We start from the raw sequence: 230,686 nt of genomic DNA, 5'->3' as shown, positions 1-230,686 counted from the left end.
AATGGGGTGGGAATTTTCGTTGAGTTCATGCACCGTGCCGCTGGTGTATTTGGCTGCCCCTCCGGAGAATTCCACATAACGCTGTTCCGCCGCTTCCGCGAGAATCTTCTTCCTCTGTTCAAGAGTTTGCGATTTCCGGAGTCCGTTGCGGCTGGCCGCACCCATGTCATACATGCTGACGGTGGCGACGGCTTTCAGCCGCGGGTCGATTTTGGCGGCGCTGACGGCAAAGCTTCCGCTGCCGCAAATCCCGATGGCCCCGATGCAGCCGCGGTCGACAAACGGGCGCGTGCCCAGAAAGTCCACGGCCGCGCTGAAAGCTTCGGCATACATGTCCGGAGATACGGCGTTGCGGGGTTCTCCCGCACTTTCACCCCAGAAGGGGAGATCAATGGCCAGCGTCACGAATCCCCGTTCAGCCATTTTCACGGCGTACAGGTTCGCACTTTGTTCCTTGACGGCGCCCATGGGATGCCCCACGACGATGGCTGGGTATTTCGCATCCTTGTCCATGTCTCCGGGCAGGAACAGGTTTCCCGCCATCTTCATTTTATACTGGTTGTTGAATTCAACTTTCTGAGAGGCGACCTTGCCGCTCTTGTAGAAGTTGTGCGCGTCCGCGGGCTTGTCCGCCGCGCAGGCGATGCCGCCGGACATGACGAGCGCGCCCAAGGCCGTTGCCGTGAGTTTTTTTACCTTGCGGTTGATGATGGATTTCGAGTTCATTGCCTGTTTCTTTCTGTTTGCTTGATTGAGGTTTTTTCATGGGCGCATGAGGGGTTTCCGGCATGTTTCAGCGCAGCTTCCTTGCCCCAGGCCGCCGGGGGATGACGGAAAACGGGCTGTGCCTCGCCTCTTCCACCTTTTCCCTTTACGGTCCTGTCCGGTCTTCCAACCGGATAATGGCAATATAACAGAAGATCCGGAAATCAGTTAGCCCGATACTTTTGCATTATTGCCCAATCCTGCAAAATGGAGATGAATGGGATTGCTCCCAGCCATTCCTTGAATACAATGGGTACATCATGAAATTGACGAATGAAATGAAGAAGAAAGGTTCCGGAGCTCCTTCCTTCTCCGCCGTACATGAACCGTTACGACTTGCCGGTATGATCGCCAAATGGACGGAAGGGAAGCACCGGACAGAGACGGCTATTCCCGGACTGGTGCTTCACCGCTGGTCGTCGCCCACGGAGCCGAGCAGCTACATGTTCGCCCCCCATCTTTGCCTGATCGCACAAGGGGTCAAGCGCATCCTGCTGGGGGATGAGGCCTATGTCTATGACGCGCAGACGTTCGTGGTTTCTTCCGTAGAACTCCCGATCGTTTCCCACATTCTGGAAGCCACTCCGGAAAAGCCCTACCTGGGGTTGACGCTGGAACTCGATTTGAAGGAGATATCCCGGCTCATGCTCCACAGCAGCCTCCCCCCGGCCAGTTCCAGCCCGACGGACCGGGGAATAGGCGTCAGCAAGCTGACGCCGCCCCTGCTCAACGCCGTGGAACGCCTGCTGGCATTGCTGGATACTCCGGAGGAAATTCCCGTTTTCCAGCGCCTGGTGGAACAGGAAATTTACTATCGCCTGCTGATGGACGAAGGCCAGGGAACCCGGTTGAGGCAGATCATCATGGCGGAGAGCCGCAGCAACCAGATCGCACGGGCCATTGACTGGATGAAACGGCATTTCGACCAGCCCCTGCATATCAGCGAACTGGCGAAACACGCAGGAATGAGCCCTTCCGGCTTTCATCAGCATTTCCGCGCCCTGACGGCCATCAGCCCGTTACAATTTCAAAAGAGAATCCGTCTGAATGAGGCCAGACGCCTCATGCTTCTGGAAAACATGGATGCGGGGAATGCCGCCTTCCGCGTGGGCTATGAAAGCCCTACCCAATTCAACCGGGAATACAAGCGCATGTTCGGAAATCCGCCCCGCACGGATATTAAAATGCTGCAATCCGCGCCAGTCTGACGGGAATCAAAGGGAACCAGCTTCCACAACGGCAACCCCCAGACAAAAAAGAGGCCGCCTTCCCCGGTTGAAGTACCCCGGAAGAGGCGGCCCCTATGTTACAGGCTCAATGGAGAACCGTTATTCCGTGATGCCAGCGGCTTCGGCTTCGGCAGCCTTGGCGTCGCGCAGAGCGGCACGGATGGACATTTTCACGCGGCCCTTGTCGTCGATGCCGATGCATTTGGCGGTCACCACGTCCCCCACACTGACGACGTCTTCCGTCTTCACCGTGCGGCCTTCGGCCAGTTCGGAGATGTGAATGAGGCCGTCCTTGCCGGGCAGCACTTCCATGAACGCCCCGAAGGTGGTCGTGGAAACGATCTTGCCGGTGTACAGCTCACCGATTTCAATGGTCTTGAACATGCGGGTGACCAGTTCCATGGCGCGGTCCAAGCCTTCCTGCTTGGAGGCGTAGATGTGCACGGTGCCGTCTTCCTCAATGTTGATGTCAGCGCCGGATTCCGCCTGGATGGCCTTGATGTTCTTGCCGCCGGGGCCAATCAGTTCGCCAATGCGGTCGGCGGGAATCTTGGTGGATTCAATGCGGGGAGCGTTCGGGCTCATTTCCGCCGGGGCGGCAATGGCTTCATGCATCACGTTCAGCACGTCGGAACGGCCCTTCTTGGCCACATAGATGGCTTCTTCCAAAATGTCCAGCGGGATGCCGGGGAGCTTGAGGTCCAGCTGGTAGCCGGTGACGCCCGCATCCGTGCCGCAAAGCTTGAAGTCCATGTCGCCGTAGAAGTCTTCGGAACCGATGATGTCCAGAAGGGTCACGTAGCGTTCCATCTGATCGCCGTTGAATTCGGTCACCAGGCCTACGGAGATGCCGGCTACCGGACGGATCAGCGGAACCCCGGCGGCCAGCAGGGACATGGTGCCCGCGCAGACGGTGGCCATGGAGGTGGAGCCGTTGGATTCCATGACTTCCGAGGAAACGCGGATGGCATAGGGGAAGTCCGCATCCGCCGGAATGACGGGAGCGATGGAACGTTCCGCAAGGGCGCCATGGCCAATTTCACGGCGGTTCTGGCCGCCGAAACGGCCCGTATCGCCCACGGAAAAGGGCGGGAAGTTGTAGTGCAGAATGAAGCGCTTGGTGTCTTCACCGCCGGTGTAGGAGTCAAAGTACTGTCTTTCTTCCAGCGGAGCCAGCGTGGCAAGGGCCATGGCCATGGTTTCGCCGCGGGCGAAGAGGGCGGAACCGTGAACGACGGAAGGCAGGCAGTTGATTTCCGCCGTCAGGGGACGCAGCTGCTTGAGTTCGCGGCCGTCGGCACGCTTGTTCTTTTCCATGATGGAAATGCGGAAGGCCTTTTTCTGGATGTATTCAAATACCTGCTCCACGTCAAAGTCCGTGGCTTCCGGATGGCGTTCCTTGATGGCGGCTTCCACTTCGTCGCGCAGGGCACCCACCTTCTTCTGGCGTTCCACCTTGCTGTCGGCGTAAATGGCGTCTTCAATGCGGTCTCCGGCGATTTCATAGCCGATTTCCAGCAGTTCCGGCTTGGCGACAATCAGTTCATAGGAGCGCTTGGGCTTGCCGGCCACGCGGGCCAGTTCTTCCTGCGCTTCGCAAAGCTTGGTAACGTTTTCCTGGGCAAAGCGGAGAGCCTGCACGAATTCTTCTTCCGGCAGCTCATTCGCGGAGCCTTCAATCATGATCACGTCTTTCTTGTTGCCCACGTACACCAAGTCCAGGGTGCTTTCCTTGCGCTGGGTATTGGTGGGGTTGATGACGAACTGGCCATCGATTTTACCGACGCGCACGGCGCCCACGGGGCCCTGGAAAGGAATGTCGGACACGCAGAGGGCGGCAGAAGCGCCGTTGATGCTGAGAATGTCGGAATCGTTTTCACCGTCTGCGGAGAGCAGGATGGCGATCACCTGGGTATCGTAAAGATAGCCTTTGGGGAAAAGGGGGCGCAGCGGACGGTCCGTCATGCGACAGGTCAGGATTTCCTTTTCCGTGGGACGGCCTTCGCGCTTGAAGTAGCCGCCGGGGAACATGCCCGCCGCAGCGGCTTTTTCCTTGTATTCCACGGACAGGGGGAAGAAGGTCTGGCCTTCCTTCACCTTGGTGGCGCTGACAGCCGTGACCAGAACCACGGTGTCTCCGCAACGCACTGTCACGGCGCCGTCCGCAAGACGTGCCATTTTACCGGTTTCAATCGTAACGGGATTTGTACCAACGTTGCATTCAACTGAATGTATGCTCATTATATTATTGTCTTTCAATCACCCGCAGCCTCATCTGCTCATCCAGGCCGGCTCCGGGCGGAAAACCTGAATGACGTTAGGTACGGGCAGTGCCTCAGGAAGAACTTATTCGCGGCCCTCGCTTCCCGGAATGGAAAAAGGACTCGCGCGGCAGGACGCACATCCCATGCGGATCAAGCGTTCCATGCCAGTCTTACCGGCCTGACAGCCCGTGAAAATCCGAAAATTTCTCAAGGCATGCCCGATAAAAAACGAGCGGGAACACAGTCCCCGAACGTCGGATGCCAGCATAGTCCCTGTCAAGGATAATGCAAGCAAATAGTTCGATAACGCGCCTTTCCGCAGTTTTCCCTCATGCGGAATCCGGCCCCCTTTGCCATCCGCCGCCCAGAGCCTTGCAGAATTTGACAATGGCATTCAAACGCATCTGCGCGGCGTCCGCCATGTCCAGCTCCCCGCTCAGCAGGTTCCGGTGCGTGTCCAGGGCGTCCATCAGCCCCAGGTACCCGGCTTCATATTGCTTGGAGGCAATGTCCCAGCTCCGGCGCAGGCAGGTTACCTCGTCCCGGGAAGCCTCGTAGGCTTCCGCGCTTTTCCGGCGCTCCACCAGGGCATCCCGTATTTCCCGGAAGGCGTTCAGCACGGCCTGTTCATAGGCGGCCTGCACAGCCGTGCATTCGGCGGAGGCGGCCCGCACCGCGGCGCGCTTTCTGCCTCCGTCAAACAAGGTTTGCAGGATGCCCGCGCCCATATCATAGTTCCTGGACGGGCGCGACAGCAGGTCTTCCAGCCGGGAGCTGACCTGCCCCAGCCTGCCCGTCAGCACCAGGGAAGGGAGCCTGTCCGCACGCGCCGCCTCCTTTCCGTAAAAGGCCGCCTTCAACCGGGCTTCCAGTTCACAGATGTCCGGACGCCGTTCGATCATATCCCCCGGTATTCCTGCCGGAATGGAAGGAGGGGACGCCAGCAGATCCTCCCGGCCCCCGGTAAGGCGTCTTCCCGCCATGATCTGCCGGGGGCTGTCCCCCACCAGCACGGCCAGAGCGCTTTCCGCGCGGGACAGCTCGTTTTCCGCCAGCTTCAGCTGGGCCAGGGTTTTGGCCCGCTCCGCCTGAACGCGCCGCAACGCAAGTTCCGGATACTGTCCCTGAACAAACCGCTTTTCATACATGGAGCACGTCTGTTCGTAGGAGGCGTGGACATGCCGGATGATGAGGCATTTTTCCTCCCACGTCCGAACACTGATGTAGGCGGAGGCCACTTCCGCGGTGAGTCTCAGATAAACGGCATCCCGCGCCGCGGAGGAGGCCAGCAGGTCCGCACGGGCCTCTTCCGTGAGGGCTCTCAGCCTTCCCCACAGGTCAACTTCGTAGGAGAGCACCCCGGACATGCCCCACAGATCCCTAGCGCGGTCCGGCAAATTGTTCATGTAGCGCTCACCCTCGGACAGCTCCTGCCTTTTCCCCTCCGCCTGAAATCCGGCCTGCGGCATCAGGGAGGCACCCGCCTCGTCCGCCATGGCCGCGGCACGATCCACCAGCGCAGAAGCGCGCACAAGATCGCGGTTGTGTTCCACGGCTTTTTCCTCCAGCCGGTTCAGGGCTCCGTCATGGAAAACGAACCACCAGTTTTTTCCCACGGGGGAAGACCGAGCCGTTCCGTCCGGAATGTCCATCGCGGGCCTTTCAAATGCAGCCGGGCCGCCGCATGCCGCCAGCAAAAGGACCGCGGCCGCCGATACGGAAACAAGGGAGATCAGAGTATTCATGAAGCTGTGTTTCGTTCCTTTCCAGATTTCAGGCAAAGCAGCGCAAAGAGGACTCCGGCGGCCCCCACGATCACGGTGCAAAGGTAAAAGGCATCCACGGAAAATACCTGGCTCTGCAAGGCTACGGCATGGTTCAGCATGGCGTTCACGGAGGCATGGATGTCCGCCGCCGTCCCACCCGTTTCCGAGAAATGCCGCTGCCACATGTCGAGCGTCTGCACCGTGCCGGGAGAGTCGTCCCGGACCTGTTCCGCCATGTCGAAGCGGTACCCCGTCTTCATGTGGGCCAGCACGGTGCTCACGCTACCGACATACATGGAAATGAAGACGTAACGCACCGTGTTCAGCGTCCGGGAGGAGGCCGCGGCGGATTTAGCCTCCACCCCCCGCAGCGCGAGCGGCGTGGCGACATTCAGGCAGAAGGCGTACCCGACACCGAAAAGGCCCAGGGGCCACGCCACGTCCAGCCAGGAGCAGCCGGCGTCCAGCCGGGACAGAAAGAAGGCGGAGGAACCCAGCCCCAGCAGTCCCGCCATCATACCAACCCTCAGGGCCAGCCTGCCTTTCTGCATCAGCGGCAGGACGATAGCCGCACCGGCGCAGAACCCCGCCACCAGCACCAGGAATACCCATGCGATTCCCGCGGGCTCGTAGTTCATGACGTTGCGCATGAACTGCACCGTTCCCACGCGCACCCAGCAAATGCAAAAGATGTTGCACAGGGAGGCCAGCAGCCCGAACAGAAACCGCCAGTTTCCCAGCACACGGACGTCCAGCAGAGGCGTCCGGTGGGTCATACAGGAGATGGCGGCCAGCACGAAGGAGCAGAATCCGCCGTACATCCAGCACAGGACTCCGGGAGCCGTCCAGCCGTCCGTTTCTCCGTAAATGAGCACCATCAGGATGCACACGCACCCCGCCGCCAGCGTCAGGAAGGAGAACCAGTCAAATTTCCCGTTTTTGGGAATCTTCGTGTTGGGGACATACAAGGTCGTCAAAACCGCCAGCAGGGCGGCCGCCGCGCCCACGATCACAAACAGCCCCTTCCAGTGCCAGTACTGGACCAGCAGGCATCCAGCCACCGGGCTTGCACAGGAAGCCAGCCCGATGGAACACAGTTTCACTCCCATCGCCGGGCTGCGGCGCTCCGGCGGCAGCGCGGCATTGACCAGGCCCGTGCCGTAAACCAGGGCCAGACCGCCTCCCGTCCCCTGAAGGAAACGGGCCAGAACCATGATGAAGAAATGGTCCGCCGCCAGTCCAGCCAGCGTCCCGGCCAGCATCAGCAGCAGTGCCGTCCGCAGCGATCTTCTCAATCCGAGGCGCGCCCACAAGTACGCCGCCACGGTGAAGGACAGGGCCGTTCCCAGCGGACACGCCGCTCCGGACCAGGAAACGTCCAGGGTACCCACGACAAAGGTGCCGGAGAGGTCGGGCGTGGCAGCCGTGATGCACCCCATGTTCAGGAACGGGAGCATGGTGCAGGCACAAGCCATCCCCAGCAGCAGCCACCGCCGCGCTCCGGACATTTCCTTTTCATCCGCATTTCCGCCCATAACGCCCCTGATCAGAAACCGATGGAAACCGTGCCCTGCATGCCGGGCCGGAATACCACGCCGTCCCCGCTTTCCGGCAGGCTTACCTTGATGGGGAAGCGCTGCATGACCTTGGTGAAGTAACCGCTGACGTTTTCCGTGGAGATGAGGGAGAACATGGAGCAGGAGGCCGCGCCTATTTCATACACCTTTCCGTAAAACACCCGGCCGTCATAGCCGTCCAGCGTGAACCGCACTTCCTGTCCCGTCCTGATGCGGCCTATTTTCGTCTCCTCCACCCGGACATTGAGCCAGATGTCATGGCTGTCCACGATGGAGAAGAGTTTCTGCCCGGCGCTGACCATTTCTCCGCCATTCACCAGCTTGCGGGCAATGATTCCGTCCACAGGGGACTTGATCACGCATTCCTCGCACAGCACTTCCAGTTCATCCTGCTCCGCCCTGGCCGCCTCCAGCTGGGCCTGGGCCGACCTTTTTTCCTCTTCGCGGTAGCCTTCCAGGCGCAGGGCCAGATTTTCCCGTTCCGCCTTTTCCACGGCCTGAGCCGCCAAATAGGAGGCCCGGACGGCATCGCGGTCCGCGGAGCTGATACCCGCCTGGTCGCGCACTAGTTTTTCAATGCGCTCGTAATCACGCCGCGCGTGTTCCAGATTGGCGGCAGCCTGGGCGGTTTTGGCCCGCTGGGATTCGATTTCCTGAGGGCGGAATCCCGCCAGCATTTCATCATACCTGGCCTGCATGAGCTTGACTCTGGAACGCGCGGCCAGCAGGCGCGCCTGGACGGCCCGGCCGTCCAGATGGGCGAGCGTCTGTCCCTTCTTCACCGTGTCTCCTTCCTCCACATCCACGGCAACCACCCGTTCCGCCAGCTTGGTGCCCACGGACACGATGCTCGCCTCCACGCGGCAGTCGTCCGTATTCATGGAACGACTTTCCCGGATGTGCCAGACTCCCCAGATGATGCCGCCCGCAGCCGCCAGAGCCATGCTTCCCAGGGAAACGGCCTTCAGATGCTTGCTCATGCAGTGACGGAATTGCCGGTTTGAGAGAATCCCTGAATGAACAGGTCTATGGTCAGTTTCATGGAAGCCACCTTGTTCCCCCATGATTTGCCGTCGTCATTCAGGCAGTACATGAGCATGTACCCGTGCAGCGTGTTGACGAAGGCTCGCACCATGAGGCGCACATCCCCCGCCCTGACCTTCCCCTTTTTCTGCATGGCGGTCATGTAGTCGCACAGGAAGGCGTGAAGCTCCCGCGGATCACGCAGAAAGTCCTCCCCGTTCGTGTCCACGGAATCCAGGGCGCTCAGATAGGCCCGGAACGCGTTCCTCTTGGCCTTCGTTTCCTGAAAGTAGAGCCGCGCCGCCAGTTTCAGGTCATGATCCAGATTCCAGGTCCTGCCGTTTTCAAATTCCCTTTTCAGTTCGCTGGCGTACGCCCTGTACCGGATGATTTCATCCAGCAGGGATTTTTTCGTCGCAAAGTAGCGGAATACGGTTTTTTCACAAATGCCTGCCTTTTTCCCGACCTCCTGCACGCTGACCCGGTGAAATCCCCGCTCGCTCATCAATTCAATGGCCGCCTCCACAATCCTCCGCAGCGTATTTTGCTGGATTCTTGTCATCTGTTCCATAGATGTCTGTCAGGCTAACAGACATTTTCAGCCAGTCAAGCCTTCCTTCCCCTCCGGGCGGAGGCAGGAAAACCCGTACACCGGGCCACAAAAAACGGCCGCCGCGAAAAACGCAACGGCCGTATCAAACGGGAATATGCTCCTCCGCTTAGCGGCGCAGTCCAAGACGCTGAATCAGGCTCTGATACTGGGCCAGATCTTCACGCTTGACGTAGTCAAGAAGCTTGCGGCGCAGAGCCACCATTTTCAGCAGCCCGCGGCGGGAGGAAACGTCGTGCTTGTTTTCTCCCAGGTGGGCGGTCAGGTGGGCGATGCGCTTGGTCAGAAGGGCGATCTGGAAGCTGGAGCTACCGGAGTCCTTTTCATGCATCTTGAATTCCTGCAGATTGATTTCGTTACTCATGAGTGTTTTTCTTGAATGTGTTTAGCTCGTGGCAGCGGCTAATCGACACTGTGAGGGCGTCAACTATGCACGATCACCCTTTAAAGGCAATTCAAATTTCACGGCATCCGGGAATTTGTCTCCGCCCGGCCGTCCACGCGCCTGTTTCCGGCATAAAATTCGCGGTCTCTTTCCTCAATGGACCGCAGAACGCGGCAGGGATTGCCCGCGGCCACCACGCCGGGGGGAATGTCCCGGGTCACCACGCTTCCGGCTCCTATCACGGAGTTCCTGCCGATGCGCACGCCGGGAGCCACCGCCACGTGGCCGCCTATCCAGACGCCGTCTTCAATGGTGATCGGCAGTGCGAATTCCAGGCATTCCTGCCTGAGGCCGGGGTCCACAGGATGGCCCGCGGTATAAATGCCTACATTCGGGCCTATCAGCACGTCGTTTCCAATTTCCACCCGGGCGCAATCCAGAATGACCAGATTGAAATTGGCGTAAACGCGGTCCCCCAGGCTGATGTTGGAACCGTAGTCGCACCTGAACGGGGGCTCCAGATAGCACCCCTCCCCAACGCTTCCCAGAAGCTCGCGGGCCGTTTCCCGGCGCAATTCATCATCCTCCGGGTCCGCACCGTTATAACGGGCCGTCAGCCTGCGGGCCCTGAGGCGCCGCACGGCCAGTTCCGGATCGCGGGCGTCGTACAGACGTCCGGAAAGCATATTATTCAACTGGTTTGAGTCCATGGCCGGAAGAGGGGGATGCCGCCTCCGCCGGAGAAAAGGAAGGGAGGGCGGATTCCGCCACGGGCGAAGCGCCCGAAGACGCGGAAGCCTCTTCATTTTTTCCCGCGGATTGTCCCGATTTTAAAGGAACTTCCAGGCCGGGGGAAGAAGAATTCCCGCCAGTCCCGGCCACCGCGGTTCCTCCCGACTTGCCCGGAGAGGGCCTGTGCACCGTTTTGAAATGGGAATCCGGTTTCTTCTGCAGGTCATGAACGTTCCAGCTGCCGTATTTGACAATGACGCGCGTCCCCACCGGGGCAACCTCAAAGAGATTTGCGGCAATCAGATGGGGAATGCGTATGCACCCGTGCGAGGAAGGATGCCCGGGCAGATACCCTTCATGAATGCCTACCGCCCCGTTCACCCTCATGAAGTAGGGCATTTTGGCAGGCTCAAACCTTTCTCCCGCCCTCGGGGATTCCTTTCTGATGTCGCCGTCCCGCTGGCTTCCGTCACTCGATACAAAGGTCCCGTAATAGGAATGATGGTCCCTGTCCTTGGAGGAGATGCGGAAATAGCCGTCCGGCGTCATGCCGTGGCTTTTTCCGGAGCTGATGGGAGCATAGGCTATGCGGTGCGTGCCACGGTAAACGTACATCATCTGCTTTTTCTTGTCCACCACGATCAGAAGCTTTCCGGGCAGGGAAGGATCATCCTCCCACTTGAGCAGATGGCCGGGGATGGTTCCCTTCCCCTCAAAATACCCGGTCAGTTCCTCCACAGGTGTGGAGGAAGCCGGAGGAAGAGGGGCATTCCGCCCGCCAGTACCGCAGGAAGTTACCAAAACCGGGATACAGAACAACAGGGCAGGCAGGGAAAAACGGGGCAATTTCATTATCTCGTGCGGCAGCATCACTCCGTTAGACAACGGAACGCCGGAAAAAAGAACCGTTTTTTGACGAAACTGTCAACCATCAATCAAAAAAACGGTTCTTTTCCTTCCCTTCACCACATTTTAGCCCTCCTGCGGCGCGGCCGCTCGTCTCCGGGTCCGTGGAGCAGTCCGTGGGACCAGGCTTCCGCAAAGGTGCGGGCGGCGTCCGCCGTGTGAGAATGGGCGTCATGCACGGGACTTTCCGCCAGGGAACCGCCCGTTCCGGGCAGTCTGGACCGGTACAATTCCAGATGCTCCACGCCTCCCGGCTCCTCCTCCCCGCGCAGATTGCGCGCCCGCTCCTGGGTGCGGACATGGAAGAAACTGCGCTCCAGCAGTTCCCGGAGCGTGTTGATGCCGCGCCATACATCCGTTGTCCGGGGCACCACGCGCACGTTGGCCAGCCCCAGCCTCGCCATGTTTTCCACGTAGGAAACGCCGTGGGCGTCCCGGCGTGCGGCGTCATGGGGCAGCAGGTGAGCTGTTGCCGTCAGGCCGTATTCCTTTTCCCATTCCCTTATTTTTTCCACATAGTGGGCCAAGGGCTGCTGGTTGGCGGCGTAATGGTCCAGCCAGTGGATGCTGTCCCCCATGACCTGGACCAGCCAGATAGCCGTATGGTCGCTCAGGCCCAGGTCCCACGCCGTGAATGTGGGAGCCTCCGGATCCGCTGGGAATTCCATCCCCACGCGTCCCCGCTCCCGCAGGGCCATGATGCGGCTGCCGTAAATGCTTCCCTCCTCGCCGGTGGAGAACGCCTCCTGGGGAGTTCCCGGATATTCCTGCTTCATGGCCGCGCCCATCACGCGCGCCATGCGGGCATACCACCGCTTCTGCCCCGCGTCCAGCTTCACGCCCGTTTCCCGCTCCAGGGAGAGGAAGTAGGCATCCAGTTCCCTGCTCCACCTGCCGCGCCCCGGCAGGGAGTATTCCTCCTGGTCAAACCAGCTGAAGAAGAAGAACCGGAAGTCCAGCGGGGACAGCTCGCTCTTGCCCATGTTTTCCATGGCCTGCCGCGTCAGTTCGTAGTTCACGCCGTAGCGGCCGCCTTCATGGGTGCTTTCCTTCAGGATAAAGCCGCCAGGCGGCACGGTATTGATGGCGCCGGAGCGGATTTCCCGAGCACGCCACGGGGCATGCACGGAGACGTGAGCCAGCTCGGAAACATGCAGGAACTGCATCGTGCCGCCGCGCAGGTTGGTGCCCACCCGGACATCGCTGCCGTTGGAGAAAGCCAGCCGGGTGAGAGCCGCCGTACAGGGACGCCATTCCCCCTTTTTTTCCACGCCGGACATGCGCTTGATTCTTTCCCCCAGGCGCGCCAGCGCTACATCCATGGCGGATGGTTCCGGCGGCAGGTAGTCCAGATGGTCCCACGCGAAGTGGAGCTTGGCCAGCTTTGCCTGGGCGTCAGGCAGGCTTTTATCAATAATGCCGCAGTGGAAGTTGGAACGGAACAGGCTCATGTCCAGCATCAGCAGGGCCACATACGTGGAGATGCCGAGCTGGCGCGCCTTCAGAATGTCGTTCCGGTACCACAGCCCTTCATGCAGCCGCCTCTGGGCCTTGTTCATGGAGAAGCGCTGGAGCTGGCCCGCCTTGTTTTCTATCCAGTACAGGTGTTCCAGCCGCCAGAGCTGGCTGGACAGGACAGACTGCCACGGCAGACTCCACGATTCCGTCAAATGTTCATGGTTTTTCATATTCCTGCATCAATTCCTTCAATAACACGCCCTCCCGGGTCATCGCCCTCAGGGCATCCGTTCCCCTGTCCAGCGGCAGCCGGAATGCCAGGGGGTCATTCAGCACGTGGGAAACGAAGCGCAGCCCCTGCACCATCACGGGATGGAACAGATCCAGCCTGCCGCGCAGATAGTTTTCCCTCACGCCCTGTTCCTCATACAGCCTGATCACGTCTTCCATGAAGCACCCCACGGCCTGGTCCGCATTCCACCAGTACCGTTCCTGTGCGCCGGTATCACTGAAGGTCTCCAGAATCCGGCCCAGGAAACGGCCGCGGCTTTCCCGCGCCACGGCGGCGGAAGGTTCTTCACCCGCCCCCGTAAAGCATTCCAGCGGAATGTAGGATTCCCGTTCAGAGACGGCGGGGCGGCCGTTCCCGTCCAGATAGACTCCGTTCCAGGCATGCACCACGTACGGCGCACGCGCCTCCTTCACGGGGCTTTCCGGAACGCCCGGCATCAGGCGCACGGTATGCCCCGGATCATCCGGATCACGGTAAAGAACACAAGTAGCGTACATCGCACGCGCCTCTTCCGGGTCAGGCAGGAAGGGGAGCATGCCTCCACGTACTTCCTGCTGCCTCCGGTCCAGCATGTCAATCAGTACTGCCGCTTCATCCAGCGGCACCTCGCGCGTCCAGGCGGACGTCACTCCCTCCGGAGCCGCTTCCGAGTCCACGCGGTATTTCCTTCCCTGCCAGACGATGCCGGATTCCGCCGCTTCCGGACGGCCGGCAAAGTCACGCCTCACCGCCTCCAGCGTCTGTACCGCCCTGGCCACGTACGGACGGCCGCGCCAGGCGGCGGGGGCGGAGACGCCGCGCCGTACGGAAAAGTCATCCTCCACGTAGGAGGGAGCCTCCAGAACGGGAGCGGGCAGAGAACCGTCCACCGTCCGCGGAAAGGCGTTTTTCGCGCCTCTGAACGGTTTGCGCACCAAATGCAGGTACAGGCCGGGACGGTCCGGGTCCGGACGCCATGAGTTCAAATCCGGGAATTCCCGCAAGACCCCGGCCAGTTCCGCCATGCGCGCCGCCGCCAGACGCCCCGCCCGGCGAAGGGAACTGCCTTCATAACCGTCCAGGGAAGCCAGAGCCCTTTCCAGGTCCGTCCGCACATGGACGGGCACGGAGGACAGAACATGCCCCGCCATCAGGCTGTGGGCGTACCGTTCCATCATCGGAAGGCGGACTTCCGCACTCCCGTTCCCGCTCCAGGCGCGTTCCGCCCGTATCCGCCCGTTCATTCCCACGGTTTCCCGCAGCATGTCCAGAAATCCGGCGCCCGCACCCTTTCCATCTTTCAGCATCCCGTTCAATGCAGCCGCGCGGCGGCTCAGTTCCGCGAGGGGCTGCGGGGCCCTTTCCGGACTGGCCGCGCCGTAACGCGCCCATGCGGCCACCGTTTCCGGCACGGCTTCATGGTCCAGACTGGCAAAGAAATATTCTTTGGAAAGCTGGGACAGCTCCTCGATCAGCTCCGTTTCTCCGGGGAACGCTTTGCGGCGCGGGACACGGCCCATGCGCTTGAGCATTTCCCAGGCCGCTTCCGGGGAAAGCTGCTCCGTGCGCATCAAACGGTCCCAGACGACTTCCGCCTTGTCCTCAATCAGGGCCAGCGGATTGGCCGTGTTATGCAGGCGCAGGCGGTGCATGACCAATCCTCTGGCAGTGGGCACGGGCTGGTTGTCCGCATCCACGCCCAGACTTTGCACGCCGCCCACGTATTTGCCGTGGATGTCCATGCGCTCCCGCAGGGCATCAGGGCTCATCAGCTTTTCCGCGGCCACGCGGCCTGCGCCCGTCACTTCCAGCAGGTCTCCGGACCCGGAGGCTCCGCGGAAGCCGTAGCCCGCCCTCAGCATGTCGGAGACGGCCATGGCCGTCAGACCGTCATACAGGCAGGGGAGACGCTCGCCGCGAGCATTTTCCAGACCGCCGGACAACCTCAAATGCGTGGGGTCCCATTCCGGATGTCCGTTGACGGCATGCCACCGCCACCCGCGGATCAAATCTTTCTTGGCAATGCAGGCCGGGGAAAACATCATGGAGACATTCGCCATCAGGTCCGCTGCGGCTCCCTCCCGCGAGGAATGCCACGCCGACCATGTTCCCGAGGGATAGCGGACTCTCCACAATCCGTTCCCGCGGGCGCCCGAGGACTGGAACAGGCGGGGCGTCAGGCAGGACAGGTTTTCCACGGCCTTCTCCGTACCGGGATAGATACGGGGGGCAGGCTCTTCCGGCCCGGCGGACAGCCGGTCCGCATCCAGCACGGAGGCAAATTCCGCCGTCCGTCCGGGAGAAGTTTCCAGATAGCGGGACAGCAGGCGGGAGTAACTTTCCACCGGCGTATAGCCGCGCCCCACGCAGACGTCAAAATCCGCCATGTTCGGCAGCACGTGGAACAGGCTGTTCACGTCCGCCTGGGCTCCCCATACGCAGCGGTTCATCTCCTGCAATTCGGGGCTGACGGACTGGCGCTCCCTGTCTCCCACCCGGGACATCATCGCGCTCATCCGGGACAGGGAGGAGACGAGCCCCTCCGGAGTGGAGGAATTTTCCAGCAGCTCCGGAGCGTTCAGCAGGGAGCTCCCCTCCTCCAGCCAGAGGCGCGCCCTGCCGGAACTGTATTCATCCCGGCAAAAGGACTGCCACAGCCTTCCGGCCACGTGGCCGGCCACTTCTTCCTGGGAAGCGCCGTGCACGCGCTCCATGACGCCCTCATATACATTCGCACGGGCTCTTCCGTCCATTTCCCGCGTCACGGCGTCCCAGTCCTGCCGGGAAAACTTCACCGCAGCGCCCGCTTCCTCCGGATAAGCCAGCAGAAGCATTTTGTAAGGACGGGCGGCGCCCTGTTTCAGCCTTTCCGCCACAAAGGAGCGGCGCACGTCTTCCGCCCGCATGTCGTAATCCGTCTCATTGCGCAGACGCCACGGAATTTCCAGTCCGTTCCTGTTGCGGATCAGGCCCAGGTCCTCCGCCTCCTTCCGGCACAGGAATTCATACCAGGAGGAAAGGGCCTCCTCCGCGGAAGACTTTCCGGAAACGCGCTTGAGCGGAGAACCCGGGGCGGGGTCCATGCCGTACGCCGTCCTTCCCTCCGCGTCCAGCGATTCTCCCACGCGGGGCAGCCCGGCGCGGAGCAGCCACCGGGAACGCACCTCCGCATGGTCCGGATGCAGGGAAAGCTTCCTCAACGCTTCCGCGGATTCCGGGAAGTCAGCCATGTTCCACGGTTTGGAACGCACGGGGGAAGGCAGCTCCAGAAAGTCCCGCACCTCCCGTTCCGTCCTTAAAAACGGTTCTCCGCCCTCGCCGAGGGCGCGGGACCATTCCAACGCCTTCCCGGAAATGTACAGGGAGCCCCACAGCGGGGAATTACGCAGGGATTCCTGCAAAAGCTCCCCGGCCCGGTACACGTCCTTTTCCCGCAGAATGCGGGCCGCTTCACCGTCCGGAATGCCGAACACCTTGAGAGGAGTCCCATCCCCCAGAAGGGAGGACGGATGGCGGAAGTGATGCAGGGCCGCCTTCCCCGCCCCGATCAGCAGGAAAGGCATCATCATGCCGGCCTCCCTCAACTGGTCTTCCGGGGAAAGCTGCCTCTGCTTCCACCCTTCCCAGTCCACGCCGGATTCCTTTCCGGTGGCCAAGCCGACCCCTTCCTGAGCCAGCATGGGGGTCAGTTCCATCATCTTGTTCTCCGCGGCCATCTTCACGGCATCCGCGGCAAGGGCGCCCGTTCCGGAAAGAACCGCTCCGGCGGCGGCCCCGGCACTTCCCGCGGCACGCATGGACTGGAAGGAGCGCATGCCCTGCCCCAGCATTTTCCGGCCCAGCTTCGTCATTCCGAAGGAAAGGAGGGTGTTGGCGCCGCCGGACAGAACGGCCCCGTCCATCTGGGCGTCAAAGTCGCCGTCCGGATTCATGCGCCGCGCATCCGCCATGTGCCGTCCCGTCTCCCCGGCCATCAGCACGCCAAGCCCCGCAGGCCCGGCAAACGCCAGCGCCGTGGATGCGCCCTGCTGGGCCATGTCCACCATCATTTCACGGAACCACGGTGCATCCTTGCCCCCGCGCAAAGGGGCGAATTCCATCCGCGCAAAATTCCTCAGCTCCTCAAAACTCCGGGAATACCGGTCCAGGGCCTCCTTCGTTTTTCCGTCCGGCATGACCCAGGCCGCACCGTTCACGGCAAACTGGCCGACATTTTCCGCCGTCTCCGCAGCCCCGCGTTTCAGCGCGGACTCCAGGGCCGTCCTGAAACCGGGCCGGGAACGCATGTACGGAGCCATCATGCGAAACACCTTCTGCCGATCGTCGCCGCCCAGCCCCGCCAGACAGTCCACGGCGCGCACGACGTCCGGAATGCCTTTCACCGGCTTCCAATTCACCTGCACGGCAGGGAAGCCGCCTTCCGGCGGCGTTTCATTGGCCACCAGGCCTTCCAGCCCCTTCCGTATCACGTCTGCGGCTTCCGACAGGCGGTTCCGGTCATCCAGCGCGTCGGAGACGGCCCTGCTCCTCATCTTCTCCGCCACGAACCGCAAATCCTCCGGCCAGCGGGAAACGGCCTCCAGTCGCCGTTCGTCCGGCTCTTCCGAAGTCCCCGCCAGGGCCCGGTCATAAGCCTCCTGGTATAGTTCAAACAGCGTCTCCCGCTGGGAAAGGCGCACCTGGTTGTGCTGGGAGACCGCTACGAACAACTCGTTGTCAGACTTTCCGGAAGCCCCGTACTGGCGCGCCACCTGTTCCCTTATCTGCCCCCAGTCCTTCCGGATGAGTTCGCGCGGAATCCCTCCGGTGTCCGCCACCCAGGACTGCATCACGCAGGCGGCCACCCGCTCGCCATCCGCCATGCCGGGGGCGTACATGGCCTCCGCCTCACGCCGCACCTCCCGGGGGATGGTCGCCACATCCCCCGTCAGCACACTGTTCCAGTACTCTTCCCGCTCCGCCGCCTCGCGTCCCGAATCCTCCACGATTGCGGCAGGCGCAGCCTGTGCCGAAACCGCCTCCGTCTTCCTGGTTTCCTCCGCCGGAGCCTCTTCCTGCAGGAGCGAGCCGCTCTGCCCTTCTTCCCATTCCGCCTTCATGTTACTGTTTCTCCTTCCTGTTTTTCATGTCCCGGAAGCCGACCCACCCGGCATCCTGCATCCGGTTTTCCTCTTCAAAAACCCGCTCCATCTCCGCGGCGGCATTCGCCGGATTCTTCTTCACGGCATCCAGCAGGGCCCACTGCACCCGCTTCCATTCCTCCACGGCCCGCGCATCCGTCACCGGTCCCCAGGCCCCGTTCCGGAACATGGAGGACAAGCGGCGGGAAGCCGCCCGGCGCACCTCCTGCGGCACCAGCTTCATCGCCTCCCGCCTCTCGGCCAGCATCTTCACCTGTCCGGCGGGAAGTCCGGAAGTGGCCACCTCAATCACAGCGTCCGTATCCCCGTCACCGCCGCAGTCCTCGTCAATCAGGCGGGTCATCCGACACAGCAGCCCCTCGTCCGCCGGGAAGCTGATGCCGGAAAGCTCCGCCTCCCGCATGCGGTCGCGGGCATCCACATAACGCCTCAACTGGCCGGGACTGACCAAACCGTACTTTTCCGCATTCGCCAGCCCTTCGTCGCGCAGCATGCCGCCGCCGGCCACGGTGCGGAAGATGGAATCCGCATACCGCCGCTTCAATTCCCCGTAGGCCGCTTCAGCTTCCCGGGCCACCTTCCTTTCCATTTCATTCAAGGGGGCTCCCTCCTGTTCCGCCCGGACGACGGGCAGAGCGACAGCCGGGTCCCGGCGCACCTCTTCCACAGCCCGGTTCAAAGCAACCCGGTCGCGCGCCTCCTCCGCCATGCGCCCGGCTTCCTCACCGGTCACAAATACGCCCATCCCCTCTTCAATCCTGCGTTCCGCCAGTCCGGCATCCCCCTGCTCCACGGCAGACTCCACGCTTCCGGACCAGGAACGGCGCGCCTGCTCCACCTGGCCAAGACGGGACATCTTTTCCAGGTAAATGCTTCCGGCGGCGGCCAGATTTTCCCGCGCCGCCTCCACGCGCCCCTTCACCCGACCGGACATTTTTTCCGGCAGGTAGGAAGGCAGCCTGTCCGCCAGGGCCTTCTTCCACCTAGCTTGCAAATCGTCCGCGGCGCCAGCGGAATCCAACTCCCGCATCACGTCCTGTTCAAAGCGGTAGAGGCCGTCCCGGGCCTCGGCCCATTGTCCGGCGTCCCTCACCTCCTGCATCCCGGCCAGCATGTTCTCTGCCGTTCCCGCCAAATCCGCCACCCCGGCGGACAGGCGGCGAACGCCTGCGGCCTGGGCTTCCAGCGCATCCAGCGGGATCATTCCGGACAGATCCGGCCCCATGCGCGACATTCCAAAATCCTGTATTCGTATAGCCATGTTCTAATGGCTTTCAAGCTAGGGAGCGGACGGAACACCGGTCATCCATTCCAAACCGTCACTGTCTCCCTTACTTGCCTCTTGCCAAAACGGAGGCATTACAACACAATCCCCTGCATGCCCCGCATCCGTTTCACCACCGCCTACGACGGCCGCCCCTATCTGGGCTGGCAAAGCCAGCCGGGAGGCCGTACCGTGCAGGATAAGCTGGAACGCGCCTTTTCAATCCTTTTCGGGGAAGCCGTCCGCATCCACGGGTCCGGCAGGACGGACGCCGGAGTGCACGCCCTGGGGCAGGTCTTCCACGTGGATGCGCCGGACACCCACCGCATTCCCGCAGACAAATGGCCTGCGGCCATCAATACCCGCCTGCCCCGCACCATCCGGGTCATCCATGCGGAGTACACGGACCCCGGCTTTCACGCCCGCTTCAGCGCCACGGGGAAAACGTACCGTTACTGCATTTCCAGCGAACCCATCCTGAACCCGTTTGACGCGGGCCTGGTCTGGCACCGTCCGCTGGCCTGGAGCCTGGACGCCCTGGAGGAAGCCGCCGGGCTCTTTCTGGGGGAACACGACTTTACGGCCTTTGCCGCCCTGAGGGGCAACGAGCCCCGCCCCATCCCGGAAGACTACTTCCGGCGCACCATTACCCGTGCGGACGTGAGGCGGGAAGGGAACCGCACCTTCATGACATTCACGGGCACGGGCTTCCTTTATAAAATGGTGCGCCTCATGGCGGGCGCGGCCCATGAGGCGGCACGGGGGAAAATCACGCTGGAGGAATTAAACCGCCTCATCCGTTCCCCGCGCCCGGATGACAAAAGCCCGTTCTGCGCGCCGCCGGACGGCCTTACCCTGATGCAGGTGCATTACCCGGATTGCGTTCCGAAAAACAGGCCGGAGCAATAAAAAACGGCCTCCGGCGGTTACTTTTCCGCCATTCCACGCGGAATGCCGTACAGCCCTTCCCTTCTGATGAAACTTTCCACTTCCGGATTCAAATGAGGCACGGGGCAGACGCCCGCGCGCAGGGCTTCCCGGATGCCGGTGGAAGATGCAGGTTCATCCCCTTCAATAAAAACGGCCCGAACTCCCTCCCTGGAAGCCGGAGCGCCGCCCCGGTGGTACACGATGAACGTCGCCATGTCAGCCAGATGCCTCCAGCGGCCCCATTTCTCCAGGGAATCCCACTGGTCCTTGCCCATCAGCCAGAACAATTCCGCTCCCGGATGGCAGGCAGCCACGCTTTCCGCTACCCTCCATGACCAGGAAGGCGGGGGCAAATTCAAGTCCGTACGGTCCAATACGGCCCAGTCCAGCCCTTTCAGGGCCAGTTCAATCATCCGGCAGCGCCGGGCATCCGAAACGGAAGGGGCCTGTTCCTTCAGCGGGGAAAGGGAACAGGGCATGAACAGTACGCGATCCAGGCCACAGCACTCCCTGGCACGGGAAGCCACGCGCACATGGCCTTCGTGCACGGGATCAAACGAACCGCCGAAAATGCACAACTTCACTGTCCGTCACCTCCATGAAGGCAGGAAATCAGAGTCCCTCCGTACCCTTGTAGGGAAGGAACCCGCCGATGGGAACGCGCACCATCCTCTTTTCCAGCGGCAGGCGCCGGAACCGGTTGATGAAATCCGTCAGGCGGCCGTAATTGCGTTCCGTCTTGGGAATCCCCTGATGGCCGCAGTTCACGTCCGGATTGTAATGCAGCTCCACATGAAGATGGGCCGGATACATGCCGCGGTTCGTGCCGATGGTGCCTACCTGGGTGCCGCGCAGCACCAGCTGCCCCAGCACCACGTTGATGTCATTCAAATGGGAATAAAGCGTCTGGCAGCAGAGGACCTTGCCGGACTTGGGCTCCCGGAAGGCGTGGCGGACAATCACCACCTTTCCCCAGGCGCCCCGTGCGTCTGCGGCATACGTGACGACGCCGTGGCCCACGGAATAGACTGGGTCTCCCAGGTCGGTATTGCCGCCGCCGTTTCCGTTCCAGTCCTCGCCCATGTGGCGGGGGCTCTTCAGGCGCAGGCCGCGGGAACGGTAATAGCCCTTGCCGTCCGGCTTGCCCACCGGAAAGTCAAAGCCGTCGCACAGGGGGACGAGCGCAAATTTGCTGTCCCGCTTGGCCATGTAAACGGGGGCGCTCTCGCTGATAAAGGCCGTCCCGATCAGAAAAAACAGGGCCAGCAGTAAAAAACGGAAGTAGAACATAGGGGAAAAAAGTTTCCATATGCTAGACAGCGCTCATGCCCGTATCAAGCGGAATTCTCAGTATGTCCCAGTTAAAATACCCAAGCCGTTCCCCCGTCCGGAATGCACCGTTTCCCTTTCAACTTGACAGCAAAGCCCCTCTATGAAAGAAGGAAGGAGCATTCTGCGTATTTCTGCAACACATCTATTCTCCATGAACAAGCTTGCGCCCCTCTTTGTTGGAACCGCTCTTTCCTCTCTCATGCTGCCCGGACAGGCCGCAGACCCTCCCAAACCTTACGGCGCCGTGCCTACTCCCCAGCAGGTGAACTGGCAGCGCATGGAATTTTACGGATTCATCCACTTTGGCCTGAACACCTTTACCGGCAGGGAATGGGGATACGGAGACGAAAACCCGCAAATTTTCAACCCCACGGACTTCAACGCCTCCGAGATCGTGGAAACCTTCAAGAAAGGCGGCATGAAGGGCATGATTTACACGGCCAAGCACCACGACGGCTTCTGCGCCTGGCCCACCAAGTCCACGGAGCACAACATCACGAAAACCCCGTGGAAAAACGGCAAGGGGGATGTGGTCAAGGAATTCGCCCTGGCCTGCAAGAAGCACGGCATCAAATTCGGCACCTACCTCAGCCCGTGGGACCGCAACCACGCCGAATACGGCAAGGAAGGCTACCTGAAAGCCTATTACCAGCAAATCCGGGAACTTCTGAGCAACTACGGCCCCGTGTTTGAAATCTGGTTTGACGGTGCCAACGGCGGCGACGGCTACTATGGCGGAGCCCGTGAAAAACGTAACATCGGCAATGCGGAGAAATACTACAACTTTGAAAAGATCGTGGAAATGATCCGCTCCATCCAGCCCAACTGCATCATCTGGGGCGCCGGCCATTATGGAGACGCCCGCTGGGGCGGCTCTGAAAAGGGACATGTCAATTATCCCCACTGGAGCACCGTGGGCCTGAACGGCGGCGGTGGCGGAACCGGCAAGCGCGGCGGCGAACGCTGGGTGCCCGCGGAAGGAGACACCACCATCAACCATTCCGGCTGGTTCTGGCACCAGGGCCAGGCCTCCCGCGTCAAATCCCCGGAAGAACTCATGCAGGTCTGGTTTGACTCCGTAGGCCGCGGAGCCAATCTCATCCTGAACGTGGCCGCTGACAAGACCGGCAAACTGGACCCCGCCGACGTCAAGTCCCTGATGGAATTCAAGGAATTGCGCGACAAACTGTATGCCAAGAACTTCGCTCTGGGGGCCACGGCCACGGCCAGCCAAACCCGCGGCAACGACAAGAAATTCTCTCCTTCCAACATGACGGACGGCAACATGGACACCTACTGGGCCGTGGAGGACGACAATCTGACGCCCTCCGCCGTCATCACGCTGCCCAAGCCCGCCACCTTTGACGTCATCCGACTGCGCGAACAAATCCGCCTGGGCCAGCGTGTGGACTCCTTCAACATCGACGCTTTCATCAAGGGCAAATGGGTCTGCATCGACAACGGAGGAAAAACCATCGGCAACCAGGTCATGCGCCGGCTTGACCGCCCCATCACCGCCCAGAAGCTGCGCCTGCGCATCACGGGCAGCCAGGCAACGCCCTGCATCTCTGAATTCGCCCTGTTCCGCCAACCTGCGGGAGCCGTCCGCCCGTCCATCTTCCGCCGCGGCGACAACCTGGTCATCCTGGCGGACGGCAAGAACAAAATCCTCTACACGACGGACGGAAGCGAACCCAAGGCCGGGTCCCCCGTCTATTCGCAGGGAGCCAAATTCAGCGAAAGCGGAGTTGTCAAGGCACGCTGCCAGTTTGCCAACGGCAAGCTCGGCCCCGTCAGCCAGGCAAAATTCGGCATCAGCAAAACCGGATGGAAAGTGAAAAGCGCCACCTCCGGCAATGCGGCCGCCGCCATTGACGACAACCCGGAAACCTCATGGACCGCCACTGCCGGCGTTCCCCAGTCCTTCGTGGTGGACATGGGCAAGCCTTACCGGGCCACCAGCTTCTCCTACCTGCCGCGCCAGGATGGAAAGACGGAAGGCATGACGGACAAGTACCAGTTTGAAGTAAGCGCGGACGGCAAAACCTGGAAAAAGGCGGCAGAGGGGGAATTCTCCAATCTCCGCGCCAATCCCATCGAACAAAACGTCAACCTAAAGAATGTCGACGAGCCCGTGCGCTACTTCCGCTTTACCGGAACAAATGCGCTGGACGGCAGCGGAGCTTCCGCCGCGGAAATCAATGTCTTCGGCACTCCCGCCCAGGGCTAGCGAATACAGCGCCGCTTGTTTGAACGTCCCGGTCCTTTCGGGCCGGGACGTTTTTTATGCCCATGAAAAAGAACAGGCGCATTTATCCGCTGGAAAGGAATTTCTCTGTTTCACGGCTTTCAGGCAACGCTATGGCTCCTTGAAAAAAGAGTTCCGGAATAATGGACGGCTCCCACCCTGATTCTATCACCTTAATGCGTTCTTCATCCTTCTTCTGAGGCGCATCAGGAGGGAGCCCGAACCGGAAGAGTCCACCAGAGAACAGGCACGTTCCGAAACCACCGAATTGAATCCTTCGCATTCTCCAAGGCCTCTCTCAGCGGGCCAGATGGAAGAATCCCGCCAAGTTCCATCGGAAAGGAAGGAACGCCCAAGAAACCTTTTCCAGATGAAATTACCTGGCGTTATCATCTTTCCCATCCTGCCATTCCGAAGCTGTTTTCCAGTCTCCCACTCGCTTTCTACCCGTCTGAGTAGAGGCCTTTCTCCCGCAATACGCGCATACAAAAAAGGCGCGTCCCGAAGGACGCACCACACAAAATCATGTCGACTTGGGAAAAGACTTATTCCTGGCCGCTGAAATCAGGAGTAAGGATCAGGAACTGGTCGCTGATGTCCTTGCCCCTTCTCTTGGGAATGAAGGTATCCTGAAGGTCGTCGTTGTCGTTCAGTTCCAATGTTTTGGCACTCTGGGCGGTCGTGAAGATCAGTACCTTGCCGCGGAAACTTTCCGGGTCAAAGCGGACAGCATTGCCGGCAACCACTGTGGAGCCGTCATCGCCGGGAAGCACGGAGGTAACCATCAGGGGATATTCGCCAACGGAGCTACCGATACCCACCTTCTTGTTGTTCTCACCCTTGCGCATCACGTAGGAAATGCCCACTTCACCGGGAGTCAGGGCCTTGCCGTCATAGATTTCACCGTCGGGAGTGACGGTAGAACCGCCGGAAGCAGTCTGGACCTTGGCGTAGAAGTTGCTTTCAGACACGGACTCATTGGCCAGAAGCTGGCGGAAATAGTCATTGGAGGTGTCGCCCTGCAACGGCCCCAGGCCAGCCATGTAGCTATGCTGGGCCACCACACGGTCAGCGGTGATGTCGTCCGGGAAATTGCCCAGCTTGCTGTTGGACTTGAATTCGTTCATCGCCACGCCCACGTTCTTCATGTTGGTCAGGGCCTGCATCTGGTCTCCCTTGTTGATCTGGTTGATAATGGGACCATACGCCACGGACGCGAGCAGCGCGATAATGGCGATAACGACCAAAAGTTCGATCAGGGTGAAACCCCGGTGTAACTGGCGTGTTGCAAAAGATACTTTCATTGTTGAATCTAATGGAATGTTTACAGTTTAAGAAAACCGCATGTGGTTATCTATGTTCGTTTCTACTATTAACGTCATTTCCTAGTCAGGACAAGCATATTCTCACAAAATTCTCGGGCCTGGAAAGGCGGTTCCGGTTTCCTGGAAATACAAGACGTTTCCCTGCCCGGAGAAATATGGAAAACGTCTTTACTTGCCCCGGCCGAAAAAGGCGCTCAAATCTTCCAGGGCTCCGGCGTCCGGCTTGTCCGCCTCCGCAATAACGCGGCGCTGAAGTTCAGCGATCTCGTCCAGCCCCTTGCGTCCCAGCTCCAGCATCCTGTTCATCTGGTCTGCGGTAAAGACGGCCTCCTCTCCGGAACCCTGCACTTCCACGAACTCGCCCCGGTCGGTCATCACCAGGTTCATGTCCACTTCCGCGTCCTTGTCTTCCACGTAGCAAAGGTCCAGCAGGGCTTCCCCTTCCAGCATGCCTACGGACACGGCGGAAACGAGCCTCTTGAGGGGGGATTCCGCCAGCTTGCCCGCAGCCACCAGCTTGTTCACGGCAATCGCCAGAGCCACGGAAGCCCCGGTTATGGAAGCGGTCCGCGTTCCGCCGTCAGCCTGGAGAACATCGCAGTCCACCCAGATGGTGCGCGCGCCGATCTTGCCCAGGTCCACGGCGGCCCGCAGGGAACGGCCAATCAGCCGCTGAATCTCGCTGGAACGTCCGTCCAGCTTGCCCGCCGTGATGTCGCGGCGCTTGCGGTCCAGCGTGGAATAAGGGAGCATGGAATACTCCGCCGTCAGCCAGCCGCCCTCCACGCGCTGCACCTTCATCCAGCGCGGCACATCCTCTTCAATCGTGACGGCGCAAATCACCTTCGTCCGTCCGAAAGTCACCAGCACGGAGGCCGTGGCGTTCGGAGCGATGCCCGTTTCAAAGCTGATCGGGCGCAACTGGTCCACAAGTCGTTTATCCTGACGTTCCATGCGGGGAATCATGACGGATGCGGAGCGTTTTTTCAAATGGAAAGATGGATTTCCTCCGCCGAACCGGTAATATTTCTCCCATGAAACTTCCCGCCACCCGTGTAGCCGTTCTTGATGCAGTAGCCCTTTCCCGCCAGATGATGGAACATATGCCCAGGCTTTCCGCCTGGGCGGAGCGCCAGCGCATTTCCTCCTTCCCTCCGGCCTTTCCGGCGGTCACCTGCACGGCGCAGAGCTCCTACATCACCGGGCTCTCCCCGGAGGAGCACGCCATCCCAGGCAACGGCTGGTACAACAGGAACATGAGTGAGGTTCAGTTCTGGAAGCAATCCAACAAACTGGTGCAGGGGCCGCGCATCTGGGAGAAGCTGAAAAACCTGTACGGTCCCTCCTTCACCTGCGCCAAGCTCTTCTGGTGGTACAACATGTACTCCACCGCGGACTGGAGCATCACGCCGCGCCCCATGTACCCGGCGGACGGCCGCAAAATCTTTGACATCTATACGCAGCCCATGGACCTGCGGGAAACCATCAAGCGGGACCTGGGTGAATTCCCCTTCCCCACGTTCTGGGGCCCCATGGCCGGCATCGGCGCCACGCAATGGATTGTGGACTCCGTCCGGTGGATTGAACAAAAATACCGTCCCAATCTCAACCTGGTCTATCTGCCCTACCTGGACTACGACCTCCAGAAATTCGGTCCCTCCTCCGGAGAGGCGGCCAAGGCGGCCCGGACCATGGACGATCTTCTTTGCGATCTGATCGACTTCCTGGAACGGGAGGGAGTCACGCCGATTGTCGTGAGCGAATACGGCATTTCCGACGTCTCGCGCACGGTAGCCCTGAACCGCCTCTTCCGGGAACGCGGCTGGATCACCGTCAAGCCGGAACTGGGAACGGAAATGCTGGACGGCGGAGCCTCCAAGGCCTTTGCCGTGGCCGACCACCAAGTGGCCCAGATTTACGTCAACGATCCCTCCGTACGGGAAGAAGTAAAAGCCCTGCTCTCCACCACCCCCGGCGTGGAGGAAATCCGAGAGACGGACTTTTCCGGCCTGAATCCGGCCGCCTGCGAGCGTCTGCCGGACTTCACCGCCGTGGCGGCCCCGGACACATGGTTTACCTACTACTACTGGACGGACGACGCCAAGGCGCCGGACTTCGCCCGCTGCGTGGACATTCACCGCAAACCGGGCTACGACCCTGCGGAAATGTTCTTTGACCCGGCCCTCTCCTTCCCCATGCTCCATGCGGCCCTGTTCCTGCTGAAAAAGAAACTCGGCTTCCGCGCCCTGATGAAAGTCATCCCTCTCAACGGAGACCAGGTGAAAGGCTCCCACGGCCGGGACAACGTACCGGACTCCCAGCAGCCCGTCTTCATCGGTCCTGCCGGCCTCCCGGAGGTCCATTCTCCGCGGGACGTACATGAAGCCATTTTGGCGGCCTTCGCCTCCGGCTGCCAATGAAATAAAAAGAAAACAGCCGGAGGAAGGCGCGCTTCCACGGGGAAAAACTCAGGACTTCTGCCCGGACCGCTTTCATTCCGGGTGCCTCAACCCGTCAGCCCAGGCGGTCCATCAGGGCGTCCACGTCCAGGGAATCCTGCCCGTGAATCAATTCACCTAGCACGGGCACGTCGGAAAACTCCTCAATCATGCTCCGGTTCGTCACGCAGGCCGTATCCCATTCATCCTTCACATTATTGAAAATAATGCCCAGGCACTCCAATCCGCGCGCCTTGATGGCGTCAAGCGTCAGCAGCGCGTGATTGATGGCTCCCAGCTTGTTGCCGATCACCAGAAGAATGGGAAGGTGGAAATCCGCGGCCATATCGCTGAACCTCCGCCCTGCCGCAATCGGCACCTCCCAGCCGCCCACGCCTTCCACCAATACGCAGTCATGCGTAGCGGCCAAAGCCTCATAGGCGCGGCGGATGGCGTCTTCATCCACCTGTGTATTCTCCAGCTTGGCGGCTACATAGGGACAGGTGGCATTCTTCAAAAACACGGGGTTCAGCTCATCCAGCGTCAGGCCTTCCGGCCCCGCCTCCCGCAGAAGCCGCGCATCCTGCCTGTCTCCGCAGGCCACGGGCTTGAATCCCGCGGCGTTCACGCCCCGTTCCCTCAGGGCCTTCACAATCAGACAGCTCACATAAGTTTTGCCTGCTTCCGTATCAGTTCCGGTAACGATAAAATTCCTCATGACAGTAAACTTCAGGGATGGGACCTTCTGATCTCCTCCAGTTGCGCGCGGGACGGCGCGGCATCATTCGTAGTCACCCAGTGGTTGATGAAAGACCAGATGATGACGGCCAGCACCAGGCAGAACAACTTGGCAGGCCAGTTAAGCAATAGCAGTTTTTTCATTGGAAGGAGAAATATTCAGTAGCTCTTCAAGACGGGCCTTCAACTGTTCCGGAGTCAGGTTGCGCTCCAGCTTGCCGCCCACGGCCAGGGCAATGGCCCCCGTTTCTTCGGACACCACCACCACCACACAATCACTCTCCTCGGACATGCCCACGCCGGCCCGGTGCCGCAGTCCCAGGGTACGGTCGCTCATTTCCTTCTGGGAAACAGGGAACACGCAGGCGGCCGCGGAAATCCGGTCGCCGGAAATGACCACTCCCCCGTCGTGAAGAGCGGTCTTCGTATGAAAAATGGTCAGGGCCAGTTCCGGGGAAAAAATGGCGTCCAGCTTCACGCCGGAATCCTCGATCGGCTTCATGCTGATGCTCCGTTCAAAAGCGAACAGGGCTCCGAACCGCTGGTTGGAAAGCTTGCTCACCGCCTTGCAGAAATTATCCAGGAAATCCACCCGCTGAAGCTTGGCGAAGGAGGAGAAAAACGGATGGCTGCCCAGCTTAGCCAGCCCCACGCGCAGCTCCGGCTGGAAAATCACCACCAGCGCCAGCGCCAGGCCGGGGGCGAAGATGCGCGTCAGTATCCAGGAAATTACGTTCAACTGGAAGAAAAAGGCCAGTACCACCAGGGCCAGGAAACAGGCGAACAGCCCTACCATGATGCGGGCACCGCGCGTCGCATGGAAAGCGCGGTAAATCTGGTACAGGAACACCCACAGGATGAAAATTTCAACGATCGCCCTGAGCGCATCCTTGATCACAATCCAGTCCCACATGGGCACAAGCTACACAACAACCCCGACGATTGCAACACCGATCCTTTCCTTCCCTGTTGCCACGCGGGATGGGAACTGCTATAAGCACACCATGAAATGCCGGGTATTTCTCTCTCTGCTATCCGCCGCGCTCATCCTCTCCATTTCCACGGGCTGCATCATCTCCCACTGCACCACGCCCGGAGACGGAACAGCGCCCGCCTCCGCCGTGCGGCCAGGGCTGGAAGGAGAATTGAAAAAAGACGTCCGCTATCTGGCAAAAACCTGCCACCCCCGTCCGGCAGGCTATGAAAAGAACCAGGCCAAAGCCGTGGAATACATTGCCCGCTCCCTGGCGGACACCGGAGCCAAAGTCACCTGTCAGCCCTTCACCGCAGACAAGCGCACCTTCGTCAACGTCAGCGCCGTCTTCCCCGGAAAATCAGCCAAAAGAGTCATCGTAGGGGCGCACTACGATACCTGCGGAGACACGCCCGGCGCGGACGACAACGCCAGCGGAGTCGCCGGCCTGCTGGCACTGGGCCGCATGCTCAAAGGCATCTCCCCCCAATACACCATTGAACTCATCGCCTACGCCAACGAGGAACCACCGTACTTCGCCACGGAACACATGGGAAGCGCACAGCACGCCCAGAAACTTTACACGGAACAAATAGGCGTCAAGGCCATGATCTGCCTGGAAATGATCGGCTACTTCTCCGACAAGGAAAACAGCCAGACCTATCCGGGGCCCGGCATGGGGACGCTGTATCCGGACAAGGGAAACTTCATCGCCATCGTAGGCAACTGGAACAGCGTCAGGCTAAGCCGCGACATTCAGAAAAGCATGCGTCCCTTTCTTCCCACCGTCCGCCTCAACCTGCCGCAGATCAAGGGCATGTGCATGGACTTCTCCGACCACCGCAACTTCTGGGCTAAAGACATGCCTGCCGTGATGATCACGGACACGTCCTTCTTCCGCAATCCGAACTACCACCAGCCCGGAGACCTTCCGGAAACGCTGGACTACCGCCGCATGGCCCAAGTGGTTCGCGGCGTCCACCAAGCCGTTCTGCATCTGGCGGCGGAAGAAAAATAAAGTCCCCCGCGCTGTACTCGGCGTCAAACGGCGTGGCCGTCCATGATCGTGATGATGCGGTCGCCCCGCCGGGCCAGGTGTTCGTCATGAGTCACGATCACCAGCGTCTTGCGGGACTCGTCCGCCAGGCCGAACAGCAGGTCCAGCACTTCCGCACCATTCTTCCTGTCCAGATTCCCCGTAGGCTCATCCGCAAAAATAATGGGGGCGTCGTTCGCCAGAGCACGTGCAATGGCCACGCGCTGCTGTTCCCCGCCGCTCAATTCGCCCGGCAGATGGTTCAGGCGGTGGGACAAGCCCACGCGGTCCAGCAATTCCGTGACGTACTCCACGCGCGGCCTTTTGCCGATGGACGAAGCCAGGCAGGCATTCTCCAGGGCCGTCAATTCCGGCATCAGCAGATAATTCTGGAAAATGAACCCCATGTTCCTGTTGCGGAAAATGGAGCGCCCCGTGGCGGACAGGGAATAAATATCCGTGCCGTTGATCGTCACTTTCCCCTCCTGGGGCGTTTCCAGTCCGGCGAGCGTGTACATCAGAGTCGTCTTTCCGGCGCCGCTGGGGCCGCACAGGAACACCTTCTCCCCGGCGGCAATATGCAGGTTCACCCCGTGCAGAATCTCAATGGACTTCTTGCCGATGGAATAGCTGCGGTGGAGGTTGGCGGCGGTAATCACGGAATCAATATAGCGGAATGGCCGCCGGATTAAAGTTCTATATTGTCGATAAGACGCACGTCGCCGAAATACACGGCGGCGGCCATTAGGGCCGGCTCCCGGTTCCCCTCCAGGGGCTGCATGGTCTCCGCGTCCACAATCTCTAGGTAGTCAATCCGCGTGCCGGGAACGGCTTCAATCATCGCGGCGGCATGATCCTTCACTTCCCGGACTCCCGTCCCGGACCTGAACTCGTCCCTGGCCTGGAGCATGGCCTTCCGTATCACGACAGCCTGTTCCTTCTGCTCCGGAGACAGCCGGGCATTCCGGGAAGAATAGGCAAGGCCGTTCTCATGCCGCACGATCTCCGCACCGTGGATGCGCACCGGAATATCCAGGTCGCGCACCATGCGGCGGATAATCGCCAGTTGCTGGTAATCCTTCTTCCCGAAGATGGCGTCCGTAGGCTGCACCAGATTGAAAAGTTTGGCCAAAACCGTGCAAACCCCGGAAAAATGTCCCGGCCGTGACGCCCCGCACAGTGTAGTGGACAAAAAATCTTCCTCCACGCTGATGCTGCGCTCTCCGGCATACATCTCTTCCGGAGCCGGGGAAAACACGTAATCCACTCCGGCGGCTTCGCACAGCTCCAAGTCCTTCTCCGGAGTGCGGGGGTAGGTCTGCAAGTCGGAAGTATTGTTGAACTGGATGGGGTTGACGAAAATGCTGGCCACCACCACGCCGTCCTCCCCGGCCAACTTTCTGGCCTGCTCCAGCAGGGAACGGTGGCCGCTGTGGAGAGCCCCCATCGTGGGAACGAGAATAACGGGATCATTCTGCCGATGGTGTTTGGACAGGGCTCCCTTCAACTGAGCCTTGGTCGAAAAAGTTTGCATGCGCATAAAGTGGCCTCATGATGACAAAAGTTCAATCCTGAAATATGGCTAGAAGATTGACGCATGCCATTCCACATGTAAACTGGCAAAGTCAGAAGACGCTAAAAATTATGAGATTCTTCAAAACAGCATTATGTGTATCCGCTGCAATGGCATTCAGCGCCACTGCCAACGCCGAACTGAAAGTAGCTACAGTGGACGTGCAGAAACTCTTTGCCGACTACTACAAAACGCATGAAGCCCAGGCGGAAGTGGACAAGGCGGCGCAGGCAGTCCAGCAGGACAACAACACCCGTGCGGAAAGCATCAAGAAGATGGAAGCCGATTTCACCGAAATGGTCAAAAAGCTCCAGGACCCTTCACTGAATGAAAAGGACAAGAAAGACCTGGAACAGAAAGCCCAGATCACGCGCCAGCAGGCGATTGCCCTGGAACAGGAACGCCGCACTTATGTGGAACGCCAGCTCAAATCCCTTCAGGAACAAATGAAACTGCGTTCCACCAACATCATGGGTGAAATCACCAAGGTTGCGGAAGGCATCGCCACCAAGAGCAACTACGACCTTGTTCTGGACAAGAGCGCCCAGGCTCTCCGTTCCAACAACGTCTTCGTTTACACCAAGCCCAGCATGGACATCACCCCCACCGTGATGAAGGAACTCAACAAGGACGCGCCCGCGGGCTTTGATCCCACCAAGAAAAAGACCCCGGCCGTTCCCGCCGCGCCTGCAGCCCCGGCCAAGTAACCCTTGACATTCCCCCCGGGAAGGCGGAATCATATCCCCATGAAGCTTTCACTTGAAGCCGTGGCCGCCCTCACCGGGGGAACAATCCTCTCCGGCGACCCCGAACTGAACGTGTTCGGGGTCGCTTCTCTTCTCGATGCCACCCCGGAGGAAGCCTCCTTCCTGGGCAACGAGAAATACTTTGAAGACTTCCTGCACACTTCCGCGGGAATTGTCCTGGTGCCTCCGGGACTGCCCAAATATCCGGAAAACGTCGCCTTCGTAGAAGTAGCCAACCCGTCCATGGCCTTCAATGCCCTGGTCAAATACTTCAAGGCTTCCTCCTATAAGTTCGTGCCCGGTATTCATCCCACGGCCATCATCGACCCTTCGGCGAAAATCAATCCGGATAGGGTCCGGGTGGGAGCCTATACCTGCATTGGCGCGCACTGCGAAATAGGCGACGGCACGGACATAGGCAATGCCTGCCAGATCGGCGACAGCGTCACAATGGGGGAAAACTGCCGCCTGCACGCCAACGTCACCATCCGCGAGCGCTGCAAGCTCGGCAGCCGCGTCACCATCCAGCCCGGCGCCGTCATCGGCTCCGACGGCTTCGGCTTCCTGATGGGGGACAATGGACGCTATGTAGGCATCGACCAGGTAGGCATCGTGGAACTGGGAGACGATGTGGACGTAGGCGCCAACACGACGATTGACCGCGCCCGGTTCGGCCGCACCGTCATCGGGGAAGGAACCAAGATAGACAACCTCGTCCAAATCGGGCACAACGTTGTGGTGGGCAAGCACTGCATCATTGTCGCACTGTCCGGAATTGCCGGCAGCACCCATGTGGGGGACTACGTCACCATCGCGGCCCAGGTAGGCATTGCCGGCCATCTCAAAATTGGTTCAAAATCCACGCTGGCGGCACAAACGGGCGTTACCGCGGACATTCCGGAAAACGCAGCCTACTGGGGCACTCCCGCCTCACCCTTCAAGGATGCCTGCCGCCAATTTGCGGCCCTCAGGAAACTTCCGGCCCTCATCAAGGAAGTCCATTCCTTCAAAAGGAAGCTGGATTCATCCGGAAACTAGGCAGGAACAAAGCAGCCGGGGACGGAGCCGCACAAGCTCCATCCCTCTGTAAACACTGTTCAGGCCTGCCCCGTTCCCCAGCGGCGGTGAAGGAACCGTTCCAAAGGTGAAAACAGAATCTTGTCCGACAGGAGCCCGATCACCACGATCACGAACATGATGCCCACCACCTGCTCCATCGCGTTCAGCTCACGCCCATAGTGCAGAAGCTGCCCCAGGCCGAACCCGGTCAGAATGGGCACGAAAATCTCCGCCGCCATCAGGGAGCGCCATGCGAAAGCCCAGCCCTGTTTCATGCCGCTCACCACAAACGGGGCGGAAGCGGGCAAGGTAACGTGGATCAGGCAGTAAATGGGCCCGGCACCCATCGTGCGGGCGGCCCTGGCATAAATGGGCGGCACGTTCCGCATGCCGTTGGCCGTAGCCAGGATGACGGACCACAGGGTACCCATGATCACCACAAACAGCATGGCGGACTCTGTCTGCCCGAACCACAGGGTGGCCAGAGGAACCCAGCACACGCTGGGCAGAGCCTGGAACCCTAGGGAAACCAGGCCCAGCGTATTCTGCATCAACTGCAACCGGGAACACAGCATGCCGAGGGGAATCCCCATCACCAGGCCGATGCCGTAACCCAGCCCCAGCCTCTTCACCGTAATCCAGGAAGCTTCCTCCAAAGCGCCGTCCGCAAAGGATGAGCGCAGGTATTCCCAAACCTCCAGCGGAGAGGGGAACAAATAAGGCTTCCAGACCTTCTCATCGCTCAAATACTGCCATACCCAGATGACGACAATGAAAAACACGAGCGAACACGCGTGGGCTCCCCATTTGGACCATCTGTTCCTGTTCATTTCGCAGCTCCTTTCAAATCACGGGTGATGCGGGACGACAACAGAGCCAGCTCCTGGCTGTTGATATCCCTGGGATGGGGCAAATCCACGGAATACTCCTCGCAAATTCGTCCCGGATGCGGAGTGAACAAAATCACGCGGTCCCCCAGGCACACGGCTTCCCGCATATTGTGGGTAACAAAAATAATCGTCATGCCCCACCTGAGGTGGATATCCTGAATATCCTGATAAAGCTGCTCCCGGGTCATGGCGTCCAACGCGCCGAACGGTTCATCCATCAGCAAAATGCGGGGATTCGTCGCCAGCGCGCGGGCCAGGGCCACGCGCTGCTTCATTCCCCCGGAAAGCTCGTGAATGTGGGCGTGCATGCAATCCTGAAGCCCCACCAGCTCCAGATTCTTCTCTGCAATGGCCATGCGCGCGCTGCGCGTTAGACCGGGTACCAACTTCAGGCCGAACATCACATTCCCCAGCACGTCCAGCCACGGAAACAGGGCGGACTCCTGAAACATCACGGTACGGTCCCGGCCCGGCCCGCTCACGGGAACACCGTCCAGTTCCACCGTGCCGGAAGAGGGGAACTCAAGCCCGGCGATAATATTCAGCAAAGTAGTCTTTCCGCAGCCGCTGGGGCCTACCAGGCAAACGAACTCCCCGGCCTTGATATTCAGGTTGATGCCCTCCAGGGCCTCCACCTTCCCTCGCCGTCCTTCAAACACCTTGGACACTCCGGCGATGCGCAGCTTGCATCCGCCCGGCCCGCAATGCTCTTCTCCCATAATCATCCCTGCGTTTCCTCCTTCATGGCCAACTGTTTCTCCTCTACCGCCTCCGGTGTCACCAAGCCGGAAACGTCGGGAACCTCCTTCATGAATCCGGCATGATAGGCGTCCTGCACAAACTGCTGCAACTTGGGGATGGAAATCTTGTCCTTCATGTGAATGCTCTTCCATGCCCGGGCAATCAATTCCGGTTCAATCCTGGAATGGGTAAGCTCCTCCAGCTCCTTCACCACGATGGCCTGGGCCTCCTTCGGATTCTCCCGTATCCACTGGTTCAACTCTTCATGCGCCTTCACGACGGCCTGCGCCACTTCGGGCTTCTCCTTTAAAAATTCAGACCCGCACACCAGTACCGTGGCTATGGACTCCTTTTCGTCCACCAGCACCTTCCCTTTGGCCATCATCACCAGGCGGCTCACCCAGGGCTCCACCGTCCAGACACCGTCCAGCTTCCCCTGGCGGAACAGGCTCAACTGCTCCGGATTGGGCGTAGGAAGAATCTTCACGTCCCCGCCGCGCTGCGTCACATGCAGGCCGCCGCGGGAAAACCAGGCACGGGCGGAAACATCCTGCGTATTGCCAAGCTGGGGCGTGGCTATCACCTTGCCGCGGAAATCCTGCGGTTCCTTCAGGGCGGAATCCTGCGGCACCACCAGGGAAGCGCCCCCTTCCACGGCTCCGGCGATCATCCTGATATCATGGCCGCGGGAACGGACAAACGCGTTGATGGCGGGACTGGGGCCCACATACGTCAATTCAATGGACCGGGCAAATATCGCCTCCATCGCGCTGGGCCCCGCGTTGTACACATACCAGTTGATCTTGACATCCTTCCCGGTGGCCTTCTTCACGCGCTCTTCAAACCACCCGTTCCCCTGCCGGGAAAAATGGTGGGCCACCAGGCCCTGCACATGCGTCACATTCGGAAAATGGCCGAAATTCAATTCAATCACATTCGTATCCTCTTTCTTCCCGTCCCGGCAGGAAACGAGAGGCAGGCAGAGGGAGGCGGCCAGGAACAACAGGGGGAATCTTGAAAAAAGCATGAGGTATCAGAAAAATGGTTGTAGGCTCACGGCATCTTGGCCGCACCCTTTCAGGCTCCGACTAGCAGAAAAAGACATCTGAGGCAAGTTTCCGCATGTGACGACTTTTTCACAATGGACAGCCGGATTGCCGATTCTGTTGAAAAACTCCCCCATTCTGCAACCCGCAAAATCCGGTCTATTGACAAGGACGTGCGTTCCCGCTACAAAAAAGCGCTATTTGCCCCTCTATGCCGAACAAAACGCACCAGCCGCATTTCGGAACATGGCTCAACCTGCCTCCGCCCGGGGACGAACGGGTGGGCCCTGCCGTCAAATACAGATGCACCCTTCTGCTGCTCCTTTACTGGGGTATTCTGTCCGCTGTGCCGCAGGCAGGAAACAATGTGATGGAAGTTGGCCCCTCCTTCTCTCCCTGGATAGCGGCTCTAGAGCTTACCCCCTTCATCCTTGTTCCGGCATTCCTGTGCCTCGTCCCCCGTACGGGGTCCCAATGGAGGGCCCTGATGATTGCCGCGTATGCGGGACTGGCGCTGTGCCTGTTGCTGAATCTGTCGCTTCCTTCGCACGGCTCGTGGGGAGACCTTCCCCTGGCGGGTCCCTACGGCACGCTTGCCTGGCCCGCAGACGGCCACCGCGAATGGCTCATTACGCTCCCCCGCTTCTCCTCCTTCTGGAGCCTGCTCATCTATGTATCCCTTTCCAGCGCCGGAACCTCTCCCATCCTGCGCCTGCTGGCGCTCGTCTGGTGGTTCCTGCTATGCCTGGCCCCCATCAATACTGGAATAATGGGATACGCGGACTTGCTGGGCCCCCTGGTTATCATCGCCGCCATTCTGGCTTGCATGCACCTGGCGGACAAACGCAACGCCTGACACGGCATGCCGTTCCTGCCGGAAAGGCAAAGACCATCTTCCCGTTCCTGCGCAATGGGGAAAAATCCAGCCTTCCCGGTTGAAAAACTCTCCCGCAGTCCGGCAAAGGAGAATACTGTTTCCATCGCCATTCCTCTGCCGCGGAACCGGACATGGCGCGGACGGCTCAATGTCAAAGGGCTGTTCCACACCCGGTGAAACAGCCCTTTTCCAAGTTCATTCCAAGCATCCTCTACTTCCAGATCACCTCAAAAATATTCACGGAAGTATCCTTCTTGCCCGTAAGGCCGATAGCCTTGACCGGCTTCTTGACGGACTTCAAATTCAAGGTGGTCACTTTTTTCCCCTTGCCCAGACTGCCCACGGGAACCCAGCGGCCATCCGCGCCGCAAGCCTGAACGGTAGCTTCCCTGCCGTCCGACAGGACGATGGCCGAATTCGCCCGCGGAGAAGTGCAGGGAATCTCCACCCGCTCCGGGGACAACTCCACGGGCAGGAACGTAGCCAGGTTGAAATCGCCGGCCGCGCCGCTGTTGCCGTCCTTCTTGCCCTTGTTGGCAAGATTGAGCTTGAACTCTTCCAGCGTCACCTCCTGCGGGGATGAACCGGCATTCACCAGCTTGACTCCTTTCACCACTCCGCCGATCTCTGCGGAGCCGTCCGCTTTCAGCGGCACTTCCGTCCACCCCTTCCCGTCCATGGAAATAAACAGTTTGGCCCACTTCATATCCGGCGTCTTCAGATTGATGGACGCGGACTCCACAGCCGCTCCGGCAGGAATTTGAAGCCCCAGAGACTTCCTGGGAGACAGCGGGTGCACCTCCATGATGCGCTTCAGGGAAATATCCCTGTCCCCGGTCTCAGCCACGGCGCTCTTGAAAGCGGGAGCGTCCGTCAGCACGGAAGGAGCGGCGGGGGCGTTCACCTTAAAATCGCGGATGGCCGTCCACACGTCAGACTTGCCGCCGGGAACGCCCTGCACCGTGGCACGGTAGCGCACAAAGCGGCCTTTTTTCCCACTACCCTGGTATTCCACGCGCACGCCGCTCGTTTCCGGCATCAGGGGCGACCATGACTGTCCGTCCATGGATACTTCCAGTTGTCCCTTGTTTACGGCATCCTTGTCAGAATCATTCCGGCCCATCACGATGGAAACGGTGCGTATCTCGCGGGGAACGCCCAGGTCCACGCCGAAAAAGTCGCCCTTCTTCTGCACTTCCTTGCAGTAAAAATAGGATTCGGGATCGTCATCCAGCATCTTTTCAATGCCGTTCTTCAGCTTGGTGGAAACGTAGGGCTTCACCCGCCCCACGGCCTGACCGCTCACACGGGAAAGCACGGGAGTGGACCCCAGGTCCAGCAACTCGCGCACGGCGGGGGCCATCACCAGTTCGGACGGCTTGACGGCCGTCTGCCACGGGGAATTCTTCTTGGTCACCTCCGTCACGTGCTTGTTGATGGCCTTGCTGATCTCCTTGCTGTAGCGCTGCATCTCCGCCAGCAGGCAGGCGGCCTCCATGGCGTAATTCAATGCCGCGGAGGAATTCCCCGCCTCCGTGGCCTCCAGCATCTGCATGCTGTTCAACCCCGCCTTGCCGAGGGATTCAAACTGGATCAGCCAGGGCTCTACTTCCGCGACAAAGGCGGGATTGTTCGACTTGGCCCGGATTACGTCCGGAGCCTGGGCCATCTTGGAAAACTCGGCCTTCAGGCGTTCAAACGCCTTGCTGTCCGCCACCTTAGCGCCGCGGCGGCACTGGTCCAGCACCTGTTCCACCACGGGGGCGATCTCCACGGACTCCTCCTTGCGGTAATTGTGCCCGCTCGGACCGCCGTCGCTATTGTGGTTGGCAAACGTCTGCATCGCGGAGGCGCAACCGGGGAACAAAATGCGGATGCTGTCCTTCCACGTCTTGTCGGAATCATACGCTTTGGCGTTCCAGGTCATGTTCGCCACGCTGAACAGGGAAATCTTGGAGGCCTCCGGCTTGTCCATCGGATTGGAGGCAAACCCCTGCATGTACGGCATGGCATCCGCATCCACGCCGTAAGTGCGTCCCAGGAACAGGGCATGGCGGACGTAATCCGTTACCGGGAAATTCCACCAGATGAAAGCGGGTCTCTGCAAAAACTTGTTGATTCCCTTCAGGGCCGGGGTGCGGATATCGCTCACGATGCCGGACCCCGTCCACATGATGCCGATATCCTTGTCCAAATGTTCTCCCATCACCTCGTGATAACGGCCTCCGCCGCCGGAATACGCCGTGGGGCACACGATCAGCGGGGTTACGTCCGGCTTCTTGTGGATAAACTCCTTGTTCAGGTAATTCAGGAACTCCACCTGGCCTTCAGGCTTGGCACCCTCCCCGCCAATGTCGTCAAAAAACACGGCAAAGGAGCGGAACCCCAGATCATACATCATCTCAAACTTCTTCACGGCCGCCTTCCGGTCCGCCTCTCCCCAGTGAATATCCGCACCGGGGTGCACGGCCCAGACGAAATTCACCTTGTTTTCCTTCGCGATCTTCACCAGCTCCTTCAAATCCTTGGCCATATCCGCCGGATAAGGTTCCCGCCACCTCTTGGAAAAACCGTGAAACACGTCGTCCTTCGGGCCGTAGATGTAGGTATTCATCTTGTACTTCCCGTAAAACTTGAACTGGCTGATGCGGCCTTCCTGCCCCCACGGCAGCCCGTAAAAACCTTCAATAGTGCCGCGGAACGGAACATCCGGCCAGTCCAGAACCTCCACCTGCGGAATCGTCACGCCGGAGGGCGTCTTCTCCGCCAGTTGAAGCAGGGTCTGGGCCGCGTAAAACAGACCCTCGTCGTCATACCCCGTCATCCGGATTCCCTGCGGTGTCACGCTCAGGGAATAGGCGCCCGCCTTCTGCGGAATATTCCCGGCAGGCTTCTTGCTTCCCTTGATGATGGACATCTGAACGGGCAGCCCGTTCGGAGACAGCGCGAACATGCTCTTCAACGCGTTCATGGTGGGGGCATCCTTGGCGCCGATCAGCTTCAGCGCGGGGACCGTTACGGAACCGCCGCTCCTGGTCATCTTCTGGGGAATGGGGTACACCGGCATCCTGGACGCTTTTTTCGCGTGACCGGATGCGGCCGCGGATGAAGTGGAGGGGGCGGAAGACTGGGCAAACAGAGGCAGGGCAAGCCCGGCTCCGAGCGCCGTGACCGCCATCATGGATCGGAAGGGAATCAAGTTCATAAGTGTAAAATAAAAGCCTGTACGGGACAAGTCCACGTAAATACGGACCAATCGCCTCACTTCTAGCAGGATGGCCCCTGCATGTCAAATTACTTCGCCCCGGTACGGAAAGCTGCCCATCGTAACGACTGTGTCATGAAAACTGAACCCATTCCTGCGGGCATCGCTCCTGCGGCCCCCGTCCCCTCCATGCGTACTCCGGTCTGTACCGCCATACGCGCCGCAGAAGGAGTCAATTCCCGAAGCGGAAAAAACGAAAACACATTCGAGAGCAACGAACCGGGCAGGCGGACGCCCCGGAAAGGAATACTGAAAATGAACTCAGAAATTGTTCTTCTTCAACCCCTGGCAGGGAAAAATCCGGAAATATCGAAATAGACGACCACTTCCTTGCCTTTTTTCGTCCTGATCGTAATCACATCATAGAACTTCCCTTCATGCTGGACAAGCCCCTGCTGGAGCTTTTCATAACTCCCGTATTTCTTCTTAAGCCATTTCCCTTCGGCAGGGACACCATCCATCGAACTTGTTGCGCCAACGATCACGACGGCCTTTTCAAAGCTGGAACCGTCTCCGCCTTTATAAGTAATACGAGAGGCTGCCTCTTTTTTCCCTACCTTCGCGGGCATAGCTGGATCTTCGGTTTCGGCAACGGCGCACAGGCCGGGGACCAGCGCAAGAAATAAAACGGGCAGCAAGGTTTTCATACTCTATGAGATATAAGAAGCGCTCATTCCCATGTAAAGTTTTTTAAGACAAGAACATCCGCATGGCCGCATCAGGAAACGGCATACGGGAAAACATAGCAACAAATCCCTGCCTCCTTTCACCTGCGGAACCATTCCTGACCTACAACCGCGCCGCCACTTCGTTTAAAGTCCCGACACGGGCCGTGGCGCAAGTCGGCCCATTTCCGGAGGAAAACAGAAAATTCCGTCCCACGCCGGCGGAAAGGGCTGCCCGAATATCCCGTTCCCGGTCGCCGACGGACACGCAGGATGCCATATCCAGGCCGTGTGCGGTACAGGCTTTCAAAAACAGGCCCGGATTCGGCTTCCGGTCGGGATGGCCGTCATCCACGCTGGGGCAGTGGAACACGTCCGCAATCTCCGCCCCGGCGTTGCGGAACACCTCCTTCATGTAATCCGTCAGCCGTAAAAAATCCTCTTCCGTAAACATGCCGCGGCCTATGCCGGACTGGTTGGTCACCACGATCACCAAATACCCCTTCTCCTTCGCCCGGCGGCAAAGCTCCAGAATTCCCGGCACCAGTTGAAAATCCTCAATGCGATGCACATACCCCCCGTCCACATTCACCACACCGTCCCGGTCCAGAAACAGGGCTTTACCGTCCATACATCTCCTGCTCAACCAGCTCGCAGACCAGATGGCCCACGGCAATATGCATCTCCTGAATATTATTCGTGGCATCGGAAGGAACGGCAATGCAGAAATCCGCCTGCTCCTTCATGGCGCCTCCGCCCCGCCCCGTAAGGGCTACGGTTCGGATGCCCATGCTCCGCGCCAGCTCCATCGCCAGCACGATATTCCGGCTGTTGCCACTGGTGGAAAGCCCCACCAGCAGGTCTCCTGCACGCCCCACGCCTTCAAGCTGCCGGGCAAACACGGTATCATACCCGTAATCATTCCCTACGGCGGTCAGAATGGACGTATCCACCGTCAGGGCCAGGGCGTTCATGGCCGGACGGTTCAACTTGTAGCGCCCCACCAATTCCGCAGCCAGGTGCTGGGAATCCGCGGCGGATCCGCCATTGCCGCAGAACATGATCTTGTTCCCGGCCCGAAGGGTATCCGTGCAGACGCGCGCCACCGTTTCAATATCCCCGGACAAAGCGGCCAGTGCCCTGAAATTGTCCGCTATCCCTAAAATCTGTTCCCTGATGTAATCGCTCATTCCGGTCTCTTCTTCATGCGGTTGATAATATCGGTGGAGGAAAAACCCTCCAGCCGGGGCAACTCAACGGCCCTGCCCCCATAGGACACCACATACTGCCCTTCCGGCCAGCGTTCCAGAGGGTACCCCTCCTTGGCAATCACGTCCGGACGTAGCTTCTCGATCAGCGGAAGCGCGGTATCCTCGTCGAAAAGAACCACGTAATCAATGAAATCCAGAGACGCCAGCAACAGGGAGCGGAGTTCCTCGTTATTAACGGGCCGGTTCTCTCCCTTCAGTCGTTTGATGGAAGCATCCGTATTCAGTCCCACAAAAAGCACGTCGCAGGCCTCGCGCGCCTTCATGAAGGAATGCAGGTGGCCCAGATGCAGAAGATCAAAACAACCGTTCGTAAACCCCACCACCTTCTTTTCCTTCCGGAAGCGCTCCGCCAGTTCCGCAGCGGCTTCCGCCGTCAGGATATTGTTCCGGTGATGCCAGGAGGAAACCTTGCGGGCTTTCTCCTCCAGCGCTTCTTTCAACTCCCCCCCGGTCACGCTTGCCGTGCCGAACTTGCCCACCACTATTCCGGCGGCCACATTGGACACGACCAGCGCCTCCGGCACCGTGGCACCCGCCGCCAGGGCCGCTCCCAGGCTGGCCAGGGAGGTATCTCCTGCCCCGGATACGTCAAACACCTCGCGTGCCTCCGTGGGAATGCACACAAAATCGGCGGGATTAGAGGAGGGAATGAAAATCATGCCGTGCTCGCTCAAAGTCACGAGCAAATTCTCAATGCCGAACTCGTCAAACAACCTCGCGGCGCCTTCCAGGGTAGCCTTCTCCCACCCCGGAGCGGAGGGATTCAAACAAACCCCCGTGGCCTCCTGGAACTCCTTCATATTCGGCTTCACCAAAGTAGCCCCGCCGTAACGGGAATAATCCGCTCCCTTGGGATCCACGATGACGGGCTTTCCGGCCGCACGGCACCGGGCAATCACGGCGGGAGCGGTTTCCCCGTCAAACAGGCCCTTGCCATAATCGGACAAAAGCACCAGATCGGCGTCCGGCAGGCAGGCGTCAACCCGTTCCAGGAACCTGGCGGCCAGTTCCGGCGCCATCTTCAACTCCTGCTCCTGGTCCGCCCTCAGCAAATGATGTTTTCCCGCCACAAAACGGATCTTCACCGTCGTCTCGTAATCCCGGCACTCCACCAACTCAGGGGTGCAGCACGTATCTTCCAGAAAAGCCTTCACCTGCCGTCCATTCGCATCGTCTCCCACCACGCTGACAAAAGTGGTCCGGCACCCCAGAGCGCACAAATTGGACACCACGTTCCCCGCGCCGCCCAGCATGCGCGTCTCCCTGTCCATCCTCATGATGGGAACGGGTGCCTCCGGAGAAATCCGGGTGACGCTGCCGTACAGAAACTTGTCCAGCATCACGTCCCCGATGCAGAGAATGCGCACCTGGGGAAATCCATCAATCAATGTATGCAGCCGGTTCATGGAGACGTTTCTTTCTACCATGCCCCGCCTGATAAGGCAAGGACAGTTGAAAACCGGCGGGAAACCGGGAAAAAGGCAAAATCCCCGTCTCCCCGGACTGCCTGCGGCATCTCCCTGCCCCCTCCGGACCGCAAAAAATGGGTCAGTCACGATAAAAATCTTGACCTCCAGGCGGGAAAGCACTACCTATTGTCTCCCGTTCCCGGACGAATAGAAAAAGGAAAATAAATCATGCGTGAAGTTACCGTAAGAAAAGGTGAACCTATCGATCGCGCTCTCAAGCGCCTCAAAACCAAGCTGGACGTCGAAGGCATTCTTGACGAAATGCGCCGCCGCCGTGCCTTTGAAACCCCGATGGACGAACGCCGCCGCAAGGCCCGTTCCGCCAGCAAGCGCAACAAAGTGAAATGGCGCTTCAACAACAAGAGCGAAGAAGCCGCCGTCGAAACCGCCGAAGCCGCTCCCGTTTCCGCTCCTGAAGCTTAAATCTCCATTGGTTCGGGAATAGAACCTCTTTCAATAAGGGCAACCCTTCTCCAAGGTTTGCCCTTTTTGCTTACCTCAGCAACATGAATCAATCCGCCCAGCTCTTCTCCCGCGCGCGCGCCGTCATACCGGGCGGCGTCAACTCCCCCGTCAGGGCCTTCCGCAACGTGGACGGCGATCCCTTCTTCGTCCAATCCGCCAAAGGCGCCTACATCACGGATGCGGACGGCCGCCAGCTCATCGACTACATCGGCACGTGGGGCCCCGCCATCCTGGGACACGCCCCGGAACCCGTCCTGAACGCCGTACATGCCGCCGTAAACCGGGGACTGGGCTATGGAATCCCCGCGCCGTCGGAGGTGGACATGGCGGAAATGATTGTCCGCATGGTGCCCTCCGTGGAAAAAGTGCGCATGGTCAACTCCGGCACGGAAGCCACCATGTCCGCCATCAGGCTGGCCCGCGGCTATACCGGACGCCGTAAAATCATCAAATTCATCGGCTGCTACCACGGGCACGTGGACTCCCTGCTCGTCGCGGCGGGTTCCGGCGCGCTTACCTTCGGGGAACCGGACAGCGCGGGCGTTCCCCGGGAAATGACGCAGCTCACCATCACCGTACCGTACAACGACCGGGAAGCCGTCAAAAAAGCCTTTGAACTCCATGGCCGGGACATTGCCGCCGTCATCCTGGAACCCTTCCCCGCCAACGCCGGCCTCTACTTCCCTCAAAACGGCTTCCTCCACTTCCTGAGGAAAATCACCCGCCAGTATGACTCCCTGCTCATCTTTGACGAAGTCATGACGGGCTTCCGCGTCGCCCCCGGCGGCGTCCAGCAGCTTCACGGCATCACGCCGGACCTCACCTGCATGGGCAAGGTCATCGGCGGCGGCCTTCCCGTGGGCGCCTTCGGAGGCCGGGCTGAAATCATGGACTGCCTTTCCCCGCTGGGCTCCGTGTACCAGGCTGGGACCCTCTCCGGAAACCCCGTGGCCATGGCGGCGGGACTGGCGCAGCTCCGGGAACTGCTGGAAGGAAACGCCTATGACCGCCTGGAGCAACTGGGGGCACGGCTGGAGGCAGGCATCCGGGAAGCCATCCGGAAACACGGCAGGAACTACACCTTCCACCGCGCAGGCTCCATGTTCTGCCTCTTCTTCACGGAAGAGGAAGTCTATGACCTGGACACAGCCCAGAAAGCCTCCAAGGCCCTCTTCAAACCCTTCTTCTGGAACATGCTGGAACAGGGTGTTTACTTTGCCCCTTCCCCCTATGAAACGGGATTCATCTCCCTGGCCCATACGGAAGAAGACATTGACCGCACGGTGGAAGCCGTGCATGCCAGCCTCTCCAGGCTCGGCTAACGCGTCACAACCGTTTCATTGCCCGTGGAATACGCCGACCTCCGGCGGCCGCAGTCCACGAATTGGAGTGACAGATGGTGCCCCTTCCCTTATAAGAATGGCATGAGACAGATGGCAGGTTCTGTTCTGCTCGCGTCCGTGGCGGCCCTCATGGCAGTTCCGCTGGCAGACGCGGAGGAGAGAACGATCCGACTTACAGAAGAGGAAAAACAGGAACTCAGGGAGGCGAACGAACGTCTGCTGCCCCTCACGTTCCGCTTCCTGTATGACTCCTGGCCTCTGGATATCATGTCCCCCGGTAAAATGCAGGAGGAATTCAACTCCATCCTGCAATGCTACCAAATGATGGAGCAATTCCGGGAAACGGGCAGGCTCCTTCTTCAGACTCCGGGCCGCAACACGCCCCTGCACCTCTGCATCGCCATGGGCCTGAACAAGCTGGCTGTCCGGATGATAGAAGCGGGAGCCCCCGTCAACGCCCAAACCGTTTTCCTGCATGACGGCATAAAGGACCCTGGAGACACGCCCCTCATCTGGGCATGTTCGGCGGGCATTTACCAGGACTCGGCGGCAGCGGACAGGCTCCCCGTGGTACAAGCCCTGCTCAGCCACGGGGCGGACCCCGATCTGCCGGGGACGGGAGGCATTACCCCCTTCATGTGGGCCGCCGTCCTCAACAACTCTGACCCGGAACAGGAAAAAATCGCGCTGGCCCTGCTGGACGCCGGCAACCCGGATCTCAAGCGCAGACTGAACGCCCATGCGCGCGGAACAGGATTCTCCAGCCTTTCCACGGCTATTCTCAAACGGTTGATCGAGGCAGGCTGCGATGTAAACGAACGTTTTTTTGTCAGCAAACAATCGCCCCTCCACTTGCTCTGCACCAGAGAAGAACCGCCGGAGCGAGTGATTCCGCTCATTGAACTCCTCATCAAGGCAGGAGCGGACCCCAACCAACTGGATGTGGACGGCCTGACGCCGCTGATGGCCTGCAATTCCCCGGAAATAGCCCTCTGCCTCATGAACAACGGCGCCAACCCCTCCCTCCGCAACGAAGACGGCCAGACGGCCTATGACTTCCACATGAAAAACGGGTATCGGGAAATTGCGGAAGCCATCAAAAAATGGCAGTCGGCACAGAAAAAAACTGCACGGGACCAGTAAAACACGGCATTTCGCGCTCATTCGCTCATCCCGCAGAAAATGAAGCCATAATCTCCCAAACGGAAAAAGCGCCCGCGGACAACATTCAAACCGCCTGTCCTTCTTCCCTCCCGTTTACAGGGAACCATCCAAGGACAGGACAAATACCCATCCCCATGCGGACTTGGCTGCAAACAGGGCAATCCTTGAAGCAACTTTCCGGAAAATTCAAATGTTTCCCGCAAAATTTAAGAAAACATATAACGGCCCCATCCACAATGTCCACAATGTCCACAATGTCCACAATGTCCACAATGTCCACAATGTCCACAATGTCCATGATGCCCATGATGCCCCGGCGGACGGCTGCTTGAACGGCCCAAAAAAGCCGCCTCCCCGAAGGAAGGCGGCTTTAAACATGGAAAAGCGGCTTACTTATTCTTCCGCTTCAATGCCTTCACCGATCATCTTGAGATCTTCCGGCATCTTGCCTGTAGCAAAGTAGCCTTCAATTTCTTCAAGAGAACGGCCCTTGGTTTCAGGCAGGAAGAAGGCCACCGTGATGAAGTACAGCACCGTAATGCCGCCCAGCGTAAAGAACACGCCGGAATAGCCGCAGCTTCCCACCCACGGGAGGAAGGAACCGGCAATCACCGTGGACACAAGCTGGTTGATCAGCAGGGCAATGGCCATGCCATTGGAACGGATGCGGGCAGGCATCAGCTCGGACAGGGCCAGCCAGACACAAACGCCCGGGCCCGTCGCATAAAAGGCGATGAAGATGATGAAGAAGGCAGTGACGCCCCAGCCCACCGAGGAATCCGGCTTTTCACCCAACTCCGCCTTCAGGATGGAAACGGGCTTCATGGCATAGCCGTCCTTGCCGGCTACGACCATCTTGTTGGTGGAATCCGGCACCGCCTTGATGACGGCCAGGGAGGCTTTGTCCTCTTCCTTCTTGATATCCTTGGGATCCTTCGTCAATTCGGAAAACTCCACGACGGAAAGCTGCGTGGAAGAACCCATCAGGAACTGATACCATGCGGGATTGGCTTCCGGCTGGTCGTAAGTGATGATCAGCTGCATCCTGTTGATATCCTTGTCCGTCATGCCATTCTTGGAAAGCAGGTCCTTGACGAATGTGGAATCAGGCGTGCGTTCCAGCTGCAGCGTACGGATGCTGTCCACTTCCTTGCCTTCTTCAAACTGCTTCTGGACGGCGGGACTCTGCTGCGCCAGCAGAGCCGCCACGTCGGAAGTCACGTCCTTGCGGGCCTTTTCCACATTATTGAACAGGAAACCGGTACCAAGCAGGCCCACCACAATACCGGCCGTGCCGATCTTGAGCAGGAACTTGCGGCCCTTGCGGTCCACCAGCATCATGGCGACGATGGTCATCAGGCAGTTTACCACCTTGATGGTGAAATCCGCCCAGTTGGCAGTCGTGCCTTCCAGACCAGCCTGCTGGAACACCTTCACGGAATAGTTCAGCACGGAATTGATACCCGTAGCCTGCGTGAATGCCAGCACAAGAACCGCCAGAATAAAGGGATATACATACTTGCGCTGAAGAAGGGATTCGCCGGAGGAACTCTGCTTTTTCAGCTCTTCCGCCTTCAGCTTCTCTTCCTCCTCAATATGAACCATTTCATCAAACACCTCCTGGGCGCGCACTTCCCCATAACTGCGGACGAGCACGGCCATGGCCTCATCCTTGCGTCCGCGGCGGAACAAATAACGGGGGGATTCGCTCAAACGGAAGGAACCGAAAAACAGGAACAGGCCGGGAATGGCGCACACCCAGAAAATGGCCTGCCAGGCAAACACCTTTGCGGAAGCCAGTTCTTCTTCGCTCACGCCGGAATCTTCCACGCCGCCCACGTATTTGGCGGCAAACAGACCTATCACAGCGGCAAACACCAGGCCAACCGTCAGCAGGAACTGGAACATCCCCGTGCCCTTGCCCCGGGACTCCGCACTCAGACATTCCGCCAGATACAGCGGAACCACCACGCCGACGATACCGGCGCTGGCGCCCTGCAGAATGCGGCCCAGCAGCATGATGCCGAACACTTCCTGAGACAGGCAGATCACGGGAATACTCAGCGTAAATAGGGCGGCGGCAATCGTAATCAAAGCCTTGCGCCCCATCTTGTCGGCCAGATAGCCCGCAAACAGGGAGGAAAGCACGCTGCCGAAAAGCACGGCGGCCACCACCTGGGAAAGCTGGGAGGGATTAAACCCGGCCGTCTGCTCAATGTAAGGGAGCGCAGCAGCAATGACGCCGACATCCACACCGTAGAGAAGGCCGCCCAAACCGGCCATGATGAGGAGGTAGCGCATGTACCGCTTGGCCGCATCCGGGACGGCGGCCTTCATGTTTTCTTGGTCTGTCATGGTCGTTGCATTCTAGTAAAATGACTTTGCTCCGCAACCAAAAAGAGGCCATTCCCACAAAAAACTGGCTCCCGGTGCTTTCCGTGTGATGGACAGCCCGCTCTCTCCCCCTGCCACAGGGCCATGGTTACGGAAAAATACGTCTTCTGGGAAGTGTCCCTCCCGGACGATCCCTGGCCGCATGGTTACTGCACGGCGGGAGAAGCTCCCTTCCCCAGCCGTTTTTCAATCAGGCTCACGGATAATTCCGCGCACAGCCGCAATTCATTGTCGGCATCATGGATGAGCTCCTTGAGCGCGGCGAGAGACGGTTCCGTCCCAATTTCCCCCAGAATACGCGCGGCGGAACGTTTCAGCACAAAATCATCCGCCTCATTCAGCACCTGGATGACAGCGGCCTCTCCCGTAGGGCCGATGGCCTTGCATTCCTCCTCCCACCTCTGGGGATCTTTCTTCCACTCGCTCAAAAGCATTCCGAATGCGCTCTCCTTTTCCGGACCGCGCAGCAAAAATCTCAACAGGGAGGAAGGAACCTCGCAATCAGCCTTCTTCAACTCTTCCGTAACATAATACACCACGCGCTGGGCCTCCGCATCCTGTTCCTCCGCCCATACGACCAGGGCGGAAGCCAGGGCAGTCACATACTCGGCATCGCGCCCCCACGGTTCCTTGAGCAATTCCACCAGCCTGGAGGAAACTTCATGGCGCAGCTTGTCGGGCTTCACGGCGGCAAGCCGCTTTGCCGCCGCAATAATGCGCCGGATATCCAGGGAAGACAGCTCCTTCAAATTCGCCAGCACGAAATACTGGTGACGTTCATCCTGAAGAGCGGCGGAAGCCGGGCGGGCCTCAAACTTGTCCCGGTTCAGGATCACTTCCACAAAAGACCGTTCCTTGTCCTCCAGCGTCACCTCTCCCAGCCTGGAGACGACATCTACAAACTCCTTGAACGTAATCGGCGTGGGTGTGATGACGAACAGACCGCCTCCCGTACCCTTCCGATCGTAAAACATCGGTTCGTCTCCGGACTGGGTCATCCGTTTCAGATAACTCTTCACCATGTCCCGGTTGGCTGCGTTGACGCCTACCACCCACAACCCCAGAACACCCTGGTCCTGCTTGCGGGCAATGGCGGAAAACAGGGGCCTCAGGTCTCCTTCCCCGTAATTCTGAACGGACGCTTTCTGTATAGTATCGGGAGGCAGGACCATGCTGCCGGCGTTGTCTTGAGGAGCTTCATCCTCCGGAGCCTGCCCGGAGCCGCTCCCGCCAAGCAGGGAGGGATTCACCTTGACGGGATACACATAGGGCAGTGAGGCGATGCCGCCGGCAAGCAAAAGCCCCAGGACAATAAACACCCCCTTGTGCCGGCGCCCTGAAAAAGCCATCAGCGTCCCGGCAAGACAGGCGAAAAACAAAGCGAAAGCCTTCTGTTGCGGCTGAAGCAGCAGGGAAAGGAAGGAGGTTCCATCCATCTCCGTAGAAGCATTGTAAAAAATCCATACGCAACCGGCTCCTATAAGCAGGGAAGCACCCAGGCACACCACTTGAATCAGCCCCGTTTCCATCACGGAGCTCTGAAAAACAGCCCCGCGGTCCTTCCCGAAATTGTCATCGGAGATCCCCCTCGCCCTGGCAAAAGGCTTTTTAGACATCAACTTTCCCCTGTCGCAAAGAAACTCATGCCCGCACTTGCTGCAACTCACCATGGACCCCTCCTCGGAAGAGGGGATATTGATATGCTGTTTACAGTTGGGACAGTTCAGATTCACTCCCCTTTAATATGATATTTTTGATTCTTTTGCAATACCCGTGTCGCAATCTTTTCTTCACGGTTTTCCGGACATGAATATTAAACAAAGTTCCCTGTTGATGCCATCCGCCGGAGAAAACTTCTTCCCGGACAAAAACATGGTCATTCCTTCTCTGGAAAACATGAACCATATCTTTATTGATAACATATCATTTAAAAACCGGGAAGATGGTACAGGCACAGACACGCATGCATCCCTCCACACCCCAGTTCCTGGGAGAAAAATTTGCCGTCTTCCCGGCTTTAAAACATGAAAATAGGTATTCCCAAAGAACCCTATATAATAACTATTTAAATATTTATATCTGCAACATAGATAAAAGACAAAAAATGTCGCACGCGGCAAATGCCTCACCCCACGTCATTCCGAGTGAACACGCTTGCAGAACGGAAGGTTTGGTAGTAGAATTTTCGCCATGTCATTGCAGTCTGCCGAACGCCGAGATTTCATCCGCGATATGATTTCTGATGACCTTGCCTCCGGCAAGCATCAGGCTCCGGTCACCCGCTTCCCCCCGGAACCCAACGGTTATCTCCATATCGGACACGCCAAATCCATTTGCCTCAACTTCGGTATAGCCCAGGAATTCCCCGGCGCGCGCTGCCATCTGCGCTTTGATGACACCAACCCCAGCAAGGAAGACCAGGAATACGTGGACAGCATCCAGGAGGATATCCACTGGCTGGGATTCGACTGGGGGGACAACCTCTTCTTCGCCAGCGACATGTTCGACTTCTTCTACGAATGTGCCGTCTCCCTCATCAACCAGGGGCTGGCCTACGTGGACGAACAAACCGTGGAGGAAATACGCGCCCAGCGCGGCAACGTAAACGTGCCCGGCCAGGAATCCCCCTACCGCAACCGCTCCGCGGAAGAAAACCTGAAGCGCTTCCAGGCCATGAAAAACGGGGAAATCCCGGAAGGAAAGGCCATTCTGCGCGCCAAAATAGATATGGCCTCCAGCAACATGAACATGCGTGACCCGGTGCTGTACCGCATCATGTTCGCGGAACACCACAACACGGGCAACAAATGGTGCATCTACCCCATGTACGACTTCGCCCATCCGCTGGAAGACGCCTACGAACACATCACGCACTCCCTCTGCACGCTGGAATTTGAAAACCACCGCCCCCTGTACGACTGGGTCATTGAACACTGTCCCGTCCCGTCCCGTCCGCGGCAGACGGAATTCGCCCGGCTCAACCTGACGTACACCGTGATGAGCAAGCGCAAGCTGCTCCAGCTTGTCCAGGAAGGGCACGTCACCGGCTGGGACGACCCCCGCATGCCCACGGTCTCCGGCATGCGCCGCCGCGGCTACACGCCGACGGCCATCCGCAACTTCTGCCAGACCATCGGCATTACCAAATTCAACGGATTCACGGACGTGGCCCTGCTGGAATACAGCGTCAGGGAAGACCTCAACGCCAACGCCCCGCGCCGCATGGCCGTCCTCAATCCCCTCAAGCTCACCATCACTACCCTTCCGGAAGACGCGGAAGAAATGGTGGAAGTACAGAACAACCCGGAAAAACCGGAGGAAGGCTTCCGCCAGGTGCCGCTCACCAGGGAAATCTGGATTGAACGGGACGACTTCATGCTGGACCCTCCCAAAAAATACTTCCGCCTGGCCCCCGGCCGCACGGTGCGCCTGCGCGGCGGCTACTGCGTCACCTGCACCGACTACAGGCAGGACGCAGACAGCAACATCACGGAAATCTTCTGCGAGCACATTCCGGGCACTATCGGCTCCAACCCTCCGGAAGGCATCCAGTGCCGCGCCGCCATCCACTGGGTCAGCACCCGCCACGCCGTGGACGGGGAAATCCGCATCTACGACCGCCTGTTCACGGAGGAAAACCCGGACGCGGCAGAAAACGGATTCCTCTCCGTCATGAATCCCGGCTCCCTGACCGTCATCACCGGAGCCAAGCTGGAACCCGCCCTGGCCGGGGTGGAACCCGAATTCAACTGCCAGTTTGAGCGCCTGGGCTACTTTGTGGCGGACCGCAGGGACCATGTGCCCGGACAGCGCCCTGTCTTCAACCGCACGGTAGCCCTCAAGGACTCCTGGGCCAAAAAGCAAAAATAAATTCCTCTTTCATCAACCCCATACTTATGGACGATCAACTCCAATTCTGCTCCGTCGAGGAAGCCGTGGAAGAAATACGGCAGGGACGGATGATCATCGTTACGGACGACCCCGGCCGTGAAAATGAAGCGGACCTCATCATCGCCGCCGAATTCGCCACGCCGGAAGCCATCAACTTCATGGCCACCCACGCCAGGGGCCTCATCTGCGCCCCCCTTTCCCCGGAACGGGCGGACACTCTCCAGCTCCCGCTCATGACCTCCGTCAACCGGGAAAACATGTCCACCGCCTTCACCGTCTCCGTGGATGCGGCCCATGACATCACCACCGGCATCAGCGCCGGGGAACGCTCCCTGACCATACGCACCCTGGCGGACCCTAAGGCCACCGTCAACGACTTCGTGCAGCCCGGCCACGTCTTCCCGCTCCGCGCCGTTCCCGGCGGGGTGCTCCGCCGCGCCGGCCATACGGAAGCCACCATCGACCTCGTGCGCATGGCGGGACTCCAGCCCGCCGGAGTCTGCTGTGAAATCATGAAGGACGACGGCACCATGGCCCGCATTGGCGATCTGGGGCCCTTCCAGAAAAAATACGGCCTGAAAGCCTGCACGGTGGCCCAGCTCATTGAACACCGCCGCGCCCAGGAAAAACAAATCCGCCTGGTGGAAACCGTCAAGATGCCGACCGACTACGGAGACTTCACCTGCCACCTTTACGAATCCCATCTGGACGGAGCCCTGCATCTGGCGCTCGTCCACGGAGAAATCTCCCCGGACAAGCCCACACTGGTCCGCGTGCACAGTGAATGCCTCACGGGAGACGTCTTCGGCTCCCGCCGCTGCGACTGCGGCAGCCAGCTCCACACCGCCATGCGCCGCATTGCGCAGGAAGACGGCGTGCTCCTCTATCTGCGCCAGGAAGGCCGCGGCATCGGCCTTGCGGCAAAGCTCCAGGCCTACAAGCTCCAGGAACAGGGGCTGGACACCGTGGAAGCCAACCTCAAGCTGGGCTACCCGGACGACTTGCGGGACTACGGCATCGGCGCCCAAATCCTGCATGACCTGGGGGCGGACCAGCTCCGCCTGCTCACCAACAACCCGCGCAAAATCGTGGGGCTGGAAGGCTTCGGCCTTAAAATCACGGAGCAGGTACCCATCGTCATCCCGCCCAACGAACAAAACAGCAAATACCTGGCTACCAAAAAATGCAAGCTGGGCCACACCCTATAACCCGCCCCTCCATCATCCATGTCCACGGAACTCCCCCGCCGCCAGCGCCCTACGGGAACGCGCGCCAAAATCTGCATCGTCGCTTCGGAATACAATGAGCAATACACCCAGGCCCTGGTGGACAACTGCTCGGAAGAACTAGCCGCCGTGCTTCCGTCCGCCCGGCTGGAAGTAGTCCGCGTTCCGGGCGCCTTTGAAATCCCGGTCACCATCAAATCCATCCTGTCCCGCTCCCCGGAAAAACGGCCGGACGCCGTCGTGGCGCTGGGCGTCATCCTGCGCGGCAGCACGGACCACGCGGACCTCATCGGCTCCACCATCACGCAGGCCCTGATGCAATTGGCGCTGGAATTCACCACTCCCGTCATCCATGAAGTACTGCTTCTGAATGATGAAAAACAGGCATTCGCCCGCTGCATCGCCTCCCAGCTCAACCGCGGACGGGAAGCGGCGCGCACCGCCGCACGCATGGCGGAACTCTTCATCAACTCCCTCTCCCGGCAATAAGCCACACCCTCCCGACCTATCTTCCTCCCACCGTCATGCTCTCACGCAACCAAATCAGACAAACAGCCCTTCAATACCTCTACGGCGCCTCCCAATCCCCGGAAATCACCGGAGAACAGGAAGAAGGCATCTGGGACATCCTGATGGAACCCTTCCGGGCGGACTACTGCAAGCTCCGGGCGAAAGCCGTTTCCGGCCACCTTACGCGTGACTACCCGGACAAGCTGCGCCTCTTTGTCACCCGCGCCAGGGAAACGGCGGAAAAACTGCAGCATGACCCCCTCACGCTGCCCGTCCGCGACCAGCTCCACGACCTGCTGAACAAGGAAGGGGAATTCAACGCAGCCCTGCTTCAACTGAAAAAAGCCCTGCACGACGACCCCGCCAACGACAGGAAAACCCTCTCCGCCGCATGTGACGCCGTGCAGGAACTCAACACGGCCCTCATGCAGATGCGTGGCCGCCTTCTGGACTCGCTCAGGGACTTCCCGGTCTACAACAGCATCTGGTCCCCCCTCATATCCGCCTGCGGCAAACTTCAGGAAATCAACGACCGCATCAACTGCATCATCCACCAGGACGGCCGCCCCTCCCTGGCGGAAGTAAAAAAAGTGGTGGAAGCGGGCCAGGACGCGGAAGAACTCTACCGGGAAGCGAAAACACTGGGAGAAGAAACACTGCGCCGCCGGGAAGAACTGGACTCCGTCATCAACGGCATCCTGGAAAACTACTCCCCGGAACGCGTCAGCACCATGGACCGCGCCATCCTGCGCCTGGGCGCCTGCGAACTGCTCCATCGGAAAAACCTTCCCGCTCCTGTCGTCATTTCGGAAGCCATCCGGCTGGCGGAACGCTTCTCCTCCGCGGATTCCCCCCGGTTTGTCAACGGCGTGCTTGCCGGCATCGCCAAAACGGCGCGTCCCTCCTAACCCATATTCCCTCCAGACTCATGGCCGGATTTTTCAAAAAGCTCCTCACCAAATTCTCCCGCGGCACCCGGATAGACTGGGATGAACTGGAAGCGGACCTGGTGACCGCGGACATCGGCATCAGGCGCGCCATGAACATCGTTGACCAGCTCCGGGAAAGCAGGGGGCTGGATGCGGAAAACCTGGTGGAATCCACCCGTGAAGTCATCCGCCAGGCCTTCCCGGCCACTCCGCCCTCCCTGCCGGCTCCTCCGGAGGGTTATCCCCTTGTCATCCTCGTGGTGGGCGTCAACGGCACCGGAAAAACCACCTCCGCCGCCAAACTGGGCCATCTGCTGCAAAAACAGGGCGGCAAGGTGCTTCTGGCCGCCGCGGATACCTTCCGGGCCGCCGCCGTGGAACAGCTCCAAAGCTGGGCGGAAAAACTGAGCCTGCCTCTTTACAAGGGAGCGCCCGGCCAGGACCCCGCCTCCGTTTGCTATGAAGCCCATGCCCAGGCCATCCGGGAAGGCTGCCAATACCTCATCTGCGACACCGCCGGACGGCTCCATACCCGCCACAACCTTATGGAGGAACTCTCCAAAATCCGCCGGACCCTCGCCAAGCAGGACGCCTCCGCCCCCCATTACACCATGCTGGTGGTGGACGCCACCACCGGAGCGAACGCCCTGGCACAGGCCAGGGAATTCCACAAGGCCACCCCTCTGGACGCCGTCATCATCACTAAAATGGACGGCTCCGGCAAAGGCGGCGTAGCCGTAGCCATCATGGATGAAATGCAAATCTCCCCCGCCTTCCTGGGAACAGGGGAACAGGCGGACGACTTTGAAACCTTCAACCGGGACCGCTACGTGGACTCCCTTCTCTAACGGGAACTCCCCTGCCATGAACCCGCCCCCCCTGATCACCGCGCAAACGGAGGAAAAGCTGCTGGCCTTCCTCACGGAGAGCGGCCACACCAAATTCCGCGTCCAGCAAATCATGGACTGGGTCTGGCGCAAGCGCGTCGCCTCCTTTGACGCCATGACCAACCTCTCCCCGGCGCTCAGAAGCCTGCTGGCGGAAAACTTCCGCTTCCACACGCCGGAAATTGTGGAAATCAGCGGAACTCCGGGTTCCACGCGCAAATTCCTCACCCGGATGGAAGACGGCAGTTTGGTAGAATCCGTCATCATCCCCGCCGCCGTTGCGGAGGACGGAGAAAAGGCGGACCGGACCACCCTCTGCGTCTCCTCCCAGGTGGGCTGCGCCTTCGGCTGCAAATTCTGCGCTTCCGGCCTGCTGGGGCTCAGGCGCAACCTCTCCGCGGGGGAAATCACCGGACAGATACTCTCCGCGGAATCCATTGCCGGAAAAAGGATCAACAACCTCGTCTTCATGGGAATGGGGGAACCCCTCGCCAACTTTGACAACCTGCATGATGCTCTGGAAATCATCACCTCCCACCGCGGGCTGGAAATAGGCGCGCGCCATATCACTATCTCCACCTCCGGATTCGTGCCGGGCCTGAAAAAACTGGCCGCCTACCCCAGGCAGATACGGCTGGCTGTCTCCCTGCACGGAGCCACGGACGAGGTACGCAGCCAAATCATGCCGGTCAACAAAAAATGGCCTCTTTCCCAGCTCATCCCTGCTCTGGAGGAATGGGGAAAGGACCGGAACCAGATGCCCACGCTGGAATACATCCTCATCCGGGACGTAAACGACTCCCTGAGAGATGCATCCCATCTCGTGCAGATCGCCAAGCGCCTGCACGCCAAAGTCAACCTCATCCCGTACAACACCGTGGAGGGGCTTCCCTGGGAACGCCCCTCGGAAGAGCGTTGCTACACCTTCCGCGACGCCGTCCGCAAGGCCCGCATCCCCGTCACCATGCGGTATGAAAAAGGCCATGACATCAATGCCGCCTGCGGCCAGTTGAGGCTCAGAAAGGAACGGGAAGACAGCGGCGGAACTTCCCTCTGACGAACTGAATCGTTACTAAAATTACTGCAAAATTGCAGTAATTATTTTGCCCGGAAGCTCTCGTTGTGCTATTCCTTTCCAGCCGGATGACGCCATCCGCCAGCATCATCATGGACACTACGGAAACCAACAACGCCGCTGCCACTCTGGAACTTACCAAGGCACCCCGGAAAGCTCCGGTTCTGGACGTCCGGGACATTCCCCAGGCTCCGGGCCCGGAAAAAGGCGTACTGGCCCTCATGGCCATGGACCCCGCCACCTATGTGGGCCAATGCGTTACCCTGGGCATGACGGAAGACTACTTCTATCTTCCGGCCCACAAGCTGCTCTGGCGTCTCTTCCAGACCCGCTACAACAAAAACGAACCCATCGACATCGTCTCCATCACCCAGGCGCTGGAAGACATGCACCAGCTGGAAGCGGTAGGCGGGAGCGCCGGGCTGGCGGAAATCTACACCTTCACCACCACGGGAGCCTACTTTGAGCACTACCTCAACATCCTGAAGGACAAATTCATCCTGCGCTCCATCATTGACATTGCCAACCAATCCACCACGCAGGCCTTCGATAATCCCGACGACGTCGCGGAGCTTCTGGACTCCGTGGAAACACACATCTTCCAGATACGGGAACGCTACAACAGCGCCAAGGACGAACAAAGCCTGGCAAGCATCCTCAAGCAGGCCGTCACCAACTTTGAAAAATTCATCGCCAGCAAGGGACAAATCCAGGGGCTGACCACGGGATTCGAGGAGCTGGACAAAAAAAGCAACGGCCTCAAGCCCGGGGACATGTTCATCATTGCGGCGCGTCCCTCCATGGGGAAAACCTCCTTCCTGCTCAACATCATTGAGCACATCTCCATCAACGAGAAAAAGCCCACCCTGCTCTTCTCCTGTGAAATGCCCGCCGTCCAGATCGCGGAACGCCTCCTCTTTGCCCGTTCCGGCGTGCGCCGTGCGGAAATCATCAAGCGCGGCAACCTCACCCAATTGGAAATGAAGCACTTCAAACAGGCCGTAAAAGAAGTGGGGGAATCACAGCTCGTCATTGATGACACGGCGGCCATCTCCATCAACGAGCTCCGGGCCAAGGCCCGCCGCGTCATGCGGGACCTGGGTGCCCTGGCCGCCATCGGCGTGGACTACCTCCAGCTGATGCGCTCCCACTCCAAGCAGGCGGCCAACAGCCGCGAACGAGAAGTAGCGGAAATCTCCGCCGGCCTCAAGGCGCTTGCCAAGGAACTCAAGGTGCCCGTCATCGTCCTCGCTCAGCTCAACCGCGGCCCGGAAAGCCGCACGGGGGCCAGCCTGGGCGTTCCCCGCATCTCCGACTTGCGCGAATCCGGTTCCATTGAACAGGATGCGGACATGATCGGCCTGCTTTACCGCTCTGCCTACTATGCGGAAGACGAGGAAAAACGGCAGCAGATGGCCGGCAGGGCCAACCTCCATCTGGCAAAAAACCGCAACGGCCCCACAGGCGACGTTCCGCTCCACTTTGAAGCGGAACTCATGCGCTTCTCCACACGGGAAGCCGACGAACACGACCAGGAAAACGAATAGAGGCCCTGCCGCCGCCCTCTCCCCGGGCCATGCCACAGGCCGGAATTGCCAGCCTGCGCCTCTCCACCTCTGGCGGTGTACGTGAAATCAAAGAAAAACAGCAAATCTCACGGGCTGCGCGCACACGCGTGCAGCCCTTTTCAATATCCGCGATATTTCTTTGTGACGAAAACGTTACAGAAAAGGCTTTTCCACATTTCCATGCAAATATAGCATCTTCCCTATCTCCATTCATCCAGCTTATGAATCCCCATGCCAAATCACTCAATGAACGTCTGCGCACGCTCATCTCCCTATTCGGAAACGCCTACCGGGACTACTGCCGGACGGAACCTTCCTTCACCCCCTCCCTTTCCCTGCTGAAACCGCCGCCCGCCACCTACTCAGTCAATCCGGCCACATTCACGCACAACATCTTTGATGCCCTGTGGTTCATCTGGTTCATCGGTATCTTTGAATTCATCAGCGGGCTGCATGATGCGGGAATCCTCCCCGTATGGTTCTTCATTCCGTGACCGCCTGCGGCTTCCTGGCAGCCAGCATCCCGATCAAGGCTTTCTGGGAAACCATCTGCCGGAAAGACTCCCGGTCCCTGGGATAAAACATCATCTCCGTAACCGTTCCTCCGTTCCTGAACGCCCAGGCAAACCACACGGTACCCGCGGGCTTCTCCGGCGTACCGCCGTCCGGTCCGGCAAATCCGCTGACAGCGACAGCGACATCCGCGCCGGAACGTTCCAGCGCACCTTCCGCCATGGCCTTCACCACGGGTTCGCTCACCGCTCCGTGCTCTTCCAGCACCTCTGCCGGAACGCCCAGCATCTCCGTCTTCGCCCGGTCCGCATAAGTCACCCAGCCGAATTCAAACACCCCGGAAGAACCGGGAACATCCGTAATCCTCTTGGCAATCAGTCCGCCCGTACAGCTCTCCGCCGTAGCCGCCTTCAATCCGAGCCCTTTCAGATAAAGCACCACGGCCCGTTCCAAAGTAGCCCCCAGGGGCCTCAGCACATACGCTCCGGCCAGGGTCAGCAGGCGCGCCTCTCCCTGCTTCAGCGCCACTTCATTGCCAACCAGCCTCACATCCACCTCTCCGATGCGGGCGCAATAAGCCACTTCCAATCCCTGCACCTGGTGCAGGGAATCGTCCACCAGATCCTGAAGATCGCTCTCTCCAATCCCCACCAGGCGAAACACGCGCAAACGGGGAATATCGCCGTCCACCATGGACTCCAGCAGAGGCATCACGGACCTCTCCACCATCGGCTTCAATTCCGAAGGAGGCCCGGGCAGAAGAATAAACATGGGCAGGCGTTCGGAGGCAGGCATCACCAGTCCCGGAGCCGTGCCGTTGGGATTCTCCAGTACGGCGGCGCCGTCAGGCACCATGGCCTGCTTGAAATTGCACTCCGCAATGGAAATGCCCCTCCGCTTGAAATAATTCCTCAATCCCTCCGCTACATGCTCGTCACGGTGCATGTCCACACCGCAGACATCGCACAGGGCCTCCCTGGTCACATCGTCGCTCGTCGGTCCCAGCCCCCCGCTCACAATCACGACATCCGCCCTGCGGGCACTCTCCCTCATCGCCTCGCTAATGGCATAACCGTCGGGAACCACGGTCTCCCTCTCCACGCGGAACCCCGCTTCAAACAGCCTGTTCCCCAGCCATGCCGCATTCGTATTCACAATGCTTCCCAGCAGAATCTCCGTACCGGTGTTGATCAGCTCAACCCTCACATTCTTCATGCCTCCATTATGCTCCCCTCCCTTCACTCTGGCATGCAGCAATCCTGCCATGTACTACAAAAAACTTCATTTGAACTCCCCGTAGGATAAAGTAGGGGCACTGACATAGACCATGAGTATGCCCTCCAGACTTCGCGCCACAAAAATCATCTGCACCATTGGACCGGCAACGGATACCTCCGACATGCTGGGCAGCCTTATCCAGGCCGGAGCCAACGTCTTCCGGCTCAACATGAGCCATTCCAAGCACGACTGGGTCCGGGAAGTCGTCTTCCGCATCCGCCGGAAGGCCGCGGAACTCCAGGCAAACGTAGCCGTTCTCTTCGACCTCCAGGGGCCGTCCATCCGCACCGGAGACCTTCCGGAACCCTATAACCTGAAGGCCGGGGACATCATGGAAATCCGCCTCAGCACGGCGGAACCGGAGCTGCCCTTCTCCACCACCGTCAACTATGACGGCCTTCTTCAGGACGTCCAGGCAGGCCATACCATGGTCGTGGACAATGGCGGCATTCTGATGCGCATTGAGGAAGTGCGCCCGGACCGGCTCATCTGCAAGGTCCTCACGGAAGGCGTGTTCGGCTCGCGCCGCCACATCAACCTGCCGGGCGTGGCCCTGCGGCTCCCGGCCCTGACGGAAAAAGACCTGAAGGACTTGGAAGTGGCCGTGGAATGTGAAACGGACTACGTCGCCATGTCCTTCGTCCGTGACGCCGCCCACATTGCGGAATTGAGGGAACATATAGACAATCTGGGAGGACGTGCCCAGATCATCGCCAAAATTGAAGACCAGCAGGCCATCCGCCATATCGACGACATCATTCTGGCGGCAGACGTCATCATGGTGGCCCGCGGCGACCTGGGCATCGAAGTCAGCATCGAGGAACTGCCCATCATCCAGCGCCGCATCATCCGCCACTGCCACAGGCTGGGGCGCCGCTGCATCGTCGCCACGCACATGCTGGAATCCATGATCACCCAGCCCACTCCCACCCGTGCGGAAGTCACGGACGTATCCAACGCCATCTTTGAACAGGCGGACGCCGTCATGCTCTCCGGAGAAACCTCCGTAGGCCACTACCCCGTGCGCTGCGTGGAAGTCCTGGACTCCATCGCCCAGCGCATGGAACGCTCCGGAAACCTCAACTTCGCGGCAGCGGCCATCCTGAACGGAGACCGTCAGAAAGCCACGAAAGCGGCCATCTCCCTAGCGGACTCCGTGGAAAACGCCTGCCTCATCGTCTTCACACGCCGCGGACTGGCAGCCACGCAGGCGGCCGTGCTCCGTCCGGAGCGGGCCCCCATCTACGCTTTCAGCAATGATCCCGTCGTCGTCCGCCAGCTTGCGCTGGCCCGTGATGTCACTGCCTTTGAATCCCCCTTCCTCAAAGACCCGGCGCGCATGATATCCACGGCTCTGGACCTGCTGAAGGAAAAAGGGCTGGTCACCTCCGGGCAGCCTGTCATCATCCAGGGGGACAGCCTTCAGGGAGAACTTCTGGCAGACTCCATCATCTTCATGCGTACCGAATGAGCCTCGGCACTTTCCAGATATCACGGGAAGCGGCGGACTATCCTCCGCCCCCATCCATTCTCACTCTGTTGCTGGACGCTGACCCGGACGAACGCCAGGTGGCCGCCCACCTGGCGCATGGGGAACTCCATGTAGTCCGCAGGAATGGAATTCCTGTGGGAGTTGTCGTCATCTGCCGGAAGACGGTGGACACCTGGGAAATCATGAACTGCTCCGTGGCCCCGGACCACAGGCGCCAGGGATGTGGAACGGCCCTGGTCCGGCACGCGCTGGACGTCATCGGCGGCAAGGGTGCGCGATATGCGGAACTGGGAACGTCGGACGCTTCTCCCGGCCCGATGGCCTTGTACCGCAACTGCGGTTTTTACGTAACTGGCACCATCAGAAACCACTTTCTGGACAACTACCCGGAACCGGTATGGGACAATGGCGTCCAGTGCATTGACATGATCCGCATGCGTGCGGACATCCTCGCGGTGGATTAGAATGAATAAACCAGGCTGACTCCGGTCACCCAGCGGTTCCCCTTCACCAGCGTTTCTCCATACGTTCGGTTCAATCCATGCCCACCCCTGCCCAGCCAGTGCAATCCCGCAAAGGGCTCCACAAACACATCCCCGAACAGGCGGTAACTGGCCGTTACCCTGAAATACAGGGCCTGCCAGCCGTTGCCGCCGGACGGCCAGTAGGAGGAACTCAGCACGGCTCCGAACTTGAACCCCATATACAAATTCTCCGTCAGCCTTGAATCGGACCCTGTACACATGTCAAACCACCACCCGGTAATGCCGTAAAAAGAATAGGCGGAGCTGCCCTGCACATAAAATCCGGGAAGAAAATCCAGGTCCCGGCGCAGGACAAGAGAAGCCTCGTAAGTCGTGCTACTGTTGCCGAACAGACGTTCCGAAGCAAGGCCCGCTAGGCCGCCGTCATTGGCCCGCAGGGAAAATGCGGCGTACGCGGCCTTCCCCAATTTCCGCTGAAACCCCAGGTCCACCACCGTTTCATCATCCAAATCAATGGCCGGACGCCCCGGAAACAACTCTTCCTTCAATGCCAGGATAAAAGAATAATGCTCATTCAGATCGCTTCTCCAATCCAGGCTCACGGGAGCCGTCTGGTTGCAGCCGGCGGGAATCAGGCCCCGGAACTCGTAACGGGTGGAATATCCCGCTTTCAAACTGCCGCTTGCCGGCCTGAGGAGAGGATCGGCAGGGTGGTCCGGAATGCGGGACTCAGCCAGTGAAACGGAAAAGGAAACAGCCAGAGCCGCCACGGGGGCAAAAAGAAAGGAATAATTCATGGACAGGGAATTTATGTGCGGTTCATTCTGAATCAAAACATCCACACTGGCAACAAACAAAAAAGTGCGGCGGATTCCTCCGCCGCACTGAAAACATGATTCGATCTCAAGCCGTCAGGCTTAGAAGGAATAAACAAGGTTGGCCCCGGCTACCACGCCGAAGTTCTTGTAGGGCTTCCAGCCTTCCACGAACTGCTTGTTGGCCTTCAGAGCGCCATTGCCGGCCCAGTTGAAGCTGACGAAAGGCACCACGGCGAGATTTTCCACGCCCACCTTGATCGGCAGTTCAACCTTCACCCACCACGCCTGGGAGCCGTTGGCCATGAAAGCGGACTTGCTGTCGAAGTACCCAGCAGTGGCGGACATACCGGCTGTAAGCACAATGTCCGTAGCGGGGCAGATGGTGGCCTTGTAGCCGACATACGGCTGGAACCACCATCCGGTCATTCCCTGAAAGCCATAGCTCGTGGTAACGCCCGCGAACCAATTCTTGCACACGTCGTAGTTCAGGTTCACATAGAATTCCTGGGCTACGGAATGAGCATGACGCTTCCCGACGAAACCATTGGTGAAAACACCGCTGTAATCATACTTGGCGAAGTTGCCGAGCAGGCCGCCGTGAATCAGATTCCAACCGACGGTGGTGGACAGGTTCTTCAGAAGGCCGTCCTGGTTTTTCCAGCCGAGGTTGAAGTTGGTTTCATTATGGAAGGAGATATCCTTCTCACCAAGCAACTCATGACCGGAAGTCAGGGACGTGTAGGAAGCGGCGCCGACAATGGAGTTGGCGTCGTTCAGCTTGTAATTCAAATTAACACCGGCAGGGATGACGTTATCCCCTCCCACCAAGGCGTGGGATGCCACGATGCCGCGGCAGGTGTAATTGGAGGCATAGCCGGCGTAAAGGTCGCCGGACCATGGGCTGACAGTCGGCACGGGCGGTACCGGTGCCGGAGCAACAACCTTGACGGGGGTTCCCGCAAAAGCGGCGCCGGCAAAGGATGCCACAGCCGCTGCAACACTGATGATGTTCTTGGTTTGCATGACTATTATTTGGTTAGGGTATTAATTGTTGATTTGCTAACAAAGGTTTAAAGTATTCTTTTCCCCCTTGTTAGGTTTAGTGAAATATTTTCGTCACAAAAGTAAAGACTTTTCTCCCAAAACCACCATTACATACTGATTATTTACCACTTATACTAATCATCCCGATGACAAATAAAGCAATTTTCCATTTTTTTCCCAGCGAATTTTTCCAGGGCGTGGGAGGATACAGGCACTCGGCGCCGTCCAGCCGGGCGTTCTCTTTCAATTTCCGGGACGGATTGACCAGAACCTGGCGTCCGCAGGCAAGCAGCATGGGAACATCCGCAGCACTGTCGCTGTAGGCGATGGAACCCTCCCGGATGCCACTCTCCGGCAAAACACCCATGTTCCGCAAACGCTCCACCTTAACCTTCCCCTTGTTGTTTCCCAAGGGAAGTTCCGGCATCAGGGGCATGCGGCCGTCAAGCGCCACATCCGTCCCCAGAACGGCATCAAAACCCAGCAGCATCCCCAGGGGCTCCGCGTAAAAGGATGGAGAGGCGGATACCATGATGCATGCATCTCCGCTATTCCGATGCCTTTGGAGCCGTTCACGCAATTCGGGATAAACCCATGCATCCGCCAGCTCCGCGAATTCCCGTCCGTATTGAAGAACCGTTTCCGGGGGCAGCCTCCACAAATAACAAAGGAAGGCCCTCTTCATCCGGGTTTCATCCCATATCCCCAGAAAAAACAGCGGAAGGCAGGCCAGATAAAACAGCAGCAGCAGCCGCCTCCAGGGATGCCGCTGAACCACAAAGCAGGAAAACACATACTGCGTATCCCACGGCAGAAGCGTGCCATCCATGTCAAACAGGGCCAGCCCCCCTTCCTTCCTTTCATCCGTCATGCCGCCATCCTATACTCTCAACTCTCAACTCTCAACTCTCAACTCTCAACTCACCCTCCTTCCCTGAACGCCCAAAACCCCGGCCACCTGAAGGCAACCGGGGTTTTAAAGCAAATCCAGAAGAGGCGGGATTAACGGGAATAGAATTCCACGATGAGCTGCTCGTTAACGATGGGAGCAATCTCTTCCTTGGAAGGCACGCGGGCAATCTTGCCCGTGAGCTTGTCGCGGTCACCTTCAAGCCAGTCCGGCACCACCGTAGCCTGGGTCAGGTCAAGGGAGCGGGTAACAAGCTGCTGGGAGGAGGGTTTGGCACCTACGGCAACCACGTCTCCGGGGCGGCAGGAGAAGGACGCAATATTGGTCTTCTTGCCGTTCACGGTAATATGACCGTGGGAAACGAGCTGGCGGGCGCCGGCGCGGGTATTGCTGAACCCGAGACGGTACACGACATTATCCAAACGGAGTTCAAGGAGCTGAAGCAGGATGTCGCCGGTAATGCCGCGGCGGCGGGCTGCTTCTGCATAATACTTGCGGAACTGGCCTTCAAGCACGCCGTACTGGAAGCGCAGCTTCTGCTTTTCAGCAAGCATCACGCCATAGTCGGACTTCTTTTTGCGGCCTGCACGCATCCCGTGCTGGCCGGGAGGGAAGGGGCGCTTTTCAAGAGCCTTGGTGGAACCGAAAAGAGCAACGCCGAAACGGCGGGACACTTTATCGCGGGGACCGGTATAACGAGCCATGATATATTAGATCTATAGGTAAAAAAGTTCAATTAGACGCGGCGGGCCTTCGGAGGACGGCAGCCGTTGTGGGGAATGGGGGTCACATCCTTGATGGAGGTGATTTCAATACCGATCGACTGCACGGCACGGACGGCGGATTCACGACCGGAACCCGGACCTTTCACGCGTACTTCCACTTCACGCAAGCCGTGGCCCATGGCCTGGCGGCAGGCGTCCTGGCATACCACCTGGCCGGCGTATGCGGTACTCTTGCGGGAGCCCTTGAAGCCCATCTTGCCGGCGGAAGACCAGCCGATCACGTTGCCGCGCTGATCCGTCACAGTCACAACGGTGTTGTTGAACGTGGAGGAAACATGAACCACGCCAGAGGAAACGTTCTTGCTGCCCTTGGCCTTCAGGATTTTGGGCTTATCGTCATCACCGCCCAGGCCGAGTTCCGCGAAGATATCCTTGCGGGGTTCGTGCTTCTTGGTTTCTTCAGGAGCAGGTGCAGCGGCGACCGGAGCTTCAGCAGCGGGAGCAGGAGCGACGGCTTCCACGGGCTGTTCAGCGGTTTCGTTGGTAATTTCTTCGCTAGCCATAATAAAGCTATATAATAAGTTCAGATTGGCGGATTACTTCTTCTTGGCCTGTGCGCCAACAGTCTTCTTCTTGCCTTTACGGGTGCGGGCATTCGTGCGGGTACGCTGACCGCGGACGGGAAGGCCGCGGCGGTGGCGCTGACCACGATAGCAGTTGATGGAGGTCAGACGCTTGAGAATGGATTGCTTTTCACGACGAAGGTCACCTTCGATCAAAATGCCGTCGGTGGTGATTACTTGAACAATCTTCGTCAGTTGTTCGTCGGTAAGCTGTCCCGTACGGATGTCGGGATTGATGCCTGCTTGTTCCAGGATTCTCTTAGAAGTCGAGTGGCCGATTCCGTAAATATACGGAAGGGAAGCCTCGATGCGCTTCTCGTTGGGTATTTCTGTACCGAAAAGGCGTGCCATAATGGATTGGATTTGCTAGCTGTTATTTTTCTCTGCCTCGCGCAGAGCTATTGCTTGGGGCAAGATGGATACCATAAATTGAGGTTTTGACAAGACCAAAACTTCATTTTTTCTATTTTTCATCTTCCGCGCCACCGGGGCATCCCCCTGCCGCGTGCCTGTGCAGAATACGCTCCATGGCCCATTCCGCGTGCTCCGCTACCAGCGGGGACTCCCCGCAAAGTCTCTTCAGCAAATCAAAATCATCCGGTGTTCCGGCATTCCCAAGCACAATGCATCCATTGCGTAAAAGGCCCTCCCTCCTGATTCTTTTCAACGGGGAATTCCGGAACATGGCGGTAAAACCGGCATCATCCAGGGAAAGAAGGTCCCGCAAGGAAATGGAAGCGAGCCGGAAAGGCATGCGGAAGCGTTCGTCCGCGTCCGGCAGAGGCTTTTTATTCCAGGGGCATGCGGTCACGCAGGTGTCGCACCCGTACAAGCGCGTGCCGATCAGGGGGCGGATATCCTCCGGAATGGCGCCCCGATGTTCAATCGTCCAATAGGAAAGGCACCGGTTGGCATCCACCAGGCCATTCTCCATAATGGCCCCTGCCGGGCATGCCTCCACACAGCGGCGGCAGCTTCCGCACGTACCGGAAGCCGGAGCGTCCGGTTCCAGCTCCAGCGTCGTCAGCAGCGTGGCAATAAAAAAACGGGAACCTCCCCTGCGGCGTACGATCAGGCCGCTGCGGCCGCGCCATCCCAGGCCGCACGCCTCCGCATGATCCCTCTCCATGACCGGACCGGCGTCCACATACCCCTTCTGCTCCCCCCCGTAGATGGAAAGCAATTCTGAAAGATCAGCCAGCTTCTCTTCCAAAATGCCGTGATAATCCCTGCCGTGGGCGTACAAGCAGATGGAACCGCTCCCGGAAGGACGGCTCACGGAACTGTCATAATCATAGGACAGGCAGATCACGGAACGGCATCCGGGGAGTACCTCGGCCGGATTCACCCGGCGTTCCAGAGAACGGGCCATCCATTCCATGCCCGCATGCCAGCCTCTCTCCAGCCAAAGAAACAACTCCTCCGCATGAAGGGCCCTCCCGGCACGGGCCACCCTGCAGTCGGAAAAGCCCAAACTCCGGGAAACGGAGTGCAGGGAATCTTTAATAAGGAAGGAATCCGGCTTCGGCACGCCGCCATCATGGCGAAGAGCGCTCCCGGCACCAAGAATTTTCTTCGCTCCCGCGGAAATTGGATTGCCTGCACATCCTTGCCGTCCCATAATAGACATATATGAACATCCGGATTCTGAGCGACGGCAAGCAGGGCCACCTCAACCAGTCCCTGGGGCTGGCGCAGGCCCTGGTCGCCAAGGCGGGAGGCGCCGTGGAAATTGTGGAGCTGCAGGGGCTTTCCACCCTCGGCAAAATCCGCAAGGTCGTCTCCGGGAACGACAAGCCGCGGCCCGACCTGTTCATTGCCGCCGGCCACGCCACGCACATTCCGCTCATCTGCGCACGCCAGCACTTCAAAACAAAAACCGTGCTGTGCATGAAGCCCACCCTCCCCTGCTCCTTTTTCGACCTCTGCCTCATTCCGCGCCACGACCTCCGCGCGGACCGCGACTACGCGGACACCAACATCTTCCCGACCCAGGGCGCCCTTCATCCCATGAGGCCGGACTTCTCCATGCCCAAGGACATCACCCTCATCCTCATCGGCGGCCCCAGCAAGGACTTCGACTGGGATGACGAAACCATGCTCAACCAGCTCTCGGACATCAGCATCCACACGCCCGGCGACGTCGTCCTGACCACGTCGCGCCGTACGCCTCAGGGCTTTGCGGAAAAAATCAGAAAAGCCGTACCGGAAATCATCGTCGTTCCCGTGGAGGAAACGGAACCCGGCTGGGTAGCCCGACATCTGGCGCACGCCTCCGGCGCATGGGTAAGCCAGGACAGCGTCTCCATGGTATATGAAGCGCTGGGGTCGGGCGCACCCGTAGGCATCATCACCGTCCCCCGCCGCCGCAATGGCAGAAAATCCCGCATCCTGTCCGGTCTGGAAATGCTGGAGCGGGACGGACTCGTCACCGGCTACCGGGAATGGAAAAAACAGGGCTTCCGCCTCACCGCCCCCGGTACTCCTCTCCTTGAGGCGGACCGCGCCGCGGATCACATCCTCTCAAGACTCTTCCCCCAGCTTGCAACCTTATGAAAATAGTGCATCTCGTCCCCTCCATGGAATCCGGAGGCGTGGAACAAGTCGTTCTGGAACTCGGCAGGGGATTCTCCGCCCAGGGTGTGGAAAACATCGTCATTTCCGGCGGAGGACGCATGGTAGAACAACTGGAAAAGGAAGGTTCCCGCCATATCCTGATGCCGATCGGCAAAAAAAGCCTCTCCACCTTCTTTCGCGTAGGGGCGCTCCGCGCTCTTCTGCAAGCCATCAGGCCGGACATCCTCCACCTCCATTCCCGCGTGCCGGCCTGGGCCGGCTACCTGGCCTGGAAAAAACTGCCGCCGGAAGACAGGCCCGGCCTGGTCACCAGCGTGCACGGCTTCTACTCCGTCAACTGGTACTCCGCCATCATGTGCAGGGGTGAGCGGATCATCGCCGTCTCCAACTGCATCCGGGACTACATCCTCCGGCATTATCCCTCCACGCCGGAGGAACATATCAGGATCATTCCCAACGCCATTTCCCCGGAACTGCACCATTCCGGATACTCTCCGTCCCGCGAATGGCTCACGGGCTGGTACATGGCCTATCCGGAACTCAGGGACAAATTCACCCTCTGCCTGCCGGGCCGCATCACGCGCCTGAAAGGCCAGCTGGACATGATACCCATTATCCGGGACCTCCTGGCCCAGGGAATCCCGGCCCGCGCCGTCATTGTAGGAGAAGCGAAAAAGGGCAAGGAGGAATATAAAAATGAAATTCTCCGGGAAATCGAACAGGCCGGCCTTGCCCACGCCTTCACGTGGACGGGCCACCGCAAGGACCTCCGGGAAATCCTCTCCGCCTGTTCCGTCACGCTCTCCCTGACTCAAAGCCCGGAAGCCTTCGGAAAATCCACGCTGGAAGCCCTGGCCCTGGGAAAACCCGTAGCCGGATACGCCCATGGCGGGGTCAAGGAACAGCTGGACATCTTCCTGCCGGAAGGAAACATCCCCGTCGGAGACACCGCCGCCATGACCGCCCTGCTCGCCCGCTGGCATGCCCAGCCTCCCCCCGTTCCCCGGCAACTCCCCTCCCCTTATAAAATGAGCGACATGATCCAGGCCCACCTGGACGTATACCGGGAAATCAGTCCTTCGCCATGACACCGCAGGAAACCGCCGTCACCCTGAACCTGATACCGGGACTCGGCCCTGTCAGGATCATGCGCCTGATGCGCGCCTTCGCCTCTCCGGAACTTGTTCTGGAAGCCCCCGCCGCCATGCTGGCGGCCGTGCCGGGCATCGGACCGGAACTGGCCCGGTGCATCTCTTCCTGGAAAAGCATCGTCAACCCGCACCGGGAACTCGAACTGGCGGCCGGGGCGGGCGTTTCCGTAACCACTCTGTTTGACGGGAATTACCCGGAATCCCTGCGGGAACTGCCGGACCCGCCCGTGGTTCTTTATTCCCGGGGAAGCTGGACCCCAGCGGACTCGGAGCGTTCCATCGCCGTGGTGGGTTCGCGCATGGCCACCCATTACGGCAGGTTCTGCGCAAAAACCATATCCCATGACCTGGCGGAAACGGGCGTCACCGTCATCTCCGGCCTGGCGCGCGGCGTGGACACGGAAGCCCATACAGGCGCGCTGGATGCGGGCGGGCGCACCATTGCGGTCATCGGAGCCGGCCTCAACAAACTCTATCCCCGGGAAAACAGTGGACTTGCCCGCCGCATTGCAGACGGACACGGCGCCGTGGTTTCAGAACTTCCGATGGACATGCCCCCGTCCCGCACCACCTTTCCCATGCGCAACCGCATTGTCAGCGGCTGGAGCCGCGCCACGCTCGTCGTGGAAGCCCCCGCGCGCAGCGGAGCCCTCATCACGGCCCGCATGGCGGGAGAACAGGGACGGGACGTTTTCTGTGTGCCGGGACCGGTCAACAGGCATTCTTCCGACGGCTGCCATGCCCTCATCCGGGACGGAGCCATACTAGCCACCAGTGCCGCAGACATCTTGCAGGACATGAAATGGCAAGCGCCTGAAGCGGGGCTTCCCCTCTTCTCGCCATCCTCCGGCTCCACCGCTGCGGACAACGTCCCCATCACCCGGGAGGAAGAAGAAGTCCTGCACGCCATCAGGCAGGGATTCAACACCATTGACTCCCTCTGCTCCTCTCTGGGCCAGCCGGCACACGCCGTCACGGGCAGCCTGGCCAGGCTGCAAATCGCCGGCAGGGTCACCCCGGACTCCGGAGGCTACTTCTCCATCAACTGATCCCTGCAAAAGCCCCCCAACGGCAAAACCCGGCCGCTGTTTCAACCGGCAGCAGACATTTTCCAGCCGCCCTGAAAACAAAGGTTGCGGACCTATTGTTTAACTTCCTTGCGCAAGGCGTCAATCCAGGCGGAAATGGTTTCCGTCTGCTCCCACTTTACCGGAGAAGCAAGTTTCTTCTTGGATACGGGATCAGAAATCTCGAAAATCACGCCATACACAAACTTGATATCGTTCGGATCCCTCTTCTTCTGGAAGCGCCCTTCCTTTTGCGCCTTGAAATCAATCTTTTCGTAAGAGGCCAGGGACAAATTCAGGACCATACCGTCTTCCCCTTTCAGCACACCAAGGGGCACGATGGGGCAAACCGCTTCCTTGCCGCGGATGATGCACTTGACAAGCCTGGGTTCCGCCTTTTTCAGAGCCTCCAGCTTCTTGGAAACATTCTCCCTGGCAAACGCCTTTTCAAAAACGGCAAGATTGCTGTAATTGTTCCTGTCGCGGAAAGGGATGCTTATCTCCATCTTCTCCTCGCCGTCCTCCAGCTTCACACCCACGCACGCCTCCTTCTGCTCCATGGAAAGGGAAGACTTCGCCTTGTCCGCACCTCTCTTGGTGTCGAAACACGGCGTTTTGAACGGAAGAACCTCGGCACACGCCATGCATGCAGCCGCCAGAGACAGAAATAAAACAGAAATCTTCATCATGTGGCAAATTTATTATAAAAAACCATACCGACCTATCCGCTGCAATGACTTTTTTTCTTTTCCTGCGCCTTCTCTTTCCTTTGAAAATCCTTTATTTCCGACACAAAAGAAACACTATCAACCACCATAAACATTCCAAACAGCTCATCTAACAAATTTCCGCACGTCAGAATGTCCAGCCCCATGAACCAGAATACGTCCATTCCGTCCGAACGGCGGCATTTCCCGAACCCGGCCGGATAAAAAACATAAAGGGAAATACATTCCTTCCTGATCGGATAAATAAATGAAACCATTTAAAAAATCATTTAAAAAGGTTTATTCTTGGACATACTTTGAACGACTTCTTCCGGGATAAAGTCACACCTGCACGAGATCTATCCGGCGCATGAAGAAAATATCTTCAAAACCGCCAAGGGTGGTTCTGGTTCCATAGGTAGTTAATAGAGAAAAAAGGCCGCGGACAGCCATCCCCGCGGCCTTTTTTTGTCCAACTCCCTGCCCAACGCTGAGTTTGGGCTTGATGAAATAAACAACTTACTGTAGCAAAAGACATGCGTTTGTTCGCCATTCTCGCAGGAATTGCCCTTTGCCTGAGCTCCACAAGCTGCCAGTCATACGGAGACTCGAACGATTACATCCCCATGGCGACGCCCGTTCCTCCCCAAATCTCCCAGCCCGTCTCCAACGCTCTTCCCCGCCCGGCCAACTTTCCCACCCGCCCCGTCGCCATCCCGCCGAGCGCTCCGCGCACCCCGCGCTGTGCCAGCGCCTGCGTCATGGACGCTCTTACGGGAAAAGTCCTCTTCTCGCACAACGGCATGCAGCGCCGCCAAGTGGCCAGCACCCAGAAGCTTGTCACGGCCATGGTCGTGCTTGACCACGGCAGCCTGGACAGGAAGGTAGTCATCCAGCCGTCCGACACCAAGGCGGATCCTACCAAGCTGGGCTTCCGCTCCGGGGAAGTCTACTCCCGCCGCGAACTGCTCAATGCCCTGATGATACGCAGTTTCAATGACGTGGCCCTCGCCCTGGCACGGGACACGGCGGGGTCCGTGCCCAGATTCGCCCAGATGATGAATGCCAAGGCCCGCCAAATGGGCATGTACAACTCCCGTTTCGTCAATCCCAACGGACTGCCTGCGGACCAGTACTCCACGGCCATTGACATGGCGCGCTGCGCCTATTACGTTTACCGGAACCCGGAACTGCGCAACATCATCTGCAAGCAGCAGTACGCCTTCACCCGCGCCAACGGCAAGACGCTTCTCCTGCGGAACACGAACAAACTGCTGGAACAGCACTCCTGGGTCACCGGCATGAAAACCGGCTATACGAACGCCGCCGGGCGCTGCCTGGTCTCTTCCGCCGGATTCAATGGACGCCACGTCATCGTGGTCGTACTCGGCTGCCATCCATCCCGCATATGGGCGGAATCGGAAAATCTGCTCAAATGGGCTCTGGGCGGAGCGGCCTGAAACTTCCCCGGAATTGGGGTTTGACTTTCCCGGCCTGACCCGCTATCAGTCCTGCCTATGTTACAGGCAGGTATTGTAGGTCTCCCCAACGTGGGCAAATCCACCCTCTTCAACGCGGTCACCAGGACCCGCAAGGCCCAGGCGGCCAACTACCCCTTCTGCACCATTGACCCCAACGTGGGTATGGTCACCGTGCCGGACCCGCGCCTGCAGGTACTCTCCAACATCTCCGGCTCTGAAAAAATTATCCCTACGCTCATTGAATTCGTGGACATCGCCGGACTGGTCAAGGGAGCCTCGGAAGGAGCCGGACTGGGCAACCAATTCCTGGCGAACATCCGTGAAGTGGATGCCATCGTCCAGGTGGTGCGCTGCTTTGACAATGACGACATCATCCATGAACTGGGTTCCGTGGATCCTCTGCGCGACATTGAAATCATCAACTCGGAACTCATCCTGGCGGACATAGCCACCATGGACAAGCGGCTTTCCTCCCGGGAGCGCAAGGCCCGCAGCGGAGACAAGGAAGCCAAGGCGGAAGTAGCCCTCATCACCAAACTCCTTCCCCACCTGAACGAGGGACTCCCCGCCATCACCTTTGAAGAAAAGCTGGATGACGACGAACGCAAACTGCTCCGTTCCTTCCAGCTCCTTTCAGACAAAAAAAGCATCTTCGCCTGCAACGTCAATGAAGACGAACTGGCGGCCGCCATCAATGACCCGGATTCCCATCCTTACGTCTCCCAGGTAAGAAAATACGTGGCGGAACACCACAATGCGGAAGCCATTGTCATCTCCGCCAGAATTGAGGAGGAACTCATCGACGTATCGGAAGAGGAAGCCGCCGAATTCCTGGAATCCCTCGGCGTGCAGGACTCCGGCGTCTCCGACCTCATCCGCGCCGTGTACCATCTGCTGGGCCTGCGCACCTACCTGACCACCGGCGTCAAGGAAACACGCGCCTGGACCATCCCGGACGGAGCCAAGGCCCCCCAGGCGGCGGGCGTCATCCATACGGACTTTGAGCGCGGATTCATTGCCGCGGAAGTCGTCCATTATGACGATCTCGTTACGTGCGGCAGCAAGGCCGGAGCGCGCGAACACGGAAAGCTGCGCATTGAAGGCAAGGAATACATCGTGAAGGATGGGGACGTCATCGAATTCCGCTTTAACGTCTAGCCCGGAACTCCCCCGGAATTCCATTGACTTTTCAGAACGCAGAGAGCAGATTGCTCATAACTTCACACCACCTTATGTCTGATTCCGACGTCAAATCCACCCCCCTGGCAGCCAAACACATTGAACTGGGAGCCAGAATGGTTCCCTTCTCCGGCTGGAACATGCCCGTGCAGTACACCGGCATTCTGGACGAACACAAAGCGGTGCGCGAGGCCTGCGGCATCTTTGACATCTCCCACATGGGCCAATTCACGGTATCCGGCCCGAACGCGGCGGCATGGCTGAACTCCATGCTCACCAACGACATCAACAAGCTGGACATCGGCCAGGGCCAATACTCCATCATGCTTAACGAACAAGCCGGCGTCATCGACGACCTGATCCTGTACCGCATGGAACCGGAAACCTTCTTCGTGGTGGTAAACGCCTCCAGGATTGATGAAGACTTCGCCTGGCTCTCCGCTCACAAACCCGCAGACGTAACGTTGGAAAACCACTCCGACGAATACGTGGGCCTGGCCGTTCAGGGACCTCTTTGCGGGGCAATCTTCGCCAAAGTCATTCCCGGAGTGGAACTCCCGCCCCGCAACGGCATCGCCCGCATCACGGTGGACGGCGCGGACCTCATCGTCTGCCGTACCGGCTACACCGGGGAAGACGGCTTTGAATTCTTCTGCCCTGCCGCGGAAGGCGTCAAATGGTTTGAAGCCTTCCTGTCCGCCGGAGCCAAGCCCTGCGGCCTCGGCGCCCGTGACAGCCTGCGCCTGGAAATGTGCTATCCGCTGAACGGTTCCGACCTGGCGCCGGACAAAACTCCGCTGGAAGCCGGACTGGGCTTCTTCTGCGCGCTGGACACGGAATTCATCGGCTCCGGCATTCTCCGTGAACAAAAAGCCAGCGGCCTCACCCAGCGTCTGGCGGCCATTGAATACACCGGCAAGGGAGCCCCTCCCCGCGCCCATTACAAAGTTCACCTTCCCGGCGGCGAAGCCATCGGGGAACTCACCAGCGGCGTCCTCTCGCCCTCCCTGATGACAGGCATCGCTCTGGCGTACCTTCCTGCCGCCCATGCCAAGGTCGGCACAGAGCTGGAAATAGATGTCAGGGGGAAAAAATTCCCCGCCCTTGTGGTCAAAAAACCCTTTTATAAAAAAGGCTGACACTACAACGCAAAAATAAACTGACAAATCCTGTAAATTACTACACTCTTACCTCATACAACCAAATCTTATGCACGACGTACCAGAAAATCTGCTGTATTCCAAAGATCATGAATGGATCGAAATTGACGGAGACATCGGCACCATCGGTATTTCCGACCATGCCCAGGCGGAGCTCTCCGATGTAGTCTTTGTAGACCTCCCCGAAGTAGGAGCCACGGTCGCCGCCGGGGACCCCGTGGCCGTCGTTGAATCCGTCAAGGCCGCCAGCGACGTGTACACTCCCGTCTCCGGTGAAATCCTGGAAATCAATGAGGAACTTTCCAATGATCCCTCCCTCATCAACTCCGATCCCTACGGCGCGGGCTGGCTCTACAAGATCCGCCTGGACGTTCCCACGGAAACGGAAGACATGATGAACGCAACCGACTACGAGGAATACTGCTCCTGAACAGTTCCTCCTCTTCCGCCCCGGCGATTCCGTCCCGGGGCTTTTTGCTTTAGCCCGGCCCCTCCGGACCGGACGCCACACTGCCAAACACCACATGAACACCCACTCAGACTTTGCCAGCCGGCATATCGGCCCCCAGGGGGAAAAACGCCGGGAAATGCTCAAAAGCCTCGGCTATGAAACGCTTGAAGAACTCATCGCGGACATCGTCCCCGCTGACATCCGCATGAAAGCCCCTCTGGACCTTCCCGCCGCCAAATCGGAACCGGAAGCCCTGGAGGAACTCCGTTCCATCCTTGGAAAAAACAAGCTCCTGAAATCCTTCATCGGCCAGGGATACTACGGCGCCATTACTCCGTCCGTCATCCTGCGCAACATTCTGGAAAACCCAGGCTGGTACACGGCCTATACGCCCTATCAGCCGGAAATCGCCCAGGGACGGCTGGAAATGCTCATGAACTTCCAGACCATGGTGGCCTCCCTGACGGGGCTGCCGGTCGCCAATGCCTCCCTGCTGGATGAAGGAACGGCCGCGGCGGAAGCCGTCTCCATGTGCCGGAACACCCGTCCCAAGGCCAACACCTTCTTTGTGGCGGACACCTGCCATCCCCAGACCATCAGTGTCATCCGCACCCGTGCCGCATGGCAGGGCGTCAACATCGTAATAGGGGACTGGACCGCTTTTGATCCTGCTTCCGTCGGTGCGGACCTTGCCGGCGTCCTGGTCCAGTATCCGGACACCCTGGGCCGCATCAGCGACTACACGGACTTCTTCTCCCGCGTACACGCCGCCGGAGCCCTCTGCGTCGTGGCAGCCGACCTGATGGCGCTCACCGTCATCAGAGAACCCGGCTCCTTCGGAGCGGATATCTGCGTGGGCAACACGCAGCGCTTCGGGGTCCCGATGGGCTTCGGGGGACCGCACGCAGCCTACATGTCCTGCACGGACGCCCTAAAGCGCCGCATGCCCGGACGCCTCATCGGCATGTCCATAGACCCGCAGGGACGCCCGGCCTACCGCCTGGCTCTCCAGACGCGGGAACAGCACATCCGCCGGGACAAGGCCACTTCCAACATCTGCACCGCCCAGGTCCTCCTGGCCGTCATGGCCGCCTTCTACGCTGTTTACCACGGGCAGGAAGGCCTCAAGCGCATCGGCACGGAAATCCACCGGAAAACGAAAAGCCTGTACAAGGCTCTCACGAAAGCCGGCATCTCCATAGAAAACAAGGACTTCTTCGACACCCTGCTCCTGACGGTTCCGGGCCGGGCGGACGCCCTCGTGAAACAGGCTCTGGATGCGGGATACAACATCCGCAAGGTGGATGCCGACCATGTCGCCATCTCTCTGGATGAAACAGCTTCCTGCACGGACGTGGCCACCCTGGCCTCCGCCCTCACAGGTACGGAAACTTCCGCCCCCTGCTGCTGTGAATCCCCGGCATGGGCGCCTATCCATACGCGCCAAACTCCCTTCTGCACGGAAACGGCCTTCAACTCCTACCACTCGGAAACGGAAATGATGCGCTACATCCGCCGCCTGGAATCCCGCGACCTGGCCCTCAACGAAGCCATGATCCCGCTGGGCTCCTGCACGATGAAGCTCAACGCCGCCTCCGAAATGATCCCCATCACATGGCCGGAAACCAGCTCCCTGCATCCCTTCGTCCCTGCAGACCAATCGGAAGGCATCCGGGAAATGCTCGCCACCCTGGCGGACCGTCTGGCGAAAATCACGGGCTTTGCCGCCGTTTCCCTCCAGCCCAACGCGGGCGCGGCAGGGGAATATGCGGGGCTTCTGGCTATCCGCCGCTACCAGCAGCATGCGGGAGAAGGCCACCGGAACGTCTGCCTCATCCCCACCTCCGCCCACGGCACGAACCCCGCTTCCTCCGCCATGGCCGGTCTCAAGGTGGTCCCCGTCAAATGCGACGAAGCGGGCAACATCGACATGGACGACCTCAAAGCCCAGGCAGAAGCCCACCGGGACAGCCTCTCCTGCATCATGGTCACCTACCCCTCCACGCACGGCGTCTATGAACAAACCATCAGAGAGCTCTGCGACATCGTCCATGCCAACGGCGGCCAGGTGTACATGGACGGAGCCAACATGAATGCCCAGGTGGGCCTCACCTGCCCCGGCGGCATCGGCGCAGACGTCTGCCATCTGAATCTCCATAAAACCTTTGCCATGCCTCATGGCGGGGGCGGTCCCGGCATCGGCCCCATTGGCGTGGCGGAACATCTTGTGCCCTTCCTGCCCGGCCATCTCAGCCTGGACAATGAGGAAGGAGCCGTGGCCTCCGCGGCATGGGGCAGCGCCTCCATTGCCGCCATCTGCTGGATGTACCTGTCCATGATGGGTCCGGACGGCCTCAAGGAGGCAACGGAAGTTGCCATCCTGAACGCCAACTACATCGCCAAAAAACTCGGCGGCCTGTTCCCGGTCCTCTACTCCGGCAACAAGGGTCTGGTAGCTCATGAATGCATCCTGGACCCGCGCCGGCTCACCCACGACGCCGGCCTCACCGTGGACGACATCGCCAAACGGCTCATGGACTACGGATTCCACGGCCCCACCATGTCCTTCCCCGTGCCCGGCACCTTGATGGTGGAACCCACCGAATCGGAACCCAGGGAAGAACTGGACCGCTTCATTCAAGCCATGGAGCATATTCATGCGGAAATCATGGCCGTTATCAACGGAGGAGCGGACAAGGAAGACAACGTTCTTAAAAATGCCCCGCACACGGCGGAAATGGTCTCAGCCGACGAATGGAAGCACCCCTACTCCCGCAGCCAGGCGGCCTATCCGGTGCCCGGACTGCGCGTCCACAAATTCTGGCCATACATTGGCCGCGTGGACAACGTGTATGGAGACCGCAACCTGATCTGCACCTGTGACACGGTGGAGGAATTCTCCAAGGCTGTGGAAGCATAAAGCAAATACAACCTTAACCGTGAAAAGCCGTCCCCTGATCCGGGACGGCTTTTTTATTCTTCTCCGTCAGAATGAATTCGATCAGGCAGCATCTCCCTTCATGGGATATCAGCCCACAAAGGAACCATCCGGGGTTCCTTCAAATTGCTCCCACGGCTGGAATAAGCACTTTTTCCGGCTCATGCTGTTATTGATCGCATGAAACCTGCTTTCCACAGAAAAACGATTAATCTAATGAATATATTACTTCTTCCCTGTGAATCGGATTAGAAATTCGAAGTCAATATAAAAAGCCAGAATTTTCTTTTTCTCATGTTCATTTCCAATGCATTATTTATAGCCTGCCAAGAAAGGAGGACCAGTCTATTACTGCTGCTTCTCAAGTGCTGTAGATGTTATATAAAAAATGAAATGATTGATTATAAAAGATATATGATTTTTTTACATTAAAATGGATTCATCGGATTTTCAGCGAATTTCTAATCCGCTATTGACAAATGGAGTGGCGGTCAACTCGCCACCATTAACCACATATTTTAGTCTGTCTATGAAGAAAACATTATTCCTGGCGGCCCTCATCACACTCTCCTCCATCGCGGTTCAAGCGGCCACGGTGGTGATAACATTCGGCGTAAACTCCCTGGCTCAAGGTACATCCTCCATGGATGGCACCTATCTTGGAGAACAGGGCAAAGTAAATCTGATCAAAACCGGAAGTTCAGGGGGCAGTTATACAAGCGGCGCCCTCAAAAACTTCGATGGTTCATCTACGGGTATCACTCTGGTAACAGGAGCAGGGGCCTGCGGTGGCCAAGGCGTCCTGACAGCAGACAATATTCAAAGTTCCCATAATCCTGACAACTCCAGCAAGTTTTTTGACACATTCGGTTCCGACATCACAACGGGCAACAACGGAGGATGCATCAATAAAAATTCCGGCTCTTACACCATGCAGATGCGGGGACTCTCCGCCGGAATCTATACGCTGACCATGCTTGTAGGACGCGGCAACTCTTTTGGAACCGCCTCTTCAACCTATGATTTGACCGGGAATATAGAAGGTCTCTCCGCCACCCTGCTTGACTATTCGGCCGGTTCCAATGCCTCACTTTCCGGCACGACGTTATTCTCGGAATCTGGAGCAGGAGAATGGGCTCTGGTGGAATACACCTTTACGGTCACGAAGGACAACACCACGCTGAGTCTGACCTCAAACGGTACCGGCAACATCAACGCTCTTGCATTATCCAGCATCCCGGAACCCGCCACGGCCTCTCTCGGCTTGCTGGGTCTCGCAGTCCTGGCGATGCGCCGCCGCCGGGCTTAATGCGACTCAAGCTCTCTCATCAATGGAGGCCGCAACAATGACGGTCTCCATTGATTTCTTTTTACGGAATCATCCGGTCGGAGGGATTCCCCATTGAGAATATACATTTTTTTGTTAGAATAAGGAATATGGAACGCAGGCGCTCCTTGAATCTCATGAAATTCCTCCGCGGCATATCGACAACTCTCCTTCTATTCCTGGCCGGTACGGGCTCCCTGAATGCGGAAGAAATAGGTATCGGCGTCCTGAACGGAACCGTGGCTACGGAAGCGGCGTTTCTGAATGCCCAGCCCGGAACACTGGCGCAGGAAGGGGAAACATGGAACTTCATCACTCCGACGGCGGCGGCCAAAACCTCGGCAACAGGCCTGAAAACTGTTCGTGGAACAGCCACACAGGCCTCCATATCCTTCAACAATCCCGGCTACTGCTTCAGCAACGGCACGTTTGCCGCCGACAAAAACCGTGACTACCTGCTCATGGACTCCTGGGCCGGAATCCGGGGCACGGAAAATGTAGTCATCTCCCAGCTCCCCGACTCCATGGCGGAATACTGCCATGTGGAAATCTACGGGGATTGCAACACCACAGACCGCGACATGCTCTATACGGTCAACGGCATGGTGAAAACCATCCAGGACAGGGAAAACTTCTCCGGCACATTTAACGAAGGAGCCAACAAGGTCACCCTGCGGTATGTTCCTGTTGTTAACGGCGTCATCACCATCACGGGCAACGGAGCGGACTCCACCCGCTCCGCCATCAACGCCGTGCGCCTGATCTCCCCTGCTCCCGGCATCATCTCCTTCACCGCTACACCGCCTGAAATCATGGAAGGAAGCGCCGCGGGCGCGGAACTAAGCTGGAAAACCTGGAAATGCGGAGAAGTCACCTTAAACACAAAAGACGGTGAAAACATTCCCGTCACCACGGAAAACGGCACGGGAGCGATCACGGTCAACCCTGAACAAACGACTACCTATGTGCTGAACGCGCGGGGAGAGGACGGAACGAAATCCACGGCGGAAGTAACGGTAACCTTCAAGAAACAGGAACCGGAAATCCTTGTATTTGAGTCGGATAAAAAAAGGGTAGTTCCCGGAGCGGATGAGGAGGCCACCTTGACCTGGAGCACCGTCAAAGCGCAAAACCTGGAACTGACGGCCAACGGAAAAAACATCGCCATCACCAGTGAAAACGGAGCCGGCACTCTCCGGGTCAAACCGACGGAAACAACTCTCTACACATTGACGCTGACCGCCGGCGATGGAACACAAAAAAGCAAATCTCTCATCATCTCCGTTCTGGCGGAAAATACGCCCAATGTCCTGGTCTTTCTGGTGGACGACATGGGCTGGCAGGACACCTCCGTTCCTTTCTATTATCAAAACGGCCAGCCCGTTAAAACGGCACTGAACAACTTCTACAAAACACCCTCCATGGAAAGGCTGGCGGCACAGGGCCTGAAATTCACGAATGCCTATTCCTGCCCGGTCTGCTCCCCCGGCCGCACCTCCCTGATGACCGGCAAAAACTCCGCCCGTCACCGCGTCACCAACTGGACCAACGCCACCTCCGCCACACTCAATGAATCGGGGGGCGCCCTGCCCCATATCCAGGCGCCCCAATGGAACATGGGAGGCATGGATGAAACGGAAATTCCCCTTCCCCGCGTCCTCCAGAATGCGGGTTACCGGACCATCACGGTGGGCAAGGCACACTTCGCTCCTCCTTCCAGGCTCTTTTCCAACCCCATCCACCTGGGCTTCGACGTCAACATTGCCGGCAGCTCCATTGGCCAGCCGGGCTCCTACCGTTCCCAGGACAACTTCGGTTCCGGAACCTACCACGTCCCGGACTTGGAAGAATACCATACCCAGGGCACCTCCCCCACGAATGAAAAGCAAAAGCAGAACTTCCTGACGAATGCCCTGACGCAGGAAATGAAAAAGCAGATCAAGCGGGCTGTGGATGACCATGTACCCTTCTTCGCGTACATGACTCACTATGCCGTCCACCAGCCGCACGGCAATCCGGACCCCAACGGGGATTATGATACATACACCGTTCCCAACGGCTCGGCCTTTGAATCCGGAGTACAGGTGAACGCCAGCCTCCGCACCTTTGCCACTCTGATTGAAGGCATGGACAAATCCCTGGGCGATCTGATGGACTATCTGAAAGAGCTGGGCGTGGCCGACAAGACACTGGTCATCTTCTTGTCCGACAACGGGGGAGACGCCCCCATCCAGCAAAACTACAGCCAAAATATTCCCATGATTGAAAAGGTCAGCGCAGTCGCTCCCCTGAGAGGGCGCAAGTGTAGCCGGTACGAGGGGGGAACCCGTGTTCCGATGATCGTGGGATGGGCGGAAGTAGCCCCGGAAAGCCCCATCCAGCAGGAATATCCTATTCCTCAAAATGCCGTGAACCATGACATCGTGGCCATGTGGGACATCTATCCCACCATCCTGAGCATGCTCAAGCTCAAGGTGCCTGTGGAACAAAAGGTGGACGGGGAAGACATCAGCCCCTACTTCAAGGGAGACGCCTCCTTCCACCGCACCCAGAAAATCTACCATCACTACCCGCACCACCATGCCTACGCCAACTTCTACTCCACCTACCGGCAAGGAGACTGGAAAGTCATCTACAACTATATTGACCAGTACGCCAATACGGACCTCTGGACCAGCAACGGCTACAAAACTGCGGGCCGCTTCCCGTGGCAGCTCTTCAACTTGAAGGACGACATCAGCGAAAGCAACGACCTGGCTCAGGACCCCGCCCACCAGGTACGCCTGATGCGCATGGCGCGCGCCCTCATCCGGGAACTCAACCAGGTGGACGCACAATACCCCGTCCTCAAAAAAGATGGAAAAATCATCGCCACGGCCTATATCCGCATGCCGGACCTGCCGGATGTGGACTCCGACGGGGACGGCGTACCGGACCTGATTGAAGACGCCAATGGAAACGGCCTCATCGATCCCGGGGAAACGGACCCGGACGATCCTTCGTCCGTCGTGCCCCTTCAGGAATAAACACTCCGACCAACAGGACAAGAATCATGAAGCAACCACGCCATTATTCCGCCGTTCCTGCCCGCATGCGGCTTGGCAGGCTGGTCATCTGCACTGGAATGTTCCTTTCAGGGGCTCTCCTCATGGGCGACACCGTCATCAATGCCGGAGGAGGCGTCAGTAATGCAAAAAAAACGGGCAACGGGGGAGGCACGCTGGACTACGGCCAAGTCACCATTTCCGGAACGGCCGTCTATGAAAACAACACGGTCAGCGGATTTTCCCAGGGCGGTGCGGTTTACGCCGGCTCCGTCATCCAGAATGAGGCTGTCTCCTTCTCCGGCAACCGGGCGGAATCCGGCAGCGGCGGCGCGCTCTACTGCCGCGGAAACGTAAAAATCGCGGCAGGCTCTTCTTTTTCCGGCAACATGGCATCCCACAACGGAGGCGCCCTGTGCCTGGATGCCAATGACGGGGAAGCCCCCCGCACCGCAGACATTGAAAGCGGCAGCACCTTCACGAACAACAGCGCGGGCAAGCTGGGAGGAGCCATCTATGCAGCCGGCAAAGACGCCGCCTGCCAAACGGAACTGACGCTCCACTCCGCAGACTCCTCCCGCCCCATCTCCTTCAGCGGCAACTACCGCGGAAGGACCGTCGGAACCTCTTCGGGCGGAGGCGCCAACTCCATCACGGTCATGGGCAACGTCAGCATGGTCATGCAGGCGGAACAAAACTGCCTGATCAGCATGGAGGACCCCATCTACTCCTTTGCAGGATACTCCGCCACCTCAAGCCTGCGGAAAACGGGGCCCGGTACCCTCGGATTCGGTGGAGGCATTTCCCGATGCCATTTTCCGGTAAGCGTGGAAGCCGGCACGGTGAATCTGGGTGCGACAGCTTCCCTGCAGGGGATGACGGAACTGGACATAGCCGGAGGAACCCGTCTGGGCTTCACGCTGCCCGCAGAACCGTCGGCAAATGCCAAATGGAGCGCTCAAGGACCGGTTAACCTGAATGGCGCTGCGGAACTCCACGTGACCCTGCCGGAAATGACGGACACAAAACAAGGCAAAACCTGGAAACTCGTGGAAGGCAGTGCCCTGTCCATGACGGGCCAGCCCTCCGTCTCCTATGATCCGGCAACAGCCGCTCCGTGGCAGCAGGCGGGCAGCTTCTCCCTGCACCGGGAGGAAACAATAGGAAAAAGCGCTCTGGTCTTAAGCTGGACTCCCATTCCTTCTCCCTATGAAAAATGGAAGAATGACCATTTTACAGACGACACTCCGGAAGACCAAACCGCTCCGGACGCCATTCCTGCCGGGGACGGTATCACCAACCTGATGAAATACGCCACGGGGCTGCCGCCCCTTCAGCCCTGCGGCAGCGTCACCACGCTGACGGTCAGGGAAGTGGATGGCACTCCGCATCTGGTGCTGGAATGGCCGGTAAATCCGGATGCCACGGATGTCGTCTTCACTGTGGAAAGCTCGGCAGACCTGAAAAAATGGGATGACGAGGGTACGGTAACTCCGACGGCATCCCGCGGCGAGTACCAGGATCGGGTAGCGATTAATCACAACGCGCCGGAACGTCGTTTCCTGCGTCTGAAAGTGACGCGGGAATAAAAGGGGAAAGTAGAAAAACTCTCTCTCCGGCCTTAAAAAATCCTCTTCTCTGTACTTGCAAAAGTAAGTTGTCTCCGAAGGGAAGGAGCCTTCCATGCTCCGATTTTCCATAAATAAACTTTACCTGGAACAAATCGGAACCATTCCCGCCAGCACCTTGTATCCACCTCTCCGGAGAATCCGTTCCTGAACCAGAAGGCTTCTCCCATGGGCAAGCGCCTATAACCCTGGAACACATCAATTCCACGGGGGATCCCCGTACCTGTTCTCCCCCAGCTGGCTCTCCCCGTAAGACAAATACCACAGCAGCAGCCATCCCAGCGCGGGCAGCCCCAGGCACACCAGCCAAATACCGCTTCTCCCCACATCATGCAGACGGCGTACCATGGTAGCCGCCAGAGGAATGGTCAGAACAGACAGAACCATATAAAACAGCCCCAGAAAGACGCTTTCCATCCACGGTGCCGGATAGGAGAAAAAATCGTACTTTTCCAGGGCCGGAAGACAGGCCGCAGCCAGCCACACCGGCCCCAGAGTGGCATATACCTCCCGCATCTCACCCTTGCCTGCACGCCCCCGGAAACTGCACCACTCCCTGATCACCCTGCGCCAATGCTTCTTCCGTGACCAATGGGGAACAAGAACTCTCCGGCTACAATTCGCCTCTCCTTCCGCCGCCCTGTCTCTATCCTCGTCCAAAACAGTCATGGGCGGAATATAGGAAGACAAAGGCCTCCAAGCCCCGTCGGGCAACTTTTTCACCAGAGCCTGGTTGGACAACCGCCCCTGGTTCCGGGCCTGCAACAAAAGCACCAGGGCAATCGGTCCTTTGGAAGAACCGTCAATTGCCTGGTACTCGTAAAGATCGCTCATGGATTGGCTTTACTTGCCATCCGGAGAATGGCTGAACGCCGAAACGGGAATTTCCTGCTTGGGCAGATTGGGGCCTTTCCACTTCAGAGTCAGTGTAGAACCGGAACCGGCCGTTCCCACATAACCAATTCGGATGGGGTGCAGGCCCGCCTTCAAATACACGGGATTGCTTTCTTTCCCCAAATCGGAGGACACTTCCGTTCCGGGATGATACACCTTGTCCGCATCAATCAATTCCATGCCGTGCAGGCGGACAAAAGCCTTGCTCCCCTTGTTGGCGTCCGTAGTCAGATAAAAAGTGTAGGCGCCGTCTTCGGGAACATTCACGTAACCCGTCAGCTCCACGCCGCGCTTCCTGGGACCGTTCATCTTGACGGACGGGGCCTGCGTCACGCCTTGGGAAACCGCCGGAGTCTTCATCTGGCGGAAATCGGGTACCCAGGGGAATTCCCCTTCATACAGGGACCACTTCAGACCGGGAACTCCCTTCGCTTCCACGGCAGGCACCAGAGCCGTATCAAACACCGTCTTCGAAGGATGGGACGCCCGGCGGTTGGACAGAGAGGCAGCCTTCATGCGGGCCTGCAGCTCCGGCTTGGAGGCGGCCAGGTCCTTGCTTTCCTGCGGGTCCTTCAAGGTATCGAAAATCATGAAATCCTTGTCCGCATCCTTCACCCCCATGCGCAGCCCCTTCAAGCCGTCCACAAAAACGATCTGCTGCTGGCCGCGCTGGGCTCCCTTGTGCTCACCCAGGAAATCCTTGTAACCCGGGGTTTTGCCTCCGTGGTTGTACTCGGTATAAACAATGCCGGGCTTCTGCTTGTCCGCGTGCCCTGTCAGCGTCGGCATCAGGGAAACACCGTCGCTACGGGCCGGAACAGGCACGCCGGCGGCATCCGCCAGGGTAGCCAGCCAGTCATGGAATTGTCCGGGCTGAAGGCTGACCTGTCCCTTGGGAATGCGGGCCGGCCAGCGCACCAGCGTGGGAACGCGCATGCCGCCTTCCCAGCAATCCCGCTTGATGCCGTCCATCATCCCGTAACTCTTGAAAAACTGCGGATTCTGCGCTCCGTGCTGATGCTTCATATCGGCGCCCCCTTCATTGTGGGGGCCATTGTCGGACGTGAAGACGATCATCGTATTGTTGTCTATCTTCAAATCCTTCAGCAAGTGAATCAAATCCGCCACCACATCATCCACACGACGGATCATGGTGGAATGGCGCTTGGCCACCTCATTCGGAAAACGGGAATTGTCCGGATAAATATAAGTATCCTTATCCTTCTCCGCCTTGGGGTCAAAAGCCGTATTGGCGGATTCCGTGCCGTTCTTCTTTACCCATTGCAGACCGCCTTTCACACCGCCGCCGGAAGGATAGGGCGTACCGGGAACCGTCAGGCTCCCGTGAGGAGCCGGAAAAGCCAGATACAGGAAAAACGGCTTGCCGGTCTTGCGGGCGGACTTGCGCTGGTCCATGATCCACTGCTTGGCGCGGGCGCCAAACAAATCCGTGGAATAAGCGGTCAGGGGAACCTGCTCCTTGATATTCTTCCACTCCGGATTCGGGGCATAACCGTTGTATTCAAAAATATCTCGGGACTCGGAAGGATAGTGGAAATGTCCGGCCAAATGGTCCAGAATGCCGTAAAAATAATTGAATCCGCGCTGATGGGGGCCGCCCGTCACCGGGCCATTGCTCTGGCCGCCCCCGCCTACGCCCCATTTGCCGATGGCGGCGGTATCATACCCGGCTTCCTTCAAGACGGAACCCAGAGTATGGGAATCTTCAATGGGATGGTCAAAGCGGTTATTCCTCACCACGCGGGAAGTTCCCTGGTGTACGCCCAGCAACAGGGAAGCGCGTGCCGGAGCACACACGGGCGCGGCGGAATAATGGCGGCGCAGTTGAATCCCTTCACGGGCCATGGCTGACAAGGCCGGAGTTTTAAACTCGTTCTTCCTGCCCACCGTGCGTCCATTCAAATTCTCCTGGCTCCAGTTGGAATCCAGATCGCCCCAACCCATATCATCCACAAGGATGAAAATAATATTGGGCCGCGCAGTTTTTCCCGGTTTGGCGGAAGGGTTCACGGCGTTTCCCGGAACGGCCATGCAGGGAATGGCGGCAGTTAGCAAAACGGTCAGGAAGGGCAGCAATTTCATCTTGAAAATGGAAATGTGATTAACATGTAAACGTTGCAGGGACGACCAATCTTACAGAAAACCTGACTCCCCTCAAGCAAATTAAACAGCGCCGCCGAATTGACCATGGAGCCACACGAATTATTGTGGAGAGTGTCATGAAACCTCATCCTTGTTCTTATTTGCATTCTCCTCCTCCGTTCAGCCCTTCTTTATCACATACAAGAGGAATCCCTAAAATCCTGGACAATACGGTACTCCGAAAACATGTTTGCATGTGAAAGCGTCAAAGAACACTTGAAGAACCATTTTATCCTGCTGATTCAGGACAGCCCCCGATATATTCGGAAAAACAATTGTTTTCTTTCACCTCCTTGAGGAAGAGGAGAACCGACGGACGGAAAGGCCAGTACCGGCTGCGGTACCGCAAAAGATCACCCCGTACCGATCGTTCCGGTGCGCCGCAGCCCACCCTCCGCCCCGTCAGGGCTTCTCTTCCGGTCCATCGGAAAGAAATTGGCGTGACAGAAGTAATAAATGGATATTTTCTTCATTTGGAGAACATTGCGTAGAAAAAAGAAGCAAAAATCATGTTTGTGCACGGCCCTGCGGCGGATTAGAAATCCGCAAACAATGCCGAATATTGGAGAGCAAATCCTTAATTGACCTCAAGTTATTCTTTTTTAGAAAACTATGTTTGCTCTGGTCTTTCGCTGGAAGGTTTTTCCAGCTGACTATGAATCAGTTATCCGATCATATAAAAAAGAGGAGAGTAAGCGCGGATTTCTAATCCGGTAAAGAACCTACGTCGCTGTTCGTACAGCCTTTCCAACCCTCACATATTATACTGCATGAAGATTAAATCTATATCCGCCCTGCTTGCCGCCCTGGGATGTTCCGTCTCCCTTGGTGCAACCACCACCATTACGGATTTTTCCGGCCTTCTCGGCGGAACCTCGCAGGACGGCATTTCCCTGATCGGAATAAATGCCACCGCAACAGGTACCGGAGGCCTTTCCCTGAACAACGGTTCCCTGGACTTTACCATGACCGGAGCAACGAATCGCCCGAATATTAGTGCAAACCAGTCTTTCAGCGTAGCCCTGACCTTCGATCTCTCCACTCTTAACGCTGCAACAGACTCCACGCTGTTTTCCGCCCAATTTGGAACTGGTGCCTACGCCGGCCTTTTCGGAGCCCAGTACAAGGAAGGGGGAGTTCATTTCGGCTATTGGGGTACCAGCCAAACCAACGGGAAATACGGGACAACAGATCCCACCGTCTCCGTAACAGGAAATACAGGCAATCTGTCTGTTGTATGGACAAAAACCTCTGATAACAATGTCAATCTGGATGTCTATCTGGACAGTAGTAAAATTGGAAGCATCACATCCAATGGCGGAGGAATCAACTTCAGCAAACAATTGGAACATCTTTTCGTAGGAGGCAAAGGAACAACCGACAGCGGAAGCATCACCAACAGCTTCACTACCTCCAGCGACCTGACTCTCGAAGGCATGCAAATTGTAACGGGAGGAGTCATGGATGAGAATGCCTTCAAGAGTTACTATAACCAGCTGGTACCCGAACCGGCCACGGCATCCCTTAGCCTGCTGGGCTTGAGCGTGCTGATGCTGCGCCGCCGCAGATCCTGACCGGAATTCATCCCTGACAACCTTTCACGGCCATCCGGCCCGCCCCGGATGGCCGTTCTTTACCTGAAATTCAAATACCCGTTTCATTCTCTTCTCCATTTCCATGAAAACCAGGCTTCCCCTTTCCCTGCTCGCCGCGCTGCTGGCGGTCGCCGTCCCCTCAACCACCATCGCCTCGGGAACGGATTTGGGCAATGTCATGTTCGTGGGGGATTCCATCACCCACGGCGTCAATAGCGGGTCCTACCGCTGGGCCTTGCACAAGATCTTTGCGGACAATGGCATTTCCTGCAACGCGGAAGGCGTGAACACCGGCAACAACTCCGGCGGCGTCACGGCTGGAACTTCCTATGGGGGTCAGGTTTTCAACAACAAGCACTCCTCCCAGTCCAGCGCCAGGGCATGGGAAATTTCAGGACAAAGATACGGAGGCCGCTTTAACGGCTCCAACATCGACAACTGGCTGGGCCATTCCGGCACCAAGACAAACGGAGCCGCCTATACGGGGCCGACTTTTACCGGAGCCGACACGCCGGACACTTTTTTCCTGATGATCGGCACCAATGACCTTTTGTCCGACGGGAACAACGCAACCCTGGGCGACCGCATCGAGAACGCCACGAACGCATTGCTGGGCAACATGGATTCCATCGTGAACAGCATGCTCACTGCCAACAGCAGTGCGAACGTCATCGTGATGACTCTTCCCTGCTGGACGACACACGGCAATGCCAACTCCGACGCCACCCACGCGGCCGTAAACACCTATAATGATTCCCTGAAATCCTGGGGACAGAACAAGCAGGGAGTCTCCGTCATCGACGTCAACAAGGGGATGATCGACGTGGCTTCCAAAACCCCGTTCTACGGCGTCGGCTCCATGTTCAACGCCCCTGGAAAAGACGGCCTGCACCCCAACGCGCAGGGAGACCTCATCATGGCGGGCAACATCGCCAAGGCCATGGGCTACGCAGGGCGTTCCGCGGGACAACAGAGAAAAGCCGTCTCCGATCTGGCCGTCAATTTCCACCAGGGAGGCCAGGCCCCCGCATGGACCGGGGTGCAGGATCTGACGGATGTCGGCTTTGCCGTGTCCAACGTCACGGTGTCTTCCGCCGGCATCAGCCTGGGACAGCCCGGTAGCAGCATGATTAGCCATACATGGACGGAAGGGACCGACCTGTCCGGCGGATTCACCTTTGACTTCACGCTGAGCCTGGGAGACGGAGCGGCCAGCGGCTGGAACGTCTCCGACCAGTTCAGCGTCAGCCTGGGCAACGGCTCCTTTTACGGAACGCTCAATATTTGCGAGGCCTACATCAAATGGGGGGACACCATCCTGTATTCCATGGACATGTCCGCCAACACGGACAGCCTGCGCATGGCCTATGTGAACGGCAATGAACAGGAAGGCCTGAAGGGAGGCTATTACATCTGGCTTGGGGACATGCTGATCGGGGAGGCCCTTTCCGTCACCTCCGGTTCCGCCATCAACGGCGTCATCATCCAGTATGACGGCAAGGGGAACGCCATCATCAAAGACCTGGCCCTGGACGGGACCGGCTCCTACGCCCCCACCACCTCCGGACTGGTCAACAAGGACAACGCGTTCATCTCCTCCGGTTCCGGCAACGCGGGGGGAGGCGCCCCGCAGGGAAACATCGTCTGGCCGGAAAAGGGCTTCACGCACGTCAGGGACGGCCTGGCCTGCTCCGGGGACTTCAACGCGCGCTCCATGGCGGATTCTTCCACCGGGAAGACGGGAAACTCCGTCTCCGCGACCATCACTTCCGGCAGCGCCACCCATATTTACGGCAATAGCGGGAACTACACGGGCGACGTCTGGCTGACCATCTCCAAGGAAGGGAGTGCTTCTAACTGGTACGGAGCCCACGGAGCCGGAGCCTATCAAAACGGTGGCACGCTCGACGGCAGCGCCTATCTGCGTTTCACGGATTCCGCCGAGGGAGGAAGCACTGTCTTCGGCGCCGTGAACTCCACCCAGGTGACCGGAAACGTTTATCTGGAATTCTCCGCGGAAAAAGCATCCTTCGGCACCTTCACAAACACCGACGCTTCCTCCGTGGTAGGTTCCTTCGAATCCAACATTGGGGGAAATGTGGACATCGTGATCAATTCAGGCACGTTTTCCAACCAGGTCATGGGCGGCATTTTCTCCGGAAACGATAAAACCATCGGCGGGGGCACGCACGTCTACGTCAACGGCGGCAGCGTGAACGGGGACGTGATGGGCGGCGGCCTGACCGGGACCATTGACGGCGGCACGAACGCCACGGTTACGGGCGGCGTCATCTCCGGCTCCGTGTACGGGGCGGGAAAGGGGGACAGCATCATGCAGGGAAGTTCCGTGAACGTGACGGGCGGCCTCGTCAAGGGGAACGTTTACGCGGGAGGAACCAGCGGCTCCGTCCGGGGCAATACGTCCGTCACCGTGACGGGTAACTCCGCCGTGCTTCACAACGGTTCTTCCTGGGGCGGCATCTCAGGGGGAGGCTCCGGAGGCACCGTCAGCGGAAATTCCGAGGTTCGCATCAAGGACCTCGCTTCCGGCACGGCGGCCTACGGGTTCGACAAATACGCGGGAGCCATCAGCGGCGGCACGAATGTCAGCGGCAACCGGACCCTGATTCTGGACCACGTAACCGTGAACAGCTTCCAGGCCTCCCTGAGCGATTTTACCCACGTCTCCGTGGTCAACCGCACCAATACCACGCTGGATTCCCTGGGCGGCGCCCTCACCCTGACCATTGAATCCGGGAGCGCCCTGACGCTGGCCGGAGCTTCGGACCTGACATCCCTGGTGCTGGGGGAAAACGCGGCCCTGACGCTTCAGGCGCTTACCGCGGGTTCCGTCATCGTGGACATCACCGGAACAAGCAACTACACGCTTTCCCTGACGGAAATTCCCGCCAATCTGGACAATATCAAATTCCTGAGCAACGGCGTCCTCTATGACGCGCAGATGACGACGGACCCCCAGGCCAACACCGCCATGATCTTCGCCCAGGTTCCGGAACCGGGAACCGCAACCCTCAGCCTGCTGGGACTGGCCGCCCTGCTGTGGAGGAGGAGCAGAAAAATTTCCCATTGACGGCCCTTTGTTTTCTTCAGGCTTCAATGGGAACTGAAGGGGTTGTCCCGCCAGGCGCGGGACAACCCCGGATTTTTTTCAGATACGGCGTGAGGGATGATGTTTTCTCTTGAAAGGAAAGGCCGCCTCATGTTGTATAAACACCGAAATTTTCCGCGCCGGAAAAACGGAGGATTTAACCGCCAGGCAAAGACAGCCCATGGTGACCGTGAAGGAGAAAACACTCCTCCTTGCAGAAAGGGAACAGGCGTCAGAACCTCTTCTTCCTGTCATCCTTGCGGGGCCGGTCGCCCCAGCGCTCTTCCCGGTCACTGCGGAACCCGCCGCGGTTTCCCCTGAAGCCCCCGCGGTCATTGCGGTCCCGGTCACCACGGTAGCCGCCGCGGAACCCGCCGTTTCTGCGCGGGGGACGCGGACCATCGGAATATCCCGGCGTGCCCTTGTCCTCGCGAACATTGACCTCATAGCCGCAAATCGTAGCGTTCGCCAGAGTGTTCAGAAGCTGGGGAGCCACGGAGGCGTCCACTTCAATCAGGGAATGCTTGGCAAAAATTCGTATATCGCCCACGGCGCCTTTCTCCATCTCCACCGTATTGTAAAACAGCCCGGCAATATCCTTGGGCCGCAGGCCAATCATACGGCCGCCATTCATGAACAGCGTAACCGTATCATCCTTGTTCATCCAAGAATCCCCTTTCTGTGGGCTTTCCCCATCCTCTCCGGACTGCTGCGTATGGCGCGGCCGGCGAGCGGGCTTATCTTCCGGAATAGGCTGCACTTCCCGGTGGGTACGCTCCCTGAGCAAATCAAACAAGGCCGCCGCCAGGGATTCCGGGGCCGCTTCCACATCCTTCAATTCTTCCGGGAGAATAGCATCCGGTTTCAGGCGTTCCAGAATATCATCCACCAGGGATTCCGTCCGCAGCTGGTCCACCTGGACGGCGGTCATCACCGGTTCTGGAGTCAGCTTGACGCCGATAAAGCGCTCAATCCGGCTCATCAGCGAAAAATCGCGGCGCCCTACAAACGTAATGGCTTTTCCCTTGCGCCCGGCGCGCGCAGTGCGGCCGATGCGGTGCACGTAATCCTCAGGATCGCGCGGCAATTCAAAATTCACCACGGCATCCACATCGTCCACGTCCAGGCCCCGGGCGGCAATATCCGTAGCTACCAGCAGGCGGAGGCTCCCCTTGCGGAAAGAGTCCATCACACGCTCCCGCATGATCTGGGGCATGTCACCGTGAAGACGGTCAACGGCATACCCCCGGGCCGTCAGGCCGTCCACGATGTCATCCACCACTTTCTTGGTATTGGCGAACACCAGCCCCATCTTGATCTTTCCCGTATCCAGCAGGCGGCTGAGTACCTCAATCCTGGAAGAAAACACCACCTCGTAATAAAGCTGCTCAATCGTGGGTACCGTCAGCGTAGGCCGTTCAATCGTAATCTGAACGGGATCCTTCATAAAACGGCTCACCAGCCGGTTGATCTCCGGAGACATGGTGGCGGAGAAAAACAGGGTCTGCTTCGTTTCCGGCATGGCCTCCGCGATGCGTTCGATATCTTCCAGGAATCCCATGTCCAGCATCTCGTCCGCTTCATCCAGAATCAGCATGCGGAGATGGTCCAGGCGCAGGGCTCCGGACTCCATCAGGTCCATCACGCGGCCCGGGGTACCTACCACGAACTGCACGCCGCGGCGCAGCGCATCCAACTGGGGGCGGAAGGAGGAACCGCCATAAATGGGCACCGCGGAAACGCCGTCCATGAACAGGGCCAGCTTGTCCACCTCCCGGCAAATCTGCACGGCCAGTTCCCGCGTGGGACACAGGGCCAGCACCTGGACGGCGCGCTCATCCGGATCAATGCACTCCAGGGCCGGAATGGCAAACGCAAGCGTTTTGCCGGAACCGGTATGGGAAAGCCCCACAATATCAGACCCTCCGATGGCCGCGGGAATGGCTTGTTCCTGGATGGCGGACGGGGTGTCGAAGCCGAGAACCTCGATGGCCTCCAGAACTTCCGGTGAAATGCCAAGCGTCGAAAATGAAGATGTCTGAGTCATGGGGAAAAAGGCTCGGTCAGAGCCACGGGAGAAGCTGAACATTATTGCCCGCCGTGTCCAGCCAAAAGAACGAAACATGCAGCCACATGCCACGATTTCCGCAGGGCGTCCATTCTCCCGGAAAAAGGCCGCTTCCGCCCCTTCTGGTCTTTACGTTCGCACACGGGCTTGCAACTTGCGGGGAAACCTGTACGTATGTTACGAACTCACATCATTCAATTCATGGATAAAACGCAATCCGGCTCCCGTTCCTCTCTCCTCGGCATCTTCATCAACATCCTTCTGCCGGTGTTGATCCTGGACTATTGCAGCGCAGGTCCCGCCAACCCGCTGGAACGACCTTCCGGAGAAAGCTTCTGGCACATCGGCCCCGTCTGGGCCCTGGTAATCGCCCTGTCCCTTCCGCTGGTGTACGGAATCCGTTCCCTCGTCGTCACCAAAAAATTCGACCTCATGTCCGGCGTGGGCATGGCCGGCGTGCTGCTCACCGGCATCATCAGCATCTTCGTCATCGGTCCGGGCGGCCGCATCCACGGCGCCACTCCCTGGCTCTTTGCCGGCAAGGAAGCGCTGATTCCCCTCATTCTGGCTGCTGCCGTCATCGTCTCCCGCTCCACAAGCGCTCCCCTGCTCAACATGTTCATTTATACACCGGAACTATTCGACGTCCGCAGAATAGAGCAGGCGGTGGCATCCGGCGGCAGGGAACGGGACTACCAGCGCCTGCTGGCCAGCTCGTCATGGATTCTGGCAGGAACGCTCGTGGCGTCCTCCATAGGCAACTTCTTCCTGAGCCTCTCCTTCATGTCCTCCGTCATGCGCCTGCCTGCGGAAGAACAGCAGGTAGCCTACAACGTAGCCATCGGCAGCATCACCTGGTGGGGATTCCTCATCATCGGCGTTCCCATCCTGGCGGCCCTCATCTTCATCATGATCAACCTGATCAGGCGCCTTGGGAAACTGACCGGGCTCACGCGGGATGAAATCCTTCTCAAATAAACCTCATCATGCGTCACTACATTGCATTCATCCTGGCGGCGGCCGCACTCAATGCGGCATGGGCGGCCGCACCGCAATTCAACCGGGTATTCGGTTCCCACATGGTCCTGCCCCACGGGAAAAACGTTCCGGTCTCCGGAACGGCGGAACCCAACAAGGAAATATCCGTTACCTTCGGCGGCGCCACGCTGAAAACGAAAGCGGACTCCAAAGGCAACTGGACCGTCACCCTGCCACCCATGCAGCCCAATGCTGCCGGACAAACGCTCACAGCCTCCCAGAACGGAAAGACCGCCACGCTGAAAGACGTACTGGTAGGGGAAGTCTGGCTGGCCTCCGGCCAGTCCAACATGCTCTTCCGCCTGGACCAGACCCCCACGGGCAGGCAGCAGGATATCGCCGCTTCAGCCGATCCGGAATTGCGCATCTTCAACAACGTTCCGCAGGCGCACACGGCGGGAAAAGCATACACGGACAAGGACTTTGACTCTCTCACAACGGACAGCTTCTACAAGGGGTCATGGGCGGTCAGTTCCCCGCAATCCTCCGCCCCCACCTCCGCCGTAGCCTACTACTTTGCCAAAAAGCTCCGCCAGGAACTGGGAATCCCGGTAGGCATCATCCATTCCTCCCTGGGCGGTTCCGAAATGGCCGCCTGGATTCCCCAATCCGTCATTAACTCCAACGGCAGTCTGCGCAGCCTGCGGGGCAACGACTGGCTGCAATCCCCTCTCGTCTCCGCCTGGGTGCGCGGCCGCGCCAGGCAGAACATTGCGCCAAGACTCAAGGACGGGAGCCCGAACCACCCCTTCAAACCCGCCTTCCTCTATGAATCCGGAATCTCCTGGATAACCGGGTTCCCCATCAGCGGCATCATCTGGTACCAGGGGGAATCCGATGCGGAAATCATTGACAACGAGCAAAACGCCATGCTTCTCGGTACGCTTATCTCTTCCTGGCGGAAGGCCTTTTCCAACCCGTCCCTGCCCTTCCTGATGGTTCAGCTCCCCCGCATCAACGACAAATCCGCCCTGCGGGCCGGATGGCCGGAATTCCGGGAAGTTCAGGACCGAATCGCAAACACTCTTCCCAAGGTATACAGCGTCAACACCATCGATCTGGGATCCGTCAACTCCGACGTGCATCCTCCTGACAAGCAGCCTGTGGGAGAACGTCTGGCGGACACGGCCCTGAACAAAATATACGGCAGGAAAACTCCCTGTGAAGGTCCGTCATTCAAGGCCGCCAAAGCTCAAGGCAACAAACTCCTGATCCAGATGGGCCACGCTGCGGGACTGACGACCAGGGACGGGCAGCCTCCGGCCCATTTTGAAATTGCCGGGGCGGACGGCGTTTACCACCCGGCGGAAGCAAAAATCATCTCCGCACGGGACAACGCCGTCATCCAGCTCACCTCCCCGGACGTGAAAAGCCCCAAGGAAGCGCGATACTGCTGGGCCCCCTTCGTCACGCCCAACCTGGTCAACGGAGCAGGACTGCCCGCCAGGGCATTCCGCACGAATTCCTCCGTGAAACCTGCCCAACGCTAACAAAATCAAACAAATGAAAAAGGCCATCATCGCATCCGTCCTGTCCGCTCTCTTCATCGGTAGTCTTCATGCGGCCCCCGTCAAGGTAGCCTGCGTAGGAGACAGCATCACGTTCGGCTCCGGGCTCAAGCCGGGAGATGCCCGCTACCCCCAGGTGCTCGCCACCCTGATGGGGCCGGACTATGACGTCAAGGGATTCGGCAACCCTGGAAAAACGGCGGGAAACTATCCGGGACAGGCAGGCCGCTGGTTCGGAAGCACCCCCCAGCACAAGCAGGCCCTGGACTTCAAGGCGGACATCTATATCAGCAACCTGGGCATCAACGACACGGGGCGCTGGTGGAATCCCGACCTGTTCGTCAAGGGCTACGACGACCTGTTCAAGGCATGGAAAACCGCCAGCCCGAAAGCCAGATTCTTTGCCTGGGGCATGCTGGGACCGGACTACCGCGGACCGCTCGGCAAAAAAGCCTTCCCCGGCAACTGCTATCCGGACGTACGCAAATACGCCTTATCGGACAACGGTTCCGCCGCCAATCGGCCGGAAGCGGAAAAACTGATTGCCTCCGTAGCACGCAGGCACAAAGCCGCACTCTTTGACGCCCTCACCCCCCTTTCCGACCATCCGGAATGGTATGTGGACGGCCTGCACCCTACGGCGGAAGGCGCCAGGCGCATTGCGGAAATCACCTTCGCCAAACTGGTGAAAAACATGAAAATCAAACAGCCGGCTCCCCAGCTGGAAACAGGCACGGATAGCCTTATTATCAACAACAAGGGAAACTCCGGCATCCTGCTGGACGGCTGGAGGCTCACGGACGGAACCGGAACGCTGGTCTTTGAAAACGCCACGGTTGTTCACCCCGGAGACAGGATCATCATCAGCATCGGAACGGAAACGCAAACGGACCCGACGAAGCCCCTGGCAATCAAATCCGCCAAATCCCCTTCCGCGTTCAAATTGCTGCCGCCAAGAAAATAACGCCTTTCATCCTCTTTTTCCAGGGCCGTTCTCACGAGGGAACGGCCCTTTTTCTTTACGGGATATTTGTCAGACAGCACTGGCCGTCAAAGGAAAGGACTCAATGGAAATTATATTGCGTTTTATTTGAGCATTTTTGCTTCCGGCGAGGTCATACAGTGCATGGAACAGAATAAATGCAAATCTTCCGCATGCTGCCTGCTGGGATCACTTGCCACAAATACCAGCATGGACTTCGGCGTTCTGCTGTTGCGCCTGGGCGTGGGCGCGATGATGCTGGTGCACGGCATCCCGAAGCTGAACATGCTCCTCAGCGGAAACTGGGCCATGTTTGAAGACCCGCTGGGTATCGGTTCCTTCCTTTCGCTGCTGCTCTGCGTAGGAGCGGAAGTGGGATGTTCCGTTCTTCTGTTTTTCGGTTTCCTGACGCGCCTGGCCTCCCTGATCCTCATCATCAACATGTGCGTGGCCCTGTTCCTTTACCTTGGCCTGTCCGGCTGGGGTGCCCAGGAACTGGCGGCCATCTACCTCCTGATTTACCTGACCCTCTTTTACACGGGGCCCGGCAAATTCTCCGTGGATGCATGGTGGCTCCGGCGGGACTGCAAAATAGAGGTGGAATAAGCGCCTCGTAAAAGACCCCGGCCCGCGACGCCTCATGGCAAAAATACTTCTTTTTTCACTCGCCGCGGCAGGGGCCTTCCTTTAGGATGTGGCCACACCCAGTCCATCCGTTCAATGTCCGGCAAGTTAACCTATAAGCAATCGGGGGTCGATACCAAGGAAGCGGCAGCTTTTGTATCCGACATCAGTTCTCACGTTAAAAGAACACAGAAAAAGCGCTCTCTGCACCAGGCTTTCGGTCTCTTTGCCGCCGCTTATGACCTGAGTTCCTATCAGGAACCCGTCATCGTCACCGGATGCGACGGCGTAGGCACCAAGACGGAAATCCTCTTTGAACTGGACATGGTGGAAACCGCCGGCAAGGACCTCGTGGCCATGAACGTCAACGACATCCTTACCACCGGAGGTGATCCCCTTCTCTTCCTGGACTATCTGGGCATCTCCAATCTGGAAACGGAACGCACGCGCATTACGCGCCTGGTGGCCGGCATGTGCGACTATCTGGAATCCTGCAACTGCATCCTCGCCGGCGGAGAAACGGCTGAAATGCCCGGGGTCGTTCCGGAATCCATCGTGGAGCTTTCCGGCTTCTGCATCGGGTGTTGTGAAAAAAGCAAGCTGATCGATCCTGCGACCGTACGCCCCGGAGACATCTTCATAGGCTACAAATCCGACAGCTTCCACGCCAACGGCTGGAGCCTCATCCGCCGCGTTCTGGAAGAAAACCCGGACGTCGTCAACGAAGAGGAACTCCGCTCCCTGCTGCAGCCCACCCGCCTGTACCACGACGTGGTGGAAGACATGCGCCGCTCCAACGTCATTCCCAAAGCATACGCCCACATCACCGGAGGCGGCCTCCCGGAAAACCTGGAACGCTTCCTGGGAGACTATGGCGCGGACCTGACCATTCCGTACTGGGACAATGAAGCGGCCCAGAAAATACTGAAGCACGTGGACGCCGGAGACCGCTTCAACACGTTCAACATGGGCATCGGCTGGGTGGCTATCGTCAAACCGGAAGACGTGGAGGCCGCGCTCAAGGCAGGCCCGGGCGGCGTAGTGATCGGCACACTCAGAGAAGGCCGCGGCATTCATGTAAAAGTAGAGGGCGAATAAAGAACATCATTTTACCGCGTCGGTTACACCACACTTGCAGGACAATCCTTTCATATCAATCCCATGAGCGATTTTCTTAAACACGAGTGCGGCGTAGCCGCCATTCGCCTGCTTAAGCCTCTCTCTTATTTTCAGGACAAATACGGCAGTACCCTCTGGGCATTCAACAAGCTGCTCATCCTGATGGAAAAGCAGCACAACCGCGGCCAGGACGGCGCGGGCATCGGCTGTGTGAAGCTCAATATGCCTTTGGGGCAACCCTACCTGTTCCGCACCAGGGACGCCAGCAAGGACGCCCTTACCACCATCTTCAACGGCCAGATCAAAAAGCTCAACAAGAAAATCCGCCGCGGCCAGGTCAACCTGAAAGATGCGGAAGACATCAAGAACAACTTCGACTACGGCGGTGAAATCCTGATGGGGCATCTGCGCTACGGCACCTCCGGCCTCTTTGACGAAGGCTCCTGCCATCCCTACCTGCGCCGCACCAACTGGCCCACGCGCACGCTGATGGTGCTGGGCAACTTCAACATGACCAACACGCCGGAACTCAACCAGCGCATGATTGAACGCGGCCAGCATCCCGTCTTCGGCACGGACACGCAGACCGTCCTGGAAGAAATCGGCTACCATCTGGACGAAGCCCATACGGACCTTTACCGTGCCCTGCGGGACAGCGGTATGCCCGGTCCGGAAATTCCCCACGCCATCTCCTCCCAGCTCAACATTCAGGAAATCATCCACAACTCCGCCCAGCGCTGGGACGGCGGCTACGCCATCATGGGGGCCATCGGCAACGGAGACTACTTCTGCCTGCGCGACCCCCACGGCATCCGCCCCTGCCACTACCTGATTACGGACGAATTCATCGCGGTGGCCTCCGAACGCGTCCCCCTGATGACCGTATTTGAAGTGGAAAGCGAACAGGTGTACGAGCTTCCCCCCGCCAACATGCTTTCCATCAAGGCGGACGGCACGCACGCCATCACGGAATTCACCACCCCGCTGAAACCCACTCCCTGCTCCTTTGAAAAAATCTACTTCTCCCGCGGCAACGACCCCATCGTCTACCGGGAACGCAAGGCTCTCGGCGCGGCCCTGACGCCTCAAATCGTGGACTCCCTGGAAGACCGTTTTGACAAATCCGCCATCACCTACATTCCCAACACGGCGGAAACCGCCTATTACGGACTCCTGGAAGGACTGAGGGTATACCGCCGCAAACGCGTCCATGCCCAGCTTCTGGAAGCCCTCCGGAACGGAACGCTGGATGAAAAAATGCTGGACAGCGCCATTCTGAAACGCTGGCCGCGCGGTGAAAAAATCGCGCACAAGGACATCAAGATGCGCACCTTCATCACGCAGGAAAAAAGCCGCGCCCAGCTCGTCTCCCACGTATATGATCTTACATACGGAGCCGTGGGGCCGGAAGACGTCCTCGTCGCCATTGACGACTCCATCGTCCGCGGCACCACGCTGAAAAAATCCATTCTGCGCATCCTGGGACGCACCAATCCCCGGAAAATCGTCGTCGCTTCCACCGCTCCGCAAATCCGGTATCCGGACTGCTATGGAATCGACATGTCCGAACTGGGCAACTTCATCGCCTTCCAGGCCGCAGTCTCCCTGATCAAGCAGCACGGGAAAGGCCGCCTGCTGGAAGAAGTCTTCCAGGCGTGCAAGGCGGAACTGGCCAAACCCAGGGAAGAACGCCGCAACTGCGTCAAAGCCATTTACAACGGCCTGACGGATGCGGAAATCTCACGGGAAATCACCCGCCTGGTCACTCCGCACGACGCACCGTGCCCGGTGGAAGTCATCTTCCAGACCATCGAAAACCTCCACGCCTCCATTGAAGGACCCTGCGGGGACTGGTATTTTACGGGCGACTATCCCACGCCGGGCGGCTACACCACAGTTAATGTGGCATACATGCGCTGGTTTGAGGGTAAAGGGGGCCGTGCATACGATTTGCCCTTGTAGGCCCCCCCGATTTTTAGGTAATCTACGCCTAATATGTCGGGCCCCATTGATTATACGACCCTGGAAGACACTGAACTGGTCGCCAGAGCTCGGGAAGGAGATTCCCGTGCTTTTGACGAGCTGGTGATCCGCCACAGCCGTAAGCTCCATGCCACGCTGTACCAAATGACGGACAACTACGACGATGCCTATGACATCGCCCAAGAAGCGTTTTCCAAAGCCTACAGGGCCTTGCGCTACTTCAACGGTCAAAGCGCATTTTACACATGGCTTCACTCCATTGCCGTCAACCATGCCAGGAACTTCCTGAAAAAGCGCAACCGCAGAATGACCTACAGCCTGGACGACGACGAATACGGCGACCATACGGAAAAGGACATGAACATGGCGGATGAAACGGACGGGGCGGATCCCGAACGCCGCACTCATTTAAACGAACTTCAGCTCAAGATCAACGAAGCGCTCAAAAAGCTCTCCACAAAACACCGTGAAGTTGTGGTTCTGCACGATGTCAAAGGGCTTAATCATACGGAGATTTCCGCCCTTCTCGGCATCTCGGAAGGAACGCTCAGATCCCGATTGCATTATGCCCACAAGGAACTCCAGGGATTGCTGGCGGAATATCTTAGCTAATGCATTAAAAAATATTGAACACTGTATCCTGCTGGCCTGTCAAACGCTTAGTCCTGGAATCAGGGCCAAACACCCTAACCCATATTATACACAAAATCAACGACGATGGATAAACAATCCACAGAACAAAAAGAGGAAACTCTGGTTGCCATGCTGGCGTCCTTCCGTAAGGAAGCCTGTTATCATGACAATTTTGAAGAAGATTTCCTCCGCAATTTTCATCTGAGAAAGGAAACCGATCAGGCTACTCAATCTACTTGGAAATTGTTGCTCGAACGCCTGGACAACTATCTGCAGAACTTTAGAGGTTGGCAGTGGATATACGCGTCCATGTCCATCGTGACATTGGCTGCCGTAGGCGTTATCATAGCGTCTGGGGACATGGAACCGGCGGACGCTTACGTATCTGCCCCCCGTATCCCTGACGGGAAACTTCAACCCGTTAGCGACGAAGAAGTAGAAATAACCTCAACTGACGGCGCGGCCGGAGCGACAACTACGCTCACCACGGATGCCCCGTCTAACGAAACATCGATCAAAGAAAATCAGCTACAGACTGATTCCAATACCGATGACAAACCGGTATCCCGAGTTCTCATTGAGATGTAAATGCTCATTATGAACTTGGTGGTTCCCATATTGGCAGGCATAGCCGTCGCAGGCATTATTCAGCAAGCGGCGGCCGTGCCTGCTCCTTTTAAGGTAACGGCTGTTCCTCAACAGGCAAACGGAGAATCATACACGACCCTGGCCGCCCGGATGGGCAAAGACTTTATTGCCGCCCTGATCCCTTACAGGGTTTTTAAAAACGGAGCCGTAACCTACCACCTGGGCGGCAAGGAAACACCGCCCCTCCAGGTATGGGCGCAGGAAAAGCTTACGGGACTGACGCTGTTCAAGGTAAATCCCGCGCTTCTCTCCGGCACCTCCCCTGCCATCGCCGCAAGTACTACCCTCAGACGGGGCGCCAGGCTTGCCTTCACCAACAGCGAAAATGAACCCACACTGGGCATTTACGTGGGCATGGAACACTCCATAGGGGACATCAGCTTTCCGTTGCGTCTCATCCGCGCTCAATTCCCCAAACTGGCTGCACCCCCGATCGGCCAGCCGTGCTATGATGCGGACAACCGTCTCGTCGGCATCGTTCTGGGCGTTTCCCGCAAGGGCACCTGCCATCTTCTCCCGGCCCAGGCCATCTCTTTCCTGGCAGAAAACCCCAAAGCCAAACGGGTGAGGCTGGGCTGCCTGCTGGACATCAACTCATCCACGCCCGTCGTGGAAGGAATCATCAACGGCGGCCCGCTGGCGCGCAGCGGCATCCAGACCGGAGACATTCTCATGAGCATCAACGACGTCCCCATTCGCAACTACGGGGACATGCTGGATGCCACCTACTACCTCACAGGAGAAAAGCCCCTGACCATCCAGGTCATCCGCGGGACCCAGATCGTGGAAAGCAAAGGCATTATCCCCACGCAGGATTCCCGCTGATGCGGACCCCGCACTCGGAGGAATGAAAGAAGCGCCCCTTCCCTCCTCAAAATCGGGACCTTGCCTTGTTTCAGGCTTGAACTTGACTGCCGCCCCACTTAAAAAGGGGCGTGCTTCAAATCGTCTTCAATAAAATCAGTGCTGCGGAAATATCCCGCATTCCTACGCTGGAACAACTGGACCTGCTGGGAGAATTCCAGGTTTCCGAATCCATGCTTCAAACGTTGGATGACGCCCGCTTCGGCAAAATGGAAAAAGACGGCAAAACTCTTTACCGCTACGTGGCCAAGGACTACCGCATCTACTTTGAAGTCATTGACGGCAAGGTAGTCGTTCACCGCGTGCTGCATGCCAACAGCCTGAACGACTTTTTATTCCGCACGAACATCTCTCCCACGGCGGGGGAAGATGAAATCCTCAGCCAGTCCAAGCACTTCTGGAAGCTGATTGACGAAGGCAAAAACTCCTCCAAAGCCTGAACTCCCCTTTCCATGGCCTGCATCATCCTAGGCGTCACCGGCTCCATTGCCGCGTACAAGGCGGCGGACATCGCTTCCGCCCTCGTCAAGCACGGACATGACGTGCACTGCGTCTGCACGGCCAAGGCCTTGGAATTCGTCACGCCCCTCACTCTCCACACCATCTCCCGCAACCCCGTTTTCTCCTCCTTTGACGATGAAAAAGGGGAATGGGTTCCCCCCCATATCCAGCTGGCTCAAAACGCCGACCTCCTGGTTGTGGCGCCCGCCACGGCAAACACCATGGCAAACTTTGCCCACGGCATGGCGCCGGACATGCTCAGTTCCCTCTACCTGGCCTGCAAGGCCCCCGTGTTAATTTGCCCCGCCATGAACGTCCACATGTGGGAGCATCCCGCCACCCGGAAAAACGCGGAAATCCTGAAACAGCGGAAACGTCACCACATCTTCGGCCCTGCCGAGGCCGGCATCCTTGCGTGCGGAGCGGCCGGAGCCGGCAAGCTGATGCCCGTGGAACTGATTGTGGAAAAAACGCTTTCCCTTCTGCAGTAAAGGCTGTGTAAAAATCACCCCATGCCTTTTTATTGGTTTGCCCCCGGAGGGATAAATCTTTTATCATCCCCACTATGAAGCTGCTCACGCTTTTCCTTGGAACCCTGTTGCTTTGTTCCTGCGGGTCTGACAAATATCCCGTCAGTTTCCATATGCAGACAGGCGCCTCCGACAGTCAGAAATTCTCCTTCCGGAATGAAGATGACGGTTACTACTACTCCAAAGTACCCTTCATCTCCCAGAATGACATTGACTCCTACTACTCCTTCCGGGCGGCGGACAATACTTACGGAGCCGTATTCAACATTAAAAAAGGCCTGCACAGCAGGGTGGAAGGGGTAACCGCATTAAATCTCGGCAAACAGATACTGCCCATCGTCAACGGCCACCGCATGCAGCCCATGCGTCTCTACAACAACCCCATCAAGGGAGGCAAACTGGCCGTTCTGGGGGGCTTCTCCCCGGCGGACCTTGCCGCCATGGCGGAATTCATCCCTCCGGCGGACCCTAAAAGGGAAGAAGCCATTAACAAGCTCGCTCCCGTCACCAAGCCTCTGCTTCCTGCAATAGACCCCACCAAGGAAAAGAAAGAAGCCAAGGACCCTGAAGACCACAAAGACCGCACCGTGATCAGCACCCGCCGCGGACGGATCTGATCCCGCACGTTTTATGAACATGCACAGCAAGTTCCTCCTGTTCCTGTCCGGATGCTTCCTGTTCCTGTGGAGCGCCTCTTATCTGGCGGCGGACATTGCCGTGCGCTTCCCCACCTCAAACACGGCCCTTCTGAACGACCGTCCGCAGGACTTTTACATGTACGTGGACCGGAACTTCGAGGGGCAGAAATCCCAGCCCTGGCAGGCCGGTGCCTACGGCTTTACCCGCACCCTGGTCAGAACCCAGGCAGGCCCGGTAGCCACCAAATTTCATGAAGGCATTGACATCAAGCCCCTCAAAAGGGATGCCGCAGGCGTCCCCCTGGACGATGTCCACCCGGTGGCTGGCGGCATCGTGGTCCATGCTTCCGCAAACCCTGCGCACAGCAACTACGGCCGCTACGTCGTCATTGAACACTGGCTGAAAGACGGACCGCTCTATAGCCTTTACGCCCACCTCGCCTCCGTCAACTGCCGGGAGGGGGACCAGGTAGGCACCGGAAACGTCATCGGACGCCTGGGCTATTCCGGCGCAGGGCTGAACAAAACACGGGCCCACCTGCATCTGGAGCTCTGTCTCAAGCTCCAGGACAACTTTCAACCCTGGTATGACAGCCTGAAAATGGGCACGCCCAACCGCCACGGCAATTACAACGGCCTGAACCTGGCGGGCTTTGATGCGGCGCCTGTCCTCATCCACTGCAAGGACGGGGAGGAATTCTCCCTGTCCCGCCATATCTCTTCCCTCCCGGTGCAATACGTAGTGCGCGTTCCCTCCACCGGAAAAATACCCAGCCTGGTCAAAAACTATCCCTTCCTGCTGAAACCGGGTCCGTCACAGCCCAAATCCTGGGAAATCAGTTTCACCGGACCCGGAGTTCCCACCTCCGTCACTCCTTCTGCGGAACCCTGCAGTGAACCTGCCGTCATCCGGGCTGTTCCCCATCCCTTCTCCCAACTGTACAGAACCTGCAACCGCGTTTCCGGTTCCAGCAAGGAACCCAGGCTGACGGCTTCCGGAAAACGCTACATCCGGCTCATTTTCATGGGAACGGAACCATAAGCCCTTTATTGATCATGCAAATACCCTCCACCAGGCACCACACCATCCCCGCCGCCATGGCGGCATGCGCCGCGTTCCTGCTGTCCCTGGGGGGCCTCTCCTCTGCGGCGTCAGGCAACACTCCTCCCCCCGCTTCCGCCCTGTCGCAGGACGAACAAGCGCTATTGAAAAACAAAAAATACCAGCAGGGCCTGAAGGACCTGGCTGCACACCTCCCGCTGGAAGCCAGCAAAAACTTTCAGGAAAGCCTGAAAACGAAAAACCTCTCGGAATCTCAAAAGGCCATCATCAGGCCGTTCCTTGCGGAAGCCCTGATCCGCGCCCACAAGACGGATGAAGGCCTCTCCCTGTGGGAACAACTGCCGGACTCCGTTCTGAAATCCTATTGGACGGCCATGGGCCTGTTCAACAAGGGATACTTCACCAGGGCTCTGGAAAAACTCTCCTCCATCCCGGACTCCGATCCCCTCTCCGTTTACGCCTTCCAGTTGAAAGCCCAGCTGGCCCGGCAGCTCGGAGACCAGCAGCTTCTCGTGGAATCCCTGATCAGGCTGGGCCGCACGGACTCTCCCTCCGTTTCACACACCGCCAACATCCTGCTGGCGGACACCCTGGCCGGCATGCAGAACTATACGGAGGCGCAAGCCATCCTCGAACAGGTAAAAAACAGTCTGTCCGGCACGGAAAAGCCGCCCATCCTGCTTCCCTATGCAGAACTGGTGGACGGAAAAATATCGGTCATCCAGGGCAATGTAGATCAGGCCATTAAAACATTTGCTTCCATTGCGGACAACACCTCCTACCCTGCAAAAATCCGTGATCTGGCACGGGTGGCACTGGCGGAAGGGGAAATTCTCCGGGAAAAACGCAATCCGGGGCAGGCGGAGGAAGAAGCGCGCGCGCAGCAGCCGGAAGAGGAAAACATCCACACCGCCGGAACGGGAGAAGACCGGCTCATCACCTTCATCGGCGGAAAGGCGGACTCCCCTCTGCTGATGGACGCCTTCAACATCCTTCTGAGAGAAAACACCTTCCGTACCGACCCTCAGGCACTGGAAAAACTCACAGGCTGGGTGAACTCCAAAGACGCCACACGGCAGCCTGCGGCCATGTACGCCATGGGCAGCCTTCTTCTGGAAAAGGGAGACCTGGCGGGAGCCATCAAGCTTGCCGGAGACGGCCTTGCCAAATATCCGCAGAACGTTCCCGTCCAGACTCTCTGTCTGAACATCATCACGGCCCTCCTTGAAAAAGGACGCACGGAAGATGCGGAACGCCTCATATCCAAATACCCGGGCACATCTGCCGGCATCATCTTCCAGCAGGGCGCCCTGGCCTTCCAAAAGGGGGATTACCCCCTGGCTCAAAAACTATTCCGTGAAGCGTCCCGGCGCGGCACGGAAAAAACGGCGGAAACCGCGCTCTTCAATGAAAACCTGTCTGCCCTGCATGCCAACGACGCGAAAGGCGCGGCCGCCTTGGTCCGGGAAGCCGCAGGCTCTGCAAAGCTGCGGGAACACATCCTCTTTGAACAGGCTCACTATGCGGCCAAAAGAATGAACCCGGAAGCCACGGAACTTCTGGCTGGCTTCGTGGCCGTGGCGGAAGACCCCGCTCTGAAAACCCAGGCGCGCCTGGACCAGGCGGAAGTGGCTCTGAATCTCAATCCTCCGGACATCCAGACTGTGCAATCCACCCTCCCGCTGCTGGAAAAAGAACAGCTCACCCCGGACCAGGCCATGCAGCTCGGCCGCTTGAAAATCCTGCTGGCGGAAAACCTCCAGGAATGGACGGAGGCCATCCAGGCATGCCGGCAAACCATTGTTCTGGACAAGGATGGAAAGCAAGCCGATGCCCTGTACCTCAAACTTGGAGAACTCCTGTACAAAAACGGCGACTTCCATGAAGCCCAGCTGGTGCTCCAGCCCTTCCCCTCCAAATACCCGGACAGCCCCCTGAAAGCGGCGGCCCTCTTCCTGGCAGGAAAGGCGGCACAGCAAAGCAACACCGTCAACACGCTGGAAGCGGCCCTCACCATCTTCCAGACTCTGGGGGCGGGAACAACGCAATTTGCCCAAGCCGCCAAAATAGAAGAAGCCTCCGTCCTGCTGCGCATGGGAAAAGCGGACCAGTGCATCGCCGTACTTGACGAACTGCTTTCCAAGCCACTGCCGCGCTACATGCGGCTGCTGGCCCTCTCCATCCAGGCGGATGCGTGGGTAACCAAGGAAGACACCCACTCAGACACCCTCCGCAAAGCCATCAACCTATGCACGGAAATCCTGAACACTCCCAATCTGGGACTGGCATGGAAATTCAAAACCCTTACCCAGCGGGCCCAATTCTACGAAAGGCTGAACGACCAGGAAAAAGCCCTGGATGACTATGCTTCCGTTCTGGTCCATACGCCCAGCGGCAGTTCCGCCAACAAGCGCCGGGACTGGCACTGGTTCTACAACGCGGGATTTGCCTCCATCCGCCTCATGGGACAGGCACAAAACTGGGACGGCGCCCTGGCCCTGGCCAGAAAGCTGGCGCAAACCTCCGGCCCCAGAGCCAGGGAAGCGGCAGCCTATGCGCGCCGCATCCAGCTGGAGCACTTCATCTGGCAGGAAGACCCGGCTGAAACGGAACAGCCGCCGGAAATGCAGGCCGCCCCGGAACAAGCCCCCCAGTAAGCAGTTTTGCCCGGTCATGGACACTCCTTCACCAGCCAGAGCATGGAGAATCAACGCGGCAGCCATCATCATGGATGCCGACGGATACATCCTGCTGGGCAAAGACCACGGCCGCAATCCCTACTGGCATTTTCCCCAGGGGGGCGTCATCAAAAATGAAAGCATTGAACGTGCCCTGGCGCGGGAAGTCTGGGAGGAAGTGGGGCTGCGCCCCTCGGACTACAACATTGTGGCGCGCCTCCCCGGGCTGCGGTACAAATACCCTGCCAACCACCGTAAAATCACCCGCTGGGTTGGGCAGGAACAAACCTACTTCCTGGTGCGCTGCAAAACGAGCCGCCCCAAAACGGACCTGCACCGCAGCCCGGAATTCGCAAAAACAAAATGGGTGCTTCTCCAGGACATCAAGCTGGAAATGTTCCCCAAATTCAAAAGAAAAGTCATTAAGGACGCCCTCACTCAATTCTTCGGAAAGCCCCCAGCCGCCAACCGCCCCTCTGCGGAAAAGCGCGTCGTACGGGCCGCTCACTCTTCAACACTAACTTCTTATACGATGAACCGTTACCTGGTGCCTCCGGGCAAAAAACTGCGTTTAAAGGACTACCCCACGGATGACAAATCCCTCTTCTCCGGAACCAAGGAAGAATCCCTGGTCGAATTCGACAAGCTGAGGGAAGAACTGCAGGAACTGCAGAAAAAACTCTTTGCCCAGCACAAGCACAAAATACTCGTCATTCTCCAGGCCATGGACGCCGGCGGCAAGGACGGCTGCGTCAAGCACGTCTTCTCCCGCGTGGACCCGCAGGGGCTCCATGTCGTGCCCTTTAAAAAACCCACTCCGGAGGAACTGGACCATGACTTCCTCTGGCGCGTGCACAAGGAAGTTCCGACCAAAGGCCAGATTGCCATCTTCAACCGCTCCCATTATGAAGACATCATCGCCGTGCGTGTAAAAAAAATCTTCCCGGACCCCGTCTGGAAGCGCCGCTACAAGCACGTGCTGGACTTTGAGTCCATGCTCGCGGAAGAAGGCACTACCATTATCAAACTCTTCCTGAATATCTCCAAAGAGGAACAGAAAAAGCGTCTGGAATCACGGCTTCAGGATCCGGACAAGCTTTGGAAATTCTGCATGGATGACCTTGATGACCGCAACCGCTGGGATGAATTCCAAACCGCCTACCAGGACCTCATTGAAAAAACATCCACTCCGGAAGCCCCCTGGTACATTATCCCCGGGGACCGGAAATGGTACAGAAACCTTGTCGTTGCACGCCTGATCGTGGAAAAGCTCCGGCATCTCCAGCTTGCCTTTCCCACCCCCAACTTCGATCCGGCCTCCATTTCCATACCCGATTAACAAATCTCTGTCATAATAATAACTAATTTGTGCATTGAGTAAATATTTTTGTACATTTATCGTTATCACGCTGTCTCAGTATTACAAAATCGGCATTATTCACAGTAACAGTCAAAAGTTAATGTTTCTAACGCTTGACTGAGACCGTGAAAAATTGTTAGAAAACAACTTAACACGTAGAACGTGTAAACATTCTATATAGAAAAACAGAACCCAATGTACTTAGCATCCCAACGTAAAGAGTTTATTCTGAAAACCCTGGCCGAGCATGGAGCCGCAAGGACAATTGCCCTGGCCAAGCAGATGAAGGTCACGGATGAAACGGTCCGTAACGATTTAATTAACCTTGAAAAAAGGGGATTCCTCAAGCGCGTTCACGGCGGCGCACTGGCGCTCACTCACAAATCCCTTCATGAAGACATTGTCACTCAGGACCATGTCTCCATCCAGATTGCCAAAAAAACCGTTCAGAACATCCCGACCTCCGTCGTCATGTTCATTGACAGTAGCACCATGGGTTACCAGATCTGCAACCATGTCAACTCCAGAGACACGCATATTGTCTCCAACAACCCCACCCTTCTGACCAGGCTGGAAGGCATCCCGAGCCTCAGCTTCTACTGCACGGGCGGCCGTTTCGACCGTGAAGCCCAGGTTTACGTGGGCCAGGACGCGGCCCATGCGGCCGGATCCCTGAACATTGAACTCGTGGTACTCACCCCGGACTGCTACTCCCCCAAGCATGGCGCCGGGTACAAAAACATGCTTCAATCCGAATTCATCAGAAGCGTCATCCCCCAGGATGCCAAGGTAATCATCGCCATGCCTTCCACAAGCATCGCAAACAGCCCGGCATTCTACACGGTCGCTCCCAACCTGGTGAGCATGCTCATCACGGACGAAGCCATTGCTCCGGAAATGGTGGAAGAAATTGAAAAGAGCGGCGTCAAGGTGGAAATCGCCTAACACGGCTGCCGGCATCCTAAAAATCAACTCGGGCGGAGGTTCTTCAAGAGCCTCCGCCCTTTCTTATGACGGGCGGGGCCTCTTCCACTCCAGACGGTACTCCCGGCTGCCGGTAAGTTCATCCTCCCGGGAGCCGATCTCTTCAAACCCGCTGCGCTTGTAAAACTGCCATGCACGCGGATTCTCCTCATAAACGCCTACGGTCAGCACCCCCTTGCTGTGATCCTTGACCCAATTCAGCAATGCCGTCCCTATACCCTCGCACTGGCGTTCCGGATCCACAAACAGGGCGGCCAGCTCCCCCTCTCCCACCAGGCAGGCAAACCCCATCACGCGGTCACCGTCACGGCATATCCAGGTCCGCGCCTTCGGCAAATACACCTGCCTCATATCTTCCACCAGACCGCACCAGAAACCCACCCCGGCAAACGCATGGGCCTGTTCGGACGCCTTCAGCCAAATATTCAGGACCGCCTCCTCATCCTTGCTCTGATAATGTTCTATATTCATAGGCATCTACTGGAAAACTGCTGTTTCCCATAGTCTGTAAACCCTAGCACGAACCGTGCACGGCGGCAAGAAAGAAAGAAAAGCGCACAATCCGCCCAAAGCGCCGCTCCCTGTTCCTTTACGGCCAATCCGCCGCCATAAAAGCCCATCAGGCTGTCTCTCCCGCTCACGGCCTGTAAACAAACACGGGACCGGTGCGGGAAGACTGGACGCGGCGCACCTTCCCGACAGCCTCCGTCACCAGCCGCACGGCCTCCCGCACCTCTTCCTCCGTGGTGGTAAAAGACAGGGAAAAACGCAGGGAGGAACGCACCTCCCCGTCGGACAGCCCCATGGCCGCCAGCACATGGGACGGCATGGGCTGCACGGTATGGCAGGCGGACCCGGCGGAACACAGCAGCCCGGCAGGTTCCAGCAAAAGCATCAGGGCCTCGGCCGTGCATCCGGAAAAAGCCAGATTGGACGTATTCGGAATCCTCTCCGCGGCACCGGAATGCACCGTCACTCCGTCCACGGCCTGCGCTAGGGAAAACTCAAAACTGTCCCGCAGACGCCTCACGCGCCCCGCTTCCTCCACATGCCGGAGGGCCACGCGGGCCGCAGCCCCAAAACCGATGATTCCCGGCACATTCTCCGTGCCGGACCTCAGCCCGTACTCCTGGCCGCCACCGAACAAGGCAGGCTCCAGAGGAACGCCGGAGCGCCTGTACAGACATCCTATACCCTTCGGACCATGCAATTTATGGGCGGAAACGGACGCATAATCCACATCCATCCCATGCAGGCACACGGGAATCTTTCCGGCACACTGCACCGCATCCAGATGCACGGGCAAACCATGCCGCCGGGCGCCGGCGCACAAAGCCGCCGCATCCTGAAGCACGCCCGTCTCGTTATTAGCCCAGGCAAAGGAAACGCCGCCCGCCTCCCCAGCACACAGGGCTTCCCATTCTTCCGGTACGGCCCTTCCTTCACTGTCCACGGAACACATGCGCCCGTTCCCCAGGGCAACGGATGTTTTCAGGGAAGCATCGTGATCCGTGGACAGTACGGTCACGCCCTTTCCTTCACGGGCCATCTGCCGGAAGGCGGCATTCGTGGCCTCCGTTCCTCCGGAAGTAAACACGATTTCCTCCGGAGACGCTCCCAGCAGGGCCGCCACTCCGGCGCGGGCTTCCTCCACCGCCTCCCGTACGCGCCTGGCTTCTGCATACCCCGCGGAAGGGTTGAAAAACCGTTCTTTCAGGAACGGTTCCATGGCGGCGTAAACTTCCGGAAGAAGGGGGGTGGTGGCGTTATTGTCCCAATAAATCACGCCTTCATAACTCGCCCAATCCCGGACAGGAGTCAAGCCGGAACATAATGCCCGGCTGAACAAGATCACTCTTCACTTTTCCCTACGATTCCGCATAATGCCGTCCATGCGTTTCCTCATCACGGCCGGTCCTACCAAAGAGGCCATTGACCCCGTAAGATACATCACCAACCGTTCTTCCGGCAAAATGGGATACAGTCTGGCGGAGGCGGCGGCCCACGACGGCCACCGCGTCCTGCTCATCTCCGGCCCCACTTCCCTGGACGTTCCGCACGGCGTTGACTTCCTTCCCGTGGAAACCGCCCAAGAAATGTATGACGCCGTACAGAACCAAGCACCCTATGCGGACATAGCCATCCTCAGCGCCGCCGTTGCGGACTACAGGCCGGTTTCCGTACCGGACCGCAAGATCAAAAAAACAGGGGAGCGCATGATTCTGGAGCTGGAGCGCACCAAAGACATTCTGGGCTCCATGCGCATGGAATTCGGCTTCCGCGGCATTCTGGTCGGCTTTGCGGCGGAAACCCACGACGTGGAATCCTATGCGCGCGGCAAGCTGGAGCGCAAGCAATGCGATATGATCGTGGCCAATGACGTTTCCCGCCGGGACATCGGCTTCGACGCGTCGGAAAACGAAGTGCTGCTCATCTACCCGGACCGGACGGACCTGCTGGAAAAAGCCGCCAAAACGCACATCGCCCACCAGATCGTGGAACGCGCGTGCCGCCTTGTACGCGGGAAAGGCCTGTCATCCTGACCGGCATACCTTTTCCGGGCTTGAACCCGGCCGGAATTAAGCCATCATAAACGATCAGCCGCAGCGTACCGCTTCTCTCAAACAACCCTCTGCTCCATCATGCCCGTTACTCTTCAGGACCTAGGCTGGAACGACCACTTTCAAGACGCCTTTGACGCCATTGCCAAACCCGGCTGGATTCCGGGGCGCCTGATCCGGGAAACGAAAATCAACTTCACCGCCCTGCTGGACGGAGGAGAGGACATGGACGTGGTCGTGAGCGGAAAACTCTGGCATGACGCCGCCACGGATGCGGAACTTCCCGCCGTCGGAGACTGGGTGGCGATTGATCCCGGAGAAGCGGAGGATGAAGCCGTCATACGCGTCATTCTTCCCCGCCGGACCTGTTTTTCCCGCAAGGCGCCGGGAAAAAGCAGTGCGGAACAGGTGCTGGGCGCCAATGTGGATATCGTGGCCGTCGTCACGGAACCGGGAACTGACTTCAACCCCAGACGCATGGAGCGCTACTTCACGCTCATCCGGCGCAGCGGGGCCATGCCCCTCATCCTGCTCAACAAAGTGGACCTCTTCTCCAGGAAAGAAGTGGAGGAAGCCACGCACATCCTCCGGGAACTCTGCCCGGAATGCGGCATTATCTGCATCAGCGCCCTCCGCAACAAGGGCATCAAGGACTTCCGCAAATGTCTGGAACGGGGAAAAACAATCTCCATCGTAGGTTCCTCGGGCGTGGGAAAATCCACGCTGGTCAACACCCTGCTGGGGGACGAATGGCTCTGGACGGGGGAAGTGAATGAAGTCACCGGCAAAGGACGCCATACCACGGTGGCGCGGGAACTGGTACTTCTCAAGCATGGCGGCCTGCTGATCGACAATCCGGGCATCAGGGAAATCCAGATGTGGACGGACGAACACACGCTCCGGGAAAGTTTTGCGGACCTCACGGAACTGGCCCATGAATGCAGGTTTGCGGACTGTAGCCACGGCAAGGACGCCGGATGCGCCATCAGAAAAGCCGTGGAAGAGGGGCGCCTGGACAAGGAACGCTACCTGAACTTCCTGAATCTGGAAAACGAAATTTCCCAGCTTGCCAAGCGCCAGAAAAAACGGCAGATGAACGTGGAAAGGGCCGGAAAAAGGGATAGGAAAGTCCAGGCCCGCAACTACGAAGACCGCGTGGAGCTGGAACGCCGCCACAGACCCAACCACCGGGCTCATGACTGATTCTCCGTCAAATTGACTTGCCAGGCCGCGGGTGTTCGCTTACCTGTAAGGGATGCTCCCCGTACGCAGCTTGCCACTTGCCGCCGCAGGCCTCCTGATGCTGTCCCTGCTCCCTCTCTCCTTCGCGGAAGAAGCCGCTCCCCTTCCGGACAGGGCCACCGCATCCCTGACTGACATGGAGCCGGTCAAACTGGCAAGGGACCCCAACAGCAAACTGCTTATTGCGGAATGCCGCATCAACGGCATCCCGTGCAACCTCATCGTGGATACGGCCGCCTCCCACACCACGTTCGACGTCAAATTCATCAAAAAGCACTTCCCGGATCTGGCTCTGCAGGAAGTTCAGATTGCCCCCGGCTCCAATGTCCACACCGCACCCCGGGTATTTTCCATGGAATCCTTCTCCATCGGCGGCCTTCTGATCAAAAACTTCTACGGGTGCACCATGGACCTGGACCCTCTTCAAAAAAGCACCCGAATTCGCGTGGACGGCATCCTGGGCATCAACTATCTGAGCTTCTGCCCCTTCCTGCTCTCCGTCAGGGACGCCACCCTGCAATTCCTCGAACGCTCCCGTTTCCCCCTTAAAGACATGAAACCGCTGGACGTTGAACGCCATGACTCCGGCATCCTCTACATCCGGTGCGTCAGGGACGGCGCGCCGTTTCTCCTGGCTCTCGACTCCGGCTCCACACTCTCTCTGGCCCCTGTGGAGCAATGGCCGGCGGACCCGGACGGTAGTCATGTCAAAGTCATGGCGTCAGACATCAACGGAAGCAGCGGCAGCCATTCCGTCATGAAGCTGGGTGTTCCTTCCACGCTCCACATGGGACCGGACTTCCAAATGGAAGGCCTTTCATTCGTCGTGACGGGAACCGGCGGCAGACACCAAATCGGCGTGGATACCCTCCGGCACTTTGACATCATTGTGGACGCGCCGCAGGGGGAAGTCTATGCCCTGCCTCTCCATTCAACTACAGAGGACAGCGAAAAAACGACGGATGCCCCTCCGCTCAAACGGGAATCTTGAGCATGATGCAGATCATGCGGATGGTGCGGGCCGTAGCTCCATAATGGGCTTTCAGAGCCACTTGGGCGCGCGAAGCCTGCGCATGCGCCAGCAACGGGTTGTCCAGCATTTCCTTGAGAACGTCCGGCAACTGTTCCTCCCCGCATCTGGTGATGCCGTCCACTCCTTCCAGAAGCTGGACAAGAGCATCAAAATTCTCCATATGCGGCCCCGTCAGCACGGGCACGCCGCAGGCAACGGCTTCTGCCGGATTCTGTCCGCCGTCCGCCAGGAAACTCTTGCCGATCACGGCCACGTCGGCCAAGGCCGTCCAATCCTTCAGCTCCCCGGTCGTATCCACAACATAGCAGACGTTCTCCTTGAGGGTTTCAGGAATTTCTCCTTCAGTCCGCAAAATGCACTGCCAGCCGCGGGCGGACAAATCCTTCACCACGGTATGGCGGCGTTCCGCATGCCGAGGAACAATCAGGGGAAAACCGCCGGCCTTCCTGGCAGCCTCCGCAATCAGGACTTCCTCCCCGTCATGCGTGCTGGCGGCCAGCACCACGGGCTTGCCACGCTTCAACTTCTCCAGAATGGCGGAAAACTCGGGATTCCCATCACGGCGGTCCGCCGTCTGCTGGTCAAACTTGATGCTTCCGGTCACATGGATGACGGCCGGAGAGACCCCCACGGACTCAAACCGCTGCACATCCCCCTTGTCCTGCACGCCCATGGTGTCCAGAAAAGAAAAATAATACTTGGAAAGCCACTTGAACGCGCGGTACCGGCTTTCCGATCTGGCGGACATGCGGGCATTAATCATCGCCATGGGAATGCCGCGCACCTTGGCCGCGCGCGCAAAATTGGGCCACAGCTCCGCCTCCACCAGCACAATGGCTTCCGGTTCAAAGCGGTCAAAGCACCTGCCGGGAAGCCCCAGCAAGTCGAAAGGGGAGTAAATTACGCGCACGCCGGGCACCTGGGCATTCATGGCCGTGGCATGCCCCGTAGCCGTACTGGTGGCTAGCACGGCGGAACCGCCGCGCTCCCAGAGCCACGCACGCAGGAACTTGAGGGCTATCACTACTTCCCCCACGCTCACGGCATGTACATACAGCACGCCCTTCGGTTCCCTGTTGTAGGAAACGCGGTACAGGCCAAAACGCTCCATCAGCCCCGTGCCGAATCCCCCCCGGCGCTTCTGCTTGAGCAAATAGGAAGGCAGAGTCACCAGCCAGCCGATGGTGTACAGGATATTATAACAACATGACAATAAAAGGGCTTTCATCTTACTCCTTAGGCAATCGATAGAACAGCAGCATATTTTTCCCGTACCGGCGGGTATCTACCAGGCGCAGTCCGTCAAAACCGGCGGAATCTTCACTCCCGGTCCCCCAGCCTTCCTGGACCTCCGCAATGAACACGCCGTCATCCTTCAGCAGCCCGGCCACACCGGCTTCCACCAGTTCCACGACAAAATCCCTGTCCAGCGGCCCCTTGCAATAGGGAGGGTCGGCAAACACCACATCATACTTTCTACCTGCGGTCAATTCCCTCTTCACGAACTGGACGGCGTCCCCCTGGATCACCGTGCCGCCCTCAAGCCCGGTCTTGGACAAATTGGCCTTGGCGGTAGTGCAGGAAGCCCGGGAAGCATCCACCATGCGGGCGGTTCTTGCCCCGCGGCTCAGGGCTTCCAGCCCGAACGCCCCCGATCCGGTGAACAGGTCCAGGACGTCGGCATGCTTGATCAGAGGATGCAGGATGGAAAAAAGGGCTTCCCTCACCCGGTCTGTGGTGGGGCGAACCTCCCCCTTGGGAACGGACAAGGATATTCCACCGGCTAATCCACTGATAATACGCATCTTTTATAACCGGAAGTAAGAAAAAACATCAGCCGTTACTGGCGGGCGCGGGCCTTGGCCTTCTCCAGAAGGGGATCTCCCACAATGCTGGTCATGGGAACGCGCAGCACGATGGACTGATTGGCAATAACGAAATTGTCCGGATTCTTCTCGGACATGTTGTACACAAAATAAACATACTTTCCATCCTTCGTCTTGCCGAGGATGACAGTTTCCGTCAGCGTGGAAAGGATCGTCTTTTTCTCCAGCGTCCATTCCTTGCCGCTCCACGCCCCATACACATTCATATCGTCATAGGACACGTCGCCCTTCAAAGCCAGGGAGCCGTTGGGGGAAATCCATGACTTGGTATTGGAATCATACTTGAGCGTGCTCATCGGCAGGGGGCCCTGCTGAACCACTGTTGCCAGATTCCAGATGCCCTGCTCGCCGTTCGGGAAAATCCCCATCGCTACGGGAGCCACTTCCTGGATCTGCTTCTTTTTCCAGCACTCCAGATATTTGGCATAATCTTCCTTGGTCCAGCCCAGGCGTTCGTCATACGGAACAGGCTGTCCGGGGACAATCTGGGAAACCAGCTCCTTCTTGTCTTTTTCAGGCAGGGAGCTGAAAACGCCGTCAATCTTTTCCATGAATGGCTGAAGGCCTTCGTCAAGCAAAACGCTCACGGCAGAGCCTTCCACCATCTTCCCGACCGGAAGATAATCATTGATAATTTCCGGTTTTCCTGCTGCAGACAGGGAGGAAACCAGAGCCGGGACCATCAGTAATAAGGCCAGATTGCGGAACGCTTTCATAACTTGTCGGTTCATTTTACTCAACAAAAGACCCTTGGCAAGAGTCAAAGTGAGTGTTATCCGTATGCATATCATGAACTGGAAGTTACTTTTCACCACCATGGCCGCCGCTTTGAGCCTTGCTTCCTGCGTGTCCTCCCCCGCCTCCCGTATTCAGAAAAACCCCGCTTTATTCAATTCGCTTCCCCCCGCTCAAAAGGCGCTGGTGGAAACCGGCCAAATTGCGGAAGGCATGTCTCCGCCCGCCGTATTCCTGGCATGGGGAGACCCCTCCGCCGTGGCGGAAGGCAACCTCAACGGAAAGCAGGCCACCCGCTGGATCTACTCTTCCCTGCAGCCCGTTTACACGCCGCCGCCCTCCTTCTGGTACGGCCCGTACTGGGGCGGCCCTTATTGGGGGGGACCGGGCTTCTATAGCCCGTATTATCCCTATTACAACGACGTCACCTACGTTCCGGTAAATACGGGATACGTTCTATTCATCAACGGCAAGGTGAAATCCTGGGAACGCAGGCGCTGATTACAAGGCGTTCCCCCTTCCGCAGAAGCTGAGCTTACATGCCCCCATTCCGGGCGCATCTCCGTTATCCTCTCTCCGGGCACGGTGGTTATTCCGGAACAGGACCGGGCACGCGCCATTCACTTCTTATCCCTGTCCGGCGGATATTCCAGTTCCTCCCGGAATCTGGGGAAGAAAGACTTCAACTCCCCGGACACTTGCGGATATTTCAGCTTCATATCCGTCAGGGCGCCTGCAATCGCACACAGGCAGACCAGCCGGGAATACCACTTGTTGTCCGCCGGAACCACATACCAGGGAGCATCCGGAGTGGCCGTATTCCGTATCATCTCTTCAAAAGCCTTCTGGTAGCCGTCCCAATATTCGCGCTCATGGATATCCCCTTCTGAAAACTTCCAATTCTTGTCGGGAGTATCCAGGCGCGCCAGAAGGCGCTTCCTCTGCTCCTCATAGGAAAGATGGAGAAAGATTTTCACAAACCGCGTTTTATTGGCATGCAAATGGCGTTCCAGGTTATTGATGGACCTGTATCTCTCCTTCCAGAAAGCCTTGCCTGCCTGGCCCGGATCAAATCCTTCCCCCGCAAGGTATTCCGGATGCACGCGCACGCTCAGCACCTCCTCGTAATAGGAACGGTTGAAAATGCCGATCATGCCTCTCTGCGGCAGGCGCATCACGCACCTCCACAAAAAATCGTGGCTCCGTTCCACAGTGGAAGGATACTTGAAACTGCTCACCACACATCCCTGGGGATTGATTCCTCCCATCACATGCTTGACAATCCCGTCCTTGCCGGCACTGTCCATTGCCTGCAAAATTACCAGCAGGGCATAGGACTCGCTGGCGTAAAGCACCTCCTGCAACTGTCCCAGCAATTCGATGCCTTTTTCAAGCTTCTCAACGGCTTCCTTCTTGCTGTCCTTGTCCAGCTTGCCCAGATCCCCCGGATCATGATGGGACAATTTAAATCCTTTGCCGTCCGTCACACGGTAAGGCTCAATGAACTTCTTGCAGCGTTTGATCAAATGGGAAGGAATTTCCATAATCCTTGTAAGACATCTCTCTGACGCAAGACGTTGAAACAATCGGGGAAAGCGTCAATCCTTCCTTGCCGGCGGCAAAACCTTTCCATTGAAATAAACGGTAAATCCCTGGCACAGGGCGGAGCGTTGATACAAGCCCGAATCCTCCATCGCTTTTAATACGGGAGCATACCGGCCCGGGCGGGAAACGACAATGGCATCATAATCTGACCAATAATTCGCCGGAGGCTGAAAATGCCATCCATAAAATTTCCCGCCAAACTCATTGCAAAGCAGAAGAACCTTCATTCCTTTCTCCTCCAATGATTTGCAATAGAAAACAGCCTCCCGGTAATTTTCCCGGCTATAAATACTGCAAAAACGAAGACGGAAATCGCTTGCCAGCCAGACAATCATCATCAGGATAAACAGAACAACCCGGCACCGGTCGGAAGACTTCCAGTTCTGGGGCCATACCTTGGACCAAATCAGGCACAATACAGGCAGCAGAGGAGCGCAATGCCTGCCGGAAAACCGGAAATCCATGGCTTCCGTTCCATAAAGAAACACCATGCCGGGAATCAACACAAGAGCGAGGAGCGCCCATGGCAATGATCTGGAGGATTGCCTGCTCCATAACACAACTCCATAAACCAGGGCACCGCCCATGACCAAGGCGACAACGCCCCCCAAAACCAACCCTTCCATCTTCCATAAGGAATCCAGGGTCGTACACAACCTCAACTCGGCACGCGGAGGCCCCAGCCCGGCCAGTCCCATTAACTCATACAAGGACGCGGCCACATTAACAACCCAGCTGGAAGATATCACCACGGAACGAGCCCCGAGGGAAAGGGTATAGGCATAATACGCAGCCAGTCCTGCAAAAGGGAAAATCCAGCAAAACACGGCCTTCCAAAAACTCCGCCCTCTGAACTGCCGGAATGACAAGATGAAAAAAGCAACTATAAAGCCGAAGCCCCAAACAACCCCTGTCAGGCTTGTCAGACACAGGAAAAACAAGGCACCAAAAAGCGCATGAAACCTTGGCGGATGCCCTCTGCTGGCTTGATAAAGCAGCATGGTCACCCCGCAGGAAGCCGCAATTTGTAAAATATAAGGGCGCAGTTCTTCGGTATAATAGATAAAAAACGGGGAAAGCAACAGGATGACCAGAGCTTTTGGCTCCTTTCTGAAAAACCAGCCTGCCAGAAAAACCCAGACCCCATTGAACAGACGAAGAGCCAGCTCGGATTCGGCTCCCGTCACCTGATGCCACAAAAACAAAAGATAGTAATAAAAAGCAATCTGGGCGTCGCTCCCGCCAATCCGGCAAATTTGCCGCCAGCATTCTTCCAGGCTCGGCTGGACAGCACACGATGCGGTACAGCATTCATCAATCCAAAAACTCTGGTCATGAAATGAAAAACAGCACGACAGAAAAGACAAAACCAGCCAATTGTACTTTGCCCACCAGCCGCTATGTTCCTTGTGCATTGCACAAGGAACATAGTAGATTGCCAAATGGGTGTCAAACTAAACAAAATAATTTAGAGAGAACCAACAACAACCGGAATGGCAACAGTAATGAAAATCTTTTCAGTCCCTTTCCGACCAGCTCCGCAATCCTTCCCTGCTTGCGTCCATTTGCGGTGCCTCTCCATGACAAGCCCCCGCACGCATGACATCCGGAATCAGCCATCCGAAAAAACCAATATGTATTGTAAAAACAGGCAAAAGAATATCACTCATCCATGTGCACCTGGCTTGCCGGCGTATTCTCCAGTTTGCAGTCGGCTATGGTCCACGTGCGCGGCGGTTCCACCCGGTTGCCCTTGATCCGGATATTGGCGCATCTTCTGAACTGGAAGGGCTTCTGTCCCCACCCCTTGTAATCGTTGTTGTAAATAATCCTGTTGTTGATGAACTTGATATTTTCCGCGGAAATGGCAAACAGCAAGGGAACATCGAAGGTTTTAAACACATTGTCCTCAATAAGAATGTTGCGGTGGTAATAGTCCTTCTGGTTGTTCAGCTGCTTGACCTCCGGATAAATGGAAATGATCGCGTTGGTGAACTGGTAGCGGGAGGTCAGGTTGTTGATGAACGTATTCCTGCGGATCACCACCTCGTGGCAGGCGCCGCTTTCATACCAGCCCTGGGCATCTCCGGCCAGCAGGATGGCAGCGCCGGAGGAATGGTCAAACAGATTGCCTTCCACCAGCACCTTTTCAGGAGTGGTAAACAGGGTGCCCCGCGCCCGGTTGTTGCGGACAATATTGTTCCGGAACACGACAGACGGATAAAAATCAGCATTTTCAACGGCATCGCCCGCCTTTACCCCGCCGGGGAGAGGTTCCTCCAGTGTGATCAGCAATTCCTTTTCATTCGTTTTGACGGCTGATTTTACGGTCCCCGTTTCTCGCGGTTCCAAGGTGGGACCGTTGATAAAACGGATTTTTTCACCGGGAAGGAATACTTCAAAGCCTACGGCCTGGCGGTGCATATACCTGCATCTCAGAGTGTGGCTGTCCACCACCTCCTGAATTCCCAGGCAGGTGGAATGGACATTGATGGCGTCATCCATCATTCCTTCAAACAAAGCTTTTTCCACAATAATTTCACCACGGGTATTGGAAAAATGCGTAGCGTCCGCTCCGGACGTGTGTACGCGCTTCGTCCCCTTTCTGATGAAAACTCCCCCTCCCTTGATGCTGATATCCTCCGATCGCTGCGCCAGCAGCGCCATGCCGGTGCTTTGATGCAGGGCTACGTTATTCAGACGCGTCTTCCGCGCCCGGTAAATCACGCATCCCGGATGGGGGCGGTTGTAATTCCGGAATACCAGCGTATCGCCGGGCTTGATCCCTCTTTTCTTGAGGTCCCATTTCAGCTTGAGGCGGTTTCCTCCCACGGGCTCCACATGGCCGTTCCATCCGATGTCCGCCGTATTGGCGATGATATGCCCCGTTCCCTTCTCAAAAGCCATGCAGCTGGCCATGCCTTCCCTCCAGCCCTCCCCGATAAAGACAAATTTGTTGTTCTTGATTTCGTACGGGTAGGTTTTCTTGTCTATCTCCACTTCCGTGAATTGGTCATCCACACTGGTCACGCTTCCTTCGGAATAATAGGGGCGTTCATAATCGACTGCCAGGCGCTCCACAGTGACGTTCTCGCTATCCATGATCAGCAGCGGAATCACCTTCCCGTGAAACAGGAACAGGGAACCATTCCCTTCAACCCGGACATCGTTCAGGTCCGTCAAAGGCACGCACACCGGATGAACGAGGGGCTGGTCGTGATTGGAAATGTAAAAACTCATGTCCAGTGCTCCATCCGGATAAAAATGATACACCCCTCTGGGAATGCTCAAAACGCCTCCGCCCCTTCTTCTCAGGGCGGAAATGGCGGCGCGCAAAGCCGGTCCCTGGTCCTTCCTGACACCGGGAATCATTCCGAACTTGGCTACGTTCATTACGGCCGCCTGCATGGTTCCTCCTTCCTTTCCGATCCTCCAGGCCAGATCCACCCAGTCCGCGTGATCATAAGAATTATTCTCCACCCTGTCCGCCATCAAATACAGGTTTTTCAGGCCGTTGGCGGCCACTTTCACGGAAAACTTCTTGGCAGGCATGCCCCGTTTCATGACTCCGGAACTCCACAGTACCTCCGAGCCGCTCATGACGCGGAACTCAACGCTTCCCTCCCCGTCAGTACCGTCATCCACGCCGCACGCGCCTTCAAAGCTCACCACTCTTCCTCCCTGAATACTCGGCACCGGAAGGGGAATCATGGAAGTGGCATGCGTGCCAATGCCCCTTGCATACTTCTTGCCGCCTATGCTCAGTTCGGCATCTTTAAAAGACCTGTCCAGCCTGGTCTGCCCAGTCTCTTGCCGCGCCATCAGCAGGCTGGCGGCAGGCACTTCCACGGCCATCCGAGCAGGAGGGGGGACTTCTTCAGCACTCCGGCACGTCTCAAAAGACATGCCGGTCATGCAGGCCGCCGCAAAACACCAGGAGAACATTCTGTAAGACATGACGGTTATCATACTGCCGAAGCGCACCTGTCCTATCAAACATTTTTTTGGAAAACGAATCCGGTACGAATGAACCTCCTGAAAACGGAGATTGCCTTTCCGCCGGAATTGATGGACACTGTCTTCATGAGACTAGGATTCATCATCTTGCCGGGCGTCCTTCTCACTCTCTCAGCCTGCGGCCGTGGGGGAGCTACCCTGGAGACGGACAATGTACAGGCGGAATGGTTCCCCAAAGGCAGCAGAACAGCCATTATTCTGGAGAATGAAACAGAACCGGGCACCGATAAAGCGGCCCGGAACGCCCCCGCCGCACTCACTCTGCTTTATACGTCCCACGGGGACGGTCAGGGGGTGCTCAGTGTCAACGGAAATTCACCGGAAACAGCCACTGTCCGCCGTCAGGAGGCGAACGTCAGCGCCACCTTTCATTTTAAAACACCCTCGCGGGAAATCAGCCTCCATGAAGTCCGCCTCTCATCCGCGGATGGAAACGCGGCACGGCTGTCCGGCTGGACTTATCAGGAACAGCCCGGTGCGAGATACCGCACCGGAGCGGCCGGCTCCCTTGCCATCACGGACAACTCACCCCGGTAGCCAGACATGCCCCTGATGAAACGGAAAGGATGGAAAATCTGGACAACGGTTCTGCTGATTGCTGGCATGGTGCTGGCGTGCACCCATTGTTCCGTCCGTTCCCTGGTCTATCTGCCTCCCCAGCCCAAGGACAAGACCGCCTATCTGCAAAAACGCGCCGAGTGGGAACCCCACAGGCGCACCTTCCACCGGGAAGGAGCCAGTCTCAGCGGATGGCTCATTGAAAAAAAAGGACAGCCCCTTCTTGTTTACTACGGAGGCAACGCCATGGACATCTCCATGATGCTGCCCTATCTGGATCAATTCCCCCACGCCAAGCTTCTTGTCAACTATCGCGGCTACGGCCTCAGTACCGGCAGTCCCACGGAACAGGCCATCATGGGAGATTCCCTGGCCATCCTGGACGACGTGCTGAAGGAAACGGGAAGAACCCCGGACGACGTCATTCTGGTAGGCCAGAGCCTCGGCTCCGGGGTAGCCACCCAGATCGCCTCCGTCCGGAATGTAAAAAAACTGGTACTTCTGGTTCCCTTTGACAGCCTGCTGGAGACCGCCAGGGACCTCTTCCCCTACCTGCCCGTCAAGCTCATTCTGCCCGACCACTTCCGTTCCGACCTGGCGGCTCCCAAAGTCTCCTGCCCCGTCAGCATCCTGGCGGCGGGATCGGATGAAGTCATTCCTCCGGCTCATGCCAAGCGGCTGCGCGACTGCTTCTCCACTCCCGTCAACTATCAGGAATTCCCTGGGGCTATGCACAACACCATCTGGCACAGCCCAGGATTTGACAGGGCATTCGCCAAAAGCATCGGTTACTGAACCGGATTACGAACGGGAAGCCAGGGAAACCCTGCGCAAACATTCTCCCGCATGCTCCAGCAGCAGCCAGGAGGCGTCCTCCGGCAACGCATCCGGAAACAGGTTGGCCCATTCCACGACCAGTACGGCGTCTCCGTCCAGATACTCGTCCCAGCCTATCCCGAAAAGCTCGGACTCGTCCCGCAGCCGGTAAAAATCAAAATGGCAGGCCCCCAGCCGTCCGCCCCGGTGTTCATGCACCAGGGAAAACGTGGGGCTGGCGGCGGCATCCGTGCTCCCCAGCCCCTCCATAATCCCCTGAGTCAGATGCGTTTTCCCCGCCCCCAGCTCTCCTACCACGCCCAGCACCTCTCCAGGCATTAAAATTTTACCTATTTCCCGCCCGAGAGCCCGCATTTCTTCCGGAGAACGCATTAAAACAGCCCCGTTTTTAAAAAATTTATGCCACTCGCTCATTTTTTTATGAAATTTTACTTGTCTAAAGAAAAGTGATATGGTTTAGTGCGGCTCCCGCAACCGCGGGCGAACCTTAACAGTGATAGTAATGGCATACGCAATTTTCAAAACAGGTGGCAAGCAGTACCGCGTCCAGAAGGGCGACGTGATCGACGTTGAATGCATCAATACCCTTGAAGAGGGTGCCGAAGCAAGCTTCGATCAGGTGCTTATGGTGGAAAATGACGGAAACGTGATCCTCGGCTCCCCGACGGTGGAAGGCGCCACCGTCTCCGCCAAGGTAGTCAGCCAATTCCGCGGCAAAAAGATTATCGCCTTCAAATTCAAGCGCCGCAAGGGCTTCCACAAGAAAAAAGGTTCCCGCCGCGCCATGACGAAGCTGGAAATCACCGACATCAAAGCCTAATTTCAACCTCTAATTTCATCTTAATCTTATGGCTCACAAGAAAGGTCAGGGTTCTGTCAAGAACGGTCGCGACTCCCGCAGCAAGCGCCTCGGCGTGAAAAAATTCGGCGGCCAGGAAGTAATCGCGGGCAACATCATCATCCGCCAGCGCGGCACCAAGTGGCACCCCGGCAAGGGAGTGGGCATGGGCCGTGACTACACCATCTTCTCCCTGGTGGACGGCCGCGTGTTCTTCGACCGTGAAGGCCGCCGCGTCAATGTAGCTCCGGAAACCGAGTCCGCCAACTAACCGTTGCGGTTCACAGCTATTTCCCTGCAAGGGCGGCCATCCACAGGGTGACCGCCCTTCTTTTTCCCCTTCCTTCCCGCCCCGGCCACTCAAAACAAAGAACAGGAATTGTTCTTGCAAAATGATAGTGCCTTCTCCACTATTCCCGCAGAGCATGAAATATAAAACGAGTTCCAAAACAGATACCTCAGACGCCGTAAAAACGGCTTCTACCCTTCCAGTCATTTCCGGCTTGAGACTCACCAAGCAACGGCAGGAAGTATACCAGGTCCTTCTGGAACAGCGCGACCACCCCACAGCCAATGAAGTCTACCACCGGGTCCGCAAAAAACTCCCCAGCATCTCCCTGGCGACGGTTTACAACTGCTTGGAGGCTTTGGTAAACCATGGCCTTGTCAATCAGGTCAACTTTGAACGCAGTTCCTCCCGCTTTTGTCCCAACCTCGTCGATCACGGCCACTTCCAGGACACCCGGACCGGCCGGATTTACGACATTACCATCAAGGAAGGCGTGGACCTGAGGGAATTCATCAATCTGCCCGACGACGTATGCGTGGAAGAGGCCCAAATCACCTTGAGGGGTTCCATCATTACACCGCAGGGTTAATTCCTTCTTTTACATCATGAGCTTGGTCATTAAAAATTTGCACGCCAGCGTGCAAGGCACGGAAATTCTTAAAGGCATCAATCTTGAAATCCCCAAGGGGGAAGTGCACGCCATCATGGGGCCGAACGGCTCCGGGAAAAGCACGCTCTCCAAAGTCCTCTGCGGCCATCCGGACTACGAGGTGACGGACGGGGAAGTCTGGCTGGACGGACAAAATCTGCTGGACATGAGCATTGACGAACGCAGCCGTGCCGGCCTTTTTCTGGCCTTCCAATACCCCATGGAAGTTCCCGGCGTGTCAAACGCCAACTTCCTGCGTGCGGCCATGCAGGCGCGCATGCCCCAGGGGGAGGAACTTGACGCCGTCACGTTCTACAAGATGCTTTACGCGAAAATGGACCAGCTCGGCATGTCCCGCCAATTCACCTCCCGCGCCGTGAATGAAGGCTTTTCCGGCGGGGAGAAAAAACGCAACGAAGTCCTCCAGATGCTCCTACTGGACCCCCTTTACGCCATTCTGGACGAAACGGACTCCGGCCTGGACATCGACGCCCTCCGCATCGTCTCCGAAGGGGTCAACTCCATGCGCTCCCCCTTCCGCAGCTTCCTGGTGATCACCCACTACAAACGCCTGCTGGACTACATCAAGCCGGACGTGGTCCACGTGCTGGCCGGCGGACGAATTGTCCGCACCGGGGGCGGAGAACTGGTGGACGAACTGGAAAGCAGGGGATATGAATTCCTGAAGGAAACCGAAGGAGCGACCAACGCATAACCCGGCAATCCGGCAGTCATCATGAGCGAAACACCTGACACGCCTGCGAACGACAGCGCGCAAAACCTGTTTGACTTCGACCGGAGCAAGGGAAACTTCTCCTTCCCGGAACGCCACAAATTCGACGCCGGCTACGGCCTTACGGAGGCCACCATCGACTACATCTGCGACGTCAAGGACGAGCCGGACTGGATACGCCGTTTCCGCAAAAACGCCCTGGCCGTCTTTGAAAGCAAGCCCATGCCCACGCATTGGGCCTCCCCGGAAATTGAAAAAATAGACTTCTCCCAGATACGCTACTACCTTTCCGACGGAGAGCGGCCCAAAAGAAGCTGGGAAGACGTGCCGGAAGATGTCAAGCGCACCTTTGAGCGCCTGGGCGTGCCGGAACAGGAGCGGCAATTCCTGGCAGGCGTGGAAGCCCAGTACGACTCCGAATCCGCCTACTCCAACATGAAGGAGGAACTGCGGAGCCAGGGCGTCATCTTCGTCAACTCGACGGAAGGCCTCAAAAACCATGAAGAAATCTTCCGTCCGTGGTTCGGGAAAGTCATCCCTACGGGTGACAACAAATTCTCCGCCCTGAACAGTGCGGTTTTCTCCGGCGGCTCCTTCATCTACGTGCCCAAGGGGGTTAAACTCAAGCACCCGCTTCAGGCATACTTCCGCATCAACTCGGAAAACTTCGGCCAGTTCGAGCGTACCCTCATCATCGCGGACGAAGGCGCGGAACTCATGTACATGGAAGGCTGCACGGCGCCCCAGTTTGAAACGTCCACCCTCCACTCCGCCGTCGTGGAACTGGTGGCCTTGAAAGGAGCGAAAATCCAGTACGTCACCGTGCAGAACTGGTCCTCCAACGTATTCAACATGGTCACCAAGCGCGGCCTTGCCATGGAAGACGCGGAAATCCGCTGGATTGACTGCAACATCGGCTCCGGCCTTACCATGAAATACCCCGCCGTGGTCCTCAAGGGCAAAAGGGCCAGGGGGGAAGTCATCTCCATCGCACTGGCCAATACGGGCCAGCACCAGGACACCGGCGCCAAAATGATCCACGCGGCGGACGACACTACGTCCAACATTGTCTCCAAATCCATCAGCATCGGAGAAGGCCGCGCCAGCTACCGCGGCCAAGTCGTCATGGGCAAGGGGTTCAAGGGCTGCAAGAACAATACGGAATGCGACGCTCTGCTGCTGGCGTCCAACAGCCGCACGGATACCTACCCCGCCATCACGGTGAAGGGAGACCGGAACATGGTGCAGCATGAAGCGTCCGTCTCTCAGGTCTCGGAGGAAATGCTCTTTTACATGCAGCAGCGCGGCATTCCGAAAGCGGCGGCCATGTCCCTGGCGGTCAACGGCTTCATCAACGATCTCGTACAGGAATTCCCGATGGAATATTCCGTGGAGCTGCGCAGGCTCATTGACTTGGAAATGGAAGACAGCATCGGATAAAGGAAGGAAATGATGAATCAATTGCTCAACGACGAACGGTTTCCGGCAGGCTTCCTCCCCGAATGGTTTGAAGCGCGGCACAGGCAGATGAAGGAACGGGCAGTACAGCTTCCCGAACCTTCCCGTCACATGGAATCATGGCGGTTCGGAGCTCCCGCCAACGAATCCCTGGAAGGATTTGAAGCGGCATCCCCCCTGGCCCCGGAAACCCTGGCAGCCATCATCCGGGACCATGCCTCCATGCCGGACGCCCTCCGGGTAGTGTATGCCAACGGACTGCCCGTCTCCATGCCGGAGAAACTCCCGGAAGGGCTCTCCGTCATGGATTTGGAAGACTTCGTTCTCCAATACCCGGACCTGGCGCGGAAACATCTGGAAAACATGCCTGAAATGCTGGGCTCCGAACGTCTGGCCGCGCTGAACGCGGCCCTTCAGCAGAACGGACTGGTCATCCTGGCGGACAGGGAAATCTCCCGGCCTCTGGAAATCTTCCACTTCATCTCCGGAGACAATGTAGCCGTCTTCCCTTACACGTTGGTCATCACGGAAAACAGAGGCCGTCTCCGTATCCTGGAGCGCCACATCAGTGCGGACCATGGCATGCAATTCTGCGGAGCCATGCAACAGCACCATCTTTCTTCCGCTTCCTCCATCAAATACGCCCTGGTGCAGGAACTCAACATCCGGTCCCGTGCCGTGGAGCTCACCCACATCACGGCGGACGATTCCGCGGAAATGGAACACCTGGCCAGCCATCCGGGCGCGGCATGGTCCAGGCAGGAAACGGTCTGCGTCCTGACGGGAGACGGAGCCCATGTACGCCTGCTCTCCGCCAATCATCTGAAAGAACGCAAGCAGCTGGACCAGCGGACCTACCAGAGGCACCGCTACCGCGGAGCCTCCAGCAATCTGTTTTACGCCAGCGTGCTGGACGACGACTCCGCCAGTGTTTTCAGCGGCATGATCCTGGTGGAGGAGGGAGCGCACGACACCAGCGCCTACCAGAGCAACCGCAACCTGATCCTCAGTCCGCAGGCGGAAACCAACTCCATTCCGGGTCTGGAAATCCTTGCGGACCGGGTGCAGTGCTCCCACGGTTCCGCCACATCGTCCATCTCCCCGGAAGAAATCTTCTACCTTCTTTCGCGTGGTATTCCGGAGCAAACGGCCCGCAGCATGATTGCACGGGGCTTCCTGAAGCATGCCCTGGACCAATTCAGCGATGAAGCCATCCGCACCGCGGTGGAAAACATTGTCCTGTCCTGATCTCCGTTTCTCCAGATACGTCCCGGACCGCCCTCCGGCGGCCATCAACGGTTTTTCCGCCGGCAGAAACACGGCTCCGCCGTTTATTCCGGAATGCGGCCTCCGTTCCGGGCTGCTCCTGTTGCATGAAATCTCATGCTTTCCGGGACTGTATATCCTGCAGCATGTATTTTCTCCGTTTCTGTTACCTGGCATATTCCTTCTCTCCATCCATGCGGCCGGAGCGGAACGCCCCAATATCGTGCTCATTAACGCAGACAATTTGGGCTGGGCGGAAGTGGGGTGCTACGTGCAGAAGAAAATCAAGACCCTGAATCTCGACAAACTGGCTTCCGAAAGCCAGCGATGGGTATACTTCTACTCCAGCGCTCCGGTCTGCTCCCCCTCCCGCAACGTCCTGCTGACCGGAAAACACACGGACAACTGCGACGTTCAGGACCTGAAACGCGTGGATGCCCGCGAAAACTGGCGGGACCTCAAGGGAGACTGGCCCATCAGAACGAAAACCTATACGCTCCCGGAAGCCCTGAAAAAAGCCGGCTACACCACCGCAGTATTCGGCAAATGGGGCATAGGCGACTTTGGGACCACGAGCGCCCCGGACAAGCACGGCGTGGACAGATTCTATGGTTATACGGACCAGAAATCCTGCCACACCTACTATCCTCCCTATCTTCGGAATGACGGGAAAAAGAAAATACCCAACACCTCCCTGCCGCTGTCACCATCAAGCACGGCTCCCAGCCGCAGAGGAAAGTGCTGACGAACGCCTACCGCGCGGAAAAACACAGTTCCAATCTGATTGCAGATAAAATACTGGAATTCATCAGACGGCAGACACACGGAAAAACGCCCTTCTTCCTGTATTACGCCCCGCTGGAACCCCACGTGACCATGCAGCCCCTGCAGGAATGGATTGACCGTTACCCGCGCGGCTGGGACAAGCGCCCCTACCGGGGAGAAAACGGCTATTTGCCCCATCCCCGTCCCAGGGCGGCCTATGCCGGCATGATCTCCCAGATGGACCACAATGTGGGCCGCCTGCTGTAAACGCTGGAAACATGCGGCCTTGAGAAAAACGCCATCGTCATCTTCACCAGTGACAATGGCACGACGCATGATGTAGGCGGCGTGGACCATGAATTCTTCAACTCCGTGGACAGTCTGAAAGGACTGAAAGGCCAGCTTTACGAAGGGGGAATCAGGGTCCCCGACACCATCCGCTGGCCCGGAAAAATCTCTCCCGACAGAATCATCACCTAGCCGTCATTCCATGCCGATGTGATGCCTACGCTGTGCGCCCTGGCGGGAGCGGATACAGGTTCCCCACTCGGAATAGACCTTTCCTCCGTCCTGCTCGACAAAAAAACGGTTCTGAAAGACCGGAGCCCCCCTGGTCTGGACCGGCGACGGCTACGGAGGCCAGGTGGCCGTCTCCGTTCCGAGCAAGGAGTACAAACCCTCTCCCGGTTCTGTGCTACAGGACTCCAGAACAAACGGACAAATAACGCGGGCAAAAACGGGAGCTTCCATCCCCGGCCCCCTTCAACTCTACCCTTGACGTACCACGCCCCGGAGGTAATCTTTCCCGCATGAATCTTACTTCTTCCCTTCTTTCCAGGGTGCTCCAGGGCGGAACATGCACCAGAGAAGAACTACTGGCCCTGCGCCGGGAGCCGCTGGAAGAATTGTGCCGGGCAGCCAATGCCATCCGCAAACATTTCTGCGGAAACGTCTTCGACCTTTGCACCATCATCAACGGACGCAGCGGCAGATGCTCGGAGAACTGCAAATACTGCGCCCAGTCCGCGCACTACTCCACGGCTGTGGAGGAATACCCCCTGCTGAGCGACGAAGCGCTGCTGGCGGGAGCCAGATACAATGAAAACAAGGGAATCCTGCGCTACTCCATTGTCACTTCCGGCAAAAGGCTGACGGATGCGGACGTGGAACAGCTCTGCGCCAGCTACAGAAACATTTCCGCCCAATGCGGCATCTCCCTGTGCGCCTCTCACGGTCTTCTCTCCAAAAAGCATTGCGAGCAGTTGAAGGCGGCGGGCGTCACCCGTTACCACAACAATCTGGAAACCTCCCGCCGCAACTTCCCGAACATCTGCACCACCCACACGTACGACGACAAGATCCAGACGATCAAATGGGCCATGGAAGCCGGGCTGGAAGTATGCAGCGGCGGCATCATGGGGCTGGGAGAAACATGGGAAGACAGGATTGACATGTACATGGACATTGCCTCCCTGGGTATCAAATCCGTTCCCGTCAACTTCCTGACCCCCATTCCCGGCACCCCCTATGCGGACATGACACCGCTGGGGGAAGAAGAGCAATTGCGCATCGTGGCGCTGGTGCGCTTCATCATGCCGGACGGATTCGTCCGCATTGCCGCGGGACGGAACACCATGCGGGACCACGGCCGGAAAATCTTCATGTCCGGGGCCAACGCCGCCATCTCCGGAGACATGCTCACCACCTCCGGAGTAACGATCAGGGAGGATCTGGCCATGCTCGCGGAACTGGGCTATGAAGTCCGCATGAAATAAGCTTTCCCCGGCTTGCCATCCCTTCCCCTTCATCATGAATCACGCTGACTGGTCAAAAAAAGATCTGGAATACATCTGGCACCCCTGTTCCCAGATGAAGGATTATGAAACGCTGCCCCCCATCGTTATCGACCACGGCCGGGGGATCAGCCTGTACGACGTGGACGGCAAGCGCTACATGGACGTCGTCAGTTCCTGGTGGTGCAACCTGCTGGGCCATTGCCATCCCAAAATCAGCCAGGCCGTCAAGAACCAGCTTGATTCCCTGGAGCACGTCATCTTCGCCAACTTCTCGCACAAGCCCGCCATCACCCTGTGCGAGGAATTAATGAAAAAAATTCCGGTGGGACTCTGCAAATTCAATTTTTCCGACAACGGCTCGGCTTCCATCGAATCCGCCATGAAGATGAGCTTCCAATACCATTATCAGACGGGCAACCGCCGGAAAGTGCGCTTCATGTCGCTGAGCGACGGCTACCACGGGGAAACTCTGGGCGCCCTGTCTGTCGGCGGCCTGGACCTGTACTCGGAACTCTACAAGCCTCTTCTGCTGGACATCGTGCGCATTCCCGCCCCGGACTGCTACCGCTGTCCCAAAGGAAAAAAACGGGAATGCTGCCAGGCGGAATGCATTGATGCGGCGCGGGAAGTATTCGCCCGCCACGGTGAGGAATGCGCCGCCCTGCTGGTGGAACCCCTGCTCCAGGGATCGGCCGGCATGAGAATGTACCCGCCTTCCTATCTTGCCAAACTCCGCACCCTGTGTGATTCCTACGACGTCCATCTCATTGCGGATGAAATCGCCACGGGATTTGGCCGTACGGGCAGCATGTTCGCGTGCGACCAGGCGGGAATCACTCCGGACATCATGTGCATCTCCAAGGGGCTGACGGGCGGTTACATGCCCATGTCCATCGCCATCACTACGCAAAAAATCTACGATGCCTTTTATGCGGACTACCGGGAGGGGAAAGCCTTCATGCACAGCCACACTTATGCCGGCAACCCTCTGGGCTGTTCCGCCGCTCTGGCCGTTCTGAAAGTGCTGGATGAAGAACAAATCATTCCCCGTGCACGGGAAAAGGCCCCCTTCTTCCATCAATTGATCGTGGATGCCTTGGGAGATCATCCCCATGTGGGGGAAATCCGCCATCTGGGACTCGTCAACGCCATTGAACTGGTGGAAGACCGGGAAAGCAGGAAAAGCTTCCCCTCCGAACGCCGCCTGGGCTACCAAATTTACAAGGAAGCCCTCAAACAGGGACTGCTGCTCCGCCCGCTGGGCGACGTGCTGTACTTCAACCCGCCCCTCGTTATCTCTCCGGAAGAGATGCAGGAGGCTGTTTCCATCTGCGTCGGCTGCATCCGGAAAGTGCTGGGATAAACATTTTCCGCAGTAAAACAATATACCCGTCATTTTTTTTGAAGGAAAGATGAAACTTTTTTTCACGCACGGTGTTTGTTAAAATAACCTGTAAACCCTCCACACCGTCATGATACACTTCACCCCCCTGTATAAACGTCCGGCGCTTTCCGCGCTCATCCTCCTTGTCATGGGTTCCGGCTTTTGCCAGGCCCAGGAACTGCTTTCCGATTCCGCCAGAAAAGAAGCGGCGGAATGGCTCAAGGAAGTCAAAACCGGGCACCTGAACACCAGTTCGGCCCGTCTTCAAAAAGCCGTGGCTGCCCTGACGACGGCCATCGCCACGGAAAACGCCGCCATGAAACTCTACGTGGACGCCATGAAAGACCGATTCTTGAATCCCACCAGCATGATGTCCCGCATGCTGAACCGCGGCGGCGGCGGTTACCGGATGATGCGCATGCCCGCCATGAACGGCGGTAGAGGCGGCAGCAATGGCCGCAACGGCAGCAGCCAGAATGAAAGCCCCAGCTCCGCCTTCTCCAACTGGCGCAAGCAGAACACGGGCAACAATGTGGCTCCCGGCTTTAAAAAGGCCCTGCAGCTCCAGTGCAAATGGATGCTGCTCTGCCTGAAAAAAGCGGAGGCGGAAAAAAACGAGCGCGAAATCAACATTTCCCCCAGCGTGCTGTCCATGCTGGATGAAGTAGCCGCCAACGCCAAGGATGTGGGCGAACAGCTCGCCATGGTGGGCGGAGCCAGCGACGTCATCCGGACCTACCTGAACATCAGCGACTACCGGTCGGAAACCCTGCCGGACAACCTGATGGACCTCAACGGCATCTTCGACCGCGTGCTTCTGGTTCCCTACAAGGAAAACAAGGATGTGGAAAACTTCCGCAAGCTCTGGAACAAGCGCATCGGCCTGGAACTGGCTCTGCTGATGAACAACACCGCCAGCGACAAGAAAACGGCTGAAGTGGAAAAAGCCAACTTCCTGCTTAAAAGGCAGTGGGAACGGGAAAAAGCCTGCTTTGAACTCGGCGACCAGGTTGCTTCTCTGGACAAGATGAAGAGCCTGCTTCCCGGCATCAAGGACCCCAACGACAAGCAACGGGCCATCCGGGACCTGGAATACCTGCTCCTGAGCCCGGCGGAGAAGGAAAAACTCCGTGAAGACCGCACCGCCCGCCGGCAGCCGGGAGGTCCGCCGCGCTTTTAAAGGAGCCTTGCAGGTTACCCTTTTTTCATCCCCCGGTCCGTCAACCGGGGGATTTTTGTTATCCGGACCGAGCTCCTCCCTATAAAACCGGAGGCCGTTCCCTGCCGTCCCTGCCAGGCTGGAACCAGGTCTTGCGCAGGCGGTAAATGCGCACTCCTTCAATATTTTCATCCAGGTGCCACGCCGTGCGGATGCCGTGGTGTTCCCATATGTGGCGGCAAAGCATCGTAAAAAACTTCCTGTCCATATCGGAAAGGTCTCCCTGGGGCGTCAGGCAGACGATATAAACGTTGTCCCGGCAAAGATTCAGGGCGGTCTGTCCATTCCAGCCCATTTCCTGCAACTTCTTCTGCACGGGCTTCAGCGGAAAATTCCATCCGCCCAGCGTCACCACGTTTTTCCGGGAACAGCTCCACGCCTTGCGGAAAACGGACTGCCCGGGAGCCAGGTCATCAATAGTGCCGCCGGACATCTGCACACAAAACAGGGAATCCGGCTCCCGGTCCACCCGTTCGCACAGCAGGCGCCCCGCCTCCGGGGAAAACGACTCCATATTGGCCTCCCAAACGGCGGCGCACGCCTGGGAAAGAGAGACGGCAAACGCGCAGAACATGGGCAAGCTGCCCGTCAAAGCCCCCTTCCCCGTCCATTTGACGTGGACGGCCTGGAAATACTCCGGCCTGAGCAGGCATAACCCGGCAATCAGGAATGTGGGATACACCACCCGGAAATACAGGCGGTCTATGCTGGCCATGTACAACAAAACCAGCACCAAAAGGCCGCCCACACAACACAGGAGCGCCGGAGAATCCCCGCGGCGAAAGGAGGCGCGGCAGGCCAGTCCAAACAAAATCCAGCAGGGCAGAAGGTCCACGATGGAATCCCAGGAAAACAAATGCAGGGCCTTCTCTCCGCGAATCCACATTCTGGGCCAGAAATCGTTCCCGTCCCGCGCCAGCCTGAGTCTTCTCAAATAGTCGGTGTTGAACACCTCCATATCGCAATTCGTGAACATCTGCACCATCTTGATGTCGTTGGCAAACACCCCGTAGGAAGCACATTCGTACTCGTCCTCCGAACGGATGGGAGACGTATCGGACAACAAGGCGCGGGCCTCGTTCCAGGCAGCCACGTCACATCCCTCAAACACGCTGCGGTGGGCATGCCTGTTGTATCCGTTCAAGCCGTAGGAAAAGGCAAACACGCATGCCAGGGCTCCCCAGAGGCGTCCCCGGGAACGAAGCTTTTCCCAGGAGGGCCGGAACCCGTCCATGCTCCCCGCTGCCAACACCGCCCCGAAAAAGGCATCGCACACCAGGGCGGCATCCAGCCGGATCATGCTCCCCAAAACACATAAAAAGACGCCCGCAACCAGCTTCCACCAGGATGAAGAACCATGCTTCAGGCAGGTAAGCACCCCGGTAAAACCCACGAGAAACGCAGCATGGCTGAACTGAAGGGCGGCATAAAAGCCAGGCATAATCAATAGCCATACCAGCAGCAGCACAAGCGTCGTGAAATCATAGCTGCGCGCCTTGCGGGCATGCGCCGTAAGCATCGTGAAAATGGCGGCTCCGCTGGACAGCGTAGCAACGGCCAGAAACACCGGCCAGACGGACAATCCGCCCAGAACGGGGGCGATCATTAGAAGAAACCTCGTCAGCAGGGGATTGACGAAAATGACGTGCGCATCGGCATAGGAAGGATCGCCCCAGCCATCCAGTACGGAGGCGATCACCAAATCGTCATTGGACTGGTAGGCAACGCCGACAATACTCCAGGCAAGAACCAGCAGGATAATATTGAACCATACCGGATGAAGCAGGGGCAAAAGCGATATCCATCTCCAGACCTGTTTCATCATAAGCAAATTCCCTGACTGCCCGGCCATGGTTCCCGGCCGGGGCACGCATACTAGAAACGGGAAAAACGAAAGTCAAGAGCTGTATCCATTTCATTCCCGGCCTTCCGGCCATAAATGTCCCCCGGCGCTTCAACGGTTCAGGCACACAATAATGCCGATAATGATCAGCAGGTTTCCGGCCACTTTGCGCAGCGTCACCGGCTTTCCGAAAAAAAAGCGGTCAAAAAAAAGAATATACACGTAGGCGGAACACTCCAACACGTTCACCGTCACCATCGGCAAATGGGAAAGGCAGTAAAACGTAAGCAGGCTGCACCCAAAAAAAATGGCATACGCAGACACGGTAGCCCGGTTTACGAAATAAGAAAGGCCGGACAACCGGTCATTCATGGCGGACTTCTTTAAAATCACCTGGGAACAGGACGCCATAAAGACGGAAAACAGGGTCAGGCCGATATAAAATCCCTCATTCATGATGCGTCCTCCTCCGTGGATACCAGAATAATTCCACCGATGATCATGGCCGCGCCCAGAGCCAGCGTCCAGGAAAGGGCTTCCCCCAGACACAGCCATGCCAGCAGAATGCCCCAGATCACGACTGAGGAGCGGTTGGCGTACGCCACGCCCAGATTAAACCTCTTCAGCATGACTTGCCATCCTATGGCGTAAATGCCCAGCAGCAGCAGCACGCCGCACAGCAGGACATACCTGTGCCAGTCCATCCAGCCATAGGGAGCGGCCATACGCCCCATCATCGTGTTGAAGGCATAGACAATGAAAAGAAGATGTAAAACCAGATAATTAATCATGAAAGAGAGAAAAAGGAAACGGCCGGGAAGTTACTCGTAACGCCGGGCCACGATCACGGAAGGCCTGTGCTTGGTCTCCTTGTAAATTTTGGAAATATAGATGCCGATGACGCCCAGGCTCATCAGAATAAAGCCGCCGACCAGCCAGACAGAGGCCACGGAAGACGCCCAGCCCGTCGGCGCCACGTTGTACAGGAGCTGCCGCCCCAGAATCCATGCCACATACAGCATGGCGACCAAAGTCACCGCCAACCCGAAATAGGAAATATACACCAGGGGCTTGGCACTGTAGGAAACCACGGAATTCACTGCCAGCGCCATCTTCTTGCGAAACGTATAAGTCGTAGGGGAGGAGGAAGCCTTCTTCACCGTGCACGGCACCTGCCGGAATCCGGTGGCAACGCACAGGCCGAAAAAGAAGGGTTCCCTGTCTTGGAACTTCAGCATCTCACGCACAAACTGCGCGCTCATCAGGCGCGCGGTTACCATATTCTTTGTGATCTGCTGGTCGGAAAGCAGGTTGAACAGGGTATAAAACAACTCGCCGGACACGGCCTCAAAAAAGCCGCCTTTCCTTCTCTCCTGCACGCCATACACCACATCCGCCCCAGTATCGTCCATCTTCCTGGAAAAATCCTCCAGCCATTCGGGCGACTCCTCCAGATCGCTGTCAATCAGAAATACCCTCTCCCCGCGCGCTTCCTCGCAGGCCACGTACATGGCCAGATGATGCCCGAAGTTGCGGGACAAATCCACCACGCGCACCCTCCGGTCCTTCTCCCGCTCCGCCAGAGCCCGTTCCAGCCCGTCCCTGGGGCAGCCGTCGTTCACCAGCACCACTTCCGTCCGGTCCGGATCGTAACCAGCCGCACAGGCAGCGGAAAAACAGCGGGAGCAGAACTCCGCCAAGTACCCCCCCGTGCAATACACCGTAGCCGCAATGGACAATTGAATCTGCGGATCAGTCATAAATCTTTCACGTACATCAGAACACGTTTTCTTTCCCCATTCTTGACGCATTCCCCCGTATCTTCCGGGGAGAACTTAAACCTCATGCGTTCATGAAAATGGACGGACTTGGCGTTATCCTCCAGAATCCTGGCGCACAGGCGTTTCAAACCCAGATCTTTTGCGGCAACATCCATCATCCCTTCATAGGCAAAGGAAGCGGGCCGCAATTCCTGAAAATCCCGGTTGTAAATATAAATACCGATCTCGCCCTGGCGGGACTCCCGGTCAAACCACGGCAGATACACCAGGCCGAGCGGAACCTGGTGCGCATAAATCACGCAGGCGCAGGCATTCTCGCCGCGGACGTTTTTCTCCAGCCATGCGCTGTGCTGTTCTTCCGTTACCTGGTCCAGCAGAAAAAAGGGGCTGACCATATCGGAATTGCGCCATACGCGGAGTTGTGCGCGCATGGCTTCGTCCACATCGGACACGTTAACCAAACGCAGTCTCATGATTCCGCCGCTCCTTCCACGCCAAAACCGGCTTTCAGCACGCGACGGCAGCCCTCCGCGCCCAAATCATAATACAAAGGCAGCCTGAGCAGGGTATCGCTGGTGCGGTCCGTGCAGGCCATGCTGCCGGCGGTACGCCCGAATTTCACGCCTGCCGGAGCGGAATGAAGCGGAATATAGTGGAACACGGCCTTGATGCCCTCCTCCGCCAGTTTGCCGATCAGACTGGTGCGCTCCTCCAGGGAATTGAGCAGAACGTAATACATATGGGCGTTATGCACGCAATCCGCCGGAACGCAGGGGCGTTTCAGCACACCGGCCTTCTCCAGAGGCTCCAGGGCCTGATGGTACATGTTCCACCATTTCCGCCGCTCTCCGTTGATCTCCTTCCCATGTTCCAGCTGGGCATATAAATAGGCGGCCGTCATCTCTCCGGGAAGATAGGAGGACCCTACGTCCACCCAGGTGTACTTGTCCACCTGCCCCCGGAAAAACTTGGAACGGTTCGTTCCCTTCTCCCGGATAATCTCCGCACGCTCCATGAATGCGGGATCATTCACCAGCAGGGCTCCCCCCTCGCCGCAAATGACGTTTTTGGTCTCGTGGAAACTGTAGCACCCCAAATGCCCGATAGACCCCAGCTTGCGCCCCTTGTAGGAGGAGCCCACGCCCTGGGCCGCATCTTCAATCACGTACAGATGATACCTGCGAGCGATATTCATGATGGTATCCATCTCGCACGCCACGCCCGCGTAGTGAACCACGCAAATGGCCCGCGTCCGCTCCGTAATGGCCGCTTCAATCAGCGTCTCGTCAATATTCTGGGTATCCGGCCTGATATCCACGAACACCGGCACCGCGCCGCGCAGAACGAAGGCGTTTGCGGTGGACACAAATGTATAGGAGGGCATGATGATCTCGTCTCCGGGTCTGCAGTCAATCAACAGGGCGGCCATTTCCAGGGCGGCGGTTCCGGAATGGACGAGAAGCGCTTTTTTGGCGCCTGTGCGCTCTACGAGTAACTCATGGCACTTCCGGGTGTATTTGCCGTCTCCGGACAAATGGGCGCAATGAATGGCGTCCCGAATATAATCCAGCTCGGGACCGTGCTCATGAGGTTGGTTGAAAGGAATATTCATGGCTCCAAAAGAAACCTGCGGGCAGGCCGCCCATGCGGGCATCTCAACCCCAGGACGGACGGCTCCGTCCGCATGAAGCAGACCCTACTATGGATGAAGGACTGAAAACAAGCCTATACCTTGATGAACGTCCGGTTTTTATACAGATAATACAGGACGCTCCAGATCAGGCCGTAATTGCACAAATAAAAAACGAACTGCCGCCCGTCGCCGAAACACTCGCTGAATCCGGTAAAAAGCACACGCGAAAAATTGCGCGTGGGCGGGCACACCTCCGTCCACATGTACACGAAAATGGCATTGCTCCCTATAACGGAGAAAAAGAACGTCAGCCAGTTAAGCCTCAGAACATCCGTCAGCACGTAAAACAGGGCCAGAAGCAGATAGCACCAGCCGGCGGCCCACAAAACCATGGAACTGGTGAACAACTTCTTGATCATGGGGAAATCAAGGCTCCAGAAATACCCCAGCGCCAGACAACCCAGCCCGGCGGCAGCCAGACAGAGCAGCTTTTTTCCGTGCCCCTGGACGAGCTTTAACATCTGGCCGCCCAGCAATCCGAGCATGGTCATGGCCCCAAAACCGAACTGCCCCAGAATCCACGCGTAATTCGTGCCGTCCTGCCAGGAGCCCATCAGGTACTTGTCCACCAGCAGGGCTACATTCCTGTCGGGTTCCAGAACTCCCGCCGCGCACGACCCAACGGCAGGATCGGAGAAAGGAACAAACTTCATCACCAGCCAGTAGGCGGCCAGCAGAATGGCCGTGGCCGCCACCTGCCAGCGTATGGACAAATTCAGCAGGCAGATGGCCGCAATCAGATAGCCTGAACCAATGGCCTGAAGAGTATTGCAGTACAGGGACATCTTGTCCGGCTCAAAACTCAGCAGGTTGCCCTGCACCACCATTCCCAGCAAAAACAGCGCCACCACCCGTTTAATTACCTTGAAATAAATCTTCCATACGGGTTCCGAACCGATGCGCCGGCCAAAGGAAAACGGCATGGCCGTACCCACAATGAACAGGAAAAGCGGCATCACCAGGTCCCAGGCCGCAAACCCCTCCCACTGGACGTGCGCGGCATGTTTCAGTAGCCATGCGGGGCTCTTCTCATAAAACAGGTTGATGCCGGCGACGACAAGAGCCAGCCCCCCGGTTAAAAAAAACATGTCGAAACCTCGCAGTGCATCAATGGCGGCGATCCTCTGCGGCCGGGTATCAGGTGCTGAATCCATGGCAATATTCCCAATACGGAAATCGGGCGTCCAATCTTTCCCTCTTCCGGAAAGAAAAAACGGCTTTCTCTTTTCCCGTTTTCCGCGGAAGCCGACCAACTCCGTCATGATCTCCTTGCACGTATCCTTTCCGGAAACAAACGTGGTACAATAAATCACACATGACCATGGGGAATGAACAAGCCGGCGGACCATCCTGTTTCCGGGAGATAGAAGCCTATGCCCGTTTGAAACTGGATGAATACGGGCTGCATGACTGGCAATTCGGGTGGGACCGAGCACGGAGGAGGCTGGGCGTATGCCGCCTTCAGGAAAAAAGCATTACTCTTTCCATCCATTTCGTCCGTGCCAACCTGGAGGCGCCTCATGAAATCCAGGACACCGTCCTGCATGAAATAGCCCATGCCCTGGCGTGGGTCCGCCATGGGGAACGGACCCATGGCCCGTTGTGGAAACGCATCTGCCGGGAAATAGGAGCCGTTCCGCGCGCCGCGGCCAGACAGGACGCCATCCGCGTCACTACGTACAAATACATTCTTCGTCTGAAAACAACGGGAGAAATCGTGGCCAAATACCATCGCCGCCCCGCCTTCGCCAAACACCTCAAGCGCCTGGCGCTGAAAAACCGCCCGGAAACGCTGGGGCAACTGGCTTTGGAACCTTATGAAAACGAGTAAGCCCAGCCAGGGGATAAAAGGCCTCAAGCCGGGTATATTCGCCTGGGGGTTCCGGCTTTGCAGATTCCCCACTTCTTTAATGATTACCTCCCTGATAACAAGGACGGCATTGGGGTTGATGGCTGCCGTCAGCGGAAAACGATCATTCCGTATCTTTTTAGAATAATCCTGCATGCAAGGAAGACCAAACCATTCATGATGATTCATTCTTTCCACTTCAGCCAAGAGAACCGCATGGTATAAATGGTTCCTGTCGGCCTTGAACAATGCCTGAATCGTTTCATTAAGCAGAACGCCTTTGAACATCAGGGAAATTTCCCTGGAATGCTCCGCCGTAGTCTTCTCATCCGTGCATGCCTGCAATACAAGAATACCGTTCCTTGTCACATCCTCTTGATCACGGGCCACAGCCTCTCCGTGGCATGTCGCAACGGCGCATAAAACAGGGGGTATATATGGCAGAATCATCCTGATGTTAAAAGGCTGCATGCTCTTCAGATGCGGCATTCATTCACATGCCCACTTCCGCTATTCATCCAATTTTCTTTCAACTTCATTTTTTCAAAATCTCCATAACCCTTTTCTTCTTATCCTTCCCTACTCTGCTCTCCATCCCCCGGTTTTTACCCAGCTTCATAAAATAATAAAGGACCTCTTCCAAATCGGAATCCACCCGATTCGCATTCCGCCAGGAAGAGGACGCTGAAAGACGAATGAAATCCCCGCATCCGTTCTTCCATTGCTCCGCAAAAGCTTTGTCTTCCTTTCCGTTACCCGGCCCATGCCAGCGCAATGCCCAGGCATCCTTCTTCGTTGCCAGGCTCTTCCATTCCTCTTCAGACAACTTGACCCGGGCCCTGCTGATATACCCCAGACGGAAGACCATGACGGCTACAGCCTCTGCGTCCATATCCTTCCATCCCTTCTTTCTCCTCATCCTGTTATAATCCGCCACGGACTCTTTCCAGCTTTTTTCCGGCAACATATTATGCAAACAAACGTAGGCAAAATGCGGCGCACTCGTACTCTCCTCTCCTCCGGATACCTTCCAATTCACGGAAGCAAAATCGACTCTGGACTCCGTCATGTTGAGGCCCTGGGCATCCACCGTCATCCGGCCGTTTCCTCCTTTGGCCGCCTTTCTCTCCTCCACCCACATCCTGCTCAGACCGCTTCCGCCTTCCGGAAACAGCAGGAGCCAGATATCCTCATTCTTCAGAGTTCCCGGCAATGTCAGATATTCCATTCCAAAAGACTCCTTCTCCACAACACCCTTCCATTTTTCTGGCTTCGGCCCCTTCTCAATCCGCTCAATCAGCTCCAGCAGCCTTTCCCCCTGCATTGCCAGCCATAACTGTTCATCCTGGCCAAGCACTCCAAAAAGGGCTGAATCATGCAGCAGCAGGCATAAATACTCCCACGCCTGGACAACGGTCATACTGCACATGCCGGTATTGAATCCGTGGAATTCTCCTCCAAGCCTGCCGGCCGCCACAAGGACATCCTGCCCCATCATATCATTGTCATATTGCGGATTGCACGCGGCGCATATGCTCCATGAAGCGTCAAGACCGGGTTGATCATAAAACCGGCCGAGAGCCTTGTACAACGACTCAACAACCGCACTCAACTCCCTCTCCAAAGGAACATGGCGGAATTCCATCCCCCTCCATGAATTCAACAACCTGAGATCAAGATTCTTGAAAGACGGACTTTCCCCATATCCGGTAAAAAACCTGTAAACTTCAGGAAAGTAAACAGGTTGGGCCGCCTTCAAGACATTCTCCCTGTTGATGGCCCACATCCTTATTCCTCCGTCGCAGACATCCTCAGGCACTTGCAGCCAGATAAAGTCGTCTTCTTCCAGCCCGGTAATTTCAGACAACATTTCCGTCATTCGTTGCACTTCTCGCCCGGCAGGCCTGAGAACTGAGGGAGCTTTCAGAAGTTCCCACCAATCCTTATCAACTTTACTATTCTTTTCCAATGGAGAAGCCATCTCCCCTGTAAAAAAGACAGCTGATACAGAGGCAAGAAAGACAAATTTCCAATTTCTTTTCATTGTTCGGCAAAGGGTTGACTATGTTACCCTCCCGAAAATTCCGCGCAGAACACAATTACATCATGACAGACTCTTTCCAAACAAAAGAATTGTTGAATATAAAAAAGATAATAAATGGAGGGAGTTTGAATATTTATAGAAAAGAAAAAATACGTAAAGAAGTAGAAATTGTTACAAATTTGAATTTATTGGATAGATTTTTAAATATCAAAATATTATCGCAATAACCCTTTGCAGAATTTATTAATTTTTCGATTCATCATCCCAAGTTCGTTCAATAAAATTTTCTAAATCAGATCTTTTGGACAGTTCTTTTTCTGCAAATTTTAGTATTTTTTCATAATTCCCAGGATAGAACCAAGATCGATTAGCTGTAAACGGAGTTACATGCTCAAGTTTCACATCTCCATTTTCCAGAAGTTTAACTATTTCCGACATGTTGGGACACACGTCAAAATCTTCGCGTTCTAAAAAATAACCTAACTTTTTCATCCAAAAAATTGTTGTGCGAGAATAATCAATTGGAAAAGTAGGATCCATTTTATAACAGAAGGCATCTGAAAATAAAGCCATTTTGTAAGTATCAATTAAATGTTTTTTGTCCAAAACATTCTCATCTAAATATTTTTTTGATATATATGGTTCCACTCTATTTTTACTGCCTGGCGTCATTTGTATTAAAGCAGTTAATGCAGCTTCTCTCCATAGACTTGCATTAAAATTAGATAGGCTACTAGAATTATCTTCTATTACATCCAGATATTCATACTTTTTTTCTATATTTTTTTCTCCAAAAATATATCCAATACAAAAAATCAAACAAAAGATTATTGGAATCAACAAAATAATAATAATTTTTTTAAAAATATTTACTCTCATAAATTTATTTAGTTTTACAGAAATCATCACATTCTTTTTTTCTAGGATTTACTATTTTAACCACTTCTTGATCAATATATTTTTCAAGACCTTTAATAAATTTTTCAGGATTTTTTGCAGGTCCGAGAAATCCAAAAGAATGTTTCCCATCATACTCAGGAACATGTTTAGGAAGAATTATGAAACTCCTGGTCCGCATTTCTTTTTCACTGCAAAAAAATCCCAAAAAACCATCATCGCATTTACATGATAATGAAACAAAAATTCTAATTTGATCTCCGGCAGGAAGTCCCATGGTACTCATAAGTTTTGCCGTATGCTTTAAAAAATCATATAAACTTAATATTTTACTAATACTTCCCTTTGTATATTTTTTTGCTGTTTTTACAGCATCATCCACTCGACTTACTGTCAAATAAGTTCCATATGCTTCACTTTTGATAAAGACTTCATATGAAAATTTAGACGCAGCAAGCCCCAATTGATCAAATGAAAAATTTAAGTTATTCTTCACAAAGCTATACAAATTCCATCCTTCTAATTCAGAAATCGGGTCTCTATTGATCCATCTTCCGTCATGGGGATTGAAATGCCGGTAAGTGTAGTAGATAAGCCCCAACTCATCGTCCATGTACTCGGAGGAAAACCGGAACTTACTGTTCTGGGCCATATCCCCTTCCATTGCCAAGAGTTCTCCGAAGGGGGCATACTCATAGCGAGCCCTCTGTGTCTGCTGTTCGTCAAAAATGGAAGTGACGTTTTTCAGCCCATCATGCGTGAAGTAGAAATGTTCTCCCATTTCCGTTGCGCTTTCCTTCCAGAATGTCATCATCAAGATGCGTGTAGCCTCCGGTTCCGTTGGATCCCAAAGATAGCTCTTTACCAGAACAGGCCGGGGATGCATCAGGTCCAGTTCAGCCACTTCCAAGTAGCTGTCGTAGAGATAATAAGAGTGTCTGACAGCCTTCCCATTGACGAGCACCTTCTTTCGAAAGCGTCGTCCCATGTAGTCATAGTCACAAACGACAGCACTACAGCCGTCTTCACTGGTGAAAGAGACAGGCCTGTCATTGGCATCATAACAAACATTCCAGATTCCTGTAGAGGTTTTAATCCTGGTCTGATTACCGTCTGCATCATAGACAGGCTGGAAGGGAGTTCCTGCTCTGACGATGTTCGTATACTGGTTGAGCTGATTGGTTCCGTAAAATATTTCCTCTTCCAGTTCCTGGGCATTTTTGCGGTTGCCGATGTTGTCGTACTGGTAGGCAAAGTTGCCTCTTTGCTGGAGCTCATCATTGATAAGTTCACTTCTACTATTATAAGTGAAGTACCTTGTTATTGTCGGTGTAGCGGTATCCCAGGAATCCCGGCGCTGGGTGGGGCGCATCAGGTTATCGTATTGATAGGCATCTCCGGCCAACATGTTGCCAGTCCCGGCATCCTCATAGCTGATGGAGGCCAGGAGGTTGAGCCTGGAATGGTAAGTATTCTTGCGGACCATGCCGTTGGGATAGGATAATTGCTTGAGGAAGCCGTTGGTTTCGTCATACTCCCACGTAAAAGGAGTATCCAAGCCTTCCATATTCATCCCCATCATGGCACCTTGATGGCCATAGTCAAGATGAGAGTGCTGCACGGTACGCGTGCCCAGCATAAGACGGTATCCGCAGGGACGCCCGAAGGAGTCGTACCCTGGCTGGAGACAGCTTTCTACGATCCCAAAAGATGTATCCTGAATCATCTTACCATAAATATCATAAATGAGCTCCCTACGACCGGAGGCATCCGAGACAGCAACCATTTCTCCCAAATGGTTGTAGGTAAAATTCCAATCCGGAGTACTATCACTATGAGTGACCGAAACAAGCTCTCCGGTAAGGGGGACATAGGTATAATTGGTAGTAATACCGCGAGCCTTAGTGAGAGTCTTTAGACGGTTGAGCTTGTCGTAGGTTCTGGAGATGCAGGAGCCGTCGGAATAGGTCTTTTTAAGTTCCAGTCCTGTAGCATCATCGTAAAGCCACGCGGTGGTATCTCCATCGGTACGACTTGTAGGATCGGTGGTGATGTCTTTTTCATCCACCCTGAACGTGGTCAGAGCAATCATGTGATTACTCTCATCATAAGCGAAGCAAGCAGGCTGAATGGCAGTGCCGTATTCAGCTGTTTTCCGGCCGCGGATATCGTAGGAATAGCAGGTGGTGCCTCCCAAAGCATCCGTGATACAGGCTGGCGCATCACAGCAAGGAAGATAGACGGTGGTGGTGGTGTTGCCCGCTGGATCGGTGACTTTGATGGAGCGTCCGGCCAAGTCGCTTTCGGTGGTAGTGATATTTTTGCGAGCATCGGTTCGCTTCAGGATTATTCCTGTGGAGGCATAGGACCGTTCCTGTGAAGAGTGGATTCCTGCATAATTGGTTTGGCTTATGGTAAATCCATCCACTACAAGGGATTCGGCGACGATATCCGAAGTGGGAATGCGACTGAGCTGGGTACGCTTGGAGGGAGCCGTGTATTCCGTCCACTGGATGCTTTGCTGGCTGTAAACGTCAGTGGCAATGGTTTTGCTTTCCAGTACAGGGTCCAGCTGAGAAACCATGGTTTCGGTAGTCTGTGTGAGAGGCAGTCCTTCGGTATTGTAGGTTGTAGAGGTTTGTACCTGATAAATGCCATCCTCCCGTATCTGGTAGCATGTGGAGCTTTCCGATATCCTGTTTTTAGCGGCATCTTCGGGATGAAGCTCGTCCAGAAGGACGGTTTGCCTCACGATGCTGCCCAATTCACTGTAGTCGGTTGCTGTGGGAGCCATGTCTTCTGCTTGAGAGCGGACAAGCTGTCCCTTATCGTTGTAGGTGTTTCGGGTGGCAATGAAACCTTCCAAAGTATTGGGTTGTTCCTGTCGGATAGTTTGACCGAAACCGTTTTCCAGGTAGCGTAACAGAACCACTCCCTGGGACAGGGTGGTGGTAAGAATGCCCTCCTGTGTCAACTCAAGCTGGGTTTCCATTTCCCGCTGTCCGGTTCCCGTCTGGAGGAGAATGGTGCCATCATAATAAGTTTTGGTAATCAAGGTAGCTCCTGAAGGAGTGATTACAGTGGTGGTAAGCTGATTGTCACTGTATTGGGTCCTGGTCACACGTCCAAGAATATCCGTGGTAGAAATGGTTCTTCCCACGTTATCGTATTGGGTACTTTCAACCGTCGTCAGAGCGCCGACATCCTTTCGTGTGGAAATAATCCTTCCTGCGGCATCATAAATGTAGCTGGTGATAGTTTCGGGAGTGGTTTCCGTGGCGGAACGAATAGTTTCCACCAGTTGTTTGGCCGAGTTGTAACCGTAGCTGGTAACCACTCCGTCTTCATCGGTTTCCCTCAGAGGCCCACAGCACATCCACTCCGTCGTGCTGGTTCTGCCATTACCTCTTGTAGTTTTGGCAAGTTTGAGCTCGGCATCGTATTGGTAGTCTTCGGAAGAAATCAGAGACCAATTTTCACCTGTATGAACATACTGTTCTTGTCTGGTAATTGTACCGTTCTCAGCAATGTACTCAACACTCCGGGTACTTTGACCGGGAACAATGCTCCCGTTTGCCTGGACGGTTGTCGTTACCTTGTGGATGGCTCCGTATTCTGAAGAGGCTTCATAGGTATAAATGGTCTGAACGCCGTTGATGCCCTGGCTCATCTTCTGTCTCCCCCGGGCATAGGGATACTGAGCTGCTTCCCCATAAGTTTCCGAGACGCTTGTGTGAACCTGGTCGGAGCCCAAAGCCGTTTCTGTTATTGTCGTTTGGTTCACCTGAGGAGTGTCTTCATACGTGTAGACTTTTGTCCTCAGGACGGTTTCCGTCCCATCCTCAGCAATGATTACCTCTCTTTCCGTTGCCGGCCTGAAATCATTGAAGCGCAGGTCGGCGTAGGTGGTACGTGTTCCTTTCTCCCCTCCGCCTGCCCACGGCGTTGCTTGCAGAATGACGCGTCCCTGGTCGTCGTACTCGTAGCGCGTGTAGCCTCCGTCGGGCTGGATTTCCAGAGATACCCGGAACTGGTCGTTATACGTGTAGAGTGTCGTTTGGGCCAGGGGAGTATTGTAGCCTTCCGTCCTGCTGATGGTCAGCCAGCCGCCGTCCGTGCTCTTCTGGACGGTGCGGACGCAGGATACGGGTGTTTCCTCGTTGATCTTGCGGTAGCTCTCAATCATCTCCCACTTGCCCCCGGGCAGGAAATTGCGCTCAATCCGCCGTACGATGCGCTCGTCCCCTTCACCCTGGGTGATGGTTACATTGTTGCCTTCCACTTTCCGTTCTGTATGGAAGGCGGCCATGCCCTGCCTCTGCTCGGTGATGAGCATCACGGGTGCTCCATCCTTGAGAGTATTTTCATAGCTGACCGTCTTGTAGGGAGTCCCGGAAGCAGTTACGCTCCGGGCGGTTTTGTTCACCTGGGAGGGGGAGTACCACTCCAGGGTGAGCTTGTTGCCCTCAGGCACTGCCTGGAGAAGACCCTGCGACTGGGACCAGATGCTCTGGATGGCGCCGGTGGAGGGATGGCGGTTGACCTGGAGTTTGGCAGCATAGGCTTCCGCCGTGGTTTCCACCCCGGAAGAAGAAATCAGGGAAACAACCTTGCCGGTGGAAGCCGAGAAGCGCAGGGTGCTTCCATTGCTCTGGACCATGTCCAGATAAATGGGATTTCCGTCCGTACAGGGAGACTTGTCCTGGTTGAGCAGCCGGACCCTGTAGTTGAGCTTGCGAGAACCTCCGGAAACGGGAGCGTCGGCGCTTCCGGCGGCGGCATGGAAAGAGATGGAGCTGCCGGTGGGGCGCTTGACAGTTGCCTGGCGGGAAGCGGAGTCCCAGGAGCAGGTCCATTCGAGGGGATGCTTGTAGCGCAGTCCAATGGAGCATTGAGGATTGGCCCGGAAACTGAAGGTGGCAAAGGTAGCAGCACCGCCTCCTTCTCCCCCACCTCCGGAGTTTCCTCCGCCGACTTCCAGCATGCCTTCACAGTCGTCGGCATCATCCGGGTTGCCGCCGAAGGAGTGGCCTCCGGCAGAGTTGGGTCCTCCATTCTTGTCACACTCGGATTGAGCGCTTTCTTCCTCGCATTTGCAGGAACAGGGGCACGGGCAGCCTTCTTCTTCCGGTCCGCTGGAAGAGGAAGAGGAATTGCTGCTGGAGCTGGAACTGGAACTGGAACTGGAACTGGAACTGGAACTGGAACTGGAGCTGGAGCTGGAACTGGAGCTGGAGCTGGAACTGCTTGACTTGGGATCAAACTCAAAATCAAACCCTCCTCCTTCCGAAGAACTGCTTGAAGTACCCTCATCCTCTTCATCCCGATAAAGATTGACCAGGGTGATAACTTCCTCCCCTTCCTTGTCCGGAGGAGTTACATTGGGATTGAGGTAGGAATTGATATCGGGCACCTCCGCCTTGTCGGAAAGAACGGCAATGCAGAACTCCTGTCCGGAGCCCAGGGCGGGGTGGTATTCATGGACGATTTGGCACCAGTAATACCCCTGTTCGAGCACGACGCTCTCCGGCTTCACGGAAAGGTCCTTTGCTTCGCTGGTCAGTTCCACATTCTTGAAGGGAATGGAGAGGGAGATGGAGAGGAATCGGCGTCCAGGGAGAGGAAATAGGTACCGCGTTTCATGATCTTGAGGTACCCGGTCCATTCATGGCGAGTGTCATCGGAAGCGGAGCGAGGGGAGATGAGAACGGGGCGGTGATGCCGTTGACGTAGAAGTCGGCCTGCGGGAGGCCGTTGGCGAACATGGGAACGAAGGGATAACGAGGTTCCAGGGTAATTTGGGTATTATTCATTGTCTTGTAAATCAGGATTGTTAAGTGATTTGCAGACAATGTAGAACTACCGGTCGCCCAAATGAAAGACGCCTGATACGTTAAGAACTCATTTCATTTTTGAAATGGAAGGCAATACTCAGAAAAAAGAACTTATTCCTTCCAATAAATTTTCTAGAAATACCGAAATTAAAATAAAAATTACGTTGGAATCACCGCCTTAATTACAGTCGATTACCAGAACAGGAATTTTTTCCATTTAAAAAATCCGATTCCTGAAAAAGAGAAATCAGGGAATACCTGCCTCCGCTACTCTTCCTCCACGGGCTTTGCCGAAGAGTTCAGGGCGCACTGGCGGACATAATCATAAATCTTTGGGTCGCTATCTCCCGCGGCCCAGACTACGCGCAGGAAATCGGCGGGATGAATGTGGCCGTGGTCCCGGAAAAAACGGCGGTCGTTTTCACAGCAGTAAATGATATCGTCTCCCATGGACCCGGCCAGCTTGGCTCTCGCCTTGGCAATCAGGCGCGGCAGGTAGGGAAGGCCGCTGAGCTCATCTCCAAATCCGGGCAGATCATACCCGATCACGGGTTTTCCCTGGTAAAACTGGCCATGCTGGATAATCAGGAAAAAATCCCGGCGCGCCGCGGCTATCAACAGTACCGTCGTAGGAGACGGAGCTCCCGTGCGGGCATAGGATTCCACAAAGTCAAACAATTCCCTCGTGCGGCAGCCGATGGAAGACAGAAACATGATTTCCTGGTCCGTGAAGAAGCCGTCCACATTCCGGTGGCCTTCATGGTAGCGCCCCACCGCTTCGCGGAAAAGGTCGTAAAACGTATCGTTCCAATCTTCCTCCATCACCGTCCGGGGGTTCTGTGCTTGCGTTTGAAATTCAGCATCATGATCTGCTTGGTCAGGCTGGCCTCAAACCGCGCCTGTTCCTCGCGGGACATTTCAGAACGGGCCTTCAGTACTTCCTGCGCCTCCTCAATGGCGCGCTCCACGCTGCTTTCATCAATCTGGGAGGAGTCCAGAGCCAGGTCCGTCACCATGAGTACATGGTCGTCGTTGATCTGCACAAATCCGGTTCCCACCACCATGCTTTCCTCCGGTCCGTCCACAGGCTTGTAGCGGAGTTCCCCCGGTTCCAGGGAAGTGATCATGGCCGTGTGGTGGTCCAGCACCCCCATTTCACCAAGGCTGCCGGGCAGGTACACATACTCCACATTGGCGGAGACCACCACTTCATCCGGGGTAATGACTTTGAACTCCATGCTCATGGTACGGAACGATCGGGAAAAGGGTTATTTGGCCTCCTTGAGAACGTCTTCTATGCTGCCGCGCATGAAGAAGGCGTCTTCCGAGACCATGTCCAGCTTGCCTTCCAGAATCTCCTTGAACCCGCGGACCGTTTCGGACACGGGCACATAGGCTCCGGGAATGCTGGAGAAGACTTCCGCCACATGGAAGGGCTGGGTCAGGAAGCGCTGGATCTTGCGGGCCCGGCTGACGATGAGCTTGTCTTCTTCGGAAAGCTCGTCCATGCCCAGAATGGCGATCATGTCCTGAAGGTCCTTGTAGCGCTGCAGGACCATCTGCACGCCACGCGCCACCTGGTAGTGCTCCTCGCCCACGGTTTCCGGGGCCAGCGCCTTGGAGGTGGAGGACAGCGGATCCACCGCGGGGAACAGGCCCTGGGCGGCCAGCGCACGTTCCAGCACCACCGTGGAATCCAGGTGGGCGAAAGTGGTGGCGGGAGCGGGGTCCGTCAAGTCGTCCGCAGGGACATAAACAGCCTGCATGGATGTGATGGAGCCATTCCGGGTGGATGTGATGCGTTCCTGAAGGTCCGCCATTTCCTCCGCCAGATTCGGCTGGTAGCCCACGGCGGACGGGGTGCGACCCAGCAGGGCGGACACTTCCGACCCCGCCTGGGAGAAACGGAAAATGTTGTCGATGAACAGGAGCACGTCCTTGTGCTCTTCATCACGGAAATATTCCGCCATGGTCAGGGCGGAAAGGGCCACGCGCAGACGCGCTCCCGGCGGCTCGTTCATCTGGCCGTACACCAGGGCCACCTTGGACTCCTCCGGCTTTTCCAGATTGATCACGCCGGATTCAATCATTTCATTGTACAGGTCGTTCCCTTCGCGGGTACGTTCCCCCACCCCGGCAAAAACGGAAAGGCCGCTACGCGCCTTGGCGATGTTGTTGATCAGCTCCATGATGAGTACGGTCTTGCCCACGCCGGCGCCGCCGAACGCGCCGACCTTGCCGCCTTTCAGGAAGGGGCAGATCAAGTCGATCACCTTGATGCCCGTTTCCAGTACCTCCGTACTGGTGGACTGTTCGTCCAGGGGAGGAGCGCTGCGGTGAATGCTTCTCACCCCGGCGCAGTCAGGCTTGCCCCGCTCGTCCACGGACTCACCCAGAACATTGAAGATGCGGCCCAGAACGCACGGTCCCACCGGCACTTCGATGGGATGTCCCAGATCGCGCACGGGCATGCCGCGGCGCAGGCCGTCCGTGGAGCTCATGGCCACGGCGCGCACCCAGCCGTCGCCGATGTGCTGCTGGACTTCCAGCACCAGGGTCTTGCGCTGCCCGTTGATCTCATAATCCACTTCCAGGGCATTGAGCAGGGCGGGAAGCGTTTCGGACCGGGAAAAATCGGCATCGACCACGGCGCCGATGATTTGAACGAGAGTGCCTGTGTTATTCATAATGAGAAAATGTTAATATTGAAATATGATGAAGGGAAAAGTTGCTTGCGGGATGGGTGAAAGCCGTCGGTGTCCTTATTCCATGGCGCGCATGGCGGTGGTGATTTCCAGCAATTCGTTGGTGATCTGCGTCTGGCGCGCCTTGTTGTAATCCAGCGTAAGTCCGTTGATGATGTTTTTGGCGTTTTCCGTGGCGCCCTTCATGGCGACCATGCGGGCGGAATGCTCGGAAGCGCGGGCCTCCAGCACGATCTGCACCAGCCCGTGGAAGACGTACAGCGGCAGAATTGTATTCAGCAAGTCCGTGGGGCTCGGCTCCAGCAGGAACTGCTTGTGGGCCTCCGCCCCGTCCAGGGAGGCGCCCCCGGCCTTGGCCATCTTCATCAGGGGGTCCTGCTCAATAGGCAGCAACTGGCGGAAAAGGGGCTTCTGCACCATCGTATTCACAAAGCCGGAGAAGGCCACAAATACGCGGCTGTATTCCCCCTCCTTGAATTTCTTCAGCAGGAAATCGAAAATGGGCTTCAGTTCCAACAGGGAAAGAGGGTCCGTCAGACTCCAGGTGGCGTCCAATTGATCCCCCAGCCTGGCCAGCGTGGCATTCAGCTTGCGGCCGATGGTGACGTAATGGGCGCCTTCCGGCGCGGCCTCCCGCGTCATCTTGATGAGGTTGGCGTTCAGGCCGCCGCACAGGCCGCGGTCCGTGTTCACCAGAAGCACCAGGTCCACGCCTCCGTGGCTCTGCATCAGGGGGCTGGAATTGGTATCTATTTCATCCTGGAGATGGTAGAGCACTTCCGCCAGGGCGCGGATGTAGGCGCGGCCCTTCACGGCCTGCTCCTGGGCGCGGCGCATCTTGGCGGAAGCCACCATCTGCATCGCCCTGGTGATCTGGGACGTGTTTTTGACGGACTTGATCCGGCGTCTGATGTCTCTCAGGTTGCCCATGTTTCAGTGCTCCGGTAATCGTTAATTCCAGCTGAGCTTGAAGGATTCGATGGCGGCCTTGAGCCCGGCGTCTATCTCAGGGGTCAGGTCCTTCACCTGCAGAATGCTTTCCAGCAAATCCGGATGCTGGTCCTGCAGGTAGGCCTCCCAGGCGTTCTGGCATTGCTTGATGCGGTCCACCGGCACGTCGTCAAAATATCCCTTCTGCATCGCGTACAGGTCGGCGGCCTCCAGCCCCAGGGACTTGGGTTCGTACTGGTTCTGCTTGAACAGTTCCACGATGCGCTGGCCGCGCGCCAGCTTGGCCTTGGTGTTCGCGTCCAGATCGGAACCGAACTGGGCGAAGGCCTGCAATTCCGTAAACTGGGCCAGATCCAGCTTCACGGAGCCGGCCAGCTTCTTGATGATCTTCGTCTGGGCGGAGGAACCCACGCGGGATACGGAAATACCCACGTTGATGGCAGGCCGCACCCCCTGGTAGAACAAATCCGTCTCCAGGAATATCTGGCCGTCCGTGATGGAAATGACGTTCGTGGGAATATACGCGGAAACGTCGCCCGCCTGCGTCTCGATGATGGGGAGAGCCGTCAGGGAACCGCCGCCGTGCTCCTTGTTGATGCGGGCGGCGCGCTCCAGAAGGCGGCTGTGCAGGTAAAACACGTCGCCGGGATATGCTTCCCGCCCGGATGGGCGGCGCAGGATCAGGGAAATCTGGCGGTAGGCCACGGCGTGTTTGGAAAGGTCGTCGTACACGATCAGGGCGTCTTCCCCCTTGTCCATGAAATATTCACCCATCGCGCACCCGGCGTACGGCGCCAGATACAGCATGGCGGCGGGATCGGACGCGGAAGCGGCCACCACGATGGAATATTTCATGGTCCCGGTTTCCTCCAGCTTGGCCACCAGGCGGCTGATGTTGGAACGCTTCTGGCCGATGGCCACATAAATATTGTACAGGGGCTGGTGATCGGGCAGCTTGCCTTCCTCCGCCAGGCGGTTCTGTTCCGCCTGGGCGATCATCGTGTCCACCGCAATGGCCGTCTTGCCCGTGGCGCGGTCGCCGATGATCAGCTCGCGCTGGCCGCGGCCAATGGGAATCATCGCGTCAATGGGGAGAATGCCCGTCTGCACCGGAACGGAAACGGACTGGCGGGAAATGATGCCGGAGGCGATCTTCTCCACGGGATAATAGGCTTCCGCTTCAATCGGCCCCTTGCCGTCAATCGGTTCGCCCAGCGTATTCACCACGCGGCCAAGCAGGGCGCGGCCCACGGGAACGGAAAGAAGACGGCCCGTGCATTTGACGATGTCCCCTTCCTTCAGGTCGGAATCGTCACCCAGGATGACGGCGCCCACTTCGTGCTCTTCCAGGTTCATCGCCAGGCCCATTACGCCGCCGGGGAATTCAAGCATTTCATTGAGCATCACGCCGCTCAGCCCTTCGATCTTGGCGACGCCGTCCCCCACGGAACGAATGACGCCCACGTTTTCCTGGCTGACGGCAGCCGTGGCTTTCTTAATTTCTGCTTCGAGTTCTTGAAGTATGTTGCTCATGGGAAAAATGGTTCATTGGTTAATTGGAAAGGGAGCGGGCCAGATCGGCCAGCCGGTCTATTTTGGAGCGAACGGAACCGTCGCGCACATCGTCGCCCACCTGGATGCGGATGCCGCCCAGCAATTCCGGGGCAACCTCCCAGTGGTAATAAAGGCCCTCGCCGTATTTCGCGGCCAGCTTCTGCTGGATTTGGGAGCGTTCCTCGTCCGTCAGGGGCACGGCGCTCCGGATGATGGCGGTCCGGCTCTTCACGGCGTATTCCACCATGCGGGAAAAAGCGGTCAGCAGGGCCTCATAATTGCGGGGCTCGCGTTCCACGATTTTCCGGGCAACCAGGCGCACCCGGTCTTCCACCACGGAATTGCCGTCCATGCAGAGCCGGAAAAGCCTGCGCGCGGCGTTTTGCGTGTCCTTGCCGATCTTCATAAAAACATTCAGGAATCCAGGCTGTCAATGGCCTCCCGGTTGATGCGGCGCTGGTCTTCCTCCGTCAGCACCTTGCCGGTGACCTGGGCCGTAGCAAGCGCCACCAGCTGGCCGAACTGCTCCTTCAGGGCGTCGCGCTCCTTCTGCTGTTCCAGGGCGGAAAGCTCATGCGCCTTCTTGATGATTTCCGCCGCCTTCTCGGAAGCGGCGGCTTCCTGCTCTTCCAGCAGGCGGGCGGCCGCGGCCTTGGCGGCGTCTATCTTCTCCTGCCCCTTTTCACCCGCTTCCACCAGCATCTCCCGCGTCTGTTCCTTCACAGTCGCCAATTGGCGTTCGCTTTCCTCCCGCATTTCCTCGCCTTCCTCAATGCGCTGGCGCCTTTTTTCCAGAATATTCTGGATGGGCTTGAATGCCACGTAACGCAGAATCACCACCATCAGGATGAAGGCGATCAGGTTGGCTAGAAACGGCTCCCAGCTTGTCACGCCAAAGGGCGCGAAAGGGTTCCAGGACTGGTCGGCTATGATTTGCAGCATAAAAATGAATTGGTTGGAACATGCCGGAGAAAATACTCCGGAAAAGGGGAAGGCCGTTCCCGGCCGGGCCACGCCGCCCGGGAACGGAGCAAATTCATGACTACATGAAAATGGAAATCAGGGCCACCCCTTCAATCAGGGCCGCCAGCGTGATGGCAATCACCATGATGGAGGAGGAAGCGCCGGGATTGCGCCCGGTGGATTCGGCGGCCTTCGCGCCAATCATGCCAATGCCCAGGCCGGCGCCGATGGTAACGAGGCCGAACCCCACATTGCCGGACAGTTCGGCAAGGGAAGCCATTGCGGTAGGATCAATCATATTGTCTGTTGGTTATGTTTTTTGTTGTTGGAACGTTCCCCCACGGTTTGCCCATGGTCGGAAACGGAAATTCTGCACCCGGTTCAGGGCTTGTTCCCGGCTCCGGGTTCCGGCAGGGATTCCGGAGGAGTGTCGTGCCTCTGGGAATCTTCATCGCCTATCTGGAGCTTCAGGAAAATGGCGGTAAGGAGAAGGAATACGAGTGCCTGGATAAAGCCGACCAGCAGTTCAATGGCCAGGAACGGAAGTACGCACAAGGCGCTTCCCAGGGGGCCGAACATGTGGGACATCGTTTCAATGATCGTCTCACCGGCGTAAATGTTTCCGAACAAACGGGCGGCCAGCGCAATGGGCCGGATGGCAATGCTGAGGCACTCCACAATCCCCACGAAAATGAAAATGGGCACCAGCACCGCCCCCATGAACCCCTTCATCCCCCCCTTGGGACCGAACAGATGGAGGAAGAAATGCTTCAGCCCCTGCTCCCGAATGCTCCAGTACAGCCACATCACGGCATAAAACAGTCCCAGGAACATGGTCACGTTCAGGTCGGCGTTCGCCCCGCGGAAAAGGGGAACCCCATGATAGGTAATGGTGCCGACGCCGGGCAAAAGCCCCATGTAATTGCTGACCAGGATGATGGTGAAAATGGTGCCGAAGTACCAGAAATACTTGCGGGTGAGCCGCGGCCCCAGAAGGGACTCCACAAAATTGTACAGGGTCTCAAAAAAATACTCCACCATGTTCTGGAACCTGGAGGGAAGAATCTTCATGGCGCGCGTAGCCAGCCATACCACCAAGCTGATGAAGAGAACGGCCAGGAAAAGCATCAGCATGGAATTGGAAACCGGCAGTTCGATTCCTCCGGGAAGAGGGAGGGAAAACAGTTGGGGGGCCGCCTGGTCCAGCCCATGGCCTCCGCTTTCCTCCGCCGCCTGGGCAGTGCCGCCCAGCATGCCGGACACCATTGCCGCCGCCAACCACAGGAACTGGAAAAATCTGCTCATCGTTTCTCTCTAGCCATTGCTTGTGTCCATTCCGGCAAATAAAAGGCATCTCCTTTATTTGACAATGGTAATTGTGGACTTTCGCCCTACCCTTGGCAAGTCCAAAACTCGGCACGCGGATAAAATGTATACATTTGTTCATAATCTCACGCTCCGCAGGAAAGCCGCCCTGTTCCTGCAATCCATCCGCCATAAATAAAGAAAGGAAAGTCCGGAGTACCCCGGGACTTCCCGCACAAGTGGATCTTTCTCCCGCTTCGGATAAAAAGGAAGGCCGCTCCACGCATGGTGAAGCGGCCTCCGTCAAAACGTCCTGGCAGGTTTACTTGCCGGCGGAAAGAATATGGATGTGGTACACGTCCCTGCCGTCACCAGCCTTGCGGCCCGTGGCATGAATGCCCGTAACGTCGGAGGTGATCACGTCCAGGGCCTTGGCGGCTTTCCGGATATCCTTGTTTCCGTCAGCGGCGCTCTTCAGGGCGTCCCGGACCGGAACCAGGTTCAGCTGGAACTCCATCGGGGCCACCTGGCCGGGAGCCTTCATGGACTCCTTGAGGACTTCGTCACCGAACGCCTTGGGCATGCTGAGGGCCCAGCGGGAATCGGACACGCTCACCACGGGATTCAGATCCGGGCCCAGCGGGCATTGATAATCGTAAGTGGTAACATCCCCTTCCGTAGTGGCCTTGGGAGCGGGCAGTTCCTTCATCTTGCCCTGGCTGACCAGCGGAACAATCGTCTTGGAAGCGTCGATCACCTTTTGCCAGGCCTGGCCCAGGGCGGCGCGGTCCTTGATCTCATAAACCAGGGAGAAGCGCGGAGACGGAACATTCTGGAGCATGGGATTGGGGGCTCCCTTCATGTCCACCACATAAGCGCCTGCGCCGGTCATGCCGTTCCAGGCCAGTTTCTGAGCCTTCCAGAGTTCTTCAATGGTGGGCCGGGCCATCTGGATCATGGGAGCCGCCATGCTCACCTGGTCGCTCACCTTGTTCTTGGGATCGGCAATGTAGGCGTTGCCGTAGTCCCACACAATCTGGGAAACATCCCCAATCAGGGAATAATACATGTCCACCGTCTCATGGTTGACGGCGCCGGACCAGTAAAGAACGGTGTCCGCGCCGGGACGCACGGAATTCATGGCCGTGGGGGCATCCAGCTTGTAGCAGTCCATCGGGTACATGGCTATTTCCAGATGAACCCCCTGGTTCTGCCAGGAATACCAGGAAACGGGCGTGGCGTTGCGCGCCATCTTATCATAGAAGCCGAGAACATTTCCCTGAATGGAATCCAGAGAGGACAGGGCCGGAGCCATATCCGCCACCTTCCATTCCTTGCCGAGGAATTCCATCACCTGCTTCAAGCCGGTCAGATAGCCCTTGTACATGGCTATATCGGACTTCAGCGCGGCCTGCATCAAAGCCTTGTCCGCAAAGCACAATCCGTAGGCGGGATACTGAAGCTGGCCGTCCGCCATGTTGAAATCCGGACGGGCAACGACGGAATCCTTCGGGGACGCGGCCACATGCACCTGCAACTCAGGATTCGTGGTCACAAAGCCTACAAGCGTGTCATTGACGAAACCGACGACCGCGTACAGCTTGGAATCATCAAGGCGCTTCAATGCCTCGTTGATCTGCTCCCTGGTTTCGGGAGTAATGGAATTCTCTGAGTAAACATCCTTCAGGTGTTCTTCTATCTTGGCGCGCAATTTCTTGCAGTCCACTTCCGCCACCTTGCACGCAAGGCCGTTGTATGTCTTGTCATACAGAGACACAATGCCGTGTAGCTCCATGTCTTCCGGCAGATTGGCATCCTTCAGGACAGACTGGACCTGGGCCAGGGCATCGGGAGTCAGCTTGGCGGCGACCATCACCGGAGCCGTCTTGTCCTGTGAAGGCCGCAGATCGACCAGAGCAGCCCATTGAGCGAGCGTTTTGAAAGTCCTGTTCATCATTACCGAAGTTCTGGCGGACAGAGCCTCAGGAGTTCCTTGCGCTCCGGAACTGGCGGAGGAAAAGAGGGTGTACATGTCCAGCATCGACTCCATCTGGTTCTGCCCCATACTGCAAAAGGCTCCCTGAGCGCTGTCCAGCCAGGCCGCCCATCCGGGTCCGAAGCCGACCATGGCGTCAATAACCGGACTGTCCACCTTCTTGACGGTAATTTCGGAAAGATCCTCATTCACGACAACCTCGCCGCCATCCTCTCCGGGAATGGCGATGCTTTCATCCTCCTCTTCCACATCCACTTCGCACGCCCCCCATGTCTTGAACATGTTCAAGCTCTGGAAGCCCTTGATCATGCCGGGAATATCATAGACGCCTGCCACCATGCTCATTTCCCTGGGGAACAGCGCGGCTATGCCCAGGCGTTCGGCGCGTTTCGCCACCAGATCGGCAGTGACCGGCTTGCTCTGGTCAATCGCGGCGGCCGGAGTGGACGCCGCGGCATCCTGGTCCGGCTTGCCGGAAGAATTCTTATTGTCGTCGGAACATCCGGCAAGGGCGCAAGTCAGCGCCACACAGGGTATGGAGTAAAGATAATGGGTTTTCATTGTCTTGAAACATGGGGTCTTAATGCACCTCTCAGGGCGTCCGGAGATCCGGACACAACAGCCTTATCGACATGCAACACTGACAGTATATAGGCATTCCCGCCGTGTGACGCAAGCATAATGAGGAATAGCAGCGGCATCAACGGGCCGCGTCACCCCTGCCGCCACGGGATAAGCCTCTCCCCTCTTCCTCCCATCCACAGCCGCGGCAAACGGCATATTCTTCCCTTCCGGACAGGGAAATCCGATGCACTCCAGCCACAGCCAGTTATTCCTAAAGAGGTTCCGCCATCGGTATATCATCCGCCGGCATAGGCGCTCGCGGAGCGGGAGACGTCACGGGAACGGTATGATTAAGATGACGCGGAATCTGGCGGGGCAAACCCGGTATGTAGTCGGAATCCCCGCGCCGCGGAGCCAGCGGAGCCGCAGAAGGATCCTCCGAAAGCGGAGGAGCCGTCCGCCGGGCACTCCGCTGAACGCCGCCCACGGGAGTCGCCTTGATTTCGGCATCGGAAGAATCGTCCAGATCAGCGGGAATTTCATGAACCTTGATAGGCTCCATTCCTTCCGGATCATACAGGCCGGGAGGCAGGTTGTCCGGGACTACGGCGGGAACGCGGCCCTGCTCACGGATGGCGGCCGCTTCCGTAGCGGAAGTTTCCTCTACCGGTTCCGCTACGGGAATGTCATCCTTGGGCGGGTCGATGATGGCCTTGATATCCTTCTTCTCCAGTTCAAAAAACTCTTTCACGATGGGCGCGGCAACAGCGCCTCCGCCCAGGGTTTCATGCGGCCGCCCTTCGTGCAGCACCACATACGCAAAACGGGGATTTTCATAGGGCATGAACCCGGCAAACCAAGCCAGGCGCTTGTCTTCCCGCTCCGGCCCCCACTGGGCCGTTCCGGACTTGCCCGCAATGCTGGAATAGGAGAGGCGGGCTCGACCGCCCGTACCGCCTTCAATGACGGCCTTCATCCCCTTGCGCACGCTGGCCAGGGCTTTTTCATAGTCGGGCAGCGGCCGCTGCACCTCCTGGGGCCTGGGGGCGTAAACCACATTGGAATTGCCGTCCTGGATCTGCTTGATCAATTGAAGCCTGGGGAGATAGCCGTTGGCCACGCCCGCCATCATGTGGGCCACCTGGAGAGGCGTCGCCAGCAGGGGACCCTGGCCTATGGACAGGTTGGCGGCATCCCCCGGCATGAAATCGCGCTTGTAATTGCGGATCATGTACTCGCTGGTAGGAACAAGGCCGGGATCATCCGGAAGAGGAAGCCCCGTGCGCTCGCCCAGACCGAAAGCCCGTGCGGTATCCATCAGCGCTTCCGCTCCCAGCCTCAGTCCCATCTGGTACATGAACGGATTGTTGGACATCGCCAGGGCGCGGACACAATTGGCGGGCCCCAGAGGCACCTTGCTCCAGTTCTTGAACACGTGGTTGCCGATCGGGATGGAAGCGGGGCAGTCAATCACGGAATCCTCCGTAATTTTCCTGTTTTTGAGCGCGCTGGCAACGGTCATCACCTTGAACGTGGAAGCAGGGGGATAGCGCCCCTGGAACGCACGGGCGCCCAGCGGACCGGCGGGGTCATTGCGCAGGGCATCGTAATCCTTTTGGGAAATGTTCGGGATAAACAGGTTCGGGTCGTAGGAAGGCGTGGAGGCCATCACCAGTATTTCCCCCGTCACGCAGTCCAGCACCACCATGGCGCCGCGCCTCTTGCCGCGGGAAAGAATGCGTTCCGCATCCCGCTGCCATTTCAGGTTCAGGGTGGTCACCACGGCGCCGCCCGGTTTGGGACGTATTTGCAGTTCGTCCAGAATCTTGTTGCCGTCCTCGTCAAACATCAGGCGCCATACGCCCGGCGTTCCGGTCAGGGCCTTGTTGAATTCCTTCTCCAGCCCGGCACGCCCCTCCACCTGCTCAAACAGGGGGTCCATGTGGTTGATAGGCCCCGTAGGCAGCTTGCCGCGGGAGCCCACATAACCGCCAATATGGCCTGCAACGGACTTCTCTGGATAATACCGGATGTAAATGGGCATCAGCTGAAGGCCGCGGACATTCTTCACCTTGTCCTTCAGCTTCTCCGCATCTTCCGCGCGGATGACATTGGTCAGCGGCAGGGGCAGCCAGCGGCGGTGTTCATAATGCTTCCAGAACTGGTCGTCGGAAAAAGTCCATGCCTTTCCGGCTATTTTCTCCGCCTGCTCCAGGCAGTTGCGGGCAAACTCCACCACGCGGGACCTGTCCGGATTCTCAAAAATCTCAAACCTCAAGGCCAACTGGTAGGCCACCTGCGTTACGGCCAGCGGCTCCCCGTGGCGGTCCAAAATGGGGCCGCGGGGGGCGGGAATCAGGAGGGCCATCGTCCTGGCGGAAGGCCGCGTGCTGGTGTGGGCCTCGCGCGCGGCATCCAGGCGCCCTCCGTTCAAGGAAGGAATCAGGGAAAGGGAATCCAGCCCGCTCTGCTCCTTGTCCGTTTCCCTGGGCATTTCCGGAACATCGCCCAGCCCCTCCCTCTCTCCGGAAGCGGTACCGTCAGACGTTTTCCTGTCGCCCAGGTCAACGGTTTTTACGGCGTCATCCTCTGTCGGCGCCTGAGCAGGAGTTGCCGCGGGAGCGGCCCGGCGTGAAGAACTTCCCCTGCGGGCGGCCTGCCCGCAGGCCGTGTCCGCAACAAAGGCGCCCAAACTTGCCAGCAACACCAGGGAACGTATCAAAGCCATCATTTTCATGAACTTGCGGAAGTGTGCCAAATGTACGGGCAGGAATCAACGATTATTCGCGCTTGCACTTACTCCTGAACTACTACGGCCGTTCCCAGGCCGCATTTGTCAAACAAAATGCGGCATGCCTCCACAGGCACCCGAATGCATCCGTGGGAATTGGCATCCCGGTACACGGTCCCCACATGCAGCCCGATTCCTCCGTGAATGCGCATCCACAGCGGCATTTTGGCTCCGATGAACTTGCCGCCGCGCGGAACGGGAGATGAGGAAGTCGCGTCCGAATTCACGCACTTGCCGCTCACGTCAAACACGCTGCCGTAGGACCGGGAACGGTAGTCCTCATCCTTCTGGATGATGGTGAACCTGCCCCGCGGCGTTTCATGGGTGGACCTTCCGGTACAGACGGGGAAATCCATGGCCACCTGGTCGTCGACCCACAGCACGCCGCGCTGGTTCTTCAGATGAATGACAATTTTGCTGTTCTTCGTCCCGGCCTGGCTGATGCGGGCGTCGTGATACCAGACGTCCCGCGTATGGCGGTAATTCGGGTCCGCCACAAAGGCATTGTAGGAAGAGGCATACCTGCCGTCCTTCATCAGCGGCCTGCCGTTGGGAGCCTTCGTGAAGGAGGAGCACCCCGCCAGCAGCACGGACACACACAGGAAAAGGAGGAGGGTAATGGGCGCGCGCGGCATGCGGCTTGCTTACCCTCTCCAACTGCGGAAATCAAGCACGATTCCCTCCCGACCCGGCATGTTTTCACGGAATGATAAAGAAAAGCCCTTTCTTGCGTATATATCTCCGTTCCACCTCTTTTCCGGCCTGCTTTGAATCATCTCTCTTCCACCTCCGAACGCCTCCCAAGACTGGCATCCCTGGATGCCCTGCGGGGATTGGACATGCTCGTCATCCTGGGACTGGACGCGCTTATCCTGCTGCTGGCTTCCAGGGCGCCGGGAAACGGACCGCTCAACACCGCCGCCATCCAGATGACTCATGCCGGCTGGCAGGGACTGCGTCTGTATGACCTCGTCTTCCCCGTCTTCGTCTTCATTGCGGGCGTTTCCATGTCTTTCTCACTGTCACGGCATGCGGATGAAAAAACCGGACCGGGGCCGGGCCTGCTCAAAATCTGGAAGAGGGCATCTCTCCTGGTCCTCCTGGGAATGCTTGTCAACGGCCCCCTTACCTGGACGGAAGACATGAGGTATGCGTCCGTGCTGGGGCTCATCGGCCTTTCCTGCGCCATGGGGGGCACTTGCGTGCTCCTGCTCAGGCGCCGGAAAGCCATAACCGCCGCGGCAGGCGGCATTCTGGCCCTGGTCGCCCTGCTCCAATTCTCCGGAGGGGACTTCACTCCTTCCGGCTCCGTCAATTCATGGCTGGACGCGCACATGCTCCCGGGGAGCCTGCACGGCGGGACATTTGATCCGGAAGGCCCCCTCTGCATTATCTCCGCAGCCGCCCTGTGCCTGGGAGGCTGGCTGGCCGGAAGCTTCCTGCAGGACGGGCGCGTGCCGCCAGTCCGCCGCGTCCTGCTGATGCTGGCCGCGGGAGCATGCCTGTTCGGAACGGCGTGGGGGCTGGACGGCATCTACCCCATCATCAAGAAAATGTGGACCGGCACATTCGTGCTGGCCGCGGCAGGCGTCTCCCTGATGTTGCTGGCATTGTTCCATCTGCTCATAGACGTCTGGAAGTTCCGCCTATGGACGTTCCCCCTCCGTATCATCGGCCTGAACGCGCTGGCGGCCTACCTGATTTACCAGCTTCTCAACATCCACTCCCTCAATCAGCGCATCTTCAGCGGGGCGGCAGACCTGTTTCCGCCCTTCCAGCCCGTTTTTCTGGCCGTCACCCTGCTCCTGCTGCAATGGCTGATTCTTTTTTTCTTTTACAAACGCAGTATTTTTATCAGACTGTAGCCTACTGAACATGATGACAACCGCACGCCTGATCATGCCATTGCTGATGGCACTCACTGCCTGGACGGCCGTTGCCCAGCCGCAAACCTCCCTGCTGCGTCCCGTACCGGGAAAAACCGCACTCCCCCTTTCCGTACCGCCCTACCAATCCTTCTGCTGGTTTGCGGCGGACCGGGGCCGATGGCCCGGCGACGGCAACCGCGTGCTGCCCTGGTTTGGCAAAACGGACCCCGGAAAACTGGTGAACAGCAAGCCGAATCCCACCGTCGCGAAGCCGGGCGTGCACGCCATGTTTGCCTTGTTCCATCTCAAGAACGGCCGGTACATGGCCGTTCTCCCCGTCGCCGAACCGGATTCCCTGGCCTGGCTGAACATTGACGGAAAGGGAAACTTCATGGTGGAATACGGCACCCTGGGGAAGAACCTTGCCAAGCCCCAGTCCGTCCTTGCCGTGATAGCCGTGGACGACAATATTTACAGCACCTGCTCCGCCGTGTGGGAAAAAGCCCTGTCCCTCCCCTTCGTGAAAGGCAGAACCCTTCCCCGTGAAAAAAAGGCCTATCCGGAACCCTTCAAATATCTTGGCTGGTGCAGTTGGGAACAATACAAGAAAAACATCACCTCCGCCCTTCTTGAAAAAACGGCGCGCCATCTGGAAGAATCCCCCGTGCCCGTCCGGTGGCTGCTGGTGGACGACGGCTTCCAGGTCCAGGAAGGGCTCAAACTGATCAGCTTCCAGCCCAGGCAGGACAAATTCCCGGAGGGCTGGAAGCCCCTCATGAAGCACAAAAGCGCCAAACTGAAATGGATGGGCCTGTGGCACTGCTATTACGGCCTTTGGAAGGGCATCCACCCCGAACACCGCCTCGGCCCCCAAGTCGCGCGCGGGCTGGTCTCCACCCCCAAGGGCAACATCCTGCCCGGCGACGGTCCCGGCGGAGCCGGGGCGTTTTACAAGCCCTTCCTCCAGTCAGTCAGGGACGCCGGGTTCGACTTCGTGAAAATCGACGTCCAGGCGGAATATCTGAAACAGGCGGACGGCCTGGATAATCCGGTCCACCACAACACCAAATGCTCCGAGGCGCTGGAAAAGGCATGCCGCCAGACAGGCCTGGAGCTGATCAACTGCATGGCCCAGGGAACCGTCAACATTCAGAACACGCGGCACAGCGCCGTCACCCGGTGCAGCATCGACTACAAAATGGGAGACGAGGCCATGGGCAAATCCCACCTTCTCCAGTCCTACGCCAACACGCTGTGGCTGGGGCAGACCGCATGGCCGGACCACGACATGTTCCACTCCACGGACCCCTCCAGCGCCCGCCTGATGGCCATCTCCAAAGCCGTATCCGGCGGCCCCGTCTATCTCTCGGACCCGGCGGACAAACTCAACCCGGAACATATCATGCCCCTCGTCTGGTCGGACGGACTGCTGCTCCGTCCCCTGGCTCCCGCCGTGCCCCTGCCGGACTCCGTCTTTCTGGACGCCCTGAATGAAAACCGCCTTTACCGGGTTATCGCCCCGTTGCCCGGCCAAAGCGCCGCAGTGGTCCTGTACAATCTGAAACACCCCTCCCCGGAAACGGCCGTTCGCGGAAAAATCTCCCTGAACGACTACCGTTACGCCGCCGCCCTGCTGAAAGGAAAGCAGGCGCTAAACTACTACGGGACACCCGTGGAAGGCATCGCCGCCTATTCGGCGGAAGGGGGACGCGCCCTCACGGCATCCCGGCCGGAGCTGGACGTGGAGATCACGGGCTTCCAGGACCGCCTGTTCATCCTGGCTCCCATTGTCGGCGGCTGGGCCGTCATCGGCAGAGGGGACAAATTCCTCTCCCCCTGTGCCGTCGAAGGCAGCCCGGAATATGCGGAAACCTCTCTTCGCTTCCGCATCAGGGAATCGGGACCGGTCGTCATCTGGCATGGAAAAGGCCCGGTCAAGGCAGGCGGCACGCCCGTTAAAAATCTGGGGAACGGATTCTATGAACTTCAATTCCCCGTCTCCTCCCGGCCCTTGGACGTCACGGTAACGGCGGAATGAATTTGCTCGCCACCGGAAAACGGGCCTGTCATGATAAACCCATGTGCATTCTCCGTATCACGCTGGTTTCCGTGGTCCTGCTGACGTGCTCGCTGCCCCCTGCGGCATCCGGAAACACGGCGGCGCAGCCCGCGGCGGCGCCAAATGCCCAGGAACCGAAAAAAGCCATTGAACAATTCCTGAGCCTGACCGCCATCTGGATGCTGGAACTGGAATGGACTCACGCCTATGTCAACAAGACGCCCAAGGCGGAAGACTTCCGTAAGGCCATGCTGGCCGCGGGCTTGCAAGACTGCCCTGCGGACTTCCAGGAGGCTTGGCTCAAGCAGGCGGCCAAACCGGGCCGCAACTACGCCGCCCCGGTTCTGCGCAAATACGGCATCAGCCTAAAAGACCTGCGGGAACGGCTCCAGGGGAGCCTTTTTAGAATAAATCCCGGCGTCCGTCCCCCCATCCCGCTTTACGACGAAGAGGAAAAAATCCCCCGCATGGACCCCCGCACCTGCGGAAATCCCAAAGACATCCTGAAGGCGCTGGCGGCTCTGCGGGCCCAGGTCATGGGCCTCACGCCGGCCCAGTTGGAAAAAGCCGCCCGATCCATTGAACGGGTCATGTTGGAATTCACGCTCGCCTACGTGGAAACCTCCATCTGCATGAACGCCGGAGGCATCAGGGAAAGCCAGGTCCGGGAGCTCTTTTCCCCCATCAATACGGAACAATGCCCAGAAGACTTCCGCCGCGCATGGCGGCATGACCTGCCATTCTTTCTGAAAGGCCGCTTCACGGGTAGCGAACTGGCCCTGTCCCCCCTGTGTAAAAAATACGGCGTGGACGAACAGGAACTGCTCCTCCACGTACGTAAAAAACTGGCGGAATGGGATGTCAAACCTCCCACGCCCCGGACGCAGGCCGAATTCCGCCGCGACATGCAGGAAATCAGGGAAAACATGCTGGGCGGAAGGAAATAAAGCCCTCCGTACCCGCACAAACGGTCCTTCCACACGCCGGGCACCTCAGCCCAGCAGGCCCGCATCCATCCCCTCGTTATACTCCCACAGGCCCTGCTCCACCATGAAAGAGCTCCAACTGTTGAGAAGCTGCTCAAAATACGCGGCATTCACATTAAAATGGTAAAACGTGTGGTCGGCCACATCCAGCAGCTCGAACCTGGCCTTATTCCTCTTCTTCATCCACAATTCCGCCAGGCGTTCGCTAGTCCGCCACGGCAGCAACCTGTCCCGTCCCCCATGACTGGCGAACAAGGGGGGAAGCCCCTTTTGCAGACGCTTCAGCGGATTCAGGGAATCCCTTTGTTCCGGAGTCATCGTGTCCGTCAGCTTGAACACGGAATCCGCGGAAAGGTCGCATACGCCGCGGAACAGGGCCACCGCCGCAGGTCCGGGTGGCAAAGGAGCTTTTTTACGGAAAAGGGACCAGCGGGCGGGCTGGTCCGGCAGCGCCGCATGCAGGGCCATCAGCCCACCGGCGTCGCTGCCCGCTACGGTAATGCGGGCCGGGTCCAGCCCCAGCAGGGAGGCATTCTCATACACCCAGGCCCAGGCCTCGCGCGCTTCTTCCAGAATATCCAGCGGCTCCACTTCATATGCGCCGCGTGTGCGAAACATCGGAATAATGCCCGCAATGCCCTGCTGCGCCAGATGAAGAGCCCACGGCACAAAATCCCCCAGGCTCTTGCCCACCCACATGCCGCCATGAAAAAACAGGACGGAGGGAACGGAAGAAGACGCCTCATGGCCCGGAGGAAAAAACACGTAGGCCATCAGTTCCTCTCCGTCGGAAAAGCGCCTCCATGCAAAGCCGGGCTGCTCCCGCAACAGTTTCCTGTAGCGGGCTTCCGCCAGATGATCGGCTTCCGTGAACAATTCCATGAGAACGGCTTCATGATGCAATTGTGTTGCACTCCGCGCAAGTTTGATGTCTAAATAATCGTGTAATGACCTTCCGCTCCTTTCTTGCCCTTGCCTGTTGCGCCGCAGCCTTCATGAATTCCGCTCTCGCAGCGCCGCGCCCCGGAGACTCCCAATTGAGGGACGATCTGGACGTGGCCTACAACACCTGGCGCCTGCACATGCTCCGCGGCAACTATGACGGATGGAGGGCCACCACCTCCGCCTACCGCCAGGTAAAAGTCCGCAATCTGGCCGTTTCCGAAAAGCGCCCTTTCCCCGCCTCCCTGTTCAGGCAGCCCATGGCGCCTCCGGCCCTGTCTCCGCTCATGTACGTGGGTTCCGTGGTGGACGGCCCTACGGCGGCGGCCACCTATTACGGAAAAGTGGACCTGGGACTGGGCGAGGAGCCCACAGACGCCAATGCTCTGGTCCTGCTGTTCACCAATGAACGCGGCAAATGGAAATACGACCAGGCCCGCTTCTTCAACCTCTCCCGCCTCCCCGCCGTCAGGGACCGCCTGAAACGCGGAGACGCCACCGTGCTGATGGAGCAGGACGGATTCCAGCCTCTTGGAAAAATCCCGCCCGTGCCTCCTCTCTGCCCTCCGGCCAAATACATCGCCAAAATCCTGGTGGACTGCCCCGGCCGCACCGTAAAAGCCAATATCAACAACATCTCCCATCATGAATTCGACAACACCAGGCAGGCGGAAGTCATCTCCGGCGGCCTCAGGGACGGAGGCAACTCCATCACGCTGAACTTTGCAGACAGCCCCAGCGGCGAAAAAGGGGCCGTCCTAGTGGAAGTGTACATCATGCCGGAAATTCCGGGCCACCTCCCCGCACGCGCCTTCTCCTACTTCGTTCCGCCCAAGGAACTCCCAAGAAACGGGCCTTCGCTGATCAACGTCACCCCGGAATTATTAAAGACCATGGCCCCTAAAAGCGCACCCGCCGTACCGGGCGCCGCTAAATAAAATCGTCATTCTTCAACGTTTCCTGCGCGGGCCCGGTCATACCGCCATATGACAACTCAACCTCAAGTCAACAGCACCTCGGTGTCCGGCGGTTCATGGTGGATGGGCATCCTTGGCGTCATTGAGCTATTTCTTGGATTTATTGCTCTGGCGTCCCCTTGGCTCGTAGGAGCCAGCTTCATCTGGGTCATCGGCATCATGCTGATGGTACTGGCCGTCATCCGGCTGGTGCAGGTATTTACCGTTCCGGCCTCCAGAGGGTGGAACCTGGTGATGGCCATCCTGTACGCCATCGTCGGCTGGTTCCTGTTCCGTGACCCGAACATCTCCCTGGCCATCACCACGCTCATCATCGGATGGGGCCTGGTCATCGCGGCCGTCTTCCAGGGCGCCTTATGGCTCCAGACCCGCTCCCTTCCCGCCAGCGGATGGCGCCTGTTCAATGTAATCATTACGCTGATTCTTGGCCTCATGGTCATCTTCGGCTGGCCGGAATCCTCCGCCTGGTTCATCGGCACGCTGGTTGCAGTGGAACTCATCTTCTCCGGATGGACGCTGCTCCTGTACGCCTTCAGCGGCCGCTCCGGCCGTCTCCGCGAATCACTTTAATCATTCATGCCCCTCACCCAGGAAGAAACGGAACGCTACGCAAGGCATCTTTCCCTGCCGGAACTGGGCGAGGAAGGGCAGCAAAAACTCAAACGGGCGCACATCGCCCTGGTGGGCCTCGGGGGGCTTGGTTCCCCCGCGGCCCTTTATCTTGCCGCCGCCGGAGTGGGCAGGCTCACCCTCATTGATCCGGACGCGGTCACCCTCTCCAATCTCCAGCGCCAGATCCTGCACGCCACGGACTCCGCCGGAACCGCCAAGACGGACAGCGCGTCCTGCCGCCTGAAAGCCCTGAACCCCGCCGTGGAAATCACCACGGCCACGGAACGCCTCACGCCGGACAATGCCCTGGCCCTGCTGGAAAAATGCGACCTGGCCGTGGACGCTTCAGATAACTACGCGGCACGCTTTGCCCTGGCGGACGCCTGTGCCGCCCTCCGCATCCCGCTGGTGCACGGCGCCGTGAAAGGCTTCATCGGCCAGGCGACCGTGTTCGCCCCCCACGAAGGCACGGCTTGCTACCGCTGCCTCTTTCCGGAGGAAACGCCCATGCAGGAGGAAGACACCGCCTCCGCGGCGGGCATCCTGGGCGCGCATGCGGGAATCATCGGGTGCATCCAGGCGCTGGAAGCCCTGAAAGCCCTTGCCGGCATCCCCTCTCCGCTCAGGGGAGGGCTGCTCTCCGCGGACACCCTGCGCATGCGCTTCACGGTCATTCCCCTGCATCCCAGCCCCACCTGCAAATGCAGGAACGGAGGGGGAGGAGGAGCCGCAATGAAAAATTGACGGAAGAAGGGGCCTCTGGCATCATTCCCGCCAGATATGAACCATTTAACACGCGCCAGATCCGTTTTTGAAATGGAGATTGAAGAACTGCGTGGCGTCCTGTCCCGGCTGGATGAAAACTTCAACAAGGCCGTGGACCTCATGTCCCGGGCCCTGGACCGCGGCAACAAGATCGTCATCGCCGGCGTCGGAAAATCCGGCAACGTCGGGGCCAAAATCGTAGCCACCCTGAACTCCACGGGCACGCCCACCGTCATGCTGGACTCCCTGAACGCCCTGCACGGGGACCTGGGCATCGTCCAGGACGGAGACGTCTGCATCGCCATGTCCTTCTCCGGGGAAACCACGGAACTCCTGACCCTCCTTCCCTTCATCAAGCGCTTTGAACTTCCCGTCATCTCCATGACGGGGAACATCCATTCTTCTCTGGCCAAATACTCGGACGTCGTCCTGGACACGGGAGTTTCCCGCGAGGCCTGCCCGCTGAACCTGGCCCCCACGTCCAGCACCACGGCCATGCTCGTCATGGGGGACGCCCTCGCCATGGCCCTGGTGGAAGCGCGCCACTTCACCGCAAAAGACTTTGCCAAACGCCACCCGGGCGGCTCCCTGGGCCGCGCCCTCCTTACCAGGGTGAGCGACATCATGCGCCAGGGGGATGAAATGGCCATTCTGCCGGAAACGGCCACCGTCAACGACTGCCTGAAAGCAATGACCACCGCCCACACGGGAGCTTGCATCCTGCTCACGGCGGACGGCAAACTGGCCGGCATCTTCACCCACGGCGACTTCGTCAGGGCGTACGGCGCCAACCCTCTCATCGGCCAGCAGCCCGTCGGCGGCCTCATGACCCGCAACCCCATCTACGTGATGGAAGATGACCTGGCGGCGGAAGCCGTGAAAGCCGTCAGCAACCGCCACATTGACGACCTGGTGGTACTCAACAAGGACATGGCGCCCGTCGGCATCATCGACCTCCAGGACCTGGCACGGATGAAGCTGGTCTAACCTCCGCATCCGTCCGACACTCTCCGGCATCCGTGGTAGAAAAGTAACAAATCCATCACGGATGCCTTTTTCATTGAACGGAACCCGTTCCTTCTCCAATCTAAAAAAAATCGGCATGTCTCTCAAATTCCTTATACCCCTCATCACCTGCGCCTGGGGCTTCTCCCATGCCCAGGACGTCTCCGTTGCCCAGGAAACCCCGGCACAGCAGGAACAGGAGGAAACCTCCCCGGAAGTTCCCCTGCCGGACGGCAAGACGGTACCCAAATTCGAACCGCTGGACGACCACCGCATCAAGATAGGCAACGTCATCGTCAACCACAAGGAGCGCACCGTCAGCTTCAATGCCCAGGTCAACATGAAAGAGGGCATTCTGGAATACGTCTGCTGCATGCCTAACGGCAAGCTTCACGAATCCCTGCTGGTGTCCGAGGCGGACCCGCTTCACATCAGCCTGGGGATGACCCTGCTCAAATTCCGCCGTTTTGAAAAATTCTTCCCCGTTCGGGATGAAAACTTTGAATGGCTCCCCTTCACGGAACCCAAACCGGCCGACTATGCGGACGCCTACGTCCAGATCGTCATGACCTACACGCAGGACGGCAAGGAACAGAAAAGCGACTTTTCCGACCTCATCGTCAACTCGCAGACCCACAAGGGGATTGATCCCAAGGACTGGCTCTACACCAACTCCTTCTTTTACGAAGGGGCCTACCAGGCCAGCCTGAGCGGGGAAATCATCTCCATCTTTGCCAGCCGCACCTCCCCCATCAACTACATCGGAGACTTTCACGACGGCGTCAATGACACGGGCTGGATCGTCAGTCCCCGGAAAAACCTGCCCGTCGGCACCAACGTCACCGTCACCATCTCTCAAAAAACGGTCCAACCCAAACAATAACCATCATGTTTAAATCCGCACTTTCATTAACTCTGGCCGCCGCGCTGGGCACGGCGGCATTGGGGCAAACCACCCTCACGGCAGTTCCGGGAGAAGCGGCCTCCGCCAAATACGCCTCCATCAAGCAGGAAATCCTGCGCGCCATTGAAAAGGGGAACGAATACCTGAAAAGCAAGCAGAACCCGGAAGGCTACTGGGCCCAGCCCTCCTACCCGGCCCTGACGGCCCTGGCGGTCACCGCCTACATGCGCGATCCGGAAAACCAGGGCAAGCCCCTCCCGGAATACATCCGGAAGGGATACGACTTCATCCTGAAATCCCAGAAAGAAGACGGCTCCATCTTCAACCGCGGCATGTCCTCCTACAACACGGCCGTGTGCATGATGGCCCTGCTGGCCGCCAACAAGGAGGAATACGCCCCCGCCATCCTCAAGGCGCGCGCCTACCTCATCAAGCAGCAGAACCACTTCGCTCCGGACAACCCCTACAACGGCGGCATCGGCTACGGGGACAAAAAGGCTCCCCCCATTGCGGACCTCTCCAACACCTCCCTGGCTCTGGAAGCCATCTACTACTCCCAGAAACTCGCCAAGGACGGCAAATACGGCGAACAGCCCGACCTGGACTGGAACGCGGCCACGGAATTCATCAACCGCTGCCAGCAAAATCCCGCCGTCAACAAGGAACCCTGGGTATCGGATGACAAATCCCAGCTCGGCGGCTTCGTGTACCGCCCCGGCGTAGCAAGCGCCAAGGATGCGAAAAGCGCCGCCTTTGACAAGGCGGAACCGCCCAAGGCCTACGGCAGCATGACCTATGCGGGCATGCAGTCCCTCATTTACGCCAACGTGGACAAAAACGACCCCCGCGTCAAGCTGGCCCTCAAATGGCTGGAAAACAGCTATAACCTGGATGAAAACCCCGGCATGGGCGTCCAGGGCCTTTACTACTACTACCAGGCCATGTCCAAGGCCCTCAGCGCTCTGGGCATCGACTACCTGACCCTGGAAGACGGCCGCAAGGTGGACTGGCGTGACGAACTGGCCAACAAGCTCATCTCCATCCAGAAAAGCGACGGCTCCTGGGTGAACACCAACAACCGCTGGTGGGAGGCGGATCCTGTCCTGGTCACGGCATACTGCGTCCTTTCCCTGGAGCAGCTCTACCACTCCATACCCAAATAGGCGGCCATTGACGGTTTCAAGAGCCGGGAGGAATTCCATTCCTTCCGGCCTTTTTCATTTCTGGAAATGAACGCCTAAAACGACAAAAGGGTCTTTACTGAATCATTCCCCTTTCATGAACAGCATTGATTCCATCACCATCGCCGCGGCAGGCTGGGGCCTGCTGGTCCTCCGCCTCACTCTGGCCCTGATCCTGTGGCCCCACGGCGCCCAGAAAGTGCTGGGCTGGTTCGGCGGCGCGGGATGGGACGGAACCTACCGGACATTTACGGAAAAAATGGGCATTCCGCCGTTCCTCACCAAGGTGGCCATGCTCACGGAATTCTGCGCCCCCATCTGCCTGGCCCTGGGGCTATTCACGCGGGTGGCTGCGCTGGGAGTCATGATCATGATGATCGTCGCCATGACCAAGCACCTCAAAAACGGCTACTTTGCCAACTGGTCCGGCAAAAAGGCGGGGGAAGGAATTGAATTCCATGTGCTTTACGCCGGAGCGGCGCTGGCCCTTCTGCTGACTGGTCCCGGCCCCTGGTCCATAGACGCATGGTTCATGAACATCGTCCACGCCATCTTCGGCTGACGGGCATGTCCCCTCCGGGAGGCATAGGACATACTTTCCTGTTCTCAACGCCGCCGCACTCTGGTACTCATAAGGGAGAGGCCGCCCATTTGCGGGAGGCCCTTCCTTTTTGTCTACCATCTCCGTCCACTCATGACCAGCTTGAAACGAACCAAACTCCGGCAATGCACCAACTGCCTATGCGTTATCAACGGCGTCTGGGAATGGGTGGAGGAATGCGCCCGTGAGGCGGCGGACGAGGAACCCGCCATGCGCGGTATTCTGGACGACGTCTGCCTCTCCCGCAACTCCCTGGCCACCTCCATCTCCGCACGGCTGGCCCGCAAGCTCTCCCGCCGGGACATGCCGCGGGAACTGATCGAGCCCCTCATCAGGGAAGCCCTGGCGGATGAAGAAAGCATTCTGAGCCAGATCGCCCACGACCTCATCGCCATCGTGGACCGTGATCCAGCCTGCCGCACCCCTCTGGAACCCCTGCTGTTCTACAAGGGGTTCCACGCCATCACCACCTACCGTATTTCCCACTGGCTGTGGAAACACGGTCGCACGATCATGGCCCTGCAATTCCAGAGCCTTGCCAGCGAAGTATTTGCCGTGGACATCCACCCCGCCGCCGTCATCGGGTGTGGCATCCTGCTGGACCACGCCACCAGCTTTGTGGTAGGGGAAACCGCCATCATCCGCGACAACGTCTCCATCCTGCATGAAGTCACGCTGGGAGGCACCGGGAAAGAGGAAGGGGACCGCCACCCCATCGTGGAATCCGGCGTTCTGATCGGCGCCGGGGCAAAAATTCTGGGCCGTGTCACCATCGGCCAATGCGCGAAAATCGCGGCCTGCTCCGTCGTGCTGGAAGACGTCCCTCCGCACACCACCGTGGCAGGCGTTCCGGCCGTCATCGTCAACGACTCCGTTCCGGACAATCCCGCGCTGGAAATGAACCAGTGCCTTTGTAACTGACGACTAACGGATTACGAATCCGCAGCATCCCTCTGGGCCGGAGCGGAAACGCCTCTGTTCCTTGATCATGGAGGAGGAAGAGATATGACACAAAAAAAGACCAGCCGTGCCGCAATATCCTGCATTTCAACATATTGAAATTCGTAATACTTTGAACGTAAGAATTTTGGATTGAGGCCGGATTCGTAATTCGCATATTCATAAAATATGCGTCCAAGGTTACCCTTTTCTCTGAAAGCCGCGCTTCTGGCTTCCTGCGTTTTCTGCCCCTTCGCCACCTCCGCTTCCGTATCTGACGGCAGCCTCGGCAACGTCATGTACGTGGGGGACTCCATCACCCACGGCGTCAACAGCGGCTCCTACCGCTGGGCACTGCACAAAATCTTCGCGGACAACGGCATTTCCTACAGCACGGCGGGGATCAACACCGGCAACTACTCCGGCGGGGTGGCGGCGGGAATCTCTTACGGCGGCCGCGTATTCAACAACGCCCATTCCTCCCAGGCAAGCGCCCGCGCCTATGAAATCGCAGGGCGCGCAGACGGCGCCAACTACGGACGCTTCAACGGTTCCAACATCAGCAACTGGCTGGGCCTGAGCACGGAAAAAACAAAAGGAGGCACTTACACCGGACAAACGTTCACCGGAACCGCCGCCCCCGACACCTTCTTCATCCTGGTCGGTACCAACGACCTTCTCTCCGACGGCAACAACGGCACGCTCAACGACCGCCTCTCCGCCGTCACGCAAAACCTGCTTGGAGACATGGATACCATGGTGGAAGCCATGAAAACCGCCAATAGCGGCGCGGAAATCATCGTTCTTTCCATCCCGTGCTGGACCCAGCACGCCAACGGCAATTCCAGCGCGACCCACCAGGCCGTGGCCGACTACAACGAATCCCTCAAAAACTGGGGCCGGGACAAGGACGGCGTTACGGTCATCGACGTCAACCAGGGCATCATCGACGTGGCCTCCTCCACCCCCTTCTACGGAGTCAGAACCATGTTCAACAACCCCACGGCGGACGGCCTGCACCCCAACGCCCAGGGCGACCTGCTCATGGCGGGGAACCTGGCCAGGGGCATGGGCTACGCAGGACGGTCGGCCGGGCAGGAAAGAAAAGCCTCCCACGAACTGGGCGTCAACTTCGGGCAGACGCCCTCCATCACCCGGGAGGAGCTCACGGCCAGGGGATTCACGGCCAGCAACGTCACCATCTCCAACAACACGATCAACTTCAACAACGCGGGAACGAGCACCCTGACCTACTCATGGGGGGAATCCCAGGGCGGCTCCGCGGGATACACGGTGGACTTCACCCTGCGCCTGGGCAACGGCAGTACGGGAGGCTGGGACACCACCAACAACTTCTCCCTGAACCTGGGCAACGGCACGCTGAACATCAATGAAGCGTACATCCAGTGGGGAAGCGCCATCCTGTACTCCAGGGACATGTCCGCCAACACGGACACCATCCGCGTGGCCTACGTAGCGGGGGACAACGCCAACGGCCTCAGCGCAGGCTACTACATCTGGCTGGGGGATGTCCTCATCGGGGAGGCGCAAACGGCGGCGGGGGCCAATTCCTCCGGCCTCACCTTCAGCTATTCCGGCACGCTGGACGCCATCCTGTCCAATCTGGCGCTGGACGGCACCCTCTCCTACGCCCCCTCCTCCAGCGGCATTACCGGACCGGAAGCCATCTACCTGGCCCATGGGAGGGCCTCCGCCCTGAAACCGGGCATGATTGAATGGACCACGGACACCGGCGCCACGGCCGTAGCGCCGGCGGGAGCCAACAACACGTACAATGTCCGCAACAGCACCAACTCCAACATCTCCAACATAACCGGAACGGGAAGCACCAAACTCATTCACGCCAACAGCGGCGCGTACGGCACCGCGGAAAACCGGCAGGACCTATGGGTAACGCTTGGAGAGGGAGTGGTCTCCAACAACGGATGGATAGGCGGCCATACTTCCGGGGACCTGTACGGGAATATCAACTTGCGCTTTGCGGAAGGTTCCATCGGCAAATCGACCGTCTTCGGCGCGGTTAACGCCGGAACCGTCCACGGGGACATTTACTTGGAATTCTCCTCCTCCACAGGAAACTTTGACACCTCCTTCACTGCCGGAGAGGCGGACCGCACCTCCGTGGCGGGAGCCTACGCCACCGCCGTGAACGGAGACATTACCATGGCGTTCAATGACGGCGTTTTCTCCCACCGCATTTTCGGCGGTGTTTACACGGGCGCCAAAACCATCTCCGGCTCTACCTCCCTTTACATCAACGGCGGAACGTTCATGAATGAAATCTACGCCGGAAACAAGACGGACGGAACCATCTCCCAGGGAACCAGCCTGACCATCACGGGCACGAACGCCATTCTGGGCAAGGCCGATGGAGACAACTGGGCATGGACGCTCCTGTGCGGAGGCAACAAAACCAGCGGCACCATCAACGGAGGCACCACCATCACCCTGAAGGACATTGCCGCCACCACCGGAAACGGAACCGAGCACAAATTCGACAAATACGCCGGAACCATTGACGGCAAGGGGGGCGGCACTGTCAACGGGGAAAAGAAGCTCGTCTTCGACCACTATACCGCCAGCTTCCTGGGAACACTCCAGAACTTTGACAAGGTGCAGGTCACCGGAAACTCGGACCTGACGCTGGACAAGGCCCTGGGCAACACGGTCTCCTCCCTGGCCGTGGACCAGGGCTCCACCCTCCGGTTTAACGAAGACCAGGGAGCCTCCCTGGACATCACCAACAACGGCACCATCCGCATTTCCCGCAACCTCACCCTCAAATCCGCAGACACCGGAACCGGAACCTACCAGGTGGAAGGAGGCACGCTGGACCTGGCCGGGCAGACCGTCTCCGGGAAAATATCCATCTCCGCGGGAACACTGGCCAACACCGAAGGACTGGGAGCCAAAAGCGTTTCCGTTTCCGGCATCACCGGCGACATCAACATGGGCGGCCTGGACGGAGGCAAGCTGGACTCCATCAGCATGGGAACCGGAACGGGAACCATCTCCGGACTGACGGGAAATGCGGACCTCTCCGGCTCATTAACCCAGCTTCGTCTCTCCGCCGCCAACATGGGCGCGGAAGGCACGGGCATCATCCGGTTCAATGACGCGGCCGGTTCCAGCCTTACGCTGGGAGAACTCACCCTGACGCTGACGGCTGATGCCGTGGCCCTGCTGAACGCTCCCGGAGACTATGCCTTCCACATCACCAACGCCGCTCTTCATGCAGACCCCAACAACATCACGCTGAGCGAATACAACGGCATGGCCTGGGACATCACCCGGACGGAAAACGGCCGGGTAATCATCTCCTTCGGCCATCTGGACGCCATGATCATTGACAGTGGCGCCGTCAAAAACGTCACCTCCGCCGCCACTCTGGGAGCAACGCCCAGCGTCACCAACAACGGAACGCTGAACATCGACCTGCCCCAGGGGACGGCTCCCGAGGACAAGGCAACCGCCATCCGCTACCTGGCCGGGACGGAATCCGATGCCGTCGTGAACACGGGAACGGACAAGGATGTAATCATCACGCTGCTCAATGAAACCTCCGCAGAACCGGGCAAACCGGGCAACACCGCTTACGCCGGGTCCATTCTGGGAAGCGCCCGGCTGGTCAAGGACGGAGAAAGGAAACTGACCATTGACGGTAGAATCACCGCCTCCGCGCTGGACGTTCACCAGGGGGAACTGGTCCTGCAGAACAGGGCGGAAAGCTCCATCATCTCCGGAACCCTGAACGTGGAACGGGACGCGGCGCTGACGCTCAACTCCGCCTCCCTGGCCGCCGCGGACCTGACGGGCTCCGGCTCCATCACCCTGGCCGGGGGAGCCCTGCTCACCATCTCCAGGGAAACGCTTTCAGACCTGACGCTCAACGCCTCCATCACCGGCGCGGGAACTCTGAAACTGGGCAACTGCAACCTGGTTCTCACAACGGGCAGCAATCTGGGAGAAAACGTGCTGCTCCATCTGGACGGCGGCGGCCTGCGCCTGCAGGACGGCTCCACGATCGCCCTGGAAGGCCTGCACCAGGAACAGGAAAACGGCACGCTCCACCTGGGGGCGGACGGCCATCTGGAACTGGCCTCCAGCAACGGCAAAACCTACTCCTTCAAGGGGGAAATCACCGGTACGGGCGTCATCACCCACCGGGGGGAAGGCACGCAGATCATCCTTTCCTCCGGGAACGGCAATGTGGACGTCAGCCATACCAGGACCGGGGGCCACCTCGTCCTGGGGGACAAGAACCTGGCCGCGGACGGTTCCATGGCCTACAGGAACATCTCCATAGGGGACAACACCCGGGAAGCCTCCGACCTGGACGCCACGGCGGACCTTTCCCTGATGAACAACACCACGGCCGGCACGCTCTCCATCGCCTCCAACGGCAAGCTGTACCTGGGCGGCAATCCCAATCAGAGGGCGGTCCAGCTGGTATTGACGGGCAACAACACAGGCGTGGCGGCGGACCTGGCCTCCGGCGCATCCCTGGACCTCACCGTCAGCACGGAAACCGTTTCCCGCAGCGCCGATTCCGGCTGGGCGGCCATCCAGGCGGAAAACGGCTCCATCCGCATCAGCGGGACGGAACCGTCCATCAACGTCAACATTTACGGCCTCGGCGCCGCGGGAGACTGGGCCATCCTGCCGGAATTCACCATCAACGCCCTCTATGCGGAAAACGGACTGGTCACGGCGGACGGGACAAGCTGGACGGCGGACATGGTGAACCTGACTTATGCCGGCTTCGCCAACCTCGTCTATGACATCGGTAAAATGCTTTCCGACGACGGCAGACTCTTCCAGGTCCGCTTCACCAAGCTGGGAGACAGCCCTCTGAAGGACTACGCCTCCACAGACAACCAGAAAGCCGCCGTGGACAGCCTGTGGACCGTCACCTCCGCCCCGCAGAACATCAGCCCAGCCATGATGGAATTCCTCAATGCCGTGGGGAACGCCCAGGCCGCCGGTGACGCGGGAACCATTCAATCCGCCCTCTCCTTCTATGCGGGCAGCGGGATTACCGCCCTGCACTCCGCCCAGAAGGGGGCCCTGAAAGACCAGGTGCTGCACCTGAGAAACAGGGTCGCGCAAATGGGAGCCTCCCTGCAATACGTCAACGACGACCTGCCCCGCTTCAATGCCTGGATTGAAGGGGAAGGCGGCTACCGCAAGCTGGATGACCGGAGGGACGAATCAGGCTACAAGCTCAACACCTGGGGCGGCACCTTCGGGTTTGACGTCACGTGCAGCGACAGTTTCGTCTGGGGCGCGGCCTTCTCCGCCAGCTACGGGGACCTGGACGCCTACAGGGCGAACGGAGACCTGGACTCCTACTACGGCAACCTGTTCTTCCGCCTCCAATCCGGCCGCTGGGCTCACAACCTCATTCTCACCTGTGGATGGAATGACGCCTCCCTGAACCGCACGGCGGGCGTAGCGGGAACCGGCATGTACTCCATGCACGGCAGTACCAGCGGCAGCAGCTGCGGCGCGTTCTATGAAGGCACCTATGACCTGTACCTGAACGAAAACAGGACCTCCGTCTTCCAGCCCCTGGTGAATGGCTCCATTTACAAGAGCCGGATGGACGGCTTTACGGAAACCGGAGGCCTGGGCATGAGCGTGGACGACATGGACTCCACCTACGGCACGGTGGGACTGGGCGCCAGGCTCCGCGGGGAACTCTCCGACAACCTGATGGGAAGAGCCTGCCTGGGTGAACTGCGGGTGCAGGTTGTCCAGAACCTGGGCGACCGGAAAACCACGGCCGCGCTGGCGCCCGTCGGCGCGCCGGGAGCCGGCTTCCGCGTGAACGGGGCCCGGGAAGGCGCCACCGGCGTACAGATAGGCGCGGGCCTCACCATTCCGGTGGGTTACACCGGCTCCGTCTTTGCGGACGTCAACGCGGACTTCCGCAGCCGTGCCGGCAGCGTCAACGGAAGCATCGGCTACAGGCTGGCCTTCTGACAAAAACTTCTTCTGGGTGTAATTGCAACCGGGGGCATCGCAGTCTCGCTGCGGTGCCCCCCTCCGCATCAGGAAATCTCCTCCGGCCGGGAACGGACTGCATCCGGCATTCGGGAAGGGTCCTTTACCTGCCCGGAGCCTTCAATCACGTACTTGTAGGAAGTCAGCTCCCGCAAGGCCATCGGCCCCCGGGCATGGAACTTGTCCGTGCCGATTCCTATTTCCGCGCCGAATCCGAACTCTTCCCCGTCGCTGAACCTTGTGGAGCAATTGTGGTACACGCACGCGCTATCCACGCGGCCCATGAAATAATCGCGGGCCTTTCCGTCCTCCGTCACAATGGAATCGCTGTGGTGGGAACCGTAGCGGTTGATATGCTCCACGGCGTCCCGGACACCGTCTGCCACCTTCACGGACAGAATAAGGTCTTCATACTCCGTGGACCAGTCCTCCTCTGACGCGGGAACGGCTTCCGGCCCGAAAAACGGCATGCTGCGCCCGCATACGCGGCACTCCACCCCGCGCTGGCGCATGCGCTCCGCCGCCATCGGAAGAAACCGTTCCGCCACGGCGGCGTCCACCAGCAGGGTCTCCGCCGCGTTGCAGACTCCCGGCCGCTGGGTCTTGGCGTCGTCCAAAATATTGAGGGCCATCTTCAAATCCGCGGCGGCGTCCACATATACATGGCAAACGCCGTCCAGATGCTTCAGCACCGGAACCCTGGAATAATCCATCACGGTCCGGATCAGCCCCTTCCCTCCCCTGGGAATGATCACGTTCAGACAGGAATCCAGCTCGCACAACTGCTTCACCTCCTCCCGGCTTCCCGAATCAAGAAGCTGGAGGGCGTCCGCCGGAACGGCAGACTCCGCCAGGGCCTCCCGCAGCACGGCCGCAAGAACCCTGTTGGTCCGCAGGGACTCGCGGCCGCCGCGCAGAATGACCGCATTCCCGGACTTCAGGCACAGGGAGGCGGCATCGCAGGTGACGGTGCCGCGGCTCTCATAAATAAAACCGATGACCCCCAGGGGCACGCGCACCTGGCGGATATGCAGCCCGTTGGGCCGCGTCCATTCACGGATGCACTCGCCCACCGGATCGGGAAGGGCCGCTACCTGCTCCATGCCGCACGCCATGTGTTCCACGCGCTCCGGAGTCAGCAGCAGCCTGTCCAGAAACGCGGCATTCCGCCCGTTTTTTTCCGCCTCCTCCATATCCAGGGAATTCTCCCGGATAATTCTCCCCGCGGCTCCCCGGACGCCTGCGGCCATCAGGCGCAGGGCGTCCGCCTTCTCCTCCGGACTCAGGGCGGCCAGCTCACGGGAAGCGGCCACAGCCGCGCGTCCAACAGGTTCAAGAGGATTCTCCATATTCATCGCTTCATCCCTTCTTCGGTACAAAAAACGTTCCCGCCTCCTCCCTGCCGCCTTCCAGCAGTACCCCGATGCGTTCCGGATGGCGGCCATGCATCATGTAGGCGCCTATCCCCGCATTCACGGCTTCCCGGATGGCCTGGAGCTTGGCGCTCATGCCGCCCATGGAAAAACGGCCCCGGTCCTCCTCCGCGAACGCCAGCACGGCGTCCACATCCTCCACCCTGGGGATGATGGCCTTCCGGCTTCCCCCCGGCGGATACAGGCCGTCCACGCTCGTCAGGATAAACAGGGCGTCCGCTTCCAGCATGCGGGCAATATGCACGGAAAGAATATCGTTGTCCCCGAACTTCAATTCCTCCACGGACACGGTGTCATTCTCGTTCACGATGGGAATGATCCTTCCGTGCTCGAACAGGCGCATCACCGTAGCCTGCACATGGTGCCGGCGGCGCTTTAAATCGTCCGCCGTCAGCAAAAGCTGGGCCACATCCACGTCAAAATGGTTGAAAAGATTCTCATACGTCTGCATCAGCCGCGTCTGCCCCACCGCGGCGCAGGCCTGCTTGAGGGACAGCTCCTGCGGATAGGACGGAAGCCCCAGTACGGAAACCCCCGCCCCGACCGCGCCGGAACTCACCAGCACCACCTGGTGGCCCTGCTGCATCAAATCCGCCAGGGCGCTCACCAAATGCACGATGGAAGAGCCGTCCAGCGTTCCGTTCTCACGGGTCAGCACGCCCGTTCCTACCTTCACTACGATCTTCATGCGTCTGCCGCCACTGTACACCAGACGGTCTTCCCGAGAAAGGAAGAAAAAAACTCCCCCGGATCGTCTCTCCCTCCAAATAATACGCTGCGGCAAAAGAGGAAAACCGCGCCCCTCCTCCGCATCCGAGCTCCAGGGAAGCGGCAGCATCCTTTCACCGGGACACGCAGAAACAATCTAAAATAACTTGTGAGTAACAACGCCTTTTGAAAACGGACTTTCATTGACCCGCGACGTCTGCCGCGCCATAGTGGCCACATGATCAGGTTCGTCCTCCTTCTCCTGTGCCTGGGCACGGCCGGACTCTCCCACGTCTTCACGGAGGAGGGAGCCGCCCCGTCAGACTACGACAAACAGGAAAGAACGGGCACCCTGGCCTCCTATCAACCGGAACCGCGGAAGTAAATGCACATCCAGCGTCCGGAACATCCCGTCAACATCCTCCCGGCATTGCCGGATCCGGCGCCCCAACACCAAAAACCGGGCGGAAGCTCCGCATCTGAGGAACTTCCGCCCGGAAAAGGCCAACCGGCTACCCCTTGAACATGCCCAGGGCCCTGGCGACGCCCTCCCCGTACTCGGGATCGCACTCCATGCAGTGGTCAATATGGCGCTGCTTGATGAAATCCGGCGCATCACCCATGGCCCGCGCGGTATTGCCGTACAGGGCTTCCCTCTGTTCCGGCGTCATCAGGCGGAACAGGGCGCGCGGCTGGGAATAATAATCGTGGTCGTCTTCATGGAAATCCCAGTGCCAGGCCGCCCCGTCCAACTCAAGCGGCGGCTCCCGGAACTCCGGCTGCTGCTTCCACTCTCCGTAGCTGTTCGGTTCATAACCCAGCGTGCCTCCCGCGTTGTCGTCCACCCGCATCATGCCGTCGCGGTGGTAACTGTGGAACGGGCACCTGGGTGCGTTCACGGGAATCTGGTTGTGATTCACGCCCAGCCTGTAACGCTGCGCGTCCCCATAGGAAAACAGGCGCCCCTGAAGCATCTTGTCCGGAGAAAAGCCGATGCCGGGCACGATATTGGCCGGATTGAACGCCGCCTGCTCGATCTGGGCGAAATAATTATCCGGATTCCTGTTGAGCTCCAGCACGCCCACTTCCATGAGCGGATAATCCCCGTGCGGCCATACCTTGGTCAGGTCAAACGGATTGAAAGGGCACGCCTTCGCCTGCTCCTGGGCCATGACCTGGATGTACATCGTCCAGCGCGGGAAATCCCCCTTTTCAATGCTTTCATACAAATCGCGCTGGTGGCTTTCACGGTCCTTCGCGACAATGGCCTCCGCCTCCTCGTCCGTGAGGTTCCTGATGCCCTGCTGCGTCTTCAGGTGGAACTTCACCCAGACCCTCTCGTTATCCGCGTTCAACATGCTGAACGCGTGGCTGCCGAAGCCGTGCATGTGCCGGTAGGAAGCCGGAATGCCGCGGTCGCTCATAACCACGGTCACCTGGTGGAAAGCCTCCGGAAGGGAGGACCAGAAATCCCAGTTATTCCGGGCGCTCCGCATATTGGTGCGCGGATCGCGCTTGATGGCGTGGTTCAAGTCCGGAAACTTGAGCGGGTCCCTCAGGAAAAACACGGGCGTATTGTTTCCTACCAGGTCCCAGTTGCCCTCCTCCGTGTAAAATTTGATGGCAAAACCGCGGATATCCCGTTCCGCATCCGCCGCGCCCCGTTCCCCCGCTACCGTGGAAAAGCGGACCAGGAGATCGGTCTTCTTGCCCACCTCTGAAAACAGGGCCGCCTTCGTGTACCGGGTGATATCATGCGTCACGGTAAAGGTGCCGAAAGCTCCGGAACCTTTGGCGTGCATGCGCCTCTCCGGAATCACCTCGCGGTCGAAATGGGCCAGCTTCTCCAGAAACCAGACGTCCTGCAGCAGCATGGGGCCGCGCGGCCCGGCCGTTAAAACGTTCTGGTTATCCGGAACAGGGGCTCCGGCTTCGGTAGTTAAATTCTTCGAATCACTCATGCAATATTTTTTATTTAGAATAATTAAAACAAATTTCCCAACCATGTCAATGACCGAATCCCCGGAAAACCGGAAAGAAAAAATCACCGTCCCTAATTTCCCTTTTTCCACGGCACCCGGACCATCCGGAAACCCTTGCCGGAGACGCATTTTAGACTTTCCATGCAGGGCGGTTCTCGTCATATTGCCCTGGCATGAATCTTGACCTTCTCCAAAAAGCCGCCAACCAGGCGCGGGGCCTTGCCATGGATGCCGTTCACGACTGCGCATCCGGCCACCTGGGCCTTCCCCTGGGGTGCGCCGAAATCGGGGCCGTCCTGTTCGGTGATCTGCTCAACGTCTGCCCGGCCCAGCCCCGCTGGCTCAACCGCGACCGCTTCATTCTCTCCGCGGGCCACGGCTCCATGTTCCTTTACGGCTGGCTGCACCTGTCAGGATTCAACGTCGGCATTGAGGACCTCAAAAACTTCCGCCACAAGGGCTCCATCACGCCCGGCCACCCGGAATTCCGGGATACGGACGGCGTGGAATGCACCACGGGGCCGCTCGGCCAGGGCATTGCGAACGCCGTCGGCTTCGCCCTCTCCGCCAGGCGCGCCGCCGCGCGGTTCAACAAGCCCGGCATGGACATCTTCACCCAGAACATCTTCTGTCTCACGGGGGACGGCTGTTTGCAGGAAGGGGTGGCCCGCGAAGCGCTCGCCCTGGCCGCCGTGCTGAAACTGGACAACCTCATCCTCATTTACGACTCCAACGACATCACGCTGGACGCCCCCGCAGAACGCACCCAGCTTGCCGACCCCCGCGCCGTGTATGAAGCCCTGGGCTGGGACGTGCGCCAGATCGATGGACACGACTTGAAAGCCGTCGCGGAAGCGGTGGAAGCCGCCAAGGCGGCCAAAAACGGCAAGCCCCAGCTCATCATCGCCAAAACCGTCATCGGTAAGGGCATCCCCGGCATTGAAGGCACCACCAAGGGCCACGGCGAAGGCGGGGCCAAACTCCTGGAAGAAGCGCATGCCAACTGGGGCATCCCCTCCGGGGAACGCTACTACGTTTCCGAAGACGTCCGCGCCTACTTCAACGACCTCAAGGCCCGGCGGGAAGCCGCCTTCTCCGCCTGGAACGCCATGTACCGGGAATGGCGCCAATCCTTCCCGGAACTTGCCGCGGAACTGGACGCCGGAATGGACGCCTGCGCCAGGGGCGTGGACCCCTCCGTTTCCGACAAGGACATCCCCGCCTTCTCCCCGCACTACAGCGACGCCACCCGTTCCTCCGGTTCCGTGGCCATCAACGCCATCGCGAAGGCCGACCCCTGGTTCCTGACCACCAGCGCGGACCTGTACAGCTCCAATAAAAACTACCTCAACGGCGGCGGAGACTTCTCCGCGGAAAATCCGGAAGGCCGCAACTTCTGGTTCGGCATCCGGGAACACGCCATGGCCTCCATCTGCAATGGCATCGCGTACGACGGCCTGTTCCGCGTAAGCGCCGCCACGTTCTGCGTATTCGTGGACTACATGCGCGCCGCCATCCGCGTGGCCGCCCTGAGCGGGCTGCCCGTCACCTACATCCTGACGCACGACTCCGTGGCCGTGGGTGAAGACGGCCCCACCCACCAGCCGGTGGAAACCGTCTCCGGCCTGCGCGTAATCCCCAATCTGGACGTCATTCGTCCGGCGGACCCGGAAGAAACGGCCGGAGCCTGGATGGCCGCCCTGCAAAGGGCCGACGGCCCCACCGCCCTGATCCTTACCCGCCAGAAAGTGGCCACGTTAAATGATATCCCCGTGGAAACGCGCCGCCAGGGCGTGCTGAAAGGCGGCTACGTAGCCCGCCGGGAACAGGACAAGCTGGAAGCCATCATCCTTGCGTCCGGTTCCGAACTGGAACTGGCCCTGAAGGCCGCGGAACGCCTCGGAAGCGGAATCCGCGTGGTCTCCATGCCCAGCTTCTTCCGCTTTGACGCCCAGCCTGCCGAATACCGGGAAAGCGTGCTGCCCCCCTCCTGCATGAAGAGGGTCTCCGTGGAAGCCGGCGTAACGGGACTGTGGTGGAAATACGTGGGCTGCCAGGGTGAAGCCGTGGGCATCAACCGCTTCGGCTTCTCCGCCCCGGGCAATCAGGTCCTGGACGAACTCGGCATGAACGTGGACAACGTCGTCAACGCCGTTCAAAACGTGCTTGCCAGATAAAACGGCCCGGAATTGCTTCCGAATGCAATTTGTCAAAGGCTGCCCTGCCGATGCGGGGTAGCCTTCTCTTTATCCATCCGGCCCATGCGAGCAAACAAGGCAGCCTCGCGCGCCATCCTCAACGGTTCCGTCTCGCCGCCCCGGGCTGAAAAGCTCCAGCCTTCCGCGGCCGGAACCGCAGCAAGGGAACGCTTTCACGGAAGGCGGAAATGCGCCGCATGAAAAGTCTTGTGCCGCTTACAGCTTGTGCCCGAAGGAATCGCCGGGCTTCAGGGACTTGATCAGCTCCACCAGCAGCTTGATGGTATCTTCCACATCGCTGAGGGCGGCGGTTTCCACCGGAGAATGCATGTAGCGCAGCGGCAGGGAAACCAGCGCGGAAGCCACCCCGTTGCGGGAAACGTAAATGCTGTCCGTATCCGTGCCGGTGCGGCGGCCCGCGGCTTCATGCTGGAGATTGATCTTGTTCTTGTCCGCCACAATTTCCAGGCGGGCCACCAGGTTGGGATGGTTGGCGGTTCCGTGAATGACGGCGGGGCCCTTCCCCAGCTTGATATCCCCGAACTTCCCCTTGTCCAGGCCGGGAGAATCCGTAGCGTGCGTCACATCTATGCAGATGGCGGCATCCGGCTGAATGCGGTAAGTGATCATCCCGGCGCCGATGCAGCCCACTTCCTCCTGGACGGCATTGACCAGCGCCACGTTCCAGGCCAGGGGCTTCTTCTGCTTGCACAGGCGTTTGGCTATCTCCGAAAGAACGAAGCCGCTGAGGCGGTTGTCCAGCGCGCGGCAGACCAGCTTGTTCTCATTCATCAGCATGGGACCGTCACAATAAACGCCTACATGCCCCACACGCAGCCCCAGGTCGGCCACCTCCTTGTCGGAGGAAGCGCCCACATCAATGTAAATTTCCCAGATCTTGGGCTCCTTCTCCCCACCTTCGCGCAGGTGGATGGCCGTATTCCCCGTAATGCCCATCACTTCCCCCTGGCTGCCCAGGAAGCGCACGCGGCGCCCGCGCGCGATGGCCGTATCCGTTCCGCCCACGCGTTCCACATACAGGAAGCCCTCCGGCGTAATGTGGCGGATCATGAAGCCGATCTCATCGGCATGGGCCTCGATCATCAGGGTGGGGGCGTTCTCCTTGTCCGCATGGAAGGTGGCCCACGTATTCCCGTAGGTGTCGCACTGAACATCCTCCGTGTACTTCCGCATCTCATCCGCCCAAATGCGCTGGGCGTCTATCTCAAAACCGGAAGGACTGGGAGTCTCCAGAAGTTCCGTTAAAAACTCAAGGCTGTCGTCGCTGATCTTCATATACCCCTTTATAGCACCGTTCCGGATGCCGCTCAACCGGAAAGAAGGGCGGATGCCGCATCTTCAGAAGAGGGGTGTACACACGGAAAAGCCCGCATGCCGGGCAAGGCACGCGGGCTCTCCATAAATGGGAAAAAATCAGGCCTGAAGCCCCCTGGAAATACCCTCCAGAACATCACCCTTCCCCATGATGTATCCGGTGTCCGGATCATGGTACTGCGTGGAATGCACGGAAGTTCTGCCGCTTCCGTAAGGATCCGCCTCCTTCGCTACCGGAAGGCGCCCCGCGAGGGAGGGAAAGCATGCTTCCGCCAGTTCAAAGGCAGTGACGGGTTCCGGAACCAGATTGACGGCAAAAAGGCCGCATTCCCATGCTTTCTCCACATCATTGACGATGCGGCGCATGGGATAAAGCTGGTGGCGTTCCAGCAGGGCCACGTCCAGTTCGCCCTTTCCTTCCGGCGCATTTGCCAGCAAATCCGCCACGCTCATATCCGCACCCGTTCCGGTGACTTCCGGCAGGTACACGCTGAGCACGCGGCCGAATTTGAGGTTGACGTAATCCCTCAATTCCGCCAGGGCGGAGAGGAAGGCGTCTTCAAACTCATGAACCAGCGGGGAATCTTCATTCCCCGTCTCCGGCTGGGTATCGATGCTGGTGACGTAAGTCAGGCGTTCGATTTTCACCTCGTGCAGAATGTCTATCAACTGCCGGACATGGGAAATGAATGCCTCCTCGTTCCTTCGGATGGCACGGCGGCCTTCCCACAGGGACGGACAAATGAGAACAGCCTGGCCGAACTCCCTGCCGCGCAGGAGCGGCAGACTCGTTTCGTCAATCAGGTAGTCGAAATACCGTTTTGAGGTCCAGAAAGAACCCAGGGCGTTCGAGGAACTGATGAATACCGTATCTGTCATGTTGCGGAGGAAGGGTGCTAGGTTGTGGCAGACTCCCGGAACTTATTTCAGGGCGTCAAAGGCGGATTTGAAAAGGAAATAACCCCAGCCCCAGTCTTCATGGGCCGCCCAGTCCTTGTCGTAATGGTGGCGGGGAAGCAGGAAGCGTTCCGGGTGGGGCATCAGGCCCATGGCGCGGCCAGTGGCGTCTTGGAGCCCGGCAATGCTGCAGGCGCAGCCGTCGCGGTTGTCCGCATACTGCAGGGCCACATACCCGGCGGACAGATACTTTTCCGCATCTCCGGGCCTGGTGACCAGGCGGCCTTCCGCGTGGGCAGAGGGCAATTCAAACTCGTCCGGAAGCCCCTGCAGGAACGGGGAATCCTTGGCCACCTTCACCAGCCTGGCCCACAGGCATTCAAAGCGTTCGCTCTTGTTGTCAATCAAGCTGGAGGAAGGAAGGATGCCGAGCTTGGTCAGAATCTGGAACCCGTTGCAGATGCCCAGGATAAGGCCCCCGCCGGCGTGGTGCCTGTGCAGGGCGTCTCCCAGGAAACGTTCCGTTTCCAGCTGCGCCAGGCGTCCGCTGGTAACGTAGTCCCCGTAGCTGAAGCCGCCGCTGATGACGACGAGCTGGGACTTGGCCACGTGTTCCGGCGCGGCGGTGGCGATGGGCTGGACCTGGGTGGAAAAGCCGACCGTGCGCAGGGCGCGTTCCGTTTCCACATCGCAGTTGGTGCCGGGGTATTTGAGTAAAAGTGCGTGAGGCATGTGATTATGTGTCAAATCGTTATAAGTTGAATCCGGGACTGTTGAAATCAATAGTAGGGAGTGAGTCCGTCCTTCCAGAGTTTCTTGAGTCTTGCAAGTTCGCAGTCCAGCACCTTTTCCCCGCCGCAGCAGGTGGCTGCAAGGCGTTTTTCCGGAGTTGCGCGCCCGATGCAGGCACAGGGGAAGCCCTCCATGGCCGCCTCAAAATCCGCGGCGAATTCGGGGTCCACCTCCACCAGGATGCGGCCCGTGCTTTCACTGAACAGGGGAATGGCCGGGGATTTCCAGCCGTTCACAGTGGGAACCTTCGTCAGGTCAAGCTGGACGCCTCCCTTGCCGGAAAAGGCCATTTCCGCCGCCGTGACGGCCAGGCCGCCTTCGGAAACGTCGTGGGCGGAAAGAACCAGGCCGGAAGTCAGGGCATTGTAATAGGCCTTGTACAGCTCCATATTCTTCGCGCAATCCGTCTGCGGCACCTTGCAGTCGTTCACGCCGTGCGTGCGTGCGAAGACGGAGCCGCCCATTTCATCTTCCGTATTGCCGATGAGGTACAGCAGGCTGTCGTCCCGGCGCAGGGAGGAGCCGGTGGCGTGGTCCGGGCTTTCCACCACGCCGAAGCCGGAGCAGAGGAAGGTGACGGGCACGTTGATGGGGCCGTCTTCCGTCTCAAAATAATTATAGAAGGAATCCTTGCCGGAAATGAACGGGGCGTTGTAGGCGTCCGCGGCTTTGGCGATGGCTTTCACGCACTCCACCAGGCGGCCGAGCTCCGCCGGATCTTCCGGATTGCCCATGCAGAAATTGTCCAGCAGGCCGATCTTGTCCGGGTTGGAGCCCACCAGGATAAGCTGGCGCACGCACTCGTCCACGGTGCCGGTACCCATGGCGTAAGGATCCGTCTTGCCCCATTCCGGAAGAATGGCGCAGGCCATGGCCATGCACTTGTCCGAGCCGTCGATGTCCACCACGGAACCGTCCTGCGGAGCGTCCGCCGTGGCGCCCGCGAGGGGCTTCAGAATCGTGTTGCCCTGCACTTCATGGTCGTACTCCCGGATGATGGGTTCGCGGGAAACGATGGCGAAATCGCTCATGACGGTTTCCAGGGACTTGCCGAGGTCCTTGTCCGGCATCGGCTGCCCGGTGAGCCCCTGGCCGCTGATGAATACGGAAGAAAGCTTCTTGACGGGGGCTTCATGCAGCTTGGAATTATCCAGGCAGCACACCAGTTCCCCCTTGTGCCAGACCTTGAGGATGCCCGTATTGTCGGAATGGCCCAGCACGGTCAGTTCCGTCTGGAAAGTATCCGCCAGCTTCTGGAGTTCCGGCAGGTCTTTTTCCTCCACGGCCATCACCATGCGTTCCTGGGACTCGGAAAGGAAAATTTCCCAGGAAATCAGACCCGGCTCCTTCAGGGGGGCGTTGTCCAGGAAAATCTCCCCGCCCGTGACGGAAAGCATTTCCCCGGCGGCGGAGGAAAAACCGCCCGCGCCGCAGTCCGTGATGAACACGATCAGGCCGCGTTCGCGCGCTTCCAGAATGAAATCCAGCGTCTTCTTCTCTTCAATCGGGTTGCCGATCTGAACGGCGGTGAAATCCTCCTCATGGGAGGCCTCATCCAGCGCGGCGGAAGAAAAGGTGGCGCCCTTCAGGCCGTCGCGCCCGGTCCGGCCGCCGATGACGATCACCTTCAGGCCGGGGCGCATTTCCTTGAGGATGTCCCCGCGGGGAATGACGCCGGCGGTGCCGCAGAACACGAGCGGATTGTAAATGTAAGTGGGGTCGAACTGGATAGCCCCGTTCACCGTCGGAATGCCCATGCGGTTGCCGTAATCGCGCACGCCGCGCACCACGCCGCGCATGATGCCCAGCGGATGAATGACGTCCGGGGCGGTGATGGAGGCGGGGTCCGTATCCGGAGCGCCGAAGCAGAACACATCCAGGGAGGCGATGGGCTTGGCCCCCTTCCCTGCGCCCAGAATATCGCGGATGACGCCTCCCAGGCCGGTATTCGCCCCTGCGTAGGGTTCAATGGCGGAGGGGTGGTTGTGCGTCTCCGCCTTCAGGCAGACGGCCAGCTTGTCGTCCAGAGCGATGAAGCCGGCGTTGTCGTCAAACGCGCTGAGCACGAAGCCCGGCTTGCGTTCCATGATCTTCTCGGAAGGCTTCTTGATGTAGGTCTTGAACAGGCTGTTCACGGTCTCCGGCGCGCCTCCGTTCACGCTGTGGCTGATGGAGGCGGAGAAAATGCGGTGCTTGCAGTGTTCCGACCAGGTCTGGGCGATCACTTCCAGTTCCACATCGGTGGGGTCGCGGTCCACTTCGCGGAAAATCTGCTGGACGACTTCCATGTCCTCGCGGGACAGGGAAAGCTTCTGCTGCTTGCTGAGCTCGAGCAGCTCGTCGCTGCTCAGGTCTCTCACGGGAACGGTGCGGTAGGTTTTGGCGGACATATTGCTGGGAAAAAGTAGGCGTGAGGGGAAAAATCAGGCGATGGTCCAGTTGTGGATGGCGGGATTGCAAACGTCCTTGGCGAAGCGTTTGGAAAGGCTCTCCCGGTCCCCCTGGCCGAAAACGTACACGCGCTGCGTGATCTTCAGCCCGTCCAGGGTGAAGCCCATGTTCTTGCGGCCGCGGTAATTCTGCAGGATGGCCTCCTTCTCCAGGTCCAGGGCTCCGGCCTTCATGCCGTAGTCGATGGTGAAAAGGGCTCCCGTCAGAATGGGGGCATCCTGCTCGCTGCATTCCTGGGCAATGGGGTCAACCAGCACGCTCAGGAGGTAGTCGCGGGCTTTCTGCTCGTCTCCGGTGATTTCCACCGTGTACACGCGGCTGCGGCGGAAAGTGAGGCCGGCATTCAGAGGGGTGTAAAGCAGGGCGTCTGCATTGGCTGCGGCCTGGAATCGGCTGATAACTTCAAAATGGAGGGTCATATGGCTCAGGAATGTGGTAAAATGAAAAATGGGGGCCGGCTGGCCGGCCGGCTCCCATGGGGAAAAGCTTGCGGATCAGGCCTTGTGCTGGAGGCGGGAAAGGACTTCCTCATACGCTTCCATCACATTGCCCAGGTCCTGGCGGAAGCGGTCCTTGTCCATCTTCTCGCCGGTCTTGATGTCCCACAGGCGGCAGGTGTCCGGGGAAATCTCGTCCGCCAGCACGATCTGGGAGGGATCTTCCGCCAGGCGGCCGAACTCGATCTTGTAATCCACCAGCGTCAGGCCTACCTGCTTGAAAAAGTCGATCAGCACGTCGTTCACGATCAGCGCCTGCTTCTTGAGGAAGGCGCACTCCTCTTCCGTGGCGGCGCCCAGTTCCCGGGCATAATCATCATTGATAAAGGGGTCGCCCAGATCGTCGTCCTTATAGGAAAACTCCACGATGGGCTTCTTGAAGGGGGTGCCTTCCTTCACGCCCATGCGGCGGCTGAAGGAACCGGCGGCAATATTGCGCACGATCACTTCCAGGGGAAGAATGGAAACCTTCTTGACGTCGATGTTGATGTCGTCCACGTCGGCCACCAGGTGGGTCTTCACTCCCTTCTCCTCAAGCATCCTGTAAATGAGCAGGGTGATGGCCTTGTTCAGCTTGCCCTTGTTCTCGAACTGGGCTTTCTTGGCGCCGTTTCCGGCAGTGGCGTCGTCCTTGTACTCCATGCGGAGGACGTTGGGAGTATCGGTCGTATAAAGTCTTTTGGCCTTGCCTTCGTAGATAGGTTCCATGATACGTTTTACGCAGGGTTGAATGCGTGCGGGGATGTTACGCCAGACGGTACGCAGGGTCAAGCCGCAACTGGACGAAGAACACCCTGCGGCCAGGGCGGCGGAAGGCCGCGCGGAAATGCGGCCGGGCGCGGCGGAAAGTTCATTGGAAAATAACCTGCCGCGAGACAATTGCAGAGAAAAATCCGGAAAACACGGAACACCCGGAAACGGAAAACAGGCGCGGGCGAGGAACCTTTCCCGATGCGGTTTGAGGACAGCCCATGAACCCGTGAATCACCGGAACGCCTCAGCATGGTTTGATTGATCTTAATCATCTTGACGCAATCCTTTCGTCTTGTTAGAAAGATCATTGATGTTCAGGATATTTGCATGTGTCTGGCTGACTCTGGCGATTCCGTTTTTTGGGCTGGGGGAGGAACCTGAAGAGGAAACCTATCTCGCTCTGCGAAGTCCCGCCCAGTACTTTGCGGCGGAATCTCATGATTCCCATTATTGGACGGTCCTGTTTCCAGACGATCCTCCATTTTCCTATGCGTGCCTTTATCTCCCCTCGTTTAATCGCGAATTTGGCTTTTATCTGGAGGGAAACAATTTGATCTGGGCCCAGACCATCGGACCCTCCAGCATGCAAATACTTTCCCAAGCACCGATTGTGGACTTGCAGAGCCAGGGAGCGGACCGTTGCGCCGTTCTGCTCATGTGCCTGCAATTTCCCGTTCTGGGGAACATGCTGGAAGGATGGGACTGCATGGCCAGCGGAGGGGAGGAAGAGGATATATTCAGCACCCCTTCCGACAGAAAAGGACTGCTTCCCAAATTGCCCCAATTCGGGGAATGGCGCATGCGGGCGACCGGATGGATGGAATCCATAATCAACCCTTTTATTTACAAGCATCTGTACGTCAAAAGAGGAAAAATAACATTGAAGCCGGCCTTGGCCGACGCTTTGCGAAAAACCTGGGATGAGGCAGTTGAGCGGAAAACTTTCGTCATGGACATGTACAGGCAGCTTATAAGCGGGAGTGACGGGGATCATATCTATTTCCGCGGAGCTTCCGGCCCGGTAGGGGAAGACCTGTGTGAAGGTGAAGGAATGCTGAGGCCCGCCATGAGGGAGCTGGCTTTCGGAATCGTGGACATGGCCATGATGGAGGATTTCAATCCGGAAAGGGAACAATGGCTTATGGATCAATGCGCCAAAATCCGGCGCCATGCCGCAGATTTGGGAGAAGCCCCGCCCCCCATGGTTTCCGAATCCTGGGTGAAAGAGGCCTCTTTGAAAGAGCAGGCGAAAGAGGAAAAGGAAAAAGAACCGGAGGCCGATTCTCCTGCCCATCGTACGAAAGAAGAATATGTACGGGGATTCCGGGAGCGTTTTTTGAAACCTCTGGACTGGAATCCGCTTTGGAGGGATTTATTCCCGAACGGAACTCAGGGAAAACCGGGAGCATGCTGGGTGGGAAGCAGGGGAATCAGCGGTTTTTACCTGGACGGAACACTCATGGGACGTGCGGAAACCCTGATCAATACTCCCCTGGACATTTATGACGAGTGGTTTTACAACCAAGTCCCGGAAAGGGCATTGTTCCCCTACGACGGCATTCGGGAGCCTGTAGGATATGGCGAACCCAGAGTAAGGCGGGAATGGATCTCCGTGGGAAGGGACTTGAGCCGTTTGCTGGAAGAAACGCTTACGGACATTGCCAAAGGGAAAATGGCCGGCGGAAAAGGGAACAACAACGAAGTGGAGGAAACGAACGGGATGTACTTCGTTCCCTTCTGCATCGTGCGCGGGGCTGACGGAACGGAAAGAATCATGTCCTCTGCCGATGCGGACTTAAAAACCGTGGTCGAATTGATGGAACTGTGGTACACGGTAGATATCCTGTTCATCGACGACGAAGACTATCTGCAGTACATTTTAAAAAAACGCGCCGTCCTGCAGGGAAAAACGGCCCGGGACGGAGCGGCTGAATGCCCCGGGGCAAGCGGCATCTGGAACAGTTTGGGAAATCGGTATCTGTGGAATTGATTCTGCGCCGGTGCGCCTATCCTGCCGGATCGCTCTTCTCTGTGCGTACACCGGGAATATTAGTCTTGATACCCGTAGGGGCCGGCGTATCATGTGCTTTAGTATGCACGCCGACTTGGAGAAATTGTTGTCTCTGGGGAGAATTACCCCCGCTCTCGCTGAAAAACTTGATTGTATCTCACCTGGCCATTACTGCTTCCACTCTACCTGGGGAGCCGGAAAAGTCATTTCCTGGAACCTGCCGGCCAAAAAGCTGGTCATTGATTTTGAAGAAAATCCGGAACATGAAATCGCGCTGGAGTTTGCTCCCCGCATTCTGGAATTCATCGGTGACGACCACTTCCTGGCCAAGCGCTATGAAGACCCGGAATTCCTGATCTCCCTGGCCGCGGACGATCCCGTGGAACTGGTGCGCCTGACGCTGAAGGGCTACGGCAATTCCCTCACCCCGGAAAAACTGGAAGCCGCCCTGAAAGGCACCGTTATTGCGGAAGACAAATGGAAAAACTGGTGGGACAAGGTGCGCGCCATGCTGCGCACCAACGTGCAGTTCATGATGCCGACCCGCAAGGGGGAACGCATCACCCTGCGCACCAACATGCTTTCCCGCGCACAGGCCGCCCTGGAAGACTACGGCAAGGCCGCCGACCTGAAAGCGAAAGTGCGCGTGCTGGATAGCGTCAAGATGGAAAACGTGGTCTCCGAACCGGAGGCGGTAAATACCCTGATCCAGGCCGTAAACGCCGACGTTTGCAACGGCGGCAGCCTGGCCCTCCAGCAGGTGCTGGAACTGGCCATTCTGCGGGACGACCTGATTGCCGCCGTCAAGAACACGGAAGCGGCGGAAACCTCCTGCTCCCTGCGTTCCCTGGTGGAAAACGGCATTGAGGACGTGGAACGCTTCGCGGAAATCCTCAATTCCATGCCCGCCGTGCGCCAAAAGTGCGTGTACGCCGTACTTCCGGAAATCTTCGGCGACTCATGGACGGAAAAAACCCTGGAACTGTTTGACGCCAGCGGCGCCCGCGCCGTGGGGGAAATCGCCAAATTCCTCATTGAACAGGGACAGGAAAAAACCTTCATCAAGCACTTGAAGCATTCCCTGCTTCGCCAGACCCTTCCCGCGGAATCCCTCATCTGGATATGCCGCCAGCGCAATGACGCCGCCAAGCCTCTCTTCGGCATTCCGGTAGGCATCGCCATGCTCTCCCTGATTGAACAGGACCACATGGACGGCGGCCCCAACCGCATGCTGCGCCTGAAAAACCTGTTCATGGAAGACAAAAACATGATTCAGGAAATGATCAGGAAGCAGGACGTGGCGGAAGTGCGCCAGTTCGCCAAAATGCTGTACAACACGTCCGCCTTCTCCGAGCAGGACCGCGGCGCGCTGATGGCCCGCGTGATCAGCGTCTTCCCGGACCTTCATTCCATCGTGCTGGACGCTATGGTGGACACCTCCGACAAGCCGGAACCGGTCTTCGTCTCCTGGGAAAGCCTGGAAGCGCGCAAGAAGGAACTGGAAGAACTGGTGAACGTGAAAATTCCGGAAAACCTGCACAACAAGAAAATTTCCCGTGCGGAAGGCGACCTTCGTGAAAACGGCGGCTACCAGGACGCCAAGGAAGTGGAAAAAGTGCTCAACCGCCGCCGCGCGGAACTGGAGCACGCGCTGTCCCTGGCCCGCGGCACGGACTTCACCGTAACGGACACCTCCAGAGCGGCCATGGGAACGAAAGTGACGCTACAGCCCCTCGGCGGCGGAAACCCCGTGGTGTACACCATTCTGGGAGCGTGGGACACAAACCCGGAAAAACACATCGTCTCCTATCTCTCCCAGGTCGGCAAGGAACTGACCGGCAAGAAAGTGGGCGACCAGGTAAAAATCGTCCCCATGGACGGCGACAAAAAGAAGGTGTTCACAATCACCGCCATTGAAGCCGCTTTTTAAGAACGGTTATTCGCAGATGTTCTCTTTCAATCCTCCATGTTTCATGGAGGATTTTTTTGCGATATTTTGTCATATATATTGAATATAAAAAAGTTGTACTGAAGAAAAAAATTGGGTCGAATTTGGAATCCGGCAGGTTTACTTTGGGGGAACAATCCGGTTCTTTTCGGCTGGTTCAGTATTCCATATCCTGGTGAAGTAACGAATTCATTCCATCTTTTTTGATAAATGCAATCTGCTGGAAATAAGTTCTTCACACCTCCTCCAAGGACCGTAACGGCAGAAAAACAGAAGCGAAATTATCCCTTCGTCATGCTTCGGGAACAACTTTATCCGTGGAAAAAGGAAGACTTGTCCTCCCTCCCTGTGATGTTTGTACAAGCGGTGGAAATCTGTTCAAAACCCTTCCCCTTAAAATTGTAGATTGACTTCGGATTCCAAATTCGTTATAGGCAGGTACAGCAAGTAGCCCGTTCGTTGTATTCCATTGACTATCCCCTGCATATTATGAAGAAGACATTATTTATTCTGACCGCCATGACTGCGGCAACCGTCGCTGCGGAAGCCTCTACAGTCCTGATATCGTTCGGCATCAATTCCGGCAATGGCACTGCCATTGTGGAAGGAACCTACCGCGGGGAAGCCGGACAAAAAGTAAACAAGGTTTCCACAGGGAGTTCAAATTCCTACACTTCCGGAGCACTGGCAACTACTGACGGGGAAACTACCGCCATCACCGTCACGACCGGCGGCGTTTGCTGCGGTCCAGGCGGCGTTCTGACTGACGCTACCGCAAACGGATCCGCGCTGGCGGGCCATGGCAACAAGTTCTATGACGTCTTCGGCCAGGACATGTCCCTGGGCAACCCCATGGGGGGCGTTGTCAACACTGCCGGCTCCGCCAATGGCAACTTCACCATGTCCCTGAACAATCTGTCCGCAGGCACCTACACGCTGACGATGCTGGTAGGCCGCGGGAACGATTACGGTACAGGCAATACTTCTTCCTTCAGCCTCAGCGGCGACGGCATAGCCAACATTTCCGCCATTCTTGACGATTACTCCACTGGTTCCGGCGCCACGCTGAACGGTTCCACCGTTACGGCCAATACGCACACCGGGGACTGGGTGCTGATGACTTATACATTTGACGTAACGGCCGACAATACCCGGCTTGACATCCTGTCCCAGGGTGGCAGCGGCAGCATCAATACTCTGGCGCTGACCTCCGTTCCGGAACCGGCCACGGCGTCTCTGGGCCTTCTGGGGCTCTCCGCCCTGCTTCTGCGCCGCCGCAGAAACTGACCCGGACTCATCTTTTCCGAGAGATAAAAACTCCGTACCTCCTTATCCGGGGTACGGAGTTTTCTATTCAAGACAGGGAATGATACGGCAATTCCTCTAGAAAATCCCCGCAGAAAAAATCGGTGCGATCCGTCGGAAACGCCGTGCAGCGGCAATAGCGCCCCTCTTTTCATGCACACCGTCCCGGACACGCCCTTGCACACAGGAAAAGGCGATTCAATCCCACCAACAGCGCGAAGCGATGAAACAAAGCCGGGAATTCACGATGCTCCGCTGCGTTCACGGAAAGGCGGAAAAACAACTCCTTCAAGTTTTTTTGCGTCCAGCGGTCCCCTTTTTCATTGCGGTCCCGCAGCGGATTGACCATGATACGGGGTACCCGGCTCCATCATGCAGAACCAACGCCTACAGTACGAACGAATCATCATCACGGGCGCATCGTCCGGATTCGGGAAGGCCTTTGCCCGGACGCTGGCTTCCTGCACCGGGGAACTGGTTCTCGTCGCCCGGAATAAAGAGGCGCTGCAACAGCTTGCCGCCGAACTGGAAGAAAAACATCCCGGACTGCGCGCCGCCGCCCTTCCCTGCGACCTGGCGGACGAATCCGCCCTGGACAATCTGGCCGGGCGCCTTCTGGAACTGCCTGCGGCAAAAACCCTCCTGATCAACAACGCCGGAGCGGGAGACTACGGGGAATTCTCGGAAGGCTCCTGGGACAGAATACGCACCCTGCTGCGCCTGAACGTGGAAAGCCTCACGCGCCTGTGCCACGCCATGATACCGGGCTTGAAAAGAAACGGCGGGGACATCATCAACATCAGCTCCCTGGCGGCTCTGCTCCCCATCCCGGACTTTGCCGTTTATGCGGCCACCAAGGCATACGTTTCCAGCCTGTCGGAAGCCCTGCGGCTGGAACTGAAGGAACACGGCATACGAGTCCTGGCCGTTTGCCCCGGCCCCGTCTCCACGGGATTCGGGAAAGCGGCGCGCCGCCCCGGCTTCACCGGCAACATGATGCCGGGCAGAAACGCCTTTGACACCCCCACGGAAACCGTCGTGAACGACAGCCTGCGCGCCCTGTCCCGCGGACGCGCCAGAGTCTTCCCCGGCATGAAAATACGTTTGGCGGCCCTGCTGCTGAATGCGGCTCCCCTGGGGCTGATCCGCTTCTTCATGGGCAGACGCCCCCGGAAAGTCCAGCCTTCTCCACCCGAAACCCTCCCTCCCGCGCCATGAAACCCCACCGCCGCGGAATCACCCGCATCACCTGGTTCAAGCTTACGGTCTGCGCCTGCCTGGCAGCCATGGCGGCTTCCCTCTTCACGCCGTATCCGGCCCAGATCATCCGCGCCCTGAAAGGAGAGCCGGAACCGGCGACAGATGTCCCAGACGCCTACCCGCCCCACACTTCCCTGCCCCCGGAACAGCCGGACCAGACGCAGACGGCCGCCCCGGATACTGCCGGACGCCCCGGCACGGCCACGGAAGATGTGCGCCTGCTGTCTCCCTGGACGCCGGAGCGCACCATCGCCCTGCCCCCCGTGCAGTATCCGCCGTTTCCGCCCGTTCTGCCCACCAGGCCGTCCACAGGAGCGCTCACGAACATTTACGAGCTGGCCCGCGGCCTGAACTTGAAAACCCAGGCCAACTTCCTGCCCGGCACGCTGGCCTCCAGCGACAAGAAAACCAAAAGCAATTACCAGATGACGCTCACCCTGAACGTCAAACAGCCCCAAGCCCTGACGAAAAAGGAAGACATCCTGAAGCTCAACCCCAAACTGGAGGCCATCCTCCCGGACCTGTCCACCCTGTTCAGCCACGCGCGCGTCTCTCCCTACTACGGGCAGATCTACGCCCGCAAACAAACGGAAATCCGCAAAAACCTGGCCTCCCTGACCAAGCTGCTGGACCGCCACAACTTCTACGATACGGAAACCATCCTGGAAATAACCCACCCGGAAACCCGCAGAAAACTGCTGTGGCTTCAAAGTGAAATGGACGTCGTTTCCGACGGGTCGGACGGTGACCGGCTGTCCACCATGCCGGACAAAATCCTGAAAAGTTCCTTCTACCAGCCCAGCACCTCCTACCGCTGGAAAAAGCGCACGGACAAGCCCAATCCCCTGCTCAAGCCCTGGCAGCAGAGGCTGGCTGCCTACAAGGCAAGCCTGGCCAAGGCCCCCACCGCGGAAAAAGCCGCCCTGCGCAGCAAAATAGACCATGCGGAACGAGTCATTGCGGAACTGAAGAGGTATAGCTTCCTAATCTCGGAATACGATCCCTTCATTGTGGTCCCTCTGGGCGTCGTCAACCAGTCCTCCCCGTTCTCCCCGCAATTCGGCGACTACGCCGTCGTCATCGTGGACGGCAAATTATACCCGGCCCTGGTGGGAGACGCGGGCCCCAGGTACAAAACGGGGGAAGGCTCCCTGCGCCTGAGCCGGGAAATCAACCCCAAATCCGGCCCCTACAGCCGCCCCGTTTCCGACCTGGTGGTGAGCTACCTCATTTTCCCCGGCACCGCGGAACCGGAAGCCGGACCGCCCGATTATGAAAAATTCACGGCGAAATGCCGGGAACTGCTCAACGACATAGGCGGCATGGGAGACGCCTTCAAACTCCACCAGTGGGAAGACCTGCTTGCTCCCAAGCCGCCTCCCGTCCCGGCGCCTTCTCCCTCTCCCTCCGCTTCCGGCAAGGAACCGGAAACCACGGCAAAAGACGGAAAAACGGCTGCGGACAAACCGTCGGAAACTCCTTCTTCCCCGTCTTCCCCCACGCCTTCCGCCACATCCTCGCCTGCGGCCCCCTGACGTGCAGTCCTCCCGGACTACAGGGCTTCCTTCCAGGAAAACAGAAACGCCTTCCACATCCGGGAATACACCCTGCCGCGCGTAACCTTCACCTTTCTGGAAGAGGGAATTTCCCGCTGTTTCAACAAATCCAGCGTATCCAGCCCCAGCCACGCCGGAAGCACCGTGGAAAAACGCAATCGTCCGTTATGCAGGGACTCCGCATAAAACACGCCTTCCTTCAGCCACAGCTCCGCCTTTTCCAGCCACGGTTCCGCATCGTCTCCGGGCAGATAGCTTCTCCCGCGGGAGAAATCCTCCTCCCGGTCGCGGAGAATGTTCACCAGCTGCAGCCCCATTCCGTAATGGACTCCCCACCGCAAAAGCACCTCTTCCGGCTGGGTGCTGAACGCGCCGCCAAGGACAAGGAGGCCCAGCCTGGTCCAGAACTCGCCCACGCATCCGGCCACCATGTAGGCGTAATGTTCCAATTGTTCCGGACAAGTGACGGAGGAATGCTCCGCAAAATATTCCAGGTCCCACGCCTGTCCCTCCACAATCGTGGACAGAACGTTCCGCACCAGCATCTGCTCCCGCGGCGGCAGGGCTTCCAGCAGGGCCAGACATTCGGGAAAGCGCGCCAAAAGTTCCCCCTCCCCCCGGTGCTTCTGCACGGAAGACAGCACGCCCAGCCGGCCGAAACAGGTTGCGGCCGCCTCGTGAGAGGCATCCCCCGCCACAGCCGCGCCCATCATCTTCAGCAGAGCCAGCCGTTCCTTCAAATCCATGTCCACCGTATCCGCCACCGTATCCGTGGCGCGCGCCAGCAAATAGCCCACGGCCACGCCGGGCCGCATCTCACGGGGCAGAAAGCGCATGCTCAGGTAAAAGGACCGGGAAACGGCGGATAAAAGCTGATGGAGGCCCTTCATAACTTTTGCAGGCCCAGCCTGTGCATCTTGTAATGGAGCACCCGCGGAGAAATGCCCAATCCCCGGGCCGCCGCGGACATGTTGCCCGGAGAGCGCTTCAGTGCGGCCACAATCAATTCCCGTTCAAAGGAATCCACCATCGTGGGCAAATCCGCCTGTTCCTCCCCTCCGCGGGAATTCGGGGCGTCGCTGCTGGGCATCTGGAGGGAGGCGGGCAGGTTGTACCCGTAAATGCAATCGTCCTGCGCCGTAATGACGGCGCGCTCCACACAATTCTCCAGTTCCCGGACGTTGCCCGGCCAGTGGTAGGCCATCAGCATGTTGATGGCCGGGGTGGAAAGGCGCGTGATATGCTTCCCGTACTTGAGATTGAACTTGGAAAGGAAATGCTCCGCCAGCAGCATGATGTCCCCCTTGCGCTGAATAAGGTCCGGCATCACGATGGGAAAAATATTCAGACGGTAATACAGGTCTTCACGGAATTTGTTTTCCGCCATTAGTTCCTCCAGGTTTCGGCTGGTCGCGGCGATGAAGCGCACGTCGGAATGCAATTCCCGGTTGCTTCCCACGCGGGAAAAAGTCTTCTCCTGCAAAAAACGCAGCAGCTTCACCTGCATTTGCAGGCTCAAATCCCCGATTTCATCCAGAAACAGGGTTCCGCCGTCCGCGGCTTCCGCGCGGCCAATGCGGCGGCTGGTAGCCCCGGTGAAAGATCCCTTTTCATGGCCGAACAATTCGCTTTCCAGCAGGTTTTCCGGCATGGCCGCGCAATTCATCGTAATCAGAGGCTTGTCCTTCCTGGCGCTCAGATTCACCACGGCGCGCGCCACCAGTTCCTTCCCCGTTCCGGAACTGCCGCGGATCAATACCGTGGCGTCGCTGGGGGCCACCTGCCGTATCTGCTCATACACCTGAAGCATGGGGCGGCAATTCCCTATCAACTCGCCGGGATTGCTCGTCAGCAATTCGCGCAGCTTCTCATTTTCCGCCACCAGGGCCTCTCTTTCCTCGTGGGCCTGGAGACATGCCGCCAGGGCATCCCCCGCGATGTTCCCCACAATCTGCATCAGCTTCAAATCCCGCTCCAGATCCGTCTCCGCATCCACGGGGCGGTCGATGCTCAAGGTGCCGATCACCTGCTGCAAATGAATGATGGGCACGCAGATGAACGCCACCTTTTCCCCGCTCTTGCGGGTGCGGGTACGGTTCAGGAACCTGCGGTCCCGGGAAATATCCTCGATCACGTGGGGACGGCCCGTTTCCGCCACATGGCCCGTAATGCCTTCGCCCACATGGTAGTGGCCGCGCTTCATTTCCTGTTCGTCCAGCCCGTGGGAGGCTTCGATCATCAGGTCGTTCCCGTGGCGGATGGTGAAAGTGCCGCGCAGCATCTTCATGCGGCGGTACAAAATATCAAGGATATGCTGCAACAGGACCGTGCCGTTGCGCTCGTTGACGATTGCAGAACTAATCTCCTGCAACACGATCATTTCCAAATCGGGAGACTTGTTCATGCCATTCATGCAGCCCGTAGCTGCCTGAATACTAACCGGGCTCATGCGTCCAACCAACCCTTTTTTCGTGCACTGCGTTTCCCGCGGAAAGAAAGGACAAAATCATCCGCCATCTTCATCATTGAACATCAACATGAAATAAAACATTCACGAACATGACAACACAATTACAAAATTGTAATACCGCGTTCCGGCGCCTCTCCGCGTCAAAGAGGTTCCGCTCCTGAAGACTCCCGTTTCATCATCTCCGTAATCACCTGGAACAGCGCCGTGCGGTACAGCACGCCGTCCAGACGGCCGTCCGCCTGGCGCACGACGGCGGCGGCGGACAGGTGGTCCTGCTCAAACAGCTTGAGGGCATCCGTCAGGTGCGTATCCCCGTCCAGCACGGGAGCGCCCGGACGGATCAGGTCCCCTGCCGACGGAGGCTGCCCGCCGGGGCCGGGATTCCACTTCTTCCGGATACCCGGCACATCGCCCGGATAAATGGTCCCCAGGTAAGAACCGTCCTGCTTCACCACGAAAATCAAATCCCCCGGATTCTTCAGCATCAGGGAGGAAACCTCTTCCAGAGAAGCATCCGGAAGCACCTGCGGCACCACGTGCCGCGCCAGATCATGCACATGAACCTGCGCCATGGGCAGGCTCACCACGGAAGCGGTGCTTCCGGACAGGCTGGCGGCGTACATGGAACGCGCCCGGATCAATTTGCTGGTTCCGTAGGCACTCACCACGCCGATCAGCAGCGGGTAAATCATCTGCCCGCTCATGGAAAACTCCACCACCATCACCAGCGCCGTCAGCGGAGCCTGGGCCGCCGTGGCAAAAAAGGCCGCCATGCCCACCATGGCATACGCCACGGCGTGATTGCCCTCCATGCCCATGAGATTCAGCAGGGTGCTGAAAATAAAACCCACCATGCTCCCGACAAACAGGGTGGGTGTCATCGCCCCGCCCACGGTGCCGCAGCCGAACACCACCGCCACGGCGCTCACCTTCACCGCCAGCAGAATCAGCGCCTGCTGCGTCCCGTAATCCTCATGCACCAGCCCGGTGATCAGAGCCTGTCCGTTGCCCACCACCTCCGGGTAAAAGCAGGCCAGAACGCCTACCAGCAGCCCGGCCGCCATCAGGCGCACGGGCAGCAGGGACTGGCGCCCGTTCAAATACTTGTTGGACACATCCAGCAGGGCCACCCAGCCCTTGGCCGCCACGGCGGCCAGCACCCCCAGCGCCACGCACCACAGGGACTGGGAAAACATCGTGAAACTCTCAAACGGGGAACTGTAAAGAGGCGAGGGGTCCCCCAGCAGGTGCAGCATCAGAAACCCGGTGCAGGAAGCAATCAAAAGAGGAGCCAGAATATCCATGCTCACCGTGCCGATGATGATCTCACTCACGAACAGGCAGCCGGAAAAAGGAGCGTGGAACGCCGTGGTGAAACCTGCCGCCGCGCCGCACCCCACCAGCAGGCGCAGACGGGGAATGGAAACATGGAGCTTCTGCCCAACGGCGGAGGCGATCAGGGCGGAAGACTGGATAATGGGGCCTTCCTTGCCGATAGCCGCTCCGGAAGCAATGCTCCATGCGGCGGAAAGGACTTTCAGGGAAGAAGCCCTGACCTTGATCAGTCCGTTGCCTATGGCCAGGGCCTCCATGTACTCCATGGCCTGCCCCGGCATCCTTCTCTTCACGAATAAAAGAATAAACCCGGCCACCAGGCCGCCGATGGCCGGTACGGCTATCCGCCATTCCGGTTCCAGCAGGGAAAAAACGCCCACCCTGGAATCCGACCAAATGCCCGTCAACAGCCATTGAATAAACTCCACCAGCCATTCAAAGCACATGGACATGCTGGCCCCGACAATCCCTACCAGCACCGCCCACATGAAAGTCACCTGGCTCTCCCCCACCTTCAAATGGTGGAACAGGTTTAAAACCCATCCATACCAGACTGTCCCGGGAGGAGTCTGAGGATCGGGGGGAGACGGATTCATGGGCAAAAAACAGGACTGTTCCGTTAAGACATGAAATTCCGTCCGGACGTTCGAATCAGGCGCAGATACCGCCACGGTCTCCTCCCCCCGTCTGGCGGCTTCCGCGCTCTACCGACAAAATAAGCTCAGAAAAACAAGGCTTGAAAGGGCCTCCCACTCAAATACCTTGCACTGGCAGGGAAACCTGATAAACCGGTATTATCTCCCGCTACCCATAAACGGCCATGCCTTCCCCCCAGCCGCAAAAACAGGTCTCCGGCCGCCTCCGGAGACTGGCATTCCTGCTCATTGCCTGCACCGTATTCACCGTACTGGCGCATGAACTGAAATATCCCGCATCCGCATGGCCCTCGGAACGGGAAGTGCTCTCCGGCAGATCCATCTTCGGAAAGCCGGGAGACACGCGCTCCCTGGTCACCGTGACCCTTCCCTACCCCTTGAGGCCCTCCTGGGCTCCCGATACGGAAATCACCTCCATCACCTGTCACGGGCTGGTCGCCGGCTCCCTCATCAACATCTTTCAAAAGACGCTGGACCACTATGGCCTGGAACGCATCCGGGAACTGCATCTGGACGTTTACGGCGGCTGCTTCAACAACCGGCCCGTCAGGGGCGCCGGCAGGCCGTCCCTGCACGCATGGGGAATTGCCGTGGACCTGGACCCTTTGCGCAACGCCATGTACATGCGCGCGCCGGAAGCTGCCTTTTCCGGTCCGGAATACGATGCGTTCTGGTCCATCGTGGAAGGAGAGGGGGCGTTCTCCCTGGGGCGCGAGCTGGGATATGACTGGATGCACATCCAGTTCGTCCGCCCGTAAGGCACCATGCGTTGAAAACCCGGAAAAGGCGTCAGAACGTATATTTCAGGTTGATGCCGTAATAAAAATCGTTCCCCAGGCCTTTCCGGCTGAGGACGGTCAGCGCCTGGCTGAAATTGGTAAACAGCTCCACGGTCAGGCGGGAAGTGGCCCGGAACGTAAAACTCAAATTATAGTCCAGCGCGTTGGAACCGTGATGAACCACCGGTCCCACATACCCGCCGTTGTAGCCGTAGCGGATCGTGGCGTCCACCCGGACGCAATCCGCTATCTCTTCATGCAGGCCGGCAAACGCCGCATAATAGCCGCGGAACGTATGATTGTTGTACTGCCAGTACAGATCCGTTCCCGCAAACCAGCGGTCGGAAAAGCGATACGTCGTTTTCAGCCCCGGACGCGGAATCCCCTTGTCTCCGGGAAAAACAAAGCTGTGCTCGTACCACGGCATGACCGTCCAGTTCCCCAGTTCCTTCACGTAATCCAGCCGGTACTTCAACTCCGCATGATTCTGATGGTCCGTGGAAACGCCGTACCATATCTTGCCCACCCACTCCCTGTACTGAATTTCCGGCACGAACGCGCACAGACTGCCGTCCCACAGGTCCAGGCCCTCGCACTCGTACTTGCTGGCCCATCCCGTCTGGAAGCGCAGGTACACCCTGTCTTCAGCGGGCTCCGCCAGGGAAAGGGGGTGGGAACCTCCCGTCTTCAGATAATGCGCCGGATTCAGGCAATTCGTGGTGGACGCCAGGGCGCCGCTCCATGAAAAAGCGGCGCAGACCGCCAGCAGCACTCCCGTTCCAATTCTCGTCTTCATGTCATTCCGGTGTTGAAAAAGCGTTTCCAGGGCGGCAGGCCCGGACGGGAACCGCACTCCGTTGCACTATACGTCCATCTTCTTTTTCCCTGCAAGTCGATAATCAGAACGCCCCTCCCGAAAACACGGCCACCGGAGGAAAAAAGAATCCTTCATGCGGAGAAATGCCAAAAGGGAACCCATGAAAGATTGCGGACCCCATTCCGGTATTCTTCCGTAGATTTCCATGCAAAAACAAATGAAATTAACCCTGCCGGCCTGCGTTCTCTTCCTCTGTCTTCCCTCCGTCTTCGCGCAGGAGCAGATCATCCCCAAACCGGCGGAAATCACGCTTCAAAAGGGCGCCCCGGCCACACTCACCCGGGATTCCGCAATCGTGCCCGACGTCCGGGACAAGGCCTTCCTGAACAGGGCCACGCAGTTGCAGCAGATATTGAGCGAAGGAACGGGGCTTCCCCTTCCTCTGAAAACCCCGCAGGACGCGCCCAAAAACGCCGCCAATATCATCATCAAAAAAGACTCCTCCCTGGCATCCAGAGGAGAGGAAGCCTACTCCATCCAATCCTCTCCCCGCGGAATCATCCTTGCCGCCGCAGACCCGAAAGGTATTTTCTACGCTGCCCAGAGCCTGGTCCAGATGATGCCCGTCATCTTCCATGACCGGAATGCGGACAAATCCTCCGTGCAATGGAACATTTCCCGGACGCCGTTCAAGATCGTGGACTATCCCCGGTTTTCCTGGCGCGCGCTGATGATCGACGAAGCCCGCCACTTCTTCGGTGAAAAAGCCATCAAGCAAATCATCGACCAGATGGCCCTGCTGAAAATGAACATTCTGCACTGGCACCTGACGGACGATGTTGGATGGCGCATGGAAATCAAAAAATACCCGCGCCTTACCTCCATCGGCTCCAAACGCCGGGAAACGGAAACAGGAACGTGGAACAGCGGCAAATCGGACGGTACGCCGCATGAAGGATTTTACACCCAGAAGCAGATCAGGGACATCGTGCAGTACGCGGCCCGGCGCAACATCACCATCGTCCCGGAAATCGAAATGCCGGGGCATGCCAGTGCGGCCGCCGTCGCCTATCCCTTCCTGAGCCTGAAAACTCCCGCGGAGGTGCCCACCACCTTCATCGTCAACACGGCTTTTGACCCCACCTCGGAAAAAACTTATGCCTTCCTGTCCGACGTGCTGGACGAAGTCGTCTCCCTGTTCCCCGGCAAAATCATCCACATCGGCGGGGATGAAGTGCGTTACGACAAGCAATGGAAAGGCGTGCCGGAAATTGAGGCGTTCATGAAGAAAAACAAATTGAAAAGCCTTTCCGACGTCCAGATGCACTTCACCAACCGCATGTCCGGCATCATTGCCAAAAAAGGCCGCCGCATGATGGGCTGGAATGAAATCTACGGCCATGACGTCAATGGGGACGGCGGAGGCAAGGCGGGAGGCAAACTGGACACGAACGCCGTCATCCACTTCTGGAAAGGCAGCGCCAGTCTGGCGAAGGACGCCATCCGGGAAGGCCACGACGTCATCAACTCTACCAACGGATTCACGTACCTCGACTACAGCTATGGCAGCATCCCGCTGCAAAAAGCCTACGGCTTTGAACCTGTCTTCGACGGGCTTGAGGAACAATACCACTCCAAGGTCAAGGGGCTGGGAGCCCAGATGTGGACGGAATGGGTGCCGGATGTGAAACGCCTCCACTACCAGGTTTTTCCCCGTGCCTGCGCCTTTGCCGAGGTGGGCTGGACAGCCAGGGACAAAAAGGACTTCCCGGACTTCAAAAAGCGCTTGAAGGACTACGGGAAACGCATGGACCTGATGGGCATCAGCTATGCCGGGGACATCGTAGGTCAACTGGACAAGGCCGACTTTTTCAACACGCCAAAGCTGGGAACCTGGACTCCCGGCGATCTTGCAAGGGAGGAACACTCCTTTGACGCCACGCAATTGATCAAATCCCCCGGCAACTACACCGTCACCCTTCTTTACGACAAGGGAGCCCATGCCATTGAAATAGAGTCCGTCGCCCTGTATGAGGGGGACAGGGAAATCGCCCGGGACGCCCATCCGGGGAAAAGCGGAACCCGCAAGGAAAACATCCAGTACATCCTGAACGTGCCGGAAGTCAAATCCGGCGCCGCCTATACGGTCAGGGCCAAATTCAAAGGCGCCGGAGGCAATGACTCCCACGGCACAGTTTACCTTGAGACGCCCTGAAATCCCGTTATCATTCCGGAACAAAAGCCTGCGGAACTAAACGTTCCGCAGGCTTCCCTATTTCCGGATGAATACGGCGCTCTACTTGCGGCGGCAGACGGCGGAGATGAAATTCATGTACTTCCCTGCTCCGGCCTCCATGGCCCGGCGGTCGCCGACGGCATAGGGATTGTCGCAGGCAAGCCAGTCCGCCCAGCACTCGTCAAAGGAATCCATTTCCCGCACGGACAGGAGTTCCACCTCGCGGGATTTGGAAAGAAGCTCCGCCCACCAGCCGGCGCTGTGGATGGTCTCTATATCCTCCTCCGTCCAGGAAAGGGCCATTTCCGGAGGAAGCCCGTCCGTCAGTTCCTTCTTCAAACCGGGCAAAGCCAGGGCAATCAGGCCGCCGTGTTTTACCAGCGGAGCCAGGCAGGAATCCATGTACTTTTCGTCACGGCCGAAATAGTGGTAGGAATCAACGCTCACTACGGCATCAAAATACTCCTCCGCGAAAGGCATGTTCCCGGCATCTCCGTGCAGGGGAATAATGCGGGAATCCAGTCCAAGCTCCCGGAAACGGAGATAATTCTCCGTGGCCGGAATCCACAAATCCAGGGCAAAAACCTGGACTCCGAACGTATCGGCCAAATATGCGGACGTCAGCCCGCGGCCGCATCCCAGGTCAAGCACGCGCATGGAAGGCTCAAGGGGGATTTGGCAGCTCAGCTCCTTGAGAAGAGTAATGGCGTTGGGACCCATCATGTTCTCATTCAAATATTGCTGTTCAAGATATGTTTTCAATGTCTTATTTCCTTTCAAGATATGTAATGTATTTATATTAGAGGGCGCAAAAGGCCCTTTTCATTCAATCAAATGCTGCCCGGACGGGGCGGCAGGGAAAATCCGGCTTGAGCAAATGGAGCAAGTCGTACCTGGAACGTTCCTGAAGAGAACAGAAAACGCCGGAAAATCACGGCACGGGTATCTTCAGGGGGCCTTCCCCTGAAAAATACCGCATTCAGCAAACAACAATCTTCATACCTTCGGCGGTATCTATCGGAATTATCCTTCCCCTGTCAACAGCGCCCGCCGTCATGGCGTTGTCTTCCGCCCTTCCTCTGTCACTCCGGAAAGCCCGACTGAAAAGGCAAAATTCAGCGGATTATGAATTCGGATTGTATGGAAAAATGGAGAATACTAAGAAAATGAATTGATTATAGTTATAATCACTTTCACTTTTATTTTTTATTTATTAAATTTCATTTAATTAAAGTTCTCTTAACCTGTTTTTATTTAGACTTTCGGATTGACTCCGAATTCATAATCCGCTACGAACGATTCATTCCGTATTCTGAAGTCGGTTCAATTTCATCCATCCAAATTAACAAAACAATTTATGCAACCTCATTTACCGCATAAACTCGCCGCATGGGTCCTTGCAGCCTCCGTCTTCGGGGCCATGGCCTCCCAGTCTCAGGCCGCCGGAGAAAGCATCAGTATCAACTTCGGCTCCAATGAAGGAACCATCCCGGATTCTTCAACCGCCGGACTTTCCTCCGTTACAGGTTCCAACTGGAATCAGTTCGGCGACGCTTCCCAGTCAACCGGACAGGCCCTGAAAGACAACAACGGAGCCTCTACGGGAGCCGACGTCACCTGGTCCAGCAAAAACATCTGGCAGACAGATGCCACTCCCACCACCGGGGACGGCCAGCTTCTTAAAGGCTATCTGGACGACGGCAACGGAATCAATATCACGGTCAGCGGCCTCGATTTTCTTACCTACGGTGTCTACATTTACTGCAACACCGACAACGGCACGGACTTTTCCGCCAAAACCGTCAACGGCATCTCCTACACATGGAACGGCTCTTCCACAGTAACCGGCTCCTCGGGCTGGGGCGCCACCGGCACCACGGACCAGCTAATCGAAGGGACAAACGTCCTCTACGTTGATGGACAAACTGCATCCAGTCTCACGATCGGCAGCACGGGCAACAGTTCCGGCACCGGAACGCGCGGATGCATTTCCGGCATCCAAATCGTCAATACCTATGACGGCGCCAAAATTGCCGCCACGCTTGACGGAGGAACTTCCGCCTGGACGGATTCCCTGCTCGGAACGGCCGCCTGGACGGACTCCACGGCCTCTGACGGCACTTATGCCTCCATAGACGTCACCAACGGCCCCGCCACCCTCACCATCGCCGGCGGGGAAACCCGCAGTACGGACGCACTTGTCGTTTCCGGCGGCAACTTGACCATCTCCGGCGGCAGCCTGAATCTGACCGGCCCGGGCATTCTCCGCGTGGCGGAGGGAACAACGCTTACCCTGTCCACCGCTCTGACGGGGAACGCCGCCCTGGACGGAGCAGGCACCGTCATCATGAACGGGACCAATTCCCTGACAAGCCTGTCGGGAGGCGGCAACCTGATGCTGGGCGACAATGCCTCCCTTTCCATCACGGGAGATGCGGTCTCCCGCTATACGGGGTCCCTGACTCTGGGAGAAAACGCTGCGATCACGGCATCCAACCCCAACTGGACCTTCGGAGGCGCCCTGACCATGGCCGCCGCCAACTACAATGCCAATGACTCCTGGGCCCACAACGCCGCCTCCCTTACCCTTACCGGCGCCGGGGACGTGGAATACACGTTTGAAGGCGGTACGCTCATTCCCATCACGCATGCAGACAGCACGCTGACGGTCCGCAAGGTGACGGACGGCACGGGCACCATCGGCGCCGACCACGCCTCAGACATCGCTCACCTGATCATTGACGCCGGAACGGTCAAACTTACCGCCGGGGATACTTCCTACAATTTCACTTCCATCAGCATCGGCCAAAATGCGACGTTAAGCCTCAGCAGCCTGGCCACCACTCTGGGAGGGACGCCGGACATCATGATGAAGAGGGGCTCCACCCTGGAACTGCTCAACAGCCGTTCCTACGATGTCGATACTCCGGTCAACGCCAACATCACCGTTGACGCCGCGGGCTCCGGCATCACCATCGCCGGCTCCCTCTACGGAAACGGCACCAACATTACGGGCACCATTACCGGGGAAGGCGAAATCCTGTTCACCGATAGCACGGGAGGCACCAACGGCTATACCGTCTCCTCCGCCATTTCCGACAAGGACGCCTCTCACAAATTGAGCGTGCGGGTCAACAAAAGCGGCAACCTCACTCTGGCAGGCAACAACACCTACAGCGGGGGCACCACCATCACGGGCGGCACGGTTCGGACCAACTCCGCCACGGCGCTGGGCCAGGGCTCCGTCATCATCAGCGGCGGCGCGCTGAACGCCAACAGCCAGGCCTTGGAGAACGCCATCACCCTGCAGCGGGGCGCCGTTCAGAACTTCGGGAATGCGGCCGCTCCCAAGGACCTCACCGTCAGCCTGACGGGGAACGCAACCATCACCGACTCTACGGTTGTCCTGAACAACGCCGCCAACACGCCGATGATCTCCACCGGCCAGGTTCTGACCATGACAGGGGCCACTACGGCCACGCTGAACAACGCTTCCCTGAATCTCACCAGCTTCAATACGGCGCTGGTCGACCTGCAGGGCACGTCATCCCTCACCCTGACCGGAGGCCTGACGCTCAACCTGGGCAGCGACCTGGTTTTCGATTCCCTCTCCCAGACCATTGACCTCTTCACGCTGGGAACGGGAACCTCCTTCACGGAACCCGCCGACTGGGACTCCCTGCTGACCCTCACCCAGGACGGACATCGGCTTGTCTGGGACGGCGTCACCTTCAACGACGGCAGCCTGACCTTCACCGGACTTGCCGTGCCGGAACCCGGTACAGCCACGCTGGGCCTTCTGGGGCTGGCGTCCCTGCTGATGCGCCGCAAACGCCGCGCCTGACCTTTACCTTGTTCTATTCAAGAGGCATTCCCCGCACGCCGGGGAATGCCTCTTCTTGCAGGTCTTCCCCGCATCAAAAAACGCATCCCCTATCCTCCCGCCCCCTCCGCGGACCCACGCCATGCACCCAAGAAATAAACGCGTCCGGCAGGGAGCATAAACATGCCATGCCCCGCAGCCGGACGGAAAAAAGGCGGAAAATTAAAACTCCACCAGCAATTTTTCAAGATACTGGAAGAAGATGCTTCCATCCTCTCCGCTGATGCCGCGGTCCCCTTCCGCATCAATGTCCGTATTGGTAAAGCGCGCTATCACGTGTACCCAGGTATAAATGATGCCCCATTCTCCGTAATGTTTGGGATCGAATACGACACGGTGCTCGTAATTCTGCTCAAAATAGATGGTTCCTCCGTCATCGGGATCGGAAATCGGACCGCAATACTTGACGATGATGTAATAGATACCCTTGTAATACCACTCCTCCTTCGTCTTGGGCTTCTTGGAAAGGGTGGTGCTCATCTTGAACTTCACGGGGGTGATGTCGTATGCCGTACTATCCACGTCATGGCGCCTGATACCCGCTTGCGGAAGAGGGACTTTATTCACGATGGAAACGCCCGTGTAATCAAGGTATTTGCCATACCACGAAGTTTTTGGCGGAGCCAGCTCCGCGTTCAGCAGGCATGTCCCCGACAAGATCAGCATTAGTATACATGCAATTTTATTCATCGTTCTCTTCTTGATTTTTGTTGTTTCAACAATTCCTGTTTCAGGTATTCCTTCATCTCCTGGACGGATTTTTCAGGAAGGGTTTTGGCATCGTCCCGGTATTGCCTCCAGTCGATGCGCAGTCTCGCCATGAGCATGACCTCCTGGAGCGAGAAGGGAATAGTTCCCGGTGCATTCGGCATAAATTCCCTGGACCGGTTGCACGGATAGTAAATCTGGCTCTGGTGCCATGAGCGCTTCATCGTCTCGTCAAATGACTTCCGCACCTGTTCGTCGCTGATCCTGGCCTCCCACTGCAGGCCGTCCACCGTGTATTTATCCTGTTCCTCCTGCCGGGAAGCCTCCCGCCACAGGGCAAGAAGATACCTGTTCTGCAGACTGCACCCTTCCGGAGTCAGGTACTTGCGATCATACTGCAACTCATACAGCGGCTTGAACAGGGCCTTGTGCTTTTCCCCCGGAATGGATGAGTTGACTTTCCCCGGAGTAGGAATGATGCCGGCAAATTCTCCGGGCACATAATAGGGCAGTTCTTCCGGTTGCCGCGTTTCCCACGGAATTTTTTCACTCACAAACACTCCGTTCAAGATAGTATTGAACGATCCGTTCCTGCGGACATGGAACAGATACAGGCCGCCCCGCCTGCACATGAACCGCTCGTAAACGCCGGACCCGGCAAAGCGTGAAACGCGCGCGCGCGCCTCCACAGGAAAGGACTGCCACTGCTCCATGGACTTGGCAAGAGCCAGCCCATTTTTGCTCTTCCTCCCTATTTCAATATCTCCTATATTGTTGAACTGAAACTGGATGAAGGAGGTGGTTGGGTGCCGTCTGGCTTCAATCAGGTAATCCCGCCTGGACTCGTTCCGAAGGTAGCCGTTGGGATTATAAAAATACAGGGCTATTTCATGAACCCCTTCCGGCACTTCCACAGCCACCCAGATATCCGGCCCGTCTACATAATGCGGATACACTTCTCCGTGGTCGTCCCATTCCGCTTCAGTCCGGACGGAATCGGTCGGATCAAAAAGAACATTCCGGTTCCCGTCGTCCTTCACCTTCTCCACCCACCACCGCAGCGCATCGTTCTTGTTGCGGTTCAGGCCCATGATTCCCTGAATCCAATAGGTAGACACCGCTCCGGTAACGCCCGGAAATCCCGGAACCGACGTCAGCGTGCGGAAGGGAACCGTCTTGGCCATGAACTCGGAATTGCTCATGGGGGCATTCGTGGCGCACAGCGTGGCGCGCGTCATTCCGTACTTGCCGCCCCAGTCACCCTTGGTGGACCAGTCCTCTCCCTTGAAAACAATACTTTTCCCCTTGTCGCCGCGGCGTCCTAGATCCTCCAGGCTTTTCAACACCTTTGCGGACTCTTCCATCCGCGCCTCCGCGGGAAAGCCGGGCTCCTTTTCCCGCTCCGGCGCATCCAGGTTGTAGGATGAGACGCCCGCCTGCACCATAACCAGACCGCCCCCATAGGTCCCCGCCAGCACGCTGCCGTCCCCCAGGACCAGCAAATCGGAAATATGGGTCCCTTCCAGTCCTTTCCGCAGTCTCTTTTTAACCTTCATCGTGTCGGCATCCAGCACATCCACCCCCTGTGTCCGGAAACCGACGAAAATATCCTTCCCGTTTCCGGCAAGGGCAGACACAAAATCCTCCGACAGCAGGCGCGCATCTCCCTGGGGAGGAATGGCGGTCTTTCTTGCGGCGGCTCCATACAGGCTGTTGTTCTTGCGGGCGTAATCCCTGCCGCGCACAAAATTCCAGGAACTGATGCCGTTGCTGAAAGCCAGCCCGGAGCAGGTTCCCGTCAGTATCCGGTCCTTATCCATGCAAACCAGAACATTGCAGGCATTGGAAGGCAGCCCGTCGCCAAGCGGCTGATACGGCTGGCTGACAAACTGGTTCTTGTCCCAGAACCATGGAGCCTGCACCGCCTTCCATTGGGAATATCCGGACTTGCGGGAAGCGCAGGCTACACCGCCAAACCCATACGCCAGCCACAGGTTCCCCCTGGAATCAAAACCGGCGGAAGCCGCCTGGTCTTCCGTCATTCCGGTGGAGCGGTCCAGCATTTGCCATGAATCGCCGGCGGGATCGTACAAGGCCACGCCTCCGGAAGTGGCCACGGCCACTTCCCCGGAAACAGGGGAGACGGCAATGGCATACACATGCTCTCCATTCAGGGCGTTGCTGCGGTCATACATTTTCCATCCCTGCCCGTTGAAAACGGCCACGCCGCAATCGTCCGTCCCCACCCAGACCCGGCCCTGCCGGTCTTCCGCAATGCAGGTGAAATTGGCTTTCCGCGGAAAGCTGGAAGAATAATTCACGTTCACCCATGACTTCTCATAAGCCCCGTTTTTAACATCCAGACGGTAGATGCTCTCGCGCTCCCCCACCGCCCAGATGGCTCCCTGGCTGTCAGCCAATATCCCCCGGATGAACTTGACCGGGCACTCGGGTAATTTTTCCGGTACATTGACAGGAACGGCCTGCACCCGCATTCCAAAAAAAGAAAAAACAACTGCCGCTATTCCGGTAAAACGAATGATGCTCAATAACATACATTAAATTTATTATGATTTCTAATAATATAAGGTATTTTTCATTAAGACGAATAATATTCAACTTATTTCCAAACAAATACAGCAATTTATCCCTATCTAAAAATATAATAAATTTACTGTCTGTCAGTTCCGATAAGCTATACGAAAAATCCTTCATGTCCAGATCGAAGTGCAGGACCCCCATCAATACCGCCAACAACGCCGGGATCACTTCCTCCACTTCGCCACTATTTTTTGACTCGTTCACATTATTTTAGAAAAAATACATAAACCCTTATTTTTCATTATTCATCCCACTACCCGGAAGCAACATTTTTAAAATATTCCATAATATTGAGCATCAATAATTTAATAAACTTATCAAACAATCATTATTCCTCTTGCCGCATACTCAAAAACTGATATTCCAACGGAAAAAGGCCTCCATTTCCTGCACAAAATAAATTCCGCCGAACCCTTTGGCGTACCGATTCCATGCAAAACCGTACGTTTTGCTCACTTTTCCCACACAGCCGGAACAGAAGCCCCATCCCGGCTTATCCCGCCCTGAACCCTTCCCTTCCAGAAGACGGCCGCCGCAACAATTCCGGGAAGGGGTATCAACATAATTCGGGGCCCTCGCTCCCGCGGGGGCCCCTAGCGTTACCCAAACAACAGAAACCTGCTGAATGCTTCTTTCAGGAATGCATGGCCAGGGCGTGGCGGTATTCCACCGGGAAGACCTTGATGAACTTGCCGCGTTCCTCCAGCCAGTTGCTCAACAGGCCGCAGGCGCGGCGGCTTCCGGTAGCCATGTAATGCTCATAAATAAGCTGGAGCAGTTCCGCCTCGTCGGCGGAGTGCGGCATGACCGTTTCCAGGTCCACGCTGCCCAGGTTGCATTTCTGATCGAAGTTGTTGTCCGCATCGTACACGTAGGCCAGGCCGCCGGTCATCCCAGCAGCGAAATTGACGCCCACCTTGCCGAGCACCGCCACGCGGCCCCCGGTCATGTACTCGCACCCGTGGTCGCCGACGCCCTCCACCACCATCGTGGCGCCGCTGTTGCGGATGGCAAAGCGTTCCCCGGCCTGCCCGTGCAGAAAAATTTTCCCGGACGTGGCGCCGTAGCCGATAACATTCCCGGCAATGACATTGTCCGACGGAACATAGGAAATATTCTCCGGAGGCCGCACGACAATCTTGCCGCCGGAAAGCCCCTTGCCTACGAAGTCGTTCGCTTCCCCGACGAGTTCAAAGGTAATGCCCGGCGCCAGAAAGGCCCCGAAGCTCTGCCCCGCGCACCCGGTAAAATGTACCGTAAGCGTGTCTTCCGCCAGACCGCGCGGCCCGAACTTCATTACCAGCTCTCCGGAAAGCTCCGTGCCCACCGTCCGGTCCACGTTGCGGATCTCGCGGAAAAGCTCGCTCTTTTCCCCTTTCTCCAGCAGGGGCCGCAGGTCCGGGAGCAGGTGGCGGCGGTCGTAATTGTCCAGCGGTTCCCTTTCAAAGGAGGGGTCGAACCTGCGTCCGTCACCCTCCGCCGCATGAAGGATGGAGGAAAAGTCCAGGTGCTGCGCCTTGTAGAAATCAATGGCGCGGTTCACGGAAAGCAGGTCCGTCCTGCCCACGGCCTCATCCAGGGAACGGAGCCCCAGGGAAGCCAGGATTTCCCGCGTTTCCTGCGCCACAAAGCGGAGATAATTGATGACGTATTCCGGCTTGCCGCTGAACTTGGCCCTCAGGGCCGGGTCCTGGGTGGCCACGCCCACCGGGCAGGTATTTTCATGGCACCTGCGGAGCATCGCGCAGCCGATGGAAATCAGGATGGCGGTGCCGAAGCCGAATTCCTCCGCTCCCAGCAGGGCCGCCATCACCACGTCGCGCCCGGTGCGCAGCTGGCCGTCCACCTGGAGCCGCACACGGGAACGCAGCTTGTTGAGCACAAGCGTCTGCTGCGTTTCCGCCAGCCCCAGTTCCCACGGCAGCCCGGCGTGTTTCACGCTGGTGAGCGGGGAGGCTCCCGTTCCGCCGTCATGCCCGCTGACCACGACCATGTCCGCGTGGGCCTTCACCACCCCGGCGGCCACCGCGCCTATGCCCACCTCGGAAACGAGCTTGACGGAGACGCGGGCTTCCGGGTTGGAATTCCGGAGGTCGTAAATCAATTGGGCCAAATCCTCAATGGAATAAATATCATGGTGCGGCGGCGGGGAAATAAGGCTGACGTTCGGCATGGAATGGCGCAGCCGGGCGATGTACGGATCCACCTTGTGGGCCGGAAGCTGGCCGCCCTCCCCGGGCTTGGCTCCCTGGGCCATCTTGATCTGGAGTTCGGACGCGTGCCGCAGGTAATTGATGGTGACGCCGAAGCGTCCGCTGGCTATCTGCTTGATCGCGCTGTAGCGCACCTCGCCCCTGGCATTGGGCTCGTACCGGGCCTCGTCCTCGCCCCCTTCCCCGGAATTGCTTTTGGCCCCGATCTTGTTCATCGCGATGGCGATGGTCTCATGGGCCTCCGGACTCAGGGAGCCCAGGGACATGGCCCCGGAAACAAAGCGGCGCAGGATGGAATCCACGCTCTCCACTTCCTCCACGGGGACGGCTTCCGCGGGAACGAACTCAAACAGGCCGCGCAGCGTACACAGGTGTTGCGCCTGATGGTTGCTGTAATCCGCGAATTCGCGGTACTTCCGTTCGTCGTTGTCGCGCACGGCGGCTCGGAAAGCCTGGAGCGTCTGCGGGTTCCAGAGGTGGTTCTCGCCGCCCTTCCGGTACTTGTACTGGCCCCCGGCGTCCAGCCTGCCTTCCTCCCCGGCGGCCTGCGCGGTCCGCTGGTTGCACTCCGCGGCTATCTCCTCCAGCCCGATGCCGCCCACGCGGCTCACGGTGCCGGGGAAAAACTCGTCAATGAGATCACGGTTCAGCCCCACGGCCTCGAACAACTGGGAGGAACGGTAGCTGCGCAGGGTGGAAATGCCCATCTTGGACATGATCTTGAGCAGGCCCTTGTCTATGGCCCTGATGTAATTGCCGGAGGCCTTCACCACGTCCAGCGGGCAATCCTGCGGCGCGGCCAGGGAAGTGACCGTCGCCAGGGCCAGGTACGGGTTGACCGCCGTAGCCCCGAAGCCCAGCAGCAGAGCAAAATGCATCGTTTCCCGCGCCTCCCCGGTCTCCACGATCAGGCCCGCGTCGGAACGCAGCCCTTCCGCTGCCAAGGCGCGGTGCACCACGGAACAGGCCAGCAGGCTGGGAACGGGAAGGTAGCCGCGGCCAATGTTGCGGTCCGTCAGCGCCAGGATGCGCACGCCGGACCTGACCAGCCCTACGGCGGACTCCGCCAGGTTGTCCAGGGCGGCCCGCAGTACCTTCCCGTCCCCGCCTTCCGGAAACTGGATGGAAAGCCTGGCGGAAGGGAATCCGGCCTCCCGGATATTGCAGAGACTGTTGAGCTCCTCATCCGTGATGACGGGGCGCTCCATCTTGATCAGCCGGGCGTGTTCCGGCGTTTCTTCCAGAATATTGGGATGGTTGCCGATGTACGTGGTCAGGCTCATGACCAGTTCCTCCCGGATGGGGTCGATGGGAGGGTTGGTCACCTGCGCGAACAACTGCTTGAAATAATTGAACAGAAGGGGGGCCTTCCCGGAAAGGACGGCCAGCGGGGCGTCGTTCCCCATGGAGCCGAGAGGTTCCGCCCCCTTCATCATCATGGGGCGTATGATCAGTTCCACGTCCTCCTGCGTGAATCCGAACCGGCGCTGGTGCGCCGTCAGGTCCGGCATTTCCGCGGAAGCGGAAATGGAATCGAACAGGGAACGGACGGAAATCTTGTTCTTTTCCACCCAGCGGCGGTAGGGCATCCGCCGGGCCATCTCGTTCTTGGTCTCCGCGTCGGACACCAGCCGGTGGTTCACCAGGTCGCAGTAAATCATCTCACCGGGGCGCAGACGCCCCCGGCGGCCCACTTTCTCCGCGGGAATGTCCGCCACGCCCGTTTCCGAGGCCAGAATGAAAATATCGTCCGTGGTCAGCGTGTACCGGGCGGGACGCAGCCCGTTGCGATCCAGCATGGCCCCCGCGTTGACGCCGTCGGAAAAAACGACGGCGGTCGGGCCGTCCCACGGCTCCATCATCGCGGAATGGTATTCAAAAAAGCCGCGCACGTCCGGCCCCAGATGATAGTTGGCGCCCCAGGCCTGCGGCATGAGCATCAGCATCACGTGGCGCAGGTCGCGCCCGGCGGCCACCAGCAGCTCCACCATGTTGTCCAGGCAGGCGGAATCACTCTGGCCGGGGGGAATAAGGGGCAGGAGCTTCCGGAGGTCCTCCCCCAGCAGGGAGGAGGATAAATGCGGCTCCCGCACCTTCAGGTGGTTCAGATTCCCCCGCAGGGTGTTGATCTCACCGTTGTGGGCCAGGTAGCGGAAGGGATGGGCCAGGCTCCAGGTGGGGAAGGTATTCGTGCTGTAGCGCTGGTGGACGAGAGCCAGCGGAGACTTGAAATGCTCATCCGCCAGATCCTCGTAAAAACCGTCAATCTGCGTGCCGAGGAACAGCCCCTTGTACACGATGCTCCGGCTGGAGCAGCTGCACACGTAGCAGCCTTCCACGCGCCGCTCCATCTCCCGGCGCATCACGAACAGCTTGCGTTCAAACTCCGCCTGGTCCGCAAAACCGCTGCCGTCGATGAACAGCTGGCGGATCAGGGGACAGGTGCGCTGGGCGTTCTTCCCGATGCTGTCCCGGTTGACAGGCACCTGCCTCCAGGCAGTCACCCTGCCGCCGTTTTCCGTCACGGCGGCTTCCAACTCCTCTTCATGGCCGCAGCCGCCGAACATCATCGCCACGCCGTACCTGCCGCGCGCGGGAAGCTGGTTGGGAAGGGCGAGACGGAAAAACTCATCCGGCAGGGCCAGCATAATACCCGCGCCGTCGCCAGTTTCCGGATCGCTCCCCACCGCGCCGCGGTGCATCAGCCTCTTGAGAACGGTGACTCCCATCTCAATAATCCTGTGGCTGGGTTCGTTCTTCAGGTCCGCCACTAGGCCCACGCCGCAGGCGTCCCTCTCCTGTTCAAAGTCATACAATCCCTGCGGCGCAGGAATGCCTGTCTCGAATTGATCACTATTCATCAGTTTGCTGTTTTGTTTGGGTTAAGCTTCCTTCATTACAGCAAAAACCGTGCCAACTTTATCCTCTCTGATTCCATCGTCCCCTTCTTCCGGCCATAACCGTCCTGTTTTCTAGGCATTCCCGGCTTCCCCGCCTTTTCCGGGAAGCGGCAAGGACGGGAAGCCTCATGAAAAAAACACCATCCTTTTTTACAATTTTGTAAATACCGTTTCCCGGCTATTTTACATTTTTGTAAATACCTCCCTGCTTACCTTCCATGAGCCGCCTCCACGAATCGCCGGGAAAATCGTACCGTAACACATTGACGGCGGATGCCTTGCATAGACACCCGGCCCTGCCGGGGACAAGGATGAAAAAAGTTGGCACGCTTCTTGCTGTATAAAAGATGCAGCAGTTAACCATTATGAGTGACTCGACAAGAACACAAGCCATCAGCGCCATCGCCTCCGTGCCCGCCGGCACCCCGGGCGAGAGCGCGCCTGTCAACATTGATTATTACGGCGCCGACGTCTTCAGCACGGAAGTGATGAAAAAATATCTTCCCAAGGACACGGCAAAAACCCTCCTGTCCACCATCCAGGACGGCCTGCCGCTGGACGCGGACATTGCCGCGGACGTGGCGCACGCCATGAAGCAATGGGCCATCGAACGGGGAGCCACTCACTATACCCACTGGTTCCAGCCCATGACGGGCTCCACGGCGGAAAAGCACGACTCCTTCCTGGACCCCAAAGGCATGGAACCGGTCATGAGCTTCTCCGGCAAGAACCTGATCGTGAGCGAACCGGACGCCTCCAGCTTCCCCTCCGGCGGCCTGCGCTGCACGTTTGAGGCGCGCGGCTACACCGCGTGGGACCCCACCAGCCCCGCCTTCATCAAGAGGCACGGAAACGGCGCCACCCTGTGCATCCCCACCGCCTACTGTTCCTACACGGGAGACGCACTGGACAAAAAGACTCCCTTGCTCCGGTCCCGGCAAGCTCTGGGCAACGCCACCAAAAGGCTCATGAAGTGCTTCAACCTGCCGGACGCCCATGTCACCATCACGCTGGGCCCGGAGCAGGAATACTTCCTCATTGACAAAAACTTCTACCTGAACCGGCCGGACCTCGTCCAAACGGGCCGCACCCTCTTCGGCGCGCCGCCCGCCAAGCACCAGCAATTGGAGGACCACTACTTCGGCTCCATCAAGCCCCGCATCCTCAATTTCATGAGCGACGTGGAAAAGGAACTCTGGAGGCTGGGCATTCCGGCCAAGACGCGCCACAACGAGGTGGCCCCGGCACAGTTCGAGCTGGCCCCCCTCTTTGAAGACGTGAACCTGGCCGTGGACCACAACATGCTGGTGATGGAAATCCTGCGCCAGCAGGCTAACCGCCACGGGCTGGTGTGCCTGCTTCATGAAAAGCCCTTCGCGGGCGTCAACGGCTCCGGCAAGCACAACAACTGGTCCATCTCCTACGGGGAAAAGAACCTGCTGGACCCCGGCAACGACCCGCAGCAGAACGCCATCTTCCTGACCGTGCTGACTGCCATCATTGAAGCCGTGGACAAACACAGCGACCTGCTCCGCAACTCCGTGGCCAGCGCGGGCAACGACCACCGCCTGGGCGCGAACGAGGCGCCGCCCGCCATCATCTCCATCTTCCTGGGCGACCAGCTCAACGAGGTGATCGAAAACATCATCAACGGCTCCTCCGGCTGCGGCAGGCGCGACGACACGCTCAAGATCGGCGTGGACACGCTGCCCATCCTTCCCCGCGACGCCACGGACCGCAACCGCACCAGCCCGTTCGCCTTCACCGGCAACAAATTCGAATTCCGCGCCCCCGGCTCGGCCCAGTCCTGCGCCGGACCGATGATGACGCTGAACACCATCGTGGCGGAAGCCTTCGACTCCCTGGCGGAGGAGCTCTCCTCCTTCGCGCCGGAAACCTTCCTGTCCCAGCTCCAGGAAACGCTCAAGCGGAGAATCTCCGAACACAAGAGAATCATCTTCAACGGAGACAACTATTCCGAGGAATGGGTGAAGGAGGCGGAACACCGCGGCCTGCCCAACCTGAAGAACACGATGACGGCGCTCCACACCCTGGTGAATGAAAAAAACCTGGACCTGTTTGAGAAATACGGCGTGTTCTCCCGGCGGGAACTGGAATCCCGGTTTGAAATTTTCCTGGAAGAATACCACAGGCGCATCCGCATTGAAGGGCGCCTTTCCTGGGAAATGGCGGCCACCATCATCCTCCCCGCCCTGCGCAATGAATACAAGCAAACCGTTTCCGCGCTCTCCAGGGCGCTGGACGCCAAGCAGACCATCGGTACCGCCTCCCTCCGGAAACTGGCGGACAAGCTCGGCGACGCCCTGGATTCCATCGTGACCGACCTGGACACGCTGGAAACGGCGCTCACAAGCTGCCATGAGGACATCCTGGAAGCGATGTCCCGATTGAGAACCAGCGTCGATGCCGCAGAAACCCTGGTGAACGACCGGTCCTGGCCTCTCCCCAAGTACCGGGAAATGCTGTTCATCTATTAGGGTGCAACGACGGAGCTCCGGAGTCATGCCGCCCCTTTGCGGGACAAGCCTCAGCCCGCAGGGGGAACGGCCCGGCTCCGGAGCCTTGGCGCACCCGGATGCGCCCCGCATCTCTTCCGCCGGCCCCTCCGGTGCTTTTCCCTCAAAAATCCGCGTCATTTGCCGTAAAAAAACTTTCCTCCTAGAGCCCGCGGGCACTTAATTCCCCCGGCGGAAATCCACGGTCCAGGACTGCAAGATTCTTCCATCGCCATTATGCCTAAAGACACCTCCATCAAAAAGATTCTCGTGATCGGGTCCGGCCCGATCGTCATCGGCCAGGGTTGCGAATTCGACTACTCCGGCACCCAGGCCTGCAAGGCCCTCCGGGAAGAAGGTTATGAAGTGGTGCTGGTCAACTCCAACCCCGCCACCATCATGACGGACCCGGAGACCGCCCCGCGCACCTATATTGAACCGATTACCCCGGAATTCGTGGAGAAAATCATCATCCGGGAAAAACCGGACGCCCTACTCCCCACCCTGGGCGGCCAGACCGCCCTGAACTGCGCCATGGAACTGCACCGCAGCGGCGTGCTGGAACGGGAAAACGTGCGCATGATCGGCGCCAACGCGGACGCCATTGACCGCGGGGAGGACCGCAACCTGTTCAAGGAGGCCATGATCCGCATCGGCCTGGACGTGCCTCGCTCCGGCATCGCCCACACGATGGAGGAGGCCCGCCAGGTGGCGCGGGACATAGGAACCTTCCCCCTCATCATCCGGCCCGCCTTCACGCTGGGCGGCATGGGCGGCGGCGTGGCGTACAACAAGACGGAATTTGAAGAAATCTGCGCCCGCGGGCTGGACCTCTCCCCCGTCTCGGAAATCCTGATTGAAGAATCCCTCATCGGCTGGAAGGAATTTGAAATG

General features: G+C 58.2%; 188 protein-coding genes and 2 pseudogenes (2 of these 190 only partly in view). 94 read left to right on the top strand and 96 right to left on the bottom strand.

Annotated elements, in window-relative coordinates; all coding sequences use genetic code 11:
• A protein-coding gene (locus tag OQH67_RS07525; RefSeq protein ID WP_343195905.1) for an alpha/beta hydrolase crosses the window boundary here: on the bottom strand, positions 1-657 show its 5' portion. It extends 339 nt beyond the left edge of the window; only the first 657 of its 996 coding nucleotides appear in the window; the start codon lies at positions 655-657; its stop codon lies off the left edge, out of view.
• Between the two features lie 368 nt (positions 658-1,025).
• On the opposite strand from OQH67_RS07525, the gene OQH67_RS07520 reads away from it, so the two are divergent.
• Positions 1,026-1,973 (top strand): AraC family transcriptional regulator, encoded by a 948-nt coding sequence (locus tag OQH67_RS07520; RefSeq protein ID WP_215435203.1) that lies wholly within the window; start codon positions 1,026-1,028, stop codon positions 1,971-1,973.
• A gap of 120 nt (positions 1,974-2,093) precedes the next feature.
• Here the strand turns inward: OQH67_RS07520 and OQH67_RS07515 are convergent, their stop codons facing one another.
• From OQH67_RS07515 to OQH67_RS07465, 11 genes are all read right to left on the bottom strand, one after another.
• Complete coding sequence (locus tag OQH67_RS07515) at positions 2,094-4,235, bottom strand: polyribonucleotide nucleotidyltransferase (RefSeq protein WP_067573851.1); 2,142 nt, start codon at positions 4,233-4,235, stop codon at positions 2,094-2,096.
• Positions 4,236-4,587: 352 nt separating this feature from the next.
• Entirely contained in the window at positions 4,588-6,003 is a 1,416-nt protein-coding gene (locus OQH67_RS07510) for an efflux transporter outer membrane subunit (protein ID WP_215435202.1), read from the bottom strand.
• Positions 6,000-7,559: an MFS transporter gene (locus OQH67_RS07505; RefSeq protein WP_215435201.1), complete on the bottom strand. Its 1,560-nt coding sequence runs from the start codon at positions 7,557-7,559 to the stop codon at positions 6,000-6,002. The genes OQH67_RS07510 and OQH67_RS07505 overlap by 4 nt, the downstream gene beginning before the upstream one ends.
• A gap of 11 nt (positions 7,560-7,570) precedes the next feature.
• Positions 7,571-8,581 (bottom strand): HlyD family secretion protein, encoded by a 1,011-nt coding sequence (locus tag OQH67_RS07500; RefSeq protein WP_215435200.1) that lies wholly within the window; start codon positions 8,579-8,581, stop codon positions 7,571-7,573.
• Positions 8,578-9,195 carry a TetR/AcrR family transcriptional regulator gene (locus OQH67_RS07495; protein ID WP_215435199.1) on the bottom strand — a complete coding sequence of 206 codons (618 nt, stop codon included), beginning with the start codon at positions 9,193-9,195 and terminating at the stop codon, positions 8,578-8,580. The genes OQH67_RS07500 and OQH67_RS07495 overlap by 4 nt, the downstream gene beginning before the upstream one ends.
• Before the next feature lie 148 nt (positions 9,196-9,343).
• Positions 9,344-9,598: a 30S ribosomal protein S15 gene (gene rpsO / locus OQH67_RS07490; RefSeq protein ID WP_067573867.1), complete on the bottom strand. Its 255-nt coding sequence runs from the start codon at positions 9,596-9,598 to the stop codon at positions 9,344-9,346.
• 98 nt (positions 9,599-9,696) lie between these two features.
• Complete coding sequence (locus OQH67_RS07485) at positions 9,697-10,305, bottom strand: sugar O-acetyltransferase (protein ID WP_257226980.1); 609 nt, start codon at positions 10,303-10,305, stop codon at positions 9,697-9,699.
• A 1-nt stretch (position 10,306) separates the two neighbouring features.
• Positions 10,307-11,203, bottom strand: a complete 897-nt coding sequence (locus OQH67_RS07480) for a L,D-transpeptidase family protein (protein WP_215435197.1) — start codon at positions 11,201-11,203, stop codon at positions 10,307-10,309.
• 110 nt (positions 11,204-11,313) lie between these two features.
• On the bottom strand, positions 11,314-12,945 hold the full coding sequence (locus OQH67_RS07475; RefSeq protein ID WP_215435196.1) for a hypothetical protein: 1,632 nt from the start codon (positions 12,943-12,945) through the stop codon (positions 11,314-11,316).
• On the bottom strand, positions 12,932-18,085 hold the full coding sequence (locus OQH67_RS07470; RefSeq protein ID WP_215435195.1) for a hypothetical protein: 5,154 nt from the start codon (positions 18,083-18,085) through the stop codon (positions 12,932-12,934). The genes OQH67_RS07475 and OQH67_RS07470 overlap by 14 nt, the downstream gene beginning before the upstream one ends.
• 1 nt (position 18,086) lies before the next feature.
• Positions 18,087-19,388, bottom strand: a complete 1,302-nt coding sequence (locus OQH67_RS07465; RefSeq protein ID WP_215435194.1) for a hypothetical protein — start codon at positions 19,386-19,388, stop codon at positions 18,087-18,089.
• Positions 19,389-19,505: 117 nt separating this feature from the next.
• Between OQH67_RS07465 and truA the strand changes: the two genes are divergently transcribed.
• Positions 19,506-20,300, top strand: coding sequence for a tRNA pseudouridine(38-40) synthase TruA (gene truA, locus OQH67_RS07460; RefSeq protein ID WP_215435193.1), 795 nt, complete (start codon positions 19,506-19,508; stop codon positions 20,298-20,300).
• A 17-nt stretch (positions 20,301-20,317) separates the two neighbouring features.
• Here the strand turns inward: truA and nadD are convergent, their stop codons facing one another.
• Positions 20,318-20,905 carry a nicotinate (nicotinamide) nucleotide adenylyltransferase gene (nadD, locus tag OQH67_RS07455; protein ID WP_215435192.1) on the bottom strand — a complete coding sequence of 196 codons (588 nt, stop codon included), beginning with the start codon at positions 20,903-20,905 and terminating at the stop codon, positions 20,318-20,320.
• 28 nt (positions 20,906-20,933) lie between these two features.
• The gene (locus tag OQH67_RS07450) at positions 20,934-21,611 is read right to left on the bottom strand and encodes a M23 family metallopeptidase (RefSeq protein WP_215435191.1); all 678 of its coding nucleotides are present in this window, start codon (positions 21,609-21,611) and stop codon (positions 20,934-20,936) included.
• A gap of 193 nt (positions 21,612-21,804) precedes the next feature.
• On the opposite strand from OQH67_RS07450, the gene OQH67_RS07445 reads away from it, so the two are divergent.
• The gene (locus OQH67_RS07445) at positions 21,805-23,883 is read left to right on the top strand and encodes an alpha-L-fucosidase (RefSeq protein ID WP_215435190.1); all 2,079 of its coding nucleotides are present in this window, start codon (positions 21,805-21,807) and stop codon (positions 23,881-23,883) included.
• A 563-nt stretch (positions 23,884-24,446) separates the two neighbouring features.
• Here OQH67_RS07445 and OQH67_RS07440 read toward each other — a convergent pair.
• Positions 24,447-25,205 (bottom strand): type II secretion system protein, encoded by a 759-nt coding sequence (locus OQH67_RS07440; protein ID WP_215435189.1) that lies wholly within the window; start codon positions 25,203-25,205, stop codon positions 24,447-24,449.
• A 189-nt stretch (positions 25,206-25,394) separates the two neighbouring features.
• Positions 25,395-26,180 carry a ribonuclease PH gene (gene rph, locus OQH67_RS07435; protein WP_067574093.1) on the bottom strand — a complete coding sequence of 262 codons (786 nt, stop codon included), beginning with the start codon at positions 26,178-26,180 and terminating at the stop codon, positions 25,395-25,397.
• Positions 26,181-26,260: 80 nt separating this feature from the next.
• Between rph and OQH67_RS07430 the strand changes: the two genes are divergently transcribed.
• Positions 26,261-27,646 (top strand): alkaline phosphatase family protein, encoded by a 1,386-nt coding sequence (locus tag OQH67_RS07430; RefSeq protein ID WP_251828213.1) that lies wholly within the window; start codon positions 26,261-26,263, stop codon positions 27,644-27,646.
• Between the two features lie 94 nt (positions 27,647-27,740).
• Here OQH67_RS07430 and bioD read toward each other — a convergent pair whose 3' ends face one another.
• From bioD to cdaA, 3 genes are read right to left on the bottom strand one after another with little or no spacing between them, the layout of a single operon-like run.
• Positions 27,741-28,382: a dethiobiotin synthase gene (bioD, locus tag OQH67_RS07425; RefSeq protein ID WP_215435187.1), complete on the bottom strand. Its 642-nt coding sequence runs from the start codon at positions 28,380-28,382 to the stop codon at positions 27,741-27,743.
• A gap of 11 nt (positions 28,383-28,393) precedes the next feature.
• A complete protein-coding gene (locus OQH67_RS07420; protein WP_153812535.1) occupies positions 28,394-28,546 on the bottom strand; it encodes a hypothetical protein in 153 nt (50 codons plus the stop codon).
• Positions 28,524-29,315, bottom strand: a complete 792-nt coding sequence (gene cdaA / locus OQH67_RS07415; RefSeq protein ID WP_067573885.1) for a diadenylate cyclase CdaA — start codon at positions 29,313-29,315, stop codon at positions 28,524-28,526. Before cdaA ends, OQH67_RS07420 begins: the two co-directional genes overlap by 23 nt.
• A gap of 91 nt (positions 29,316-29,406) precedes the next feature.
• Between cdaA and OQH67_RS07410 the strand changes: the two genes are divergently transcribed.
• Entirely contained in the window at positions 29,407-30,393 is a 987-nt protein-coding gene (locus tag OQH67_RS07410) for a M28 family peptidase (RefSeq protein ID WP_215435186.1), read from the top strand.
• Between the two features lie 23 nt (positions 30,394-30,416).
• On the opposite strand, the gene OQH67_RS07405 is transcribed toward OQH67_RS07410, so the two are convergent.
• The gene (locus tag OQH67_RS07405) at positions 30,417-31,070 is read right to left on the bottom strand and encodes an ABC transporter ATP-binding protein (RefSeq protein ID WP_215435185.1); all 654 of its coding nucleotides are present in this window, start codon (positions 31,068-31,070) and stop codon (positions 30,417-30,419) included.
• 29 nt (positions 31,071-31,099) lie between these two features.
• On the bottom strand, positions 31,100-31,945 hold the full coding sequence (panC, locus tag OQH67_RS07400; RefSeq protein WP_215435184.1) for a pantoate--beta-alanine ligase: 846 nt from the start codon (positions 31,943-31,945) through the stop codon (positions 31,100-31,102).
• A gap of 149 nt (positions 31,946-32,094) precedes the next feature.
• Between panC and OQH67_RS07395 the strand changes: the two genes are divergently transcribed.
• Both OQH67_RS07395 and lpxD read left to right on the top strand, forming a co-directional pair.
• A complete protein-coding gene (locus tag OQH67_RS07395) occupies positions 32,095-32,691 on the top strand; it encodes an OmpH/Skp family outer membrane protein (RefSeq protein WP_067573889.1) in 597 nt (198 codons plus the stop codon).
• Between the two features lie 39 nt (positions 32,692-32,730).
• Positions 32,731-33,768, top strand: a complete 1,038-nt coding sequence (gene lpxD / locus OQH67_RS07390) for a UDP-3-O-(3-hydroxymyristoyl)glucosamine N-acyltransferase (protein ID WP_215435183.1) — start codon at positions 32,731-32,733, stop codon at positions 33,766-33,768.
• A 59-nt stretch (positions 33,769-33,827) separates the two neighbouring features.
• On the opposite strand, the gene OQH67_RS07385 is transcribed toward lpxD, so the two are convergent.
• Genes OQH67_RS07385 through OQH67_RS07375 form a run of 3 tightly spaced genes read right to left on the bottom strand, consistent with a single transcriptional unit; the run spans position 33,828 to position 36,447 of the window.
• Complete coding sequence (locus OQH67_RS07385; protein WP_215435182.1) at positions 33,828-34,619, bottom strand: ABC transporter permease; 792 nt, start codon at positions 34,617-34,619, stop codon at positions 33,828-33,830.
• Positions 34,616-35,404: an ABC transporter ATP-binding protein gene (locus OQH67_RS07380; RefSeq protein ID WP_215435181.1), complete on the bottom strand. Its 789-nt coding sequence runs from the start codon at positions 35,402-35,404 to the stop codon at positions 34,616-34,618. The genes OQH67_RS07385 and OQH67_RS07380 overlap by 4 nt, the downstream gene beginning before the upstream one ends.
• Positions 35,401-36,447, bottom strand: coding sequence for an ABC transporter substrate-binding protein (locus tag OQH67_RS07375; RefSeq protein WP_215435180.1), 1,047 nt, complete (start codon positions 36,445-36,447; stop codon positions 35,401-35,403). Before OQH67_RS07375 ends, OQH67_RS07380 begins: the two co-directional genes overlap by 4 nt.
• 230 nt (positions 36,448-36,677) lie before the next feature.
• Between OQH67_RS07375 and OQH67_RS07370 the strand changes: the two genes are divergently transcribed.
• Complete coding sequence (locus tag OQH67_RS07370) at positions 36,678-37,322, top strand: hypothetical protein (protein ID WP_215435179.1); 645 nt, start codon at positions 36,678-36,680, stop codon at positions 37,320-37,322.
• Between the two features lie 232 nt (positions 37,323-37,554).
• On the opposite strand, the gene OQH67_RS07365 is transcribed toward OQH67_RS07370, so the two are convergent.
• From OQH67_RS07365 to OQH67_RS07345, 5 genes are all read right to left on the bottom strand, one after another.
• A complete protein-coding gene (locus tag OQH67_RS07365) occupies positions 37,555-40,548 on the bottom strand; it encodes a glycoside hydrolase family 84 protein (RefSeq protein WP_215435178.1) in 2,994 nt (997 codons plus the stop codon).
• Between the two features lie 338 nt (positions 40,549-40,886).
• Positions 40,887-41,255: a hypothetical protein gene (locus OQH67_RS07360; protein WP_215435177.1), complete on the bottom strand. Its 369-nt coding sequence runs from the start codon at positions 41,253-41,255 to the stop codon at positions 40,887-40,889.
• Between the two features lie 142 nt (positions 41,256-41,397).
• Entirely contained in the window at positions 41,398-41,904 is a 507-nt protein-coding gene (locus OQH67_RS07355) for a D-glycero-alpha-D-manno-heptose-1,7-bisphosphate 7-phosphatase (RefSeq protein ID WP_215435176.1), read from the bottom strand.
• Positions 41,894-42,463, bottom strand: coding sequence for a D-sedoheptulose 7-phosphate isomerase (gmhA, locus tag OQH67_RS07350; RefSeq protein WP_215435175.1), 570 nt, complete (start codon positions 42,461-42,463; stop codon positions 41,894-41,896). The genes OQH67_RS07355 and gmhA overlap by 11 nt, the downstream gene beginning before the upstream one ends.
• The gene (locus OQH67_RS07345) at positions 42,460-43,950 is read right to left on the bottom strand and encodes a PfkB family carbohydrate kinase (protein ID WP_215435257.1); all 1,491 of its coding nucleotides are present in this window, start codon (positions 43,948-43,950) and stop codon (positions 42,460-42,462) included. The genes gmhA and OQH67_RS07345 overlap by 4 nt, the downstream gene beginning before the upstream one ends.
• A 231-nt stretch (positions 43,951-44,181) precedes the next feature.
• Here OQH67_RS07345 and rpsU point away from each other — a divergent pair, with 231 nt between their 5' ends.
• The 3 genes from rpsU (at position 44,182) to OQH67_RS07330 (ending at position 46,964) form a co-directional block, all read left to right on the top strand.
• On the top strand, positions 44,182-44,436 hold the full coding sequence (gene rpsU, locus OQH67_RS07340) for a 30S ribosomal protein S21 (RefSeq protein WP_067573913.1): 255 nt from the start codon (positions 44,182-44,184) through the stop codon (positions 44,434-44,436).
• 83 nt (positions 44,437-44,519) lie between these two features.
• Positions 44,520-45,800 (top strand): glutamate-1-semialdehyde 2,1-aminomutase, encoded by a 1,281-nt coding sequence (gene hemL, locus OQH67_RS07335; RefSeq protein WP_215435174.1) that lies wholly within the window; start codon positions 44,520-44,522, stop codon positions 45,798-45,800.
• A 102-nt stretch (positions 45,801-45,902) separates the two neighbouring features.
• On the top strand, positions 45,903-46,964 hold the full coding sequence (locus OQH67_RS07330; RefSeq protein WP_215435173.1) for an ankyrin repeat domain-containing protein: 1,062 nt from the start codon (positions 45,903-45,905) through the stop codon (positions 46,962-46,964).
• Between the two features lie 414 nt (positions 46,965-47,378).
• Here OQH67_RS07330 and OQH67_RS07325 read toward each other — a convergent pair whose 3' ends face one another.
• Together OQH67_RS07325 and OQH67_RS07320 are read right to left on the bottom strand one after the other, a co-directional pair.
• Entirely contained in the window at positions 47,379-49,340 is a 1,962-nt protein-coding gene (locus OQH67_RS07325) for an MFS transporter (protein ID WP_215435171.1), read from the bottom strand.
• A gap of 185 nt (positions 49,341-49,525) precedes the next feature.
• Positions 49,526-50,995 carry a HEAT repeat domain-containing protein gene (locus tag OQH67_RS07320; RefSeq protein WP_215435170.1) on the bottom strand — a complete coding sequence of 490 codons (1,470 nt, stop codon included), beginning with the start codon at positions 50,993-50,995 and terminating at the stop codon, positions 49,526-49,528.
• Positions 50,996-51,185: 190 nt separating this feature from the next.
• On the opposite strand from OQH67_RS07320, the gene OQH67_RS07315 reads away from it, so the two are divergent.
• From OQH67_RS07315 to OQH67_RS07275, 9 genes are all read left to right on the top strand, one after another.
• The gene (locus OQH67_RS07315; protein ID WP_215435169.1) at positions 51,186-51,407 is read left to right on the top strand and encodes a hypothetical protein; all 222 of its coding nucleotides are present in this window, start codon (positions 51,186-51,188) and stop codon (positions 51,405-51,407) included.
• 162 nt (positions 51,408-51,569) lie between these two features.
• Entirely contained in the window at positions 51,570-53,249 is a 1,680-nt protein-coding gene (locus OQH67_RS07310; RefSeq protein WP_215435168.1) for a glutamine--tRNA ligase/YqeY domain fusion protein, read from the top strand.
• Between the two features lie 26 nt (positions 53,250-53,275).
• Positions 53,276-54,478 (top strand): bifunctional 3,4-dihydroxy-2-butanone-4-phosphate synthase/GTP cyclohydrolase II, encoded by a 1,203-nt coding sequence (locus OQH67_RS07305; protein ID WP_215435167.1) that lies wholly within the window; start codon positions 53,276-53,278, stop codon positions 54,476-54,478.
• An 18-nt stretch (positions 54,479-54,496) separates the two neighbouring features.
• Positions 54,497-54,985, top strand: a complete 489-nt coding sequence (gene ribH, locus OQH67_RS07300) for a 6,7-dimethyl-8-ribityllumazine synthase (RefSeq protein ID WP_067573927.1) — start codon at positions 54,497-54,499, stop codon at positions 54,983-54,985.
• Positions 54,986-55,020: 35 nt separating this feature from the next.
• Positions 55,021-55,914 carry a transcription antitermination factor NusB gene (gene nusB / locus OQH67_RS07295; RefSeq protein WP_215435166.1) on the top strand — a complete coding sequence of 298 codons (894 nt, stop codon included), beginning with the start codon at positions 55,021-55,023 and terminating at the stop codon, positions 55,912-55,914.
• A 20-nt stretch (positions 55,915-55,934) separates the two neighbouring features.
• Positions 55,935-56,783 (top strand): signal recognition particle-docking protein FtsY, encoded by an 849-nt coding sequence (gene ftsY, locus OQH67_RS07290; protein WP_215435165.1) that lies wholly within the window; start codon positions 55,935-55,937, stop codon positions 56,781-56,783.
• 16 nt (positions 56,784-56,799) lie between these two features.
• Positions 56,800-57,879: a dual-specificity RNA methyltransferase RlmN gene (gene rlmN / locus OQH67_RS07285; RefSeq protein WP_215435164.1), complete on the top strand. Its 1,080-nt coding sequence runs from the start codon at positions 56,800-56,802 to the stop codon at positions 57,877-57,879.
• An 86-nt stretch (positions 57,880-57,965) separates the two neighbouring features.
• Positions 57,966-59,444 carry a replicative DNA helicase gene (dnaB, locus tag OQH67_RS07280; RefSeq protein ID WP_251828216.1) on the top strand — a complete coding sequence of 493 codons (1,479 nt, stop codon included), beginning with the start codon at positions 57,966-57,968 and terminating at the stop codon, positions 59,442-59,444.
• A 242-nt stretch (positions 59,445-59,686) separates the two neighbouring features.
• Positions 59,687-59,959, top strand: coding sequence for a hypothetical protein (locus tag OQH67_RS07275; RefSeq protein WP_215435162.1), 273 nt, complete (start codon positions 59,687-59,689; stop codon positions 59,957-59,959).
• Here the strand turns inward: OQH67_RS07275 and OQH67_RS07270 are convergent.
• Entirely contained in the window at positions 59,949-61,244 is a 1,296-nt protein-coding gene (locus OQH67_RS07270; RefSeq protein ID WP_215435161.1) for a competence/damage-inducible protein A, read from the bottom strand. The genes OQH67_RS07275 and OQH67_RS07270 overlap by 11 nt on opposite strands.
• Before the next feature lie 67 nt (positions 61,245-61,311).
• Here OQH67_RS07270 and pyk point away from each other — a divergent pair, with 67 nt between their 5' ends.
• Both pyk and OQH67_RS07260 read left to right on the top strand, forming a co-directional pair.
• Positions 61,312-62,727, top strand: a complete 1,416-nt coding sequence (gene pyk, locus OQH67_RS07265; protein ID WP_251828217.1) for a pyruvate kinase — start codon at positions 61,312-61,314, stop codon at positions 62,725-62,727.
• Positions 62,724-63,212 carry a GNAT family N-acetyltransferase gene (locus tag OQH67_RS07260; RefSeq protein WP_215435159.1) on the top strand — a complete coding sequence of 163 codons (489 nt, stop codon included), beginning with the start codon at positions 62,724-62,726 and terminating at the stop codon, positions 63,210-63,212. The genes pyk and OQH67_RS07260 overlap by 4 nt, the downstream gene beginning before the upstream one ends.
• Here the strand turns inward: OQH67_RS07260 and OQH67_RS07255 are convergent.
• From OQH67_RS07255 to queG, 7 genes are all read right to left on the bottom strand, one after another.
• Positions 63,209-64,030 (bottom strand): hypothetical protein, encoded by an 822-nt coding sequence (locus OQH67_RS07255; RefSeq protein WP_215435158.1) that lies wholly within the window; start codon positions 64,028-64,030, stop codon positions 63,209-63,211. The genes OQH67_RS07260 and OQH67_RS07255 overlap by 4 nt on opposite strands.
• 120 nt (positions 64,031-64,150) lie before the next feature.
• Positions 64,151-65,074, bottom strand: a complete 924-nt coding sequence (locus OQH67_RS07250; RefSeq protein WP_215711677.1) for a hypothetical protein — start codon at positions 65,072-65,074, stop codon at positions 64,151-64,153.
• A gap of 139 nt (positions 65,075-65,213) precedes the next feature.
• The gene (locus OQH67_RS07245; protein ID WP_215435157.1) at positions 65,214-65,966 is read right to left on the bottom strand and encodes an HAD family hydrolase; all 753 of its coding nucleotides are present in this window, start codon (positions 65,964-65,966) and stop codon (positions 65,214-65,216) included.
• Positions 65,967-66,097: 131 nt separating this feature from the next.
• On the bottom strand, positions 66,098-66,709 hold the full coding sequence (rpsD, locus tag OQH67_RS07240) for a 30S ribosomal protein S4 (protein ID WP_067573951.1): 612 nt from the start codon (positions 66,707-66,709) through the stop codon (positions 66,098-66,100).
• Between the two features lie 32 nt (positions 66,710-66,741).
• Positions 66,742-67,293, bottom strand: a complete 552-nt coding sequence (gene rpsK / locus OQH67_RS07235; RefSeq protein ID WP_343195904.1) for a 30S ribosomal protein S11 — start codon at positions 67,291-67,293, stop codon at positions 66,742-66,744.
• Between the two features lie 33 nt (positions 67,294-67,326).
• Positions 67,327-67,704: a 30S ribosomal protein S13 gene (gene rpsM, locus OQH67_RS07230; RefSeq protein ID WP_022396508.1), complete on the bottom strand. Its 378-nt coding sequence runs from the start codon at positions 67,702-67,704 to the stop codon at positions 67,327-67,329.
• A 112-nt stretch (positions 67,705-67,816) separates the two neighbouring features.
• A complete protein-coding gene (queG, locus tag OQH67_RS07225; RefSeq protein WP_251828221.1) occupies positions 67,817-68,974 on the bottom strand; it encodes a tRNA epoxyqueuosine(34) reductase QueG in 1,158 nt (385 codons plus the stop codon).
• Between the two features lie 11 nt (positions 68,975-68,985).
• Between queG and OQH67_RS07220 the strand changes: the two genes are divergently transcribed.
• Genes OQH67_RS07220 through dprA form a run of 3 tightly spaced genes read left to right on the top strand, consistent with a single transcriptional unit; the run spans position 68,986 to position 72,130 of the window.
• A complete protein-coding gene (locus tag OQH67_RS07220; protein WP_215435155.1) occupies positions 68,986-69,909 on the top strand; it encodes a mitochondrial fission ELM1 family protein in 924 nt (307 codons plus the stop codon).
• On the top strand, positions 69,906-71,018 hold the full coding sequence (locus tag OQH67_RS07215) for a glycosyltransferase (RefSeq protein ID WP_215435154.1): 1,113 nt from the start codon (positions 69,906-69,908) through the stop codon (positions 71,016-71,018). Before OQH67_RS07220 ends, OQH67_RS07215 begins: the two co-directional genes overlap by 4 nt.
• Positions 71,015-72,130 (top strand): DNA-processing protein DprA, encoded by a 1,116-nt coding sequence (gene dprA, locus OQH67_RS07210; RefSeq protein ID WP_215435153.1) that lies wholly within the window; start codon positions 71,015-71,017, stop codon positions 72,128-72,130. The genes OQH67_RS07215 and dprA overlap by 4 nt, the downstream gene beginning before the upstream one ends.
• 92 nt (positions 72,131-72,222) lie before the next feature.
• Here the strand turns inward: dprA and OQH67_RS07205 are convergent, their stop codons facing one another.
• Positions 72,223-72,837, bottom strand: coding sequence for a hypothetical protein (locus OQH67_RS07205; protein WP_215435152.1), 615 nt, complete (start codon positions 72,835-72,837; stop codon positions 72,223-72,225).
• 32 nt (positions 72,838-72,869) lie between these two features.
• Positions 72,870-73,133 carry a hypothetical protein gene (locus tag OQH67_RS07200; RefSeq protein WP_215458942.1) on the bottom strand — a complete coding sequence of 88 codons (264 nt, stop codon included), beginning with the start codon at positions 73,131-73,133 and terminating at the stop codon, positions 72,870-72,872.
• Positions 73,134-73,391: 258 nt separating this feature from the next.
• Between OQH67_RS07200 and OQH67_RS07195 the strand changes: the two genes are divergently transcribed.
• From OQH67_RS07195 to OQH67_RS07160, 8 genes are all read left to right on the top strand, one after another.
• Positions 73,392-74,315 carry a D-alanyl-D-alanine carboxypeptidase family protein gene (locus OQH67_RS07195; RefSeq protein WP_215435150.1) on the top strand — a complete coding sequence of 308 codons (924 nt, stop codon included), beginning with the start codon at positions 73,392-73,394 and terminating at the stop codon, positions 74,313-74,315.
• Positions 74,316-74,372: 57 nt separating this feature from the next.
• Entirely contained in the window at positions 74,373-75,494 is a 1,122-nt protein-coding gene (gene ychF / locus OQH67_RS07190; RefSeq protein WP_130083959.1) for a redox-regulated ATPase YchF, read from the top strand.
• 74 nt (positions 75,495-75,568) lie between these two features.
• Positions 75,569-76,654 carry a glycine cleavage system aminomethyltransferase GcvT gene (gene gcvT, locus OQH67_RS07185; protein WP_215435149.1) on the top strand — a complete coding sequence of 362 codons (1,086 nt, stop codon included), beginning with the start codon at positions 75,569-75,571 and terminating at the stop codon, positions 76,652-76,654.
• Between the two features lie 70 nt (positions 76,655-76,724).
• A complete protein-coding gene (gene gcvH, locus OQH67_RS07180; RefSeq protein WP_067573971.1) occupies positions 76,725-77,105 on the top strand; it encodes a glycine cleavage system protein GcvH in 381 nt (126 codons plus the stop codon).
• Between the two features lie 94 nt (positions 77,106-77,199).
• Entirely contained in the window at positions 77,200-80,046 is a 2,847-nt protein-coding gene (gcvP, locus tag OQH67_RS07175; protein ID WP_215435148.1) for an aminomethyl-transferring glycine dehydrogenase, read from the top strand.
• Between the two features lie 451 nt (positions 80,047-80,497).
• Positions 80,498-81,373: a PEP-CTERM sorting domain-containing protein gene (locus OQH67_RS07170; protein WP_215458943.1), complete on the top strand. Its 876-nt coding sequence runs from the start codon at positions 80,498-80,500 to the stop codon at positions 81,371-81,373.
• A gap of 155 nt (positions 81,374-81,528) precedes the next feature.
• Positions 81,529-84,417, top strand: a complete 2,889-nt coding sequence (locus OQH67_RS07165) for a sulfatase-like hydrolase/transferase (RefSeq protein WP_215437856.1) — start codon at positions 81,529-81,531, stop codon at positions 84,415-84,417.
• Between the two features lie 26 nt (positions 84,418-84,443).
• Positions 84,444-86,024: a hypothetical protein gene (locus OQH67_RS07160; protein ID WP_215437853.1), complete on the top strand. Its 1,581-nt coding sequence runs from the start codon at positions 84,444-84,446 to the stop codon at positions 86,022-86,024.
• Between the two features lie 237 nt (positions 86,025-86,261).
• Here OQH67_RS07160 and OQH67_RS07155 read toward each other — a convergent pair whose 3' ends face one another.
• The gene (locus OQH67_RS07155; RefSeq protein WP_215437851.1) at positions 86,262-86,897 is read right to left on the bottom strand and encodes a DUF805 domain-containing protein; all 636 of its coding nucleotides are present in this window, start codon (positions 86,895-86,897) and stop codon (positions 86,262-86,264) included.
• A gap of 9 nt (positions 86,898-86,906) precedes the next feature.
• Entirely contained in the window at positions 86,907-89,060 is a 2,154-nt protein-coding gene (locus tag OQH67_RS07150; RefSeq protein WP_215437849.1) for a sulfatase-like hydrolase/transferase, read from the bottom strand.
• Positions 89,061-89,890: 830 nt separating this feature from the next.
• On the opposite strand from OQH67_RS07150, the gene OQH67_RS07145 reads away from it, so the two are divergent.
• Positions 89,891-90,694: a PEP-CTERM sorting domain-containing protein gene (locus OQH67_RS07145; RefSeq protein WP_215436793.1), complete on the top strand. Its 804-nt coding sequence runs from the start codon at positions 89,891-89,893 to the stop codon at positions 90,692-90,694.
• A gap of 103 nt (positions 90,695-90,797) precedes the next feature.
• Entirely contained in the window at positions 90,798-93,806 is a 3,009-nt protein-coding gene (locus tag OQH67_RS07140) for an SGNH/GDSL hydrolase family protein (RefSeq protein ID WP_215436784.1), read from the top strand.
• 250 nt (positions 93,807-94,056) lie between these two features.
• Here the strand turns inward: OQH67_RS07140 and OQH67_RS07135 are convergent, their stop codons facing one another.
• On the bottom strand, positions 94,057-95,871 hold the full coding sequence (locus tag OQH67_RS07135) for a DEAD/DEAH box helicase (protein WP_215436781.1): 1,815 nt from the start codon (positions 95,869-95,871) through the stop codon (positions 94,057-94,059).
• A gap of 222 nt (positions 95,872-96,093) precedes the next feature.
• Between OQH67_RS07135 and OQH67_RS07130 the strand changes: the two genes are divergently transcribed.
• The 16 genes from OQH67_RS07130 (at position 96,094) to OQH67_RS07055 (ending at position 113,006) form a co-directional block, all read left to right on the top strand.
• Positions 96,094-96,870 carry a VC0807 family protein gene (locus OQH67_RS07130; RefSeq protein ID WP_215436778.1) on the top strand — a complete coding sequence of 259 codons (777 nt, stop codon included), beginning with the start codon at positions 96,094-96,096 and terminating at the stop codon, positions 96,868-96,870.
• 8 nt (positions 96,871-96,878) lie between these two features.
• Positions 96,879-98,420, top strand: coding sequence for a sialate O-acetylesterase (locus tag OQH67_RS07125; protein ID WP_215436775.1), 1,542 nt, complete (start codon positions 96,879-96,881; stop codon positions 98,418-98,420).
• Positions 98,421-98,433: 13 nt separating this feature from the next.
• Positions 98,434-99,402, top strand: a complete 969-nt coding sequence (locus OQH67_RS07120) for a GDSL-type esterase/lipase family protein (protein ID WP_215436772.1) — start codon at positions 98,434-98,436, stop codon at positions 99,400-99,402.
• Between the two features lie 162 nt (positions 99,403-99,564).
• Positions 99,565-100,026, top strand: coding sequence for a DoxX family protein (locus tag OQH67_RS07115; protein WP_082770178.1), 462 nt, complete (start codon positions 99,565-99,567; stop codon positions 100,024-100,026).
• Positions 100,027-100,140: 114 nt separating this feature from the next.
• Positions 100,141-101,142: a phosphoribosylformylglycinamidine cyclo-ligase gene (purM, locus tag OQH67_RS07110; protein WP_215436769.1), complete on the top strand. Its 1,002-nt coding sequence runs from the start codon at positions 100,141-100,143 to the stop codon at positions 101,140-101,142.
• 63 nt (positions 101,143-101,205) lie between these two features.
• On the top strand, positions 101,206-103,125 hold the full coding sequence (locus OQH67_RS07105) for an amidophosphoribosyltransferase (protein ID WP_215436766.1): 1,920 nt from the start codon (positions 101,206-101,208) through the stop codon (positions 103,123-103,125).
• Positions 103,126-103,158: 33 nt separating this feature from the next.
• Entirely contained in the window at positions 103,159-103,758 is a 600-nt protein-coding gene (locus tag OQH67_RS07100; RefSeq protein ID WP_067574002.1) for an RNA polymerase sigma factor, read from the top strand.
• A gap of 105 nt (positions 103,759-103,863) precedes the next feature.
• Positions 103,864-104,367 carry a hypothetical protein gene (locus tag OQH67_RS07095; RefSeq protein ID WP_067574004.1) on the top strand — a complete coding sequence of 168 codons (504 nt, stop codon included), beginning with the start codon at positions 103,864-103,866 and terminating at the stop codon, positions 104,365-104,367.
• Between the two features lie 75 nt (positions 104,368-104,442).
• Positions 104,443-105,252: a PDZ domain-containing protein gene (locus tag OQH67_RS07090; protein WP_215436763.1), complete on the top strand. Its 810-nt coding sequence runs from the start codon at positions 104,443-104,445 to the stop codon at positions 105,250-105,252.
• A gap of 110 nt (positions 105,253-105,362) precedes the next feature.
• Positions 105,363-105,731 (top strand): hypothetical protein, encoded by a 369-nt coding sequence (locus OQH67_RS07085; RefSeq protein WP_067574009.1) that lies wholly within the window; start codon positions 105,363-105,365, stop codon positions 105,729-105,731.
• Positions 105,732-105,743: 12 nt separating this feature from the next.
• A complete protein-coding gene (locus OQH67_RS07080) occupies positions 105,744-106,283 on the top strand; it encodes a flavoprotein (RefSeq protein ID WP_215436760.1) in 540 nt (179 codons plus the stop codon).
• Positions 106,284-106,435: 152 nt separating this feature from the next.
• Positions 106,436-106,939: a hypothetical protein gene (locus OQH67_RS07075; RefSeq protein WP_215436757.1), complete on the top strand. Its 504-nt coding sequence runs from the start codon at positions 106,436-106,438 to the stop codon at positions 106,937-106,939.
• 19 nt (positions 106,940-106,958) lie between these two features.
• Positions 106,959-108,002, top strand: coding sequence for a M23 family metallopeptidase (locus OQH67_RS07070; protein ID WP_215436754.1), 1,044 nt, complete (start codon positions 106,959-106,961; stop codon positions 108,000-108,002).
• A gap of 14 nt (positions 108,003-108,016) precedes the next feature.
• Positions 108,017-110,680, top strand: coding sequence for a tetratricopeptide repeat protein (locus OQH67_RS07065; protein WP_215436751.1), 2,664 nt, complete (start codon positions 108,017-108,019; stop codon positions 110,678-110,680).
• Positions 110,681-110,696: 16 nt separating this feature from the next.
• Positions 110,697-112,040 (top strand): PPK2 family polyphosphate kinase, encoded by a 1,344-nt coding sequence (locus OQH67_RS07060; protein WP_215436748.1) that lies wholly within the window; start codon positions 110,697-110,699, stop codon positions 112,038-112,040.
• A gap of 216 nt (positions 112,041-112,256) precedes the next feature.
• Positions 112,257-113,006: a DeoR/GlpR family DNA-binding transcription regulator gene (locus OQH67_RS07055; RefSeq protein ID WP_067574016.1), complete on the top strand. Its 750-nt coding sequence runs from the start codon at positions 112,257-112,259 to the stop codon at positions 113,004-113,006.
• A 63-nt stretch (positions 113,007-113,069) separates the two neighbouring features.
• Here OQH67_RS07055 and OQH67_RS07050 read toward each other — a convergent pair whose 3' ends face one another.
• Both OQH67_RS07050 and OQH67_RS07045 read right to left on the bottom strand, forming a co-directional pair.
• Positions 113,070-113,516 carry a GNAT family N-acetyltransferase gene (locus tag OQH67_RS07050; RefSeq protein ID WP_215436744.1) on the bottom strand — a complete coding sequence of 149 codons (447 nt, stop codon included), beginning with the start codon at positions 113,514-113,516 and terminating at the stop codon, positions 113,070-113,072.
• 166 nt (positions 113,517-113,682) lie between these two features.
• Complete coding sequence (locus tag OQH67_RS07045) at positions 113,683-114,831, bottom strand: cysteine desulfurase family protein (RefSeq protein WP_215436742.1); 1,149 nt, start codon at positions 114,829-114,831, stop codon at positions 113,683-113,685.
• Between the two features lie 106 nt (positions 114,832-114,937).
• Here OQH67_RS07045 and OQH67_RS07040 point away from each other — a divergent pair, with 106 nt between their 5' ends.
• From OQH67_RS07040 to OQH67_RS07030, 3 genes are all read left to right on the top strand, one after another.
• Entirely contained in the window at positions 114,938-115,588 is a 651-nt protein-coding gene (locus OQH67_RS07040; protein WP_251828241.1) for a phosphopantothenoylcysteine decarboxylase domain-containing protein, read from the top strand.
• 99 nt (positions 115,589-115,687) lie between these two features.
• Positions 115,688-116,809, top strand: a complete 1,122-nt coding sequence (rsgA, locus tag OQH67_RS07035) for a ribosome small subunit-dependent GTPase A (protein WP_215436738.1) — start codon at positions 115,688-115,690, stop codon at positions 116,807-116,809.
• A gap of 70 nt (positions 116,810-116,879) precedes the next feature.
• Positions 116,880-117,839 (top strand): retropepsin-like aspartic protease, encoded by a 960-nt coding sequence (locus OQH67_RS07030; protein ID WP_215436736.1) that lies wholly within the window; start codon positions 116,880-116,882, stop codon positions 117,837-117,839.
• On the opposite strand, the gene OQH67_RS07025 is transcribed toward OQH67_RS07030, so the two are convergent.
• The 3 genes from OQH67_RS07025 to OQH67_RS07015 are packed head-to-tail and all read right to left on the bottom strand — an operon-like array spanning position 117,823 to position 120,498.
• Complete coding sequence (locus tag OQH67_RS07025) at positions 117,823-119,109, bottom strand: 3-deoxy-D-manno-octulosonic acid transferase (protein ID WP_215436733.1); 1,287 nt, start codon at positions 119,107-119,109, stop codon at positions 117,823-117,825. The two genes, OQH67_RS07030 and OQH67_RS07025, sit on opposite strands and share 17 nt — an antisense overlap.
• Before the next feature lies 1 nt (position 119,110).
• Positions 119,111-119,686: a 16S rRNA (guanine(966)-N(2))-methyltransferase RsmD gene (gene rsmD / locus OQH67_RS07020; protein ID WP_215458968.1), complete on the bottom strand. Its 576-nt coding sequence runs from the start codon at positions 119,684-119,686 to the stop codon at positions 119,111-119,113.
• A gap of 35 nt (positions 119,687-119,721) precedes the next feature.
• Complete coding sequence (locus OQH67_RS07015) at positions 119,722-120,498, bottom strand: hypothetical protein (RefSeq protein ID WP_215436729.1); 777 nt, start codon at positions 120,496-120,498, stop codon at positions 119,722-119,724.
• A gap of 58 nt (positions 120,499-120,556) precedes the next feature.
• Here OQH67_RS07015 and OQH67_RS07010 point away from each other — a divergent pair, with 58 nt between their 5' ends.
• A complete protein-coding gene (locus OQH67_RS07010) occupies positions 120,557-121,003 on the top strand; it encodes a hypothetical protein (RefSeq protein WP_215436727.1) in 447 nt (148 codons plus the stop codon).
• 119 nt (positions 121,004-121,122) lie between these two features.
• Here OQH67_RS07010 and OQH67_RS07005 read toward each other — a convergent pair whose 3' ends face one another.
• From OQH67_RS07005 to OQH67_RS06995, 3 genes are all read right to left on the bottom strand, one after another.
• Positions 121,123-122,046, bottom strand: a complete 924-nt coding sequence (locus OQH67_RS07005; RefSeq protein WP_218957817.1) for a polyphosphate kinase 2 family protein — start codon at positions 122,044-122,046, stop codon at positions 121,123-121,125.
• Between the two features lie 54 nt (positions 122,047-122,100).
• Positions 122,101-123,549 (bottom strand): hypothetical protein, encoded by a 1,449-nt coding sequence (locus OQH67_RS07000; protein WP_215436726.1) that lies wholly within the window; start codon positions 123,547-123,549, stop codon positions 122,101-122,103.
• Between the two features lie 220 nt (positions 123,550-123,769).
• Positions 123,770-126,064 carry an NPCBM/NEW2 domain-containing protein gene (locus OQH67_RS06995; protein ID WP_215436724.1) on the bottom strand — a complete coding sequence of 765 codons (2,295 nt, stop codon included), beginning with the start codon at positions 126,062-126,064 and terminating at the stop codon, positions 123,770-123,772.
• A gap of 69 nt (positions 126,065-126,133) precedes the next feature.
• Between OQH67_RS06995 and OQH67_RS06990 the strand changes: the two genes are divergently transcribed.
• On the top strand, positions 126,134-126,661 hold the full coding sequence (locus tag OQH67_RS06990; protein WP_215458967.1) for a hypothetical protein: 528 nt from the start codon (positions 126,134-126,136) through the stop codon (positions 126,659-126,661).
• A 6-nt stretch (positions 126,662-126,667) separates the two neighbouring features.
• Positions 126,668-127,477, top strand: a complete 810-nt coding sequence (locus OQH67_RS06985; RefSeq protein ID WP_215436718.1) for an alpha/beta hydrolase — start codon at positions 126,668-126,670, stop codon at positions 127,475-127,477.
• A gap of 6 nt (positions 127,478-127,483) precedes the next feature.
• On the opposite strand, the gene tsaE is transcribed toward OQH67_RS06985, so the two are convergent.
• Positions 127,484-127,891: a tRNA (adenosine(37)-N6)-threonylcarbamoyltransferase complex ATPase subunit type 1 TsaE gene (gene tsaE, locus OQH67_RS06980; protein WP_257226976.1), complete on the bottom strand. Its 408-nt coding sequence runs from the start codon at positions 127,889-127,891 to the stop codon at positions 127,484-127,486.
• A 130-nt stretch (positions 127,892-128,021) separates the two neighbouring features.
• Between tsaE and rplU the strand changes: the two genes are divergently transcribed.
• The 11 genes and pseudogenes from rplU to OQH67_RS06925 all read left to right on the top strand — a co-directional run bounded on the left by rplU (position 128,022) and on the right by OQH67_RS06925 (position 137,877).
• Positions 128,022-128,339: a 50S ribosomal protein L21 gene (gene rplU, locus OQH67_RS06975; protein WP_215436712.1), complete on the top strand. Its 318-nt coding sequence runs from the start codon at positions 128,022-128,024 to the stop codon at positions 128,337-128,339.
• A 28-nt stretch (positions 128,340-128,367) separates the two neighbouring features.
• Positions 128,368-128,628: a 50S ribosomal protein L27 gene (gene rpmA / locus OQH67_RS06970; protein ID WP_067574044.1), complete on the top strand. Its 261-nt coding sequence runs from the start codon at positions 128,368-128,370 to the stop codon at positions 128,626-128,628.
• A gap of 154 nt (positions 128,629-128,782) precedes the next feature.
• Positions 128,783-129,235, top strand: coding sequence for a Fur family transcriptional regulator (locus tag OQH67_RS06965; protein WP_082770183.1), 453 nt, complete (start codon positions 128,783-128,785; stop codon positions 129,233-129,235).
• A gap of 16 nt (positions 129,236-129,251) precedes the next feature.
• A complete protein-coding gene (gene sufC / locus OQH67_RS06960) occupies positions 129,252-130,010 on the top strand; it encodes a Fe-S cluster assembly ATPase SufC (protein ID WP_218957816.1) in 759 nt (252 codons plus the stop codon).
• Between the two features lie 21 nt (positions 130,011-130,031).
• On the top strand, positions 130,032-131,468 hold the full coding sequence (sufB, locus tag OQH67_RS06955) for a Fe-S cluster assembly protein SufB (protein WP_251828239.1): 1,437 nt from the start codon (positions 130,032-130,034) through the stop codon (positions 131,466-131,468).
• A 9-nt stretch (positions 131,469-131,477) separates the two neighbouring features.
• A complete protein-coding gene (locus OQH67_RS06950) occupies positions 131,478-132,734 on the top strand; it encodes a SufB/SufD family protein (protein ID WP_215436709.1) in 1,257 nt (418 codons plus the stop codon).
• A 241-nt stretch (positions 132,735-132,975) separates the two neighbouring features.
• On the top strand, positions 132,976-133,497 hold the full coding sequence (locus OQH67_RS06945; protein WP_215436706.1) for a sulfatase-like hydrolase/transferase: 522 nt from the start codon (positions 132,976-132,978) through the stop codon (positions 133,495-133,497).
• Positions 133,491-133,997 (top strand): annotated as a pseudogene (locus OQH67_RS06940) (sulfatase-like hydrolase/transferase). The gene OQH67_RS06945 and the pseudogene OQH67_RS06940 overlap by 7 nt, the downstream one beginning before the upstream one ends.
• 329 nt (positions 133,998-134,326) lie before the next feature.
• Positions 134,327-135,292 carry a biotin synthase BioB gene (gene bioB, locus OQH67_RS06935; RefSeq protein ID WP_215436700.1) on the top strand — a complete coding sequence of 322 codons (966 nt, stop codon included), beginning with the start codon at positions 134,327-134,329 and terminating at the stop codon, positions 135,290-135,292.
• A 34-nt stretch (positions 135,293-135,326) separates the two neighbouring features.
• Positions 135,327-136,676, top strand: coding sequence for an adenosylmethionine--8-amino-7-oxononanoate transaminase (gene bioA / locus OQH67_RS06930; RefSeq protein WP_215436697.1), 1,350 nt, complete (start codon positions 135,327-135,329; stop codon positions 136,674-136,676).
• A gap of 109 nt (positions 136,677-136,785) precedes the next feature.
• Positions 136,786-137,877 carry a hypothetical protein gene (locus tag OQH67_RS06925; protein WP_215436682.1) on the top strand — a complete coding sequence of 364 codons (1,092 nt, stop codon included), beginning with the start codon at positions 136,786-136,788 and terminating at the stop codon, positions 137,875-137,877.
• A gap of 79 nt (positions 137,878-137,956) precedes the next feature.
• On the opposite strand, the gene OQH67_RS06920 is transcribed toward OQH67_RS06925, so the two are convergent.
• The 7 genes and pseudogenes from OQH67_RS06920 to OQH67_RS06890 all read right to left on the bottom strand — a co-directional run bounded on the left by OQH67_RS06920 (position 137,957) and on the right by OQH67_RS06890 (position 144,387).
• Entirely contained in the window at positions 137,957-139,741 is a 1,785-nt protein-coding gene (locus tag OQH67_RS06920; RefSeq protein ID WP_215436679.1) for a hypothetical protein, read from the bottom strand.
• Between the two features lie 129 nt (positions 139,742-139,870).
• Positions 139,871-140,215, bottom strand: coding sequence for an EamA family transporter (locus tag OQH67_RS06915; RefSeq protein ID WP_215436676.1), 345 nt, complete (start codon positions 140,213-140,215; stop codon positions 139,871-139,873).
• Positions 140,212-140,556, bottom strand: a pseudogene (locus OQH67_RS06910) (transporter); the annotation flags it as partial. The gene OQH67_RS06915 and the pseudogene OQH67_RS06910, both read right to left, overlap by 4 nt.
• A gap of 24 nt (positions 140,557-140,580) precedes the next feature.
• Positions 140,581-141,519 (bottom strand): glycosyltransferase family 2 protein, encoded by a 939-nt coding sequence (locus tag OQH67_RS06905; protein WP_215436670.1) that lies wholly within the window; start codon positions 141,517-141,519, stop codon positions 140,581-140,583.
• Positions 141,516-142,013, bottom strand: coding sequence for a GNAT family N-acetyltransferase (locus tag OQH67_RS06900; RefSeq protein WP_215436667.1), 498 nt, complete (start codon positions 142,011-142,013; stop codon positions 141,516-141,518). The genes OQH67_RS06905 and OQH67_RS06900 overlap by 4 nt, the downstream gene beginning before the upstream one ends.
• A complete protein-coding gene (gene rffA, locus OQH67_RS06895) occupies positions 142,010-143,152 on the bottom strand; it encodes a dTDP-4-amino-4,6-dideoxygalactose transaminase (protein ID WP_215436657.1) in 1,143 nt (380 codons plus the stop codon). The genes OQH67_RS06900 and rffA overlap by 4 nt, the downstream gene beginning before the upstream one ends.
• A gap of 113 nt (positions 143,153-143,265) precedes the next feature.
• Positions 143,266-144,387, bottom strand: a complete 1,122-nt coding sequence (locus tag OQH67_RS06890) for an acyltransferase family protein (protein WP_215436654.1) — start codon at positions 144,385-144,387, stop codon at positions 143,266-143,268.
• 161 nt (positions 144,388-144,548) lie between these two features.
• On the opposite strand from OQH67_RS06890, the gene OQH67_RS06885 reads away from it, so the two are divergent.
• Positions 144,549-145,064: a SprT-like domain-containing protein gene (locus OQH67_RS06885; protein WP_215711676.1), complete on the top strand. Its 516-nt coding sequence runs from the start codon at positions 144,549-144,551 to the stop codon at positions 145,062-145,064.
• A gap of 553 nt (positions 145,065-145,617) precedes the next feature.
• Here OQH67_RS06885 and OQH67_RS06880 read toward each other — a convergent pair.
• On the bottom strand, positions 145,618-147,126 hold the full coding sequence (locus OQH67_RS06880; RefSeq protein WP_215436648.1) for a hypothetical protein: 1,509 nt from the start codon (positions 147,124-147,126) through the stop codon (positions 145,618-145,620).
• A 62-nt stretch (positions 147,127-147,188) separates the two neighbouring features.
• Here OQH67_RS06880 and OQH67_RS06875 point away from each other — a divergent pair, with 62 nt between their 5' ends.
• Positions 147,189-147,353, top strand: coding sequence for a hypothetical protein (locus OQH67_RS06875; RefSeq protein WP_215436645.1), 165 nt, complete (start codon positions 147,189-147,191; stop codon positions 147,351-147,353).
• A gap of 16 nt (positions 147,354-147,369) precedes the next feature.
• On the opposite strand, the gene OQH67_RS06870 is transcribed toward OQH67_RS06875, so the two are convergent.
• The 15 genes from OQH67_RS06870 to OQH67_RS06800 all read right to left on the bottom strand — a co-directional run bounded on the left by OQH67_RS06870 (position 147,370) and on the right by OQH67_RS06800 (position 167,321).
• Positions 147,370-148,035, bottom strand: coding sequence for a hypothetical protein (locus OQH67_RS06870; RefSeq protein ID WP_215458965.1), 666 nt, complete (start codon positions 148,033-148,035; stop codon positions 147,370-147,372).
• The gene (locus OQH67_RS06865; protein WP_215719879.1) at positions 148,010-153,688 is read right to left on the bottom strand and encodes an RHS repeat domain-containing protein; all 5,679 of its coding nucleotides are present in this window, start codon (positions 153,686-153,688) and stop codon (positions 148,010-148,012) included. The genes OQH67_RS06870 and OQH67_RS06865 overlap by 26 nt, the downstream gene beginning before the upstream one ends.
• A complete protein-coding gene (locus OQH67_RS06860) occupies positions 153,663-153,836 on the bottom strand; it encodes a hypothetical protein (protein WP_215711674.1) in 174 nt (57 codons plus the stop codon). Before OQH67_RS06860 ends, OQH67_RS06865 begins: the two co-directional genes overlap by 26 nt.
• Positions 153,837-154,124: 288 nt before the next feature.
• Positions 154,125-154,679 carry a DUF5069 domain-containing protein gene (locus OQH67_RS06855; protein WP_067572818.1) on the bottom strand — a complete coding sequence of 185 codons (555 nt, stop codon included), beginning with the start codon at positions 154,677-154,679 and terminating at the stop codon, positions 154,125-154,127.
• Entirely contained in the window at positions 154,679-155,101 is a 423-nt protein-coding gene (gene atpC / locus OQH67_RS06850; protein ID WP_130083541.1) for an ATP synthase F1 subunit epsilon, read from the bottom strand. Before atpC ends, OQH67_RS06855 begins: the two co-directional genes overlap by 1 nt.
• Before the next feature lie 24 nt (positions 155,102-155,125).
• Positions 155,126-156,544: a F0F1 ATP synthase subunit beta gene (gene atpD / locus OQH67_RS06845; RefSeq protein ID WP_215434041.1), complete on the bottom strand. Its 1,419-nt coding sequence runs from the start codon at positions 156,542-156,544 to the stop codon at positions 155,126-155,128.
• Positions 156,545-156,619: 75 nt separating this feature from the next.
• A complete protein-coding gene (gene atpG / locus OQH67_RS06840) occupies positions 156,620-157,492 on the bottom strand; it encodes an ATP synthase F1 subunit gamma (protein WP_067572812.1) in 873 nt (290 codons plus the stop codon).
• A gap of 21 nt (positions 157,493-157,513) precedes the next feature.
• A complete protein-coding gene (gene atpA / locus OQH67_RS06835) occupies positions 157,514-159,046 on the bottom strand; it encodes a F0F1 ATP synthase subunit alpha (protein ID WP_067572810.1) in 1,533 nt (510 codons plus the stop codon).
• A 19-nt stretch (positions 159,047-159,065) separates the two neighbouring features.
• A complete protein-coding gene (locus OQH67_RS06830) occupies positions 159,066-159,473 on the bottom strand; it encodes a F0F1 ATP synthase subunit delta (RefSeq protein ID WP_215434042.1) in 408 nt (135 codons plus the stop codon).
• Positions 159,474-159,481: 8 nt separating this feature from the next.
• A complete protein-coding gene (locus tag OQH67_RS06825) occupies positions 159,482-160,009 on the bottom strand; it encodes a F0F1 ATP synthase subunit B (protein ID WP_067572831.1) in 528 nt (175 codons plus the stop codon).
• A gap of 100 nt (positions 160,010-160,109) precedes the next feature.
• Positions 160,110-160,328, bottom strand: a complete 219-nt coding sequence (locus OQH67_RS06820) for an ATP synthase F0 subunit C (protein ID WP_067572806.1) — start codon at positions 160,326-160,328, stop codon at positions 160,110-160,112.
• Between the two features lie 83 nt (positions 160,329-160,411).
• The gene (gene atpB, locus OQH67_RS06815) at positions 160,412-161,335 is read right to left on the bottom strand and encodes a F0F1 ATP synthase subunit A (protein ID WP_215434045.1); all 924 of its coding nucleotides are present in this window, start codon (positions 161,333-161,335) and stop codon (positions 160,412-160,414) included.
• Positions 161,336-161,657: 322 nt separating this feature from the next.
• Positions 161,658-163,892: a hypothetical protein gene (locus OQH67_RS06810; protein ID WP_215434046.1), complete on the bottom strand. Its 2,235-nt coding sequence runs from the start codon at positions 163,890-163,892 to the stop codon at positions 161,658-161,660.
• Positions 163,893-164,166: 274 nt separating this feature from the next.
• Positions 164,167-166,626, bottom strand: a complete 2,460-nt coding sequence (locus OQH67_RS06805) for a peptidoglycan D,D-transpeptidase FtsI family protein (RefSeq protein ID WP_215459008.1) — start codon at positions 166,624-166,626, stop codon at positions 164,167-164,169.
• Positions 166,627-166,691: 65 nt separating this feature from the next.
• A complete protein-coding gene (locus OQH67_RS06800; RefSeq protein ID WP_215434050.1) occupies positions 166,692-167,321 on the bottom strand; it encodes a L,D-transpeptidase in 630 nt (209 codons plus the stop codon).
• A gap of 132 nt (positions 167,322-167,453) precedes the next feature.
• Here OQH67_RS06800 and OQH67_RS06795 point away from each other — a divergent pair, with 132 nt between their 5' ends.
• The 3 genes from OQH67_RS06795 to OQH67_RS06785 are packed head-to-tail and all read left to right on the top strand — an operon-like array spanning position 167,454 to position 171,560.
• Positions 167,454-168,551, top strand: a complete 1,098-nt coding sequence (locus OQH67_RS06795; protein WP_215434052.1) for an acyltransferase family protein — start codon at positions 167,454-167,456, stop codon at positions 168,549-168,551.
• Between the two features lie 10 nt (positions 168,552-168,561).
• Complete coding sequence (locus OQH67_RS06790; protein WP_215434054.1) at positions 168,562-170,592, top strand: Sip1-related alpha-galactosidase; 2,031 nt, start codon at positions 168,562-168,564, stop codon at positions 170,590-170,592.
• A gap of 41 nt (positions 170,593-170,633) precedes the next feature.
• Entirely contained in the window at positions 170,634-171,560 is a 927-nt protein-coding gene (locus OQH67_RS06785; RefSeq protein WP_215434055.1) for a hypothetical protein, read from the top strand.
• Positions 171,561-171,605: 45 nt separating this feature from the next.
• Here OQH67_RS06785 and OQH67_RS06780 read toward each other — a convergent pair whose 3' ends face one another.
• Positions 171,606-172,481 (bottom strand): alpha/beta hydrolase, encoded by an 876-nt coding sequence (locus OQH67_RS06780; protein ID WP_215434057.1) that lies wholly within the window; start codon positions 172,479-172,481, stop codon positions 171,606-171,608.
• A 113-nt stretch (positions 172,482-172,594) separates the two neighbouring features.
• On the opposite strand from OQH67_RS06780, the gene OQH67_RS06775 reads away from it, so the two are divergent.
• The 9 genes from OQH67_RS06775 to OQH67_RS06735 all read left to right on the top strand — a co-directional run bounded on the left by OQH67_RS06775 (position 172,595) and on the right by OQH67_RS06735 (position 185,531).
• Positions 172,595-173,479, top strand: coding sequence for a hypothetical protein (locus OQH67_RS06775; RefSeq protein WP_215434059.1), 885 nt, complete (start codon positions 172,595-172,597; stop codon positions 173,477-173,479).
• A 48-nt stretch (positions 173,480-173,527) separates the two neighbouring features.
• The gene (locus OQH67_RS06770; protein WP_082770231.1) at positions 173,528-174,088 is read left to right on the top strand and encodes an HdeD family acid-resistance protein; all 561 of its coding nucleotides are present in this window, start codon (positions 173,528-173,530) and stop codon (positions 174,086-174,088) included.
• A gap of 6 nt (positions 174,089-174,094) precedes the next feature.
• Positions 174,095-174,874 carry a HesA/MoeB/ThiF family protein gene (locus OQH67_RS06765; RefSeq protein WP_215434061.1) on the top strand — a complete coding sequence of 260 codons (780 nt, stop codon included), beginning with the start codon at positions 174,095-174,097 and terminating at the stop codon, positions 174,872-174,874.
• 36 nt (positions 174,875-174,910) lie between these two features.
• Entirely contained in the window at positions 174,911-175,882 is a 972-nt protein-coding gene (locus OQH67_RS06760) for a KpsF/GutQ family sugar-phosphate isomerase (protein ID WP_215434063.1), read from the top strand.
• 115 nt (positions 175,883-175,997) lie between these two features.
• Positions 175,998-176,783, top strand: a complete 786-nt coding sequence (locus OQH67_RS06755) for a YdjY domain-containing protein (protein WP_215434065.1) — start codon at positions 175,998-176,000, stop codon at positions 176,781-176,783.
• 5 nt (positions 176,784-176,788) lie between these two features.
• A complete protein-coding gene (locus tag OQH67_RS06750) occupies positions 176,789-177,967 on the top strand; it encodes a prenyltransferase/squalene oxidase repeat-containing protein (protein WP_215434067.1) in 1,179 nt (392 codons plus the stop codon).
• A gap of 115 nt (positions 177,968-178,082) precedes the next feature.
• Positions 178,083-178,547, top strand: a complete 465-nt coding sequence (locus tag OQH67_RS06745) for a DoxX family protein (RefSeq protein ID WP_067572778.1) — start codon at positions 178,083-178,085, stop codon at positions 178,545-178,547.
• Positions 178,548-178,679: 132 nt separating this feature from the next.
• A complete protein-coding gene (gene cysE / locus OQH67_RS06740; RefSeq protein ID WP_215434069.1) occupies positions 178,680-179,507 on the top strand; it encodes a serine O-acetyltransferase in 828 nt (275 codons plus the stop codon).
• A 207-nt stretch (positions 179,508-179,714) separates the two neighbouring features.
• On the top strand, positions 179,715-185,531 hold the full coding sequence (locus OQH67_RS06735) for an autotransporter domain-containing protein (RefSeq protein WP_215720010.1): 5,817 nt from the start codon (positions 179,715-179,717) through the stop codon (positions 185,529-185,531).
• Between the two features lie 68 nt (positions 185,532-185,599).
• Here OQH67_RS06735 and OQH67_RS06730 read toward each other — a convergent pair whose 3' ends face one another.
• Together OQH67_RS06730 and proB are read right to left on the bottom strand one after the other, a co-directional pair.
• Complete coding sequence (locus tag OQH67_RS06730) at positions 185,600-186,901, bottom strand: glutamate-5-semialdehyde dehydrogenase (RefSeq protein WP_251828293.1); 1,302 nt, start codon at positions 186,899-186,901, stop codon at positions 185,600-185,602.
• 10 nt (positions 186,902-186,911) lie between these two features.
• On the bottom strand, positions 186,912-187,673 hold the full coding sequence (proB, locus tag OQH67_RS06725) for a glutamate 5-kinase (RefSeq protein WP_215434075.1): 762 nt from the start codon (positions 187,671-187,673) through the stop codon (positions 186,912-186,914).
• A gap of 258 nt (positions 187,674-187,931) precedes the next feature.
• Between proB and OQH67_RS06720 the strand changes: the two genes are divergently transcribed.
• Positions 187,932-188,078 carry a hypothetical protein gene (locus tag OQH67_RS06720; protein ID WP_215434077.1) on the top strand — a complete coding sequence of 49 codons (147 nt, stop codon included), beginning with the start codon at positions 187,932-187,934 and terminating at the stop codon, positions 188,076-188,078.
• 127 nt (positions 188,079-188,205) lie between these two features.
• Here the strand turns inward: OQH67_RS06720 and OQH67_RS06715 are convergent, their stop codons facing one another.
• A complete protein-coding gene (locus OQH67_RS06715) occupies positions 188,206-189,654 on the bottom strand; it encodes a catalase (RefSeq protein WP_215434079.1) in 1,449 nt (482 codons plus the stop codon).
• Between the two features lie 194 nt (positions 189,655-189,848).
• On the opposite strand from OQH67_RS06715, the gene tkt reads away from it, so the two are divergent.
• The gene (gene tkt, locus OQH67_RS06710; protein WP_215434081.1) at positions 189,849-191,852 is read left to right on the top strand and encodes a transketolase; all 2,004 of its coding nucleotides are present in this window, start codon (positions 189,849-189,851) and stop codon (positions 191,850-191,852) included.
• A 237-nt stretch (positions 191,853-192,089) separates the two neighbouring features.
• Here tkt and OQH67_RS06705 read toward each other — a convergent pair whose 3' ends face one another.
• The 7 genes from OQH67_RS06705 to OQH67_RS06675 all read right to left on the bottom strand — a co-directional run bounded on the left by OQH67_RS06705 (position 192,090) and on the right by OQH67_RS06675 (position 198,870).
• Positions 192,090-193,169 (bottom strand): M42 family metallopeptidase, encoded by a 1,080-nt coding sequence (locus OQH67_RS06705; RefSeq protein ID WP_215434082.1) that lies wholly within the window; start codon positions 193,167-193,169, stop codon positions 192,090-192,092.
• Between the two features lie 138 nt (positions 193,170-193,307).
• On the bottom strand, positions 193,308-194,087 hold the full coding sequence (locus OQH67_RS06700) for a hypothetical protein (protein ID WP_215434083.1): 780 nt from the start codon (positions 194,085-194,087) through the stop codon (positions 193,308-193,310).
• A gap of 42 nt (positions 194,088-194,129) precedes the next feature.
• The gene (locus OQH67_RS06695) at positions 194,130-194,837 is read right to left on the bottom strand and encodes a phosphoribosylformylglycinamidine synthase subunit PurQ (RefSeq protein WP_215434084.1); all 708 of its coding nucleotides are present in this window, start codon (positions 194,835-194,837) and stop codon (positions 194,130-194,132) included.
• 47 nt (positions 194,838-194,884) lie between these two features.
• Positions 194,885-197,287: a phosphoribosylformylglycinamidine synthase subunit PurL gene (purL, locus tag OQH67_RS06690; RefSeq protein ID WP_215434088.1), complete on the bottom strand. Its 2,403-nt coding sequence runs from the start codon at positions 197,285-197,287 to the stop codon at positions 194,885-194,887.
• 33 nt (positions 197,288-197,320) lie between these two features.
• Positions 197,321-197,767 carry a hypothetical protein gene (locus OQH67_RS06685; protein ID WP_130083571.1) on the bottom strand — a complete coding sequence of 149 codons (447 nt, stop codon included), beginning with the start codon at positions 197,765-197,767 and terminating at the stop codon, positions 197,321-197,323.
• 75 nt (positions 197,768-197,842) lie between these two features.
• Positions 197,843-198,553, bottom strand: coding sequence for a phosphoribosylaminoimidazolesuccinocarboxamide synthase (gene purC, locus OQH67_RS06680; protein ID WP_067572755.1), 711 nt, complete (start codon positions 198,551-198,553; stop codon positions 197,843-197,845).
• 59 nt (positions 198,554-198,612) lie between these two features.
• Positions 198,613-198,870 carry a hypothetical protein gene (locus OQH67_RS06675; RefSeq protein WP_215458908.1) on the bottom strand — a complete coding sequence of 86 codons (258 nt, stop codon included), beginning with the start codon at positions 198,868-198,870 and terminating at the stop codon, positions 198,613-198,615.
• Positions 198,871-198,908: 38 nt separating this feature from the next.
• On the opposite strand from OQH67_RS06675, the gene OQH67_RS06670 reads away from it, so the two are divergent.
• The 5 genes from OQH67_RS06670 (at position 198,909) to OQH67_RS06650 (ending at position 206,657) form a co-directional block, all read left to right on the top strand.
• Positions 198,909-200,588, top strand: a complete 1,680-nt coding sequence (locus OQH67_RS06670; protein WP_215434090.1) for a hypothetical protein — start codon at positions 198,909-198,911, stop codon at positions 200,586-200,588.
• Positions 200,589-200,691: 103 nt separating this feature from the next.
• On the top strand, positions 200,692-202,539 hold the full coding sequence (locus OQH67_RS06665) for a GreA/GreB family elongation factor (RefSeq protein ID WP_215434092.1): 1,848 nt from the start codon (positions 200,692-200,694) through the stop codon (positions 202,537-202,539).
• A gap of 507 nt (positions 202,540-203,046) precedes the next feature.
• Positions 203,047-203,844 (top strand): PEP-CTERM sorting domain-containing protein, encoded by a 798-nt coding sequence (locus tag OQH67_RS06660; protein ID WP_215434094.1) that lies wholly within the window; start codon positions 203,047-203,049, stop codon positions 203,842-203,844.
• Between the two features lie 390 nt (positions 203,845-204,234).
• Positions 204,235-205,080 carry an SDR family NAD(P)-dependent oxidoreductase gene (locus OQH67_RS06655; RefSeq protein WP_215434095.1) on the top strand — a complete coding sequence of 282 codons (846 nt, stop codon included), beginning with the start codon at positions 204,235-204,237 and terminating at the stop codon, positions 205,078-205,080.
• Positions 205,077-206,657 (top strand): glycoside hydrolase family 75 protein, encoded by a 1,581-nt coding sequence (locus OQH67_RS06650; RefSeq protein WP_215711669.1) that lies wholly within the window; start codon positions 205,077-205,079, stop codon positions 206,655-206,657. Before OQH67_RS06655 ends, OQH67_RS06650 begins: the two co-directional genes overlap by 4 nt.
• 17 nt (positions 206,658-206,674) lie before the next feature.
• Here OQH67_RS06650 and OQH67_RS06645 read toward each other — a convergent pair whose 3' ends face one another.
• The 3 genes from OQH67_RS06645 to OQH67_RS06635 form a co-directional block, all read right to left on the bottom strand.
• Entirely contained in the window at positions 206,675-207,568 is an 894-nt protein-coding gene (locus OQH67_RS06645; protein ID WP_215434097.1) for a phytoene/squalene synthase family protein, read from the bottom strand.
• Positions 207,565-209,082, bottom strand: a complete 1,518-nt coding sequence (locus OQH67_RS06640) for a sigma-54 interaction domain-containing protein (RefSeq protein WP_251828192.1) — start codon at positions 209,080-209,082, stop codon at positions 207,565-207,567. Before OQH67_RS06640 ends, OQH67_RS06645 begins: the two co-directional genes overlap by 4 nt.
• 206 nt (positions 209,083-209,288) lie before the next feature.
• Positions 209,289-211,079, bottom strand: a complete 1,791-nt coding sequence (locus OQH67_RS06635) for a chloride channel protein (protein ID WP_215434100.1) — start codon at positions 211,077-211,079, stop codon at positions 209,289-209,291.
• Positions 211,080-211,303: 224 nt separating this feature from the next.
• Between OQH67_RS06635 and OQH67_RS06630 the strand changes: the two genes are divergently transcribed.
• Complete coding sequence (locus tag OQH67_RS06630) at positions 211,304-211,897, top strand: M15 family metallopeptidase (RefSeq protein WP_215434101.1); 594 nt, start codon at positions 211,304-211,306, stop codon at positions 211,895-211,897.
• A gap of 31 nt (positions 211,898-211,928) precedes the next feature.
• On the opposite strand, the gene OQH67_RS06625 is transcribed toward OQH67_RS06630, so the two are convergent.
• The gene (locus OQH67_RS06625) at positions 211,929-212,714 is read right to left on the bottom strand and encodes a hypothetical protein (RefSeq protein ID WP_215434103.1); all 786 of its coding nucleotides are present in this window, start codon (positions 212,712-212,714) and stop codon (positions 211,929-211,931) included.
• A 238-nt stretch (positions 212,715-212,952) separates the two neighbouring features.
• Between OQH67_RS06625 and OQH67_RS06620 the strand changes: the two genes are divergently transcribed.
• Positions 212,953-214,950 (top strand): beta-N-acetylhexosaminidase, encoded by a 1,998-nt coding sequence (locus OQH67_RS06620; protein WP_215434105.1) that lies wholly within the window; start codon positions 212,953-212,955, stop codon positions 214,948-214,950.
• Positions 214,951-215,031: 81 nt separating this feature from the next.
• Here the strand turns inward: OQH67_RS06620 and OQH67_RS06615 are convergent, their stop codons facing one another.
• Positions 215,032-215,694: an SAM-dependent methyltransferase gene (locus OQH67_RS06615; RefSeq protein WP_067572824.1), complete on the bottom strand. Its 663-nt coding sequence runs from the start codon at positions 215,692-215,694 to the stop codon at positions 215,032-215,034.
• Between the two features lie 634 nt (positions 215,695-216,328).
• Between OQH67_RS06615 and OQH67_RS06610 the strand changes: the two genes are divergently transcribed.
• Positions 216,329-218,815, top strand: a complete 2,487-nt coding sequence (locus OQH67_RS06610; protein WP_215434273.1) for a beta strand repeat-containing protein — start codon at positions 216,329-216,331, stop codon at positions 218,813-218,815.
• Positions 218,816-219,016: 201 nt separating this feature from the next.
• Here OQH67_RS06610 and OQH67_RS06605 read toward each other — a convergent pair whose 3' ends face one another.
• The 4 genes from OQH67_RS06605 to gltB all read right to left on the bottom strand — a co-directional run bounded on the left by OQH67_RS06605 (position 219,017) and on the right by gltB (position 227,237).
• A complete protein-coding gene (locus tag OQH67_RS06605; RefSeq protein ID WP_130083584.1) occupies positions 219,017-219,520 on the bottom strand; it encodes a hypothetical protein in 504 nt (167 codons plus the stop codon).
• A gap of 20 nt (positions 219,521-219,540) precedes the next feature.
• A complete protein-coding gene (locus OQH67_RS06600) occupies positions 219,541-221,982 on the bottom strand; it encodes a ligand-binding sensor domain-containing protein (RefSeq protein WP_215434106.1) in 2,442 nt (813 codons plus the stop codon).
• A complete protein-coding gene (locus OQH67_RS06595; protein WP_215434107.1) occupies positions 221,975-222,367 on the bottom strand; it encodes a hypothetical protein in 393 nt (130 codons plus the stop codon). Before OQH67_RS06595 ends, OQH67_RS06600 begins: the two co-directional genes overlap by 8 nt.
• Positions 222,368-222,797: 430 nt before the next feature.
• Complete coding sequence (gene gltB, locus OQH67_RS06590; protein WP_215434108.1) at positions 222,798-227,237, bottom strand: glutamate synthase large subunit; 4,440 nt, start codon at positions 227,235-227,237, stop codon at positions 222,798-222,800.
• 404 nt (positions 227,238-227,641) lie between these two features.
• On the opposite strand from gltB, the gene OQH67_RS06585 reads away from it, so the two are divergent.
• Positions 227,642-229,774: a glutamine synthetase III family protein gene (locus OQH67_RS06585; protein WP_251828191.1), complete on the top strand. Its 2,133-nt coding sequence runs from the start codon at positions 227,642-227,644 to the stop codon at positions 229,772-229,774.
• Between the two features lie 255 nt (positions 229,775-230,029).
• On the top strand, positions 230,030-230,686 hold the start of the coding sequence (carB, locus tag OQH67_RS06580) for a carbamoyl-phosphate synthase large subunit (RefSeq protein WP_215434110.1). Its footprint extends 2,547 nt past the window's final position; the window shows 657 of its 3,204 coding nt (coding positions 1-657); it begins with the start codon at positions 230,030-230,032; its stop codon lies off the right edge, out of view.

This window comes from Akkermansia biwaensis, from assembly GCF_026072915.1.
Lineage (GTDB): Bacteria > Verrucomicrobiota > Verrucomicrobiia > Verrucomicrobiales > Akkermansiaceae > Akkermansia > Akkermansia biwaensis.
Note: the sequence above shows the minus strand (reverse complement) of the source record. Positions and strands in the feature narration are given on the sequence as shown.

Coding starts and splice junctions, on each gene's coding strand:
- ychF (WP_130083959.1), top strand. CDS start 74,373: ATGTTACAGGCAGGTATTGTAGGTCTCCCCAACGTGGGCAAATCCACC.
- OQH67_RS06785 (WP_215434055.1), top strand. CDS start 170,634: ATGTGCATTCTCCGTATCACGCTGGTTTCCGTGGTCCTGCTGACGTGC.
- OQH67_RS07200 (WP_215458942.1), bottom strand. CDS start 73,133: ATGGTTTCATTTATTTATCCGATCAGGAAGGAATGTATTTCCCTTTAT.
- rph (WP_067574093.1), bottom strand. CDS start 26,180: ATGGAACGTCAGGATAAACGACTTGTGGACCAGTTGCGCCCGATCAGC.
- OQH67_RS07260 (WP_215435159.1), top strand. CDS start 62,724: ATGAGCCTCGGCACTTTCCAGATATCACGGGAAGCGGCGGACTATCCT.
- OQH67_RS07380 (WP_215435181.1), bottom strand. CDS start 35,404: ATGATTATGGGAGAAGAGCATTGCGGGCCGGGCGGATGCAAGCTGCGC.
- atpA (WP_067572810.1), bottom strand. CDS start 159,046: ATGAGCAACATACTTCAAGAACTCGAAGCAGAAATTAAGAAAGCCACG.
- OQH67_RS07375 (WP_215435180.1), bottom strand. CDS start 36,447: ATGCTTTTTTCAAGATTCCCCCTGTTGTTCCTGGCCGCCTCCCTCTGC.
- OQH67_RS06855 (WP_067572818.1), bottom strand. CDS start 154,679: ATGGAGGAAGATTGGAACGATACGTTTTACGACCTTTTCCGCGAAGCG.
- OQH67_RS06925 (WP_215436682.1), top strand. CDS start 136,786: ATGATACACTTCACCCCCCTGTATAAACGTCCGGCGCTTTCCGCGCTC.
- gcvT (WP_215435149.1), top strand. CDS start 75,569: ATGTCTGATTCCGACGTCAAATCCACCCCCCTGGCAGCCAAACACATT.
- OQH67_RS07430 (WP_251828213.1), top strand. CDS start 26,261: ATGAAACTTCCCGCCACCCGTGTAGCCGTTCTTGATGCAGTAGCCCTT.
- truA (WP_215435193.1), top strand. CDS start 19,506: ATGCCCCGCATCCGTTTCACCACCGCCTACGACGGCCGCCCCTATCTG.
- OQH67_RS06695 (WP_215434084.1), bottom strand. CDS start 194,837: ATGCCTCACGCACTTTTACTCAAATACCCCGGCACCAACTGCGATGTG.
- OQH67_RS07140 (WP_215436784.1), top strand. CDS start 90,798: ATGAAAACCAGGCTTCCCCTTTCCCTGCTCGCCGCGCTGCTGGCGGTC.
- OQH67_RS06770 (WP_082770231.1), top strand. CDS start 173,528: ATGACAACTCAACCTCAAGTCAACAGCACCTCGGTGTCCGGCGGTTCA.
- sufC (WP_218957816.1), top strand. CDS start 129,252: ATGAGCTTGGTCATTAAAAATTTGCACGCCAGCGTGCAAGGCACGGAA.
- OQH67_RS07445 (WP_215435190.1), top strand. CDS start 21,805: ATGAACAAGCTTGCGCCCCTCTTTGTTGGAACCGCTCTTTCCTCTCTC.
- OQH67_RS07070 (WP_215436754.1), top strand. CDS start 106,959: ATGCACAGCAAGTTCCTCCTGTTCCTGTCCGGATGCTTCCTGTTCCTG.
- OQH67_RS06985 (WP_215436718.1), top strand. CDS start 126,668: ATGCCCCTGATGAAACGGAAAGGATGGAAAATCTGGACAACGGTTCTG.
- OQH67_RS06705 (WP_215434082.1), bottom strand. CDS start 193,169: ATGAAGATCAGCGACGACAGCCTTGAGTTTTTAACGGAACTTCTGGAG.
- OQH67_RS07385 (WP_215435182.1), bottom strand. CDS start 34,619: ATGAACAGGAACAGATGGTCCAAATGGGGAGCCCACGCGTGTTCGCTC.
- OQH67_RS06860 (WP_215711674.1), bottom strand. CDS start 153,836: ATGAATAATACCCAAATTACCCTGGAACCTCGTTATCCCTTCGTTCCC.
- OQH67_RS06825 (WP_067572831.1), bottom strand. CDS start 160,009: ATGCTGCAAATCATAGCCGACCAGTCCTGGAACCCTTTCGCGCCCTTT.
- OQH67_RS07075 (WP_215436757.1), top strand. CDS start 106,436: ATGCAGACAGGCGCCTCCGACAGTCAGAAATTCTCCTTCCGGAATGAA.
- OQH67_RS07505 (WP_215435201.1), bottom strand. CDS start 7,559: ATGGGCGGAAATGCGGATGAAAAGGAAATGTCCGGAGCGCGGCGGTGG.
- OQH67_RS06775 (WP_215434059.1), top strand. CDS start 172,595: ATGAATTCCGCTCTCGCAGCGCCGCGCCCCGGAGACTCCCAATTGAGG.
- dnaB (WP_251828216.1), top strand. CDS start 57,966: ATGACGCCATCCGCCAGCATCATCATGGACACTACGGAAACCAACAAC.
- rlmN (WP_215435164.1), top strand. CDS start 56,800: ATGAACCCGCCCCCCCTGATCACCGCGCAAACGGAGGAAAAGCTGCTG.
- rpsM (WP_022396508.1), bottom strand. CDS start 67,704: ATGGCACGCCTTTTCGGTACAGAAATACCCAACGAGAAGCGCATCGAG.
- sufB (WP_251828239.1), top strand. CDS start 130,032: ATGAGCGAAACACCTGACACGCCTGCGAACGACAGCGCGCAAAACCTG.
- OQH67_RS07395 (WP_067573889.1), top strand. CDS start 32,095: ATGGCATTCAGCGCCACTGCCAACGCCGAACTGAAAGTAGCTACAGTG.
- OQH67_RS07500 (WP_215435200.1), bottom strand. CDS start 8,581: ATGAGCAAGCATCTGAAGGCCGTTTCCCTGGGAAGCATGGCTCTGGCG.
- atpB (WP_215434045.1), bottom strand. CDS start 161,335: ATGAGCAGATTTTTCCAGTTCCTGTGGTTGGCGGCGGCAATGGTGTCC.
- cdaA (WP_067573885.1), bottom strand. CDS start 29,315: ATGTGGGACTGGATTGTGATCAAGGATGCGCTCAGGGCGATCGTTGAA.
- proB (WP_215434075.1), bottom strand. CDS start 187,673: ATGAAGATCGTAGTGAAGGTAGGAACGGGCGTGCTGACCCGTGAGAAC.
- OQH67_RS07165 (WP_215437856.1), top strand. CDS start 81,529: ATGAAATTCCTCCGCGGCATATCGACAACTCTCCTTCTATTCCTGGCC.
- OQH67_RS06905 (WP_215436670.1), bottom strand. CDS start 141,519: ATGACTGATCCGCAGATTCAATTGTCCATTGCGGCTACGGTGTATTGC.
- OQH67_RS06890 (WP_215436654.1), bottom strand. CDS start 144,387: ATGGATTCAGCACCTGATACCCGGCCGCAGAGGATCGCCGCCATTGAT.
- purC (WP_067572755.1), bottom strand. CDS start 198,553: ATGGAACCTATCTACGAAGGCAAGGCCAAAAGACTTTATACGACCGAT.
- OQH67_RS07325 (WP_215435171.1), bottom strand. CDS start 49,340: ATGACAGACCAAGAAAACATGAAGGCCGCCGTCCCGGATGCGGCCAAG.
- cysE (WP_215434069.1), top strand. CDS start 178,680: ATGACCAGCTTGAAACGAACCAAACTCCGGCAATGCACCAACTGCCTA.
- OQH67_RS06665 (WP_215434092.1), top strand. CDS start 200,692: ATGCACGCCGACTTGGAGAAATTGTTGTCTCTGGGGAGAATTACCCCC.
- OQH67_RS07250 (WP_215711677.1), bottom strand. CDS start 65,074: ATGCAAACCAAGAACATCATCAGTGTTGCAGCGGCTGTGGCATCCTTT.
- OQH67_RS06620 (WP_215434105.1), top strand. CDS start 212,953: ATGAAATTAACCCTGCCGGCCTGCGTTCTCTTCCTCTGTCTTCCCTCC.
- rsgA (WP_215436738.1), top strand. CDS start 115,688: ATGCCCGTTACTCTTCAGGACCTAGGCTGGAACGACCACTTTCAAGAC.
- OQH67_RS06720 (WP_215434077.1), top strand. CDS start 187,932: ATGATCAGGTTCGTCCTCCTTCTCCTGTGCCTGGGCACGGCCGGACTC.
- OQH67_RS07125 (WP_215436775.1), top strand. CDS start 96,879: ATGCGTCACTACATTGCATTCATCCTGGCGGCGGCCGCACTCAATGCG.
- OQH67_RS07195 (WP_215435150.1), top strand. CDS start 73,392: ATGCGTTTGTTCGCCATTCTCGCAGGAATTGCCCTTTGCCTGAGCTCC.
- OQH67_RS07370 (WP_215435179.1), top strand. CDS start 36,678: ATGCCGAACAAAACGCACCAGCCGCATTTCGGAACATGGCTCAACCTG.
- OQH67_RS07275 (WP_215435162.1), top strand. CDS start 59,687: ATGAATCCCCATGCCAAATCACTCAATGAACGTCTGCGCACGCTCATC.
- OQH67_RS07440 (WP_215435189.1), bottom strand. CDS start 25,205: ATGAAAGTATCTTTTGCAACACGCCAGTTACACCGGGGTTTCACCCTG.
- rffA (WP_215436657.1), bottom strand. CDS start 143,152: ATGAATATTCCTTTCAACCAACCTCATGAGCACGGTCCCGAGCTGGAT.
- OQH67_RS06920 (WP_215436679.1), bottom strand. CDS start 139,741: ATGATGAAACAGGTCTGGAGATGGATATCGCTTTTGCCCCTGCTTCAT.
- OQH67_RS07410 (WP_215435186.1), top strand. CDS start 29,407: ATGAAATGCCGGGTATTTCTCTCTCTGCTATCCGCCGCGCTCATCCTC.
- OQH67_RS06950 (WP_215436709.1), top strand. CDS start 131,478: ATGATGAATCAATTGCTCAACGACGAACGGTTTCCGGCAGGCTTCCTC.
- ribH (WP_067573927.1), top strand. CDS start 54,497: ATGTCCACGGAACTCCCCCGCCGCCAGCGCCCTACGGGAACGCGCGCC.
- OQH67_RS07055 (WP_067574016.1), top strand. CDS start 112,257: ATGTACTTAGCATCCCAACGTAAAGAGTTTATTCTGAAAACCCTGGCC.
- gmhA (WP_215435175.1), bottom strand. CDS start 42,463: ATGAGCGATTACATCAGGGAACAGATTTTAGGGATAGCGGACAATTTC.
- OQH67_RS06660 (WP_215434094.1), top strand. CDS start 203,047: ATGAAGAAGACATTATTTATTCTGACCGCCATGACTGCGGCAACCGTC.
- OQH67_RS07120 (WP_215436772.1), top strand. CDS start 98,434: ATGAAAAAGGCCATCATCGCATCCGTCCTGTCCGCTCTCTTCATCGGT.
- rpsD (WP_067573951.1), bottom strand. CDS start 66,709: ATGGCTCGTTATACCGGTCCCCGCGATAAAGTGTCCCGCCGTTTCGGC.
- OQH67_RS06640 (WP_251828192.1), bottom strand. CDS start 209,082: ATGAACAAGTCTCCCGATTTGGAAATGATCGTGTTGCAGGAGATTAGT.
- OQH67_RS06830 (WP_215434042.1), bottom strand. CDS start 159,473: ATGAAGATCGGCAAGGACACGCAAAACGCCGCGCGCAGGCTTTTCCGG.
- OQH67_RS07355 (WP_215435176.1), bottom strand. CDS start 41,904: ATGGACGGTAAAGCCCTGTTTCTGGACCGGGACGGTGTGGTGAATGTG.
- OQH67_RS07305 (WP_215435167.1), top strand. CDS start 53,276: ATGGACGATCAACTCCAATTCTGCTCCGTCGAGGAAGCCGTGGAAGAA.
- OQH67_RS06755 (WP_215434065.1), top strand. CDS start 175,998: ATGTCTCTCAAATTCCTTATACCCCTCATCACCTGCGCCTGGGGCTTC.
- OQH67_RS06675 (WP_215458908.1), bottom strand. CDS start 198,870: ATGATTAAGATCAATCAAACCATGCTGAGGCGTTCCGGTGATTCACGG.
- OQH67_RS07220 (WP_215435155.1), top strand. CDS start 68,986: ATGAACATCCGGATTCTGAGCGACGGCAAGCAGGGCCACCTCAACCAG.
- OQH67_RS07095 (WP_067574004.1), top strand. CDS start 103,864: ATGGATAAACAATCCACAGAACAAAAAGAGGAAACTCTGGTTGCCATG.
- OQH67_RS06750 (WP_215434067.1), top strand. CDS start 176,789: ATGTTTAAATCCGCACTTTCATTAACTCTGGCCGCCGCGCTGGGCACG.
- OQH67_RS07005 (WP_218957817.1), bottom strand. CDS start 122,046: ATGGAAATTCCTTCCCATTTGATCAAACGCTGCAAGAAGTTCATTGAG.
- OQH67_RS07100 (WP_067574002.1), top strand. CDS start 103,159: ATGTCGGGCCCCATTGATTATACGACCCTGGAAGACACTGAACTGGTC.
- OQH67_RS06655 (WP_215434095.1), top strand. CDS start 204,235: ATGCAGAACCAACGCCTACAGTACGAACGAATCATCATCACGGGCGCA.
- OQH67_RS06605 (WP_130083584.1), bottom strand. CDS start 219,520: ATGCTGATCTTGTCGGGGACATGCCTGCTGAACGCGGAGCTGGCTCCG.
- OQH67_RS07420 (WP_153812535.1), bottom strand. CDS start 28,546: ATGAAAAAACTGCTATTGCTTAACTGGCCTGCCAAGTTGTTCTGCCTG.
- gcvP (WP_215435148.1), top strand. CDS start 77,200: ATGAACACCCACTCAGACTTTGCCAGCCGGCATATCGGCCCCCAGGGG.
- rpsK (WP_343195904.1), bottom strand. CDS start 67,293: ATGGCTAGCGAAGAAATTACCAACGAAACCGCTGAACAGCCCGTGGAA.
- OQH67_RS06765 (WP_215434061.1), top strand. CDS start 174,095: ATGCCCCTCACCCAGGAAGAAACGGAACGCTACGCAAGGCATCTTTCC.
- OQH67_RS07215 (WP_215435154.1), top strand. CDS start 69,906: ATGAAAATAGTGCATCTCGTCCCCTCCATGGAATCCGGAGGCGTGGAA.
- OQH67_RS07050 (WP_215436744.1), bottom strand. CDS start 113,516: ATGAATATAGAACATTATCAGAGCAAGGATGAGGAGGCGGTCCTGAAT.
- rplU (WP_215436712.1), top strand. CDS start 128,022: ATGGCATACGCAATTTTCAAAACAGGTGGCAAGCAGTACCGCGTCCAG.
- OQH67_RS07115 (WP_082770178.1), top strand. CDS start 99,565: ATGGAACAGAATAAATGCAAATCTTCCGCATGCTGCCTGCTGGGATCA.
- OQH67_RS06670 (WP_215434090.1), top strand. CDS start 198,909: ATGTTCAGGATATTTGCATGTGTCTGGCTGACTCTGGCGATTCCGTTT.
- atpC (WP_130083541.1), bottom strand. CDS start 155,101: ATGAGCATGGAGTTCAAAGTCATTACCCCGGATGAAGTGGTGGTCTCC.
- OQH67_RS07170 (WP_215458943.1), top strand. CDS start 80,498: ATGGATTCATCGGATTTTCAGCGAATTTCTAATCCGCTATTGACAAAT.
- OQH67_RS06790 (WP_215434054.1), top strand. CDS start 168,562: ATGATGACAACCGCACGCCTGATCATGCCATTGCTGATGGCACTCACT.
- bioD (WP_215435187.1), bottom strand. CDS start 28,382: ATGAGGAATTTTATCGTTACCGGAACTGATACGGAAGCAGGCAAAACT.
- OQH67_RS07450 (WP_215435191.1), bottom strand. CDS start 21,611: ATGTTCTACTTCCGTTTTTTACTGCTGGCCCTGTTTTTTCTGATCGGG.
- queG (WP_251828221.1), bottom strand. CDS start 68,974: ATGGGACGGCAAGGATGTGCAGGCAATCCAATTTCCGCGGGAGCGAAG.
- OQH67_RS06820 (WP_067572806.1), bottom strand. CDS start 160,328: ATGATTGATCCTACCGCAATGGCTTCCCTTGCCGAACTGTCCGGCAAT.
- OQH67_RS06685 (WP_130083571.1), bottom strand. CDS start 197,767: ATGACCCTCCATTTTGAAGTTATCAGCCGATTCCAGGCCGCAGCCAAT.
- panC (WP_215435184.1), bottom strand. CDS start 31,945: ATGCAAACTTTTTCGACCAAGGCTCAGTTGAAGGGAGCCCTGTCCAAA.
- lpxD (WP_215435183.1), top strand. CDS start 32,731: ATGAAGCTTTCACTTGAAGCCGTGGCCGCCCTCACCGGGGGAACAATC.
- OQH67_RS07205 (WP_215435152.1), bottom strand. CDS start 72,837: ATGATGAAGATTTCTGTTTTATTTCTGTCTCTGGCGGCTGCATGCATG.
- OQH67_RS07330 (WP_215435173.1), top strand. CDS start 45,903: ATGAGACAGATGGCAGGTTCTGTTCTGCTCGCGTCCGTGGCGGCCCTC.
- OQH67_RS07485 (WP_257226980.1), bottom strand. CDS start 10,305: ATGCTTTCCGGACGTCTGTACGACGCCCGCGATCCGGAACTGGCCGTG.
- ftsY (WP_215435165.1), top strand. CDS start 55,935: ATGGCCGGATTTTTCAAAAAGCTCCTCACCAAATTCTCCCGCGGCACC.
- OQH67_RS07135 (WP_215436781.1), bottom strand. CDS start 95,871: ATGACTCAGACATCTTCATTTTCGACGCTTGGCATTTCACCGGAAGTT.
- OQH67_RS06990 (WP_215458967.1), top strand. CDS start 126,134: ATGAACCTCCTGAAAACGGAGATTGCCTTTCCGCCGGAATTGATGGAC.
- OQH67_RS06585 (WP_251828191.1), top strand. CDS start 227,642: ATGAGTGACTCGACAAGAACACAAGCCATCAGCGCCATCGCCTCCGTG.
- tkt (WP_215434081.1), top strand. CDS start 189,849: ATGAATCTTGACCTTCTCCAAAAAGCCGCCAACCAGGCGCGGGGCCTT.
- OQH67_RS07470 (WP_215435195.1), bottom strand. CDS start 18,085: ATGAAGGCGGAATGGGAAGAAGGGCAGAGCGGCTCGCTCCTGCAGGAA.
- OQH67_RS07025 (WP_215436733.1), bottom strand. CDS start 119,109: ATGAAAGCCCTTTTATTGTCATGTTGTTATAATATCCTGTACACCATC.
- OQH67_RS06645 (WP_215434097.1), bottom strand. CDS start 207,568: ATGAAGGGCCTCCATCAGCTTTTATCCGCCGTTTCCCGGTCCTTTTAC.
- OQH67_RS07345 (WP_215435257.1), bottom strand. CDS start 43,950: ATGAACCGGCTGCATACATTGATTGATGGATTTCCCCAGGTGCGCATT.
- bioA (WP_215436697.1), top strand. CDS start 135,327: ATGAATCACGCTGACTGGTCAAAAAAAGATCTGGAATACATCTGGCAC.
- dprA (WP_215435153.1), top strand. CDS start 71,015: ATGACACCGCAGGAAACCGCCGTCACCCTGAACCTGATACCGGGACTC.
- OQH67_RS07060 (WP_215436748.1), top strand. CDS start 110,697: ATGGACACTCCTTCACCAGCCAGAGCATGGAGAATCAACGCGGCAGCC.
- OQH67_RS07465 (WP_215435194.1), bottom strand. CDS start 19,388: ATGGCTATACGAATACAGGATTTTGGAATGTCGCGCATGGGGCCGGAT.
- OQH67_RS06615 (WP_067572824.1), bottom strand. CDS start 215,694: ATGATGGGTCCCAACGCCATTACTCTTCTCAAGGAGCTGAGCTGCCAA.
- OQH67_RS07520 (WP_215435203.1), top strand. CDS start 1,026: ATGAAATTGACGAATGAAATGAAGAAGAAAGGTTCCGGAGCTCCTTCC.
- OQH67_RS07310 (WP_215435168.1), top strand. CDS start 51,570: ATGTCATTGCAGTCTGCCGAACGCCGAGATTTCATCCGCGATATGATT.
- purM (WP_215436769.1), top strand. CDS start 100,141: ATGTCCGGCAAGTTAACCTATAAGCAATCGGGGGTCGATACCAAGGAA.
- gltB (WP_215434108.1), bottom strand. CDS start 227,237: ATGAATAGTGATCAATTCGAGACAGGCATTCCTGCGCCGCAGGGATTG.
- OQH67_RS07315 (WP_215435169.1), top strand. CDS start 51,186: ATGAATATTAAACAAAGTTCCCTGTTGATGCCATCCGCCGGAGAAAAC.
- OQH67_RS07040 (WP_251828241.1), top strand. CDS start 114,938: ATGCGTTTCCTCATCACGGCCGGTCCTACCAAAGAGGCCATTGACCCC.
- OQH67_RS07360 (WP_215435177.1), bottom strand. CDS start 41,255: ATGAAAACCTTGCTGCCCGTTTTATTTCTTGCGCTGGTCCCCGGCCTG.
- OQH67_RS06995 (WP_215436724.1), bottom strand. CDS start 126,064: ATGTCTTACAGAATGTTCTCCTGGTGTTTTGCGGCGGCCTGCATGACC.
- OQH67_RS06610 (WP_215434273.1), top strand. CDS start 216,329: ATGCAACCTCATTTACCGCATAAACTCGCCGCATGGGTCCTTGCAGCC.
- OQH67_RS07255 (WP_215435158.1), bottom strand. CDS start 64,030: ATGAATTATTCCTTTCTTTTTGCCCCCGTGGCGGCTCTGGCTGTTTCC.
- OQH67_RS07515 (WP_067573851.1), bottom strand. CDS start 4,235: ATGAGCATACATTCAGTTGAATGCAACGTTGGTACAAATCCCGTTACG.
- tsaE (WP_257226976.1), bottom strand. CDS start 127,891: ATGCGTTCTCCGGAAGAAATGCGGGCTCTCGGGCGGGAAATAGGTAAA.
- rpmA (WP_067574044.1), top strand. CDS start 128,368: ATGGCTCACAAGAAAGGTCAGGGTTCTGTCAAGAACGGTCGCGACTCC.
- OQH67_RS06745 (WP_067572778.1), top strand. CDS start 178,083: ATGAACAGCATTGATTCCATCACCATCGCCGCGGCAGGCTGGGGCCTG.
- OQH67_RS06630 (WP_215434101.1), top strand. CDS start 211,304: ATGCCTTCCCCCCAGCCGCAAAAACAGGTCTCCGGCCGCCTCCGGAGA.
- OQH67_RS07130 (WP_215436778.1), top strand. CDS start 96,094: ATGGATAAAACGCAATCCGGCTCCCGTTCCTCTCTCCTCGGCATCTTC.
- OQH67_RS06730 (WP_251828293.1), bottom strand. CDS start 186,901: ATGGAGAATCCTCTTGAACCTGTTGGACGCGCGGCTGTGGCCGCTTCC.
- OQH67_RS06715 (WP_215434079.1), bottom strand. CDS start 189,654: ATGAGTGATTCGAAGAATTTAACTACCGAAGCCGGAGCCCCTGTTCCG.
- OQH67_RS07145 (WP_215436793.1), top strand. CDS start 89,891: ATGAAGATTAAATCTATATCCGCCCTGCTTGCCGCCCTGGGATGTTCC.
- OQH67_RS07010 (WP_215436727.1), top strand. CDS start 120,557: ATGAACTGGAAGTTACTTTTCACCACCATGGCCGCCGCTTTGAGCCTT.
- OQH67_RS07270 (WP_215435161.1), bottom strand. CDS start 61,244: ATGGCAGGATTGCTGCATGCCAGAGTGAAGGGAGGGGAGCATAATGGA.
- OQH67_RS06885 (WP_215711676.1), top strand. CDS start 144,549: ATGACCATGGGGAATGAACAAGCCGGCGGACCATCCTGTTTCCGGGAG.
- gcvH (WP_067573971.1), top strand. CDS start 76,725: ATGCACGACGTACCAGAAAATCTGCTGTATTCCAAAGATCATGAATGG.
- OQH67_RS07015 (WP_215436729.1), bottom strand. CDS start 120,498: ATGAACCGACAAGTTATGAAAGCGTTCCGCAATCTGGCCTTATTACTG.
- pyk (WP_251828217.1), top strand. CDS start 61,312: ATGCCCTCCAGACTTCGCGCCACAAAAATCATCTGCACCATTGGACCG.
- OQH67_RS06915 (WP_215436676.1), bottom strand. CDS start 140,215: ATGAATGAGGGATTTTATATCGGCCTGACCCTGTTTTCCGTCTTTATG.
- OQH67_RS06735 (WP_215720010.1), top strand. CDS start 179,715: ATGCGTCCAAGGTTACCCTTTTCTCTGAAAGCCGCGCTTCTGGCTTCC.
- OQH67_RS06800 (WP_215434050.1), bottom strand. CDS start 167,321: ATGCCGCGCGCGCCCATTACCCTCCTCCTTTTCCTGTGTGTGTCCGTG.
- OQH67_RS07065 (WP_215436751.1), top strand. CDS start 108,017: ATGCAAATACCCTCCACCAGGCACCACACCATCCCCGCCGCCATGGCG.
- OQH67_RS07155 (WP_215437851.1), bottom strand. CDS start 86,897: ATGAGCGATCTTTACGAGTACCAGGCAATTGACGGTTCTTCCAAAGGA.
- rpsO (WP_067573867.1), bottom strand. CDS start 9,598: ATGAGTAACGAAATCAATCTGCAGGAATTCAAGATGCATGAAAAGGAC.
- OQH67_RS07150 (WP_215437849.1), bottom strand. CDS start 89,060: ATGAAATTGCTGCCCTTCCTGACCGTTTTGCTAACTGCCGCCATTCCC.
- OQH67_RS06650 (WP_215711669.1), top strand. CDS start 205,077: ATGAAACCCCACCGCCGCGGAATCACCCGCATCACCTGGTTCAAGCTT.
- rpsU (WP_067573913.1), top strand. CDS start 44,182: ATGCGTGAAGTTACCGTAAGAAAAGGTGAACCTATCGATCGCGCTCTC.
- OQH67_RS07160 (WP_215437853.1), top strand. CDS start 84,444: ATGAAGCAACCACGCCATTATTCCGCCGTTCCTGCCCGCATGCGGCTT.
- OQH67_RS06780 (WP_215434057.1), bottom strand. CDS start 172,481: ATGGAATTGTTCACGGAAGCCGATCATCTGGCGGAAGCCCGCTACAGG.
- OQH67_RS06865 (WP_215719879.1), bottom strand. CDS start 153,688: ATGGACCGGGTACCTCAAGATCATGAAACGCGGTACCTATTTCCTCTC.
- OQH67_RS06900 (WP_215436667.1), bottom strand. CDS start 142,013: ATGAGACTGCGTTTGGTTAACGTGTCCGATGTGGACGAAGCCATGCGC.
- hemL (WP_215435174.1), top strand. CDS start 44,520: ATGAATCAATCCGCCCAGCTCTTCTCCCGCGCGCGCGCCGTCATACCG.
- OQH67_RS07105 (WP_215436766.1), top strand. CDS start 101,206: ATGAGCGATTTTCTTAAACACGAGTGCGGCGTAGCCGCCATTCGCCTG.
- OQH67_RS06805 (WP_215459008.1), bottom strand. CDS start 166,626: ATGATGGCTTTGATACGTTCCCTGGTGTTGCTGGCAAGTTTGGGCGCC.
- OQH67_RS07365 (WP_215435178.1), bottom strand. CDS start 40,548: ATGAACTTGATTCCCTTCCGATCCATGATGGCGGTCACGGCGCTCGGA.
- nusB (WP_215435166.1), top strand. CDS start 55,021: ATGCTCTCACGCAACCAAATCAGACAAACAGCCCTTCAATACCTCTAC.
- OQH67_RS06635 (WP_215434100.1), bottom strand. CDS start 211,079: ATGAATCCGTCTCCCCCCGATCCTCAGACTCCTCCCGGGACAGTCTGG.
- bioB (WP_215436700.1), top strand. CDS start 134,327: ATGAATCTTACTTCTTCCCTTCTTTCCAGGGTGCTCCAGGGCGGAACA.
- OQH67_RS06700 (WP_215434083.1), bottom strand. CDS start 194,087: ATGACAGATACGGTATTCATCAGTTCCTCGAACGCCCTGGGTTCTTTC.
- OQH67_RS06880 (WP_215436648.1), bottom strand. CDS start 147,126: ATGAAAAGAAATTGGAAATTTGTCTTTCTTGCCTCTGTATCAGCTGTC.
- purL (WP_215434088.1), bottom strand. CDS start 197,287: ATGTCCGCCAAAACCTACCGCACCGTTCCCGTGAGAGACCTGAGCAGC.
- OQH67_RS06760 (WP_215434063.1), top strand. CDS start 174,911: ATGAACCATTTAACACGCGCCAGATCCGTTTTTGAAATGGAGATTGAA.
- OQH67_RS06625 (WP_215434103.1), bottom strand. CDS start 212,714: ATGAAGACGAGAATTGGAACGGGAGTGCTGCTGGCGGTCTGCGCCGCT.
- OQH67_RS07245 (WP_215435157.1), bottom strand. CDS start 65,966: ATGACGGATGAAAGGAAGGAAGGGGGGCTGGCCCTGTTTGACATGGAT.
- atpD (WP_215434041.1), bottom strand. CDS start 156,544: ATGAATAACACAGGCACTCTCGTTCAAATCATCGGCGCCGTGGTCGAT.
- OQH67_RS07475 (WP_215435196.1), bottom strand. CDS start 12,945: ATGAAAAACCATGAACATTTGACGGAATCGTGGAGTCTGCCGTGGCAG.
- OQH67_RS07320 (WP_215435170.1), bottom strand. CDS start 50,995: ATGTCTAAAAAGCCTTTTGCCAGGGCGAGGGGGATCTCCGATGACAAT.
- OQH67_RS06965 (WP_082770183.1), top strand. CDS start 128,783: ATGAAATATAAAACGAGTTCCAAAACAGATACCTCAGACGCCGTAAAA.
- OQH67_RS06810 (WP_215434046.1), bottom strand. CDS start 163,892: ATGAAAACCCATTATCTTTACTCCATACCCTGTGTGGCGCTGACTTGC.
- OQH67_RS06875 (WP_215436645.1), top strand. CDS start 147,189: ATGACAGACTCTTTCCAAACAAAAGAATTGTTGAATATAAAAAAGATA.
- OQH67_RS07495 (WP_215435199.1), bottom strand. CDS start 9,195: ATGGAACAGATGACAAGAATCCAGCAAAATACGCTGCGGAGGATTGTG.
- OQH67_RS07480 (WP_215435197.1), bottom strand. CDS start 11,203: ATGAAATTGCCCCGTTTTTCCCTGCCTGCCCTGTTGTTCTGTATCCCG.
- OQH67_RS07080 (WP_215436760.1), top strand. CDS start 105,744: ATGGCCTGCATCATCCTAGGCGTCACCGGCTCCATTGCCGCGTACAAG.
- OQH67_RS07510 (WP_215435202.1), bottom strand. CDS start 6,003: ATGAATACTCTGATCTCCCTTGTTTCCGTATCGGCGGCCGCGGTCCTT.
- rsmD (WP_215458968.1), bottom strand. CDS start 119,686: ATGCGTATTATCAGTGGATTAGCCGGTGGAATATCCTTGTCCGTTCCC.
- atpG (WP_067572812.1), bottom strand. CDS start 157,492: ATGGGCAACCTGAGAGACATCAGACGCCGGATCAAGTCCGTCAAAAAC.